Genomic DNA, 230,686 nt, shown 5'->3' on the forward strand with positions numbered 1-230,686 from the left:
TTGATCGCGTCTATTCACGAAGTTGGCTTGGGTTGTGGAATACCATCCAACTCAAGCTCATCAGCTATCAGTTGCGTCACAGCGGCATCCTTGCTGCCTGATTCAACTCAATACTCAGGTTTACTTACAAGGTGTGATGAGTGACATAAGTGAGTTGCACGGGGACGCCGCCGTTGACTTTTACTTTTATTAAAACCTGATAGTAAGCCGGGAGTTTCGGATTATTCGAGTCGCCGCTGGTATTCAACCGCGCAATCAATTCTTTGATGTATTCGGGATTGGAAACATATTCGGCGGCTGCCTGCGTGCCATAAGTGGTGATGCCCGCCAATATCATTAAACGATTTTTTGAATCGAGACCTTTTAAATAACTGATGACGGCATAATCTTCGGAAATCTGGCTGCGCGACAGCCCTTCCTGTTTGGCGACGTAATATTTCTGCTCGCCTGCTTTGGGTTTGAGATTGGTGATGCCGTAACTGGCATTGCCCTGTTCATCGCGCAAGACACCGAAAACGAAATCCTGTTGTTGCGGCAGGTCGCGCAGCAGATTGTTTTCGGCAGGCGAACCGAGGATGACCAGATTCCCGGCTTTCAAATCATCCCAGGTCATCAGCAAACTGCGTTTGACGCGAAAGCTGTGTCGGGCTTTCGAGAAAAAATCTGCCAGCGCATAAACGCCCATCACTTCACCGATGCCTGTGTAATGTTCGGTGATGATTTGATTGTCCGGCGAGGTGGGCTTTTCGCCATCTTTGCTGTCAGTGGTAAACGGGTTCAACAATCTCATGCCGGTTTCGGCAGTCCCTGTAAAACGGGTGTTGCTGAATGACACCAGAATGGGTTGAGTGGAATATAGAAAGTCACTCCACAACGGCGCTGCCGCTTTCATTTCAACCATATCATCAGCTCGTGATAACGCCGGGTCGCTCAACTGAGTCACTTCCGAGCGATAATAAAAGGTTGTAAAGGCAAACCACAACGCCAGCAAGCTGATGCCGATCAATGCCAGGTAAACCCAGCGTGACGGTTTCCCGAATTTGCCCTGCGAAATGATTTCAGCGGGTTTGCTATTATCGATATGCGAAGCCGGTTCCGGTGGCAGGGTTCTCTCCTGGGCGTCTTCGACAATGGGTTCCAAGGTGATCGGTTTGGCAGTGGTAAAGACCGGAATATATCCGCCTTTGGGTAGTTCGATAATGACCGCGTCATCTTTGCCTTCGTTGGCGTAATATTCCTGCAACTTGGAACGTAAACGACTTGCCTGCACTCGTACGACCGAATCATTACGCGAATCATATTTGCTGTTGCGCCCAAAGACCTCTGTGGCAATGGTATATTCTTTAAGCTGAGTATCCTGATTTTCTACGGTTTTGGTGACTACAAAACGCAAAAACGACTTGAGGCTCTCAGACCCATGCAGGGTTTGGCTCTCCAGTAGTTTGCCAAGTTCAGCCAACTTGGCCTCTTTTGAGATTTCCATTTTGGGTAACACGTTACTTACCACCTGTAACAACCTGCGTAAATGGTTTGATTAACTGAGATTTTTTCAAGTAACGGGATTATACGCCCAGTAACTACCGAAACCAACCTCTACTTGAATAAAATGTAAAGGCGTTAAAATTTTGCCTATTTCATCGTCAATCCGGTATTCGGATTGTAATTCGGTAACGAACTTATAATTTTAATTATTAGAGTAGGCAAAAGCACCGTAACCTGGTTTTCTAAAAGGCAGGTTATCGATAATGAAATTATTAAGCTTTGTGATCTTCTGCAAAGCTCTCTAACAGTAAATCAATTTTTTTGTAGTCAATGTCAATATAGTCCGCAGTGCAGGGTTTGAGAAAGTCCTCAAGCGTTGACTTTGTGGAATGTGTTGATTGTATCGCTCACTTTAACGTTAAAGAGGCTAAACCAATATGATAAAAAATCGGCAAATAAGCTCACTCAACCTGTGGGTCGGCATCATCGCTTTATTACTTGCCGCTTTCGCTTTTCCGGTTGCTGCCCAAACCAACAAAGCCACGATTGTCGGGACGATTACCGATAAAAATGGCGCTGTGGTATCGGGCGCAACAGTTACCATCACCAACGTCAAAACCAATATTGAACGTCAGGTTAAGACCACTGACGAGGGCACCTACACGGTGCCTTTGCTCGACGTTGGCGAATACCGTGTAACCATCAGCGCACAGGGATTCAAAGAAGCCAAGCTCGAAGGCGTGACCTTGCAGGTCGGCGACCGCCTTCCGCTCGATGTGACTTTAGACCCCAGCGGCGCAGCCGAATCGGTGACGATTACGGCGGGCGCAACTATTGTGCAATCGGAATCCAGCGAACGCGGCAGCGTCATCACCGGACGCGAAGTCACAGAACTTCCGCTTACCGGCAGAAACTTCACGCAACTGGCAACGCTCACACCAGGCGTTTCCCGCGTCACCATCGGCACCCTCTCGGACGCCCGCGCCAACAATAACGGCGACCCCAATGCCGGCGGTCAAGGTCCGGGCGGCGGCGATTCGCGCGGCTCAACCGAATCGGCGCGTTTCTCGCGCTCAGGCGGCGCGGTCATCTCGGCAAACGGTCAACGTCCGACCAACAATAATTTCTCAGTCGATGGCGTGGACAATAACGAACCGCAATTTGGCACCATCGGCGTTTTCGTCAACCCCGATGCCATCGCCGAATTCAAAGTTTCAACCAGCGTTCCGCAAGCTGAAGTCGGGCGCGCATCGGGCGCAGTGATTAATACGGTCGTCAAATCGGGAACCAACGAATTTCACGGCTCGCTCTATTACTACGGTTCAAACTCGGAACTCAACGCCTATCACCCGATTCTCAAACGCAATCGCAACGAAGCGATGATTCGCGGCGACCGCGTGTTGCCGGTGAAAGCCGTGCAACAGACGCACGAATACGGCGGCACTTTTGGCGGACCGATTTTCAAAAACCGCACTTTCTTCTTTTTTGATTATCTCGGCGCGCGTAACAATTTTCCGACGCCGCTGGCATCGACTGTGCCGACCGAAAAAGTTCGCGTCGGCGATTTTTCGGAATACACCACGCCCGTCCTCAATCCGCTCACCGGGCAACCGTTCCCGAATAATCGAATTCCTGCAAATCTCCTCAGTCCGAATGCGCAGAAATTCTTTAACCTTTTCCCGTTGCCGACCGCCGCGAACATCATCAATCCGAGTCAGGGAACGAATAATTTCTTCTCGACTCGTAAAGTGCGCGAACTGGTGGATAATTACGGCATCAAAGTTGACCATCGCTTGGGTGACAACGATAGTTTGCAGGGACGTTACAATCATCAGGACTATCAAAACCTGCGCGATTCATTCTTCAGCACGGTTCCGGCGGGATTCGGCGCTGGTGAAGAGACCGGCGATACCCGTCAGGTGGTGGTCAGCGAAACCCATCAATTCAACCCGTCAATGCTCAATGAATTCCGCTTTGGCTTCACCAAAATCGACATCGGTATTTTAAATTGCGGTGTCGGCGGCGCGTGTGGTTTCAGCGAAAACTTCACGCAAGAGATTGGCGTTCCCAATGTCAACAACGGCACCTTCGAGCAATCGGGTTCGGTACTGGTTGGCGGATTCGGCAACGGCTTCGTTGAATTCGCCGGTGATGGCGGACCCTTCATCGTCAATAGTAAAAATCCTTACTTTGCCGATTCTCTGACCATCATCAAAGGCAGCCATAACTACAAACTCGGCGGCGAATTGCGCTTGCGTTATTTGACAACCATTGACGGCGGACGCACAGGCGGTCTCAAAGGCAATCTCGCTTATGCAGATAATGGCCCGGCAACTGGCGCCAATCCGAATTGCCCTGCGGGTTCCGGCACAGCAGCGGCTTGCTTTGTTGACGCCAACGGTATCGCTTTTGGCGGCTCCGGCAACGCCCTTGCCAATATGCTGCTCAGAAACGTCGCGGCGCTGCAAACCTTCAGAGGTTCAGTACCCGGCGGCGCTTTTGAATTGCGCTCGCAAGAGTGGGGGCTTTTCGTTCAGGACGATTGGAAAGTCAATGACCGCCTGACCGTCAATCTCGGTCTGCGTTATGACCTCTTCCCGTCGGCAACCGAAGCTCAGGGTCGTTTAGGTAATTTCGATCTGGCAACCGGTCAGATTCGTCAAGCGACAGGCAGCGATGATCGCATCATTAAAACCGATAAAAATAATTTCGGCCCGCGCATCGGTTTCGCTTATGCGCTCAACCCCGAAAAAACTATGGTGCTGCGCGGCGGTTACGGATTGCTCTACACCTTAGACGCCACCGACAGACCGCCGCTGGTGCAGAATCCGCCATTTACCAATAGCGTAACCTACAATAACGCTTTCGATAGCTCGACGCCGCGTAGCGTCTTCAATTTCGAGACCGGTCCGCCGAATGTGCAGACCACAGACCCCAACAACATTCCCAATAACGTTGTGGTCTTCCTGGTTGACCCGAAACAAAAGACGGCTTATGTGCATCAATTCAACGTCGGCTATCAATATCAATTTGCCAAAGACTGGGCATTTGATGTGGGCTATGTTCGCAACCGCTCCAAGAATCTGCTTGCCACCCGCGATATTGGCGGCGGCGGCTTGGCAATTGCGAAAAACTCCAAAGGACAATTTCTCCCGGCAACTGCTTATGAGAATCGTTCGGAAGCCGATTATGATGCTTTGCAATCGCAACTTCGCAAACGTTTCTCAAGCTACATTCAAGGGCAAGTCTCCTATACCTGGAGCCACAACATTGATGATTCAACGGGGGTGTTTCAAGGTATAGGTGAAGGTCGCGGTTCACGCGGCGGCCCGCAAAATCCTTTCTGCCTGGAATGCGAGCGCGGCAATTCATCGCTCGATGTGCGCCACCTGCTTTCCGCAGACGCCTTGATTGATGTGCCGTTTGGCAAAGGCAAGAAGTATTTCACCGAAGGGGTCGCTGAAAAAATCCTTGGCGGCTATCAACTCGGGGTGATTTTGCTGGCGCGCAGCGGCTATCCGTTCAGCGTCGTTGACGGTAATAATGGCAGCACGCGGGCATCGCTTATCGGCAATCCGTTCGCCAATACCGGAACCCGTTTTCTGAATGCGGCGGCATTTACCGGCGGCGACATTTCGGTAACCAATGCGGCGGGCAGCACCATTCGTTTCGGCAGTCTCGGACGCAATACCTTCACGGGTCCGCATATTGTCCGTTGGGATATGTCATTGGTGAAGAATACGACGATAACCGAAAGGGTAACTTTCCAATTCGGTATTGACGCGCAAAACGTCTTCAATTCGTCAATCTTCACTGTGCCGAATAATAACTTCCGCGATACGGGCGCTTTTGGTCGTTTCGATGCAGCCTTCCCCGGTCGCGTCATTCAATACAAAGCGAAAGTTATTTTTTAGTTTTTAGCCCGTAGTTCTTAGTCCCTGGGATTGCAAGCGAACGCAAGCGACTACGGACTACGGACTAAAAATGGTTATGAGCAAACAGCAGTTTTGATTATTGCTTTTTGAGCGACCGGGTGGAAAAACCGCCCGGTCTTTTTTATGATGAATCGACTCGGCAAAATATGAATCCCCGCAATCTGCAAATCATTTTATTCATCCTCGTTGGTGCGTTTTCAGCGACCGCACAAAGTTCTGCCGAGCGTTCCCACGTCGAACGCTTCAGTTCGATCAAAGACCGCGCCGAACGCGACGAAAGCGAAGCCGTAGAAAAACTCAAAGCCAATCCCCAAGATGCCGCCGCCTGGAATCTTAAAGCCAATGCCCGAATGCGACTCGGCAAATATACGGAGGCGCTCGACGACATACGCCGCGCTGTCGCCCTCGACGGCGCGAACGCCGATTACCAGGCGAGTCTCGGTTATGTGCTCTTCAAACTCGGTCGCCCGGCAGAAGCGCTTGCCGCCGAACGCGCGGCGCTGAAACTTGATGACAAAAATTTCACCGCCAACTATCAACTCGGAAGATTTTTGCTCACAAGCGGCGACGCCAAAGCTTTACCGGAAGCCGTCGCTTTACTGAAACGCGCCCTTGAAATCGACCCGCGCCGTTCAGAACTTAGGTTTGATTTAATCACTGCCTACCGATTGCTTGGCGATCAACCGAATGCCATTGCGCAACTCAATCTTTTGCAGGATGCCCGACCCGCCGACCCGCGCGTGATTTATGCCGATGGGTTACTCGCCTCAGATAGAAATGATTTGCGCGCGGCGATTGCCAGCTTTCAACAGGCTTTGGCAAAAGACCCGACATTGTTTGGCGCGTGGCAGGATTTAGGGCTGGCATTCATTCGTCAAAATAAATGGCAGGAAGCCTCGGAAACCTTCGGTGAACTCACGAAACGCCATTCCGATTCCGTCGAAGCCGCCTATCTTTACGCGCTCGCTTTGTACAACACCGGGCGTTTTGCAGAAGCCGAACGCGAAGCGCGTCGCGCTTTGAGAATTGATGCGGGCGCATCAGCGGCTCACACCCTGCTTGGCATCATCCTCGCTTCGCGCGGCGGCGCAGACCTTGAAGCCATCGAATCGCTCACGCAAGCGACGGCTTTGGACGTGAACAGTTTTGACGCCAATTTCTATTTAGGTCGCGTGCAATACGCAACGCGTGATTATGCGGGCGCGGTAAAATCCCTGCGCGTTGCCGTCAACCTCAATCCCAAACATTCTGAGAGCCGGTTCTTTTTAGGCACCGCGCTTGAAGCCAACGGCGAATCCGAAGCGGCGTTTAAAGAGTATGAAGAACTCGCAAAACTCGCGCCCGATTCCGCGCAAGGTCAGATGGGACTCGGCGCATTGCTCGTCAGGCAAGGGAAACTTGACGAAGCCATCGCCACTTTAAAAAAAGCCACAGAACTTGATGTGAAACTCTTTGAAGCGCACTGGGCGCTCGGTCGCGCATTGATTTTAAAAGAACGATATACGGATGCCATCAATGCTTTGCAAAATGCCGTCGCGCTGTTACCCGACAGACCTGACGCCCATTTTCAACTCGGTCAAGCCCTGCAACGCGCCGGTCGCAAAGAAGAAGCCGCCCGCGAATTTGAAACCGTCAAGCGATTGAACGAAGAGTTCCGCACACGGACGAAACAATGAGAAGGCAAAAGACAAAAGGCAAAAGGCAAAAGGCAAAAATCAGGTTTGGCAGCGCGCATCCGCACGGCTTGCTGTTGCTTTGCATAAAACTGCTTAAAGGCGATTACCTGAAATTGATTAAGGTACAGTTGCAATCCCAGGCGGCAGAGCGACAAACTGCCGAAACGCCGCGCCGAAATTTTATTAAAGCGCGATTGCCATTCATCACTTTTGCTTTTTGCCTTTTGCCTTTTGTCTTTTGCCTTTTTTCCATCAATGTCTTTGCGCAAAAAACAACTCGAAAACCGGTAGCGCCAAAAGCCTCGGCAAAACCGAATCAATTGCCGCAGGCGACGCAACAACTCATTGAACAAACCATCGCGCTGTTGCAAGCCAACCGTCTTGCCGAAGCCGAAGTCGCAGCGCGTCAGGTGGTCGCCGCTGCGCCGCGCTCTGCCGTCACTCATAATCTTTTGGGTGTGGTGCTCAATCAAGCGGGGCGACGCGATGAAGCGCAGGCGGAGTTCAATGCGGCGATTGCCATCGACCCGAATTTTGCAAGCGCCCGCAATAATCTTGGAAGACTTTTTGCCGAGCAGGGTAAAACTCAAGAAGCCATCGCCGAATTTGAACGGGTGCTCAGCATCGAACCGGCGCACGCGCAGGCTAATTACAACCTCGGCGCGCTCTATGCCGATGCCGGCGATTTCGTAAAAGCCGCCGCGCGTTTTTCGGAAGCTCGTAAAGCCGACCCGCAAGACGCGCAACTCGCGCTGGCTTTCGTCAATGTTGCTTATCGCGCAGGTCGCGCCGCAGAAGCCGACGCGGCGGCAGATGTCGTCGAGCGGGTTGCCGCTAAAGATGCACGTGGTTTATTTACGCTGGCGACTGTGCTGGCGCAAAATGAGCAGTACGAACGCGCCGCCAAACTTTTCGCCCGCGTCAATGAAATGCGCCCGCGCACCTTTGAAGTTCTCTACAATCTCGGCGTCGCGCTTTATCAATTAAACCAGTATGAAGAGGCTGCTAAATTTTTAGCAGAAGCCGCAGACCTCAACCCCGAACTGCCGGAAACTCATTTTCGCCTGGGACTGATTGCCAGTGAACGTAACGACCACGCCAACGCCGTTATGGAATTCAAACACGCGACCGAGCGCGACGCGAACAATGCGATTTATCACAATATGCTGGGGCGCGAATATTTTCGGGTTGGTTTTTGGGAAGGCGCGGTTGACGAATACAGCAAAGCGATGGCGATTGACCCGAAAAATCCCGCTTATGTGATGGCGCGGGCGAATGCCTTGTATCGCAAAGGCGAGTGGTTGCCATCGGTCGAAGATTTTGAATTCGCCTCAAGGCTCGACCCCGGTATCAAAGACATCGAATACATTCTCGGTTACGGGCATCGCGCCGCCGGAAGTTTTGAAAAGGCGCGCGGCTATCTCGAAAAGTTTGTCGCCAAAAATCCCAATCACGTTGATGCGCTTGCGAGCCTCGGTTATGTGGCGATTGAGCAGGGCAGGTTTGAAGAAGCCGAAGCGCCACTCAAGCGCGCCTTGCAACTTGCGCCCGACAATGTGCCGGTGCTCTATGATTTTGCGCGCCTTGCCATCAAAGAGCGCAATTATGAACAAGCGGTAATCAGGCTCGAAAAAGTTTTGCAGAAAAATCCGACGCACACGCAGGCGCATTATCAACTGTTTCTCGCCTATTCGCGTTTGAAACAAACCGATAAAGCGCAGGTCGAGTTAGGCGAATTTCGCCGCCTTGAAGCTCTGGAAAAACAGGTCAAACAGGAGCGTATACTGGATGAAAAAATTCGCACCCAGCAGATGCTCGGACAACCGCAACAACAGTAGCCGGTGGTCGGTAGTCAGTAGCCGGTGGCAAAAAGATTACGGCGGTTTTAATGGAGTGAAAGCAGTGTTTACAAAATCAAAAGTTTGGTTAGTTGGCTGGTTATTTTTATCATCAATTCTAACTGCTTGTACACAACCAGAATTAGTGGATGACGCAACTACCACTAACCACTGGCTACCGACTACCGGCTACCGACAGCATGCGCCGGAAGTTTTGAAAGTCGAGCCGCCGAACTGGTGGGCGCAGTCTTCGATTAATCCTGTGCGACTCTTAGTTCGCGGGAAAAATTTTGCGGGTGCGACGGTTGAATCACCAGACGAAGATTTGCGGACGAGTGATGTCAAAGTGAGCGCGTCGGGAACTTATCTTTTCGTCGATGTGCAGATTGATGCCAGTGCGCAAGCGGGTGCGCGAACGTTGAAAATCACCACGCCCAGTGGCACAACCGATTTCAAGTTTGAAATTTTGCAACCGCTGGCGCGTGAAGGGCGCTTTCAAGGTTTCACGCCTGCGGATGTCATCTACTTAATCATGCCCGACCGCTTCAGCGATGGTGACCGGTCGAACAACGACCCGCAGGAATCGCGCGGTCTGTACTTGCGCGAAAACGCGCGCGCCTATCACGGCGGCGATTTACAGGGCGTGATTGACCGCTTGCCCTATCTTAAAGATTTGGGCGTGACAGCTATCTGGATGACGCCGGTTTATGACAATAGCAATCGCGCCAAAGATTTTGATTGGGGCAAAAACGTCACGGACTATCACGGCTATGGCGCGGTGGATTTCTACCGCGTCGAAGAACATTTCGGCACGCTGGAAAAATTTAAAGAATTAGTAGACCGTGCCCACGCGCTTGGACTCAAAGTGATTCAAGACCAGGTCGCCAATCACACGGGACCTGACCACATCTGGACTACTGACACACCGACGCCGACGTGGTTGAACGGCACGCTTTTGAGTCACCCGAATAATGTCTGGGACATTAAATCAACGACGCAGGAAAACCCTGACCGCGAGCGTTTTGAAGCGACGATTCGCGGGTGGTTCGCTAACACGTTGCCCGATCTCAATCAGGATGATGGCGAGTGTTCGCGCTACTTGATTCAAAATGCCGCGTGGTGGGTTTCCAGTACGGGTGTTGACGGCATTCGTCAGGACACCTTCCCATATGTCGGGCGCAAATTCTGGAGCGAGTGGAATCAGGCGCTCCAAACCGAGTTTCCCGACCTCACAGTGGTTGGCGAAGTTTTTGATGGTCGCCCCGAAGTCACTTCGTTTTTTCAAGGCGGGGTGGCGCGCTTTGATGGCATAGACACGCGCCTGCATACGGTCTTCGATTTTCCGAGTTACTTTGCGATGCGCGATGTCTTCATTCGCCATCAACCGATGAGCCGCCTGAGCGACATTTTGAATCAGGATGCGCTCTATGTGAATGCCCGCGTACTTGTGCCGTTTATCGGCAATCACGATGTCAAACGTTTTATGGGTGAAGACGGAGCGAGTTTTGAAGCCTTGAAAAATGCTTTTACGTTTTTACTGACGATGCGCGGCACGCCACAAATTTATTATGGCGATGAGATTGGTTTGAAAGGCGGCGATGACCCGGATAATCGCCGCGATTTTCCCGGCGGCTTTGCCGGTGATGCAAGAAACGCTTTTGCGGATGAAGGGCGAACCAAAAAAGAGCGCAAGCTCCTGAAACACGTCCGCAATCTGTTGCGGGCGCGGGCTGAAAATGCTGCCTTGCGTGTGGGGGAAACGAAAATTTTATCGGCAAATGAACATTCTCTGGTGATGATGCGACAAGCAGGAAACGATTGCGCGATTGTGGCTTTTAATAATTCCAATAAAGCCACAGAAATTGAAGTGACGTTACCGAAAACCGCAAATTCAGCGACCCGCTGGATAGCGGCATTTTCTGATGCGCGCCGCTGGCAAGGACGCGCAATGCGAGATAAACTTAGAGTGCCATTACAGCCATCAAGCGCAATTGTTTTAATCGAGAGCAAAAGAAGGTAGCTGCGATTTATTTCTGTAGATAGCTTCTTTTGTTCGCCGGTTCGCTGCCCTTTCACCGCAGAGGCGCAGAGAACGCAGAGGAGGCGCAGAGAAGATGCGGATCAATGATGTGACTTGGGCAATCATCGGAGCGGCAATAGAAGTACATCGTTCGCTTGGCCCCGGATTATTGGAATCTGCATACGAAGAATGTCTGTGTCGGGAACTGGATTTACAGGGCATCAGCTTTAAACGGCAACTGCCGGTTCCGCTTGAATACAAAGGCGTCAGACTCGACAAAGGCTATCAACTCGATATGCTTGTTGAAAACGCAGTTGTCGTTGAAGTGAAGTCGGTTGATGCACTGCACTCGGTTTTTGAAGCGCAGACTTTGACTTATATGCGACTTGGTGGTTGGAAAGTGGGGTTGCTTTTAACTTCAATGTGGAAATTTTGAAGGAAGGCGGCATCCGTCGCCTGGTTCTCAATCTTGAGGAAGATGGCGAGCCAAAGAGAGAGGGATAGTCTCTGTGTTCTCTGCGTCTCTGCGGTTAATGAGCATTGTGCAGAAGACGCTTTGGCTTAACTTAGAAATTGGTTTTTAAGAAATCATCCTGGAGAAAATTATGAATGCCGTAGCAAAATTCAACTCTCGCACTCCAAATAAACGCCAAGTGCTTATGCTTTCCAGTATTGCCATTTTTGGCATTCTTTTGCCCCTTAACCTGGTCAGTAGCAATGCAGGCAATTTGAATCAGCCCGCTGCCAATGACCCCGGCTCAATTGCCAGCTTCAATGACGAAATCGCCAAAACTTACGATTTCAAATGGGGCAAAGATAAACCGTTTTTGCCGAGCCTGGCGAAATCCGCGACCGGTGGGTTTATCGACCCCGCAGCATTTTACACCGCCGATTATTGCGCCAAATGTCATAAAGCTGCACATCAGGAATGGCGCGAAACCGCGCATGCCAATGCATTCCGCGCACCCTTTTACAAGAAAAATGTTGAACTGTTAATCAACACCAAAGGCATCGAATATTCGCGCCATTGCGAAGGTTGTCACAATCCGATTGCCTTGTTTTCCGGGTCGCTGACGGCGAATTCCAAGATTGACCGGTCGTTTGATGAAGACGGCATTACCTGTTCAACCTGCCATTCGATTCAAAGCCTGCAACCGACCACCGGACTCGGCAGTTACGTGATGGGTATTCCGGCGGTGATGGTTGATGAAGCGGGGAACCCGGTGACCCGAGCCGTCAAAGACGAAGAAATCATGAAACGCCCCGACCTGCATAGAAAAGCGGTGATGAAAGATTTCTACAAGACGCCGGAATTTTGCGGCGCGTGTCACAAAGCGGCGTTGCCGAAAATTTTAAACGAGTACAAATGGTTGCGCGCTTTTTCGGTTTATGACGAGTGGCAACAGTCTTCGTGGTCAAAACAATCGCCGCTGCCGTTTTACAAAAAAGATAAAGTCTCGACCTGTCAGGATTGCCATATGCCGAAAGTTGACGCGCCCGGCGATTACGGCGCGAAAGACGGCAAACTCGCCTCGCATCGCTGGCTCGGCGCTAACACGGCGATTCCTGAGTTCTATGGCTACAAAGACCAGATGCAAAAAGTCACCGCCTATTTGCAGGATAATCTCTTCAACATCGACTTCTTCGGCATACGCAAAGGCGCGGATTCGCCCGCGACCGATGACGGGCTGGTTGCACCACTGGATAAGCAGAATTTCAATATCAAAGCCGGTGACACAGTGACCCTGAGTCTGGTCATTCAAAACAAAGGCATCGGACACAGCTTGGTTCCCGAACAACGCGATTTTTATGAATCGTGGGTTGAACTCGAAGTGCGCGATGGCGAAGGTAATAAAATTTGCCACAGTGGTTATTTGAAACCCGATGGTTATCTGGATGACAAAGCGCACAGCTACACCAATCGTTTAGTAGGCGAGCAAGGCGAATTTTTCAATTTGCATCAAGTCTGGGCGGGTCGCGCGCGGGCTTTCGATAACACGATTATGCCGGGGCAATCCGACCTGGTGCGTTATCAATTCACCATTCCGAAAACCGCTAAAGGTCATTTGCAAGTCGTCGTCAAAATCAACTATCGCCGCTTCAATCGCCGGTTCACCGACTGGGTGTTGGGCAAGAGCGTCGATTATCCGGTTGTTGAAATGGCGCAGAAAGTCGCGGTGATCAATTTCGGAGCTAACAGCGCGAAACCTGTGGATGATAAAGACTGGATGCGCTGGAACAATTATGGCGTCGCTTTGCTCAACCAACGGCAATATGCCAGAGCCATTCGCGCCTTTACGAAAGTCGCGGAACTGCGCCCCGATTATTCCGATGCCTACATCAATATCGCGATTGCCAACTTCATGTATCAGAAATTTGACATCGCCTTGAAATCGCTCGACAAAGCCTTGCAGTTGGAACCGACAAGCATGCGCGCATTGTTTTATCAATCGCAGATTTATCGCGAGCAAGGCAAACTCGATGTGGCAATCGAGGGCTTCAAAAAAGTGCTGGCGGTTTACCCGCGCGTGAGACAAGCGCGCACCGAACTCGGCTCGACCTATTATCAGTTGAAGAAATTCGATCTGGCGCGCGCTGAATTTGAAGCCTTGCAGGAACTCGACCCCGATGATTTGTCTGCGCATTACAACCTGATGCGCATTTATCAGCGACTCGGAATGCGTAAACAGGCGAGCGAACAGGCGTCCTATTTTACCGACCGCAAAGACGACCCGAACGCTTCGAGTTATGCGCATGACTTTTTGAAGAAACACCCGGAAGTGTCAAGCGAAAGCGTACCCTATCATTCGCATATTGATGCGGGACCGGAAGTCGCCGAACAACCGGTGAGAAAACCTGCGAAAAAAGCAGTCAGCAAATCGGCGCTCACCGGACAGCGCAATTAAGCGATTTGAAATATAGCAAAGGGCACAGGTTCTCATAGACAGCAATAGAATGTGTGTCATTTCATCGCTTCGATAAAACCTGTGCCCTTTGCTAAAAACGTTCACCTATTCACTGAAATTTTATGCGAACCATTAAAAGATTCCTGCTCTCCTTTGCCATCGTTGTCGCTATCAACTTATCTGCTCTCGCCGAGTCACCCACAGTCACCAAAGTTGAGCCGCCGGGTTGGTGGGCGCGACACACCATCAATCCTGTGCGCCTGCTCGTGCGCGGCACGAATTTAAAAGGCGCGAAGGTGACCTCAAGCGATGCCAGTGTTCGCGTCATCGGTATTCCCAAGGTCAACGAACGCGGAACCTATTTGTTCATTGATGTGAGACTCGCGCCAACCGCTAAACCCGGCGTGCGCAATTTGAAAGTCACTACTGCGAGTGGCGCAAGCGATTTTAAATTCGAGATACTCCCTCAACTTGGCTCCCAGAGCCGGTTTCAAGGCATCGACAAAGATGATGTCATCTATTTAATCATGCCTGACCGCTTCACTAACGGCGACCCGGCAAATGATGACCCTGCGGAATCGAAAGGACTGTTTAACCGTCAGGAGCCGCGTTATTATCACGGCGGCGATTTGCAGGGCATCATCAACCGCCTGCCTTATCTCAAAGATTTGGGGGTGACGGCATTGTGGCTGAACCCCTGGTACGACAACAACGACGGGCTGAATTTTGTTGAGACTTACGAGGGCAAGCCGATGGCTGATTATCACGGCTACGGGGCGATTGATTATTACGGCGTTGAAGAACATTTTGGCGACCTCGCGAAACTTCGCGAACTCGTTGATGAAGCGCACAAACTTGGAATCAAAATCATTCAAGACCAGGTTGCCAATCACACGGGACCTTATCACCCCTGGGTGAAAGACAGCCCGACGCCCACCTGGTACAACGGCACCAAAGAAAATCACATCAACGAAACCTGGCAGACCTGGGTGCTCAAAGATAAGTATGCAACTCAAGATGCCCTGCGCCCGATTCTCGACGGTTGGTTTTTGGATATTCTGCCGGATATGAATCAGAACGACCCTGAAGCGAAGCGTTACCTCATTCAAAATACCCTCTGGTGGATTGGCGTGACGGGAATGGATGCCATTCGTCAGGACACCTTGCCGTATGTGCATCGTTCGTTTTGGCGCGATTGGATGGCGGCAATCAAAAAGCAATATCCCAAGGTCAATGTCATCGGCGAAACCTTTGACGGCAATCCCGCGCAGGTAGCGTTTTTTCAAGGCGGCAAAAAATACTGGGACGGCATTGATTCAGGGATTGATACGGAATTCGATTTCCCTTTGCACCTGGCGATTCGCGCGGCGTTTGCGCGAGGCGAATCGATTAAGAATTTACCGCAGGTCATCGCTCACGATTTCCTCTATCCCAATCCGGACATCCTGGTGCCGTTTATCGGGCTTCACGATATGCAGCGCTTTATGGGCGAACCCGGCGCGACGACCCAGGGCTTGATGCTGGCGCAGACTTTTTTGATGACGACGCGCGGCATTCCCTTGATTTATTACGGTGATGAAATCGCCCTACCGGGCGCGAACGACCCGGATAATCGGCGCGATTTTCCCGGCGGTTTTGCGGGTGATGCGCGCAACGCATTTACAGAGCAGGGAAGAACCAAAGACGAGAATGAGGTTTTTAATCATCTACGCAAAGTGACGAAGTTGCGCCATGAGCTTGAACCATTAAGACAGGGGAAACTCGTGACTCTGAGTTTTACCGATGATTATTACGCCTTTGCGCGAGTGAGCGAAAAAGGCAACGTGGTGGTAGCGATTAATAACGCCAATCGTTCAAGCAAAGTTGAAGCCGATTTGACCGGTTTGAAGATTGCCAACGGCGTGATGTTCACCGACCGCCTGGGAGTTGTGACCGATGTGCGCGTCGAAAACGGCAAGTTGACATTCGTACTGCCTGCGCGTTCGGCGAGTATTTTCACAGTGAGCGGAGACAGAGCGAAATATTCTTCAGAAAAATAATTTACCGTTGAGAAGGCGGTCTCTGACCGCCGCTGTTGGGAAGCAATGAAATTTGAGAGTTCACAAAACGACAATATGTTTCAATATATCACTGTTGTGACAAACAACCGCGTCAAAGTTTTTCACAACCCTCGAGCTTGCCAATTTCTGATTGATGCCATCAATAATGCGCGGGAGAAATATCCGTTTAAACTTATTGGGTATGTGGTTATGCCCGACCACCTGCATATGATTGCTAACCCATTAGAGCAAAATATTGAAGCAGTCTTGAAACAAATCAAAGGCATAGCGGCTCACGACATAATTGCCTGGTTACGTGCAGAAGGACATGAGCGATCTCTCGAAAAGTTGAAATTGCATAATCCGAAGAAACGCGCCCATCAATACGCTTTGTGGTTAAAAAAGTTTTTCCCTGTTGAACTGTGGAGCGCCAAATTTGTCCAGCAAAAGCTGCAATATATGCATAACAATCCTGTACGTGCTGGATTTTGTAAGCATCCCGCCGAATGGATGTGGTCAAGTTATCGAGCATATTTTCCGCATGAGCTGGGGAGCGTACCTTTAGAAAATGATTGGCAAGCGTATTGGAAAGATGATCCGAAGGTTTGAATGGCGCGGTCGAAGACCGCTTGCTCAACGGTGAGCCATATTATTGTTGGATAGCGCGGTCAGAGACCGCTTGCTCAACGGAAGAAATTTTCGTTGAAGTTGAATAGGTAGTCTCCGACCACCGTTCTGGCATGGCTTCTAATCGTTGTTGTGAAATCTGATGGAACTGAAAACCAAAACTTTTGCGGAACAAATCGCCCTCGTCACCGGTGGCGGTACAGGCATTGGTCGCGCCTTTACCCAAGTGTTAGCCACATCAGGTGTGCGCGTCATCATTGCGTCGCGGCGCAAAGCGGTGCTTGAACAGACCGCCGATGAGATTAACGTGAAACTCGGAATTGAGCGCGTCTTTCCTCACGCCTTTGATGTACGCGATTTTGAACAGACAACCAATCTCGTGCATGTGGCGATGGAACGTTTCGGGGCGATTGATATTCTCATCAATAACTGCGGGCTGGCGGTTCCCGAAACCGTGGATGCCATCACTGATGAAGGTTGGGATACGGTGATGGAAACCAATCTGCGCGGCGCAATGCGGCTCATTCGCGCGGTCTTGCCGAATATGATTGCCGAAGATTTCGGCGACATCATCAATGTCGCTTCGCAAGCCGCCAAACATGGTTACGCCGATGTGCCGTCGTACTGCGCTTCAAAATTCGGGCTGTTGGGTTTTGCCGAATCGGTGCGTGACCACATTCGTAAAATCGAAGCCAACATTCGCATTTTTAATTTCTGCCCCGGGTTGGTTGATGTTGAAACGCCGGTTACGGAGCCGCCACGCGGCGGCTTCATTCACGTTGCAAACCTGGCAAAAGCCTTGATGTTCGTCTTGTCTTTAGACCGTAACGTTGTGATTGAAGATTTGAATTTATATGCGCGTTAGCAGTCTGGAGTCGCGAGTCTTGAGTCGAGAGTCCGAAAGCCTTTGACTCGCTTATCTTGAAGCGTTGTGATGTCTAACCATTATTCAGGCAGTTCAGCCTCTGCCCTTTTGACTCCAGACTCTGGACTCCCGACTCCAGACTTTTTTAAAGGAAAATATTTAATGGAAAAACCGCGTTTAAGTTTCTGGCAAATCTGGAACATGAGTTTCGGATTTCTCGGCATTCAATTCGGCTGGGGCTTGCAGCTTGCCAATATGAGCGCCATTTATACGAAGCTCGGAGCAAACCCCGATGAGATTCCTATCCTATGGCTGGCGGGACCGGTCACCGGCTTAATCGTCCAGCCGATTATCGGTTCAATGAGCGACCGCACCTGGAACCGTTTGGGTCGTCGCCGTCCATACTTTTTGGTTGGAGCAATTCTTGCCAGCATCGCGCTATTTTTCATGCCGGATTCGCCGGTGCTATGGTTTGCCGCAAGTTTGCTGTGGATTTTAGATGCCAGCATCAACGTCAGCATGGAACCCTTTCGCGCCTTCGTTGCCGACAAGTTGAATGAAGACCAACGAACGACGGGCTTTGTGATGCAAAGCTTTTTCATCGGCATCGGCGCGACTTTGGCAAATGCGCTGCCTTATATTTTCAGAAATCTGGGTGTCACCGGTACAACGGCGAGCGGCGTGCCTTTGACGGTGCAATACTCTTTCAAAATCGGCGCGGCGGCTTTTCTGCTTGCCGTATTGTGGACAGTCTTCACCTCGAAAGAGTATCCGCCGGAAAATATGGAAGCGTTCGAGCAAATGAAGCGCGAACGTAAAGGCATAGCGGCAGGATTTGCGGAAATCACCCATGCAGTGCGCGAGATGCCGCAAACCATGAAGCAACTCGCCGTTGTGCAAATCTTCACCTGGCTCGGATTGTTTTGTATGTGGATGTTCTTCGGACTGACGACCGCCTATCACATCTTCAATGCGCCGAGTGAAAAATCCGAATTGTTTGATAGAGGGACGGAATGGGGCGGCATCGCTTTTGCCGTTTATTCGCTGGTTTGTTTCGTAGTCGCTTTTGCTTTGCCCAAGCTGGCAGCCATAACCAGCCGCAAAACGGTACATGCGATTTCGCTCATCTGTGGTGGCGTTGGATTGCTTTCGACTTATCTGATTCACAATCAATACCTCTTATTGTTGACGATGGTTGGCGTGGGCATCGCGTGGGCTTCGATTCTCTCCATGCCGTATGCCATTTTGTCTGGCGCTTTGCCGGCGGCGCGCATGGGCGTTTATATGGGCATTTTTAACTTCTTCATCGTCATTCCCGAAATTATCGCATCGCTCACCTTTCAACCCTTGGTGAAAAATGTCTTCGGCAATAATCCGCTCTACGTGGTGATGCTCGGCGGCGCAAGCCTTCTGGTTGCGGCGCTATTGGTTTCCCGTGTGCGTGACGTGGTTGATCAGGATGTGCCGGAAGCCGCGGTCATTCGCGCCGATGCGCAGGAGGCACTGGGCGTGCAGGAATCCGCCCAACCGGTTCCCAGCACCGGGTTGATTGACCGGGATGAATAGAAAGGTGATGCGCATGAAAGTTCGGCTAATATCCACGCTTCTATTTTTATTATTTTTTACCACTATGATAATTGGCACCACTTGGACACACGCGCATTCGATTCGCGCCGGGTTTCAAGCGCGCGATGTCGCGAAAGAGCGGGCGCGCGCGTCAACCGGTTGGGTACGCGATGCAGTGATCTATGAAATTTTCACGCGCAATTTTTCTGCGGAAGGGAATTTCAATGGCATCACCGCAAAGCTCGACCATCTGCAAAACCTCGGCGTCACGGTGTTGTGGCTCATGCCGATTCATCCGACGGGCGGGCTTAATAAAAAGGGAAGTATCGGCAGTCCTTACGCGGTGCGCGATTATTATGCGATTCATCCCGATTACGGCTCGCAAGAAGATTTCAAGCGGTTAGTGAGCGAAACCCATAAACGCGGCATGAAAATCATCATCGACATTGTTGCCAACCATACGGCATGGGACAGCGTGCTCATGAAGCAGGCGGAATTTTATAAGCGCGACGCGCAGGGCAAAACCCTTTCGCCATACGATTGGTCGGATGTTGCCTGGCTCAATTATGACAACCCGAAAGTTCGCGAGTATATGATGGACATGCTCAAATACTGGATTCGCGAATTTGACCTTGATGGGTTTCGTTGTGATGTAGCGTGGCTGGTGCCGACGGATTTCTGGGAAAAGGCGCGCGTGGAACTCGAAAAAATCAAACCCGAACTGATTATGATTTCCGAGGCGACTTATCCTGAACACCTGGTCAAAGCCTTTGATATGGATTACGCCTGGCCGTTTTTTCATACGCTGGAAGATGTGCTGACGGGAAGAAGTACAGCGACCGAGGTTCGCAAAAACTGGGAAGCGGAGCGCGCGCGTTATCCGCAAGGCGCGTTGCGTATGCGGTTCATTGATGACCATGACGAACGCCGCGCGCTGGCAGAATTCGGCAGAGCGGCGACGCTTGCCGGTTCGGTACTATTTTTCACGATGGACGGCGTGCCGCTTCTCTATAACGGCATGGAGGTCGGCGACACCACAGAATCGCGAGCGCCTGCTCTGTTTGAACGACTGCCGATTTTCTGGAAAAACGCCGAACATCGCCCGGAAATTCCGCGCTTTTATAAACAAATCATTGCCTTGAGAAAAGCCCATCCGGCATTGCGAAGTGGCGAAACTCTCTGGCTTCGCAATGCCGCTGAAGCGCGGGTGGTGACTTATGTGAGGCATCTCGGCGATGAAGAAATTTTAGTTGCCATCAATTTGTCGAATCAATCATTCACCGGACAGGTTGAAGTTGGCAACGCTTCATCGTTTACTGAAATCACCCCGAACATCAGTGGCGAGGCGCAGGTGAAAACAAAGGTTGTGGGACTTCCGGCGCTGGCGCTTGAGCCGTGGGGTTGGCGGGTCTTTCTTCGTAAGACGAGGTGACGAGAGAAGAGGTGAAGAGGTGAAGGGGTGAGTTTCGGTTATTGAATTTCCAGGCAATTTATATTTTGCTCGAATTTTTCAAGCACGATGAAAGTATAGCCTATCACCTTTTCACCCCTTCACCCCTTCACCCCTTCATTCTTCTTCACCGCTTCATCCGATTATTTTTTAGCCTTTTTATCTTTAGGTTTCGCCGGGTTTTCATTGTGAACCTTCAAGGGTTCAGGGTTTTCGGCTTTCTTAGCTTCGGGTTTGGGTTCCGGCTCTTGACTGGTGGCTGATGGTGAAGCGGCAACCACCGGCGCAGTCATCGTGCCAACGCCGTCGCCCAGTTTTTTCACTGCGGCGCTCAACTCTTCAGCAGACATTTCGAGGGCGCGGTCAATATCTTCCTGGTCGCGCAAATCGACGGTCAGTCCGCTGCGCATCACGATGGTGACGCTGCGACGACCATCAGGCCACGAAGCGCGGGTGACCTGTGCGACATCACTGCTTGCGGGAAAAGTTTTCACTTCGCTTTTAATTCCGGTTTCGCTTTCGGCGACCATCATGGTCGAGCCGTCTTGGCGCACTTCGGGTTCGGCTGATTTATAAGTCGGCGCGGTTTCTTCTCCGGGTTTTTTCGCGCAGGCAGCAGCCGTTATCAAAGCCGCAATCATAAAAATAAATATCGCTCGTTTCATTAATCGAATTCCTCTGTTGTATAAAATAAAAATACGCGAGCCGTAAAACTCGCGCATCTATTGAACCATTTCAGGTGTGGGTTTTTCAAACCGAGATAAAACTCATTTCATGGTCAGCTTTTTCAAATTCTCCCGTGTAAAAATCTGCGGACTCAAATTCTGGTCATATCTCACCTCTTTGATTTCGAGGTCGAGTTTCTTTTTTCGCGCCAGATTATCAATGGCATAGTGCATCTGTGTCCAATGACCGTTGACCTGTTCATTTTTGGTGATGCTGACGCGGCGCTGGAGTTCGTTTTTGTTATTGTAAAATTCGGCGGCAAGCGTCGTATAGTTGCTCTTATCCACCCAGGTGACCAGTCGCGCAAATTTAGATTCAGCGCCGGGTTTCAGAGTCCCTTCAAGTTTGTAAACGGGTGTTGCATCAAGCGTTTCTTCGCCCAGCAGGCGGAAGCTGTATTTTTCGGTTTGCCCGTCAATCATCTCCTGCGCCGTCAGACCAAAGAGCGAATCTTCATTAGTTGCGCCTTTGGCGGTAACGAAACTGTTGCTGCTTTGCATATATCGTATGCCTTCGATTTCGCCTTGTGGGGAGACGATAATCAAGGCGCTGCGGTCGCGTTCTTCGGCGGGCGCGGTGAAATTGATGAGCATCATGCGCTGGTTATCGCTTTCGCGTTTACGGGAAATTTCCAGTTGCACGTTTTGAGTTTGCCCATCCGCTTCTTCAATTTTAACCGCCATCTTCACCCAGCGGTCGCGGCTGTTATCGAGGGCGCGGTTTTGTTGGATGATGCGCTCGCCTTCGGCTGCGGCGTTGGGAATCATGGGCGCGGATGAGGCGGCGCTGATGTCGGTTTTGCTGGCGGCATGTTCACCGCAGGCGGAAAGCAGAATTGCCGATACACAGCATAAAAAAAATAAAGCCACACGCCGGTTGAATGGCTTGGTATTGGCGAGTGGTCTGTTAAGAAACGAGTGATTGTTCATTGAACTTTTTCAACCTCTGATTGAGATGCTGCCCGCTTATGTAGTTGCTCATTGGCTGCCCTGGGGTTGCCAAGCGCCGCGCTGCGAAAAAGTTTAGTTTCTATGAGCGCCGGTAGAAATATCAAATCTGCCACCAGACATGCAAATACCGTAAGCGCCCAGAGCAAGCCGACGATGCGCACCGGGTAAAATTCCGATAATAAAAAAATCAAAAAAGCGACGATAAGCATGAGATTGGCAAGCGTCATGGGTTTGCCGGTTCTCAGCATGGTAAGCCACATCGCCCAGCCTTCGGCAGAATTTTCACGAATGATTTTTTCTTCATTTCCCGATGAATTCGAGGTGACAGATTTTCTTTCGGCAAGGCTTTGACGGAAGCGGCGAATCATATGTACGGCATTATCAACGGCAAGTCCAAGCACGGAACTGGCAATTAAACTGGTGGTGATGTCGAGGGTAATTCCTGTCCAGCCAAGAAAGCCGAAAAAACCGGCAATCGGCAACAGGTTGGGAATGAGCGCCAAAAGTCCCGTCGCAAAAGAACGAAACAACAGAACCATCATGAAATAAATGGTCACCAATGCAATGCTCAGGCTGGATGCCTGCGACGCAGCGATGGCATCCGAAGCATCATTGAGCAAAATGAATGCGCCGGTCACCCGCGCTTGCAGCGTCGGCGGCAAGTTGGTCGCGAGCCACCCATTCATCGCTTCGGTAAAGGTATGCAGTTCTTTGGAGCCGAAGAGATTGGTTCGCAACACCACAGCGGCTTTGGAAAAATCACGGGTGACCAGTTTGTTGATGGCTTCATCCTGGGAAAGATAGTTGTCGAAAATCGAGGCTAACCGTTTGGGTTCTCCGGGAATGGCAAAGCGTTTTTCCTGCGCGGTGCCCGGCAAGTTGGCATTGAATTTTTTAATGATGTCAGCAACCGAAACCGCCGCGTCGATGCCTTCCTGTTGCAAAGCGAAGGCTTCGATGGCTTCAAGTTTTTCGGCAAATTCAGGCGTCTTTACGGCGTTTGGTTCACCGCTGACGACAATTTGCAAGACCGATGCGCCGGCAAGTTCGGTGTGCAATTTAACCGCAGTTTGCGAGATGTCGCTTTCACGCGGGAAGACTTTGAGAAAATCGGTATTGACGCGCATGCGATAAATGCCCGCGCCAATCAGTAGCGTGGCAGCGAGCGCAATCACTACGATTGCCTGTTTGCGAAAGAGGATGAGCGCGGTGATGTGTTTAAGCATCCCGTTCATCCAGGTCGCGTAATCTTTTTGATGAACGTCGGCGCGACCCAATGCCTGTTGTGAAAGCAGAGAGAGCATTGCCGGAATGAAGGTAAGCGTCAGCAGCAACATAAAAGCGACGCCTGCGGCTTGAAAGAGTCCCATATCTTTAACCGCCGGCACCGGGCTTGCAGTGAGCGCCGCAAAGCCTGCAACCGTCGTGGTGCCGGAAACTAAAACTGCGGGAGTGATGAATTGACAACCGGTGTACCACGAGGCGTTTTGCGCGGCTTTATCGGCGTTGCTGTGAATCTCGGACATCGAGAGGCGATATTGATTCAATATATGAAAAATGTAAGAACTGCCGACCGCCATCAACACCGTCGGCAAGGCGATGGTTGCAAGATTGAATGGCTTGCCGGCAAGCGCCATCAGCCCAACCGTCCAGGTGAGTCCGATGCCAAGCGTCAGCATCGGCAACAGGGCTCCCCAGAAACTGCGAAATGCGCCGAAAAACACCATAAAACAGAGCACGGCGGCAATCGGCGAAAATAGCGAGATGTCGCGCACCATGCTCGATACGCCTTTGGCGTCCATCAGCGGCAAACCGGCAATCCATAAATCGCCACGCGACTCGTTCTTGACTAAACGTTCGATGGTTTCAGAAACCGCGTGACGCTCTTTAGCAGGCAAGCGTTTCAGAAAGACATTGATAGCGGCGGTGCGCCCGTCTTTGGAAATATAGTTTTTGGCATACAGCGGGTCAGAGGTGACCATTACTTTGAGTTGCTGGAGTTGTTCGGTGGTGGCATTCGCGGGAAGAATTTTATCAATGATGATGCCATCGCTGTCGCTTTGAATTGTCGAAGCGTTCGATAAACTGGCGGCTGAGGTGACATTGGGCTGCGCTGCAAAGAGGTTGGTCAAATAATCGAGCCGCGCTTTGGTTTCACTGGTAAAAATATCGTTGGATTCAAGCGCGACGATGAGGACATCTTCGCTGCCGAAAGTCGCCAGGGTCTCTTTAAAGAAATTCAACGCCTCATCATTGCGCGCCAGGGTTTCCGGCGAGCCGTTGAATTTGATGCCGCGCACGCCGAGCGCCACCGCGAAGATGGCAGTGAGGACAAGCGTCAACGCGATAATCAATTTCGGATGATGGACGACATAAGAGGTGAATTTATTCATTGATGAATGCGTTAAATATGGATTTGCGGTTTTGGACTATAAGCCAGTCAAACGAATGGCGTCAAACCTGTAGCTTGCTTGCGAGGCGTTGCTCGCATCTTTTATGCTTGGTGCACCTTTTCTATAACCTGACTGAATGGGATGAGTCGCTATGTTGAACGTAGGAGATGAAATCAGCGATTACCGGTTAATCAGACGACTTGGTGAAGGACAGTTCGGTGAAGTGTGGTTAGCTGAAAAAGATAATCAGCAGTTCGCGCTGAAATTTCCCAAAGCCAAAGTCAAACTTCACGAGATTGAAAAAGAGGTCGTGCTGTGGTTACTCGCCAGAGGGCATCGCAATGTATTGCCGGTCGAAGGCATTGATATGCACGATGAACGGGTTTTTATCATTAGCGAATTTGCGCCTGATGGCTCACTTGAAGATTGGCTTAGAAGACATGACGGCAAAGCCCCTTCGTTTGAAACAGCGATTGAAATGATGATGGGCATACTTGATGGCTTGGCATACCTGCACAAACGAAAAATCATTCATCGGGACATCAAACCGGCAAATGTTTTGTTAAGCGGCAACACCCCACGCATCACTGATTTTGGCATTTCCAAATTTCTGCTTTCTGAGACCGAGAGCAATATGATTAAAGGCTCACCCGCTTATATGTCGCCCGAAGCTTGGAAGGGAGAGCGCAACGAACAGACCGATTTATGGTCGGCATCTGTGATGTTTTATGAAATGTTGTGCGGCAAACGACCTTTTTCCGGCAGAGGTCACTATGAAGTGATGTACTCAATTTGTAATCATGACCCACATCCCCTTCCAAGTTGGCTACCTGCATCGCTGAGAGATTTTATTGAAACAGCATTGAAGAAAGAGCCAAATGCGCGATACCTAACGGCGAAGTTCTTGCGGACTGAGTTACAAAATATTCATGCAGGTATAATGAAAAAAAACGGAGAGACAACAGGAAGCGTTGATGAATGGGAAAAGCGTAGACTGCGTGATGGATTTGTTTTGATACCGGCGGGTGAATTTATGATGGGTGCTGACGCTAGTAAAGATAATGAGCGACCAGTACATCCTGTGAAAATCACCAAGCCGTTTGAGATGGGTAAGTATCAAGTGACGCAAGAGTTGTGGCAAGCGGTTATGGGTAATAATCCAAGTTATTTCAAAGGCGAAGCGAATCTGCCGGTTGAAAGTGTATCTTGGGAAGATGTACAGGTGTTTATTGAGAAGTTGAACGCGAAAAATGATGGCTACGTTTATCGCTTACCAACAGAAGCAGAGTGGGAATATGCGTGCCGGGCAGGACGTTCGGAGCATCTTACAGAGAAATTATCTGAAGTAGCTTGGTATGAGGATAACTCATATGAAAAGACCCATCCTGTTGGGCAGAAAAAACCGAACGACTGGGGGTTGTATGATATGCAAGGAAATGTGTGGGAATGGTGTCATGATTGGTACTCAGATGATTATTATAGACAGAGTCCAACCATAGATCCTATAGGAAAGGGAGAAGGATCATCCCGCGTTATACGTGGAGGCGCTTGGGGCTACGGAGTGTCAAGCTTGCGGCCAACAAGTCGTGGGTGTATTCCCCCTTCTATAGGTCCCTATGATATTGGCTTTCGCCTTGTGAGAAATTTTAGAAAAGAGCAAGGTTTTAAAATGTCTAAAACAAGTAAAGTAGATAGTAGAAACAAAGATAAAGGGCGACGTGGTGGTGTGCAGATCGTTCAGGATTTTGTTGCAACCCTTAATACTATATCTGGTATCACAGTACGGTCTAGAACCGAATCTCGCAATGTATTTGATGTGACCGGTCAAATGGATGCCTTGTTGTACATCAAAGGACGGTCAGAAGAGCCTTACAGGTGGGGTGTAACAGCAAATGTAATTAAGCGACTTGAGAAACAGAAACGGAAATGGTTTGTCATCCTCTTATATGAAACTGCGCATACCGGTTTTCTTCTGTCTGCAACTGACGTTCTTAGTTACTGTAGGAATACCTGGCCGTTGGGAGGGGACGGAGATTATAAACCTGCAACTGGATCATACCTCAGCAGGAATAAGCCATTTGGTACTTTTAGTGAGTTCCTGAATGATTTGAGAGAGCAAACTCGCTAACCCATGTTTAATTCTGTAGAGGAACAGCAGTATAGAAGGTAGTTAGAGATAAATGAAAATTGATAAATTACCATTTTGATGTGTGAACACCTCAGTAATCAATAACCACTTCTTTCGTTTTGAGTTTTATAAGAGGATAAGGCGATGACGAAAAATGTTGATGTAGCAGATGTCCAGAATGATTTGGCAGGCATCTTGTCGCTGCTTAACAAAGGCACGGAAATTATTTTGACGTCCAATGATAAACCGGTTGCCCGTTTAGTGCCGCTTAACTCAGCCGAAACCCAACGCATTGCCGGGCTTCACGAAGGCACTGCCTGGACAAGCGATGATTTTGCTGATCCCTTGCCTGATGAAATCTGGACAGAAGGCTAATGAAGATTCTTTTAGATACGCACACCTTTATCTGGTGGGATAGTAGCAAAGGACGCTTGTCTGCTGATGCCTTAGCCCTGTGTATGGATATTTCCAATACGCTTTTGCTCAGTATGGCGAGCGTTTGGGAGATGCAAATCAAAATTCAACTCGGCAAATTGAACCTGGCTTTGCCGCTGGAAAAAATAATCAAAGATCAGCAACAACTTAACAATTTACAACTCCTGCCGATTGAACTTTCCCATGTTTTGGCTCACGAAAAATTGCCCTTCCACCACAAAGACCCATTTGACCGGATGCTTATCGCGCAAGCGATAGCTGAAGACATTGTTATTCTCAGCGACGATTCGATTTTTACAACCTATTCTATAAAAGTGAGATGGTAAGGTCAGATTTGCAAAAGTGCTTATTCTTGAGTGGCATTTTTGCTTTTGTTATACTGGAAAGCGTAAAGTAAATGGCATTGCAATTGCGATGCAGGCTGAGTGAGCGTTGCTTCCCCACGCAGAAAGAAGTTAATACATGCTTGATTTAGAAATTTTCACCGATAAAATTGCTGACAGCGGTCGCCGCTTGATTCGTAAAGCCTACGATGAAGCCAAATCGCGCGACCATAATCAAATCGCTCCTGAACACTTGCTGATTTCGATAGCCGAGATTGAAAGACCGTTTTTCAATGAAGTCATGCAAAGCCTCAATCTCGACCCGCAGGTTGTCTTGCAGGCTCTCGATACCAAACTCAGCCAACGCGATTACATTGGACGTGGGATAAAGATGTCTGAATCCTTCAGGACACTATTATCAAACGCCCTTAAACATTCGCATGAACGCGGTCGCCGCCTCATCGAATCCACAGACCTCTTTGTCGCTATTTTCAAAGATACCCACGGTTATCCTGTTGAACTATTGAAGCGTTTAGGGGCTGACCGGGAGATGGTCATGCAAAAAATACAAACCCGCGTGCGTTCTCATGAAGAGAAAGAGGAAAAATATCGTCGCCGTTATGAATTGCCGCCCTATCTCAAACATTTCGGCGTCAGTCTCAATAAACTCGCCCGGCAAGACAAATTGCCGCCGGTCATCGGACGCAATGAAGAGATTCGTCAGATGATTGAAATCCTCTGTCACCGTGAACGCGCTAATTCACCGATGCTCGTCGGTGAAGCCGGAGTCGGCAAAACCGCTGTGGTTGAGGGGCTAGCGCGCAAGATTGAACTCGAACCGGAAACCGTTCCGGCGCGTCTTAGAAACGCACATGTCGTGCAGTTGCAGATGTCCGGTATTGTTGCAGGCACCATGTTGCGCGGGATGTTTGAAGAACGCATTCAAGGCATCATCAACGAAGTCAAAGAACGCGACAACCTGATTCTTTTCATTGACGAAGCCCATACCATCATTGGCGCAGGTTCGGCTCTGGGAGCCAGTTCCGACGCCGCCAACATGTTCAAAAGCGCCCTGGCGCGCGGCGAAATTCGCATCATCGGCGCAACTACGATGACCGAATACAAAGAATATATTTCCGAAGATGAAGCTCTGGCGCGACGGTTCCGTCTGGTCAAAGTTGATGAACCGTCGGTTGAAGATACGCGAAAAATTCTTGCGGGCATTCGTCCGCGCATCGAGCGCAATTACTCGGTGACGATTTCCGATGAAGCCATTGAAACCGCTCTGGAAATGGCACCGCGTTATATTCGCAATCTCCACTTGCCGGATAAAGTGATTGGCTGGTTGGATACCGCTGCGGTGAAGGTTGAAATCAATCAACCCTATCAACCGGAAGTGCGTTCCGAACACATCATTGACGTCATCAGTCAGGAATCGCGCATTCCCCGGGATATGATTTTTCGCGATACCAACGACCGCTTCACAGGCATGGAAGAAGCCTTGTCATCACGGGTCATCGGTCAACGCAATTCCATCAGAGCGGTCACCCAACGCTTACGATTGAACAAGGGTCCGCTTAAAGAAAACTTTTACAAGCCCGATGGCGTGCTGTTGTTTTTAGGACCGACCGGCGTCGGTAAAACCGAACTTGCGAAAGCCGTCGCTGAATTTATGTTTGGCGAAGACAACAAAATGGTGCGCATCGATATGTCCGAATATCAGGACGGCACCATCGCCATTGAAAAATTGATTGGTATGCCGCGCGGTATTGTGGGCAGCGAACGCGGCGGCATCTTGACTGAACGCTTGCGCGATAACCCGTACACCGTTCTGCTACTGGATGAAATTGAAAAGGCTTCGCCTTACCTGCTCAATCTTTTCCTACAGGCTTTCGATGAAGGCTGGCTGACCGACGGGCGCGGCAAAAAAGTTTATCTTTCGGATGCGATTATCATCATGACCTCAAATCTTGGGTCGGAGAATTTCAAAAAGTATATGAAGCCACTCGGCTTTGGCAGAAAATCGCTTGCTGATGTTGAACAGATCAGCCGCGAAGTGATTAAAGCCGCCGAAGACCGCTTCTCGCCGGAATTCCGCAACCGCATAGATGAAATCGTCGTCTTTGCGCCGCTAACCAAAGATGAAGTGAAACAAATCGCTGAACTTTATTTGAGCAAAATCAAACGCCAGATGCTCAGGCAAGGGAAGAAAGTTGAACTGAGTGGAACCGCGCTTGATTACCTCGTTGAAAAAGGCTTCAGCCCGGCATATGGGGCGCGCTTCCTCAAACGCACGATTGATGAATTGGTCAAACTGCCGATCACCACGCGCTGGAAAGACGCCAACGATTTTTACGTCGATTTCGTAGATGAAGAACTTAAAATCATCGTCAACGATGCCTTTGCTCTGGTTGAATAAGCGAGACACTTGCCATCGGAAATTTAAGAAAACCAAAGGCGCGAATTTAGCTCGCGCCTTTTTTTTGTTCGCCAGGCGAATGCTATAATTTGTCGAACCATAACGAGTTTTTGCCCAAAGGAGAATTCGTGAAAATTGCAACGTTTTTCATTGTTTTATTCACATCCATTTTTTCTCTCCCCATATTAATTCAGGCACAGGGAGAAAATGATAAAGCCAAAGCCGAAGCCTTGATACGCGATGCCATCAAGGTGCGCGGCGGCGCAGCCTATTTAAAAATTCGCACCCTCATCGGTCGCGGGCAATATACGGCATTTGAAAAAGGAGTGTCGGGTATACCGACGGAATTTGTTGATTACATCGTTTACCCAGACCGCGAGCGCACGGAATTCGGCAAAGGCGACAGCAAATATATTCAAACCAATTTCGGCGATGAGGGCTGGATTTATGACGGGGCGCAAAAGATGATTCGGGCGCAGACCGAAGAACAGGTTAAAGCGTTCAGAGTCAATCTGCGCCACGATTTGGATGCCATCTTAAAATACGCCTGGCAGGAAACCGGCGCCGAACTGGTTTATGTCGGCAGGCGCGAAATCTGGCGCAATCAATTTTCCGAAGCCGTGCGCATCAATTATAGTGACGGGCTTTCGGTGACTTTGTATTTCGATACGCGCACGAAGTTCCCGTTGATGAGCGAATATCGAACGCAACAAAAGGATGAAGACGGCAACACCCGCATCATTGATAATCAGGTGCGTTTCGCCCGCTGGATTAATTACAATGGCGTGCAATTTTCTACCACCCAGGATGTTTATCGCAACGGCGTACAAGCGGCGCGGGTGTTTTATGATTCGGTCAGTTTCGATGCGCAGGTTCCCGATAAACTTTTTGCCAAACCCAATAATATTAAAGAAGTGAAATAGAAAGTCAGTAGTCAGTAGTCCGTAGCCTTCTGATTTTGAGATGTGTTGTTATTATCACAAAACAAATCATAAATGATGAAAAATCAATTACCGACTACCGACTACTGACTACCGACCACGGACTAATGACCAAATTATCTGATATTGCCGCAATGCTTCATTCACCCGTCGAAAAACGTTTGTTTGCCGAATACGGCGCGATATTCATAACTCGGGCTACCCCACCGCCGACCATTATTTTTACCGATGCCGATGCCGTCGATAATTTTCAGATAACGCTCGATACCCGTAAAGCAACATTCGGTGAATACGAAATCGAGTTGCAGCGTGAAGCTTGCGACGCGCTGCTGGCTGCCGCCTACGAAGCTGCGCAAACGGGATTAACCATTTCGGCGCGCGCTGCAGACGCCGGGCGCAGGTCTTATGCCGACACCGTTGGTCTGTGGTTAAGAAATGTGGGTCGCGGACTTGAGCACTGGCTGAAATTGGAAAAGCTTGATGCGAATCACGTCGCAGCGATTCAATCGCTTTCGCCAGCAGAACAAGTCAGTGTGATTTTAGAATTGGAAGACCGTGAGCAAATTTATTTCGGCACCTTCTTTGATAAATCGATTCTTTATTCAGTCGCGGCACCCGGCGCTTCACAACATCTATCCATGCTGGCTTTCGATGTGATGGAATATCAGGACAGTGAAGTCGAGCGGAGGTTAAACGCCCAGGGTTGGTTTCGTACAGTGGTCAATGATTTGCCACATTTCACTTACCTGGGACATGCAGAAAAAGCGTTACCCGAACTTGGGTTGCATAAAGTTTCCCGCCTATATGGTGAATCGAATTTCAGTTTTTGGATTCCCGCATTGTGATGGTTGAGTAATGAAGCAAGGGTCGAGGATTTGAGGGATGAGAAAGAAAGCGCCACTCGGTTGCGGCGCTCTCTGGTGATTTCAATTCTTAATCGGTTGATTACCGTTTTCAACCTGCACGCCATTTACATACTTGTTGGTGGTTTGGGGAGTGGTATCGCCTGCGTTTACCCTTTGCAGGATTTGCAGAATTTCCGCAAACAGGGTTTGGTTTTCAGTTGCATTTCTTTTAATGGTTCCCGCATCCATCACCAATTTTCCCTGAAGGCTTTGCAAGGTGAGAATCAATTGCGATTGATTGCCTTTTTTGGATACATCAACCAGATAGCGCGGTACCTGGTCGTCCGAAAAACGGGTAATCAGGGGTTTGGTTTGACCGACGGATTCATCGCTTGCCGCAAACTTTAAAGCCGCTTGAAAAATCGCTTCCAACACGGGCATTTCGCGAAGCGCAACCTGGTCTGTGGTGTATTGCCCATATTCGTCTGAAATCAGAATCGTAAAGTTTCCCGGTCGCTCGGTGATGGGTGCCATATAGAAACTGGCTCCCGTAGGCGGTTTACCTTTTTTGGCGTGCATCTTTTGCAGTTGCTCTTCGGTTAAAGGTTTTTCGGGTTTTTTGGCGGGCAATGGTTGCCTGGGCGCGGGCGGAGATTTCGGTTGCAGTGGGGGAGTTTGTGATGGCCCATTTTCCTGTGCCCAGATATTGCAAGCCATAAGCGTTGTGAAAATAACTAAGCAAAATAATCTAATAAAATACTTAGGATGCATTTAAAACCTCATTCAATAAATTCGTTGATTAAAAACGTCCAAACTTTTTTCGGGTTGCATTTTATGTTTTTGAAATTTCAAGGACTTCTTCGTTTACAGCCAGGTCATTACTGCCATCTTTATCAATCTCCGGCGCGGCACTGCCCTTTAGGACATAAATGATGCCGCCGGGTAAACTCGTCGCCACCATCACGCCCAGCCAGAGTAATCCAAGAGTGGCGGCTTGCGGTTCGGTTGCGCCTACGGATTCAAAAAATATTTTATAAGAATATTCGCGCCACCCCGTACCGGCTACCGATAGCGGATTCATGCTGATTAAGCTGATTGCCGGAATAAACACCATGAAATCAAACCAGCCATTGGTGGTATGCAAATCAATCGATTGCGCGACCAGAATATTGGCATAGACACCGCCGATTTGAATGATTAACGAAAGCAGTAAAGCGAAGGTTAAAACTTTTCCCTGCCCGCGGTAAGCATTAACGGAATTGAACAGGCTTTCAACCTTTTCATCCACGCTTTTCATTTTTGTCAGGCTGAGCAACCGATGCAGCAAGTTATAGGTCGGGCGATAAAAGATCGCCAGATTGGCAAACGCAAAGGCAATCATAATGAGCAGGAAAATCGGCGCCAGCGCAATGCCGTTGATGCTGGTTCCGGCGTAGGCTGCAATGACGGTTGCCATGATTAACAAAGCGCCCATTCCCAAATCTCTATCCAGAAAAACCGAGGCTGTGGAATGGCTCAGTCGGCGCGCTTCTTTATGCAAATAGTAAATACGCACGGCATCGCCGCCAATCGCCGTCGGCAAGAAGAGATTGAAATACATGCCGAGAAAATAGAGGGATAGAATTTTCGGAAAGCCGATTTTGAGTCCAAGTGGTTTGAGTAATATAAACCAGCGGTAGGCGCTTAAACCTTGTACGACGAAATAGGATAAGACCGCAAAAATGAAGTAAAGTGGATGGGCATTTTGTAAGGTTTCCCAGAGCGTTTTCGCGCCAACTTTACGAGCGATAAAAAAGAGGATGCCGAAACTGACGACAAACTTTAACACCGTAATAACGGTTTTTTTCATTAAAAGAGTTACTCCGATTTATTCGTAATCAATACCACTTGGGGCAAGTCTCTTTGGTTAAACAGAGTCCTTAACTTTACTTGAAAAACCGGACGTGTCGCAAGAGTTCGTGTGGGAGTAGTAAAGCGCCCTTTTAAGGCTTCGTAGTGGTCTTGGCTGATGATGCAATAGACTTCCGGGTGATTTGCCAACGCCTGGATTAACTCATCCGGTTGATAGTATTCAAAAATCGGTTTCTGTAAATAAAACACCATGCTTGGCGAGGCGACGGCGTAATAACCGACCTGAGCATCCGGGCTGGCTTCGGTCTTAATCACCTCGCACAACGCGCGCACCGGCTTGTAACGTTCAAAATCGGGAAGCGTCCATAAAACAAAAATCCAATTCAACACCACGAAAGTCATCGCCAAGCTAGCAACCGAGGCAAACGGGTTTTTACGGATAGCCATCAAGCTAATCGTTAAGCCGCCGAGCAGCGCGATTAAAGCAATGGCGAATTCACCTGCCAGTTGGTATTCCGGTGCTGCATTGCCAATGACATAAAACAACAGCATGCCGAGCAGCGCAACGAAAATGCCAAGCGCCATGATGAGGCGTTGATAAACAATGGCATTGACCTTTTCTGTAGATAAAAAATTAGCGATGACAATGCCGACAAGGCTTGCCGCCGCCGTATAGATTGGCGAGATATAGAGGTCTTCTTTGTTGCTCGACAGCGAATAAAAGCCGACGATGACCGCAATCCAGATGATCAGTAAAGCGGTTTGCGGATGTTGATTGGCATAAATTTTCAATCGCTCAAAAAGCGCGGGCTGATTGGTGAGATGAATTGCGGTTGCCGCTTTTTTCCAATACCGTTCGCCAAATCTTTTTAATAAAAAAAATATTTTTGCAAGCACGGGAAAGAATAAAAAGAATGACCACGGGAACAGATCGCCGAGCATGACCGGCAGGTAAAAAAAATAACCGCGTCGCGGACCCCAGATAGGCTCTGTGTAACGCGAGAGATTATCTTTGAGCAGAAATGTTTTGATATAAACCAAGCCGTGTTCAAAATAGATTGCCGCGTACCACGGCAAGACAATCGCTGCGACAATCAACACTCCTGACGGCAAATATATTGCGCGGATTTTTTTGAGTTGTCCGGTGATGGTTAAATAAATCGTAAACGCAATGGCGGGAAGCAAAAGTGCGACGGGACCTTTCGTCAGGACGCCAAGCCCTGCTGAAACATACATCAACATCAGAAAAAGTTTTCGACGTTCGGGATATTTTTCCGCGAGCGCAAAAAACAGCAAGGTCAGCCCCATAAACATAGCAATATAGACATCGATGATGATGCGCCGCGAAAACATCACAAAGCGCGGCAGGGTGGCAAGGGCGATTGCTGCAAAGAGTCCCGCTTGGCTGGAATGCGCCGCGCGCCCCAGAAAAAATGCGGTCAAAATCATTGCCAGCGCGCCCAAAGCCAGAGGTAACCGCTCGGTTGCTTCCGAAACCCCGAACAGTTTATAAAATGCCGCGACCACCCAGTAACAGAGCGGTGGTTTATTAAATCGCGGTTTGAAATTGAAACTGGGATTGAGGTAATCACCCGCGGCAATCATCTCTCGCGGGGTCTCGGCATAAAAGGCTTCGTTGGCATCCCACAAAGATGACGCGCCGAGTTTGATGAAATAAGGCGCGATTGCCAGCACTAAAATGATGAGCAGGATGGATGGCTTCGTGGTTAAAAGAATTTTCATCAGGGCAATATTGAGCAATGATTTCAAAAGGCAGTCAGGAGTTTGCCTGACTGCCTTTTGAAAATCAATGACAGCTTATTGACCTTTGATGGTGATCGAGAGGGATTGTTGCTTGCGGAAAACTTTCAAAGTTTTATTGCCTTGAGGGCTGGCGAATTGTGATTTCAGTTCAGCGCAGGTCACGACCTTTTTAGAAGTGCCAAGCAATATATCAGGGGTTTTCAGTCCTGCAGTGTCAGCCGAGCTGCCTTTCACCACTTCAATCACGTAAAGGGTGCGCGCCATCGGTGAGGGAATCCCCCAACTGGCAGCCAACTGCGGCGTCAGTACACGTGCCGTAAATCCCGCATTGAAGCTACAGGTTTGTGCCGCCTGCATATTCTTTACATTACTCGGATCAGGAACATTTGAAATTTGATTGCCGGTATAGCCAAGGGCGCGCAGGCGATCAAACAACTGATTGAATTCCAATTGCAGTTCTCTCAGTGCTTCGGTTTTTTCCTGTGAATTGGGAGATGCAGAATAGCTCCTCAATTGTGCCCCCAATTCTTCGCGGCGTCTCAACAGTTCATCAATTTGCGCGGCTTCGGATTTTGCCTGCACGGTTGGTTCCCAAAGCATTAACTCAAAACTTTGTTCGCTCAGGGGTCGTGCGCCGAGTTCAACATTTAGCTCCAGCGGTTTCTGTTGACGAAACATTCGCAATTTGACTCTGCTGCCTGATGGCGAAGAAGCGAGCAACTGGCTTAGATCGCCGGTACTGATGACATTGAAATCATTAAACCCGACGATGACATCATCGGGCAAAATGCCGCCGCTTGCCGCAGGGCTGCCCGCGGTCACTTCTTTTACCACCACGCCGGCTTTGACTTCAGCGCCAAGTGCCGCTTTTTCCTGTGAAGAAAGTTGAAAAGGACTGACGCCTTTGACGCCCAGCCATCCCGAAGGGACGCTGTCTTTTTTATCAATCACGCGCTTGGCGATGGTCGAGCGAATCAATTCGATAGGAAAAAGGTAAGCGCGTCCGACGCCCGCATACTGCGCCAGACCGACGAGTTGATCGTCAACGCTGGTCACCACCGCGCTATCGTTACGCGAAAACAGCTTGGCTGAACGCACCGTCATGATGCCGCGAACTTTGGTGTACGGGCTGGTGGTATCGATTTCGCCATTCAACGATTTGATTAATGGCGAAAGGGCAATCGGCGCTTGTGGATTACTGGTTGGCAGAGGTTGAGTTACATCGGTGCTGAGAATTTTGACGAGTTTCCCTTGTTTGATTTCCGCAGGTGCAGTAGAGGGCGCGATTTTTAACGATGGCGCTTGCAAAACGGCAAAACCCGAAGGGCTATCCAGCCCGATAAAGGTCGCGGGAAGACTTGTGCCTTCGCCGGTAATGATCGTAATGTTTTGCTCTTTATCGAGTGGGTCAAGGTTGACGAGCCGCGTCACGATATGACCGGTTTCATCAATCACTGCGCCCGTAGTGATATTATAAGAATACTGCGGCATCGAATCCGGCACGGCTACTTTGTTATTGTTGCCTCTGTAGCGTTGCAATAATTTATTGACATCGATTTTATGAACCACATAAACCACCCAGGGTTTGATCGGTTGCGTGGTGTTTTGTTGAAATTGAATCACCACCTGCCCGTTTTCGGTCTGCGTCGTGGCGGGCGCGGACTTTTCTTGAGCGAAAGCCATCGCGGCTGTAGACAGAATGATATTAATAAGGAAAAACTTCTTGATCATTGCTTGATAAATCCAGACTGCTTTTTGGTACAAATATCCTGACTAAAAAGAGACCACACGAACCGGTGTCGCGGCTTCTGAACGCATATAAATGCGGTCTTGCGCGCCTACGCTGTAGGGACGAATCGGACGCTCGGAAACTCTGCCCGCAGGTCCCGTGACAATAATCGTCGGCATATCGAAATCATCAGCGATTTCTTCTCTGACATTCGGTGTATAGCGTCTAACGGCTCCCGGCTTGTTTAAAGAAATCAGCCCCGCCGGAATATTGTTTCGGGAAGAACCCATCGTTTCAACATCAGGAACGAATGACTGGTCGTCGTTACCTCTAGACAGCACAAGAGGGTTGACCTTGAGTCCTTCCGTGTTGGCTGCAACCGCCGTCAATGCATTCGGCGAAGTGACCGCAAAAGCCCCAGCATATTGAGCAACAAAAACCCCGATTGTCAGCACCGCCGCAGCCGTGCCAAAGCGTAAGTAATTTGCCGGGGTAAACCAGGCAAATGTCGGCTGAGTTTTTCTCTCTTCGAGTCGCGCTTTGAGTTGTGCCTGAAAATTCGCAGGCACAGTTATCCCCGGCATTGCACTAAGCAACTGTCTGAGACTCAGGCGCTCATCGGCAAACCCATGACACGTCGGACACGATTCGAGGTGCGTGGTTACCTCAAAGGGAAGCAAATCAGGGGTATCTGCTTCGTCAATCTGTTTTTGAATACGCTTGCAATTCATCATAACCATTCTCACTTCAATCCAAATCAAAAAGCGATGAGGTCTTCATCCACTTTTTTGAGCGGCTCACAAATAGGCGCTCAGTTTTTCTTTCAAAAGATTGCGGGCGCGATTGATGCGCGATTTTACAGTTCCTTCGGATAAATTCAAAGTTTCGGCGATGCGGTCATAACTGAACCCTTCGACATCGCGCAAAACAATTGCCGCGCGATATTTTTCCGGTAATGATTTGATGGCGCGGGCGACCGCTTTACGTCGTTCATCATCAATCATGCTTTCATCTTGTAAAGGCTTTTCATCTTGCGGGTCGAGTTCAATCGGGTCGCCATTGTCATCATTGAAGGGGGTGAAGAAAGAAACGAATCTGCGTCGGGTTCGTCGCCTCAGTTCGCTGATTGCCAGATTGGTCGCAATCCGATAAATGTACGTCGAAAAACTGTAATTGGCTTCGTACCGCGAAGCACTGGTATAAATTCTGATAAAGGTCTCTTGCGATAATTCTACTGCGCGTTCGTAATCATCTATCATGCGATAGATAAAATTGGTTATCGGATTTTTATAGCGGCGGACAATCTCCTGAAACGCAAATTCATCACCATCTCGCACAGCCGCAATTAACTCGTGGTCGCTGGCTGATTCGATTGATCGCGTCCCGCTTATTTCTATCGCCTGAACTTCTTGTGTGACTGTGGCCATCCAGCCCATCGTTGCCTCGTAAATGATGTTTACCCTCCTGCATTATACAATTTGTCTCACGCCCGATTAAACCCAAAGTTCCCGAAATGTTCGATTTGGCTTGGTGTGGAAACGTATTAAGAGTTGCGCTAATGATTTACTGGAAGTATCGAATCATCTTGCAGGCGCAAATTTTACGGGCTTGAACCCTCATCGAAGTCTCGCGCTTGTTTATCGCAGAGGTTTAAGAAGCACAGCATCGGCTCACCCTGAAAAAAGGCGATTCGAGCAATCGGACTATGCTCTCAAAGCGGCGCAGCGCCTTTGCTCAAGTTAGAGATGGCGAGTAGGTAAGGTTGTTCCGATTAAGAGGTATTAGTAACGAAAGTACCCAGAGGGTCAATCAACTTGACCGGATAGCTTTGTCGAGGATGACCTGTTCAGGTCAACTCATCGCAGTTTTTGACAGAATTTGTGCCAACTCATAAATGGCATACTGATTGCTAAAAACTAATTGCTAAAAGATAGACAGGTGGTTGGCTCATCGTCTTTGAATTTCCGCAATCTGGCATGAGGAAAAAGGGAATGTACCTATGAAAAGTTGGACTTCAAATCGGCAAACCGGATTTACGGTTCTCGAAACAGCAGTGGTCATCTTGATTATTGGTCTTGTAGCGGCTTTCGCGACTCCCCAAATAAACTACGCGATTAAGGAATACCGGCTCAATGCCGCATCGAGTCAATTTATGGATGCGATTAATAAAGCCAAGATGCAGGCTATATCGGAAAGTAACCAGGCAGGTATAGCCGTCGATATAAACGGGCGACGTATGGGGGTAGTGACTTACAAAGATGATGGCGTCACCGTCGAGAGCATCGTCTTTGTGCCCTTGCCGGAAGGAATTAATTTTCAGCGACCAACCGGAGTGACGGCTGCGCCGGATGGCGTTACCGGCTCCGGCGTCGTGTCTTTTCCACTGACGGACGGCTATTACATTCAGAATTTCAATACGCGCGGTTTTCCGGTGGTGGCATCAGGCACGGATGTGGTTTCGATGTTCTTTGGCAACGGGAAAAATTACAAGGCGATTACCATATCAAGCGTAGGGGGCGTTCGCTCATACCGACTTGAGAATGCTAAATGGGTAAACACGCGGAGCGGAACAACAACCAATTAGACGAAATATTAACTGGCATTTGCTTGAGGTGACGAACATGGAAACGAACAGCAATAATGAAAGCGGATTTACCTTGATTGAGGTGACGATTGCCTCGCTGATCACTTTGATGGGATTGATATTTTTGGCAGGGCTGTTTACGCTTGCCATCTCGCAAAACCGTCTGGTCAAACAATACACCTCCACAACATTATTGGCGCAAGAAAAAATTGAAGAGTTAAACGCGGTTGAAAACAACGATAATCGATTAAAGCCGGGCGGCAATCTGACGACCGCGGCAACCGCCAATGGCATCAATTACTATGATTCCGTCTATGTTGATGATTCAGGGCAGGTGACGACTATCATTCCACAAGGACAAGCTCCCAACTATAAAAGATACTGGTTAATCCAAAGCGATCCGCAATTGAAAAACTCGGTCATCATTTCGGTTCGCGTGGTTTCGATGCAACCCGGACGAAACCTCAAGAAATTTGAAGAGACCACCCTGGCAACGGTGCGATCATGGTAAAGGGGAAGCGTATGACAGACAAAGTGATAAACACGAAGATCAAAGATGAAGGCGGCTTCTCGCTATTGGAAGTAGTGGTGGCGATGTTGCTAACCATCGGGCTGATGGGACTGGTGTTTAGTTTGACTGGCAGAAATCAGCAGATTTTTGTTACCGAATCGAGTGTCGTGGATATGAATCAAAACATCAGGACGGCAACCGACCTGTTGACCCGCGATATTCAATCTTCGGGAGTTGGGTTGCCGGTCACTTACGGCAATTTCGCATCCATTTTTTATACGGATGGAGCCAATGGCGCACCCGATTCCATTTTGATGCTCAACGGCGATCCGTTTTCGCCGGTTGCGGATGTCGATGAACGGGCTGCCGGCAGCGCGGAATTCTTTTTATTTATGCCTAACGATGTCATTGTCACCGGCAGCGGCAGTAATCAGCAATTTTCTTACGTTGATCGCACCGGGAGTTCTAAACCCATCTACCTGGATTATGAAACCGACCCGTATAAAAGACGCTACATTGTCTATGATGAAACCCAGGCAATGATTCTTGACCTGACCAAAGATGGTCAAACTGTAGGCAATGGCGCGACCGAACGCATCAACATTCAACATAACCCGACCAGTTACTTGAATCCGCCAAGTGTGTTCGGAACCGTGGTGGGAACCGGCGAGCCGAACTATGAAAAAGCGAAACTCGCGGTTCTCGGAAGCACGCTTGGCTATCGGCTCAATACGGTAACCGGAGAGTTGGAAAGAACTGAAGATTTGGTGAAATGGTATCCGGTGGCGCGCGGCATCATCAACTTTCAAATCGAATATCGTGTGGTGTTGAAAAACGCCAGCGATACCGTGGAAGAAAAAGTCACCAATGTTCCCGGCGATGGAACGGATGCGACGGCAGGCGGAACACTCACCTCGCGCAGAGATATACGCTCGGTGATTATTACGATACAAGCGGAGACGCCTGATATACCGCGCGGCAACAAGAGCTACCGGCAAGTCACGCATAAATTTGAAGTCGCGCCGCGCAACTTGAATCTGGTAAACAACAACAATCTTAGCGTGGATCAATAGAGGGAATATGACGAGACAGAATCATTCAAATTACGGAAGCGAACGCGGAATGGCGTTGATTACTGCGCTGTTGATGTCGGCAATTCTGTTGGCTTTAGGAATGGCGGTCGTGATGTCGGCGACAACCGACACCATCATCACCAAAAGTCAGCGTTTAGGCGAACAATCATTTTTTGCTGCCGATGCCGGCGTTGCCATTGCGCGTCGGGCTTTGGCGGAAGCCCTTCAGGAAGAGGTCGAGAAAATTCAAGCGGGAACCGCCCCGTTCTTTGATAGCGTTGATGAAACGCCTCAGTCAGGCGAATTCCCGGATATTCAGGTGGTTCCCAACCCGGTGACCAATTCCAACCATCAATTTTACGCGAATGTAAAAGCCAGAGCCGAACAGCTTGCCCGAGTTACAGCGCGCGATCAGATGATGAAAGACCTCAATGGCTCGGAATTCACGTTTAACTTTTTGCCGTTTTCCGGCACCGTGACGCTCAGAAAAGAAGCCGGGATCGCCGACCGCGCGACGGAAACCATCAGGTTGCGTTATGGATTGGAGATTACCGGAAAGACCGATGCCGGCGGCAAAGCTGCGCTGGTGGAGACCGGATTCATCTCGCTGAACATCAATCTGGTCAATAACACTGTGCCTTCATCGACTCGCGATTTCGCGTTTTCGGGATTTGGAACCTTTTATGATGACGGCGATTCCATCGCTGCGGCGGCGCTTGCCACAGGTATCTATTCAGGTCCCGTGCATACCAACACCCATTACAGTTTCCGTTCTTCAAACAGCGTTACTTTTCGCAATGTGGTCTCTCAGGTTGACGATTACATTCGTATGAACAGCACCAGTTTTGCGAGCGGACATCGAAGCGTACCGACAACCGATATTACCGGCATAGACATCAGCGCCGAAGGTTATAAGCGGGTCGCCAGAGTGCCGCTGCCGGAAAATAATTTTTCGCAGGAATACGCCGTGATTAACTCGACCGGCGTGTTAGACCTCAATGCCGATGGGACGCCGGTTGACCCGCCGGGAGTCATACCGGTTGACAATCAGGGAGACCCGATTCCCGTATTTGACAATGACGGACGGGTGAATGTTCATGTGCTCAAAGCCAACCTGCGAACCGCATCCAATACGCAACCAACCATCACCGGCAATAACCTGGCTTCCGGTGTTTATGTTTCATCGGCTGATGGCAGCACGATTACCGGCGCAGGGATTTATGTGGAAGGCAATGCCGACGATGTTCAGCTTTATGCGCTCAATGGCGATCAATATTATGTCGTCAAACAAGGCAGCAATACGACCACCATCAAGGTCAGCGCCTCGTTAAACCAAACGACCATTACCAAAGGTTCAAATTCAACGACCTTCACGGGAATCCCTATGGATAAATCTGACCCGAATAATATAAAACCGGGGGTATCGTTTTTTGTAGACGGCAGCATCGTCAGTTTGCGTGGCGGCAAAGACGGTTCGACCAACCGACGGGCGCTCGCTTCAGGCTCAAGAGTGACCATCACAGCGCAACGTCACATCACCTTGACCGGAGATATAAAATTCACCGACCCGGTGGTTGATTCCTTTGGCAACCCGGTTTCCAATATCTCGAGCGCGCAAAATGTCCTTGGCATCTTCACCAATGATGGCAACGTCTATACCAAGCCGAACTCGCAATATGTCAGCGGTCCTGGTCTGAGCATGGAAGTCAATGCGGCGGTGGCGGCTTTCAACAGCAAAACCAGCAATGACGGCGGACAAATCGAAGGCTCATTCACTTATGCCAGTGGCAGCACCACGCCGGGGAATAACGATGTGTTCGTGTTGATCGGTTCGCGTGTGCAATCGAAAGCCAATCTGACGAACTACAAAAAAGTAAACCGCTTTTTTGATGTGCGGTTTTCGGGTGGCAAGTTTGCTCCGCCATTTTATCCGGGAACTTCATATGAATTGAACAATGAGGAGTTGCCCGGCGATGTCGCGATTTCTGTCATTGATGACCCACGGGCGACCGGGATGACCTGGTTTCGCGAAAATAAGTAAAAGTAGCTGGAAGCGCACCATTGGTGTTTAGCGATTGTGGGCTTCCGCAGTTTGCGTTTAGCCGTTTAATCACCTGATGAAGGGGGTATGCGTATCGGCTTGCCACGTTAAGGCAATACGAAAAGAAGCCTGCTCATTCCGACTCACTTGAAATCAGATAAAGCGCCGTCAGGGAACCTTGAAACCGGGTTTTCGGATGGCGTAGTTTTTTTCTGATGAGAGAGGGTTGCCGATAAGCGAAAATTTCCCGCCGGATATTTAATTGCCTAATTGCCGTGTTGATGCACCGAACTATTTGACAAAAGAGAAGTCGCTTATAATAATGAATGTCTTTTGCGTGAAGCGGTTTTTTGCTTGATGGGAAGCATGACACAAGGCACGCGGGCAGTTTTTGTTAGCCTATGGAACTCAACATCAGTCAGATTGATGAGCGAGATGGACTGAACCTCACCCATCGATATACGGAAGGGGAAATCGGTTTAGTTGGAAACGACGGCAAACTCGTTGGTCGAACCGCTGTCAATCTTCAAGCCACACGCGAAGGTGAAGAAGTTTTGTTGCGCGGCAGCGTGCAGGCAAATGTGCAGTTTGAATGCGACAGATGCCTCGTGGAGATGACGGTTCCGGTCACTCAGAGTTTCGATTTGCTTTATCTTCCGGCAAGCCACCGCAATGCGCGCGAAGAACATGAATTAAAAGCAGATGATCTTTCAATCGCCTATTATCAGGGGCACTTGATTAATTTAGATGACCTTGTGCGCGAACAGATTGAACTGACGCTGCCCATGACCCGGATTTGCCGCGAAAACTGTCAGGGGCTTTGCACCGAGTGCGGAGCCAATTTGAATGAAGGCAAATGTAATTGCGGCAATCAGCAGATAGACCCGCGATGGGCTGCGCTCAAGGGCTTGAAAACAAATTAAGGAGTTTTATTTACCATGCCAAATCCGAAACGCAAACATTCAAAATCGCGTACCGGCAATCGCCGCGCGCATGATTTTTTAGCTACACCTGCCATTAATGCCTGTACACAATGCGGGGCTGCCGTAATGCAACACCGCGTCTGCCAGAAATGCGGTTTCTATCGCGGTCGTAAAGTCATGGAAGTCAAAGAAGACAACCGCTAGTTTTAATTGCGGATTGCGAAATGCGGATTGCGGATTGATGAAGAAATCGTTCAATTCCTAATCGGCAAAACACAATCAAAAGGTAAATGCGAAATTTCAAATTGCACAATCAAAATCTGCAATCCGCAATCGAAAGGTTGGAATGCTGAAAATCGCTGTTGATGCTATGGGAGGCGATTATGCTCCCGCAAGCGAAGTCGAGGGTGCCATTCAGGCGGTGCGTGAACTCGACGCGAGCGTCATTCTGGTCGGACAAATCGAAAAAATCCAAAGCGAACTCGCAAAACATCGCGCCGCTCAGGACGCAGTTTGGGATGAATCGAAGATTGAAATCGTTGATGCGCGTGAAGTCATCACCATGAACGACCCGGTTGCACAGGCGTTTCGTCGCAAACGTGATAGCTCGATTCGCGTCGCCGCCACTCTGGTACAGGAAGGCAAAGCCCACGCACTGGTCAGCGCCGGCAATACCGGCGCAGTGATGATGACCGCGAAACTGATTATCGGGTCGCTTTCCAAAGTTGATCGCCCGGCGCTTGCAACCGTGTTACCCACTTATGATCGCGCCGGTGCGGTGTTACTCGATGTCGGTGCCAATGCCGAATGCAAACCGAAACACCTTTATGAATTCGCGGTGATGGGGTCGCTCTATTCGAGCGCCATCCTCGGCGTTGAAAATCCCCGCGTCGGCGTTCTCTCAATCGGTGAAGAAGAAGAGAAGGGCAACGACCTCACCAAAGAAGCCGCAAAACTGCTGAAAGATTCCCGGCTCAATTTTATTGGCAATGTCGAAGGTCGTGACCTTTACAACAATCAGGCTGATGTTATTGTCTGTGATGGATTCACCGGCAATGTGGCTTTGAAGGTCAGCGAAGGCGTCGTCGAATTCATCATGAGCTTTTTTAAGAAGGCGATGGCGGCGTCGGAAGCGAATGCTGCGATGGCTTCCAATCCGGTATTTGCCAGTTTGCGCAAGCGCCTTGATTATTCCGAATATGGCGGCGCGCCGCTTCTCGGCATCAAGAGCGCAACGGTGATTTGTCACGGGCGTTCCAATGCCAAAGCCATCCGCAATGCGATTGCCGTGGCGCGCGATTATTCGGTTGGTAAAGTTAGTGAAAGGATTGAAGAGCAGTTGACAACCTAGTCCGTAGCCCGTAGTCCATCGTCCGTAGCATCTGACAAATACGACGCTAAGGACAACAGACTACGAATAACTACGGACTACGGACTACGGACGAATGATCAAAGTTGCATTTATCTTTCCGGGACAAGGGTCGCAAACCGTCGGCATGGGTAAAGAATTAGCTGACGCTTTGCCGGTTGCGCGAAAAGTTTTTGATGAAGCCGATGCGGCGCTCGGCGAAGCGCTCTCAACCCTTTGTTTTGAAGGTCCCGAAGAAACCTTGAAATTAACTGCGAATACCCAACCGGCGATTTTGACAACTTCGATTGCGGCGCTTCGCGCCTTGGAAGCGCGCGGCATTCACCCGGATTTTGTCGCCGGTCATTCGCTGGGTGAATATAGCGCACTGGTTGCCGCAGGCGGTTTGAATTTTGCAGACGCCGTGCGCATTGTCAGGCAGCGCGGCGAGTTTATGCAGGAGGCTGTGCCCGCGGGTGAAGGGGCGATGGCGGCGCTGATTGGCGGCGATGTTGCAAGCGTCGAATCGCTTTGCGAAGCGGTGGCGAGTTTAGGTGTTTGCCAGCCGGCAAATATCAATTCGCCAAGTCAAATTGTCATTGCCGGGAATAAAGCCGCGGTTGAACGCGCGGTTGAACTCGCCAAAGATAAAGGCTTTCGTCGCGCTGTGCTGCTTGCCGTCAGCGCGCCGTTTCATTGTCAGTTGATGAAACCGGCGGCAGAAAAATTGCAGCCGGTGCTTGAGGCGACAACTTTTGCCGATTTGCAAACGCCGCTGGTGACCAACGTGGATGCGCGAATCATTGCCACGGGGACAGCGGCGCGGGATAGTTTATGCAGGCAGGTGGCATCGCCTGTGCGTTGGAGTGATTCCGTCAGATTATTACTTGAAGAGGGCGTCGGTGTTTTTGTTGAAGTCGGCGCCGGAAAAGTTTTGTCAGGACTGGTGCGCAACCTCAGCAAAGAGTGTAAGGTTTTCAATGTAGAGAACCTTGAATCACTCGAAGCGACGGTTGCTGCTTTACAATAGCCCAAAGCGATTTGCTGATTTTGCAGGATTAGCTTATCGTTCAAATTGAAATCATAATTTTAGGAGGAGCTAGGAAATGGAAGGTTCCGTTGAAGAGAGAGTAAAACAGATTATCGTTGATGAACTTGGTGTAGATGAAGGTGAAGTGACCCTGAACGCTCGCTTTATTGATGACCTGGGCGCGGATTCGCTCGACACGGTCGAGTTAGTGATGCGTTTTGAAGAAGAATTCGATATTGAAATACCCGACGAAGACGCTGAAAAAATCACCAGTGTTCGTGACGCGGTTGATTATATTGGCAAGCACTCCAAGTAGTGCCAATTGAGGCGTGCCACTAAACGTTGGCGCACGCTTCTCGATTTGGAGGTGATACCTTGAACCGTCGTGTAGTAGTCACAGGTATCGGTTTGGTTTGCGGAGCAGGCAACACGAAGGAAGATGTATGGGCGACTTTGCTGGCGGGTAAAAGTCAGGTCGGTCCCATTACGCGATTTGACACTTCGGCTTTTCCTGTGCGCATTGCCAGTGAAGTGAAAAATTTTGATCCTCTGAAATTCGTTGAGAAAAAAGAGGTCAAAAAGATGGACGTGTTTATTCACTATGCAATTGCCGCAGCGCAAGAGGCGATGGATGATTCGGGATTGAAAATTAACACCGATAACGCCGCGCGGGTCGGAACCTATATCGGTTCAGGCATCGGCGGATTCGGAGTCATTGAACGCGAACACGAAAAATATCTCAAAGGCGGGCCCGGTCGTATCTCGCCCTTTTTTATTGTCGCGTCAATCGTCAATCTCGCATCCGGTCAGGTTTCCATTCGTTTTGGCGCAAAGGGACCGAACTCGGCAACCTGTACGGCTTGTTCATCGGGAGCACACGCCATTGGCGATAGCTTCAGAATTATTCAACGAGGCGATGCCGATGCCATGATTTGCGGCGGCGCGGAAGGCGCGATCACGCCGATGGGCGTTGGCGGATTCGCTTCGATGCGGGCATTGTCGGAACGCAACGCCGAGCCGGAACGCGCCAGCCGTCCGTTTGACGGCAACCGTGATGGCTTTGTGATTGGCGAAGGCGCGGGGATGTTGATTTTGGAAGAACTCGAACATGCGCGCGCGCGTGGCGCAAAGATTTATGCTGAACTGGTTGGTTACGGCATGACGTCTGACGCTTATCACATCACCCAACCTTGCGAAGATGGTGATGGCGCGATTCGTGTGATGCAAACCACCATCAAAGACGCCGGCATCGAACCCCAGCAAATCGGTTACATCAACGCCCACGGCACATCGACCTATTACAACGATAAAATTGAAACGATGGCAATCAAAAAAGTTTTCGGCGACGCCGCTTATTCGATTCCCATCAGTTCAACCAAATCGGTTATGGGGCATTTGCTCGGTGCGGCGGGCGGTGTGGAGGCGGGCGTCCTGGCGCTTGCCGTTCACAATCAAACTGCGCCGCCGACAACCAATTACGAACAGCCTGACCCGGAATGCGATCTCGATTATGTGCCGAACACGCCACGCAAAACCGACATCGCTTATGCGCTTTCCAACTCATTCGGTTTCGGGGGCACCAATGCCGCGCTCCTGATGAAGCGTTACCCCGAATAAATTCGCAGGCACTTGCGGGTATAACGCTCTGCCGACAGGCAGAGATTTCATTTTCGTTTACCGGCGGACAAAGATGCTGATGACTTAACCAAATCATCGGCATCATTGACCGCCTTTCAACGAGTAGATAAAGGCTTATTAAAAATCAAAGGGAAGAGTCATGAACATCGTTGTTTGTTTGAAACAGGTTCCGAAAAAGGATTCGATTTTACGCATTGCAGCGGATGGCAAATGGATTGATGACCGCGACCTCAGTTATGAAATGAGCGAAGCCGATTCTTACGCGCTGGAAGAAGCCTTGCGTCAAAAAGAGAAAATCGGCAGCGGTGAAGTCATCGTTATCGCCTTGGGTCCCGAACGGGTACGCCAGTCCATCAAAGAGGCGCTCGCGAAAGGCGCAGACCGCGCCATTCATCTGTTCGATGATACCTTCAATGCGGCGACTGATGCCGAAGGCGTCGCCACGGCGCTTGCCGCGGCTTTAAAGAATGAAAAGGTTGACCTCGTGCTCACAGGCTTGCAATCCGACGATTACGGTTTCGCGCAGGTCGGCTTGATTCTTGCCGAAAAAATGGGTCTTTCGAGCGCCACCATCGTTATGGAAGTGCAGCCTCATGGCGATAAAGTTCGCGTCAAACGCGAACTCGAAAGCGGCTGGTTCCAGTGGGTCACGATCCCAACGCCGGCGCTACTCACCATTCAATCGGGCATCAATCAACTGCGCTACGCGACCCTCAAAGGCATTATGGCAGCGAAGAAAAAAGAGCTTCGCGAAGTCAAAGCCGCTGACCTCGGTTTATCTGCCGATGATTTAAAAGCCCGTCAGACCATCGAAAAAGCCTATTTACCGGTGAAATCCAAACAGACGGAAATCATCGAAGGCAAACCGTCTGAGGCGGCTGCCAAGTTGGTCGAGAAACTGAAATTCGAGGCGAGAGTTTTATAGATTAGGATACGGGATACAGGATTCAGGATTCAGCTAAGCTCAAAATAACTGAATCCTGAATCCTGTATCCTGAATCCTGGAGGAAGGTAATGAGCGAAGGCATTTTACTTTTTATTGAACAACGCGATGGCGCTTTGAATCGCACATCGCTTGAAGCGCTGGTTGCCGCGCAAAAAATTGCCGCTGAGACCGGCGATAAAATTTCTGCGGTGGTTTTAGGTCAAGGCGTTGCCAATGTGGCAAGCGAATTTGCTACGCGCAAACTTGAAACCGTTTATACAGTCGAAGACGACAAGCTTGCGACCTATACGCCTGATGCTTATGTCGGCGCGTTAAAACAGGTCGTCGAAAAACTCAACCCGAAATTTGTGATGTTCAGCCACACCTACCGGGTGCGCGATTTCGCGCCGCGCCTTTCTGCCGTGCTTGGTAAATCGTTCGTCACCGATTGCATTGATTTTCGCGTTGAAGGCGGTGAAGTGGTTTTCATCCGTCAGATTTTTCAAGGCAAAATCAACACGGACGTTCGCCTGAGTGCCGATGCGCCGATTTTCGCTTCGTTTCAAGCGGGTTCCTATCGCGCCGATTTAGCCGAAGCCGGAAGCGCAAAGGTCGAAGCCTTGACGGTTGATTTATCGGGCGTTGAAGTGCGCACCATAACCGAAGCGCCGTTTCAGGAAGCCAAGGCTGCCGTTGACCTCACGCAAGCGCCGCTCATCGTGGCTGTCGGGCGCGGCATTAAAGAGAAAGACAACCTTAAAATTATCGAAGACCTCGCCGCCGCGATGGGCGCGGAGGTTGCCGCTTCGCGTCCGATTTGCGATAACGAATGGTTGCCGATGGACAGACAAATCGGCAGTTCCGGTCAAACCGTTGCGCCGAAACTTTATTTAGCAGTTGGCATATCGGGCGCGATTCAACACGTCGTCGGCATGAAAAATTCGCAGACCATCGTGGCGATTAACAAAGACGCCGAAGCGCCGATTTTCGACATCGCCGATTATGGCATCGTTGGTGATTTGTTCGAGATTGTTCCGGCGCTCACCGAAGAAGTGAAAAAAGCCAAAGGTTGATGACCGGACGACGAGTTCGTTGAAAAGTTCGCGGCAGCTTTGATTGGCGCATCTTTGGTGTGCGTTGACTTGTCAATGCACACTAAAGATGCGCCGAATTTTCCTCACCTCACTTAGAATTTACCTGCATAAATCGGCGGACGTTTTTTCGTCCAGGGACGTGCTGCTTCAAGTTCATAAGCCAGTTGCAAAAGCGTCGCTTCGCCACCACGCCAGGCGGCAAACTGACTGCCGATGGGCAAGCCAGTTGCCGTCCAGTAAAGCGGCACGGACATCGCCGTCGTCCCGGCTGCATTATGCAAAGGGGTGTAGCCAACCGTATCGAGCACACGACTCATCAAGGTGTTAAATTCCACAGTCGGGCTATGATGACCGAGTTTATAAGGCGGCAGGCGCAAAACCGGGGACAAAATCACATCATAACTTTGAAACATTTTTTCAAGCACTGTGGTTGCCGCAGTGAATTCTTGAATCGCTTTTTGCCAGCAATTTTGCACGCCGCGACGTTTTGCGAGTTCCGCAAGTCCCAACGTCCACGGTTCGAGGTAATCTTCAGGCTTGGCGTCTTTGCCGAACCACTCGGCGACCATCTTCTCGTATTCGACAGTGCCCGATGCCCAAAGTCCGATAAACCCGTCGATGAACGCTTCGCCATTGAGATCGAGTTTCGCTTCTTCAATTTTATGTCCGAGTCGGTCGCAGAGTTTCGCTGTAGAGGTGATGGCATTCTGCACTTCCGGGTCAGGCGCTTTACCGTTTAAAGCTTGCGTGACCAGGGCGATTTTCAAGCGTTTCTTTGATGGCGCGGAAACAAACCCGACCGCCGGTAAGTTGGCAATATTTTTATTTTCAACGACGCTTAAAAAAGCCGCTGTGTCGCGCACCGAACGACTCAGGCAGAGGTTGGACGAGATGTTTAAAACTTCCAAACCGCCGCCTCTTGAGGGACTGTTGCCGAGTTCTCGATTGCGCGAAGGCTTCAACCCGAACACGCCGCATTGACTTGCGGGAATGCGAATCGAGCCGCCGCCATCGCTGGCGTGCGCAAACGGCACGAACCCAGCCGCAACCGCTGCCGCCGTTCCGCCGCTCGACCCGCCCGTGGTGTAGGCAGGATTCCAGGGGTTGCGACTTGCGCCGTACAGAACCGGTTCCGTGGTGTCGATGAGTCCCATCTCCGGCGAACTCGTCACCCCTGTGATAATCATTCCCGCCTGCTCCATCGCCTCAACCAGAGGCGAACTGACTTTCGCAGCCTTACCGTTTTTCTCAATTAATCTGGCGAACATTCGCGAACCGTTGGTGATACTTGCGTCTTTGTAGGCGATGAGGTTTTTCAGCATCGTCGGCACCCCGGCAAACCTTCCCTCACCAGCGCCGCGACGCGCCCGGTCGCGGGCTTTTTCAATATCAAAGAGTTTTGGCAAGACGGCATTGAGTTTCGGATTGAGGCGCTCGACATGGCGTAGCGCGTCTTCGACGAGTTCAAGCGGTGAGACCTGTTTTTTGCGCACCAGTTCAGCCAGTCCCAGCCCGTCGAAACTCGCGAATTCCGAAAGTTTCAATTTGGTTTGAGCGGCGCTTGCCTTGACCACCAACAGCGAAGTGTTTGCCGCAGCCATTGAAAAGAGGGCGGCTTGTTTGATGAAGTCTCTGCGCGTTTTGTCCATACAAAATCCTTTTTAATTATTCGATTGATGTTTGGTGATTAAAATTTTTGCTCTGCTCTTGGTGAAGGGAGAATAGTCGTTTGTAATGCCGGTTGACAAGGCTACGGATTTATTTCCACTCAATTTCTACACTTTCATATTTTTCCGTGCCGAGATTTTTTAGAACATGACGCTTGAGGGGTTCGTGCCAGTTGAAGTCGCCGACCGCGAAACTTTTGGTTTTGGCTTTGCGGTTGTTGTTTTCAATTGCAAGTTCTCCACTGGTAACCGAAACGCTGAGGCGCGGCAAAACGTGCGCGTGCGCAGCGATGGTTTGACCGGGTTCGATGATGAGGCGATAGACGCGCACTCGTTCGTTTTCCAAAATCAGGGTGTGACCGGCGGTTTTTTCGAGAGCGGCTTCCTGCATTGCCGCTTTGGAAACTTTACCGAAAGGCGCGAGAATTTCCGCATCAATAAATCTGAGCGGGGTGTCGCCGACATTGGTGATGCGATGTGTATAGCCGCCTTTGGCAAAACTCGTCCTGCCGGTTTCCATCGTCGTGAAAACTGCCTCCCGTTGACCGACGGTTTCGGTTTTGAGTTTCCCGCCGCCGACATTCACCGGCACATTATCGAGGTCGTGCGTATGAAAGAGCGTGGCGTCGCCAATTTTCACCATTGCATCAATCACCCGCACATAGGGATTTTCAAACATCACTTTATGACGCGGTTCTTTCCCGACCGGCACCGATTGCTGCACAGGAATGAGCAAGCCGACAACGAATAAAAATAGTTTGGCGATTAAGGGGTTTTTCATAGGCGAATGACTTGTTTTTAGTTGATGACTTTTGAAAACTTATGAATCGTTCGCAATCTCATTCAATAACTCAATTGCTGAGAGAATGCGAACTCCTTCATGTTGTTTCAAATCTAAAAGGTGACTATCGCCGGAAACAATCGCTTCGCAGTTTGCGACAAGCGCACAAGCTAAAACCGCATCATCATCCGGGTCAGCCAAAATAACAGGTTCTATCTCATGAGGTTTAACCACAATCGCTAGCGCCGCATATCCTAAAACCAATTCGTGCGCTGTAACATTCGCAATTGTGAGTCTCTCGGCAAATTTTTCACGATTCAACACTTCTTCCAGCTCTTCAAGTAAAACGGCGCTGGTGAATAATTCTATTTTTCCGTTACGGGCAGCATCCAAAACTTGTCGGGGAGCGCCGCGCTAGAACAAACCGGAAATGATGATATTGGTATCGGCTACGATTCGCATTGAATTAACGCTTTGATTGGCGAACGGCAGCAATTTCTGCTTCGACTTCGGCTGCTGTAAGCGGCGGCGTATCTAAATCCGCCAAACGCTCAGCCGCCGCAAAGAGGTTGTCAACGCGACGACGTTGGAGTTCGGCGCGAATCAAGGCTTCAATGGATTCGGCAGTCAGCAAGCCGTTAGCTTCCGCCTCACGAGCTAAATTATCAGGCAAAATAACCGTCAATTCAGATGACATAGTGATTACTCCATTTTGAAATTCAATCATAATCTCATCCAAATCGAATCACAACTTTGCTTAATAAGCATTTAGCGTAGGGAAGCAACCTCACAAAACCTGAGCAATGCTTATAAAAATTCCTGATTGAAAGCGTATCACAACCAATAACTAAAAAGTTGCAGAATAAAAATTAGGAGAACGGCTTGTTTAATCCACCCCCTCAAATAATTCTCCGTGAACGAATTAATTGTTCACGAAGGTAGTATGCTCCTGATGAAGCTGTTTCCACGATAGCATCAAGCAGCACAAAACAAGACTGATGCATAGCCCTTGATAGCGCCCCAGTTTCATCTACCTGTAAAAATCGCCGGATAGCTCCCTCTAGATAGTATGCAGTGTTCACCCCTGAAAACAATTGAGTCCCTGTAATTTCTGCCTGGTGTTTTGCTAGGATTTGAATGCCAGTCTCGAAGAAAATTTTAGGAAAGTGATACATAAGCGAAGCCATCGCCTCAAAGACATCAGCATTTTTTCCTGCATTATTTACAAATTCGAGAATTAATTCTTTTCCCAGAGCAATGTCTTGATTTTCATAATCTAATTTTTGCCATGGGGCATCAGCGCATAACATACCTCGAATTAATTTTCGACTGCCCTCTTGTCGTCCATAGTCAGAGCGATGCTGCACAGTTTCATTCGCAATAGTTTGAACTTTTTTAGAAAACTGGTTCCAAAACTCCCAGTACACTTCCTTCTTTTGAGACCTTTCTGTTATGAACGCGATATTCATCAGCAAATGGTCAATAAATTCAGGGGCAGTATCACAGCCTTCTCGCAATTGTTCGATAAATGACTGAATAACTGGTTCAGGTAGCTCAAGCAAATAACTGGCAAATCTATTTGTGAAAGGTATTCTCAATTCATAGTGAATGTGAATATCATCTTGGGCTCGGTCGGAATAGTGCTTTCTTAACGACGTTTCTGTAATAAAAAAGAGTGTGAGCATTCGAGACAACAGCACCACATGACTAGGTTCTATTGAACCATCTGGAATCATTAAAGAAGGATTCAATATGAACCACGGGCTATAAGAAAGGAAGTCTATTTTGTCTATACCATCTGTAGTAAGCGATAAGTCTCCGTTTGCAAGTTGCTCACGAAAACTATTTAGCCATACCCTCAAGTTGGCATCATAAGTTTCTCCATCGGTATCTGGCGAAAAGTACGCCTCTCTTCTTTGATGAGAATGTTCTACTTCTAATCGTGCATACTCAATTATTCCAAGAATGCATCTTTGGGCGAATTCAGGGTCTCTTTGCCAAAGATATTCTCTAATGCCATTTGCAATTGCTTGTCTGACCTTCTCATTCGCATGAGTAAGAGCAGTAGCTATGATTGTTTTGACCAAAAGTTTTTCTTCACCATCTTCAGTATGATCCAGCAAAATCGGTAATAGAGACGCGGCTACGGCTGCACCATCAAGATCAGTTTTGTCTGCTGCCACAAATTGATCTTGTGTATCTGCATTCGACACAACTGTCTGCAAAATAAATTTCACACACCAGTGTGCATCTTCCTCACTCATCTCATTTGAATGATCTCGCAGAAACACTGCTGCTGCCTTAACGATACCGCTATAGTGCATTCTTGCTAAATTATTCCCTGAACCATTCTCAAGTATTTCTAGAAGATTCTTCGCCTCTGTAAGCGCTTCATCCCAATTAACAAAATATTCTCTATCCAAAGCTTCGCGCCCAAAAATCTTTTCCGACCACAAATATAATTGGGAGAACCGGTTCATTAATGCTGTTTTTGCCTGTGTTTCTTGTTGTATCTCTTCTAAATCGGCTTCCAAGTTTTTTGGCTTAAAGGTAATCAGAGAATTCTCTTTATCTTCTTCTGCTTCCCATCCTCGACTATCAATTCGATGAAAACGAAATCGCCAAGCGTCTCCTTGTGGAGCTTTAGAGCGAAGCTCATCTATTACTGCAAACGCCTCCTGCCTCAAATCTAAAAATTGAAGACGGATAATTAAAGTTTCTAAATGTTCTCTTCGCCAAGGACGTAATGCTGCTTTGCGCCTTTCTTCCGCATAAAGATCGGCAAACGGGCGCTGAAATCCAGATGCAAACCAATTGATCTCATTGCCCCCACGCTCATGAACGATGCGTTCTATGTCCAAGTCATATAGCTCAGGCGTTCGTAAGAGCGGTAGTGCAGCTTTCCAAAGTTTATTTGGAAAACCTGTTGCTACAGAAACTAACACCGCTGTAGGCATTACCGAATTGCTGTTACGCAGGATGTAATCAAACAAATATTCCAAAATTTTTGGTGACTCGGAATACTCAGCGAGATTGATCAGATAGTTCTCCAATGCCATTAAAGCCGATTGGAGTAAATAAGGAAGCACAGAATGACCGCGATAACCTACCCACAAACGCCCTGAGCAATATTGTTTAACTGCTGTCTGGTCGTCTAGTTGAATTTCTATTTGCTTGGCGCTGACGTCCTCTTCTTTTATAAGCATCGGTGAGTAACGATTATGAGAATCCAAAGTAGAACGGGCGTATTTTTCTGCCGTAAGGTTAAGTAGTTGAATTATGAAATCTATTCCTTTCCGTGGGTGAAAACGTAAAAGGTGTTGAAACGGTCCTTTGGCTCCGCTCGCTGGAAAAAATTCATTTCTATAGAGATGGAGACCAAAATATTCTTCCACCCCTAAGTGCATCCCTCTCCAAGCTGTATCCTCGTTTTGAGATTCGGCAACTAACCATTCGTGAAAAGCAAATTTAATCAGGGTGTCAGGAATTTGTTTGCATAAAAAAACCGTTTCAATACTTTCTAACGCAACCTTACAAAATTCTTGAACATAGTGGGGGCGGCGTTGTTCATCGTTGGTTTTAAACACATCCGTATTTAGTAATTCGTTAAACTCGTTCTCTATAGCTGAAACAGTTCTGATAATAACTCTTATTACTTTCTTGCGATTGCCATCATCTCGATATGAATCTTTAAAATAATTAAGCAGGTAAAGTCCTAAAAGACCTGCTTCGCGGGCAATTGCTGGTAAATCCTCCTCAAGATGAATGGAAGAAGCCCATTCATCAAGTACCGCTATTATATGTGGCACTAATGATGTTGAAACGCTTTCTCTATTCTCAAATAGAAAGCGAATAACTGCATCCCACCCATGTCCAAATGGCTTGAGGAATAAGGTATCCAATACATTTTGTGCTTTATTGCTGCCTGACAACTGCTTGATTAAATCTTGATCGGGGGTTTTGCAGGATATACGAAGAATAAAACAGAATCGCTTTAAGAGTTCGCCTTCACTTTCTAAAAGCTGATCTCTTAGTTCTTCAAGAAAACTATCTGGAGTTTGACCCAATAGCACGGCAGAAATAGTTTCATCTTGCCAGTATCTTTGAATTTCATGACTTTTAAGGATGGCAAAAATGAGATCATTGACGTTGTCGCTATATTTCAATCTCTGATGTAGCCATAAACGGAATGCTCGATTTATAGCAGGTTCATCACCTATTGCATCAAGAAACTTAGCCATATTTCCAGAGGTTTGTTGGTAGGCGTGTTCAATATATCGTTCAAGCGCCCAGTCTTCCAGAACGTCATGCGCCGGACTAACTAATCCATTGGTCGCACGGCGTATTAAGTTATCTTCTTCAAGCTTTAGCAAGGTTTCGGAATCAAAATTTTCTTCGGGAACTCCATAAACCATTTGCTTTGCTCTTAATACGGCAACCTCAATAAAAACCTGTTTTCTTTTTAACGGCAGTCCTTCAGTTCGTATCTGTTCTCTTGCAATAATATTTCTCCAAACAGCTTCTCGGAATTCTTTTTCACCATCTCCACTTGAAAATTCTATTCCTGTCTCTGAGACTCTATATGCCAATTCTGCAATAAATGGATTCTTGAGTAATGGACTCAATGAGGAGTTCTCAGCAATTGTCTTTAGTGGCTCAATTTTTTCGCAAAGCTGCTGGACTTCATGATCATCGAAGTTATCAATTGTTATTGAAGAATGAGTGACGCCAGATGGTTGAAGAAAATTAAACATTACCTGTTGATACGCATAATCACGACCTGTCGCAATGATAGTCCAGCCTAGATGTTTATTGAGAAAATGAAGTAAATCAGTAAATGCCGTTGAATGCTCCAATTCAAGTAGTTTTTCAATAGACTCAATCAGTAAATATCTTTTGGGCATCAAAGCAAAACCAGCTTCAATATCTCCAATGGAGTTTTCCAAACCCATGGACGAAAACACATTATCAAGGTGAGCTTTATCAAGGTCTTCTGTACGAAGGCAAAATACTGGATTACGATCAGCCATATATTCGGAAAACTCTCGAACGACACTGGATTTCCCGCACCCACGCGCACCTGAAATAAATACAAATTTTGAGCTTTCGCTCGCCTCAAGCAACCGCGACAAAATCGCTGGTCTCTTAATGTGTACCCCGCCAATATCCATTCTGATGCCATCAATGATGTATTCCCCATGTTCTTTAATTCTTTTTAGATCAGATTCCCATTTCTGGTTTTTTCTTGTATCAAATAAATTACGGATGTCCTGTGGTAAGGTTTCTAAAGTAATGGTTCCTGCATTCTGATTGGCTGATTGGACAGCATCAAGAATTCTTGACCAAAGGGGTAGAGGATTTTCATGAGAATACTGAGCAATTAACGATTGGATAAGAGACAAAGTGTTTCCAGATTCTAAATCTAGGTCATATCCAAGTAAGTGAAAAGATTTCAAAAACTCCCAAAGCTGTTTATCCGAGATAGCAATGTTGCCATTTGCTTTATTCAAAAGTGACCTAAAAACTTTTAGCTTTGCTCTTTTGGGGTCACTACTGAAATAATCTGTATTTACTTTGTTCAGAAATTCTATTTCATCTTCAGAGTGTCTTGCCCATTCTAACAGCGGGCGCACATTGTTGATATCTGTAGAGCTTAAAGGTCCCGTGATAAGGGCTAAAACATCATTGGTTGCATTGAAAACATTTGAATCATTAAAGTCATTCCAAGCTGCTTGAATAACTGTACAAAAAGTTTCGTTTCCCTCATTGATACTAATGTCATGTTTTATTTGACCTAGCAACTTTGCTTCATTTTGTGTTTTAGAATCCTTCGTAAAGACAATAAAGTCGTCAGTATTAAAACCTGCATAACGACCTTGTAGTTTAAGCTTAGTAATTGACCAAGGTGGTAGGCCGGGTGACACTCGTCCTGTTAGCATTAAGACCGTAAACGCTGCTTGAATTCGCGTTTCAAAATTCGAGCCTCCGCCTCCGGTAGAAAACGGATTGCTTTGTTGTGTTGGTGAGTTGATCATTTCATTCCGACTTGTCATTTGCAGGTTGAGCGGATAATCTCAACGCTTTCCAAAGGCACGATTTTATTACTCGGTTCAGCGGTTGTTATAGGCAATTAGTCGGTTCGGCGTCAATCGGTTTTGTCTGAATTTGCGGTTGCATCATTATCACTTCAATGCGTTACGATACGGTCATTAAAAAGATATTTCAGGGATTGCCGCGAAAGCTTCTGCAAATTCTTACCGGAAGCGAAGCCGAAGCGTTACTCACGGTCGAGTATCCTTCCGTACAGATGCGGCGTCCCGATTTTGTCGCGCGACTGAGGGATGGGCGCATCCTCCATCTGGAATTTCAAAGTCATAATGATGCGGAAATGCGCTGGCGAATGCTGGAGTATTATTTGCTCATTCGCACACTGTTCGGGCAACCGCCATTTCAGGTAGTCATCTATTTGGGCAAAGAGTTGATGAATTTTTCGACAAGGGTCAGAGATAACCGGTTGTCATATCGCTATGATGCGATTGATGTACGCGAGATTGATAGCGAGGTGTTACTGGCAAGCGATTCGGTCGAGGATAACTTGCTCTCGATTCTTTGCCATAATGGCAGCAGCGTGCAAAGCATTCGCAAAATTCTCAGAAATGCAAAATCTCTGCCTGAGAAAAAGTTTTTGGATAATGTGGAGAAGTTGCTGATATTATCAGGACTGAGAAATGTCGAAGAAGTCGTCATCAGGGAGGTAAAACGAATGCCGGTGGCAATCGATTTAATGGAAAATAAAGTCATTCGCAAATATTTTGAACAAGGCGAACAATCAGGCATGCGTAAGGGGGTACAAAAAGGCGAAGCCGCGATGGTGCGTTATATGCTCGAAGCGCGTTTTGGTAAATTGCCGAATTGGGCAAAAGAAAAAATCGAAAGCGCAAATAAAACCACCCTGAAAAAATGGGGCGTGAGACTGTTGAAAGCCAAAACCCTCGAAGAAGTGTTGCTATAGAATTTGCCTGTGTATCAATGGATGGTCATAACTTTAAGTAGGTAATGTTCGGAGTGAAATTCTTGTCGAGTTGAAAGGTTATGGAGAGAGAAATATTGGAAATGGATGTTCTGCTCGTGGGAGCGGGACCGGCGAATTTATCCTGCGCTTTGCACCTCACCAATTTAATCGCAAAGCATAATGAAAATGCCAAACAAACGGGCGGCAAAAAACTCGATGAAATCAATATCGCGGTCATCGAAAAAGCCGCAGAAATCGGCGCGCATCAATTGTCGGGCGCGGTGCTTGACCCCATATCTTTGCGCGAACTGGTTCCCGATTTTGAAAAAGATGCGCCGCTTGAAGCGCCGGTAGGCAGTGAAAATGTCTACTTTCTCACCGAAAAAGGCAAAATTCCACTACCCATCCTGCCGCCGCCTCTACAAAATCATGGCAACTTCGTCATCTCGCTCAATAAATTCGCGCGCTGGCTCGGCGAAAAATGCGAAGCCGCCGGGGTCAACATCTTTCCGGAATTTCCCGGCTGGGAAATGCTCTACGAAGGTGACGCGGTCATCGGCGTGCGCACCGGCGATAAAGGCTTGGACAAGACCGGCAATCCCAAAGGCAATTTTGAACCCGGCGTTGACATCGTCGCCAAAGTCACCGTTTTAGGCGAAGGCGTGCGCGGTTCGCTCACCAAACAACTGGTGAGCCGTTTGAAACTCGATGCGGGCAATGACCCGCAGGTCTATTCTGTCGGCGTCAAAGAATTGTGGGAAGTGCCCGATGACCGCTTTCCCGCAGGCTCGGTGATTCACACAATGGGCTGGCCGCTCGATTCACACACCTTTGGCGGTTCTTGGGTGTACGGCATGAAAGACCGCATCATCAACATCGGTCTGGCAGTCGGACTCGATTACCGCGACCCGCGCATTGACCCGCATCACGAATTTCAAAAATTCAAAACTCATCCGTTGATTGCCGAACTTTTGAAAGATGGCAAGATGATTCGCTACGGCGCAAAAGCGATGCCGGTGGGCGGTTGGTACACCATACCGAAACTCACATCGGATGGGGTGATGATTGTTGGCGATTCGGGCGCGACCTTGAACGGCGAACGCTTGAAAGGCATTCACACGGCGATTAAGTCTGGCATGCTGGCGGCGGAAACGATTTTTGAGGCGCTCGTTGCCGATGATTATTCGGACAAGCTGTTAAGTAAATATGAAACGAATCTGAAATCGAGTTATATCGGCAAAGAGCTTTATAAATCGCGCAATTTCCATCAAGGATTCGATAAAGGTCGCAATATGGGGCTGTTCATTGCAGGGCTTTCGACGATTACCGGCGGGCGTTTTCCCGGTCGCATCGCGATTACTGCCGGTCATCAACACCTTGTGCAAATCAATGGCAAGCCGCAGGGCGACCGTTACAGCGATTTGAAATACGATGACAAACTGACGTTTGCCAAACTCACAGATGTTTATTATTCGAGCACCCAGCATCACGAAGACCAGCCCTGTCATTTGAAAGTTCTCGATACCAACATCTGCGTTGACCGCTGCACCAAAGAGTTCGGCAACCCCTGTCAAAATTTCTGTCCCGCGAGTGTCTATGAAATGACCGGCGATAATGATAGTCGCCGCTTGCAAATCAACTTTTCCAACTGTGTGCATTGCAAGACCTGCGACATTATGGATCCCTATCAAATCATCAACTGGGTGCCTCCCGAAGGCGGCGGCGGTCCCAATTATCGCAATATGTGAAGCGCCCATTTGCGGTTGATGAGAAATTTGAATTGCAAGCTCACCCGGCGCAGGCGGGATAAGCGAAACCCTGTCGTCGGGTAGCCTGCAATCTCTTTTGCCAATAGTCCACCATAGAGAAATCATCCCCGGTTGTCGTATTGATACGACAGCCTTGAGTGCATATTAATCCATCGTTTCGCCCGGTTTCATTTGCGCGCATTCAATGCCTGACAAATTTTCTCTCTGGTTTCCTGCCCGCATCGCTTTGAATGAGCCTCTGACTTTTTCATCACAATGCACCACCCGATAAATTCAACACTGGCAAACCGTCGCCAACGACTGCTGAAAAGCAGTCGTTGAAATGATTGATGAACAGTAGAAAATTTTTTGCATCGTTTTTTTTTGCTTTTGCGTCTTTGAGTGACAGGGTGAGGCAAAAGCGGATTTTGGAATTCATCTTTCTTGAATACGCTGAGCGCCTTCATTCCCGTCGCTTTTGTGTAGTGGGATATGAATAATTTCTTTGAACCGTTCTAACGCGCCGGTGAGAGCGTTGTGTGGGGATTACATTTCTTTCCCTTGACTTCAAGCGATTCTCTCATCTGAATGCCCTGTAAAAGCGGGCTGAAATAGAACGTTTATTCCTCATCACTGTTAGCGATAGCTTGATTGACAACATCTTCATTCCTCGAAGTGCACCCTTTCCACCATCCGGCTTCGCTAAATGAACGGCAAGCGACCGTCAAACCTGTTAACGACGCAAACCTCCCAGACTCGCGTCCTCACTTGGTATTTGTAGACTTTGTAAACGCTGCATGGAAGGGGCGATTACCGCTCAATGGGTCATACTGATAAACCCTCTATGCAAAATCGCAAAGTTATCAGGAGATAAAGGCGATAAGAATTCATGGCGCTGCTTTCATTTGAAAGCGGTTTAACGGTGACGTGTCTTTATTTTCAGAACATTCGGGTTCGCCTTCATAACGAGAATCATTATGAAGCTTGCTGATTGCAGCAACCGCACATTGGGCAGAATATGAGTAGACCCGCAGTAAGAAACTCATAACTCATAGCTTGCCTGTCACAAAAAACCTTAACCGATCCACTTTAATCAAGGAGGAAATTATGTCTGTTACCTTAGAGATAGAAGATGGAAATCCCTGGTATCTGAGTCCCAATGTTTGGGTCGTGCCTGGCGATGACCCCGAAGGCCCGCCCGGACTTCCCATCGTTGGTATCAATGCTTACCTATGGGCAAGGGTACGCAATACCGGCAATACCAAAGTAGAAAATGCCACCGTGAGGTATTACTGGGCTAACCCCTCTGTAGGTTTTGATCGCACCACGGCAAATGCCATCGGCACATCCTTTGTGACCCTGGACCCCGGACAAACCGGTGATGTTCTCTGCTTGACTCCCTGGACGCCGGTTTATGTGAATCAAGGACATGAATGCATTCTCGCCGAAGCCTTTCACCCGACAGCAGACCCTTTGCCTGCCGTTGCCGCCTTTAATGTGCCGACGGATCGTCATGTGGCGCAGCGCAATTTGTCTGTGGTGATGGCATCGGCGAAAGGCTTTCACTTCGCGTTTGAAATTCATAACCCTGGTCGCAAGGAAAAGGTGTTTGCCATCAATGCCACCCAAGGAAAAATCGAAAGCCTGAGAAAGCTGCTCCCCTTGCTCGGACGCAATTTCAAACTGCCAGCCAAACAGGGCAAAGTCACCCGGCTGGGATTTGTTTCAGCCATGTGTCCTGACCTTGAAGAAGGCGGTCAAAGATCGCCCAGAATCAAAAGCCTGAAGGTGAAGCCCAATGGCAGAGCAGGCTACAGCTTGGTCGGTACGCTGGACGGCGGCGCGGCGCTCATCCATGTCGAGCAACTCGAACAGGAGCGCGTGGTCGGCGGCCTCAGTCTGCTGATTATTCACACGAAGGAGGAAAGAAAATGAGCATGATTACCGTTCCCAATCGTCCATTTTCCACTGACCGAATCACCGGATTGATGCTGCCCGATGGCATTTTTGAATCGACTTTGGGCAAGCAGAGAATCAACGCCCAGTTCAAAAATGTCGGAGCCAGCACGGTCAATAATACACAAATCTATATTGAAAGCGTCTCCCATCCGGGTATTGTTTTTACCCCTACAACCTATCTTTTAAACACGCTCACCAGTGGTGCCGTGCGGGTATTTTCCTGGGAAGCTGATTTCAGCGCCGTGCCGCCCGGCGTGCATTACATCAGTTTCATTTCTGAAAATGCTGCCGGTCGCAATCGCACCATCAAGAAGATTTTCGTCACTCGTGTGACCTTCGACCCCGCTACCAAAACCTTCAGCGCGCAAACTCCTGAAGGTGTCATCGAAGTGCAGTTTGAGGATTTAGTTGGACCGAAAACGGCTCCCTGTTGTTGCAAACGTCACCGCAAGCCGCCCAATCGCGAACGTAATTTCCTCAGCGTGCTCAGCGCGTTCACCGATCATCGTGACGATTTTGAATTTTGCCTGCCGGGGTATCTGCCTCACCGGTTCCGGGTTGGCGTTTCGCCCAACCCACCTTTCGCTGGGCAATACGGCGACCTGCCGTTTGAAGACCCCTGGTGGAAAATTATCCTTTGCATCATTGCGGCATTGCTGCTGATTGCGGCGGCGATAGCTGAAGCCGTCGATGGCAGCGGTGAAATTACGGTGTCCGGTGGTAGCAGTGACGGAGACAGCGGCGGCGATTGTTGTGGGGTTCGAGGTGAAGGCAGTGGAACCAGTTATGTGGCTGCCGGATTGACTGCGGCGGCGGCGGCGGTTGCCACGGCGGCGGCGCTTAGCGATGCCCGCGACCCGTTCAGACGCGGACAGGATAACACCCTGCCTGCGGCTGGAGAGGTGACGACGGCTGAGTTACTCGAAGCGACGATTTCCTACCCCGAGCCGGTGGCGCTTGGCAGACCCTTTGCCGCTCATGCCAAGTGGGAATATACGCGGGTGACCACAGGCGCAAGCTACAATTATTCAGTCAGCGAAACCAACAACAATATTCACACCCTGTCGCGTTACCAGATCACGGCTCCCGATGTGGTTCGCCTCTACAAGCGCGAGCTGTTCATCGTGCGCGCGGAATTTTTTGATGAAGAGGACAGACCGTTGCGCGGCGGCGATCTCTTCGTTCAATGTTTTCTTGTAGGTCCACAGGGGCAATTCCGCAGCTTTGGTTTGCAAGATGATGGAATCAATCCGGATGATAAACCATCGGATGGCATCTACACCGGCGTCTACCTGTTTTCACGCGAAAAAGATCCGCGTGGACTCTGGAAATATTTTGTCATTGCGCAAGACATCAATACTGCTCAACCCAACATGACGCCGGAAGAAGCGGCGCAGATTATCGGTGGAATGGTGGTTACACACCAACTCACCATCTCCTTTACCGGAGGCGAATGTCCACTGGTTCCCGACGGAGATGTCAATGTCATCGGATAACTAACACTCCTGTAGGTATGCGTCGATTGTGAGCAGCAAAAATCAAGAGTATCAGTCAGCAAGGGTTTATTGGCTGATACTCTTGATTTACAAATTCATTGCGGTTAGAACTGCTTACAACTAACGTTACTTTGAAACTGTTGAATAATCGGTTTTTGGCAGCGCTTAATCAACTCGCGCGGTTACAGACCGCTTCCTTTTTGCAAGCTGTTCCAAGTGAAAAAAGTTACGGTTGACTGAGCGGCGCGGTCGTGAAATTTACGTGATACCGCGCAGTGACAATTTGGTCTGCGCGGTATTTTGATAACTCGATTTCAGCAGGCAAATCATAACTCTCAGTCGCCTGCGGCATTTTGCAAAGCGCCAAGCGAAATGAATCCGTACTCTTCGACCACCAGATTTTCAAATGCTTCTTCTCTGCATCATCACACTCTCAAACCATTAACGGCTGCAAAGCGTCGCGCAGTTTAGCCATTGCCAATCGTGTGCGCGTCTTGACGGTGCCTATTGCAATGCCTAATTGCAGAGCGATTTCGCTTTGCGTCATCCCCGCGTAATAAGCCATCTCAATCACTTCCCGCTGGTCGGGAGAGAGCGTCTCTAGCGCCGAACGCACGAACCCTTGCAACTCGGAAATGGCGGTTGCGGTTTCAGGATTTTCTGTCGTGAGGTATTCATTGGCGGCGGCTTCCGTCAACTCATCGTGAAGCACATAGTGCTTATCGGCGCGCAAACGGTCAATGGCGCGCGAACGCGCTATGGTGATGAGCCAACTGGTGGGTCCGCCGCGTTTGGCTTCGTAACGCGCCGCCTGCCGCCAAACCTGTGTGTAAACGTCAAACAACACTTCTTCGGCACTATCCCGATTTCCCAATATCCTGAGCACCAGACCAAAGATTAACCGATTGGTCATCTGGTAGAATTTTGCAATCGCTGACTGGTCGCCGTTTGCGATTCGTTGAATCAATTCTGCCAGTTTATAATCGCGTTCACGAAACTCGTTTTCCCATTTTTCGCTGGCGGTTTCACTGCCCGGTTCAATCATCGTGGCAGCAGGTGGCATAAATTTTTTACCTCCGGTGTTCAAAAACGCCTGTTGCATCAGGCGCAAGCCCTGTGTGAAATTGACGGGAGAGCGTAGCCTAACCTCTCCATAAAAGTCTTAAAGGATTGCCAAAAAAAAACCAAAAGTCTGCCAAAATTCGTAGCTACAAAGGTAATCGACGCATTTCAATGGACTAAAGCTCGATTTGCCCTGGGCGGGTTATTCATTACAATGTAAGCGTAGTGGTCAATCGAAAGCGGAGTTGGGGAAAACGTAGGACAAAAATGAGCCAAAGAGTCAGACGTCTTTATGAATTTGGCGATTTTCGCTTAGACCTTGCTGAACGCGCACTGCTGCGACAGGGCGAAGCCGTTGCCCTCACGCCAAAAGTTTTCGACCTGCTGACTCTGCTTGTAGAAAATCGCGGGCGATTGATGGAAAAAGACGAGCTGCTCAAGACGCTTTGGCCCAATAGTTTTATCGAAGAGGCGAATCTCAATGTTAATGTTTCCGCATTACGCAGAGCTTTGGGCGAAAGACCCAATGCGCCGCAATATATTGAAACCGTCGCCAAACGCGGCTATCGCTTCGTCGCCACCGTCAAAGAGGTTGTCGCCACTGAGCAACCCGTAGAAATTTCTTCCACGTCGGTTATTGAAAAATTCCCGCCTGCGGCAATCGTCGAAAATCCAGAAACTCTGCAACCTCCGGTGATTGACAGACCGCTTGAGGTTGGGGTTCGCGCCTCAAAAAAAACATTTCCCTTGCATCCCCAGAGTTGGTTACTCATCGGTGTCGCCACTTTGATTATGGGCAGCGCCATATATCTGATTTGGCGAACAACATCCGGTGATGAAGCTTCAGAGGTTGCGCGGATTCGCACGATTGCTGTATTGCCCTTTAAATCCTCAAACGCCAGTGACAGCGATAACGCTTTGGGGTTGGGGATGGCAGATGCCTTGATTAACCGTTTGAGTAACATCCAACAACTCAGCGTTCGCCCGACCAGCACTATACAAAAATACGTAGACCTGAACTTTGATTCGCTAACCGCCGGTCGTGAAATCGGGGTGGATGGACTTTTAGAAGGATTGATTCAACGTGAAGATAACAGAATCCGCATCACCGTCAAATTGATGCGTGTTCAGGATGGAAAAGTTCTATGGTGGGATAAGTATGATGACTATTTTACCAACCTTTTCGCCTTGCAAGATTCGATTTCTGAAAAGATGGCTGAACGCTTATCGCTCAAATTGACCGGCGAAGAGCAGAAGCTGTTGACCAAACGGCATACTGAAAACACCCAAGCCTATGAACTTTATGTTCAAGGTCAGTTCTATGCCACGAAACTCACAGAAGATGGCGCGCACAAGGCTGTACAGTATTTCAAAGAAGCGATTGCCAAAGACCCTGCCTATGTCTTGCCACACGCAGGTTTGGCAGGCGTTTATCTGACGCTTGCCAGTTTCAATTCAAGCGCCGAGTGGCGGAAAAAAGCCGAAGAAGAAGCCAAACACACAGTGAGCATGGATGATCAGGTAGCCGATGCCTACGGCGCGCTGGGACTCGTGAGTATGCATGCCAACTGGGATTGGGAGGATGCCGAAAAATCCTTTCGGCGGGCAATTGAAATTAATCCCAACCACGCCATGACGCGACTCTACCATTCAACTCTGCTCACAGCCTTGGGCAGGCACGAAGAGGCAATCAAAGAGATGGAAATCGCCCGGCAATTAGACCCCGTTTCGATTGTCATCAACCGTGACCTCGCCTGGACGTATTACTGCGCCCGCCGGTATGACCTGTCAATTGAGCAATGCCGGAAAGTGATTGAAATGGAGCCAAGGGATGTTTTCAGCCATCGCCAGTTGGGAAAAACCTATATGATGCAGGCGAAATATGACGATGCCATCAGAGAGTTGAAACGCAGTATTGAACTTTACTATGGGCGTGACGGCGTTTCGGCAGAACTTTGTCAGGTATATGCGCTTGCAGGCAATCGCGAGCAGGCAGAAAAGATGGTTGCAGAACTGACCAACTCAACTACGGCAGCGCCGCTCTCTTCATATCGCAAGGCGCTGCTTTATATCAGTCTGGGAGACCTGAACGTGGCTTTTGACTGGTTTGAAAAAGCTATTGCGGACAAGGAACCGGCGATGGTTTACTTCAAAGCCGAGCCGCAACTTGACGCTTTGCATAGCGACCACCGCTACCTGGCTTTACTGCGTCGCCTCAAATTTTCCTGAGCATTTTCCTTCACCATAATTGCCTTGCGGATTCAAGCCGAGCAGATTGATTTTGTTGAGGCGCGGTCTATGCCTCGTTGAGTTTGCTTAAAAAAACGTTCGCTCAATCAACCAGAACCCTCCGAGAATTGCCAGCAATAAAGAAGCTGCCGGGACATAGCGCAAAGTGAAGACCGGCTGTTTTCTGAGTTTCCAAATCAGGGGCAAGACCACGACCGCAATCGCTACCTGTCCGATTTCGACGCCGAGATTGAATGAAAGCAATGGCAAAAAAGCGGATGTTTTATTCGCGGCAATTCCCAACTCGCTGAGAACCGACGCGAAACCGAAACCGTGTATCAATCCGAAGCCGAAGGTTAAAAGCCAGCGCCCGTTCACCTCTTTACGAAAAAGATTTTCAATCCCGACATAAATAATCGAAGCCGCAATCAGCGGTTCAACCAGGTTTGCGGAGAAACGCACAACACCGAATGTCGCCAGTGCCAAGGTGAGGGAATGCGCAACGGTAAATGAGGTGATGATTTTCGCAGCCTGACGGAAACTTGTACCAACAACCAACAGCGCAAAAAGAAAAGCCAGATGATCGTAGCCCGTCAGAATATGGTCAATGCCGAGCCGGAAAAAATCTGAGAAGGATTGCAATTTGATTGCCGTGAGAACCAGTGCAAGGTTGACCGTCAAGACGTGATTCCCGGCAGTGAGCATTTTTTCAGCAATGACCTTGCCGTCGATATTGGTGATGGCGAGATATTGACGATGCCCGCGCGGCAACTGATTGAGAAGTGGCGATTGCACGGCAATTTGCGGAACCGATTTATACGAAAACTGCAAAACAAAATTCACCGCATTGCTTTCGTCGTAATTAATTTCGACCTCCTGCAACCTGGCGCGACCTTCATTTACTAAAATTTCAAAACCTTCTCGGATAATCGTTTCCAGTTTGGGGCGCGCCGCTTGAAATTCCGCATCGGTGATTTGCCCATCCTGATTGGTATCGAGTGTCGTGAAGGTTTCAATATCACTACGCGAAAATGCCAGATGCGTAACGATATGGTCGCTTCCCAGTTTTACATTTGCGGCGCTAAGCCCAGGGTCGTGCGCTTCGGCGACGTTGGCAAAAAACATGATTGCCGGGAACGCCACCAGAACGATGAAAAATTCTTTCAGCGTTTGATATTGCATTAACCAATCCTTCGAGTAATTAAGTCTGCGTTGATGATAGAGATGAAGGTGAGTTGAGAAAGGGAACGAGATGAAAAGGTGAACCGGAAAAAATCCGAGGTTCACCTTTTCATCTCTTCACCACTTCATCTGATTCGCGGTCAATCAGTGTTGGTGATTGCGTCCGTTTTGCGGCGTGGATTCATACGGGAAGACTTTGTTGAATGCCATATCATTTGCGTCCACGCCGTCGCCCGCTGTGCGAATCACTAAATTCGCAGGATTGCGCAGGTCGCTGATGACAGCCGATACGGCAATATCAACTACGTCATCGCCAAAGCGTCTGCCGTTAGGCCAACCGCCAGGCACCACGCCGTTGCCGAAACCTTGTTGCACACGGCTAACCAGCGTGTCGCCGCCGAAGATGCTGAGGCGTGAAAAGCCCGTATCATCGGGGTTGGTCGGATGGTTGGTGCCGCCGCCCGCCAACCGGCAGGGAGCCGTCGACAGATCAACTTTAATCAGGTCGGGAATGTAAATGCCGGCAATATCTGTGCGATTAGTTTCAACCGCGACCGTCGTGCCGTTGAAAATCAAGGCATTGATCAGTCTGGCGAGTTCGGGGCTTGATGCATATTTGGCAAAAATTTCTTTGTCTCGCACGGGGCTGGTGCGACTGTACAAATCTTTATCGCTGATGGCAATCAAGCCTTCGTTGAACAGCGGATTGCCCTGACGCGCCACCTGCACAAATTGCCCCTTGTTTTTATCTGTGCCGTCTTCGCGCAAAATGCGATTGGTGCGACGACTGGTCGTCGCATAAACCCCGGCAATCTGCATATCACCGCCGAGTTCGTTCATTGGAATTGCCAGAGAAAGCAAGTGCAAATTAAAGCCTCCCTGTGAATCGCGTCCGGGGTTGCGAAGTTTCAATAGATCAAAGATGGATTGGACGTCTGCATAGAATCCGTCATCGCGTTGTCCGGCAAATGAAATGTAACCTTTGTTCAAAGTGATAATCGATTGTCTGGTGTAGCGGTCAAGTTGGGTTTCGGTTGCCACCCCGTCTTTGGCGGGATTTTCGCCATTGTCGCCTTGATTATAAAACGGCGTCGCGTTGCCTTGATTGTTGGGCGGAACAATGCCTGAGCCTAATACTTCACTTCTGCCTGTGCGACGATCAACTTTGGTGACGGTGTAGGTTTGTGTGAGGTTTTGCGCGCCATCATCCACATTTTGAATGACGCCGAGATAAGATTGCAAAATCGTGTTGGCGGCTTTGAAGCGGGTTTCAAATTGAAATTGATAGCTGATAGTGGCGCGTCCGGCTGCTACATCATTGCCGAGCGCGACGTGAATTTCATATAACACATTGTCATCAAAGTTATATTTATTGGGACCGATACCGGGTTCCTGATGTGGGTAAACGCCCAAGGCGGTGACCAGAACTTTGACGCCGTTTTCTTCCTGCACAAAGGCGTAAACATCCGTAGTGTTTGCCGCAGGGTCAAGAGTAATGAGCGGCGCATCCATATGCGAAGATGCAAATGCCGAACTGATAAATACCGAGTTGGCGGTTAAACACAGCAAAGCGATTGCCGTGATGCGTTGAATAAGTTTTAAGGTTTTTGGAATAGACATAATTTAGTGTTCTCCTGAAATTTATCCTTAGTGGTATATCTCCCGTTTTTTTGAGCTTCTTCGCGCCGGGTGATGTCGCAGTGAAGAAGGTTAATCCGACCACACCTCACCCGTTTCGCCGCAAAGCGATTGAGCGTTTGAGGAAAGTGACGGAATGGTTAGCTGATAAGCAATCAGGCTGGGAGTTGGCTGAGCGATGCCTCTAAACGTTTTTGCTCGGAAGGTAAAAGCATCTGCTTGATTTTTTGTGCCTGGTGAAACCAACGACGCGCCGCGCGATGTTCACCGAGCGTTGCCGAAATCACCCCCGCATGAAAAAACAGCCTCGCGTCTTTGGTGCCTTGGGCGATTGCCCGCCGCATCAATCGGTGGGCTTCTTCCCAGCGACCGGCGTTGGCAAACGACCAGGCGAGCGCGTCAAGCGTAAACACATCACGGCGCTCTTTCAGTTCAGCTTGTGCCAAAGCCAGGGCTTTGTCGGATTGCAGATTGCGGGTTGCCAGAAACAGGGCAAAGGTTCGCGGGTCGTTTGTCGCGCCCTGCTCACACAGTGCCGTTTCAATGACTTCGGCTTCTTGCGCGCGGTTGGCGCTGCGTAGCGCATCGGCAAGCGTCCACTGATATTCCGGCAACGGATTTAATCCGGTCGCGCGCTTGAGAGACTCAATGGCTTCAGAGAGCTTACCTGCATTGAGCAGCGCGCGACCTTTCGCAAGATACGCCGGGGCAAAATCCTCTTTGAACGCCAGCGCCCGCAAACCGGCTGCCAGAGCCAGTTTCGTGTCACCTGCCTGTAATTCGTATAATGCCAAGCGGGTGTGCGCCCAGGCCGCCGCTTCGGGATTTCCCTGAACGCTCGATTGGGCGGCAAGCGCCATCATGTCAATTGCCCCGTCGAGGTCGCCTCTCAGCCAGCGAACATGCGCGGCGCGACTGTAGGCTTCGGGGCTGGGTTTTAAATCCATCATCTTTTGATAGGCAGGGATCGCTTCATCGAGTTTGCCCTGTTCCATTAAGGCATCCCCAAGCAAGGCAAAATCGAAATGCAATTCGCGGCGGGCAGTTAAGTTTCGCGCCAGTGATTCGGCTTCACGAAAGCGATGCAGACTGTTCAAGGCATGACCGCGTAAGAGCAGCGCGTCAGGATTATCCGGTTGTTTTGCTTCAATATAAAGCGCGCAGGTTTCCGCCAGTTTGTAATAACCCATATCGAAACTCTGCCGGGCTTTTTCAATAAATGCCCAACCGAGCTTTTCGATGTTGCGAACCGGTTCACTTTCGTTGTGAGGGGTTGGCTGACGTAGGATTTGTTGCAGGCGAATAATTTTTTCATCAATCGCCGTTGTGCCCTCGTGCGGCGCTAAAATCGTCGCCAACTTCTCTGAGGTATTGGGCAGTAATTGTCGGTCTTGAGCCTGGTGACAGGCGATTAAACACAGACTGCCGAAAAAAATCATAATGCCAAAGGCTCGCTGCATGAATGTCACTCCCTCAGATTCAAATGTTGGAAAAGCCGCAATTTTACGGGCTTTTCACCTTCAGTGTTTTTATCTCTCGGTCGAATGTACGGGAGCCTTTGAAAATCGGTTTCACGGATAGCTGAACCACTCGCGACCTGGTTGAGCGGTCACTGCCATCAAGGCTTTGATGGATTTTGCCGCCAATCGCATCCGCTTATTCGCTGATTCCGGCAGGTTGATACCGAGCAGTTTGCACTTGTCAATTTGCTGCAATAATTGAGACACTAAAACATTCCAAGAAGGAAATGATTCGTTACTACCGGGAGATTTCAATGAAAAAGTTGTCCTTAATGTTACTGTCGTTGTTGATGTGTGGGAATTTGGCGATTGCCGCTATGCCATCATGGGCATCACAAACTCCATCTGCGGCTCAACGACCACCTGCGCCAGCTGTCGAATGCGCTTGCGAAGTCAAAGGCTTGCCGGAAGTCTATGGCACCGTCAACGGTGTGAAAATCACTGCCAAAGATGTTGATGATCCGATCAAAGACAAAATCCAGCAATTGCAGGCATCGGTTATCGAAGCGCGCAAACAGCAAATCAACAATATGGTTGATGCCAAATTGATCGAAGCCGAAGCCAAAAAACGCAATCTGCCTGCCGCTAAACTCATTGATCTGGAAATCACCTCGAAGGTAAAAGAGCCAACCGAAAGCGAAGCCTCGGCTTTTTACGAGCAGAATAAAGACCGTTTGCAGGGAAGCTACGCGCAATTGCACGATGAGATTCTGGCTTACCTGCGCGCCCAACGTCATGACATCGAAGGGAAACGTTATACCACCAGGCTGCGCGCCGCTTCGCAGGTTAAAGTTTTAAATTCCATCGCCACTCAACCGAAAGACGAGGCTGACCGCGCCCGCGTCGTGGCAACCATCGGCGCAGAAAATATCACCCTCGGCGATGCCGATAGAGCGCTGCGTCCGTTAATTTTTGAGTATCAGGAAAAGGTGCTTGAACTCAGAAAAGCGCAGTTCGATGTCATCATCAACGATTTGCTGCTCGGACAGGAAGCCCAGAAACGCAAAATCACCGACAAACAGTTGTTTGAAGCCGAAGTCGTTGCCAAATCGAAAAAGCCTACCGAAGAAGAAGCTAAAAAATTTTATGATGAAAATACCGCGCAGATTCCCGGCACCTTTGCCGAAACCAAAGACCAGATTCTCAAATACCTGCAACAACAGGAATACCAGAAAGCCGAAGACGAACTGGTAAAACTCATTCGCAAAGACGCGCAAATCCAGGTGTTTTTAACCGACCCCGACCCGCCGGTTTATGAAATCGCCATCGATGACCAACCCACCAAAGGCAGCGCGAGCGCCACTGTGACGATTGTCGAATTCACCGATTTTCAGTGTCCGAGTTGTGGCAAGACCGCGCCGGTTCTCGATGAAATCGTCAAAGAGTACGGCGATAAAGTGAAACTGGTGGTGCGCGATTTCCCGCTCACCCAGATTCACGCCTATGCTTTGAAAGCCGCCGAAGCCGCCGAAGCCGCGCGCGAACAGGGCAAATACTGGGAATACGCCGAACTGCTGTTTAAAAATCAGGAAAAACTCGACGCTCAAAGTCTGCTGGCTTATGCCAATCAGGTGGGACTCGATATTAAAAAATTTCAAGAGGCGATCACTTCCGGTAAATACCTCGAAAAAGTGCAACGCGATGTCGAAGACGGCTACAAATTCGGGGTCACCGGAACCCCGACGTTGTTCGTTAACGGTAAACGCGTGAAGGATAAATCGAAAGAGACTTTGAAAGCCGCAATCGATGCGGCGCTTAGAACCACTGCGGCAAAATAATCGAGTTGAAATGACGAATGAAATAGGGGAGTGGTCTTTAGCCACTCCCTTATTTTTTATCGGGAACGGCGATTGCGCCAACCGGTTTTGCCGATGGGTCAAGCCCGGCTGCCTGTTGCTCTTGCAGCAGCTTGTCGTACTTTTCCAAATCCTGCTTGATTAAAGGAATTTCCGGCGCAGTCGGGGCTTTTTGCATGTAGTAATTCAAAGTGTCTATGCCTTTTTGTAAATCGCCGCGCAGCGCATAGGTGTAGCCTAAGAATTTATATATATCGATAAAATCCGGTTGTAAATTGCGCGCGCGTTCCAGCAAGCGTAAGGCATCATCAAAAGCGCCTTCTTTGTAAAAGGTCGCGCCCATATGAAACAACGCGATGGGCAAATCCGGTTCAATCTGTAGCGCCTGATTAAAATACAAACGGGCGCGGGTGTAATTTTTCAAATCCGTGTCATAGCTGTAGGCGTGACCGAGCGTATCCCATAACGATGCCAACCGATCATCCAGTTTCAACCCCTGTTCACAAAGCGCAATGGCTCTGACAACATGGGCGCGGTCGCGGTTGGCTTCATACATTTGCAGATGCGCGGCAGCCAGATTGGAAAGCACCACCGGGTTTGAAGGCTTCAATTCCACATAGCGTTCAAGGTTATCAATGACCTTTTGCCATTGATTGTATTTGATGTATTGATGACCGAGAATAAAACTTGCCATCGGTTGGTCGGAAGCGACTGCGACGCTGTGTTCCCAGAGGGTTAAATCATTCTTCCAGGCGAGATTTTGCGCAAAGGTTTTTCCGGTAAAGAGCAAAGCGATTAATCCCACCATTGCCGCCTGTGCCTTGCGCCGGTTGCCCACGGCTAGCCATTGCTCAATGGGAATATTGACCAGCAGCATAGCGATAAGCAGTGAAAAGCCAAGCGACGGAATGTAAACATAGCGCTCCTGAATGAGAAAATTTTCGTCGAAGGCGCTGAGGTTTAACACCGGCAACAGGTGTATGAAAAACCACAGAATCGCAAAACGCGCCGCAATCGAATGGCGCAATTGCCATAATCCGAAAGCCAGCGCCAACAGCAATAACACCGGCACATAAAAACGATAACTGAGCACGCTTTTCACCATGATGGTCTGGTGAAAAATCGATAAATTCATCGGGAAAAACAGCAATCCCAGGTATTTGGTGATTGCCAGCGGAATCGTCAACAACACCCATTCAATCGGATAGATTCTGAAATTTTCATCGCTCAGGACAAAGCCCAACGCTTTGTAACGCATTTCAAAATAGCCCACCATCAGCAGCGCAAACAGGATGCTGTAAAGCGCAATCGGTTTCAGTTTTTCTTTAAAAGATTTTTCCTGATTGATGATGAACATTTCATAAGCGGCGATAAAAACCGGCATCGCCACTGCCGGTTCTTTGGCAAATGCCGCCAGCAAAAACAGTCCCAATGACCCATTCAGATATTTGATTTGCCGGTTTTCGCGGTAGCGGATGTACAGGTAAAACGAAGGCAGCAGAAACAGCGCCAGAAACAGGTCGGTCGAGCCGCTAATCCAGGCTACGGATTCGCTGCGCAACGGATGCACGGCAAACAGTAGTGTGGCAATCCCTGTCACCCGCAAATCGTTGGTGATTTTTTCCAGTATTAAAAAAGCGAAATAGACGCCAATCAAATGCATCAGGATATTGAGCAGGTGCCAGCCGAACGGTTGATCGCCAAACAGATGCCAGCCAATCATCAGGTAAACCGTGAAGACCGGACGATAATAGGGGGTTGTCGGCTCCACCTGTTTATTGGGGTCTTTTTGCGGGTCGGCACGCCAGAACCACACCTCTTTGGTCAACGCATCCGGCAAATTTGTGAAGCTGCGAATCAAAGGGTTTTGCAGAATCTGCGTGGTATCGTCGTAAGCAAATCCATTAAACAGCGTGTTGGAAAAAGCCAGAAAGGTGATTGCCAGAATGCCGTACAATACGACTTTACGCGACAGCGTAAAACTCAGGTCAGCCTTGCTCGGTTTGTTCACTTCAAGCGTGGCTACCGTGGCTTTCGGGGTGCGATTTTTTCTGCCCATTTTTAGTCCTGTATTGAATTAAAATTGATGAATAAATCCCGATGTTTTTTTGATTAACAAAAATGCTATCGTGGACGTTGAAAGCGTGTCAATCACGGTTCAAAGTTCAATCGCTGATTGGGTGTGAATCAATCAAAGAAGATCAATCCACCAATTCTCAATCATTAAAAATCGCGCTATTTGCCTGTAGCGCAATTAACTAATTTTCGCTGACCGCAAAGTTAGTCGCAGTCACTGGCGAATCGGTCGATGCTGAAAGGTTTTAAGGCATCGGCTGTGTGTCCGTTCAAGATAGACTGAGTCAGCAGTGAGGCGGTGATCGGCGCAAGTAAAATGCCATTGCGGAAATGGCCGGTCGCCAGCCATAGATTAGCAATTGCCGTTTGTCCGATGATTGGCAGATGGTCTGGCGTATCTGGACGAAAGCCCGACCAGGTTTCAATGATTTCCGCATCCGCCATTGCCGGGACGAGTTCAATCGCGCCATCAAGCAAGGCGTGAATGGATTTTGCGGTAATCGCTTTTTCAAAGCCCGCATATTCAACCGTCGCGCCAATCAAGATACGATTATCAGAGCGCGGCACCAGATAGATACGACTCGAATGCAGAACGTGGCGAAAGGCTGAACCGCGAACCGCCAGCATCTGCCCGCGCGCCGGAATGGTTTTGATATGAAATCCCAGCGGCTCAAGTAAAGCGCCAGACCAACTACCTGCCGCAACGATGACCGCGCCACTATAAATTTTTTGCCCTTCGAGTTGCACGCCTTGAACTTGCCCTGCTTCAATGAGCAGGGATTGAACCGCGCTTTGTTCGATGACCTCGACACCCAGGCGACGGATGGCAACCGCGAGCGCGTCCATCAATAAACGGTTTTCAACCTGATGGTCTTCGGTCAGGAAAATGGCTCCTGTAGCCGATTTGGTGACATTGGGTTCAAATCGATGCAGGTCATCAGCGGTCAGTTTTTCAATCGGCAATCCCGCAGCAATCTGCCACGCCGCCCACTCATCGAGACCTGGTTTGTCATCGGGCAAAGCGACAACCAGCGTGCCTTCGTCGCGATACTCGGCATCGATGCCCGAAAACGTTTTGAGTTCGGCGACAAAATCGCGATACCGCAATTTGCTCTCGCGGCATAAATCGAAAAACGCGCCGGGTTCCGAGGCTTCCGCCTGTGGCGAAAGCATCCCGGCGGCAGCGCGCGAGGCTTCTGCGCCAATTCGGTCGCGTTCAACGAGCGTAACTTTTAATCCTGCCTGTGCGAGTCTAAGCGCCACCGAGCACCCGATGACGCCGCCACCCACAATCAACACATCACTTTTCATAAGCGTGTATCCTAGCATCTCGATTCGTCAGGTGTCACGAATTGATAATGCGCCAATGCCGCGATGCGCTTGACCGCTTGATAGCGACACAGGCATTTTCGATATTGCTTTATAAAAAATTTTGCGCGAAGGAGAGTTATGGAAATTGCTATTTTGCTTTATGAACAGATGACCGCGCTTGATGCCATCGGTCCTTATGAAGTGTTGCGCTCGATGCCCGGCGCGCAAGTGAAATTCGTTGCCCGTGAAAAAGGCATTAAACAGACGGACGCCGGTTATGCGTTGCTGAATGCCGAATTCGGACTTGATGAGGTTACAAGTCCTGACATCGTTTTAGTGCCGGGAACGTCTTTTCCGCAAGCAATGATTAAAGACACAGCAGTTCACGAATGGTTGCGCGCGGTTCACGAAACCACAAAATGGACGACCTCGGTTTGCACGGGCGCGTTGATACTCGGCGCTGCCGGCTTGCTCAAAGGTTTAAAAGCGACGACCCACTGGCTGACGCTTGATGTGTTGCAGAGGTTCGGAGCAGAACCGATGAAAGAACGATTCGTGCGCGAAGGCAAAATCATTACCGCCGCGGGCGTATCGGCAGGCATTGACATGGCACTCACTTTGGCGGCGATTGAATTTGGCGACGCGGTCGCCGAGTCCATTCAACTGATGATTGAATACGACCCGCAACCGCCGTTTGCCGCAGGCTCGCCCGACAAAGCCCCCGCCGCGATTGTCGAAAACCTGCGCCGCACCCAAACAATTCCTTCATAAAGGTAAAAACACCATTGCTACTTGATTACTCATTTAATGCATTGGAACCTAAATTTCTTGAGGTTCAGAGTTACGCATTTATGCGTGAATCGCTTTTTCTCACGCCTGAAGGCGTTACTCTGAACGCTGAAAAATATCAACTTACTTTGGTTCCAATGTGTTTAATGCCACGCCCGAACGACGCTCAGCGAACAGGCGTTTGACCAGGCGAATGATTTCGTCAACCGCAACATCCGCAGGTTTGCCTTTTTGATTGATGCCGCAGATGGCTGTGGTTTGTGAATGGTCGATACCTTCTGCCCAACGCGACGCGCCGGCTTGGTTGCGTCCATAGGTGAGATATGCCGAAAGCGTATTTAAGCCTGTGCCGGGGCGTTCGCCAATCAGGTGGATGAGAATTTCGACATCGAGAATCGCGCCCGCGTGATAGCCCGCGCGCACCCGACCGTTTTCAATTACCAGTTCATATTCGCCGACGTGATAGCCTGCGCTTTCCAAACCGCGCCTGAGCGCCGGTAACACCTCGCGCAAATTTTCATTCACCGCGTTGGCATTCAAACCATCGGAAATCACCATCTGGATTTGCGGGCGGCGCGAAAGGTATAACTTGAAAAGTTGTTGTGCATCCGCTTCACGCAAACGCTCGCCCGATGCCGGATGCGAAAGATAATCTTCGCGAGCCAAAGCTTCTGTGCGAACTTGCATCGGTTGTTTACAGGCGTCTTTGATAACCGCAGGTTCAAGCGTTGCATATAGAGCGCGGCGAGCGTGCTCATAAATCGCCTGCATACGCTTATGAATCGTCGGCGGCGCAGCGAAATTTTTATCGTATCCAACGCCTAAATCGAAACCGCGTTCGGCGATACTTTGAAGCTTTTTTCTACCTTCTGCGCGCAACGTATCCATTGCCCGCCTGTCGCCACTGGCTTTCACATAGAGCGCATAAAGCCAATCGGTCGGCGGTTCGTGGTTTATCGGTTCGCCTGTATGGTTCATCACGCCTAATGCAGTCAAACGCTTTTGCATCGCTGTAGAAATTTGTTTGCCGGTTTGTTTGCGAAGCTTGGGATGTTCTCTGAAAGAGGTCGTGAGATAACCGAGCATCGGGTCGGCGTTTCCGGCGACCGCCATCAGGTAAGCGGGCTGCGCTTCGTGGGCAATGGTTTCCGTCAATTTCTGCAAGGTCGCAGGCTCAATGCCCATGTGAAATGTCGCACAGACATCCAGCCCCATCGTCAGTCCATGCAATTTCGCCATCACCGTATCTTCAAGACAAGCGCGCAATAATTGTTCGGGCGCGCGAAAAACTTCGGGTCCGATGAATCCCGCGACATCATTGACAATCATCCACGCGCCGGTCTGTTGCCCGAGCAAACGCGCCGCGCCGTAAGCCCGCGATTCGAGCGTCACCATATCAACACCCTCTGCGGCATTGTTGGTCACGGCTGAACCTTGCCCGGTTTCAAAATAGAGTCCATCAAAACCGCGCGCCAAATCGAGCAAGCCATCAATGTCTAAACCGACCATGCCATTTAAAGCTTTTGAAGTTCCCGCGAGGCTTTGAAAGCCAACGTCAACTCTGGTCTGCGATTTGGCGGTCGTCTGTTTAACGATGTCCGAAAGCACCGAGTAGCGAGTCGGCAATGCCAGGTGTTCGACAACGCTTTGCAATAATTTTTCCAAACGAACGATTGAATCAATCTCATCGCTTGCCGGATTGAGACCGATGATGACATCGCCGCACCCGTAAGCCAGCCCTTCGAGAATCGACAACAGAATCTCTTCCGCATCATCGCCGGGGCTGTTGGGTTGAATGCGCGAGCCGAAATGTAGTGACGAACCGATGCGAATGCCTTCGCCCGGCAAAGGATTGAAAAGCTTTTGCGATACCGCGGATAACTCTTCGTCGGTTAAGATTTTTACCACGGCGGCAATGCTTTCACTGGAAAGCGCGCTGGTGTAACGATGAACCCAACCGGCAGCATCGGTGCCGAGCAGAATTTGTTTAAGCTCAGAAATCGTGAGGCGTGAAATTTCATTGGCGAGCGGCGTATTTATCGAACGTTTGAGCGCCTCGCTCAACGCATCTTCAACGAAAGCGAGGCGATTGATTTCTGCAAGCGATAGTCCTGCGAGCGTTTGACGGGCAATGGCGCGGGTGTGGGCGTCGCCAGTCCCGCCAACCAACAGGTCTCCTTCTTTGAATGCATTGGCGAGGGTGAAAGTTTGCAGTAGTTCTTGTCGATTCATGGCATACATCTCACTTGCCGATGACTTGCTCTGCGGAAGCCGCTTTTTCTTGCAGCCACGCAGGACCTTTGAAGCGCCGGCGTTCGCGCAAGCCGTACCAGAGGGCAATGATCAGGGTAAACGCCGTTACTGTTTTTCCAGCCCGCATATTGTCCGGCAAACTCAAAATCACACTGATGAATGCGACCCAGACAATCGCAATCAAATTGATTGGCAAACTGAAACGACCGAGATTCCAGGGTCCTTTTTCGATCGCTTTGTGGTTGGTGAATTTTGCGTGAACCGCGAGAATGACTGGAATGATATAAGAAAAATAGAGCGCGATGACGCTGATGGACGTGATGACCGGATACGCCCCGCTATACACGGCTGCGGCAAATGCCACGATGATGCAAAGCCAGATAGCCGCCGCCGGGGTTTGATGTTTTTCATTTACCTGTTTGAACAGCTGCGATGCCGGGAAACCTTCATCACGCGAAAAGGCGTAAACCACACGCGAACACCAGGTCACCGCCGACAGTCCGCAAAACCACATCGCCATTGCCGCAAGCAGAGAAAATATCGCTCCGGCTTTTGCGCCGAGCGCCATCTGTAAAATCGTAATCACCGCCGGCACATCGTTGCCGCTGGCATCTTTGGTATTCAAGACCGTTGCGATGTCTGTGATGGAAATCGTCAATGCGAAAAGCAACAGATAGCCGACGATGCTCGATACAACGACGGCAAGCACAATGCCCCAGGGGGCGCGACGACGCGGGTCGATGGTCTCTTCGGAAACGCTCGCAGAGGCGTCGTAACCCGTGAATGTCCATTGCGCCTGCAAAAGCCCGATGATGAATGCCCACCAGTAAGGATAATTTTGGGTGTTGTTGGTCACCGCTTTGAAGAAGAAGGATGCGGGTTGTTTCGGCGCAAAAAAGAGAATCGCGCCGACAATCGCAATGACGCCGATGATGTGAACCGTGACGCTGAAATCATTGAGCCACGCAACCAGCCGTATGCCGTAATGGTTGATGAGCGCCTGTGAAATCAATATCGCGGCATAAACCAGTAAAAGATTTTTTGTGGTGGCATCGAGACCAAGCAAAGGCGTAACGAATTGCGCGCAACCATAATCAATCCCTGCAAGCACGGTGATGTTGCCGACGATGTTGAACCAGGCGGTGAACCACCCCCAGCCTTTGCCGCCGAGTTCCGATGACCAGTGATACATTGCGCCTGAGGTCGGCAGCGAACTCGCAAGTTCAGCCATGCTCAGGGCAACTGTGAGGGTAAAAAGCGTAACCAGGGGCCAGCCGAAAGCCATCTCCGCAGGTCCACCCATCGCGAGTCCATGTCCGTAAAGCGTGACTGCGCCGGTGAGGATTGAGATGATGGAAAACGAAATGGCAAAATTCGAGAAGCCGCCCATGGTTCTGAACAACTCTTGCGCGTAGCCGAGTTTGCCAAGCTCCCGCGCATCTTCGATTATTTCCAACTGCTCTTGTTCACTGGTATGCATGTAATTTTACTTTTCTTAAAAGGAATGCGTAACGCGCAGCTATTGAATAGCGTTTACCCAAAGGTTTGTCAAAAGATATGGAAGAAATCGTTGATTGAATGCACCCCCGCGAACTTGTTTGTCGGATTCTCGCGCGCCTTGACGAAGGATAGAGGTGGCAAGTACCCTCGACATTCTATTCCAGGAAGTATGATGATTCGCCCTCTACAAGAAAGCGATAAATCCGAATGGCTAAGGCTTCGTCATCGCCTTTGGCCTGATGCGTCGCTTGATGAACTCGCAGCAGAGGTCAATGATTATCAGGGTGAGGACGCAAAGACTATTGTGCTGGTTTGTGAACGTGAGTCGGGCGGATTGCAGGGGATGCTTGAAGTTTCGATTCGCGCTTATGCCGAAGGGTGCAACACCAACCATGTCGGTTATCTCGAAGGCTGGTACGTCGATGTCGATGTGAGACGGCAAGGCGTGGGGCGCGCGCTCGTCGAAGCCGCTGAAAACTGGGCAATCGCCCAGGGCTGCACGGAGATGGCATCCGATACCGAGATTGATAATCTGCTCAGTCAAAAAGCCCACGCGCAAATCGGCTACGCGGAAGTCGAACGCATTGTCTGTTTCAAAAAAGATTTAAAACGTGAGTAGGTTCATTGGATTTCATCAGGGATGGCAATTTCATATTTGGAGTTTGAAGAAATTATGGCAATTGAAAAAATCGCCGTCATTGGCGCAGGGACGATGGGACATGGGATTGCGCAGGTCGCCGCGCAAGCCGGTTACACGGTCACGCTCGAAGATGTGAATGAAGATTTTGTCGGGCGCGGACTTTCACGAATCAAAGACAATTTGGAAAAAGGATTGGAGCGCGGCAAAGTCACAGGCGATGAGATGCAGGCGACACTGGCGCGCATTCGCACCTCAACAGACTTGCAAGACGCGGTTGCCGATGCCGATTTGATAATCGAAGCGGTGATTGAAAAACTCGATGCCAAACAAAAGCTGTTTGGCGAACTCGACCGCATTTGCAAACCCGAAACCATTCTCGGAACCAACACCTCATCGCTCAGTGTGAGCGCGATTGCCAGTGCCGCGACCAAAGCCGAACGGGTCATCGGGTTGCACTTCTTCAACCCCGTTCACATTATGAAATTACTCGAAGTGGTTGTCGGTCACGAGACCTCGCGCGGAACGGTTGCCGCGGCGCTCGAATTTGCCAAGCGTATCGGCAAAGAAGCCATCACAGTTAAAGACACGCCGGGTTTTGCGACCTCGCGTCTGGGCGTGGCGCTGGGACTTGAAGCCATACGCATGCTTGAGCAAGGCGTAGCGAGTGCCGAAGACATCGATAAAGCGATGACGCTCGGTTACAACCACCCGATGGGTCCGCTCCGGCTGACAGACCTTGTCGGCTTGGACATACGCTTACACATCGCCGATTATCTTTTCGCGGAACTCGGTTCCGAAGTTTTTCGCGCGCCGGACCTGCTCAGACAAAAAGTTGCCGAAGGCAAACTCGGTAAAAAGACCGGAGTTGGCTTTTACGAGTGGGAATAGTTACCGGTCTTGAGTTAGTTGTTATTGGAGATTGAACCTGAGCCTTGAAATCGGCTACCGCAGCCGGTTTCAAGGTTCAGCGATTGAATACTTGAGTTTGATTTTGAGGAGGGTTATGGAACTGGAAAATGTGTTGGTTGAAAAACGCGGGCGAGTTGGCGTCATCATCGTCAATCGCCCGGATAAATTGAACGCGCTCAATTCGGCGACGCGGCGCGATATTTTGACCGCCCTTGATAAATTGGAAAATAACGAGGATGTGCGCGTTGTGGTGATTACCGGGGCAGGTGAAAAAGCTTTCATCGCCGGCGCGGATATCAACGAGTTCGCAGGGATGACAGCGGTCAAACAACGCGCCGTGATGAAAGGTCGCCGCGCTTTCGATGCCGTTGAAGATTTCACCAAGCCGGTGATTGCCCAGATTAACGGCTTTTGTTTAGGCGGCGGTTGCGAACTCGCTTTGGCTTGTGACCTTCGCATCGCTTCGACGAGAGCCAAACTCGGACAACCGGAAATCAAACTCGGCATCATTCCGGGCGGCGGCGGCACGCAGAGGCTTACGCGACTCATTGGCGAAGGCAAAGCGATGGAGTTGATTTTGACCGGCGATTTTATTTCGGCGGAAGAGGCGCATCGTTTAGGCTTGGTTAATCACGTTTACGAACCCGAAGAACTCGAAGCCAAGACGATGGAACTGGCGAACCGCATAGCCGAGTTGAGTCCGGTTGCTTTGGCGATGGCGAAAGCCTCGGTGAAAAATGCGGCGCGCATGAATTTGCGTGAAGGGTTGGATTCGGAGGTCGATTTATTCGCCATCTGTTTTTCGAGCGAAGACAAAGAAGAAGGCGTCCGGGCATTCCTTGAAAAACGCAAACCGGAATTCAAAGGCAAATAATTAAGCGGCGAAGTTTCACGCTTGTGCAGTTAGTAAAGCCACCAAGCCGTACTCTCGGATTGCGCCCTGCTGCTTTGCGGCTAATGGTTTGGTGGTTTAATCATTGGCGACGCTTTCGGCAAGCGTGCGTTTGAAGTCCTGATAAAATTGCAATTGATAGAGCCGCCAGTAAAGACCGCGCTGATTTAAGAGTTCCTGATGGTTGCCCATTTCACGAATCTCGCCTTTGTGCATGACGATGATTTTATCAACCGATTGAATCGTGGACAGGCGATGGGCGATGACCAAAGATGTCCGTCCCTGCATCAATCGCTCGACCGCTTCTTTGATTAAAATTTCGGTTTCCGTATCAATCGAACTCGTGGCTTCATCCAAAATCAACACGCGCGGGTCATGCGCCAGAGCGCGGGCAAAACTGATTAACTGTTTCTGCCCAACTGATAAGCCAGCGCCGCGTTCACGCACTTCGGTTTGATAACCTCCGGGCAGATTCATGATGAATTCATCGGCGCGCACCTCTTTTGATGCGGCTTGCAACTGCTCTTCGCTGATTTGCGCCGAGCCTAAGCGAATGTTGCTTGCCAGATCGCCCGAAAACAGAAAGACATCCTGCAAGACGATGCTGAAATTGGCGCGCAACTCAGCTAAATCCAATTCGCGAATATCGACACCGTCAAGCAGTATCTGCCCACGCTGAATATCATAAAACCTGAGCAGCAGATTGGTGATGGTGGTTTTGCCTGCGCCGGTGTGACCGACGAAAGCGATTTTTTCGCCCGATTCGGCAATGAACGACACATCTTTTAAAATCCAGTCTGCTTTTTTGTAAGCGAACCAGACGTTGCGAAATTCGATGCGCCCTTGAACCTTGCTTAACTGGTTTGGCTTGGCGGGTGACTCGATTTTCACCGGTTCATCGAGCAATTTGACGATGCGCTCGGATGCCGCCATTGCGGCTTGCAGAATGTTGTATTTTTCACTGATGTCGGAAATCGGCTCATAAAAATTGCGCGCCAGTTGAATGAATGCCACGAGTGTGCCGATGGTCGCCACGCCTTGAATAACCTGCCCGCCACCATACCAGATGATTAAGGCGATGCCGATAGCGCCGATGATTTCGACCGCCGGATAGAAGACCGCATAATAAAAAATCGTATCGATGTTGGCTTTGCGATGCGCTTCATTGATGGCTTTGAATTGATTGATCTCTTTTTCTTCGCGATTGAAAAGTTGGACGACCGGCATGCCTGTGATGTGCTCCTGCAAAAAGGCATTGATGCGGGCGATACGTGTGCGAACTTCGCGAAAGGAATTGCGCGCGCCGCGACGAAACCAGGTGGTGAGCGCAAACAGTAACGGCACAATGGCAAACGAAACCAGGGCAAGTCGCCAGTTCGATTGGAACATCCAGATGATGATGTAACCGATCATCGCCAGATCGCCAAAGATGACAATGACGCCTGCGGTAAACATTTCATTGAGCGCATCGACATCCGAGGTGAGGCGCGTCATGAGACGCCCGACCGGGTTGCGGTCATAATATTGCACATCGAGTTGTTGCAGTTTGGCGAAGACCTCTTTGCGCAGGTCGTACATGATGTACTGTCCCATCTTCTGCATAACGACCGCTTGAGAATAGCTGACCATGAAGGACAGAATGTTGGCGCACAGAAACACCATCGCGATAAACAACACGCCGGTCATAGGACTGCCACCGAATCCGAAAAATTCGGCGGCGTGTTTTAGGAGCAGGGCAAAACCCGTAGGGGGATTATCGGGGTCAGGCTTTAAGAAAACATCGATGGCGGCTTTCATCAGCGGCGGACCGGCAAGCGATAACGGCGCGCTTAAAATAATCAATACCAGCGATGTGATGGCGAACCATTTGTAAGGCAACAGATATTTCATCATACGGCGCATCAATCGCGCATCGTATGCTTTGCCTAAAACTTCTTCTTCGTGATGTGACTGTCCTTCTGCCATTTTTAATCCAGCGAGTCTGGCGAATCTGGCGAGTCTCGGAAGTTAGAAGTATGACTTGCTAGACTTTCAAGACTCGCCAGACTCGTCAGACTTAACTTGTTGCAGCCAATTCCTCTTCGAGCAATTGCTTCTCGTATAACTCTGCGTACAAACCGCCGTGAGCGATGAGCGATTCATGGTCGCCGCGTTCGACGATGCGACCGTTTTCCAAAACCACGATTAAATCGGCGTCTTTCACGGTCGATACGCGATGCGACACAATTAAACTGGTGCGCCCGACCATGATTTCGCGCAGATGATGCAGAATTTTTTCTTCCGTGTAGGTATCGACCGCCGAAAGCGAATCATCGAGAATTAAAATTTTCGGGCGACGAATCAAAGCGCGGGCAATCGCCGTGCGTTGTTTTTGTCCGCCGGAAAGCGTAATGCCGCGCTCGCCGACAAGGGTCTCAAAGCCTTTGGGAAATTCTTTGATGTCTGTAGCGATACCGGCTTCTTCGGCTGACTGTTCAATCTCTTCACGCCCTGCCTGTTCGACACCAAAGGCAATATTTTCTGCAAGGTTTTCACTGAACAGAAAAGTTTCCTGCGGCACGTAACCAATCGACGAGCGCAACACCCGCAAAGGAATTTCCTGAATCGGATGCCCATCGATTAACACCTGTCCGCGCTCTGCGTCCAACAGGCGCGGCACCAGATTGGTAATCGTGGATTTGCCGGAACCGACTGCGCCGACAAACGCCACAGTTTGACCCGCGGCGATGTGCAAATTGATGTCGCGCAGGGCTGGCTCTTTCGCGCCTTCGTAATAAAACGTCAAATTACGAAATTCGATTTCGCCGCGAATTTCGGGAATATTTTGGGTTTCCTCGGTATCGCGAATCGCTGGCTCGACGCTCATGATTTTGTGCATGCGCTCCATCGAAGCCATGCCGCGTTGAAAAATATTAATGACCCAGCCGAGCGCAATCATCGGCCAAATCAGATAGCCAAGGTAGAGATTGAATTGAAAAAACTGCCCGACGGTAATCTGGTCTTGAATGACCAGGCGACCGCCAAACCATAAAACCGCAATGAATCCCAACCCGATACAGATTTGCAGTAACGGATGAAAGATTGCCGATAGTTTAATAAGGTTCAGGTTGCGATTGACATATTCGCGATTGACCTGGCGAAACTGGTTGATTTCAGCTTGCTCCTGGGCGTAGGCGCGAATGACGCGCACGCCGGACAGCGATTCCTGGGCGCGATTCGATACGGTGCCGAAATATTCCTGCACTTCCTGAAAGCGGTCATGTATGCGTTTGGAAAAATAGTGCGTGGCGAAGGCGACAAGCGGCACCGAACAAAACGCCATCAGGGTGAGTTGCCAACTGATGCGAAACATAATCGGCAGCATCAACACGAAAGAAAAGACGGTGTTTGCCGTGTACATCAACGCGGGACCGACAATCATTCGCACCTGTCCGAGGTCGTTGGTGGCGCGCGCCATCAAATCGCCCGTGCGATTTTTCTGATAAAACTCGAACGGCAGCTTTTGCAGGTGCTCGTAAAAATCGTTGCGCAGGTCGTATTCGATGTCACGCGACATATTGATGAGCACGCGGCGTTGGGTAAATAAAAAGATACCTTGCGCCACCGCGATTAAAATGACCAGCCCTGCGTACTCGTATAATTTTCCCTGCGTGGTATTTTGAGTTAAGGTGTCAACCGCATTACGCAACACAATCGGCGAGTTGAGTTTCAGCAAGTTGGTCAGAAAGACGCAAACAATGCCAAACGCCACTTTGCCTTTGTAAGGGGCGAAATAACTGACGAGTTTTTTAAACGGAGTCATTTTTGTTAGTTTAACGATAACTTCCCGCGCACTCAAATTGAGGAGGCGTGTTCAACCAAATCAATTTGAGTTTACGGACTAAAGTCTGATGTAAGTGAGCAAGCCTTTGGCGGCGAGTTTGCCTTGCGGGTCAAAGACATCGCAATCGGCAACCACGATGCGGCGACCGTCGCGTATCAACCTCGCTTCGGCAACGATATGCCCTTCGACAATTGGCGACAGGTAGTTGACTTTCATCTCAACCGTGGTGAATTTATCGCCGGGTTCAGATACCCCGACAATTGCCATCGCAACGGCTGTGTCAATCAGTGTAGCAATCGCGCCGCCGTGCATGACGCCCGCAAGCTGGCGATGTGTTTCGTTGACATCGAGACTGAGGCGCGCCCGACCCTTTTCGATTTCGTCTATCTTGATGCCCATCAGGCGGGGAAAGTGGTTGAGTTCAAATCGTTCTTGAATGGCTTTAAATTTTTCAGGTGAAATTTCCATCGGTTACTTTCTGGGTTTCTTTTTCGCTGAACTTTTTTTTGTAGAACTTTTTTGGGTAAGGATAGATGATTTTCGGTTAATTGGCGACCATTGGTAAACGCTTAAATCGCAGACGCCTTTTTCATTAAACACCACGCCTTCGGCTTCAAGCAGCAGTTGTTGTAAATCGGGTTCGTGCAAAATAATCCGCCCGGTTGAAATGCTGCCGCGCGAATTGATGACCCGGTGCCAGGGAATTTCACGCCCGTCTTGCGGGGTGGCATGCATCGCCCAGCCGACCAGGCGCGGGCTGTAGCGGTCTTCGAGCAGGCGGGCAATCTGCCCGTAGGTCATCACTCGCCCGCGAGGGATTTTCAAAACCATCCGGTAAATTTTTTCAAATACTTGCTCAAATCCCCTGGCAGTCTTTTTCTTACTTGCCGCTGACGATTTTTTTGCGGCAGCCGTGGTGCGCACCTGCTGTTGGGTTTTTTTGATTAATGATTTTGCCATCGCTAAAGGTCTTAATCGCTCAATGAAGCGGCGGCGGTTGCACACCCACCAGATGCAGGTAGGTATAGAGTTGCCCGCGATGATGAATTTCGTGTTCGTACATGGCATGCAATAAATCGATGCGACGCACGATGTGACCTGCGAAATCGACTTTGTCATCGAGTTTGTCGGCGGTCAGTTCGGCAACCTCTGCGACCAGTTTATCGTGCGACTGGTCGAAAGTGTCGGCAATTTCATCGGCGGTGCTTGCGCTGAATTCCCAATCGGGACGTTCCATTACCCCGGTCACAGCGGTTTTGGTTAAAACATATTCGGCTTCGGGGAAGTGGCGAACCATTTTGCCGAGGGTGAATAAATCATCCTGCGGTTGCCAATCAAACTTTTCTTTTGGGGCGCTGCGAATGGCGCGCGCAGTTTTTTTGTGATTGTAGTTCCAGCGGGCGATGAAGGCTTCGATTTCCGGGCAACTCATGATTTTTTCTCCTAATGGTTTGGTGCAATGAAAGAGTTGCATATTAGCAGGTATCGGTTATGGGGTGCTAGCCATCTGAGGGCGATTTATTTGCCCCGGAAGATTTAGTCGCGGTGAAAATCAAATTGTCGCAAATCAATCCCTGAAGTTAGTAGACAGATTTTGGCATAAGTCAAAAAATGCCCGACAGAAAGTGACACAAAGAGCTGGCAAAAACGGCAAATGTCATTCACAGGTAGCAAAATGCGGCGAAATCATAAGCGCTTATTGCTTAAATTTCGAGTTTTTGTTGATTTTGTGGAAAAACTTACTGACTCAGGTAGTCGCATAAAAATGTAAGTGACGCGAAATGGCATTTAGTAGTGCCGCAAAATGTCATTATTGAGATGATGGAATGACATAAATAGTTAAAGTGAATTTTTAAGTGTTTTGGTTTAACTTACCACAAAAAAGCTGATGGCATAATTCAAGTAAACTGCCAACCGGTAATGGCACAAGCGTTGCCAAGGGAAGACGTGGTTCTAGCAGTCAACAGTTGAAAATAAAAGAAACCTCTTCTGCTCAGAGTAACTGCGGGATGCAGAACTAAGGGTTGAGAATGGAAAGGAGGATGGGGGCCCTGCTTTCCATTCAACGCCATCTTTAATTGAGTGAGAGCAGAGCACTCAAACGACGAAGCAACACTGAGAAGCGACAGACAGAGAAAGTACAGGACCAAGAGGCATAAGGGGGCATGGCTCTTCGTTCTGACTACAGAAGCCGCTGATGCTAAAACATCAGCGGCTTTAATTTTTTGTAGGTTTGAATTCACATAATTTTCAGTCTTCAAATCCTGCCAAACCATTATCTTATATCAATCAACGTTTTGTTTGACTTGAATCAAATGACTAACCTAGTATTGAAGTGTCGGTTTACGATAAATCTCCTGCGACAATAAAGAGGGAAACGTTAGATGGGAAGCTTAGGATGGCCTGAGATTTTAATGATTCTGGTTGTGGCGCTCATTATTTTTGGGCCACGCAAATTGCCCGAACTCGGTAAAACGCTGGGCAATGCGCTCGCGCAATTTCGTCGCGCCAGCGAAGATTTCAAACGCACCTGGGAAGAAGAGGTCGAAACCGAAAAGCGTAAACTCGAAGCTTCGGTGCGTTCATTGGATGAGCCGGTAAAATCGTCGTATGACGATTCAACCGCAGGCAGTTCATATTATGATTCGATTGCCGATTCCACAACCGCATCAGAGCCTGCGAGTTCGGCGACTGAAACGAATGAAAGCGCCGAGACTACAACCAGCAATACGGATTCGCCCTATTGGTCTCAGGAAAATCCTTCCGAACTTTCGCAAACTGCCGCAAGCGTTGAAGAGAATTTAGAGAACGCTACGCAAACCGTGCCAACCATCACGCCTGAAACGCAGGCAGTGCCGCGACAAACCAAACGCGACTGGATGTGAAAATAGGATATGGGATTCAGGAATTTTGACTGAATCCTGAATCCTGAATCCTGATTATGGCTACAATCTTTACAGAAGAAGAAAAGGACGTGATGGAAGAAGAGTCGAGTATGTCCTTTCTGGAACATCTTGACGAACTTCGCAGTCGGTTGATTCGCATCGCGGCGTTTGTCTTGATTGCCTTTGTGGTGAGCTGGTTTTTTTCTGACCGCATTTATAAATTCCTGCAAGTTCCGGTGCTCAAGGCAATGGTTGAAGCCAAGCGCGAATATGCGAAAAAGCTGATTGGCGCGCCGATTCAGGCGCTTGCCGATATGCCCGATGGGGCAGAGATTTTTTTTGCATTTCCCAAAGAGTTCCGTTTAGGCGAGGTGTTAATCCCGCCAGGCACCAGCATTCTGGTTAAAGTGCAACGCGATGACAATGGTTTGATTCAATTGCTCACCACTAAACCCTGGATAGTGAATGAAAATACGATTTTGAAAGAAGGCTACGTCCTGCCGCGCGAATTTTATGATTCCTCGAATGTCTATCTGGGGCTGGATAATCAACTGGTCGTCGGCAATGTGCAAGGCGCATTTAATCTCTACATAAAAGTTGCTTTTTTTGCGGCGATATTTTTTGCCGTGCCGTTTATTCTGGTGCAAGCCTGGGGATTTATTGCGCCCGGACTTTATCCGCATGAAAAAAAATATGCCATGCCGTTGATTATCATGGCATCGGTCTTTTTCATTTTAGGTTGCGCCTTTGCCTATTACATCGCCTTTCCGCGCGCCGCGAATTTCCTGCTAGGTGTAGCTGCGCAAGGCGATTTGCGCCCGCTGGTCACGGCGGATGAATATTTCGATTTGATTATGACGATTACGCTGGGACTCGGCGTAGTTTTTGAAATTCCTGCGGTGACTTTTTTTCTGGCGCGGTTAGGGTTGGTGAGCCACAAATTGCTGCTCAAGGTTTGGCGAGTGGCGATAATCGTCATTTTTATTGTTGCAGCGATTTTATCGCCGACCACAGATGTGCCGAACCTGTTGGTTTTTGCCGCGCCCATGATGCTGCTCTATTTTTTCAGCGTCGGCATTGCCTGGGTTTTTCATAAAGACCGCCAAAAGGAATAATGAACCGGCGAAATTAAGGCGCAAGTCGCTTGTCGCTGAGGCGTTCTAAGATTGACCGCGTGAAAGTAATCAACGTAAACTAAACCTTTAATTGTACCGCTCACACAATCCGTGGATGACCGCATGGATTGCTGATTTTGAAAGGAGTTTGAATCTATGAGGAGTGATGTCAATCTCTTCAAAAAAATCTGCTGCCTGACGCTGGTTCTGTTTATCGCCGTTGGCAGTGCCCCAACCATTCTGGCTCAAGATGATAAGCCCAAAAAAGACTCGAAAGAGGGGAAACGAAAAGAAGAGTTGAAAAGCGTTTATAAACGCTGGCTCGATGAAGACGTGACCTACATTATCACGGACGATGAGCGCAAAGCTTTCAAAGCGCTCAAGACCGACGAAGAGCGCGACCAGTTCATCGAACAATTCTGGTTGCGCCGCGACCCAGACCCCGATACGCCCGAAAACGAATACAAAGACCAGTATTTCGAGCGCATTCAATATGCCAACGAACATTATGCTTCGGGAATCCCCGGCTGGCGAACCGATAGAGGGCGCATTTATGTGATGTTTGGCAAACCTGACCAGATAGAATCGCATCCGTCGGGCGGCTCTTATGACAGACCTTCATACGAAGGCGGCGGCTCGACTTCAACTTATCCTTTTGAAATCTGGTGGTATCGCTACATCGAAGGCATCGGCTCGGATATTGAAATCGAATTCGTTGACCCGTCGGGTTCAGGCGAATACCGCATTGCCCGCAGTCCCGATGAAAAGGACGCGCTGCTTTATGTGCCGAATGCCGGGTTGACGCTTTCTGAACAGTTAGGGATGTCAACCAAAGCCGACCGCATCACTGGCGGTTTCGGTGGAGGAGACGGGCGCAGTCGCCTGTTTGGCACACGCGCCAAAGACCAACCGTTTGAGCGGTTGCAATTGTGGGCGGATTTGCAAAAACCGCCGCAAATCAAATACCCTGACCTGCAAGTCAAAGCTGAACTCCCGGAAATCGCTACGGACATTTTGCCGTTCAGCGTGCGCACGGATTTCTTCCGCATCAGCAACGAAAGCATTGTGACTTCGTTTACCGTGCAATTCGACCATTCCGATTTATCGTTCAAAAACCAGGGCGGACTGTACACCTCGTCGGTCAATATGTATGCGAAAATCAGAGCCTTGGCGGGTAAGAATGCCGGGACTTTTGAAGATAATGTGACCACAGGCCGTTATACAGAAGAACAGTTGCCGGTTGGTCAAAGCCTGCGTTCGATTTATCAAAAGCATGTGGTGTTGCCGCCGGGGCGTTACAAAATCGACATTGTGGCGCGCGACATCGTGAGCGGTAAAACCGGCGTCCTGCATCATTCCTTTGAAGTGCCGCGTTATCAGGAATCGCAACTGGCAACCAGCACGGTGGTCTTAGCGACCTCGATTGAACCGGTCGATAGCAAGAAACTGCTCGATAATAACGCGCAGTTTGTCATCGGACGTTATAAAGTGAAACCGTTTGTCAGCGGCATCTACAAACCCGGTCAAAACCTTGCGGTGTTTATGCAGGTTTATGATGCGGAGATGGATCAGGCGACTTTGCAACCGGCAATTAAAGTCGAATATGTGATTTTAAAAGACGGCAAAGAGATTGCCACGATTGCTGAAGACGGCAAGAGCCAACTCGGTAAAATCGATATGAAGGGACAACAACTGACCGTGATGCGCGCCATTCCGCTCAAAGACCAACTGGCGGAACCCGGCTCGTACACCGTGAAAGTCAAGGTAACGGATTTGGTTCGACAAACGACCATCACCCCGCAAACCAACTACACGGTAGTCAATCGCTAGTTTCTTTACTTCTTTAAGCCATAAAAAAGTGGGACTACAGTAACGCAGTCCCACTTTTTTTATGGCTTAAAATGTAAAAGGTAGAAATGCCCTGACCCGCATTTCTACCTTAAATCAATATGCGAATAATAGTAGTTCGTACGGGATTTGAACCCGTGTTTCGGCCTTGAGAGGGCCGCGTCCTAGACCAGACTAGACGAACGAACCTAAAGTCAAATAAACGACCCCTATTTTACACATCGCATAATGCCGCTGCAATCTTTTTATAATCCGCCTTTTCTTGACACTCATTGCAACGGGGTTTTATGCTGACTCACTAAAAGAAACAGCGATTTTCTTGCCGTTATTATTTAATCACTAGGAGATTTTCGGATGGATTCCAAAACCGTTCTGCGATTCGTGGTTGACGAACAGGTGAAATTTGTCGATTTGCGGTTTACCGATTTAATTGGCGCGTGGCATCACTTGACGATTCCCATCAGCCAATTCAAAGAAGAGACCTTCGACTCGGGCATCGGCTTTGACGCATCAAGCCTGCGCGGCTGGGCAACGATTAACGAATCGGATATGTTGCTCATTCCCAGTGCCGACCGTTTCTGGCTTGACCCGTTTTTTGAAGAACCAACGGTCTGTATGTTCGCCAATGTCGTCGACCCGCTCACCAAACAAGGTTACGAAATGGACCCGCGCGCTCTTGCCATTCGCGCCGAAAATTATCTCAAACAAACCGGCATCGCTGAATACAGTTATTTCGGACCCGAAGCCGAATTTTTTATCTTCGACCATGTCAATTTTCATAACGAAACCCACAGCGCCGGTTATCATTTTGAATCTGCGGAAGGCATCTGGAATTCCGGTCGTCGCGAAGACAACCTCGGCTATCGCATACGCCATAAAGAAGGCTATGTGCCGGTGCCGCCGCTTGATTCGCTGCATGATTTGCGCTCGGACATTGTGCAAAATCTGCAATCCGTGGGCATCGAACCCGAAATGCATCACCACGAAGTCGCCAGCGGCGGGCAATGCGAAATCGATTTTCGCTTTTCAACCCTGCTGGGCACCGCAGACAACGTGATGCTGTTTAAATACATTGTCAAAAACACGGCGTTTTATTACGGCAAAGCCGCGACCTTCATGCCCAAACCGATGTTTGGCGACAACGGCAGCGGCATGCATTGCCATCAGAGTTTGTGGAAAGGCGATAAACCGTTGTTTGCCGGCGAGGAGTATGCGGGAATATCACAGATGGCGTTGTATTATGCGGGCGGCATTTTAAAACACGCGGCGGCAATTGCGGCATTCGCTGCGCCGACCACCAACAGTTACAAACGACTGGTGCCGGGTTACGAAGCGCCGGTCAATCTGGCGTATTCGCGGCGCAACCGTTCGGCGGCGATTCGCATTCCGATGTACTCGCAATCGGGCGCGGCTAAACGATTGGAAGTCCGGTTTCCAGACCCGTCGTGCAATCCTTATCTGGCATTTTCGGCAATGTTGCTTGCGGGACTTGATGGCATTCAAAACCAAATCGACCCGGGCGAACCGCTCGATAAAGACATCTATGATTTATCGCCCGAAGAGTTGAAGAATGTGCCGACTTTGCCCGGTTCACTTGACCGCGCCCTTGAGGCGCTCGAAACCGACCGCGACTTTTTACTGAAAGGCGATGTGTTTACGGAAACGGTCATTGACCGCTGGATTGCTTATAAACGTCAAAAAGAGGTGGATACGGTGAGAATGCGCCCGACGCCTATGGAATTTCAATTGTACTTTGATGCTTAATGAAAAAGTTGCAAGGTAAAAGTTCAGATGCAAGGTGGCGATTAGTTGATGCGACGCTACAGTAAAACAATAATCAGGCTTTTCAGTTTGCTGTTATTGAGCAACTTGATGACGTTTGCTCAAACCCATCAATCGACTGAAGCGAAACCGCCGCAAGTTGAATTGCAAACCATCCGCTACGATAAATTCGATTTCTGGAAAAAGACCATTGATGTGATTGCGGTCGTCAGTGTGAAAAATCAAACCGCGGCGCTCAAACTGCAAGACGTTACCTATAAACTCAAACTCAATGATAACGCGGTTGCCGAAGGCAAACACGACAAGGATATTGAAATTCCCGCAACCGGCGAAGTGGAAATCGAATTGCCGTTTACCGTCGATTTAACCAGCATTCCAGGCGTCGCATGGGATGCGATGACCGAATCATTCACTCTGCGTTACGAAATCGAAACCGAGTTTACCGTGCCGCTTTTCGCATCGCTCAAACACACGCAAAAAAGTTCCTTTAAAGGCGATTTGCCTATTGGCGAAGCGGTTTATTCGCTATCGAAAAAATTCAAAGAAAGACTGTTTGGCAAACCTTAAAGGCGAAATCGTCAAAGGCGAAATCGTCGGGTTGCCGCTTATGCTCCGAGACGCGATTTGGCTTTATTTAAAAATTGTATGGAGAGGCGCTCCAGTCCATCTTTTTCCAGGAAGCGAGCGCGCACAACCGCCAGACAGTGAAAATCTCTATCCAAACAATTCACCTTAACGAATTCAAATTCGTCGGGGACGAAGCGCGCAAGAATGCGCATGCCGGTGGTGCTGACGTCTTCCGTTGAGGTGTCTTCTTTCATGACCAACTCGAACCCTTCATTGTAATACTCAAGCCGGACGCGCTCCTGACGGTTAAGGCGCGGTGTACGGCGACGTTCAAGTCCAGCCCAACTCCTGGGTTTGAAGACCGCCCAGGGGCGTTCGTTAAATCCCGGCGGCGGTTGATTGCCAATGAATTCCAGCGCCACCGTGCGGATGCCTTTTTTCGCAGGTTCAATGCGACGCACTAAAACATAGAGGCTGAGTTCTGCGCCGGTGTAACCTTGCGGACGAAATTTCTCCAGCACCGGCATAGTAATGTGCAGGATGGTTCCCGTGCGAATAGGTTTATGCAAAGCGACGCTCAGCCCTGTGCGGCTGACATCGAGGCTTTGCGTCTGTTCGACCCATTTGACTTTGTTTCTTCCATAACCGGTCACTTGAACGGTAACCGAAATGGGCGAACGTTGATTGCGACGGCGATTGCTGCCAGCGGTTGAGGGAGCCGCGTCGGAATGCTTGCCTGGCGATAAAGCCTCTGAACTGCCTGTCCGTTGCGAGTGATTTTTTTGCAGCTTTCCCGAATCGGCGGTGCGAAGCGCAACGTTATGTTCTTCGGTTAAAAGTGAATGGTCGGTCGATGCCAGGGATGCGCTTGCCGGTTCGGTCAGAGCTTCAGATGGTGATTGAAGAGTAGAGAGTACCGTATCGTATTCAGCGCGTTTTCCGGGTTCAACCAGAAATGAAAAGGCGAGCGAGACTTTGCGAAAAGCCTTTTCCACTTCAAATATCGAATGATGCGACAGGGCATCGCGCAGGTGGCTTGCGGGATAAAGGATATGCAGGATGTTTGTATATGCCCGCACAATGTCTTCATATGAAGCTGCGGGTTCAAGCATCAGCGTTTGATAATGGGTTGACGCCTGTTGAATCTGTTCCAAACGGTTGTGTAAGGTGTTCAGATAATTTTCTTCAGGGATGAATTCTGCAACAGGATTTACGTTTTGCGTGCGAGTGGAAAACTCCGACATGCCATACCTCCAACTCTCTCAATCTTTTTTATCGTCACGGGGAAGCGAGTAATCAATGTTATTCCGTTTCAGCAACTGACGCTCGCCTCAAGCAAATCGGTTATCAGCAGGCGAAACGCGGAAAAATCCAGACAAAAACTAAATTACCGGGTTGAGAAACTGAACGCACAGGCGTTCCAATCCTTCCTTGCCCACAAACCGGTTGCGCACCAGCGCCAGGCTCTCAAAGTTGCGGGTCAATGATGTGACCCTGATCAAATCGAATTCAAAGGGCGCATATTTAACGAATATCCGCATTCCCTGACCGCTGACGTTTTCGGTTACGGTCTCTTCTTTGGCGAGCGAACGAAAATTATCATCGAAATATTCAATGGAGACCTTCTCCATGCGACTCAACCGTTTTTCTCTACGCCTTTCAGTGCCGTTCCATTGCTGGGTCTTGAAGGTTGTCCAGGGTTTTTCCATATACCCTTTGGGCGGATGTTCACCGATAAATTCCAAAGCGATAATCCGTTGCCCGTTTTGTATCGGGTCAACCCGACGGACAATCGCATAACTGTTAAAACTGGTTTCGGCAAAGCCATGCATTCGCAGTTTGGTGGGCAGCGGCAGGGTTAAATAAACCACATTGCCGCAACGCACGCGGCGGCGAACTTTCACACTCACGCCGGTGCGGCTGACATCAACGGTCTGCGTCATTTCATCCCATTTTTTATTGTGCTGGTCGTACCCGGAAACGCGCGTCGGCAGTGCCATTTTAATGCGCTGATTGCGCCGCCGATTGCCATCTTTCCACTCAGAGGAATATTCGCTGTATGCCTGTTTGCCCGATGTAGCCGGATTGACCTGAAGGGGGTCGTCGGCAGGGGTTGAATTTATTCTGGGTTTAACCGTGAAAACTTTTTTCGACGCCTCTCCCGGTGGCGCTGGCAGCGCCGCAGCCGGTGTTGCAGACGCAATCGGTGGTGTCGGCAAAAGGTTTTGCACAGGCGCGTGTGAGGGTGGCGATAATTTGGGCGCCTTCAACGCCGGCGCAGAATGAACCGGCGAGAGGGGGGGATATTGCACGGCTGTCTGTGCTGCGGGCAAGCTTGAATTGAGCGGGCTTTTGGCATTCATAATCAAAGCGCGTTGATATTTCTTTCTTTGGTGAGCATTCGCCAGAGTGGAAAATGCTTGCGAAGCTTTCACGAAGGCTTTATCCATCTGCTCAAGCGTCGCCTGCGGGATGGAGGTGCGCACGGTTTGCACCGGATAGAAGGTGCTGAGCATTTTATAATAGGCGTGCAGGACATCATCATAAGAAGCCGATGGGTCTAAACCTAAAGTTTCAAAATGCGTCGAGGCGCTTTCGACGCGCTCCAACAGGCGGCTCAATTTCAAATGGTATTCGCTCAGTTGTTCAACGGTATACTCTTTCAAGAGTTCGTTACCAGGCTCTCTGGTCGAAACAGAATTTAACATTTTGTTAGACACGTTATCTTCTCCGAAAAATGTTCACTGCCGATTTTGCCGACGGAGGTTGCGGCGAGAAGCTAGAAAGACACCCCAATTATCGGGTGAGATGAGAAATTGTCAACAGTTGTCTTTTGCGGTTTAACTGGTTGTGTAGCGCAAATAATAGCGATAAAATTTGCACCCATCGCGGCAGTCGAGCGTTCAAACCCACAAGCCTTTTCCGAAAAAAGGCGACTGAGTTAAGGTTCACCGAGGTCAGCTAAGAGACCTTGTTCCGAGGTTTCTTAAACGGAGGCAAAAATGAAACCAGCCATATGGATTGCAACCCTGATCGTTGTTTTATTGTGTATTGCCCAAAACACCCCTGCCCAATCGAAAGACGCCAAACCGACCGGCTCCATCAGCGGTCAGGTGACAATTGATGGCAAGTCCTTGTCACATTTCACTGTCGGGTTATTTGCAGGTGTTTTTAGCTCCCGCCAAAATCCATTAATAACAGTGACAACCGATGAAGAAGGACGCTTTCAATTTTCCGGTATCGCGCGCGGTAATTATCGAATCATTCCACTTACTTCTACCTTCATTGCCGAAAACAACCCCAGACATCCTTGGGAAGCCGGAAAAGATGTCGCCATTAACGACGGCGAAAGGATTGAAGAGATCAATTTTTCATTAAAGCGTGGCGGCGTAATCACCGGTCGTGTTACGGATGCAAACCAACAACCGATTATTAAAACCTTTGTCAGCGTTTGGCGATTCGAGGAAAAAAGCAAACAATATCAATCGCCTTTTGTTATCTTCGATTCATCAATCTATGAAACTGATGATCGAGGTATCTATCGGATTTACGGATTACCGGCAGGGCAGTATAAAGTTAGCGCGGGTTCTTTGCCCCAGGGCACCGCTGGCATATCCTCGGCTGCCGGTTACATTCGCACGTATCATCCCGACGCTACAGATGTCTCAAACGCTAAGGTGATTGAATTGGCTGAGGGGGAAGAGGTATCAGCCGTTGATATAATTGTCGCACTACCCGTGAAAACTTATGCACTAACCGGACGCATCATCAACGCCGAAACGGGAAGCCCGGTTGCCGGACAAACCTACGGCATTTTGCCTTTAACCGGGAATGATGCGTCCAACAGTTCTCCATACGTGGGTTTGCTCAGCAATGCAAAAGGTGAATTTCGTATAGATAGATTATTGCCCGGTCGTTATGCAATTTTCCTGGTGAATAGCGATAACTCCGAATTTTACGCGGAGCGCACCCTGTTTGAAGTGAAAGATGCAGACGTGAAAAACCTTGAAATCAAAGCCTTGCGAGGCGCAAGCATCAGTGGCACAGCAGTGGTTGAAGGAACATCTGACCCGAATATTTTAGCGCAACTCCAGAAGCTGCAAGTTGGTTTATCGTTGACGCCGAGACCTTTGGATATACGTTTGGGAGTGAATCCGATTGCTGTAGACGGCAGTTTTCGCATCAATGGCTTACCTGCCGGTAAAGCCGAAGTTCAGGTGCGCGGCGCTCTGAACGAGAAGGGTTTCACCCTGATGCGTATCGAACACAATGGGGTTGAGAAGAAAACCATTGAAATTAATAAAGGTGAACAGATAAGCAATGTGCGGTTGGTTTTGGCCTATGGTACGGGAAACCTTCGTGGACAAATCAAAGTCGAAAATGGCCCATTACCGAAAGAAACCACTTTCCTGGTGCTGGCGGGTCTTAAAGGTGAGGAATCTTTTAACCCGCGTTGGCAAGCGTGGGCTGATGCGCGCGGCTTCTTCGTCCTTAACGGAATGCCGACGGGTGAATATGAGATAAGAATTGTGCCCCGACAATCTGATGTACGAATGCGAACCTTAGAGGAAGTTGTGAGAATCGTGGGCGGCGAGGAAACTCAATATACCTTCACTTTTGACGTATCTAAGCAATTGGTGAAATGAAATCCTCTAAAAAATTGCTCCTGCAATTTTGCGATAGGAGATACCAGATGACCATTTTCAAACGAATTTTGCTTATCGAACTATTCTTCATTGTTAGTGTGGCATTGGCATATTCACAAGTGTCACAACGTGAAACGAAACCTGTCGCAACCGGTTCCATCAGCGGTCAGGTGACAATTGATGGTAAACCGCAGGCAAACGTGATGGTGGTTTTGCAACCCGCCAATTCTTCATCCTCACAGGCATTCATCAGAACCCAAACAGATAGTGAAGGGCGTTATCGTTTCTTGAATGTTGCGGCAGGCTCCTACGCCTTAGGCAACATTACGCCGGGATTCATTTCCAGCGACTCTGTGAACGTGAATCAAGGTAAGCGCCTCATCCTTGATGAAGGCGAAGCCATTGAAGGGATGGATATTTCATTAAAGCGCGGCGCTACGATTACGGGACGCATCGTGGATGCCAATCAACAGCCGATTATTGAAACAGTGGTCTCCTTACTACGAATCAATGAGCGTAGTCGCGCTACTCAATATTACTGGACATATAACAATAACAATCCCTTTGCTCATCACACGGACGACCGGGGCATCTACCGCATTTATGGGTTGCCCTCTGGTCGTTACAAAGTAAGCGTCGGACGCGCGGTGAATGATGGTTCTCTCAGATTCGAGCAGGGAGGTAATTATCAAAAGACTTTTTATCCCAGTGTGACCGACGAATCGCGCGCTCAAATCGTTGAAGTCAAAGCGGGCGAAGAGGTCGCAGGAATTGACATCACCGTGGGCGCAGTTTTGAAAACCTATTCAGCAACCGGTCGCATCATTGATGTCGCAACCGGCAAACCACTGGCAAATATCGCTTATGGTGTGGGCGGGATGACAGATAGACAGACACTCAGCGGGGCTGCGTATGGCGGAATTCGCTCGAATGCTCAGGGTGAATTTCAACTGGACGGATTATCGCCCGGTCATTATGCGGTGATGGTCTGGAATGACGGTACACTCGAAGGGTTTGCCGAACCGGTGCTTATTGAAATCGCCGACCGCAATGTAAGCGGGTTAGAACTGCGCGTGCATCGCGGTGCCAGCATCAGCGGCGTCGTTGTGGTTGAAGGCACCAACGATCCGGCAATTCTTGGGCTTTTGCAAAGCATCTGGCTGCGAGTATCGGTAACGCCCCCGGCGTTGGATTCATTCGGTTCCAAAATTCCGACAATTAATGCTGATGGCAGTTTTCGCATCAGCGGACTTCGCGCCGGTAAAGCGCAAATCATTGCTACTTCGATTCAACGGGATTCAAAGCTCTTTCTTTCGCGCATTGAACAAAACGGCATACCGCAAAAAGAGTTTGACCTCAAAGCTGGCGAACAGATCACCGGTGTGCGGTTGATTTTTGTTTATGGAAACGGGGTGATTCGCGGACAACTGCAATTTGAAAACGGCGCAATGCCCGAAGGCGCGCGTTATGTGGTTTATGTGAAGCCGCTCAATCCATTGGTAAAAACCAACTTCATATCGGCTGAGGTGAGTGGGAGTGGAAAATTCATCTTTGAAGCGTTGCCACCGGGCGAGTATGAACTGGAACTGCAAAACGTTTCACCAAATCAACCCAGACCCTCGCAGTCGATTAAGAAAAATGTGACGGTCACTAACGACGCGGAAACTTCAGTCATCTTCACGCCCGACGCCAAAGTGAATGAGGACAGAGAAGAATAACCCCAACCATCATGCGATAGGCGCATCGCGAAACTTATCAACGGAGGTTTCAATGCATTACCTGAATCGAATACTTTCTTCATTGCTCATCGCCTTTTCATTAGCAGTATCGACGCACGCTTTACAAAGCGGCACAAAACCCGCAGGCACAGGTTCGCTTGCCGGGCGCGTGCTTATTGATGGCAAACCGCAGGCTAATGTCACAGTCGTATTGCAACAGGGGCGCAGGCGCATGACCACGCTGATTCCCGAAATGAAGACGACGACAGACTCGGAAGGGAACTTCAAAATTGAAAAGGTTCCGGCAAACGATTATCTGTTGAATGCGCTGACGCCGGGTTTTGTCAATCCCGCTGAATTAGGCAGTATTTTGCCTGAAAAAGGCAGACCTGTGGTGATTAATGCGGGCGAAGAGTTGACCGGAATTGAAATCGCATTAAAGCGCGGCGCGGTCATTACAGGACGTGTAGTGGACGGGAACCATCAACCACTGATTGAGGCCTGGCTTCAATTGTATAAGCTGGATGAAAAAGGCGAAGCTCAATATTTTTACATTAATAATCCGCGAATGTTGCTAACCGATGATCGGGGAGAATATCGCCTTTATGGATTGCCTGCCGGTCGTTACAAAATCGGACTTGGCGCCAAACCGGGTATGACAGCCGCGACCAGGTATGGCGTAAATCTTTATCAGTTGACCTATCACCCTGATACAACCGATGTGATGAAAGCTGAGATTATCGAACTTGGCGATGGCGAAGAAGCGACCAACATTGACATTAAACTGAGCCACAAGCTGAAAACTTATACTGCAAGCGGACGCATCATTGATGCGGCGACCGGTAAGCCTGTAGCCAATGTGCAATATTTTTGTGGCTTGGTACGTCCAACCGGTGAGTATGGCGGCATGGTAAGCCCGGCGATGAACCCCACCGGCAGAGGTGAAATGTTTTTTGAAGGCTTAACTCCCGGCAGATATGCCGCAATGATACTCAATACAAACGATAGTGAAACATATGCTGAGGCTGCGCCATTTGATATTAAGGATGAAGATGTTCAGGGACTTGAATTAAAAATTTATCGCGGCGCTAGCATCAGCGGTGCGGTAGTAGTCGAAGGAACGGATGACCCGCAAATTCTCGCGCTCGCGCAACAGGCGCGAATTTGGCAACGAACAAAGAATACTGATCCCACGCCGTCAATCTGGCATCCTCGCCCAATTGCCGCTGACGGCAGTTTCAAACTTATCGGTTTACGTCCGGGAAAGATTGAGATTGGCGCTGACAGCCCGTTTAACAATAAGCGAATCGCTTATGTGCGAACCGAGCATAATGGCGTTGAGGTGAAAGAGTTTGATGTCAAAGCCGGCGAACAAATCACCGGCATTCGCATCGTGATGGTTTATGCGACGGGCGTGATTCGCGGCACCGTGAAAGTTGAAAACGGCAGCCTGGCTGAAAACGCGCGACTCTGGGCAATGATTCGTCGCGCCGGAGAAACGAAAACTCGTTCAATGACAGAAGTGGATGCGCGCGGGCGGTTTGTCATCGAAGGTTTGGTTGCGGGTGAATACGAAATCCTGCTGTATGGCGATAACGGCAATAAACCGCTTCCACGGGGAATCAAACAAACCGTCACCGTGACCAACGACGCGGAAACGCCGGTCACGTTGGTCATCAACCTTGAAGCCAAAAATCAGGATAAATAGATTTGTGAATGGAAATTTATTCGCACACATTAACAAGAAAAAACGTCTGGTGAATTTATCAACCTTGAAGGAGAGACGATGAAAAAAATTATTGCACCCGGGCTTTTGAGTATTTTGTTGGTTATTGCGGCTTTCGCTCAACAACCTTCTGCAAATCCATCGACGACTACCCAGGTCAAAAAAGCTGCCGCAGAGCAACGCCAGTCGCAAGCCCGGCGCGGTTCAATCTCCGGGCGCGTAGTCAGTGACAGCGGACAACCGCTCGCGCACATTGCGGTGACAGTTTCGGCAATGGGAAACCGCGCGCAAATGAATCAACGCAATCTCGGCACCGACGAAGAGGGCAGATTTCAAGCCGATGATTTATCGGCAGCAACCTATCAGGTTTCGCCTTTCGCGCCGGGTTATATCCTTGCCAATCAGAGAAACGAAGTGACAGTTTATCGCCTCGGCGACAGCGTGACCTTTACGATGACCAAGGGCGGCGTGATAACCGGCATGGTCAAGAGTGCAACGGGCGAACCGGTCATCAATGTTTCAGTGCGCGCCATCCGCGTCAAAGATGCCGAAGGCAAAGCGATTCGTTCTGCCAATATCAGAGTTGAACGCCTGACCGATGACCGGGGCATCTATCGTTTGTACGGACTGGAATCGGGAACTTATATCGTTATGGCGGGCGGCAACGGTTTTTATAGCGGCGGTTATGACAAATATTCCGAAGACATTCCCACTTATCATCCGTCATCGACCCGCGACACCGCGAATGAAATTCTGGTGACCAGGGGGCAGGAAGTATCGAGCATCGACATTGCCTATCGCGGCGAAAAAGGCAAGGTCATCAGCGGCAGCGTTGCCAATCATCCCAATCTCGCTCCCAATTATGCCATCGGAGTGATGCTGATAAACGCCATCACCGGCGTTCAGGAAGCCACCGCCTCTGCCAGTACGCGCTCGGACAGTAGTCGCAGTTTCAGCTTTTTCGGTATAAGCGACGGCGAATATCTCGTCAAAGCCATGTATGTTCCATTCAATGATGAAAAGAATACGATGGCATCAGCGGCAAAACGCATCGTAGTTAAAGGCGGCGATGTGACCGGTGTTGAACTGGCGCTTGCGCCGCTCGCTTCGATTTCAGGTCGCATCATTTTTGAACCGCTTACAGATGAAGCGGCAAAGAAAAAATGTGAGCCTGCCAAAGACACATCTCTGGAAGAGGCGCTGATTTTTATTCGTCGCGATGACCAAGCCGAAACGCCGCAACTGCCATTTAATCCACCTTCGCAATTTTCCGGCGATGAAAAGGGGGAATTCACGCTCTATCGGTTTGAAGCCGGACGCTATCGTTTGTCGGCGAATTTACCGAGCGATACCTGGTATGTAAAATCCATCGGTTTCCCTAAGACTGCGAAACCCAACCAACCCGCTTCGCGAAATGCTCAACTAAGCGATGTTGCAACCAGAGGCTTGAATCTGAAAGCCGGTGAGCGCATCAGCGATTTGACCATCACCATCAACGAAGGCGCGGCAAGCCTGAGCGGTAAAGTGAGTGCTCCCTCAGAGCGCGACGCGCTGCCAGCGAACCTGCGGGTCTATCTGGTGCCTGCGGAACGCGAACGCGCAAACGACGCACTGCGTTTCGTTCAAGCTCAGGTGCAAAGCGACGGAAAATTTTCTTTGACAAACCTTGCGCCCGGCAAATACTGGATAGTCACGCGCATTGCGAGCGATGATGAGTTGACGGATAACGCGCCGCGTCCGCTGTATTGGGACATAGACGGGCGCAATCAGTTGCGCAAAGAAGCCGAAGCCGCAAATATCGTAGTTGAATTGCAAACGTGCCAGCGCCTTGCGGATTATGGGTTGCGCTATACGCCGCCCAAACCGGCAACGAAAAAGCTGTAAAAAATCAAAAATTGATTTCAATGAATGAAACATTAGCGGTTTAATTTAATGAGCGAGAGAATGGTGGTTGAATTCATGTTGGAGGATTTATGCCGATGGTAAAACGTATTTTTCTGGTCATCTCTTTGAGCCTCGTGACGATGCTTGCTCAGCCTCGACAAACGCTTTCGCAAGACAGCGGCACAGGCGTGATTGCCGGACGTGTAACCGTCAACGGGGTTCCGGCGCGTGGCGTTCAGGTGATGGCGTTTTATGAAGGCGATGGTAAACAAGACGAACAACTGTTCGGCAAGATGATGTCGCAAATTTTATTTGGCAATGGCGGCGATTTCGTTTTCAAATCGGTAACCGATACCAACGGGCAATTTCGCTTTTCGGGAATGAAGTCCGGCAAGTATGAAGTTCGCGTCTTTGCCCCTGCGATGATTGGCACTAAAACCACGAATCCGCCGCCTCCGGCAAAAGGTGATGATGAGAAAAAAATTGCCAATGCTAAAAAAAATGACGAAGACGAAGACGAAGATGATGACGAGGAAAGCCCCGAAGCCATCGCCGCTAAATTTAAAACCGAAACCAACGACAGCGCGCGAAAGGAATTGAAACTCGGCGAAGGTGAAACCGTTGATAATCTCGAATTTTCCATCACGCGCGGCGGCGTCATTACCGGCAGAGTGACATTTATGGATGGTCGTCCGGTGATTGGTGAAGTCGTGCGTCTGGTGTCGCAAAAAGAATTTGATGGCAAAAATGAGTACGCGCTTTCATTCGGCGCAGAGATGTTTGGCGAACAATTCATGACCGATGACCGGGGCGTCTATCGCATTTTCGGGGTGCCGGATGGTCGCTACAAAATCGCTGTGGCGTTTAATGGTGGCGGTTCGATTTTTACCGAACGCTTTGCCGAAAGACGCAACCGCCACCAGACGACCTACTATCCGGGCACCACAGATGAAGCGACCAGCGGCATCGTTGAAGTTCGTGGCAGCGGCGAAGTTCCCAACATCGATATTAAAATCGGCGCACCGGCAAAAGCTTATATGGTTGCCGGACGGGTGATTGATGCGGAAACCGGCAAAGCGATTCCGGGCATAGTCATTCGCTGCACTGCAATCAATGCCGAAGCCCGTTCGCAAGGCAAAAGCGCGCCGACAAATGCGCGCGGGCAATTCACCATTGAAGGGCTGACGAGCGGCGACTATTCGGCGATGATTGCAGCGGAATTAATGGAAGACCGCGAATTTTATGGCGATGCGACAAGGTTTGCAGTTAAAGACGCAAACTTCACCAATCTGGAAATCAAACTCTATAGAGGATTGACGGTGAGCGGCACAGTGGTCGTTGAGGGCGCAGGCAGCGCCAACGTCACTGTCGGGCTTGCCGGACAATACGTTTCCGCGACCAGTTGGGAAGACCGGCAGGGCGAACGCCAGGAAGGGATGCTCTATACCCATGCCAGTTCCGACATTAAGGCGGACGGCAGTTTCATCTTAAAAGGATTAAGACCCGGCAAAGCGCGCATCGGTGTGATCAAGTTGTCGGAAGGTTCAGGCGGATATGCGCTGAAACGGGTCGAGCGTAGCGGCGTAGACATTACCGCCGGATTTGATTTGAGGCGCGGCGATGTGATTAACGATGTGCGCATCGTTGTCGCTATGGCAAACTGCACCATCAACGGTAAAGTCCATTTTCAAGGCGGCACGCCACCCGCAGGAACTTATATCTATGCCGTTGTTCGCAAGCCCGGCGCAAAGGATGGTGAAGACGATGATGACGGATTTGATGCCCGCAGCAGCAATACGATGGTCAACAAAGATGGCACTTTTAAGCTGGAAGGCTTAACGCCAGGGCAATACGAATTGGTGGTCATCGCGACAATGGGTGGCGATGAAAAAGAGGGCGATTTAAAACGGCGCGAGAGCAAACAGCTCATCAACCTCGTCGAAGGCCAAACCCTCGATGTTGAATTGTCTCTGGATGTGAGCAATTGAGTCGAAAACAAAGCGAAGCTATCTGTTAATCACCAACAACCATTCGGACATAGATAAATATGAATCATCTGAAACATTTTCCTCTTCTGGTTGCTGTGATGTTTTGTGCAGCGTCCTATGTATTTTCGCAAACTTTGTCAGAACATCCTCCCACCCACAAAGGTGTGATATCCGGTCGTGTAACAATCGATGGCAAACCCGCTCAAGGCATTATTGTCGTTGCGCTACCTGACGATTCCGATATTCGGGCATTTCGCCAGTTCGTCGCTAAAGGAGTTCCTTTTCCTAAAGTGAGTACGAATGATGACGGAACCTTTCGGTTTAACGGAATTGAAGCGGGGCGTTACAAACTGTCTGTGCATGCGCCGACCATGCTTTACGTTGTAGGGCAGGACAATGAATCGATTGACAAGACTTTTACGGTTGGCAAAGACGACGTGATTGAAAATATTAATTTTGCTTTGATTCGCGGAGGGGTGATTACCGGGCGGGTGATTGATGCAGATGGGAAACCGGTTATCGGAGAAGTTGTTAATGCCATTCGTCAAAGAGGTTCAGATAAAGAGCCATATCAAAGAAGAGTCACTGGGGGAATTGAAAGTTTCCTGACTGATGACCGAGGTATCTATCGTATTTATGGTCTGGCAAATGGACGCTATAAAATTGCTGTTGGTGGCGACAGCACATTTCCTGGACAATCCGTTCAAAGAGGCAAGCGCGCAAGGCAAACCTACTATCCCGGAGTGGCTGACGCTTCAGCAGCCAAAGAGGTAGAAATTACCGATGCCAATGAGGTTCAGGGAGTGGATATTAAAGTTGAAGCTGTTCCATCCACTTACGCGATTAGCGGGCGAGTGATTGATGCCGAAACCGGCAAACCCGTCCCGCATGCGGTCGTGAAGTATTCATCGTTTGGTACTTCATTTAACCCGTTAAGTATTTCAGCGAATGCTCAAGGTGAATTTAAAATTCAGGGCGTAAGAAACAACAACTATATGCTTGAAGCTGTAAACCCAAGCGATGAAGCCAAAGATTATTATTCCGAAAAAGCGGAATTTAATCTCAAAGACGCAAACGTCGAAAATATCGAGATTCGTTTGCATCAAGCCGTAACCATTAGTGGGCAGGCATTCATTGATGGCTCAAGTGATCCGATGTATATGGAAAAGCTTTCGCAGGCAACCATATCCGCAGTTTCGCGTGATGAAGGAAGTGGTAGCTTACTAAAAAATTCCACCGATTCGGTAGCGAGAATCGGTGCGGATGGCAACTTTATTTTTCGTGGGTTAATGCCGGGTAGTGCCTATATTCGCCCAATGGTTTATTCAGGGTTACCCGGATTCTGGATTACTAAAGTAGAACGCACAGGCGCGAATAAAGAACTAAAGCTAAGCAGGGGAGAAGCAATCAACGATGTGCGCTTGTATGTAGCCCCAAGAACCTGCAAGATACGCGGACAGGTGAAAATCATTGGCGGAACATTGCCTGCGGGTACATCTCTGGACGTTTCATTTTACCGGCTGATCAATGGAGAATCGGATTACCCCTATAACGCGAAAAACAATACCAGTGTTGAAGTTGACGCAAACGGTCGCTTCATCATCGAGTATTTGATTGCGGGGGATTACGAATTGGGGGTGAGTACACAAACCGCCAATCCCTCAGAGAAAGCCAAATACAGCGCACCACAAAATGTGAGTTTAAGCATCGGGCAAGAATTGGAAATGGAAATCGTTTGGGATTTAAAAGCTAAAAATCAAGACAACTAATTTAAAGTTTTAAATTTGAATCATAAAGGAGCGACCATGAAACGCTGGATGATTGTCATCATTATTTTTTCTACAATCCTGATTGCCAACGCGCAACGACCGCGCAAAACGCCAACTAAACCGGCTGCTGAAAAAGCCGCGCCGAAAAATGTTGTCGGGCGCGCGCTCACCGGACGGGTGATTGATGAGAGCGGCAGACCCGTCGATGATGCGATGGTGCTGGCGGCTCCGGCAGGGGTGATGAGCCAGCAAAAACGACCTGTTAATGCCGGCATGCGCACCGCAACCACCGGCGAAGACGGACGTTTCGCGTTTGACGAACTCAATACCGGTTCTTACGCCCTTAAAGTTTATGCGCCGGGCTATGTCGTCGCGCCGGGAGTTACGCAAGAAAATGGTAAACCGAAATATTTTCACATCGGCGATGAGGCGACGCTCCGGTTAATCAAAGGCGGGGTGATTACCGGAATGGTGACGACGCTTTACGGAGAACCGCTGATTGGCGTTCAGGTTCGCGCCATGAAAATTAAAGAGGTGGATGGTCGCGCCAGCCGTAGCGCACCCGTAGATGAAATGACGATTGGCAGAAGCTGGAAGACTGATGACCGTGGCGTCTATCGTATCTACGGGTTGGAACCGGGCATTTATGTTGTGGCGGCGGGCGGTAAAGGCGTATTGAGTTTTTCACTTGGCGCTTATGATGCGGATTCGCCGACTTACTATCCGACGGGCACACGCGACACCGCGACGCCGATTACGTTGCAAAGTGGGCAGGAAATCGGCGGCATCAACATTCAATATCGCGACAATCGCGGGCACCTCGTCAGCGGCACGCTTTCGGGATTTGATAATCAGGGCGTGGCTTTTGTGACGCTGACCAATGCCGCGACCGGCACCATCGAAGCGATGTCACTTGGCGGGGCGATTTTCGGAATCGGCGATGGGGAAAAGCCTTCGTTTGCTTTGGGCAGCGTGTCGGATGGCGACTATTATGTGAGCGCCATGGGCGGCGATGAACGCAAACTGAATCTCGCAACCGATGAAACGCTGGTTGCGCCGCCGCGTAAAGTCACGGTGCGCGGCGCGGATGTGACCGGCGTTGAACTGACGCTGATGCGGCTCGGTTCGATTTCCGGCAAATTCGTTTTAGAGAATTTGAAATCGGTTGATGGTAAAAGCATCTGTCCGGCGAAACGCGCATCTTCGGTTGAAGAAGTGGTCTTGCTCAGTCAACTGGACGTAAAAGGCAAAGACCGCCCGGAACCGACGATGCCGATTGCGGCGCTGTTTGCGATGTTTACGACCGATGGCGTGCCCAATGAAAAAGGCGATTTTCGATTATTGATTATTGATGGCGGACGTTATCATCTCGACATCAAATTGCCCACGGAAGATTGGTTCATTCGCTCAATTACAATGCCTGCAAATTCAGCCAGCCGCGAATCTAAAGAACCAATGGCTCAACCAACGTCAGGGGGGATTTCAACGAAGGAGCCGACAAACGCCCAAGCAAAACAGCCGTCGAATAATCCATCGAAAGAGTCCACAGGCAATCAACCAAAGACCGAATTAACCCAGTTCAAAGATGCGGCGCGCGAGGGCATGATGATGAAATTAGGCGAAAGGCTCGAAGGCGTCACCATCACTGCATCCGAAGGCGCAGCCGGACTCAAAGGGCGAGTCACGGTTGCAAAAGAAGGCGAGCAATTGCCTAATCGCCTGCGCGTGGTGTTGGTTCCGGCAGAACCGGAAAGCGCCGATGATGCGCTGCGTTATTACGAAACCGAGATGCAACGCGACGCGACATTTTCTTTAAATAATCTCGCGCCGGGAAAATATTTCGTCATCGCTCAAGCGGTTTCCGAAGAAGAGATGAACGACGACACCTTGCGCCCCTTGCGGTGGGATGCTGAGTCTCGTAAAACTTTGCGCAAAGTTGCCGAAGCGTTAAACGTCACCCTTGATTTTCAACCCTGCCAGCGCGTCGGAGATTATCTGCTAAAAGCTTATCAGGGGCGAAATTCTGAAAATAAAAGGTAGCTTAAAATAAGGGCATTTATTGCAGCTTGCAAAACGATTTACTGGGGTTGAGGAAGCGGTCTTTGACCGCGTCGTTGGTTGAAGCGCAGTCAAAGACCGCTTCCTCAACCGATTCAAAATAAGCTCAATCGCAAACCGCGCTAAAAGCGAGCCGCACCTGACGGCGCGAATACAGAGCTAGAGAATCGCTCAGCACCGCGCGAAGGGGCGCTTTTAATCGCCTCCGGTCAAAGCCACGGTCAGCTTAACAATCAGTGACGGTTTAAAAAGGGAATAAGGGGGTTGACAAATGATATTTGCAGCATCTGAAAAACGCTATCGATGTTGCAGGCAAGCGCGTGTTCCGCCGGATTGTGTGCGGCTTCCCCTGCAAAATGCAACCCCACCGCTACATTTTTCTCATCCGTGTCGGTGTCAATCAACCAGAGACTGCCGGAATCCCCACTACCGCTGATTTCTCCCGTTAAAGGTTTTTTGTCAGGGTTGGGGCGAATTTCAAACCCGGCTACCTGGCGTTCACCCAAACTCCCCTGATAATTATTTTTAAATATCCCCAGACAATTCACGATTCCATAGGTCACTGCGGTTGTTCTGCCTGATTTCACTACCTTGTCGTTCAGATTTGGAATCGCGATACGCCGGGGAGTGATGTTTAATCCCAAAATATTTTCGTTGATGCCGCGTTCGGAAATGCTGGCTATCGCACAGTCTCCCTCTATTCCTAAATGGCTTCTAATTAACTTGCCGGTAAGGTTTGAAAACACCTGGTTAGAGTCGTTTTTACTTGGCTGAACGATTTTATTCCCGGCTTTTCCCTGTTCACCACAAAGTATATGCCAGTTGCTCAAAAGGTAAGGCGTGCCGTTTAACGCATCATAAACAATGGCACCGATGGTTCCTGAAAGCGACAAACTGATGTTGCCGACGCTGATACCAGGGCGTAAGGTGCTGAAACGCGACCGGCGCGAGGGTTCAGCGGCTGCGAGGGTAGGTAAAGGTTCCGGCAAAGTTGCTTCATTGAGGATTTTATGGGAGAGGCGATATGAACGCGCAACGACATCCGTAGGAATCGCAACATCATCCTGGTCAATGAATGCGGAAGGCAAAGGTTGCATGCCCTCAGCTTCCAGCCTTTCAATAGATAATTTATTTTTTACGGTAAACCGTATCGCCAGTTCATCTGTAAGCTGGAGGTCTTTGATTTTGTATGCGACTCCGACCGACGTCACATTAGGCAAATCGAGGTATTTAACCGCGTTTCGCTCGATAAATTCTAATAATTCTTCTTCGGTTTTCTTTGACATATAACAGTCCTCACTTTTCCAAAATTACTGATACGCTGTCGCTGTATGCAAATTGGTTGGGGAGGCGCGGGGGCTACCAACCGGGCTATTGCCCCCATTTTTTTAATGGTCTACTTAAAACGGGTGTTGACACAGAAAATTTCTGGTTCCGGGTCAAGGCGCTCGGTTGCCTCCCATACAGGGAATCAACGGATCGCCTTCGGAGACGCTTGCCGTATCGGTCTCGGGGTCAGGTTGTAAATCAACTTTGTGGTCTTCATCCAGACCTAACGATAAGGCATGGTAAAGTAACTTGAAATCGCTGTGGCAGATGTCATCGGGGATGCAATCCCGATCAATTTCAATCAAATAGTTCAGCGGGTCTGATGCCTGAAATTCATAAAGAACATTCGAGCCATTCTTAAAAATCGCTTTAACGCCATGTTCAAGTTCGATGTCAATGGCAAGGGTATGCGCCATATGTCCGAATAAGTCGATTTGTCCGCCTTGAACGCTGAAGGCTCTGCCAAGGCTGACACTCCCCGTATAAAAAATTCCTTTATTGAAGTAGATCGTCGGCGCTAATTCAGTCGGATCGAGGTGCGCCGAACATTTGCGCCCCAGTAGATCATCCAAATCAACGACCCAACCGAAATCCATATCCGGACGATCAGATGACGTGACATTGTTTAAATCAGGCAGCGTTCTTCGGTTAAAGGGCTGTTGAGAGAGGGAGTCGGAGCGGTATACCTGTATCCCCGGTTGAGTAACCCGGTTTACCAGAATTGAAAAGTCCTGATGGTAATCGGGGCTGATTTCGATAAGCTGATTTTTTTCCGGGTCTTTATCATTCCTGATTTTCAAGGTAATGTTCATGCGGTGATTGGGAGCGTTACGCAGCAAACCGATGTCCGCTTGTGAACTGCCGTCCACGATATTACTGATGAACATACCGCTGGCAATGACTCGGATTTTCGGGCAATGTGGCAAGATATTTGTGGGCATGAGGGTCTCCTTTGCAAATTCGCATTTAAAGTAATGATGGGTATGCAGCTTGCGCCCGTGGTAATCAAAAACCGGCGCATCCGCCGATGGTTACAAATGCTGCCCAGTAATAAGGTGAATGAATTCTCTCATCCGGCGCTTGCAGAATATCCAATTGCGCTTGCCTTAATGCGGCTACTGTGGACATGCCGTTTTTCTTACGATATTGATGAAAAGCGATCATTAAATCTTTGGTCGTAGGCGAATCCACCGCCCAGAGGCTGGCTACGACCAGCGGAATGCTTTTGGCTATAAAAGGGCGCGCAATACCAAGCATTCCTGCTCCGTAGTATCCTTCTACGGCGGTACTACAGGCAGATAAGATAACCAGTCTTGGGCGCTTGAGATTCAAGTTGTAGATTTCACCGCAAGTCAATTCGCTGGTTGCGTCCTCTGATAGAGGGGAAGAAGATGATGGACTTGTCAGTAATAGCTTAGATAATAGCGGGGACTTTTCATGGATAATGGAATGCAGGGCTAAATGAATGATGTCAACTCTCGCCATCTCACGTTCAATCGGTTTTTTTATCGCCCGTTTGCCAACCAAACAGGACGAATCGGGAGCGTAGAAACGTTTTATGTTTTCTGCTTCTGTACCGGCTGATGGTAAATCCTCCAGGTCAGGAAAACGCTGGTGATCAAAAGCCGGGTTGCCAACGCTCAGTAAGCGTTCGTTTTTGACCCCTTGCTTTTCCAGTGCCGCTATCGAACTGAGAATGAAAAGCGTCGAGCTTGGCGCTACACAGAGTTTGAATTCTTCGAGTAAATATTTTTGTGATGGTTCAGAGAAGAGAGCGGCAAAAGGAATACGATTAAGAATTTTATCGGGGACAATACACAACTGCTTGTTTTTATCCAACCACCCCTCAATGGGTTCGATGAGAATTTTATAGAGTTCCTCAGAGCTTTGTTTGAGTTCAAGGCGATTTCCTTGAGGCGATTTTTTTATTAAATCAAGATAACCGGCGATGTCGTGGTTTAAAGCGTTAATATCGATTGGCGATTTTTGGCTTGAAAAATTATCTCTGGAGAGAACCCAAACAATCAAACCGCTGTCCATGACCTGGTACTGAACGATTTGTGCTTCTTGAGGCAATTGCGCCTGGATTTCTCCCAACCCCATCGGTTGCACAGGAAAATCCATCTCTGACTCGGAACTGGTTAAGGGAGCGGTTTTGAGAGAACTGGTACTGGCTAAATCCAGTAACGACCTTGCCCGGCATTTTTCTGAATATTCAAAGGCTCTTTGAGGATTCCCCTTTATTGAAAATTCATGATCGATGGCGGCATCAAATACTGCCTGCTCGCTCTCGAAAAAAGAATCGCGATTATTCTGCTCCCGGATGGTTGAACGGTGGCGATCAAAAATGTTTAGTGTGGTTTCTAAAGTTTTATCAAAAGATGAACATTCCCCTTGCGCGATGCACGATAACAGTTTCCCGGAGAAAGCGGAGTAATCAAAAGCTTTGAAACCCAGTGACTCATAAAGCTCAATGGCTTGATCATAATCCTGGATAGCCGCGTTGTACTCTTTTTTTAGTTTATATAAGTTAGCGCGTTGTAGAAATGATTGGGCAAGAGCGTTTTGGGAAGCTCGTTCATCAGGAAGCGATTTGCCCAGTTCAATGGCTTTCTCCACATTATTCAGGGCTTCCTGGAAATCACCTTGATCAGCATAAGTCGCCCCCAGCAGGGCATAGGAACGCCAGATGAATAACGGCGCGTTCAAGTCCCGGGCAATCTGTAGCGCCTGTTTCTGATATTCGATAGCCGAGGTGTGTAATCCCAGTTTACCAAGCGGTTGCGCAATGGAAATATAAGCTCGCCATTTTTGTCTGGGTGCGGCTGGAAAGGCATTCAGCAGTTGAAGGTTACGAAGATAAAAATTTAATGACCTGGAATAATCTTTCAGGTAAAAAAATTCAGACCCTAATTGGTGTAAAGCTTTTGCCTGAGCATCGGGATTTTCTAACTCTTCTGCCAGGGTTAAAGCCGCATTACTTTTGTAAATGGCTTTAGAGTAATCCCAAAAGGACATATGGGCAATGGCGATGCCCTGAAGAATTTGCGAGGTGAACCACTTGTACTTTTTTGCCACGCAGGTTTTTAATGCCTGTTCAAATGTGGAAAACGCCCAAGCCGGATCAGACTTTAATAAATAAGCATGCCCTAACAGATAATCAACCAAAACTTCGTCGGGGCGGTCTCCGCCATTTTGCATGATTGCTCTACCGCTTCGGTAATCTTCTATGGCTTCTTCTATTCTCTCGTTCAGGATATGCTGTTGCCCGCGCTTTAAAATCTCATAGGCTTGGGCGATTTCCCTTTTTTTTATATGGCTAGAAGATTGATAGAAATTTGCTAAGTCATAGATGAAACAATCCCCGGTTTTTTGTTTGAGCAATTGACCGAGGTATGACAACGCTTCAAGTCGTTCCTCAGCCCGGTCTTCCTGATTTTCCAGGCAAAGGTTGAAGTATCCGGTAATTAACTGATGCTCAATCTTGCCGCCGGTAACCTCATAATTTTGACGAATCAAATCCCAAATGGCGGGGTTATCTTGAATTTGGTAAGCGATGAGAAAATTTTGAAATAATTCTTCCTCGCTCCTGGAATTTTGTTTACGTTTATTTTGGATTTCTTCAATTCTCTCTTGCGCTTCGCTTGCCCATTTCGATGCCCGGTCTTTTTCGAGATACTTTTGCCAAGCCTCTTCTTGAGAGGCTTCAGACATATCCATCTCTTGCCTGAGAATCGCCAGGTTGAAAAGGGCAGTCAGCAGAGAGCCATCCAGTTCGAGAGCTTTTTGAAGATGCTCGAAACTTTTTCCAAATGCCAGACCGCTTTGCGCCGTTTCAATCTTTTTCTCGCGTTCTTGCCTTTTGCTCAGTTTACCCGTTTCCAAATATGCCGCGCCGAGATCGCTGTGGATTTTGGCGTCGTTGGGGCTTTTCGTTAAGGCTTTCTCGAAATTCTCAATCGCTTTCTCGAAATCTCCGGTCGCTAAGTAATACTCGCCGAGCGCGTGATAGGCGGGGGCGCTCTGCTCGTTGATTGCCGCTTGCCGCAAGGTGATCTCTGCCGCTTCGAGTTTCTGTTTGTCGGTGACGGCGTCTTGCGCGCCTCGGGTGGTGATTTTCGGAGCGTATTCATCCAATGCCGAAATGCGCGCTTCGAGCGGTCGCTGTCCGCGATATGCCTCTTTTAATGCCACCAGTCCTTTATCGACATCCGATTGATAAAAATAGCTGCGCCATACCAGAAACGTGATGCCAAACGCGAAAATCAATAACGCCGCAGCGCGCAGATAATTACTGGTCGCCGCCCTTCTCCACCAATTGACCCGTAGGGTTGACGGGATGATGACCGGCTCTTTTTTTTGTGAGTCGGGCAGCGGTTCATCATCTGTGACCGGCGCAAGTTCATCTGCCGCGAACTTCCGCAAATTCATCACCAGAGTGACTTGCGCGCGACCTTCGGGCGTGTTCAAAAAAGCGCGCGCGAATTTTTCACGTTCGTCTGCGGTCAACGTTTCACGGACGTATTCCTCAATCAAATCGTCTTCGGTGAGTTCCACTTCGTCAAAAAATTCTTTATCGGTGAGCAGGCGTTGCTCGACCCGTTCGCGCTCGTCTTCCGGTAACTCGCCAAGCAAGTATTGTCTGATTAAAGCTTGCTCCTTACGCTCTTCCATTTACACTTCCTCAAACTCAAAGTGATAGCTCAAGCCTTTTCATCCGGTTATGGTTTCGGTTAATAAAATATTACAAATGCTATGCTGTCAGGTTCTTTAGACAGCCGAATATGCAGGTTTGCAATTCCGTTTTCAGGCGATGAATTTTTACCCGTAAATGATTGAGTGAAATATTTAAGGAATCGGCAATCTCGCGCCGATGATCAATTTTGGCGCGATGATTATCTTGAAAATAATGAATGATCAAGCGGCGGTCTTCATTGCTCAATTCATTCAGGCAATGCTCCAGACATTCCCAATGCTTTTCCTGATATGAACGATATTCCTCATCGTTATCATCCGGCAGTTGAGGTGGTAAGGGTTCGGGGTCAACCTTTTTCTTGTGATATTCGTGCAAGACATTTTTCGCCACCCCGTAAAAATAGAGCGCCGGGTCGCCCACATAATTGTCAGCGATGTCGTGGACTTTGCGGCAGACGCGGTCTATGGTTTCATCGGCTAACTCTTCGGAAATCAGACAACCGCGTCGCGTGAAAATTTTGATTAAGCCAAAGCGAATCTCTTCATACTTGATGCCCGCGCGTTCACGTTCCGGGTGGAGCCACACCAGCAGTTTCTCGAAATTTTGATTATCCGAAAAAGATGAGGATAATTTACGCAAGTCTGCCCGCCCCGCTCAGTTTATAGTCCCCCCCGCTGAGTTCCGTTAAGTAAGAAACAGAATTTAAACGCCGCGAATGTTATCTACAACCGTAATCTGAGTCAAGCGGATAATCTGAAAGGTAATTTCTGAAATGGATTGCTCGAAAGAAAGATAAACGATTAGAGAGAAATTGCTGATTCATCGCGGTTTTAGTGACCGAGAGTTGGTTCAACATTCATCTCTAACCGTTTAGTAGCCTTTTACAAATCGTTTATACTTTAGCTCCCAGTGGTTCCTGAACGATGTTTTCTTCTATCAGCGCCGGTTCACTGGCTAACCTTGGGCGCTTGATGAACACCAGCGCCAGCAGATAAATCAATGCGCCAACAATCAACGCTTGATTGAAGCCCGTCAAAATCGCAATCACCAGCGCCGCTACCGAACCCATCACCGAGGTTGCGCCATTGACGCCCCATGCCCAGGGAATGATTTCCGGCGAATGTTTCGCAAGCAAACGTATGCCAATCGGCATCGGCATTCCCATCACCAGTGCGAGCGGCGCCATCAACGCAATTGCAATAATGATACGCGCCGGATGCGGCAACCATACCAAGCCGTAAAAAATCGGCGGCAACACCAGAATATAAATGACTACCAGCGCCACCAACGCCAGAATCACTTTCATCAAAATCGCTTGCAAATTCGCCTGCGCGAATCGTCCGGTTATAAAACTCCCCAGGGCGCTGAAGGTCAAAAGCGAAAACAGAATCACCGCCAGCGAATAGACCGGATGCCCTAAAAACAGAATGAATTTTTGAATCATCGCCACTTCAACAATGATGAACCCCGCGCCCAGACCGGCGAAATAAAAGAGAAATGCCAGTCGCCCGTTCGCCTGACCGCCGGTTGCGCGTTTTCTCACCAGGATCAGCGGCACCAGTATAAATAACACCACCAACACCGTAGTGATGCCAAACAAGACGAATAATACGAAGGTGCCGAGGTTGGTTTTCTGCCATTCACCGACGCCAGTCAAGGCGCGACCGAGATTTGACGGGCGCAGCGAATTGAAGAAAAACGGGTTGTTGTCATGAGTCGGATGCACATTGGTTTCAAAAGCGTTCCAAACCGTCGCCGGGTCTGCGGCTTTCATCATCTGCGTAAACACATTGTCAGGCTGGGTGAGCGGCGTATAAAGCAGTTGAAACTGCCGCTCTGCCGCAAGCTTTTCGATGACGCGCACTTCATCATCAGTGAATTCGCTCTTTTTAAAAAGAAAGGTTGCCGGGGTGCGATCATAATTGGTGCTGACATCGCGCACCAGCATCACATGGCGTTCGGGATTTTGAATGTTTAAATCCTGCATCATCACGCGCGTCAGCGACAGCAATCTGAGCAACTGGTCGGGCGGTTCAAAATACCAGCGTGTCATGGTGAACACTCCGTCTTCGGTCAAGTGATTGGCGTAATCTTTGAAGGCTTCGACGGTGTAAAGATTGTTTTCCGTGAGCGAAAATGCGCCTGCTGCGGTAGCCGCCCAGGTATCGACCATCGTCGCCTGCAACACATCATAACGGTCTGACGAACGGCGAATGAACGAACGCCCTTCGTCAACTTCAAGCTGCACTTTCGGTTGTTGATAGATGCCACCGTTATAAGTTTTAAAGGGTTCCGAAGACATCACATCGCGCGCAATAATCGGATTGATTTCCACGGCAGTAATGTGACGGGCATCAAATACCAAAGCCGTCGCCACATCGAATCCGCCACCTGGCCCGATGATTGCCACATTGGCATTGGCATTTTTCAAATGATAAGCCAGTGAATGAATGCCGTTTCGTTCATTCTGATGACGGTCAGTATTGCCGCCGTCGTAAACAATGCCGGTTGCCGCGTCGGCATCGATTTTGATTTCGATATGCTCATTCATATCGCCTTCAACCGTAATGCGCGAAAACGAATTCCATTTGGAGAATAAGACCTTGGTTTCTTCAAATCCTTTGGATTTGCGTATGTCAATCGCTTTGGTCGAGGTGTTGTAAATGACAAGTCCGGCAAGCGTCACTGCCAGCAAAATCGACAGCCCGAAGGCGAGGCGATGCCCTGCGGTTGACCGGCTGAAAAGCGTGGCGCTCACTGCGCCAAGCGCCGCAACGCCGAGCACTGTGTTGATTGCGCCGATGGCATTGAGCACCGGGATGAGCAACAAACAACCAAGCGCCGCGCCCGCCAGATCGAACAAATACAAACGCGAAATGTCTTCCGCAAGTCGCATGATTGCCAGCGTCACCGCACAACCGGCAAAGAAAAACGGCAGCGAGGTAGCTCCATAAATGCGCGCCAGGCGATAATAATTTTCCGAGCCGGTTTCAAAGGTCAGCGCATTTTCAAAAATGATATAGAGCGCAAACAGCACACTTAATGCAAAAAGCATCGACGAAACGCTCAACCAGAAGCCGGTCTTTTCTTTACTCAGTTTATTTTGAATGATGTAGATGAACACGCCGCTTGCGCCCGACCCGAAAAGCGCAAGAGAGATCGCCATAAATGCGAAATGATAAAACATGGTCGCCGAAAACAAGCGGGTCAGCGACAATTCCAAAACCAGGACGGAAAGCGTGAGCAAAAAAATACCAATGAAAATTTTCGTGCGATTCATCAAGAGGCTCCATTAAATAAAAATAAAAACGGATTGAAAAAAAAGGCAAAACAGGCGAATTCGTAACTACTTTTCACCAACGATACGCAAGGCTTCTTCACGTAAAGCGCGGCTGATGTAAAACCCTTGGCTGTCCAAATCATCAAGAAGCGGTTTAAGCTGCGCGATGGTTCCGTTTAATCTCGTTTGAACCAAAATACCAATGGTTCCAATTATCGAAAGCCCTAATCGGTTTGCGACAGCCCTTGCCTGCTTATCATCCAAAATAACTTTGCATCCCTGTTCTTTTGCCAAAGCGATGGCTTCGGCTTCGCCATCATCAACCAGAATTTTTAAAGCATCAACCAGGAGTTGATCCGCAGGTGCTTCGATAGTTAACCAATTTAATGAAATGCCAAATTCGCTATTTACTGCGGGTGGAATAAAGATAGGAGTAAACAGCGTCGGCAATAGGTCAAGCTGCCCAATGCGCTCCAGACCGATTAAACAAGCGCTATCACTCACAACCGGTTCTTTCACAAACCAAGCTCCTGTCGCAATTCATCAGGCGAGTAATTGAACACCGGCACTTGATAGCGACCGAGCATTTCCATAAATGTGCGCTTGGATAAACCCGCCAGCTTTGCTGCTTGTCCCATAGTGGCTTTGCCTAACTCGAATAGCTTGATGGCAAGTAACAATTTCGCCTCTTCGACAGATATGTTAGAAGGTAAATCCACTTTTATCTCAAGGGTACTCATCATGATGGTGTCTATTATGGACGATAATTTCTGTCCGATTCAATCTTTATCCTGATTGATGCTACAAAAGAATCTTTTCAATATCGCGGCTGACCATTTCCGTGCGGGCGTCCCAGGTTGATTCCTTCACCGCTGCCTGCCGCGCCCGGCTTTTCTCTTCATCGTCATTCATTAACGCATCTTCGACCTTGGCGATGAAATCCTCCGTGCTGCGAGAAATGCGCAGTATAGCATCCCAGGACTCATATTCGTAAAGCGGCGTCATCACCACCGGTTTTCCGGTTGCCAGATATTCGCGCACCTTGATGGCGCTGCCGTAACTCACGAATTGATTATCGGTCACCCACGGCAAAACACAGACATCGAAACTTGCGGCATAGCGCGGCATCTGGGCGTAAGGTTTTGCCCCCAGATAATGCACATTGGGTAAATCTTCAATATCGAGTCTTGCGGCTTTCAGTCCCAGCAACACCCAGTGCCAGTCGGGGCGCAGTTCGCAAATCCGGCGAATCATTTTCTGGTCAAGTAACCACGATTCAATCGCGCCGAAATAACCGAGTCGCGGATGCGGAATATCTTTTACATCATCAGGGATAATTTGTGACTCGGCGGTTGCCGATGCGAAATGCTCGAAATCGACTGCCTGTTCGAGGAGTTTGGCTTTCGCTTGAATTTCGGGACGCGCGGTCAACTCTTCTTCAAACAGTTTGCGCCCCGAATAGTAAATCAAATCGGCGCGTTCCAGCAGTTCGCTGTGCATGTGAGAAATAATCGTTGCCGCCGTCGCGTGATCCATTTGATTGGCGTCGTATTTATCCGAGACCTGATAAATCAAGGCGCTCTCATGCAACCGCCCGATGATTTCGCGGGCTGTCGGAATGGCAATCCAGAGAATCGGATTTCTTAAATTGAAAGCCACGCTCAGCAATTTAAATTGGGCAATGAGTAAAAACCGATTCACTGCCCGTCCGATGCGACTCGAATAAAACGGCGTGACAATCGGTGTGACCACAATGATGCCGTCCTCGGCGCGGCGCGCGAATTTCGCAAAGCTTTTCAATTTGCGTTTGATTTTGCCAATGAAATCGGGGCTTTTGACATCCGGCAACCCCATCGAAATCGAATTGACGAAGACCACGCGATTGCCGGCGCGAGCCAGCCTTCGCATGATGTGATTTTTTGAGTGCGGGTGGTGATACCACCAATCTTCGCCCGCAAAACAGATGATGGATTGATCGCTTAACACAATGAAGCAGTAAATGTACTCGAAGCGCAGCCCCTCAGCCAACTCTCACATAAATATTTTCGCCACCTTAGGAATAAAAATTTGAAGCCTCCGATTTGATTGATTTGAAGCATTAGCAATTAAATCAAAATTCAAAAGGAGATTTTAAATGAATCGAGTTAGCAAACGTCTGGTTAAAATTTTTACGATGTTGGCAGTGTTGAGCGCACTCGCGGTTTCCGCTTTTGCCCAGGAAATGCAGAATAAAATGGACGACAAGATGATGATGAAAGATAGCAAACCGACTGTCGTCATTGTCAGAGCCAACTGGTGTCCGGCTTGTCAAAAAATCGAACCCTTTATGAAAGAGTTAATGAATGAATACGCCGACAGGTTGAATTTCGTGGTTCTGGATGTGACCGATGAAAACACCTCGAAAACCGCGCAAACCACCGCTGAAAAACATGGCTTGGGGAAATTTTTTGCTGCCAATAAAAGCAAAACCTCAACCATCGCGATTTTTGACGCCAAGCATAAAGTGGTCTTCAAAACCGATCACAACTATGAACGCGAAGCTTATGTAAAAGCTTTTGACAACGCCATCGAGATGGGCAAAATGATGAAAGGTTAATGAGATTCAGCGCAGGGGTCGGAATTACTTTTCGACCCCTGATTTCTCATTTTTAATTTTAAGTTCTCAGGCAGGAATAAATTTTCGTAAACTTGGATTTCTATCGTTGAGCGATAAAAGCAGAGGATGGCAAACAGGCTTTGGCTACATCGGCGACGGATTTGCAATTACAAAAATTTGAACGTGATGCGATGACGCACCTTGACGCCTTGATGCGAATGGCAAGTAAACTTTCGCGTAATCGCACGGATGCCGAAGACATCGTTCAGGAAACCTACCTGCGTGCCTGGAAATATTTTGATTCCTTTGAGGCCGGGTCAAACTGTCGCGCCTGGTTATTTCGGATTATGTTTAACGTGATTAATCTTCGTGAAGGCAAAAAGACCAAACTCGCGGAAACTTCTCTTGAAGATGAAGAGCGCAGCGTCGAATATGAACGCAGCAACGTCATCGCCTTCGACCCGTTAAAGCAAATCGAAGGTCGCGAGTTGCTCGACGCCACTCGCCAGCTTTCCGAAGAGTATCGCGCCGTGTTGTGGTTGATTGTCGTTGAAGAGTTTTCCTATAAGGAAGCCGCAGAGATTTTAAATGTGCCGATTGGGACGGTGATGTCCAGGTTGCATCGCGCCCGTAGAGATTTGCGCAAGCTGATGCTCACGGATAAAGCGCGAAGCGCAGGGAATTGATTGCGATGGGGAGCGGTGAAACCGTAAGGCTTATGAATTGTGCTGAAGCCAGAGAATTAATTCAGTTGTATTTGGATGATGAACTCAGTTCGCGTGACGCGCTGGTGGTTCAACAACACCTCGACGCCTGTTCCGCCTGCGCCAGCCTGCTGGATTATTTCAGCAAACAGGATGCAGCCCTGAGAGCCTCCGCCAAACTGGAACCCGCCAACAATGAATTGCTTGCTGCACGAATCCGTTTAAGCATTCGCAAAGAAACTGCTGCGCCGCGAAAACGGCTATGGTGGTCGGTTTCAGGGCGACACGCGACTTTGCGCAGAGTTGCCGCGCTGGTGATTGTCGCGGTGGTGATTGCCTTTTTCCTGCTTCGCGGCACGCCGATAAACGATAAGGTTTATGCTGATGCGGTTTTGGATCACGCAGATCATTGCGCGATTGCAAGATTAAGCAAAGCCGTCAGTGACCCGAATGAATTAAACCGCCTGGTTGAAGTCAACAGCGCCTTGACGGCAATTCCCGATTTATCAACCTTCGGATATGCAAATCCACGCGCAGTGATTTGCCGCATCGGTAATAAAAAGGTGCTGCATCTGGTTTATCAAAGTGACCACCAACAACCGCTCTCGCTGTTTATGCGTATGCGGGATGAGCGATTGGTTGGTGATGACCTGGTGACGATGAATAAAGAAGGTTATCGCGTAGCGTCCGTGTCAAAAGCCGGAACCGATTTGTTGGTTGTCGCTTCGCTTGATGAAAAACAGACCGCTGCCATTGCCAATGCCGTCGCCTCGCACTTTTCAAACTGAGTGCTGATGGTTGTTCCTCCTGAACCCCCGGTTGTTTGTTCAACTCTGAGTTTTGCTGGAAGCCTTTACGGGGTTATACCTGAATGCCGGTTTCCCGATTCAAAGTCTAACCTGATAGGCAGTCTGTCTTTTAACTGCCGTTGTTTATTGATCGCCCAATTGCAATCCGTAAACCGCATTGAAAACCCGCGCCGCATTCTGTTTCCAGGTGAATTTTTGAATGACGGTTTGTCGCGCCGCTTCACCTAATCGCTTTCGTAAACCTTCGTCACCGGCTAAGCGTTCAATCGCCTGTGTGAGTTCGTTGACGTTACCGGGTTCAACCAGCAAACCGTTCGTTTGATTTTGAATGACCTCGGCGATTTGCCCGAGACGGCTTGCCACTACAGGTTTTTCCATCGCCAGATACTCAAATAATTTTGTCGGGGAACCGAAAAACTCGCTGCCATCGCTTGCCGGTACGTGCGGCGAAACCAATATGTCGCAAGCATCCAGATAGCTTGCGACTTGATGGTGAGCAACCCGCCCGATGAAAGTCGCGCGCGCTTTATCATGGGCAAACCTCGCTTCACAAGCGGCGCGCCCATCGCCATCGCCGATGAACAGAAAATGACAATTCGCTTTAATTTGGGTTGCCGCTTCGGCTAATACTTCAGCGCCGTGCCAGGGTCCAAAAGTTCCCACAAAGCCAATGACGATTTTGTCATCAATGCCAAACCTTTGCCGGATGGCTGCGCCGCCTGCATCCGGGTGAAAGCTATCCGTATCTACGCCGTTGGGATTAGCGAAAATTTTTCCTGCATCAACTTTTTGCTTGGTGAGATTGCGACGTTCGACTGCTGAAACGGTGAAGATGAAATCCGCCGCTTCAAGATTCAATGACTCGAAGCGTTGCAATAAATTCAACTGCCCGACAGGGTCCCAGCTTTGACTCGCCCAGACTTCCGAACCGTTGAATTCCAGTACAAGCGGCAAACCGGTGATTGCCGCAAGCGCCGCGCCCGTCCAGTTGAATCGATTGTAGCGTTGATAAATGAAATCGATTTGCGCCAGGTGATTGTTGGTTGTCATCAACCAAACCACACTTTGCCAGGTGAACACCAGATTATTCCACAATTCAAAAATCGCCCGCGTGGCGTTAACGGTTGCGGTTGGTTTGATGGCAATAGTCGGTTGTGAAAGATTGGGTTGCGGCGCATCATCGCCGGAAATCAAAAAAATCAATTTGTGACCTAATGCCTGAACGCCACCGCTAAAACCTGCAACATGGGTTACCATGCCACCCTCTTTAGCTCCCGCAAGCGTCGCGCGAAGGTAAAGCGCGGTTGACGGGTTTTCGCGTTCAGTCAGTTTGTCGGAGCGTTTCTTGATACGGATTTTTCGAGCTTTTTTTGATTTGAATAGGAAACTCAAAACCGCGGTTATGAGCCAGGAAAGTGGAATGATGAAAAGATAGGCGAATGCGAATTCTAAAACCAGTCGTGGCGTTTCAATGAGAAACGCGCCGAGTTGTGAGCGTTCAACCAGGCGACCTCGCGCATCGCCAAAAACGATTCGCTTTGCGCCTGCGAGCGCGCCAAACAGCATCATCGCGCCTTGTTGGCTTTGTAAATCGAGGTCGTTTGTAAAAATTGCAAAGGTGTGCGCTTTGATGGCGCGAATTTGTTTAAGCGCCGCGCCTTTGGATTGCCATTTCAAATCGGCTTTGTTCAGAGCTTGAATATCGCCGTGTGGAAAGCGGTGGATTGCCCAATGAGATGCCAAACCTTCATTACCCGATAAATCCAACAGCAAAATTTTTTTCTGAGGCGGATTGATATTCATCTGGTGCAATAGGGTAAAACGCCTCTCGCCATTCATTGAATTAAAAATGCCAGTTGAGCAATCTCCTCTAAACGAGCGACCAACTCGTTTGCCAGAGTTTCATCATCGGGCTTTGCCTTATACAACTGCCTGATTAAAGCCGCGTGGTCGTGTGTGCCATCCAAAAGCAACATTAGTTGCTGGCTCTTTTCATCTGCCACTTTAATGGATTGGTGGCGCAGGTTGGTAATCCTCGTGTGCCCATCGGTGATTTGCCAGCGCGCCAGCGAACTGGCAAGAGGTCGGTCGCTGATTTCGACAGTAAAGCGCGGCTGAAAGGTATGTAAATCAACCAACCCCGCTTCGTAACTCTGCAAAAGGATATGAGTCAGGGCATCCACATACGCCATTCGCTGATTGGTCTCGACGTCAAGTAACTCAAGCGATTTTTCCAAGAGGTCATGAAAGCCCAGGGCAACCGGATGACTCCGGCTCAAGGCAAAGATAGCGGCTTTGGCTAAAGGATGACCGGTCTTCATTGTCGCGCCTTTATTACCAAGAAATTCTTCAACCGTTTGATTCTTCAGATTGGGATGGGTTGAAACCGGACGCGCCGACGAAGTCACAAAAAAGGTTTGCAACAACTCCGGCTTCGGTTCCCGATTGATGGGTACGTTTTGACGGCACAAGAGCGTTTGGCGAAACTGCTTGCCTTTTAAAAAATCGAGATACTGCTCTTTGGCAATGAGGCTTTGTTTCCCTAAAACTGCAAGTGTAGCGACGATAGATGGCGGAAAGATTTGCGTTTGCATATCCTGAATGCTGGCTTCACACAGATATTGCAACCCGAAACGCGCAGCATCAGCAACGAATTGATAAAAATAAAATGGCTGATTCATCTCAGATAAATCATCGTGGTAAAAAGCCCCATCGCTGCGATTGTTTATATCTTCCAACTGTTTGGCGAGTACGCCCGCATAAGCGGTTGGCTCCGGGTTGGCTTCAACCAGAAATCGCGCCAAAGCGCGCCCCTGCCGAATCTTTTCGCCAGGTTCATCAATATCACGTAAATGAAACGCCAGCATCTCCCGCATCATATTGCGTATATGGCAACCGGGATAGGCATTGTAACTGATATAAGCGATTCCATTGTCAGCGAGGTTGGCTTGACAGATAGCGAGAATTTTTTCGCGCACCGTTTCAGGCACCCAGGAATAAATTCCGTGTGTGATGATGTAATCAAACACTCCGAAATCCGGCGAAACTTCCAGAATATCCATTTTTTCCAGAGTAATATTGAGTAAGCCGAGCGCCTTGACCATTGCCTGACCTTTAGCAATGGGTTGGGGAGCGAGGTCAATTCCTGTGAATTGACTGTCAGGCAATCCATAAGCCATGGGAATCAAATTGCCGCCGTCACCGCAACCAAGTTCAAGCACCCGACAATGTTCAACCGGCGCAGGACTTAACCCGAACCAATTTGCCAGCGTCGCCAGGCGGTCGGGATGGGTTTGCGACAAAGCGGCATTCGGATACCAAACTTCATCGTATGCAGTTAGCGATTCATCCGTCATGGAGCATTCCAGCGAATCATCAGGTTTCATTTGATGGCAGTGATGATGAGATTCCACCCGTATCGTTGTGCCAGCCATTGAAACAACTTTTCAGAAATCAGCGGACTTACAACGCCAAGTTCTTCGCGGGTGAGTTGATTGACTTCGATGTGCACATCGCGAAACCGCGAAAACATTTGTCGCGCTTCGCCTCGCGTATAAGCTTTGACGAGCGGTCGCCCGCCGGTTTCAGTGTGTTCAACATAGCGGCTCATGATTTCAGCGGGCGAGTATTTAAACAGTTCGCCGCGCAACATGCCGCGCTTGACGATGAGACCGAGCCAGTAATAGAGCGATGAACGATGATAAATCATCACGATTGCCTGACCGCCCGGTTTCAAAACCCTGTGAATTTCGCGCGCCGCTTTTTCTGTATCGGGCGTGTGATGAATAACCCCGAATGAATAGACGACATCGAAACTGGCGTCGGAAAACTCCAGGTTTTCAGCATCGCTTAAAAGGAATTCGCCCTGCGCGCCGTAAACTGCAAAACGCTTTTGGGCGATTTCGATGCTGCGCGGAGTTAAATCAACGCCGGTGGTGATTGCGCCGCCCCGCGCAAATTGCAAAAGGTCAGTGCCGGTTCCGCATCCGACTTCGAGTAATTTTTTACCGGCAAATTTTTCAAAGCCCACGCAATCACGCATCCACGGCGCATAAACCTGATACCGGAAATTTTCAATGGCATCGAAATAGTCGCGGGTTCCAAATGCCAATTGACCGGCAACGTGCGCGCCACACGGATTGGCGCTCCATTGCTCCTGCGCTTTGCGTTTATCGGTATGCAGTTGCGAGTCGGGAGTCAGGAGTCGGGAGTCGGGTGTCGGGTGTCCGGCGTCCGGCGCGGGCATATCTAATAAATCCGTATTAGGGTTAGTAAAATCATTCATAGCTTTTCAAGATGACTCGGGTTACCGGGTAAACCGGTTGACGCTTTTGGCTTGGCGATAGACTCCAGACTCTAGACTCCCGACTCCCGACTCTTTTTATAGTAGTAAACGTGCAGCAGATAATCCAAGAGCATGGTCATTGCGCCCGCCCATGCCGCGCCAATAATTCCGAAAAGCGGCACGGCAATCAGTAAACCTGTGATGCTCGCGATAGTGACCAGTATAGCGATGTTGCGAATATAATTGCTGTGTCCGCGCGCCGATAAAAAAGTATTGTAAGGTTGAAAAAGTCCTGCGAACAAATTGTATAAAGCGAAAGGAATCAAGAGCGGCGCAGAGTCCGCATACTTATGAAAAAACAGTTTCAAAGCCAGTGAACCGAAAACCACCAGCGCCAGCGAAGATGCGATTAACACAATCGCGTTCCACTTTAAAATTTTTCTGGGGATTTCTTCAACATTGGTAAACGCGCGAAAACGGGTAATGGCGACGGCTCGCGACATCGATGAAACGGGATTCGATAACTTTTGCGCGCGGTCATAAAACCCCAACTGATTAAACCCCGGCACAAAATATTTAATGATGAAATTATCCAGGCGCACCGATGCCGTCGCCGTGATGCGAGCCAGATACAAATTCATCCCGTAGCTGCGCGCCTCTTGAAGCGTGAGTTTGATGTAATGTGAAGACTGTTGAAATTTGGGTCGCAAAAAAATCAACGTGACCAGTGAAGCGATGCCCACACCCGTCAAATAGGCTAGCAGAGCCGATTTCGCGTTCAAATGGTTTGTGAGCGCAAGCGCGAGCAGTCCAATTAAGTACAGCCCGGTCATTAACAATTGAAACATGGCAAGCTGGCGAATGCGATTCAACCCCTGGCAACTCAGTTCGATTAACAGTTGAAACGGTTGAACGAATGCCAGCGCCGAAGCGGTAATCAGCAAACCGTGAACGTCGGTTTTAAAAATCGCATCAATGAGCGGCGCAGTGCCCGCAACAAAGAGCGCCAATGCAGCGCCAATCATGATCGTAAGCAAAACGAGCGCGCCAAGCGCCCGTCCTTCGGCTCCGCTGTTTCGCGCCAACGCCAAGACCCGCGCCCCGGCTGCAAAAATTCCGAGTTCAAAAAAAAGTCCTGCGAGAACGATGACGCTTAAACAAAAAGCCAGACGCCCCATCTCTTCGGAATCCATCCATTTCAACAACACCAGGGTGACCAGCAAATTTACAAACATCGCGCCGGTTTGCGCAGAGAATAAAAGCCCTGCCTGTCGAATGGTTTCGCCGATGCGCAGGTTGCTTAACCCGAAAGGCAGGAAGCGCAGCGCAGGGGTTGTCGGTGTCTCTCGATGAGTTTCCATTTTTCTAGAATCAGATTTGTACAGCTAATGCCTCTTCACTTTTACCTTTCGTCTTTTGCCCTTTGCTTTCACCGCTGCCTTCAATCCACTGGTCGTACCATAAACTGAGGTTTAAAAGACTCCACAGGAAAAATGAGTAATTGGCTTTGCCGGCTCGATGTTCGGAGAGTAGATGTTTGATAAATTCGTAGTCGAAAAATTCGCGACGACGAAGCGACGAGTTGAATAGATTGTCTTCAACAAAAGCGCCGAGGCGATTCAACATCCATTCATTAATCGGCACCCCGAAACCTTTTTTCGGGCGGTCGAGAACGCGGTCGGGAATAACCCCGCGCAAGGCTTTTTTCAAAATCCACTTGGTTTCGCCGTTGCGATATTTCATCTCGCGCGGAATCGTCATGGCAAATTCGACCAGCTTATGATCCAGGAAAGGCACGCGCGCTTCGATGGAATTTGCCATCGTGATTTTATCGACGCGCATCAACAACAGTTCGGCAAGCCGCAACTTTAATTCCTGATAAATCATGCGCTCCAGTTCGTCTGCATTCGGTTTTGCCGCAAGCAGCCGCGCTAAATCTTCGCTGATGATTTGCCGCGATGAAATCGCTTTGCCGTTGTTCAGATGAGCGAGCGCCGACGGCGTAAACAGCTTTTGTTTGTGCCACTCGTCGAAAACGAACGCGCCACTCCAGAATAACTCTTCGCCTGCGCCGAATCGCCTGAGCATATCCGGCAACATTTTCTTGCGCATAAATGACGGCAGCAGCGGCTTGCTCGCATTGTAAAGACCGCCGCCGACCTTGGCGATAACCCCGCGCAAAGCGGCAGGCAATTTCATCAGCGGTTGCCACAGCCGGTCGTGTAATTTCAAATACCGCGCATAATCGACGTACCCGCAGAACAGTTCATCCGAACCTTCGCCAACCTGAATCACCGTGGTTCCCGATTGGCGCGTGAGTTTCGAGACATAATAAAGCGGCACACACACCGGGTCGGCAATCGGTTCGTCCTGATGAAAAATCATCTGCGGCAGAAATTCGATGAGTTCATCCTGATTGATAATGATTTCGTGATGGTCGGTTTTAAATTCACGCGCCACGAATCGCGCCTCTTCGATTTCGTTGAACTCAGGCGCATCGGCAAAGCCTACAGTAAAGGTGCGAACCGGTTGAGTCATCAGTTGCGCCATCAACGCGACGTTGGCAGTTGAATCGACGCCGCCGGATAAAAAGACGCCAAACGGCACATCGCTCATCATGCGTTTTTCGATGGACTGGCGCAGCAAACGAATGACTTCGCTTTCGGTCTCGGCTTCGCTGAGTGGCTGTTGGGGTTTTTCGACGATGGCATCCCAATAGCGTGTGATGGTGATTGCACCGTTGCTATTGCAGGTGAGCAAACACCCGGCGGGCAATTTTTTGATTCCGGCAAACAGGGTGCGCGGCGCAGGGGTCGTCAAAAAAGTCAAATAATGATAGAGCGATTCTTCATCAATATCGCGGCTGATTGCCGGATGTTCGAGAATGGCTTTGATTTCCGAAGCGAAAATCAAGCGCCCGTTCTGCGCGGTGTAATAGAGCGGTTTGACGCCGATGCGGTCACGCGCCAGCACCAGACGTTTTTGATTTTCATCCCATAAAGCGATGGCGAAATCGCCTTCGAGGTCATTAACGAAATCAAGCCCGCGCGCTTCGTACAGGTGAATGATGGTTTCGGTGTCGGTTTGTGAGCGATAAAGATGCCCTGATTTTATTAGCGGTTTACGTAATTTTTGATGGTTGTAAATTTCACCGTTATAAGTAATCCAAACCGTTCCATCTTCGTTGGGCATGGGATTATGACCTGCGGGCGACAGGTCAACGATGGACAAACGCCGATGCCCGAATGCCAGGCGTCTGTCGGGGGTGATGTAAACCCCTGCGTCATCGGGCCCGCGATGCGGCATGACATCGCGCATCGCTGTGATGAGCGATTCACTCACCGTTGGCGCATTCACCGCATATTCGTATATTCCAACAATCCCGCACATATTCGGTAAGCAGCAGGCAGCAAATTTATTTTGAATCATTACCCGCCATAAACTGGCTACAAATAACCTTCACGCGATTTTCATCACCCGCCGGAAAGGGAATCAGGAGCATCCGATTCGACCAATCAACATCTGCGCGTAAGCGATAAATGATACCAGAAGATGGGAGGCGCGTCCTGTAACTTGGCGACACCCATCGACAAGTTCGTTTGAGTTCTGCTAAAGGAGTGGCATCTGAAGCAGATTGACGGTCAAGCGGGATAAGCGCCAGAGCAACAGATTTACTTTCTGCAATGACCCGGTCAGGCTCTTGAATGTGAATTTTTAACCCCGCGTCGAAATTGAAAAAGAATTCAAAAAGATGATTGCCTCTGCCTGTGAATATATCGTCGAGCAACCAGTACCTTTCAATTTTATTGAAAGTGATAATCCGGCGATGGGTGACCGGTTCGGCAAGTCTCAGATAAGCATGATGTTCGGCTTCGAGGAGATCAAATTCAGCATTGCTTTGCCATTCGTTGATTTTCGGCAAAACGTTCGCGCCGAGCGCGAAAGGCTGGTCTACGTTGATTTCGCTAATCTCTCTGCCGTCAATGCGCGCGGTGTTGTGATAAGCGGTTGAGCGAAACTGTTGTCGCCAGCGTTTGCTTGCCGTATAAACATACGTCCCGGCATCGCGCAAAAAGGTTTGTCCGTAGGCGAAAAGTTCAAACGACAAAGCGTCGGAATGAGCGTGCGAGCCGCGACCGTTGATACCGTGGTCGCCGCAATCGCTGATTAAATAGAGCGCGTCCTGGCGTTGAATATAGAGTTGCCCGACGGCGAAGGCTGCCGAAGTTTGTGGTTGTGCAGAAATTGGTAATTCGCTGAATTGTTGAATGCCCGCTTCACCAAACCACCAGATGAGTTCTTCATCAAAGTGATTCGCGGGTTTGAATTTTTCTTCTTCAAATAACACAGCGGCAATCGGCAACAAGTAAGCATGGTCAGTGGCTTCGCGCGCTGAGAATTTAAGCAGGCGTCCGTCATCGCTGTCGCCAATAATTGGCGCGTGACCGTCGGGCTTTAAATAAGCGCGAACGAACTCGTACATCTTTTCCAGGCGCTCGATGAACGCTTCGGTGAGTTCAAGGTCTGCCGCCTGACTTAAAGTAAAAAACAGGGTGAAGATTTCCGTTGCCAGCCGGTGATAGGCGATTGAGGCTTCAAAACTCACGCCATCCGCGAGCACCTGATGTTGCATCTCCTTGAGCAATTCTTTTGAACTGAATTTGACCCACGCGCGCGATTCTTTAAATTCGGGAATGGCGATGCCAATCACCAGAAGTCCGATTAAATCGGATAAATAATGATTGCTTGAAATGCGATGCGAGAATTCCAGGTTGGCGCGAATGAATCTGCCGTGCGCCAGTAGGGTTTTCAAAATCAGTTCAACGAATTCATCGGTCATCGCCTTTGAAGCGCGACACATCTGCATTGCCGCGATGATATTGACGGCGCGAATCGCCACTTCCATTGCCACCGTCCAGTTGACTCCAAAACGCGGCGGATTGGCTTCGCACCACGAGGTCAGTTGTTGCAAAAAAGTTTCGCTGTAACGCTCATCGCCACTTAAAACATAGGCGCGTGCAAGCGTCGTAAAATGCTGCAACCGATTTAATTCCCACACCGCGCGCACGTCTGAAAGTTTGCCGAGCGCCAGCGGCATTTCGCTGTAGTGCGCCAGCGGCCAGCGCACCCCGGTTTCAATATCGGCGTGCCAGTCAATGGTTTCGCCAAAAGGAAAGCGGCGGGCGAAAATTTTTATTTCATGTTTGAGAATCGCTTCAGCATCGTTCACCGTGGTTTCAACTGCGGAAGGGAAGTGGTGTTTCAGGCACGCGGCAGTTGACGCGAGGTTGACAAATCCCTGGGTGAGCAGGATGCCTCCGCCCTGACGAATTCTTTGCGCAACGGTTTTGACCGAAGCGTTTTTAAGCGCGCGCGCCAGTTCACCATCCGTAACATAAGTTTTTTGTGGATGGTCGAGGCTTCGGCGATACGCGGTTGCCGCTTTACGACGGGCACGTAAAACGGTTTCAGCGGTCAACTCACCAAGCGTCATGCCTTGCGTTTTCTGGATGATGGTCGTTAATCGTTTCAATCTGGTGTTTCTGAAAACCCGCTCGGCAATTCATTCGCCGAGTCGAACGGGTCAATTCATTCGCCCGGTTGAGAGGCGGATACAGATGGCGCGACGGGTTCGCCAAAATCCTGTGAGGTTAAACCGAGCAAGAAGAAAAAGTATAAATTCAAATCGGCGTACACGCCGCTCGACAGAGTCATTCCCGGCAACGTGTAAGCAACCAGTAAAAGCAGAAAACAGCCGCCCGCTAAAATCTGCACGCGGCTTTGCGCCCGTTTAAAGGCGCGAATGCCCATTGAAATCAGATAAAAATAAGCTAACAGGTAAAGCGCAAACGCGAAAAATCCGAGTTCCGCCATGATGAGTATAAAATTTGAATGCGGCGCGTTGATGGCTTTCACGTTTTCGACCCAATCTTCCTGCTGTTTTAAATCGGAAAACTTGGTATCGAAATAATCGGCGTAATTGGCAAGCCCTACGCCGAAAAGCGGTTTCTCTAAAGCAATGCGCGCAGCGGTCTGCCAGGTCGCCATCCGACCATACAGATTGCGCGGACTCGTGAGCCTTCGCACAATTGACGATTCGCTCTGCATTTCAATAAACGCCGCGCCCAACGCCAGTACGACAACGGCAATCAGAGCATAAGCCATCGTTCGGTGAGAACGTAAATAAGTTAAAGGTGAAAAAGCCACAGAACGATTTTGTTGATAGCCTGATGCCCGTTTCAAATGCAACAATATTTCAATCGCCAACAGGCAGATAATTAACGCCACCATTGTGGCGCGAAAAAAAGGCAACAAGGTTGCAAGAATGATTGCGGCAAGCGCCGTCCAGTAAAGCAAACGGGCAGTTTTATCAAATTTGATTTCGAGTAGCGCCGGAGCGATGCGCAAAAAAAGCGCCAGCAGCAAACAGATAATCGCGAAAGATGAATCGGAAGCAAAGAGTCCGTTAATTCTCAGTTCCCGTTCGCGCAATATTTCCGAACCCGGATAAACGAAAAGATTTTGCCCGGTTGCAAATTCAAATAACCCTGTGAAAAACAATAGAAACGCCAGAAGGATTGCTGCCGCGAGGATTGCCCGTTCGCGTCCGCCGACATCGAAATGGTAACGCGCCAAGTGAAAAGCGATGAGTGGCAGAAAGAAGGCATCGAAGGCGATTTTAAACGCATAACCGACATTGTTGGCATCAAGCAAGGCGCTCGCCAGCGCGATGACCGACAATAACAACCAGACGAGTTCAAATTTAGTAATAAAAAAAGTCTGGAGTCGAGTGTCCGAAGTGCCCAATGTCCGGTGTCCGGCGTCCGGTGTCCGCTCGACAGCCTTCTTGGTTAAAGCCGGATTATCGTGTGGATTGAAATCAGAGAAGGTTTTGTGACGATAAAATTTGAGCGCCAGGGTCAGCAACGCGAGGAAAAAAATCAACCGGTCAAAGGTGATGAGCGATTGCTCGAAAGGGAAACGCACATAAAACGCCGCAAGCGGCGTAACCGCAAACCAGAAAATCAAAATCGCTTCGAGGGATATTTTTTCAGCGACTGTAAATAAATGGCGGCGAATCGTTGAAGCGTAAAACTCAAATTGATTTTTCGATGCAACGTTCATGATTTGATTAACTAAGGTGCTTTACGCTTTCGGTTCGACGCCCTTCCTCACAATCAGGTTACTGATTATTGCTTGCAGCTTCAATCGCATCAACAATGCGCCGCGCTGCCTGTCCATCCCACAATGCCGGAATCCGTTGAGCCGTTGGCGGATGTTCAAGCGCGTTGAGGGCTTCGCGCCTGATGGTTTCAGGATGGTTGCCGACCACGCGGTTCGTGCCTTCGGTAACGGTGATCGGGCGTTCCGTGTTATGCCTGAGCGTCAGACAGGGAATGCCAAGCGCCGTGGTCTCTTCCTGCACGCCGCCGCTATCGGTCAATACCAATCGGCTGTTGCTGTAGAGTTGCAGAAAATCCAAATAGCCGAGCGGTTTTGTGAGCCTTAAATTTTTTTGCGCCGCGACCTTTTCCATCAACCCGAATTCTGCGAGCCGCGCGCGGGTGCGCGGGTGAATGGGAAAAACAATCGGCATTCGCTCAAGTACAACTTCGAGTGCATCAAGGATGCCTGCGAGCGTCGCTTTGTCATCGACGTTTGAGGGGCGATGCAGAGTCATCGCGCAAAATTGTTTTGGTGTCAGTTGCAAACGATTTAAGACATCGGATGATTGCGCGCGTTCGAGATTGCGCCTCAGCGAATCGATCATCACGTTGCCGACGAAGCGAATCTTTTCATCGGCTACGCCTTCGCTACGCAGGTTTTCATCGGCATCGGGCGAAGGCGTAAGCAATAAATCGGCAAGCGCGTCCGTCACGATACGATTAATCTCTTCGGGCATGGAACGGTCACGACTGCGCAGACCGGCTTCGATGTGCGCGACTTTAATTTGCAATTTAACGGCGACGAGGGTTGCCGCCAGGGTTGAATTGACATCGCCGACCACGACCACCCAATCGGGTTGGAGTTCAAGCAACACTTTTTCAAACGCGAGCATGATGCGCGCCGTCTGTTCGGCGTGCGAAGCGGAACCGATTTCCAGATTGATGTCGGGACGGGGAAGGCGCAGGTCTTCAAAAAATGCATCGCTCATCGTTTCATCGTAATGCTGACCAGTGTGTACGAGAACGGGCTGAATGCGCTCAGCGCGTTGGCGCATCTCGTCCATCACCGGGGCTATTTTCATGAAGTTGGGTCGCGCGCCGACGACATTGATGATTTTGAGCATATGATTAATTGCCTGCGGTCGATGGCTTGAAATAGGCTATCAGAGCCACTATCGCGACACAGGCGACAAACGCTAGCAGCGCGGCAGCGGCGGTATTTTTAAGCGTCGGCGGCGGCACCGATGCGGTATTGACGATGGGTTGCACGAGGGTGGTTTTGCGCGTCGCGGTTGATGAGCTGTTGTTAAATTTAGTGGTGTTCAACTCGTCTTCGATTTTAAATGCCAGCTCTTTTGAGTCATTCGCGTTTTGCGCTTCTTTCAATTGCTCAGCAAGCCGTTGTTCGCGCATCTTGCGTGGCGCGAGCGCCTCATCGAAAAGTTTTTCGTGACGGTTGATGAGGTCGTCGCTCACGGCGCGCGCCAGATTGATGGCTTCATCGGCGGTTTCGCCGGTCGTCGTGACTTTCAACAGAATCGGGTAACGGGTATTGCGCGGGCCGACGACGATGGCTTCGGCTTGAATATTGCCGCGCAGAGCTTTGGGTTTGATGCCGAGTTTCGTGGCGAGTTCATGGGCGAAACCTGCGCTGCTGACGATTTGTTCAGTGGTGTAGGTATCTTCGATAGGTTTATCCCACGCGCGCCCGACTTCGATTAAAGCTTCGGCTTTGAAAAGCGTTGGTTGGCGGCGGGCTAAAAAATAAGCAGCCGCCGCAGCCACCAGAACGATGAACAAGATGACCCATTTGGCTCGCCAGATTGCCAGCAGATAGTTATCCAGATTGATGTCGTTAGGGTTTGAATGGTTACTCATTGCCAAGCCACGAAGTCTAAAGTACCCGGTAGGCTTCGCACAAGTTTCTGACGTAGTGAAATCGGGCTGTAACAAAGTCGGAAGCCGTGATATTGGGAACGCGGACGTCCACGTCCGCGTTCCCAGTTAAAAAGTTTTTTGATTTCTCATAGAGAAGCACTTTTGGATTTGCCCCAGACTTTGTTACAGCCCTGCGTAGTGAAAAATTCAGTCTGTATAAACACGAAAGACATCACGAATGATGTCTATGCCTCTACGTGATGTCTTCGTGGTTTTTAGTCTCAGTATCTATTACGTCTTTTTAGCAGATAATAGGCGGCTCCGCCACCTCCGCCGAGCAATGCGCCGACGGCTGCACCTTTTTTACCGCCCATCAGTGCCCCGACTCCTGCGCCGATTGCCGCAGGGGCGACGACCGTCATCACCGCGCGGGTTTTGGAATTGCGATTATACCCGCGATAGTAATTCGGGTTGTCGTAACGCGCGCCGGCAACTCTGGAATAGGGATACCGGTTATCGTTATAACCACGCCTGGAGTAGTTGTAATTATTGCCGTAACTATAACCGCGCCCATAGTAATTTGAATTATTGTAATAGCGGTTATAGGCGGCGCGACGATTGTTGCGGCACTGCGCCAGGCTATCGGGGGCGAGCGCAATAAAACTGAAAATCAAAAGCAAGCTTGCTACGAAGAGTTTTTTAGTCATAAAAACCTGTCTCCCGGAAATTTGATTTGAATTTTAGGTACTGGTTTTGCGGCAATCGCTATGCCAGGGTTTTTAAGTTTGGCGAGAACCGCAATGCCCCGGTTTTACAGGATGAAACCGCCATATACGAATTCTATAAACGCTTCGCGCTATCCCATATCGTGTGGTTTTCCCGCTTACCCTAACCAAATCGTATGTGATGAATGCTCCTTGATAGATGTGAACCGGAGAGCTACAATCACCGCATCAGTGGAGCAAACCACAGGCACAGCAGTTTATAACTTAAAGCTCTAAAAATTATCTAATCTCAAATTACAGGAGTCGGCAAATGAATCGAGTGCGTTTATGGCTTATTGCTCTGACCATCGCCTTAGCGTTGGTCTTTACCGGCGCTAATCAAGTGAGCGCCGATAAAAATGCGACGCTCACCTTTACCCAGGATGTTGCGCCACTGTTTTATAAAAACTGCGTGCAATGTCATCGCACAGGCGAAATCGCGCCGATGTCGTTGATAACTTACAAAGAGATTCGTCCGTGGGCGAAATCCATTCGCGAAAAACTCATCGCGAAAGAGATGCCGCCCTGGCACGCAGACCCTCAACATGGCAGTTGGGCAAATGACCGCCGCATGGCGCAAAAAGATATTGATACGATAGTTCGGTGGATTGACAGCGGCGCGAAAGAAGGCAATCCCAAAAATTTGCCGCCCCCGCCGCAATTTGCCAAAGGCTGGCAAATCGGCGAACCCGATGTGATTTTCCAGATGCCGGTTGAGTTCACGGTTCCTGCGGAAGGCGCTGTGCCGTACCAACATTTCACCGTGCCGACCAACTTCAAAGAAGATATGTATGTCGAAGCGATGGAAGCGCGCGCCGGTAATCTTTCCGTCGTTCATCACATCGTTATCTATGTGCGCGACCCCAATAAAAAACGCGACCCCAAAAAGAAACTCGATTTAGGCGAAGATTTGCTCGGCGCACTGTCGCCCGGACAAACCCCGTTTATGGCAAAGCAAGGCATGGCAAAACTCATCAAAGCCGGTTCGCAACTGGTTTTCCAGATGCACTACACACCGAGCGGCACGGAAACCAAAGACCGTTCAATCGTTGGGCTTCGCTTTACCAAAAAACCTGTGCTTGCGGATAAAATCATCACCACGACTGCCGCTTTCGATATAAATTTCGTGATTCCGCCCAATGCCGCGAATCACGAAGTCAAGGCATCGTATGATTTCGCGCAGGATTCGCATATCATCAGTTTCAGCCCGCATATGCATTTGCGCGGCAAGGATATTCTCTATAAAGCCACCTACCCCGACGGGCGTTCGGAAATTCTGCTGTCGATTCCCAAATACGATTTCAATTGGCAGGTCTATTACTATCCGATGAAACCTTTGATGATGCCTAAGGGGACAAAACTCGAAGTCATCGCCCATTTCAATAATTCAACCTCGAATAAATTGAATCCCGACCCGAACATCGCTGTGCGTTTCGGGCAGCAGACCTGGGACGAAATGATGAACGGCTTTTTCGATTACACAGTGGTTGGCGCGACAAATGAAACACCGGAAACCGGCAAGAGCGCCAGGGCAACCGATAAATAAAAGCGTTCACCAATCGACAAGCTGACCTTGTAAAACCAACTTAAAATTAAACGAGCCTGAATTCATTTTACTTTGAATGAATTCAGGCTCTTGATTTTCGGATTATTGGTTTTGTTGACAACGACAACTGTTATTGCGGGTGTCGCGGTCAGTGATTGAACAGGCGGTTATGCCGACCGGCATTTGCAGCGATGCGCTGCCGCGAAACATGGTCGCATCAAGTTGCGCCGCGAGGCGGCGATCTGCCGGTTGATGTGTGAGTTTGAAAAGGTTTCCCTGACGGGTGGCAGCGCCTTTGCCGCCGACGCGAGTTGTGCCGCAACAGAAGAGATAATCGCCGGTCTTTGAATTCCAAAACAACACGGCACTCACATTTGAATCATCCTGCAAACAGACATCAAATGTCGTTACGGTGAAACTGCAACTCGACTGATTGCCCGCCACGTCGGTCGCCGTGCAAGTAACCGTTGTCGTGCCCAGCGGGAAACTGGCTCCCGACGGTGGCACACAGACAATGCTTTGAATGGCGCAATTGTCACTGGCATTCGGCGCAGGATAAGTAACGGTCACCGTCGCATCACCGGGATTCACCGTGGTGCTGGTGATATTTGCCGGACAGTCAATGACCGGCAGTTGAATATCATTGACGGTTACGGTGAACGAGCAACTTTGCGAATTGCCAGACGTATCGGTTGCCGTACAGGTGACCATCGTGGCTCCAACCGCAAAGACGGATGCTGACGGTGGCACACAAACCAGACTTTGAACCGCGCAATTATCGCTTGCCGTGGGCGCAAAACTGACCGGCGCACCACAAGTGTTCAACGCATTAGGAACCGTGATATTCGCCGGGCAAGCGATTACAGGTTTTTGACTATCAACGACCGTAACATTGAATGAACAATTTGCCGTATTGCCCGCCGCATCGCTCACCGAACAAGTCACCACAGTTGTGCCTTTCGCGAAGACCGAACCTGAAGGTGGTGTGCAAGACGGTGTAACTTTCGCATCGCAGTTGTCGGTAGCCGATGCGGAGAAGGTAACAGTGGTCGAGCATTTGTTCAAATCGGCTGCCTGTGTAATGTTTGCCGGACAACTGATGGCAGGCTTTTGCGTGTCATTGACAGTCACGGTAAACGAGCAGGTTGAGTTATTGCCTGCGGCATCGCTTACCGAACAAGTAACTGTTGTCGTGCCTTTGGCAAACGTTGAGCCGGATGCCGGTGAACAACTCGGTGAAAGATTGGTGTCGCAGTTATCGGTTGCCGTAGACGTGAAGGTGACGGTTGCGCTACAGCTATTGAGTGCTGTTGGAGCCGTGATATTCGCAGGACAATTCAATGTCGGTTTCTGCGCATCGCTGACGGTGACAGTGAATGAACAATTCCCGGTGTTGCCCGCTGCATCCGTGACTGTGCAACTAACCGTAGTCGTTCCCTTGGCGAATGTGCTGCCTGAGGGCGGCGTACAGGTGGTTGCGCCGACACCCGAACAATTGTCTGTGGCAGTTGGCGCTGTGTAAGTTACGACTGCCGAACATTGATTCAAATCAGTGTTGCGTTGAATATTTGCAGGACAATTCAACACCGGCGGTTGCGTATCGTTGACCGTCACGGTGAACGAACATGGCGATGAATTGCCTGCGGTATCGGTCGCCGTACAGGTGACTGTCGTAACGCCTATGGAGAAGGTTGAGCCTGATGCCGGAGTACAACTTGGCGCGCGCGCGCCGTCACAGCTATCACTGGCGGTTGGCGTGAAGGTGACGACAGCCGTGCAACTGCCGGCGCTTGCCGGAGCTGTAATATTCGCCGGGCAGTTGATTGTCGGACCTTGATTGTCATTGACGGTTACTGTGAATTGGCACTGACTGCTATTACTGGCAGCATCGGTCGCTGTGCAAGTAACTGTGGTGATGCCTTTGGCAAACGTTGACCCTGACAGAGGCATGCAGCTTGGTGTGAGCGACCCACTGCAATTATCCGTAGCGGTTGCGGCAAACGTCGCGACTGCCGAACATTGTCCGGTTGCCGTGTTGACCACAACGGGAGAAGGACAATTAATCGCAGGCGCATCATCATCAACCACTGTCACCGTGAAAGCGCATTGACCGACATTGCCGCTCGAATCGGTTGCTGTACAGGTGACTGTGGTGATGCCTTTGGCAAACGTTGAACCCGACGACGGAACGCAGGTTGGCGTAAGCGCGCCATCACAACTATCGACAACCGATGGCGTGAAGTTGACGACGGCTGAACAGGCGTTGCTCGTGGTGCCTGCGCTGATGTTAGCGCAGGTGAAAACCGGCGCTGCATCGGTTGTCACCTGCACAGTCAGATTTGCCATGCTGCTTTGACCACCCGCGTCTGTGACGGTCATCTGCACTGTGCTAGTGCCAAGTGCGGCTGTGCAACTTGCTGCCACCGTAGCCGTCACCTGACCGTTGCCATCAATCATGACGTTGGTGAAGGTGACGCCGGTTGGTAAAGAAGAAAAGCTAACCGTCAACGAATTGGGCGCGGTAATTTCATCATCCAGGTTAGCCAGAACCGCTGAGGTTGATGTGCCGCGTTGTCGCGTGATGGTCGTAGGCATGACAATAATCGAAGGCGGGCAATTGACTCTGTACAGATAAACCGCGCCTTCCTTAAATCCTCCAAACAAATCTTTCGGTCCTGCGAAATGCGCGCCGACGGCAATGAATTGATTGCCCAGACCAACCGAAAATCCGAATTCATCTTCGGTTTGCCCATCCGAAGCGATGAGCCTTTGCACCTGTCCCCAGTTGTCCGCTCCACCTTGATTGCGCTCAAATACGTAAGCCGCGCCGCGTTTGTTATTTTCCCAACTCGAACCCACGACAACCTTATCGCCGTGTATAGCAAGCGATTGTCCAAAGAGTTGCCCGGAAGGTGTGGTGAGTTTTTGCACCTGCCCCCAATTATTCGCGCCGCCTTGGTTGCGTTCAAAAATATATGCCGCGCCATGCAGTCCGGCATCGCCGGGATCGGCAACCACAAGTGTCGAATTGTCTAATGCTACACGCTGACCGAAAGCTAACGCGCCGCTGATGGTAAGTTTTTTGATTTCGCCCCAGTTGTTGACGCCGCCTTGATTGCGCTCATACAAGTAAACGCCTCGACTGCCACCCGTCGCGGCAACTGCACAAGTATCGCCATACAGCGACACCGAAACGCCAAAAGCCGATGAAGCGGCGCTATCACTGCGCGAAAGCGTTTTTTCCAATCCCCAGTTATTCGCGCCGCCCTGATTGCGCTTATAAACAAAGGCATTGCCAAACTGCGAGTTTTCTCCCGGCGCACCAACTACTAAATTATCGCCATAAACCGAAACCGAATAGCCGAATGCGCCTGTGAGTTCGGGAGCATTCGGAGAGTTAATCTGTTTGACGCGACCCCAATTATCTCTGCCGCCCTGGTTGCGCTCGTAAATGTAAATCGTTCCATCTTGTAAAACATTAGGCGGAACATCGTATATGGGTGCGCCGACGACGATGGTGTCGCAGTAAATTGAAACCGAGAATCCGTATTCATCCTGATCCCCGATTCGCCCCAAACCTTCTCCGAGAACTTTGGTGATGCCCCAGTTTTCTGCGCCACCGGCATTGCGTTCAAAAATAAACGCGCCGCCGAAGCGAGCACGCCCATCGGCATCCACAGGCACAGCCGCAGTGATACCGCCGACGACAGCCGTATTGCCGCTGATGCTGATGGATGACCCGAGTTCGGCAGGACTTTCCAAACTGCCGGTCTTTCCGATTTTGACCTGTTGATATTGTGAACAGGGGTTGGCAAAGACATACGCCGAGCCGGTGCCATTGTCGCCTTTCGCGCCGATGATAAAACTCATTTTGTCAATCGCCACCGCGCGGCCGAAAAGATCACCGCCCGCGCCATCGGAAGCCGTGTATTTTTTTATCTCTCCCCAATTGTCTGCGCCGCCTTGATTGCGCTCGAATAGATAAGCCGCGCCCTGTTGTGAATTTTGATTCAATGCGCCAACAAGCACCATATCTTCACTGATGGATACCGAACAGCCGAAGTTATCGCCTGAGTTGCCATCGCTGGCTGTGAGTTTCTGCACCTGTTGATACCCACCAGCAATGCCGCCGTGATTGCGTTCAAAGATATAAACCGCACCCGCATTGACTTCTTTTCTGCTCGCGCCCACCACCACTCGGTCACAGTCAATGGCAATGGCGTTGCCGAATTGAGTGCCGGACAGACCATCGGAAGCCATCAGGCGAGTAACTAAACCAAAATTGTTTGCCCCACCGGTGTTCGCAGCAAAAATTACTGCTGCGCCGACATTCAACAATAAAGGGGTATCTTTGGTAGGCACGCCGATGGCGACCGTATCGCCGCTGATTGCCACCGCCGCGCCAAAACGGTCGTCATTTACGCGGGTTGTGTCGGTGAGTTTTTTCAGTTGACCCCAGTTATTCGCGCCGCCCTGATTGCGCTCAAATAGATAAGCCGCACCTTGACCGGAATCATCGCCATCTGCGCCGACGACGATTAGATGGTCGGAAATACCGACAGATTTTCCGAACTCATCGCTGGCTGCGCCATCCGAGGCGGTGAGTTTTTTCAGCTGTCCCCAGTTGTTCGCGCCGCCTTGATTGCGCTCAAATAGATAAGCCGCGCCGCGCTCCATACTGGTACTGAGGTCATGTCCGGGGGAACCAATTACAATCAAATCGCCATCAATGGCAACCGAAGTGCCGAAGTAATCGAATGAGTTTCCATCCGAAGCCAACAACAGTTGTACCTGCCCCCAGTTATCCGCGCCGCCCTGATTGCGTGTGAATACGAACGCCAGACCGGCATCCGTAAACAGCAAACCATTCGATAGCGGCGCGCCGATGACTACCGTATCTTTGCTGATAGCAACGGCAGCCCCGAATTCGGAACTGGTTTCAATGCCTGAGATTTTTTTGACCTGACTAAACAATGGGTCGATGGTGAGCGGATAGACGGCGTCCGTATCATTCACCAGCAAAGCGATGCCATCCGCCTCGCGCATCATGCGCGCTGCCAATTTTTTGCCTGTTGCATCCCACGCCAACAATTTGTCGTAGCGCAACTCGCCGCCGCAGTCGAGTTTGAGTTCAATCGCCGGTTTGTCCGTCGCCATTTGAATACTCGCGCCTTCCACCTTGAGCAGCAATTTCAATTCATCGCTTTTCTGGCGACGAATCGGCGCGCGATCAAGCGTGAAGCCCTGTTCCAAACCGGATTCGCTATTGATGTACCATTCGCTAATCGTTTGCGTGTGTTCAGACGCCATGCCGGAAACTGTTCGCTTGATTTCCAGGCGATTATCCGTAGCCGTCATCTCTCCTGCGCCAAGTTGCATCTGTCGCTCACCATAGCCGTAACTTTGCAACCGCAGGCTGAGCGGCGCGGACTCAGGCGAGTTTCGGTCTGCTGTGACAATCTCAATTCGTTCAGGCGCAAAGCGCGCGCTGAAACGCTGTGCGGGATTGTTGGCAATCAATGATTGTTTCTTTGATTGTTGCTGAGGCATTTCAAAGATGTGATATTGCGCGGCATTTACGGCTTCCATCAGAGAATCATATTCACCATTCTGTTTGAGATATTCGACAGCGGCTTTATCTGTCAAATCCGGCATCCGGTTATTTACAATTGATTTTTCTATGAAGTTGTCGGACTGACCTTTCCAGGCGATAACCGCACAAAGCGCTGCCGCAATCAACATCAGGGCAAAGATAATATTTCTGATTTTCATAAGCTGCTCTCCTTAAAATTCATCCGGGTGATTGATATGGTCATTCGCAGGGTGGAGGTTTTTTGTGAGAATTCCCTGAAGCGAAAACAGATTTTCTTTGAGCACATAATCGAATGCTCCGGCATTGTGAGCCGATAATCGCAACTTCGCATCGTCATAATTGGTGACGATCACCACTTGCGCTAGTGGGTGGGCATTGATTATCCGGCGAGTGGCTTCGATACCATTGATGCCCGGTATGCGAATATCCATTAATACCCAATCAGGGTTCAGGGTTTCGTAGTAATGAAGCGCATCCGTACCGTTTTGGCATTCAAAGATTTCGGCAAGGTCACGGAGAATGCTGCACAGCAGATGCCGCACCGCTTTATTATCTTCTACGATTAAAACTTTCATGACATTTGATTGACCCGACGAAGCCACTTGAAGCCTGTGTGAATCGTTGATGTCGGGCAGCTTTAGTATCGGAAATCCGAGGCGGGAATTGAATAGAGTGGAACACACGAATATCTGTGTGTTTACACACAAGTCGGGAGCTAGGAATCAGGATTCAGAATACAGGATACAGGATTCAGGATTCAGGGGAGAAGAAACGATGAAGGCGGAAGTAGGAACGATGAACAAGGTGAAATTCTTTTTGTTCATCGTTCATCGTTCCTACTTCATACTTTCCTTTCCCTGAATCCTAGCTCCTGTTCAAGCCAGTTCTTCCTGATGTTCGACGGCAAATTTCAACAGCGCGTGGCTGCCTTGGAGTCCCAGTTTATTGGATATGTTGGTGCGGTGGTTATCGACGGTGCGGTAGTGTATGTGTAACTCTGCGGCAATCTCTTTACTGGTTTTATAATTGGCAATCAGTTTGAGGATGCGTTTTTCGGTAGGCGTTAAATTATTGAGTCCGGGCGTTTGTTTGGCGAGCAATCCGATGCGATCCAGGCGTTGCAACAGATAACCCGAAAGTTGCGAACTGATAAACGGCACGCCGCGCACCACGGTTTGCAAGGCGCTCACGATTTCATCCAGCACACCATCTTTTAATACATAGCCTTTGGCACCCAAATCCATCGCTTTGTTGAAATAGTTTTTATCTTTATGCATGGTCAAAAAAATAATCGCCACCTTCAGATTGCGTTTTTGAACTTCCTGCGCAACATCAAAGCCTGTGAGTTCGGGCATATTGACATCCAGAATTGCCACTTGCGGTTGATGCTGAATAATCAGGGCGAGCGCCTCTTTGCCGCTGGCGGCTTCGCCGATGATTTGATAGGGGGTGTCCGCTTCAATCACCTGTCGCAGACCTTTGCGAATCAATGCGTGGTCATCAGCTATTAAGATGGTTGGGGTGTTGTTCATGATTTATATTCGGTATTTCCAGAATAATCGTAATCGTCGTGCCTGCGCCGGGAACCGCTTGAATCGCCTCTTTGCCGCCGAGCAACCGCACACGTTCAGCGATACCGTGCAATCCGAATCCCCGATTTTTATCATTTAAAATTTGATTGAGGTCGAACCCTTTCCCGTTATCGCGTATCTCGACGAGCAACTGCTGTGAATCTCTGCGAATGAAAAATTCTGCGGCGGTTGCCTGCGAATGTTTGACGATGTTATTGGCGCACTCTTGAATCACCCGATAAAGGTTGATTTCCGATTCGCTCGAAAATAGCCCGTCAATCGGGTCAATTTCAATCAGCAAACGAATGCCGGAGGCTTCGGCTATGCGTTCGAGCATTGAACTCAAGGCTTCCGTCAAACCCATTTCATCCAGATGATAAGGGCGCAGGTTGTAAGCGATTTCGCGTACCTCTTCAATCGAATGCGAAACCGTCGTGGCAACTTCTTCGAGCGGCTCACGGGCGCGACTGTCGGGTTCGAGAAATCGTTTTGCCATAGTCACCCAGTTTTTGATCACCAGCAGATTTTGCCCCAGACTATCGTGCAATTCTGCGGCAATGCGTTTGCGCTCCTGCTCCTGCGAAGCAATCAACTGTCGCGAAAACTCTTCCTGCGCGACTTTAGCGCGGGTTAATTGCCGGACGCGAATTTGGTAAGCCAGAGTGCCAAGCCCCAGAAACGCCAAAGCGATTAATCCGATAAACCACCAGGTGCGATAAAACGGCGGCAGCACCACGATGCGCAGACTTTTGCCCTGCGTATTCCAAACGCCTTCGCCGTTATCTGCGATGACTTTGAAGGTATATTCGCCGGGCGGCAGGTGCGGATAGTAAGCCGTGCGGCGATTCCCGACTTCTACCCATTCACTGTTCAAGCCCATCAACATATATTTGAAGCGAATCTGTTGCGGACGGCTCCAACTGAGTCCGCTATATTGAATTTCGAGGTTCTCCTGACCGGGACGAATTTCAATGGTTTGACGGTTATTTAAAATTGCGCCATCCAGACTGACCTGTTCGATTGCCAGAAGCGGTGGCGCGGTGTTGCGGCTTTGCGGGTCGATTTTTACAAGCCCTCTGGTAGTGGGAAACCACAAATTGCCATCGCGGGTTTTCCAGCCCGCGGGGCTTGCGCTGTTGCATTCGCGACTGAGCATCCCGTCGGTGATGCCGTACACGAACGAAGTGACCGAACCAATACGACCATCGGCAAACTCATTCAATTCTTTCAAACTGACGCGATAGATTCCTTTGTTGCAACTCACCCAGAGATTTGCCGAATCGTCATCGGTATCGGGCAATATTTGAAAGGCGACATTGTCATATAAACCGTCTTTGGCGGTAACGTTGGAAAATTTCCCATCTCGAAAGCGACTCAATCCGCCATCGACCATGCCAATCCATAAATTGTTTTGCGGGTCTTCAAAAAATGAAACGACGAAATTATTTGCCAGTCCATCACGAGTGGTGAAGGAATCAAATTTTCCATCCTTCAATCTGCACAAGCCGCCGTGTTGCGTGCCAATCCATAAATTACCGGCGCGGTCTTCATACAACGTTCTGACAAAATTATCGGGCAAGCCGTTTGCCGTTGAATAATGGGTGAAGCGCCCATCGCGAAATAGATTCAGCCCATAGCCGTGCGTGCCTGCCCATAGATTGCCTGCGTGGTCTTCGAGAACTGCGGAAACATGGTCACTTGACAGCCCATCTTTGGTTGTCCAGTTGGTGAAGCGACTGTTGTCAAATCTGGTTAATCCACCGCCGTTTGTGCCAATCCACAAATTGCCGAAATGGTCTTCGCAAATTGACCGGACGTGTTTGGCGGGGAATCCGTCGCGGGTGGTGAAGGTGGTAAATTTCCCATCGTTGAAGCGGCTCAAACTCGAAGTGGTTCCAACCCAGAGGTCACCGGCTTTGCTTTGATAAATCGCCGAGATGAAATCGGGATTCAAGCCGTCCTGCGCGGTAAAGACCTGAAAGCGTCCGGTTTTCAATTGACAGAGTCCGCCATCGGTTCCAACCCAGAAATCGCCTTCGACATCTTCAAAAATTGCGACCACGCGGTCGCCCGGCAAACCTTCGCGGGTTGTATAACGCGAAAGCGTTTCATCTTTGAAGCGAAACAACCCGCTGCCAATGGTGCCAATCCACAATGCGCCTTCGCGGTCTGCATACAGCGTATAAATGTTTGTGTGTCTGAGCGCGTCAGCTTTGGCAGGTTGAATGAAACGGGTTTCCTGCCAGCGGCAAAGCCCCGTGTTGGTGCCGACCCACAGTTGATTTTTTTTATCGAAGCAAAGCGTATTGACGCCATTATCCGGCAATCCTTCACGCTTGGTGTACACCGTGAATTTACCCGCATTGAATCGCGCCAATCCATTTGCTGTACCAATCCAGAGATTGCCGTCTTTATCCTGCGCCATTATCGAAACCGCATCATCCGGCAGCCCATCGCGTTTTGCATAAGTTGTAAAGCGGTTATCTTTGAACCGGCACACGCCGCCAAGGGTCGCTACCCAGATGCCGCCTTCCGGGTCTTCCAATAATGTTTTGGTCGTATTATTCGGCAGCCCGTCCTCTAGGGTGTACTGCGTGAATTGCCCGTTGCTGTAACGCACAAGACCGCCGCCATCGCACCCAAGCCAGAGATTGCCGTCGCGGTCTTCGAGCAACGCGGTGATGTAGCTTCCTTTGATGGCGCTGGTGTTGCCGTTATCAAAAATCGTGAAATGCGCGCCATCAAAACGCGCAGCCCCTGCCAGGGTTCCCAACCATAAATAACCATCGCGGGTTCGGGTGATTGCCTGTACGGTGTTTTGCGGCAAGCCGTGTTGTTCGAGCCAGACAAACTGCTGATATTTACCGAAGACTTTATGGTGATTGAGCGTCTGCGCAGGCGCGGCACATGCCAATAGCCCAAGCCATACGCAGGCAATTAACCCTCTCTTAAAATCCATTCAACACCTCTTCATTAAAAAAGGGTGAAGGACGAAGGGCAGGTTGAAGGTCACAAGTTAAGCAGGTGTGCGATGCGCAACATCGGCATTGTCGGAGCGCAAAGATTTGCAATATGAAAGCGCCATAAAAAGCGGAAAGCGCACGACGAGTGATTAGCCAACCCGAAAACGCTTGCCGGTCTTGTCGATTCATAAGGAAAATGATGAAGGAATGCCCTTATTTTATCGCTCATTTCATTCAGCTTGTGCAAGGTGGAAAATTGATTCTCTGAGGCGGTTATCTTTTCAGGCTTTCGCGACTGATGAAAAATATCGACTGATGATTAGCGGTTGGTTTTTCGCCTGGCAATAGTTTCCAGCCATTTTGCAACTTTGATGAATGCTTCCGGTCGCGGCTTGGCTTCGGGAAAACTTTGATAAGTGACTTCGTGTTGCACTTCGCCGAGTTTGACTCGGATGGTTTCCGGGTAAAACCGCTGTCCCTGCGGTGCGCCGCCGTAAGTTTTTTCAAGCAGCAGAAATTCCGATTGATTGATGAGATTTGTGAGTGCGGTGAGGTCTTTTTTGGTCAGTTTGGTTTCTTTGGTGACCAAATCTTTTTCCGTCCAGCAGGGACGTTGCTCAATCCAGTTTTGGCATTTTTTATCGGCGTCTTTGAAAGTCGTTACTTTGAGTTTTAACCCGTCAATTTCGATCAACCGGTAAACGGTTTCTGCCGAATAGAAATAACGCGCCTGAACATCGGTGTGTTGCTTTTGGATGGGCTTGGTTGCAGCAAGGATGAATGAGGAAAACAGAGCAAAAGTTATTATCGTGAAGAAAACCAAACGCGCTTTATTCATCATGGCTCCTTTCAAACTCACCAATGAAGATGTTCGAGCAATTGCCATTGGTTGCCGTGAATCATTGGTTATGAAAAAAGGCTACCACGAGGGATAGCCTTCACAGCGTTCAAGAACAGCTTTATTAAAAAATTATTTCACTCCGATGTCGCCGCTTAACACCATCGTTCCCCATTGAATACTGACGTTCGCTTTACCTTTGTTATCCGCAAGCGCGATGGTAAAGAGTTCAACCGAACTTCCACCGGCTGATTGTTTCAACGGCAATTCAGCAACATAGCCCTCTTTTTGCACCGGTAGTCCCCAGATGCCGGTCTTGGGATGAAAGCAGAGATGCCACTCGCTGTCGCTTACTTTTTTAGCCCACAATGAATATTTGCCGGGCGCAACTTTGGTTCCCGCAACCTCGAGTTCGGCGGTGGTTTCAATTTGTGTCGCCTGATTTTTGCCGAGTCGCCAGACGGTTCCGACCGGTGCCAGCGATAACAGGTCGCGTCCTTTGAGTTCCGGGCGACCGTAATCGATGGAAATGGTTTTGCCTTTGATAGCGACTTCGGCTTTGCCACGGTCATTGCCGCCTTGCGCGCAAGCGGCAATCGCCAAACACAATATCGCAATCAATGAAAAGATTTTGTTCAATCGCATGCTTTTTGATTCCTCCGAAAATTTGAGTTGTAGTCCGTTAGGTAAAATACTATCCGCGTGAGTTTATTCCCACAAGCAATTGACAAATTTTTACAAAAGGTTCGGCTTTTAATCTATATCGCGAGGCTCTGTCAGAAGTTTGATGCCGTTCAAAATCTGTTCTATACGTTTTGGCGAAAGGTTGCCGATATATTCATCCAAAAGCGATTTATCCAGCGTCAGAATTTGAGAAACGATGGCTTCGCATTTGGCGAAGTTGTAATGGTTCCGATTCATCGGCATCGCCTTCATACGCGGCATTGATTTTTTCGAGCAGTTTTCGGTTTTGATAGCGTTGGATGAATTCTTCCAGAGCCATCAGCAACAAACGGCTGCGCGATACTTTCATCTCCCGCGCCGTCGCTTCCACTTGTTCCAATAGCGATTTTTTTAGCGACAAATCCGCTTTGATGGTTGCCATAATTTAAATCCTCTCAGCGTAACTATACACCACCGGTTGAGATGAATTAAATCATCTATTTCGGCACGTCGAGCGCCGGATTCTTTACGAAAAAACCGCTCGGCATCAATTTGAATGTGGCTTTGTGAACCGTCATCACCGGCCACTCTTCCGGTCGCGGAATGTGGGTGACGCCAAGCGTGTACCACACCACCAAATCCCGGTTTTCAAGCGGGCGATTGGCTTTTGTCCATTTCGGTAACCCTTCGCCGCCTTTGCTCTGATTGATGTAATACCCGGCGGCATAGAGTTCATCCTTGGCATAAGCCGTTGCCCATAGATGGGCATTCATAAAGCCCGCGCGTTTTCTCACCGACGAAGTCGACGCCGCATAGGGAAGGGAGTTTTCCCCAGGAAAAAGCAGGTAACCGGTCGGCTCGCCAAGCGTGTTTTTATTCGAGGGATTGATGATTTTCCATTTGCGACTATTGGCTAAACTCATCTGTCGTTGCGCCTGCAACTCGGTGCGCAGCAGCGTTTCCTGCATGGTAAAGGCATTATTGTAAGGATTATTTTTCCCGGCGGGGCTTGCCTGGGTGTTCATTTCAACGATGCTGTTTTCGGTGCCATCGACATCGAAATCCAGACGGAAATTGAAAAAGTGTTGATGATGAACCGCTTCAACCTGCGGCGCAACTTTGTGCCCGTTGGTGAAATGATGTCCGTTGTTTTCGTCTTCGGCAATGCCACGCGCCGCCATAATTCCTGTGAGTTGCACTTCCATTTCCAGCACGCCATCCTGATGAAAAACCCAGTTGAATCCATATTCGTAATTGCCGACATTGGCAAACCACGAAATCACCAACTGCCGCGCCCGACGCGATTCGTTATGCACAAACGGCAAGGTCGTATAATCGACATGTTTCCAGAGCACGCCGCCATCGCGTTCATAAAGCGCCACGGCGCGAGGCAGCGGAACCGCCGCGCCGTTATCTTGCGCAAAGACCGCGTTGAATAACGTGGCATTGTCCGGGTAATCGGTTTTCGCTTCAAGCGATAATGCCAGACGTCCGATGCCATATTCGCCTTCATCCACAGCGTTGCGGAAAAACCAACCGGCGCGCGCATCGCCATAAGGCACGACCATTTCCGAAAGCCCGGCGCGATAAAGAATCGGACGCGCTTTGCCCTGGTCTTCGTAACCGACTGTGTAAAGCACCAACCCTTCGCGCGGGTGCATCCCGTAACGAAAGCGCCATTTCTGCCAGCGCACTTCGTTGCCGTTTACCTGAAAACTTGCGCCTTCGGGTTGCACGATGGTTAAAGGCTTGGGGGCTTCGCGAAGTTTGCCGACGGCTTTCATATCCATCTCGCCGGTCTCTTTCGGCACCGGAACGACGCCCGCATCAACTAAACGATAAACTTTTTTAGTATTCAAATTGACATAAGCGATGACGCCTTCGATGGGGCGCGCATAGGCATTTTTGGTTCCGGCGTTGTAATAAGAGATGGCGCGGGCGACGCGCGCATCTTGCGCTTCATCGGTTCCAAAAAAACCTGCCGACCAGGCATCAATCTGCACGTTTTTAAAATCCGAAATGCCGCGCTTGCGCATTGCCGCCTGCCACTCAGGGTCGTTGCGAACGATTTCCTGAGTCAATAGAAAATCTTCGACCAGAAACATCGGTTGCACGCCCGGAACTTCCTTCCACGACGCCAGCGATTTTTTATTGAGGTCAACGATGGCTTCAAAAGTTTTATTCGGCGCGCGTTCATAAATGACCACGAAGGCTTCGCGTCTGAACTGATCGCCTGCTTTAAAATTGAGGACTTCGGATTTTGGCGGTTCGTTCAACACAATGGTTGAATAGCGACTGTCATTTGTCACTTTTCCCGCGGCTTTCAAGACTTCAACGGTCGCAGCAATCTCTTCACGGCTGAGCGGGTCAAGCGGATGAGTTGGATAATCTATAGCAAGCGCAGAGATTCCCAGTAACCCAAGCCAGAGAAGATACAACACAGGTTTCAAGCGTTGGGGAAGGGAAGGAATGTTTTTATTGTTCATATTCAATCCATTCAGGTTTTTCAGGTAATTTGATTGTTAACCTCACGACCATACAGGTTCAGTTTTTTGTGCGTCAGGCTCATTACCGAACCTTGAGAAATCAGCAGCCATTTCATCTTGGTCGCCAGGTTTCACTGCCTGGCGCTCTCTTGAAATCGAGAACGCTTGCGATTCTTACAAATTAATCCAAAGGCAAAAGGGTTATACAATTGACAGTAGATTTTGGAGAATATACTATGTGGCGGTATGATTTCCACCTGTTAATCAAATTAACGTTTAATATAGGTTATTTTTAAAATTTTGCCCGATTCGCTAGCTTCCGAAGAGGAGTTGTGTCTAAGAAAAGTTGTCCGTTGCAGTCTGTAGCCCTCACTAAAATCGTGTGGCAATCAGCGTTTCACCGACAAATCTGGTCGCCCACAATCAAAATGTTCTCAAGTCGGATCAATCCAACAATTTTCTATGAAGAGGAGAAGAGCAATGAGCAAAGTGATAAAAAAAGTAAAACAAGGCGGTATGATGAGTTTGGAAATCGTGCTTGGATGTTTTCTGGTATGGATAGTGATAGCTGCCTGGCAAGCTTCACCCACACAGAGCGCTTCGGTTAAAGCTGCCAATGCCGCCGGTAATTTGTTGGCAATTTCAGGCACGAGTCCTTCCCCATCCTTTCAGATGGTTTGCCTTCAGGATGATTCTAATGGCAATACCATCTCCATAGATACAACGACAGGGTTCTATTGTTTCAGCGGGGATAACTTTTCCCTGCAAGGAACCGGGAGCGTCACGATAAAAGGTTCAACGCTGACCCTTCAACATTTTACTTCTAATCGCCGGGTATTGGCTTATTACGACGACACTCAGAAAAGAGGCAGTGCTTCGGCGCAATCCGGCCCCGCCACAATCGTACGTACCATCGCTTCCAGAAATACCACGAATGATGTTTGTAGCGGTTGTGCAAGTGTCGAGAAGTAGTCAGTGAGATGATGTCAACGGCAAGTTAAGGCGCGGGCGACAAAGGGTTAGCAAATTATCGCCAGCCGTTCCCGCGCCGTTGTCAGAGCCAACAGTTTAATCGGTTGCCAGACCTGCTTATCCAGAATCTGGCAGCCGGTTTTCATTTTTCCGTGGCAAGTTTTAGTTTTAAAAATTCAATATGCGCGGTTATTTCTGAAGTCGAGACCTCTTGTTGAGGTTCGTGTGCCAATACTTCCCATTCTTTTATTGCTGCCCGATACTGCTGCTCTTTTTCATAAATTGCAGCCAGAAGTTGGTGACAAGCCGGGCAACTGCCTGCGCTGAGCGCCTGCGCTAACCACTCTTTGGCATCAGTAAATCTGCCTTTTCTTTCTGCCCTGTGCGCCCGCTTTAACCAATCCTGCATCGCGATATTTAGCTGACCGTTGCGCGCTCGTATCAATGCCGATCTGGCTTCGGCGGATGATGGATTTAACCTGATGGCGATTTCGGCTTCTTCGGCGGCTCTCTCCCGATCATCATTAGCAAGCCAAGCCTCAGCCATCATCAAGTGGCTACTATAAAAATTCGCGTCCCAGTTGATTGCCTGTTCGGCAAAACTGAGCAATCGCTCTTTATCTCCAGCCTGCATCGCCAGATTAGCGAGCAACACATAATTCGATTCCGGCGTGAGCGTACAAGCAAGCGATTTTTCAGCATGGCGGATGCCGGTTTCTACGGTTTCAGAAGCCTCGCCTGAAAGTGTGGCGCGCTGTTTGCCGGTTCCGTCATCGGGAATCGCTTGGCGCGACACGCTACTGATATATTGTGACAATGACTGCGCAAAGAGATAGTCATAAGCATTGACAGGATTGACGCCCTGGGTCGCCTGTTCGCCGTTTCTCATTAAACCGGATAAATCTTTGGCGATGACTGCCTGAAACGCCTGTTTGATCGCCTGGTCGGAACGAGCAGCGCCGATTGCGTACCAGACAGCGAGCGCCAGAAAAATAATCCCTGCTGCGAGCAGCAAGCGACTCACATAAATCCAAAGCCTTTTTGTGGGTGTTGAGGGAGAAAAACTGAACCTGTTCGCCGTTTCAGGTTGCGCAATAATGGTTGCTGGTCCAGCGCCAAGTCCGGCGTCTGGCGCGTCATCTTTATCATCTTGCACGCCGGCAAGTTGCGCGGTTGCCAGCGCCAGCGCCATGAAGACGAAAAAATATAACCCCGTGGGAATTTGTTCATAAATAAAAAAATTATGCGTTGACACGCCAACCAGTGCGGCAAGCATTCCGGCGCTGAGAAATTTCACTTGCCGGTTGGGAGCACCCCGATAGGCGCGGTACAAAAGCTGAAATGCCGAGACAATAAATGCCAGATAAAATATCGCTCCTGCCAGACCGTATGAGATTACCGCGTCCAGATAAGCATTATGCGAACTTTCATTGTTTATTTGCGGAGCATTTAATGCCAGCGCTGTGGATTTGTAAACTAGAAAAGCTTTACGGAAACCTTCCGGGCCACACCCGGTGATGGCATAGTGGGGAACAGCTTTGAAGGCATCGTGCCACAAAATTGTGCGTCCTGAACCGGTCAAGCCGTCCATTGCGAATGAACGCAACCGCGCGGTTACACTTTGCCCTTTCGGACTCAAGGCAATGGCTAAAACGCCCAGCAGAATAGTAATGGAAGCGATGGCAAGGCTCACCAATTGCCGTTTCCCGACAACCGGCAATCGTGCTTGCCGGTTCTTTTTTCCTATCCAGATTAAAGTCAGGCTTGCGCCCAACAACCCCAACCACGCGCCCCTTGTTCCGCTACAAATGATTGCCGCAATCGAAAGCCCGGTTGCGATCATGGCAATTCGCCGAAGGCTTCCATTAGACAGGAATGCCAGACTTACGCCTAATGGGGTTGTGTAGAGCAAAAAGTTGCCCAGATAGTTTGCATGACCGAGCGTGCCGGGTACACGCACAATATCTCCTTGAGGTGAAGCAAAGGTATAAGTGGTCGCAGATAGAAAAGGGTCATTGCCCACAAACTGGACAATGGCATAAATGGCGATGAGCGCTCCGGTTAAAAACATCGCCCATGCCATCATCTCCAAACGCGCCTGACAACGGTTAAGAGCGACAATAATCCCTATAAAACAGATGAAAAAACAGACATAGGTCAGCAGCCCCATCTGTTTTTCATAGCTGCCGAAAAATGCCGTGCGCGGCGACACCCCGAAATAAGTGGAAACCGCAATCGCCGCAAGATAGAGCAGGGCGAAAAGAAGATGTTTTGATTTGAGTGCTGCGAAGTGGTTGAGCGGATGATGACTCAAAGCCATAAAAAGCGTCAGCGCCAAAAATAGAATCGCGGCTCCCAGCAGTAAGGCAATAAATTTAGGCAATACCATGATGCTATAGAGAGAGGTGCTGAAGATGAGCGGTACGCTGACCAGTACCGCCAAACACCCCCGGAAAACCACGCTGCGCAAATGCTCACCGGATGGTTGATGCGGTGGATTTTCCAACTGACGAAAGGTTTTACTCGCATCTTTTTGCGACAAGATAAAATGTCCTTAAACTGAATTAGCAGAGGCGGCATATCCGCCTGTTTGTTCTGAATTGGAGGAAGAAGATTGCCAGACAAAATCTACAACTTCAAATTGCTATCGTAAGCCACACTTTTCATTGCGCCCGATGCGCAAGCTCTTTATGCATACATCATTATCAAACCGGATAATTACCCCAGCACATATGTTCTCGCGCATATTCATTACGTAGCGCAGAGCGAAGGCTACAAAGAAAAATATTTGCAATGGTTTTTGAGAACGATGCTTTCGTTGATGCAGGGATACGCGAACGCGCCAAACAGGAAGACAGCGTTTTTTCTATCCGCCCGCTTGAAAAAGACTCACAAGGCGTTTGCCATTGCACGCAGGATATTAAACTTCGCCGATTGTGATACCGGATTGATAACCCTAAACAGAGCAAAACAATTGTTGTTTTTCTTTCAAATTGATGTCGGGCGCAAAGCGAGAGCCGACACCTAACTTTGCGCCCGGTAATCTCTACACACGAGATGTGAAAAAGTTACGTTCTGCCGGTGCGCTCGGCAAATTTACTCTGGCGATGGGTTTGTTGACTGAATAACGAAATCATTTCTCGATTGAATGCCGGAATATCATCGGGTTTGCGACTGGTCACCAGTCCGTTTTCATTGACGACATCCCGATCAACCCATTTAGCTCCCGCATTCAGCAAATCGGTTTTAATCGAATGCCAGGAGGTAAGGGTGCGCCCTTTGGCTGCGCCTGCATCAATCAACAGGCAGGGACCATGACAAATCGCCGCAACCGGTTTGCCTGCGTCAAAAAATTCTTTAATGAAAGCAATAGCGCGTGGCGTGATGCGCAGTTTATCGGGATTGATGACGCCGCCAGGCAATAATAAGGCGTCAAACTCATCTGAACGCGCATTATCCAAAGCGACATCAACAGGGAATTCATCGCCCCACTGGGTATGCTGCCAGCCTTTTACTTTCTTTCCGGCAGGTGAAACAATTTGCGTAACCGCTCCTGCTGCTTCCAATGCCTTTTTCGGTTCGGTGAGTTCCACCTGCTCAAACCCATTCTCAACCAGAATCGCAACTTTCAAATTGCTTAATTGTTTATCCATCTTAAAATCTCCTTTATTGATGATACTAAACCTGAGCGGCAAACCGGACTGATGGTCATGAGACGGACTGGCGATGTTTATCTGCGCGATAAACAGTCGCAGTTTGTCCTTTAACCATACTCATTTGGATTTGCAACTCAGTATGAAATTTAAACGAGCAATTGCAATGCCATCTCAATGAAGAAACCTGAAGATATGAGACCGGTGAAAAGGAGATGAGATTAAACCATTATCTCTGAATGACGGATTATAAAATTCTCTTCAATTGAATTTGAAGAAGCCTGACAAATCTGCTTGAGATTTTAGCTCTCAAGCAAATTTTTGTAATCCTTTTGCCATACGCTGAATAGCTTCTTCGATAAACGTTGGTTCGATGGAATACGATAATCGCAAGTAACCGCGCCCTTCTTTGCCGAACGCATCGCCGGGAACCGTGATGACACCCTCTTCAAGCAAACGCATCGCCACCGCTTCGGCTTCACCGTAACGCGAAATATCAAGCATGACATAAAACCCGCCTTCGCCGGCAACATACGGTAAACCGAGTTCTCGCTCTATCGCTGCGCTTATTACATCGCGGCGATGTTTCAGTTCATCGCGCATGGCTTTTGTCGCCTTACGACCTTCATCTGTAAAAGCGGCGAGCGCAGCTTTTTGTGAAACCGATGAAGCGCAGGAAGAGATGTATTGGTGCATCACCGTAACATAGCGTATGACTTCCGCATCGCCAACCGCCCAACCCAATCGCCAGCCGGTCATGCTCATCATTTTCGACATGCCCGAAACGATAATCGTTTTGTCATAAAACTCCGCTAGCGACGACGGGCGCTCGTCTGTGAAATAGAGTTCGCGGTAGATTTCATCAGCAATGATGTATACCTCTGACCCGCGCAAGGTATCGGCAATGAACTGCAAATCCGCGCGACTGATGACGCGGCTCGTCGGATTTGATGGCGAGACAATCAACGCCAAACGGGTTTTATCGGTAAGCGATTTTTCAAATTCTCGGCGGTCAAATTGAAAACCTTTGGCGGCAGGCATCACGTAGTGTACGACCTGCGCTCCGGCGATTTCGGCAATCGTTGTATAGGCGCTAAAACCAGGGTCGGGCAAAACGGCTTCGTCACCGGGATTGAGAATCGAGAGCATCACGGCAAACAAAGCTTCTTCCGCGCCGTTGGTGACACAGACAGAATCGGCTCCTATAGCCGATTTCAAGCCATCGCTATGAAAACGGGCAACCTGTTCGCGCAACGCCAGCAGTCCGGCATTTGGCGTGTAACCGAGTCGTTCTTCTTTAACGACCCGCGCCGCTTCCCGGCGAATCACCTCGGGGGTTAAGAAATCCGGTTCGCCAAGTCCCAGGTTGATTGACCCCGCAGGCGCAGCGTCATACAAACGCCGCGTCGCGCTCTTTTGCACATGCTTAATTCTGTCAGCCGGTTTGAACATAATTAAATTTTCGGCGGTTGCCACGCCTCATTGCGTCGCAAAGCGTTGACGAACAGGTGCGCCAGCCGCGTCGGTTCCGGTATGCGATACTTGCTGCCTTTCGCTTTACCGGTCGTTTCCTCACCCGCTGCGTAACCTTTTACGCAACGCAAAGTCAAAGCCATTGAGGTTTGAATGTCAGCCATATGCCCGGGTGAAATATAGACCGGGCTGGTGCGGTTTTTAGTTCGTACGACTGCGCCAATGGTTTCGCCTTTGTCCATAAGCAACGACCAACTGCCCGTGGTTTCCGGTGGCTCTTCATACTTGCCGGTGAGCAGAGATTTGCCGCAACCGATGGTCGGCAGTCCCAAAACCAGTCCCATATGCGAAGCAATGCCGACCCTGCGCGGATGGGCGATGCCTTGCCCGTCAAACATCACGACATCGGGTCGCATAGCTAAACGTTCCCAGGCTTCCAGAAGCGGCGGCGCTTCACGAAACGAAAGCAATCCGGGAATGTAGGGAAATGTCACTTTGGTTTCAACGCCTGCGGTCGCAATGACTTTGAGTTCTGGCAACTGCAATACCACGAATGCCGCATAAACCACCGGCGAATATTTGTTGAATGAAACGTCGGCTCCCGCGACCAACTCGATATCATCCGGCAGCGGTTGAATGATGACCTGTTCGCGCAAGCGGTTTTGTAAAGCGATGGCTTCTTTCGGACTCACATCCCATGAATGAAATTGCTTGATTGATTTTTTCATCGCTCAATTCGCTACCGCCGGTTAGCGCAGGAAATCTTCGAGCTTTACCGATGCGTCGGTTTTTTCATCGCGATACTTGACGATAATCGGCATATAGACCGAAAGCCCTAACGCTTCACCTTTACCTTTTGTGACCGCACGCGATCCCGCGACCACCACCGCGCCCGCAGGAATTTCCAGCGGCGCGTCTTCGGTTTTGCGATAAAAACGGTCGTTGACCAGATCGTAAACCGGGGTGCCGCCGGTGATAATCGTGCCCGCCGCCAGCACCGCGCGTTCGCGAATGATTGCGCCTTCATAGACGCCGCAATTGCCGCCGATTAACACATCGTCTTCAATAATCACTGGCATTGAACCGATGGGTTCGAGCACGCCGCCGATTTGCGCGGCTGCGGAAATATGAACACGCTTGCCGACCTGCGCGCACGAGCCAACCAGGGCGTGCGAATCAATCATCGTGCCTTCGTCAACATAAGCGCCGGCATTGACATACATCGGCGGCATACAGGTGACGCCGCGCGCGATGAAACAACCGTCGCGAATCGAAGACCCGCCCGGCACAATGCGCACACCGTCATCTGCGCCGATGCGTTTTAACGGGTAGGTGTGTTTGTCGAAGAAGCGAAAGTTTTCGTTGACGGAAAAGTCTTCGATGCGCCCCAGTCGAAAGCCGAGCAGGATGCCTTGCTTGACCCAGAAATTGACGCGCCACTGTCCAGCGACTTTTTCAGCGGCACGCGCTTCGCCGCGATTGAGCGCAGCTTTGAATTCATCGAATAAGGCGAAGTGTTCGTCGCCAAACTGCGCGGGCGGGTTTTCAAATAAGCTTTGAATGTTTTCAGCTAATGCCATTGCGATTTCAACCTCATTAAATCAATTGCAAATCAAGCGGTTTGGCGTTGGTTTTCTGTTGATGTTACAATCGGCTTCATATGAATCCAAATGTGGCAATCATATCATCTGTGATAGCGGTTGTTACCATCGTTTTAGCGATCTTTGGCGCGTCATGGCTAAATCAGCGAGTCACCGAAAAACTGCTTGAGCAAATGGAAAGACGATTTGATGCTCGGTTCGATACTCTGTTGACAGAGTTTCGTTCGGAGATCAAACGCCTTGACCAACGGTTGGATTCTGTTGAACATCGCCTTGATAGAATAGAACGACAACTTGAGGCTATATTTAAACCGGTGCTGCCTCCACGTTCTTGATGGTTTTGCTATCTATTAAATCAATTGCAAATCAACCAGCACCTTGCGGAGTTTCTCACGTGTCGCTTCACTAACCGGAACAATCGGCAAACGCGCGGTCTCTTCGATTTTGCCCATCATCGCCAGTGCCGCCTTAACCGGCGCGGGACTGGTTTCAATAAAATTGGCTTTCATTAACGGCATCAGTTGAGCGTTCAAACGACGCGCTTCTGCGTAGTCGCCATCATTGCAGGCTTTGGTAAGCTGAGTCATCTGTCGCGGAATTTCATTCGAGGCGACGGAAATCAACCCGCAACCGCCGACGGCAACCAGCGGCAAAGTCATCGAATCATCGCCCGACAGCAACAGGAAATCTTCCGGCATCCGAATGGCGATGTCGGTGATTTGCGAAATATCGCCCGAGGCTTCTTTGACGCCGACGATGTTGGGAAACTCTGCGATGCGCAACAAGGTGTCCGGCAATAAATTGACATTGGTGCGCGGCGGCACGTTGTAAACGATAATCGGCAAATTCGTTGACTCGGCGATGGCGCGATAATGTTGGAATAAACCTTCCTGCGTCGGTTTATTGTAATAAGGCGTCACCGACAACAACCCATCAACGCCCAGGCGTTCGTATTCGCGGGCTTTTTCGATAATCGCTGCGGTATTGTTGCCGCCTGCCCCGGCAATCACCGGCACACGTTTACCGGCAGTTTCCAGAACGATTTCAACGACGCGATGTTGTTCGCTGTTCGTCAGCGTCGGGGTTTCGCCGGTGGTTCCGCAGGGCACCAGAAAATTGATGCCTTCGGCAATCTGCCACTCAACGAACGCCCGGAGTGCCGCTTCGTTAATTGATAAATCTTTATTGAACGGCGTCACCAGCGCCGTCCCGCATCCTCTGAGGTCTTGTATGTTCATTTTCGTTTCTCGATTCAATTAAGCATGTTCGCCAAAAATTTGCGGAAATTCATAGAAGCCTTTTCGCGCTTCAATCCACTTTGCCGCAACAATCGCGCCTTCGGCGAAACCTGCGCGACTGCGCGCCGTGTGGGTAATCGTCAAGGTATCGACTTCCGAATCGAAGCCGACCGTATGCGTGCCGGGAATGTATCCGGCGCGGGTGCTTGCCGTCGGCGTTGACCTGCCATATACCTCGTCGATTCGCTGTTTCAATGAAAGCGCCGTGCCCGATGGCGCATCCAGTTTGAATTTGTGATGCGCCTCTTCCAAAAACGGGTCGTAGCTGTCGAAATCTTTAAAAAGCTTTGCCGCGTATTCGACGATTTTGAACATCAGGTTGACGCCGATGCTGAAGTTCGAGCCGTACACCAATCCGATGTTTGCGGTTTCGACAATCATTCGCGCTTCACTGAGTTTGTCATACCAGCCGGTGGTGCCAATGACTATTGATTTACCGGCGTTGGCGGCTAATTGCAAATTCTCAATTACGACATCGGGTCGGGTGAAATCGATGCACACGTCTGCGTCTCGAAGTTCGCCGCGACCGCCAACAATCGGGTCAATCACGCAAGCAATGTCGAGTTGATGACGCGCCGCTGCCTGCTCAAGCATATGTCCCATTTTGCCATAACCGAAGAGTGCGATTTTCATAGCTCTTTCAATTCCTTGACCAGTTCTTTAATCGAAAACTTCAACATCACCTCTTTACCCTGCAACGAAAACATGGCGCTGGCTTCATCGTTTAAATCGCCGATGACGGGTTTGCCGCTGGCATTTTTTCGCGGCACCAGCGCCGCATATTGGTTGCCTTTGTCGACTTCAAACGCCGTCGCCAATGCTTCTTTGAGCCGGGGTTTGAACGTCGCATCGTAAACTTCGGCGTCGGTGATGCGATTGGCGGCGTCGTGTTCTTTGTAAAGCGTGAAGGCTTTTTTATCCAATGGGTCCCAGGGTTTTTTGCTGCCTACTTTGATAAACAGGTAAAACATATAATGTTTTTCCGGGCGCAAATCGAAATATTCCCAATCGGCTTCTTTGACATTCAATTGTCCTTTGTCAAGCATATCGGAAACCAATACGCGCACCACTTCATCAGTTACCCACAAGACTTTGGCGCTGATGCCGCCGCGAAATTTGGCGATGATACCTGTGCCGCGTGAAGCTTTTTCCAGAATCGCTTTGCGCTCAGTGGGCGCAATGTAACGTTTCCAGGTTGCGCTCTGGGTTGAAAAAACGTTTGCATTAATGCCGGTTGAAAAAAACATCACACACAGTGAAAAAATCATCAGTGATTTGCGTAACATGCTGCCTCCGCGAAAATCAAAATACGCATTCGGTATTGACGGCTAACCTGCGCACTTCGAGGCGCGAAGGTTGAAAGATAATGGTTTCAATCTGCTCGGTGCTTGCTTTGATGTGATAAGCAACGCCCGCATCATTCACCAGATAATAATAGCCGCCGGAATCCTGCTCGGCGCATTTTTTGAAACTGCGGTCAATTTTTAAATCGCCGCGAAAAATTGTAGTCGCCGGTTTCAGATAAATGGTGAACACTTTATTCGCCATCGCAGCCGGAGCGCGATAAAGCTTTGCCAGACTTGCCGTCAAATAAGAAAAGGTCACCACCCCGGTTTCGGTTTTATATGGACCGACCAGCGAACTATCCGGCGCATCCGCCGGTTCGCCGAACATTCGCGCCACGTCGGCAGTCGTTGAACGTAGCGGCGTCAGCCCCTGCCAGGTATTTTTTTTCACCATATCAATCAAGCCGCGCGCATCGCCGGTTGTCGGGCGTGTAACGGGTGGAGGAGTTGGGGGGGGCAGAGGTTTCTCGGTATTCACAGGCGGTTCAGGGTCGCGTGAACGATTGGGAGCAATGCGGGTTCGCGAATTGTTACGACCCGATTGCGCCAAAACCAACCCGCAAAACAGCGCGAGTGATAAAACAACACCTGTATAAGATTTTAATAGCTTCTTCATTTTTACCTGCTCATTTGAGATTCAAGTTTTACAGCAATGGAACTAGGATTCAAAAACTGTTGTGTCGAGTTCACTGAAAAAAACCTCGTGCAATTTAGAAATGACCATTTCGACATCGCTTGCAGCCATCACGATGTTCATCATAATCGGCGATGAACCGTGCAATATCGCATTGACTGTGACGGCTTCCAATGCTTTAAAGACGCGACCGGCAAGCGTTGCATCTTCGTTAAGCTCGGTGCCAACCAGAGAAATAATCGCTTTGTCATGTTCAATGGTCGCGTTGGTGAATTTAGAAATTTCCGCGAGCAAGTCACGTTCGGTCGTTTCATCCATCGCCACGCTATCGACCGCAAAAGCCATATTCAATCCCGACACCGCTGTGATGAGCGGCGCGACGCGGTGTTTAATCATTTCGTTGATGATGGTTTTTAGTGAATCTTCCGGCAAAAAGCTTTGTTCCTCTTCGCCGATGGTTTCAATGGTCGCGTTAATCACCGTAATCGGGCGTTTATAGGCGATTGATTTAATCGCATTGGCGCAGCGTTGAACGCGCTCGGTGATTGCGGTGCCCGTCGCTTCAGGCGCTTTGGAATTGTAAATATGCACCGGAATATTTTTTCGCGCCGCCGGGTGAATGGCTTTCGGATGCAAGACCTTGGCGCCGAAATAGGTGAGCGCCGCGGCTTCGGTAAACGAACAGGTCTTGACGGTTTTTGCGCCTTTATAAATGCGCGGGTCGCAAGTCATCAGCCCCGAAACATCTTTCCAGATTTGAATATCATCGGCATTCATTGCCGCGCCGATGATCGCTGCGGTGTAATCCGAGCCTTCAAATCCGAGGGTTGTGGTCGCGCCCTCGCGGGTTGAGCCGATGAAACCTTGGATCACGGCTACCGTGTTGTCTTCCGCGAGCGGCACAATCACTTGCTGCAAATTGGCGTTAGTGATTTCAAAAATCGGTGATGCGCCGCCAAATCGTTCATCGGTTTTGATGAGTTCGCGGGCATCGAGAAGTCTGGTCTTTAACCCGCGTTCGGCAAAGGCATCGGCGACGATTGCCGACGACAGCAATTCACCATAGGCGAGAATTTTATCCAGACCGCGCGGCGGCACTTCGCCTAAAATCGCTAACCCTTCAAGCAGTTTTTTCAACTCGGCGAAATATTTTTCGATTAAATCAAACGCGCTCCATTGAGTTTTAATCAACTGGCGCGCTTCGCTGGCGTGTCGCGCTTTCAAATCGGCAACGATGGCGAGAGTGGTTTTGGCATCACCCGCCGCCGAGGCTTTTGCCGCTTGCAGAAGTTTGCGCGTCGTCTTGCCCATTGCCGAAACCACGACCGTCGGGCGAAGCGCCACCCGCGCTTTAACAATCTCTGCGACTCGTTCGATGCAGGCGGCATCTTCCACAGAAGTGCCGCCAAATTTCATTACTATCATAGATTCAGTAGGCAGCCGGCAGTAGGCAGCAGGCAGTAGACAATTTCATTTTTGAGTTTATTGTTTCTTACCATTTCTACCTTTGAAGAGAATTAGAAAGCCCGTTAATTGAACGACCAATTTCTGATGTAAGCACGATTATGTTTTGTGAAGCCTGTGGCGGCAAATAACCGAGCCTTTCAGCTATCAGTATTTGCGTTTCGACTTCGCGCAGAGAACCATAAGCGATGGAGAGAAAGTGTGCAAACTCTCCAGCAGACTTGCGTCCTTGCCCCTCCGCAATATTAGACGGAATAGATATGGCTGCTCTGCGAAGTTGGCTAGTTAATCCATAAATCTCTTCTTTGGGAAAATTCTTCGTCTCAGAATAAACTGCTTCAACTAAATCCATAGCTTTTTGCCAGACTATTAAATCTCTGTAATTCTGACTTGCCATATTGATTGAAAGTTTTAATAAACCAAAAATAAAACTGCCTACTGCTTACTGCCTACTGCCTACTAATCCAGCATTCCCTGAGCTTTCATAATTTCCGCATTGAGGATTGCCGCGCCGGCCGCGCCGCGAACCGTATTATGCGACAAAACGACGAAACGAATATCGAACACCGGGCAAGTGCGAATGCGTCCGACAACGGCGCTCATGCCGTTGCCTGCGTCGCGGTCAAAGCGTGGTTGCGGGCGGTCGCGCTCGCTGGTGACGATAACCGGTTGGGCGGGCGCAAACGGCAATTTCAACTCCTGTGGCAACGAACGGAAATTGGCAAGAACCTCTGCGACCTCGTCGGGGGTGGCTTTCTTTTCGAGTTCAACGGAAACGCATTCCATATGCCCGTCTTCAACGAAGACGCGATTGGTATGGGCGCTGATTTTGCAATCGGCAAAACGAATTTTATCGCCATCAAACGTGCCCATGATTTTCAACGGTTCGGTTTCGACTTTGTCTTCTTCGCCGCCGATAAACGGAATCACATTGCCGAGCATATCGATTGCCGAAAGTCCCGGATAGCCCGCGCCCGAAACCGCCTGCATCGTCGAAACGATCAAGCGGTTGACGCCGAACGCCTGATGTAGCGGCGCAATCGCCATCACCAAGCCGATGGTCGAGCAGTTCGGATTGGTGACGATTGCGCCGTTCCAGCCGCGCCGTTCTCGTTGGGTTTTAATTAAGCTGAGATGTTGGTGATTGACTTCGGGTACAAGCAAAGGCACGTCTTCATCCATGCGATGATTTTTTGAATTGCTCAAGACGATGTAACCGGCGCGCGCGAACGCCTCTTCGACTTCGCCTGCAACCGAAGCGTCGAGTCCCGAAAAGACGACTTTGCAATTGAGGTTGGGTTCACAAGATTTTACTTCTTTGTCTTTCAGCGCATCGGGGATGGGCGAATATTGTCGCCACAGGGTCGCGTCTTTGTAAGCTTTGCCCGCCGAACGGTCAGAGGCGGCGAGTTCCGCAGTTTCAAACCACGGATGATTTTCCAGTAATTTGACGAATTTCTGTCCGACCGCTCCGGTCGCGCCCAATATGCCTACAGGAATTTTGTTACTCATAGATTCTCTCTTTATAAAGTGGTTGATGATTAAAGCTGCATTTAGATGCCGCCATCGAACCGGATGAAATGAAAATTAAGTGAATAAGCTTAGCGGTGATGTGTTGGCTCTGACAACTGACAATAGCGGTCAGAGCTATCGTTTGCAGGTTTTGGAAAAGCGTTTGGCAGACAGCGAGGAGGTTTTTGCTGTTTGACTGAAATTTAATTTTCTTAATTCACCAGTTAAATTCATAACCTTTCCAAAACGCATTTCACTGAAGTCGCCGGATTATAGCCGATAATAAGCGGATTTTGAAAGCAAACTTCTGAATTTTTGCTTGTCACGCAATAAAAAATCGCAGCAGGTTTAATCGCCCGGCGTTATTGTTTGCGAATTTTGGCAAGGTGTTTCAAAAACGTTTCAGCGTCTTTGGCTTTAAGCGCCAGCGCAAAAAGTTTTTCGAGCAAGGCGGCATCGTTGATAGTTGCGATTTTTGTTTCGATGTCGAGACCGGGAAATTTCTGCTCTACGAGCATCAGTAACGCTTTGGCAATGCCTTCGCGCTCGCCGATTTGTTCGCCTTCTTCAAGCACCATCTGATAGAAACTCGATTCTTTTAATTCTTGTAAGGGAATCATACCTTTCTCCAAAATCATTTCCAGCAAGCGGACTCGATTATAACGCAACCCGCCCGGCATAAGAAAGTGTACGCCTAAATCGCGTTGCTTCTGTTTGTCTTTCACAGCGCGGAGGAGTTTAGCGCCGACTCTTAAATCCTCCGCGTCGCCTTTCATCAGCGGAATGAACGGCAAAATCCCTTCACGTTTGAGCGCCAGGAAATCTCTCGCTGAACACTCCCAGATTTTAGTCAGGCGAAATGATGATTCGATTTTAAGCGAACCGGCGCGAATAATGCCTGAATGTGGAACCGTTTTTGGTAAACCGCGTTTCGTTGGTAACAGAATATTGCTGTAAACCGGTAAGCGATATTTCATCCATAAACGCGCGTCATAATCTGGCATTCGCTCAAGCAACTCGGCTTTCCATTCAATCTAGGCTTCAGGGTGTACAATGATCTCTTTACCTCCGCGTCGCACCAAATAAACCTGATCAGTGAGTAAAGTCGAAACACTCAATTCAAGCGGCAACGGTTCAATCTCTGCCCGTTCACCGGGTTTCAAGTAACCAAGAAGAATTAAAAGCGATTCGGCATCCTGTTCAGCAAAATATTTGAATGCCTGATCATAAGGTTTCGTGCTCAAGAGGATGCCAGCACAGTTTTTAATTTTTTGACCATCTCAACATAAATATCAACCGCCTCAATCACATCTTTTTTGGCAATCTTTTCGCCTGCGGTGTGAGCATCGAGAATCGAACCGGGTCCATATAACAATGGCTTGCCCCAGTTGGTCAGCGCCGGAATGTCTGTGGTAAATGACACGACGGTTGTGTCATAGCCTTCGAGTTTTTCCATAAACACCGGCTCACATTGAAAACCGTATTCAATGGTGGCGCGGTGGTCGTTGATTCGTTCAATCAGTTTTCTCAATTCGCCGGTTTCCGTAACCACGCGAAACATGAGTTCAGCTTGCGCCGTTGGCGGAATCACGTTTGCCGCCACCCCGCCCGACATTAGTCCGATGTTCATGGTGGTTTCTCCGAGCGTTTCATTTTTCGGAAGTTCGGCACGGCGAAAATCGTTGAGAATATCCAATAATTTTTCAATCGCCGATTCGCCCAGGTGCGGATAAGCCGAATGCGCCGCGCGACCCGAAGCCTTCAAAATGGCTCTCAGCGCCCCTTTCGAGCCGAGCGCCAGTTTCGATTCCGTCGGTTCGCCGTTAATCAGATAGTGGCAATGGTTCGGCAAATGGTTTGCCACTTTTGCGCCGATGCTGCCGTTTTCTTCGCCAACCAGTAACAACATACCGAAATCGCTGACGCCTTCTGCAATCAGGCGCTCGCTGGCTTTAATCATCGAAGTCATCAAGCCTTTGGTATCGCAAGCGCCGCGCCCGTAAATGAACCGGTCATCTTCGCTGAGTTCAACATAAGGCGGCACGGTATCCGTGTGTGTCGAAAGCACCACGTCCGGTTCGCCGCGTTTGGCGTAAAGGTTCGGGCGATTGGTTTCGGCTTCCTGTAATTCGATGGAAAAGCCTATGCCTTCGAGATAGTTTGCCAGAAAATCAACCAACGTTTTTTCATTGCCGCTGATGGATTCGATGTTAATAAGTTGTCGGGTTAAATCGAGTGTGTCCATAAGTGAGGTTGTATGATTGCCTGCCCGGTGAACCGTGGTCAAGGATAAGCGCGATGATTTTCTGACAGCAGGTTTTGATTTAGAGAAGTGGATGAAATGGGCTAATGGAAAACGATTGGTATAGATTTCAATGTGGGCTTCCGCTGGGAAATCAACCTTCACGATCAGCCCGGTCTTTTTCCATCAAACCGATTGATAATCAAACCGATTGTAAAGATTTTGCCGATAAATCATTTTTCGTCACTTTGATTTTGTTCTTCTTCGGCTGAAATCAAACGTAGAACCGTCGTTTTATCGTCTTTATAAACCACTTTAAAAATCCGGCTGCGTTCGGTGATGTCGAGAAACTCTCGATGTTGATTATCGGTGAACACATATTCGGCTCCGAACCGTTCGCGAATCAAAATCGCCGCGTCGCTTCGACGACCAAGCGTGATGTCGGCGTAAAGATGCCATAACTCGCGGTCTTGGTCATAAAGATAAGTCGGGTCGAGTCCGGCAGTGTAGGCGTTATTCGGGCTGAAGTAAAAGAGCATCGGGAAATCATCCCAATCAGTGTTAAAGACCAGCGTTCCGGGGGACGTGTTTTCCGCGAGCCATTTGCCTGCGCCTTCGTAAGCAAACGGGTCGGCTTCGCTGCTCACATCTTTGCAGGCTTGTGCGACGTTGATCATCATCGTCGCAAGCAAGGCAATAGCGAGAATGATTGAAACACTGATGGCGATAATCGAATCGCGGGTTCGCGTAAGCCATGGGTGATTCAATTGCGGTTTGATGGTGAATGCGCCGAAGAGAATTGCAAACGGCGGAAAGTATTCGATGAACCGCCGCGATTTGAAAACCATGAGCATCAGCACAATGGCGATGAATAAAAAAAACAGCGGTTTCATATCTTCTGCGCGTTTGCGAAAGTCGAAGGCAATGAGCGCAGCGATGAAAATGATAAACGCGAGCGCGCTGCTGCCAATGAGCACCCACGAATCATAGGGATACCATTCGACGCCGACGTCGACCGTGTAATTTGCGGTCACTTTCATCAACAGGTGTTCGTAAAACAGTTTGAGATTGGTGGGGAAATAAGGGTTGATGATTAACCCGGCGATGATGCCGACGGTTGATGCCAGCACCGGACGAAAATCGAATTCACGCCTTGTTAAGTAAACGCAGGTTGAATAGCCAAGCGCCATCACCAGGGTGAGCGGGAATAGACTGTAAGCCCACACGAAAATGAAGGCGAGACACGCAAGCCACAAATTCTTGCGTTCCAAAATCAAGTGCGCGCCGATGCCCATCAAAATAATCGAGAGCGCGGGGGCGCGCGTCATGCTCAGGCGATAGAGAAAGGGTTCGGAACTGGCGATGAGCGGCAACAGCCAGAGCCAGCGATAGGGGATGCGATACGCGACCAGCAAACCAAAAAGTGAAGTGAGCGCCAGGCTGGAAAAGGCTACAGCAGCCAGTTTCGCGCCAACGCGCAAATCTCCTAAGGTGAATGGCGAAAGCAACAGGTGATAAAGATAGTGATGGTCAACGTACTCATTTTCGTTGAGCGTCGTAAGCGGCAAGGCTTTGAATGATGGAAGGGCAGGGAAGGACTCTCTGAGCATCCGGCTCCAGCGAATGTGATAATAGCCGTCGTTATCGAGAATGGCTTTGCCGGAAAATTGAATCAACGCCATCACCGCCGAAATGACCAGAAAAGCGATGGCAATTTCTAACGCTGCAATTTTTCGCGAAGGCGCGAGCGTCTGAACGGAAAGATTTTCTGTGAGCAATTCTTCCAAAGCATTTTATTTGAACAACTACTTCGCTTTTGCGACGGCTTGGGCGAGATGGGCTTTGACGGTTTCAAGTTGCGCAATGAATTGATTCGCCTGTTCGGTGCCGACGTCGCGGAGTTCTTTTTCAATGGCGTTGATGCGGTCGGTTAAAGTTTTGGCTTCGCGGGCGACGGCGTTTTTGGAAAGGGATTTGTAAAATCCATCTTCGATACGACCGGCAAAAGTATCGACTTCGGCTCTGAGGTCGGCAACCAACGCGGCAAAAGTTGCGCGTTGCAAACGCATCAAGCGCTCTTCGCGTTCCTGCAAGGCTGCGGTTCGTTCGCCGAGTTCTTCGGTGCGGGCTTCGACCTGACGGGCGCGACGGTCTAACTCTTTTTCCAAAGCTTCGGTGCGGGTCTCTGAACGCGATGCCTGTTCGGAGGCTTGCCCGGCTTGCTCTGCCGCGCGCGCCGCGCGGGTTTCCACATCGCCGAGTTTTGCGCCCAATTGTTTTTGCAATTCATCGGCTTTTTGATTGGTCGCTTCGACTGCGCCGAGTGCCTGACCTGCGCGAGCATCGGCAGATGACGCGCGACCCTCAGCGGCAGCGGCGCGTGAATCCACCTGTGCGACTTGATTGGGCAACTGTGTCGTCGTCTGTTCGAGTTGCGACGACAGCCCCTTGAGCGCAGTGATTTCGCGGTTTTGCGTCATCAGGGTTTGATAGTGCTCTTTGAATCGTTTGTTGGTGGTGTATTCGTTTTCATCGAAGGCTTCATCAAGTTCGGCGATTTCATTAATGGCAGATGCTTCACTTTGCGGCAGGCGATTAACGGTTACGGCAGCGGTGCGACGATCAATAGTGGCTGCATTCTGAGGCGCGTCCGGACGATTATCTGCCGAGCCGTTAAACAACAAATGGCTGCGCATCAAAGCCACCTGCGAAGGGGCGTTGAGTTTTCCGTTATGCCAAGCCAGCGCATAAACCAGCGCCCAGAATACGAAGACCACAATACCGGTTAGAATCACCAGCGCCATAAATGAGCGATGGGCTTTTTCCATCAAGGTGAACGGCTCATCGAAATAAGGCGTCGAGACAATTTCGCGGCGTTCGGGAAAATCGAAATAGCGTTCTTTCAATTTTTCAAAAACGCTTTTGTCCGGCGGTGCGGGCGTATACACCGGCTGCCCGTACTCTTGATTGGGATATTCCGAAGAAAATTCCGCAGGCGGAATGATTTCAACTTCCTGAACCGGTTTAGCGCGACGTGTGCGCCCGGTGGCGCTTTCAAAAACCGACAGCACGGGACCAATCAGGTAGTAGATTAAAAACAGCAGGGCATAAATTCCCAAATTGACCAATCCCCATTTGCGCATCGACCGATTCACATCGCCCAGGTAAGCGCGATAAATGTGTTCATCACGTTCACGCAAGAAAGGTTCGACTTGCCAGATGCCAAGCTCCGGTGTGGGCGTAGCAATAACGCGGGCTTCCTGTTCAATGCGGTCTTCGGAATAGATGCGATTGCGGTCAAGGTAATAAGTCAGCCAGTCGCGAAAGCCATCAGGGTCTTGCCCGCCGTTGACATATTCATCAACGACCTGCAAGCCGTTGCGCCAGGCGGCGTCGCTCGCGCTCAGTTTGGAAGTAATCCAGCGACCGGGACCGTTGCGCAGATAGGTTTCATAATCGCCTTGAAATTTGGCATCGGAAAACAGCCAGTTGTTTTTGACAGCTTCACGATAAGCTTGCTCGGTTGTCCCTTGATTTTTAGCAAACAGGAAAAGCGATGATTTAACGGATACGGGATTTTTTTCTTTAACGTCGTATTTGAAAATAAAGATTGTCCAGCCAATTGAAAGCGCAAGAATGAAAATCGAGATCGGCACGGTTTTGCGCCACGACCGAAAAAAACGACCGCTGAAAATGGCAGCAATGCTGAGCATCGGGGCGGCAAAGAAAAATAGAAAAACGAAAAGGTATAGAGAGACCGGCTCTTCGTGCGGCAAGGTTTTCGGCCACCAGCCGGGCGTTGGCGCGTACCTGGCAAAAAGCCAGGTTGCCAGCAAACAGATCAACAGAATGAGTTGTTGAAAGCCAACCAGCATCAAAAAGAGCGCCAGGCGTGCCCCCCACTTTGACGATGCCATGCGCCGCCAGAAGGTGCGCGTCAAGCGTTCATCAATTTCCTGTTTCAGTGCGGTGAGGTCTTCATCGGTGGCTTCGAGTTTGGTGTCGCCAAGTTCTTCTCTGAGGCGTGTCAGTTTATTGAGCGCCGCAAATTTTGCAAATGGTGAAAGGCTGCGCTCTTTATTGTCGAGCGCGACTAAATATTCGCGAATAATATCCGTATCCCTTGTGATAATGGTTTCCATATGGTGATTAATAGTTCTTAGTTTATAGCCCGTAGTCCGTAAGATGAAAAACGCTACGGGCTACGAACTACTGACTATGGACGTTTAGTTCTTTAAATTTTGCTCCGCTTTCAATTCTGCGCCATCAATTGCATCCAGATAGACCGTCCAGGATGGCGCATCGCCCAAAAGGATTTCCCAGGCGAGATGAATTTCCAGAGAATCCTTTTTAGCAACCGGCAATATAACCAATCCTTTGACGTGAACGTCTTTTAGATCATTAATGCGAAGTTGCTGGTCGTTGCCTGCCGCGTCCTTGTATGTGAACGTGCGATTGACCAGTCGTTGTGCGGCTTCCTGGCGGTTAATCGTCGGGCTAAAGGGCAATTCGACAACCGGAATGAAACGGTCATCAAGTTGCAGCAAACGTCCGTCGTTATTGATAACCAGAGTGATTTCTCCGTATCCACCGGCGACCGGAAACGGAAAATCCGCCTGCTTGTAAGTCAAGCGATGGATGCCACCGGTATTATCGTTTTTGGTCAATGAGACCGTACCAGGTTGTGCACTTAACAACTCGCGCCATCGGTCAATAAAGCGCTTTGCCGCTTCACGAACCGGAACCGTTGTATCGCCCGTAAGCGGCGCATCGATGATTTTGATACCGCTTTCGATACCCGCAAGCGAGCGCGGCGTGTGGGTGATGGCATAAAATTGCGCCTCAGTCTCTTTCAAGTTGTACAATTCCAGCAACCGCCGCCACTCGCGTTCGGCTTGGACGAGACGTTGCGGAGAATCTTTAACGATTGCCGGATAATTTTTGGGCTTCGCACTCTTTGTTGTTTGAGCTGAAATGCTGCACCCTAACGCGCAAACAATTAAAATGGCGAGCAACGAACGAGATAAAATCATAATGAAATTACGCCCACACCGGGTGGGGATGTATAGCCGGGTGTACAACAGAAAAATCAAAAAAACAATTATTCATAATCATGGTGGGAAGTGGCAAGTGATGAAGCTAAATGTTGGTGAGCAAAATGCGCTGAAACGATTTATTTCAACGGGCGCTGAACCGGTTATTGGTAAAAAGCCGTTCTAATTCTCAATTCGGACAGCATCCCTTGAACTTTCGGGTGAACGCTATTTGCTCTCTCTCCGCCCAATCCGAGGATAAATTTTAACCTGTCGTTTACGGGCGCTTTAGATTTCGAGAGAAGACCAGAGGCTTTAAGCAGAGCGCAAGTTCTGCGTTGACCTGAGCGAATGGCAAAGCAACTTCTCAGTAACGGTTTGCGATTTGACATCGTTTCTTTTCAGTTTGACAATAAATTATGCGCAAAATAATATGAGTGCGCTTTTAGTCACAATTCCAAATCAAAATTAAGGTTGAGCAAATGACAAACGTAATCGGTTTATTGCTCCAGACACAAACACCAACCTCTTCAACCAAAGCGCCGATTTATGGCTATATTCCCATTATTATCTTTTTCCTGATTGCCGCCTTGTTGCCGGTGGTGTTGCTTTTCGTCTCCAGACTTCTGCATCGACGGGTCTTCGAGCGCCAGAAACTGATGCCCTATGAATGCGGCATTGACCCGATTGGCGATGCCCGTGACCGGTTTTCAGTGCGCTTTTATATCGTCGCTATGCTGTTTCTGGTCTTCGACGTCGAAGTGGTTTTTCTGTTTCCCTGGGCGGTCATTTACGACAAGCTGGCGCTTTTCGGGTTGATTGAAATGCTCATCTTTATCGGCATTCTGGTTATCGGTTATTATTATGCCTGGCGCAAGGGCGCACTCGAATGGGCGTAAATAAATTGCGGATTGCGGATTGCCTGGATTTATAACTGGTTTTCACTTTCATGCCTAGATCACGGTTGCGCAGTAATAATGAAAGCCAGGAAAAAGAAATTGATTGATCTGCACACATCAAGCAAAGCAGAGATTTGAAAAAAGACAATCCGCATTTCGCAATCCGCAATTGAAAGGGTTTTATGGCAAAAGAAGAAATTGTTGAATCTTCGAGCGGGATTATTACTTCAACCGTTGATGCGGTGTTTAATTGGGCGCGCGCCTCGGCGCTCTGGCCGATGACCTTTGGGCTTGCCTGTTGCGCCATTGAGATGATGGCGACCGGCGCTTCACGTTTCGATTTAGACCGATTCGGAGCAGGGGTATTTCGTCCGAGTCCGCGTCAATCCGATTTGATGATTGTCGCAGGAACGCCGACACTCAAAATGGCACCGGTCATCAAGCGCGTCTGGGATCAGATGCCGGAACCGAAATGGTGCATTGCGATGGGCGCTTGTGCATCGACGGGCGGGCCGTTTCCGACCTATTCGACCTTGCAAGGCGTTGACCGCATCGTTCCCGTCGATGTCTACATTCCGGGTTGTCCGCCGCGCCCCGAAGCTTTGATTTACGGCTTGATGCGTTTGCAGGACAAAATCATGCAGGAGCATCCGACGCGTTACGTTTTCTTTCAGGGCGATGTCAGCGAGGAAGAGGTCGAGGGCGCGGAAGCGGTGACCGCTTAACCAATTCGCAAATGAAAAGCTGGCGCAGGGGCTTGGTTCTCTGCGCTTTTTTATTGGGTAGAAGATGAGCGACACAACCGCACTCGAAAAAAAAATAATCGAACGCATCAACCGCGACGGCGCAATGAGCTTTCGCGATTTTATGCAACTGGCGCTTTATGATGCGGAACTTGGCTATTACAACACCGAGCGGTTGAAGATTGGCGCAACCGGTGATTATTACACCTCAAGCAATGTCCACCCGGCATTCGGCGCAATCCTCGCGCAAGTCTTCGTTCGGTTGTGGAAAGACCTCAGTAGTGACAACCCTGAAAATGCGAACAGCGAATATCTTGAGAGCGATACTGCCTCACCCTTGAACCTCGTTGAAATGGGCGCGGGAACCGGGCAACTGGCATTCGATGTTTTAAGCGCCTTGCGTGATGAACACGCCGAAGGGTTTGCGCGCGCGAATTACACGATTATTGAACAAAGTCCGGTGATGCGCGCCAGACAACAGGAAAAGTTGAATGATTTCAGCGAGCGGGTTTGCTGGCAAACCTTTGCCGCGTTAAAGCCGACCGCCGGAATTTTCTTTTCCAATGAACTGGTTGATGCGATGCCTGTGCATCGCTTGCGCTTTACCGGCGAAACCGTCGAAGAACTTTATGTAATCGTAGTTGACGAATCGCATCACCAACGTCTCGCCGTTGTCTGGGGCGCGCTTTCAAAACCGCAACTGGTTGAATATCTCAAACGTTCGCAGGCGAAATTTTTTCAAGGGCAAATGATCGAAGTCAATCTCGATGCCATTCACTGGTTGTGGGAAGTTTCCCGCGTGATGGAAAAAGGTTTTTTAGTGACCCTTGATTACGGCGACCTCGCGCCGCATCTCTATTCGGTTGAACGCCTGGAAGGCACGCTCAGATGTTTTTACCGGCACACCTTGCGCGATAATCCGCTGGAACGTATTGGTGAACAAGACCTCACTGCCAGCGTCAATTTTTCGGCGCTGATTGATTACGGGAAAGATTTCGGATTTGAACAGGTGAGTTACGAACGACAGACCAATTTTCTCTTTCGCAATGGGTTGATTGAACGCATCGCGGCAATGGAAACGGGCGACACGATTGATGATTTACAGAAACGCCTGGCGATAAAAAATCTCTTTGTGCCCGGCGGCGTGAGCGATAATTTCCGCGTACTGGTTCAACGGAAACCTTAGGCGCTGGCAATTTGCCAGTTGCTGAAGGGTTTATTGACTTCGGGTTTTCTTTTTTCGTTCGGCAGCCGACGTTCGTTTATTTTTGCTGAGAATTTCAGAAAGTCGCTTTTTCAGCACGTCGGCGCTTGGCATATCCAGTAACTCTACGCACAGTTGTTGAAGCAGGGCGGCATTTTGAATGCGTTTGATTTCGGCTGAAACATTGAGATTGGGAAAACGTTTGGCGACCATCATCGTGAGCGATTCAGCCGCACCTTTAATTTCGCCTCGTCGTTCGCCTTTCTTTTCACCTCGTTTTTCGCCTTTCCTTTCACCTTCCTGCAACACCAGTTGATAGAAACTCGATTCTTTTAATTGTTCAATGGGAATCATACCTTTCTCCACAATCAACGCTAACAGGTCTTCACGATTCTAGCGCAACCCGCCAAGCATCAAAAAGTGTACGCCTAAATCACCTTTTAGCCGTTCATCTTTCACGCCGCGCAAAGCTTTTGCAGCAGCCTGTAATTCTTTCTCTCCGCCTTTCATTAGAGGAATAAAGGGCAATAAATTTTGGCGTGGCATTGCCAGTACGCGATGCGCAGGAATTTCCCACAATTTCACCAATTTGAAGGCAGATTTGATTTCCAACACACCTGCCTGAATCCTTCCTGAGTCGGGCAAATAACCGGGCAGACCTTTTGGCGTCAGCATTAACACATAACTGAAAATTGGCAGACGATATTTCATCCACAATCGCGCATCATATTCGGGCATTCGCGTCAATACATCATCATTCCATTGCGTCTGGGCTTCCGGGTGAACAATAAATTTGCCTTTCGCATTCGTCACGCGATAGGTCTGGTCGGTTAAAATCGTTGAAGCGCTTAACTCCAGCGGCAATTTTTCAATCACCGCCCTTTCATTTGCCTTGAGATGTCCGAGCAAAATTAACAGCGATTTTGCATCTTGTTCCGCCAAATATTTAAATGCCTGGTCGTAAGGTTTGCTGCTCATCGAAATCCTTTATGCGCGGTTGCGAACATATAACTCCGTCAAATGGTTTAACCGGTTGCTCAAGTGTTCATTCAAGGCATTGGCTTTATAACGCCATTGCCAGTTGCCCTGCTGACTGGCGGGCAGATTCATTCGCGCTTCGGAACCCAGTCCCAGAATATCCTGCATCGGAATAATTGCCGTATCGGCAACCGACGCAAGTACGGCGCGAATGAAATCCCAGTGAATCGCTTTGCCGCGAGTGTTCAAATAATCCATACAGAATCGCTTTTCGGCGGCGATCTGTTCGGCGCTGCGGGTTGAACCTTCACCCGCCTTGCTGTTAAACCAACCGACCGCCGTGTCATTGTCATGGGTTCCCGTATAAGCGACCGAATGCGGAATATAATTGTGCGGCAAATCGATGTTGGCGCGGTCGCGAAAGGCGAATTGAAAAATCCGCATACCAGGAAAACCGAAACCGTCGCGCAAGGCTTCAACATCGGGCGTTATCACGCCTAAATCTTCGGCGATGATCGGGAGTTCACCCAGCATTTCATTTAATCTCGTGAACAACGCTTTGCCGGGAACTTCGACCCAGCGCCCGTTCTTGGCGGTCTTATCGCGCGCCGGAACTTCCCAGGTCGCGCAGAAGCCGCGAAAATGGTCTATGCGAACGATGTCAACCGTGTTGAATGTCGCCTGCAATCGCTCAATCCACCACTGGAATTTTGTCGCCTGCATCTTCTCCCAGTTGTAAATCGGATTGCCCCAGAGTTGCCCGGTCTTGCTGAAATAATCGGGCGGCACGCCGGCGACCACCAAAGGTCTGCCCTTGGCGTCGAGTTTGAACAACTCAGGATTAGTCCACACATCTGCGGAATCATAAGCGATAAAAATCGGCACATCGCCGATGATTTTGATGCCTTTGTCATGACAATAATTTTTGAGCGCCCGCCACTCCTTGAAAAACAGAAATTGAAAAAAGCGATGGGCTTCGATTTTATCGTGTAATTTCTCGCGCGCCTCATTGATGGCTTTGGCGTCGCGCAAAGCGTATTGCGGTTTCCACTTATTCCAGGCGACGCCTTTATGCTGGTCTTTCAGGGCGCGAAACAATGCATAATCATCAAGCCAGGGGGCGGCTTCCTGTCTGAACGCCAGAAAGGCTGCGCGCAGGTCGGTGTCGGTTGATTTTTTGAAATTGCTGTAGGCTCGCTCAAGTAATCCCATTTTGTAAGGAATCACCCAGCCGAAATCGATTTTTTCAACGGGGAATTTCGGCACGCCGCGCAAATCCTGCTTATCGAGCAAGCCTTCGGCGACGAGTTGTTCAGGGCTAACCAGCAAGGGATTTCCGGCAAAAGCGGAAAAACATTGATAAGGCGAGTCGCCATAACCTGTGGGTCCCAGCGGTAAAACTTGCCAGAGGCTTTGTTCGCTTGCCGCAAGAAAATCGATAAAACGATAGGCTTCGTCGCCTAAATCGCCAATGCCGAAACGGTTCGGTAAAGATGTCGGATGAAGTAAAATGCCACTGAGTCTAGGAAAACGCATGAGTCCCTCTTATTGAATGAATTTGAAATGCGGCGCGATTATACAATCGGCAAATTTGGTTTGACAAAAGCGCCGTTGGGAAAGATGAAAATAAAAAGTTGGGAAGCAATTTTGCGCGCGATTAAACCGATAAATGCCAGGTGAACATTACCTTCGCGTCAGCAGGTGGATTCGCTTATCGTCAACGCGGCGCAAATATGATAAGTTGAGGCTGTTTGATGGCTTTCGTTTTTGAGAATTGAAATGATAAATCCGGTAATCAAAAAAGCGCTGTTGTTATTTGCCCTGGTTCTGTCGGTTGCCGCTGCGAATTTCGCGCAAATCTCGAAGTTGCAATTTCCCCAGTCGAGTGGATATGTCAATGATTTTGCCAATAAACTCAATCCGCAAACCCGGCAATCGCTTGAAAACCTGCTCACCAATTTTCGCAATCGAGCAAATATCGAAATCACTGTAGTGACCATTCCCTTCGAGCAGATGAACGATTATCCGATTGAAGATTACACGCTCGAACTCGGCAGACGTTGGGGCGTCGGCAAGGCGTCCAACGAACCGGCGGCAGTGTTGTTGGTTGCCATCAAAGAAAAAGGCAGCGATGGCATGTATCATGGCGGCACGCGGCTTGAAATCAGCCGCCATCTTGAAGGCGATGTGCCCGACGGGCTTGCCGGTGAATTGATTCGGCGAATGCGTGTCGATTTTCAAAAAGGCAATTTTGACGGCGCATTAAATACCGGCGTGCAAACCATCCTTGCAACCATTGCCGAAAAACGCGGCATTTCGATGGAAGGCATCGACACCAACGCGGTCTATCGCCCACGAACGCGGCGACCATCAACCGGCATTTCACCCTCGACCATCATCTTTATGATAATCGTCTTTTTTGTGGTGATGGCGATTTTGAGCCGCTTCGGGCGCGGGGGTGGCGGCGGTGGCGGTTACCGGCGTCGCGGTTCGGATTGGTGGGTCGGTCCGGTCATCTGGAGCGGCGGCGGGTCAGGCTGGGGTGGTTCCGGCAGTTCCAGCGATTCAGGCGGCGGTTGGGGCGGATTTGGCGGCGGCGGCGATTTCGGCGGCGGCGGCGCAAGCGATAGTTGGTAAATGATGAAGGTTGCATGGGAAAGGGCGCGCAGCAATTGTCATTTTGAAAATAAATCGTATTGAATGATTTGAGAGGAGGGCATAAACCTTGGCTGATGAACTTTCGGAATTTGTCGATAAATTGGTAACCGCTCACGGCGGCAATTTGAAATCCATTGTGCTTTACGGCAAAGCCGTCGAGGGCGGGCAATTGGATGACGACGAGCGTAAAAAAGTTTTAGTCGTGCTTGAGGAAATTACTACTGAAGAGTTGAAAGCCGCGCACGAGGTTGCCGAATGGTGGCGCGAAGTCGGCAACCCTTTGCCCATCTATTTCACCGGGCAGGAAATTCGCGAATCATCCGATGTTTTTCCGATTGAATTCATCGGGATGAGCCGCGTGCGCCACGTCGTATACGGGCAAGACCCGTTTGATGATTTGCAGATTCACACACACAATTTGCGTCATCAACTCGAATATGAATTGCGCGGTAAATTGATTCGCCTGCGTTCGCTCTATTTTCCCGCATCAAAAAATCCCAATCGCCTGACGGCGTTGATGGTCGATTCTCTGGAAAGCTTTGTCGAGCTATTCAAACACGTTTTGGAGATTTGCGGAATAGATGCGCCTATAGAGAAAAACGAAGTCTTACTAAAAATTGCCGATGCCTTGCATCTCGATAAGCGCATCTTTGCGCGCATTGCCCAGTATAAAAAAGATGATGAGGTGTGGTTGGAATCGGAAACCAACGAAACCTTTTCGGCTTACCTGCGACTCATCGAACAGGTGATTCACGCCGTAGATAAACAGGCAAAATAGAACGGCAAGGCAATGAATTTGTCTGTGATTGACCGGAGGCTTTAAGTCAATTTCACTTCTTCGAGTCCTTTGTCCGAGAGATAAAGTTTTTCGAGTTTTCCGGTCACGTATTCAAAGGCTTCATCAACCGAATCGGTTTTGAAGAAAATGTCGAGGTCTTGCGGGCTGACGACCCCCCATTTCACCAGCGCGTCAAAATTAATCACTTCATCCCAGAAGGTTTTGCCGAATAATAACACCGGCATGGTTTTGCCGGGCTTTTTGGTTTGTATCAAGGTGAGCACTTCAAAGAGTTCATCCATCGTGCCGAAACCGCCAGGAAAGGCAATCAAGGCTTTCGCCGGGTAAACGAACCAGAATTTGCGCATGAAAAAATAGTGAAAGTTGAAAACCAACTCACGCGAAACGTATTTATTCACATCCTGTTCGTGCGGCAATTCGATATTCAAGCCGATGGTTTTGCCGCGCGCCAGTGAAGCGCCGCGATTGGCGGCTTCCATCATGCCGCCCGACCCACCCGAACAGATAATGAAGTGATGTTGTCCGGTTAAACTTTTAGACCATTCGGTGATGCGTCGCGCCAGGTCAACCGCATCCTGATAGTAACGCGACAGGTGAACGAGTTGCTCGGCTTTGGCAATCCGGTCTTGATATTCAGGCGAATCGTCGTTTTGTTTTTGCAGTTCTGCAAGACGCGCCTCGGCGATGTCAGGCGCGACCGAACGCGCTGAGCCGAAAAAGACGATGGTGTCGCGCAGGTTGAAGCGGCGCAAACGGGCGCGCGGTTCCAGATACTCCGAAAGAATTCGCAAGGCTCGGGCTTCCGAGCTTTTCAAAAAATCGTCATTCAAATATGCCAGCGGCGGCATTTTGTCATTCAGCAAATCCGTCATAGCCTACCTTTATTGGTTAAGATGAAAGCGTAAAAATTTCGTGCAGTAAATTCCAGGCTAAATATAAACCGAAACCGATGCTAAAGAGTCCCGCCACGATGCGAATCGCGCGATTAAACGACGCGAATTTTTCTGCGGTGGCAACAAACGGCAAACCAATCATGGCGCTCATCAGCAGCATGCCGCCAACCGAACCGATGCCAAATATCGCGATGTAAGCCAAACCGAGCGCCACAGTTGGGACTGTGGTCAAGGCAATCAACATTAACGCCGCGCTGCCTGCAAAACCGTGAACCATCCCGACCAGAAAGGGTTTGCGACCGATGCGTATGAGATGATGCTGATGATTGTGCTGGTTCTGCAAATGGATGTGAACGTGTGAATGTTCGCCTTCGCTGTTGTGCTCGTGGATGTGGGAGTGAATGCTCACTGCCTGATTGCGAAAAGCCTGCCAGACGGCAAGCCCGCCAAGCGCAATTAACATCAACGCCACGGGCATTTCCATCCACGGTTCGATATGTTTCGGAATCGAAATTTTCAGCAACAAAACCACGATGCCAACGCCAAGCAGAGATGCCGTGTGACCAAGCCCCCAGAAGGTGCCAATCAGCGACGAGCGCCAGAGGCTTTTATGTTCGCTGACGATGGTTGAAACGGCGACCAGATGGTCTGCATCCAGGGCGTGCCGCAGCCCGTAAATAAATCCCAGGGATAATATGGCAATAACACTTTCATTCATTGATTCTGCTCCAGACAGAGAGTGTAACAGGATGAAGTTTTTTGTAAATCTCTTCTACGGTAAATCGCTCAGGAAAGATTTGTGAATAAAGGAATGGCTGAATTTTAAAGCAACTTTTTTAGCGCCAGATGTCGTTGGATGAGCGGCGTGCCATATCAAAATGTCGCTCACCCAACGGAGATTGATTCACCGGATTTAAGTGAAAGTGATGGGGAAAGGCATAAAGCACAGGAAAAAAACGATCAAAGCGATTGCCGCTAATATCTTTCTGCCTCTTCCCAACGGCTCTTCAACGGCAAGCGGCGGATGCCCGACTTTTAACAGGAACAGTAATACGAACGTCCACAAAAACCAGATGGGCGATTGATAGAGCGCATACGAAAGCACGGCGAGTGTCGCTACCGCCAGGACTACGCCTGTCGAGACCCATTTGTGAATGCGCCGACCGAATACCGCGTACAAGACATGCCCGCCATCAAGTTGACCGACCGGGAAGAGATTTAATGCCGTAACCAGCAACGCGCCCCAGGTTGCCCAGTAGACAGGGTTCCAGTGAATCCATTCCGGGAGTCCGAAAATTTTATTGATCAGGATAAACAATACCGGGTCGTGAAATTGCATTCCGCCTGAGCCGATGGGGGTTGCCGCCTTTGCAAAAAACAATCCGATAAACGATGCCGGTAAAGCGAAAGCAAATCCGGCGAGCGGTCCGGCGATGCCAATATCAAAAAGCGCGCGGCGTGTGCGAATCGGTTCTTTGATTTTAATCACTGCGCCGAAGGTGCCAAACAGCGTAATCACCGGTGGCGCGGGAAGAAAAAACGGCAAAGTGGCGCGAATGCCATAATAACGACAGGCGAAATAGTGCCCGAGTTCGTGCGCCCCTAAAATCGTCAGCAAGGTGAAGGTGAAAACCAATCCGCTGATTAAGGGTTCGTAATTTCCGGCTTGGGTTGCGTGAATGACGGCAGTGACGGGCGCAAACAAAGCTCTGATGATGGAATCAGTTTGCTCGTCGATGCTGACCACCATCGCCGCGCCGGTAATCATCGTCGTAATGATCGTGAAGAAGAGTAAAACGATATGAAGGAAAATGCGGCTTGGCGCTAGTTCTTCGGAGCGCTCCAGCGCGTAACGTTCATCACGTTGGGCGCGTTCAAGCTCAGGAAACAGATAAGGCTGATTGGTGCTTTCCACAAAAACAGGATACAACTTTGGGATAGTTTGCTGTCAACAGCAGCGAGAAGGATGTTAGATGGTTGCATCACCTAACATCCTTTAGGAAATTCAGGATTGAAGTTCTTTGCCCGGTTTAAAGCGAATGGTTTTTCCCGGCGGAATATCTGTAACTTCGCCGGTGCGAGGATTACGACCGACGCCGCGTTTGCGTGGTTTGACAACGAACACCCCGAACCCGCGCAGTTCAATTCGCTCCCCTCTTTGCAAAGCATTTTTCATCGCTTCAAAAAGCGCTTCGACGGCAACTTCAGCTTTAATTTTTGGAACTCCGGTTTTGTCAGAAACTTCATTTACGATATCGAGCTTAATCACGGTTAGCCTCCGTTTGACTTCGATTTAATAATTACTGAAAGCCATGATTGATGAAGGCTTGCATTATAGGAACCGCTTTTAACGACTGTCAAGAAAGTAAAAAAAAACTGCTGCAATCAGATTTGTTGAATCTGTAAGATGACTTTTTCGCTGAGTGAAAGCCGGATTCCTGAATGACAAATAAGCCTTTTCAGATGAGGCAAACTGGACGGAGCGGGTTTCGCAAATTTATCCGTCTTATCTGTTCCACCCGCTCAATCAATAAGTTTTACCTCTCGGTATTGAGTGATTGAATTTTTTGGTAGTGATTAATGGTAAACCTGCGCTCGACTGTAGAGAGAATTTTTAAACATCGGGGTCGGCGTTGCTCGCCTGTGCGCCGCCTTTATCTGCCCCGTGAATTTGCCGCGATTCATCGACATAGAATGAACGCTTGCCGGTCACGCCGTAACGTTCGGGAATCGCTGTCGCTTCAAAACCGCCCGGACGCACGCGCACTTCAAAGCGATACCCGGTGAGTTTGCCGCGCGCGGGGTCGCTCATTGCCCCGCTTGCAATCAAGGTTTCAAGCGTCGCAAACTGTCCGTCACCATTCAGCGCATAAGCCATTTCAGCCGTGACAATCGAACGCAAACGGGCAAGGGCAGCCGTTTCGTTAGCCGCAATCACCTGCGGCACTTGTTCGGGTCGATTGGTGTTTTTTGCATCGCTGCCAAAATTTTTTATCAGGCTGTCACATCCGGTTAAACTTAAAGCGAGCATCGCTATCAACAAGAATTTTTTCATCGGGGAGTCCTCAATCAGTTCGGATTTAAAACCGCAGGGGCAGCCGTCAATTTGCCAACATACTATTTTGAAAACCGGAATGCCGCAATACTTATTCAATGGCATCCCTGACCGGATAAGCTAAATTTTTCTGTCAATCGCTTGACTAAAGCTGTAGACATAATTAGACCTGAATCTTGAATTGTCCCGGAATGAAATCGCAAAACCGCCACGCGACAAAGGAGACTACGGATGAAAGTTTTGATGACCGGGGTGACCGGGCTAATCGGCAAAGCGTTATGCGAGCGGCTCAAAAGTGAAGGGCATATCATCGTTGGACTTTCGCGTTCGCCGCAAAAGGTCAAAGGTTTAGCGGTTGATGAAATGCACGCCTGGGACACGCTTTCCTGCCCGCCGCCTGATGCTGCACTCGATGGCATTGATGCCGTGATTCACCTCGCGGGTGAACCGATTGCCGAAGGACGATGGACGGATGCAAAGAAAAAACGCATACGCGATTCGCGTCTGGTCAGCACCAGAAATTTAGTTGAAGGGATGCGCGCGGCGTCCTCAAAACCGAGCGTTTTTTTGTGCAGTTCAGCAGTCGGCATTTACGGTGACCGGGGCGATGAAGAGCTTGACGAACGCGCCCAAGCCGGTTCGGGATTTCTCGAAGACCTTTGCAAAGCCTGGGAAGCCGAAGCCGGACGCGCCAGAGAACTCGGCATTCGCGTCGTTGAAGTTCGCACGGGCGTGGTCTTAGCGACCGAAAGCGGCGCGCTTGCCAAGATGCTTCCGGCATTCAAGATGGGAGTTGCCGGCAGGCTCGGCAACGGGCGTCAATGGTTCCCGTGGATTCATCTTGATGACATCGTCGGATTGTATATTTTTGCGCTCAATACGCCGACGCTCAATGAACCGATAAACGGCGTCGCGCCCGAATCAGTGACTAACGCGGAATTTACCAAACAACTTGGCAAAGCTTTACATCGTCCCGCCTTCATCCCGGTTCCGGCATTGGGGTTGAAGTTACTGTTTGGCGAAATGGCAGCCGTGTTAGTCGCCAGTCAACGGGCGATTCCGAAAACCGCGCTTGCCGCAGGCTACAAATTCAAATACGCCAGCCTTGCGCCTGCGCTTCAAAATTTAGTCGGGAAATGAGACCGAAGGTTTATTGAATCTGTATTCGTTGTGTATGGATTTTGCCGCCATTTGGAATTTCCCCGCCTGGCGGCTCAATGGTTGACGGTGGAATGTCAAGGCGTACCCGAAGGCTTGTCGAATTTACTTTTCATCAATTCCCCTGCGCGGTCATTGGAAATCGTAATGTTGGCTTCGACACGATTGCCGCTGCTTGAAGCTTTCAATTTTCCTAAAACCTCTTTGATGTCAGGGCTGACGTTTTTCCCGAAATTGCGAATGCCCCAGACCAGTGTGTTTAATAATGCAACCTGATTTTTCGCTTCATCAGCAGACGGCGCGAAGGCAAAGATGGAAAGTTTGGCAATCTCTTTGGTCAAGGTGAGTTCAATCGAACAGGACGAAAGAATATGCAGCGGCCCAAGCGCGTGGGATTCGCCCAGTAAAAACAGCACTTTTTTTGCCTGCACATCGACGTAATTATTGCCCGACGATTTGCTGACCGCGATGTTTGAAATGGAACCGTCTTTTTCAATCTTGAAGGTTAGCCGCAAATATAAATTGGTCGAATCCACGTTGATGAACCCGACTTTATTCATTGCATAGATTTGCCCCAAGACCTCTTTGATTGGCGCTTCGTTGATTTCGCCGAATTTGGGCTTTTCATCGGTTTTCTGGTCATCAGTTTTAGCCTGTTCACCTGCTGCGGCTTTGTCTTTGGCTTCCTGTTCGGCTTTGGCAAGCTCAGCCTGCTTTTCTTCTTGGGCTTTCTTGCGCGCCTCTTCACGACGCCGGCGCTCTTCTTCCTCGCGACGACGGCGTTCTTCCTCTTCACGACGCTTGCGGTCACGCTCGCGTATTTCATCAAGCGACATGGTGTTTTCAAGCGATTGTCTGGGAAGTTTCAACCGCGGCGGCAGCACCGCGACCAGTTTTTCATCATACTGGCGATAGGCTTTGTTTACCACGCGCATATTTTTGTACGGCGCAATAATCGACATCACTAGAACGTAGCCGAGATAAATGATGGCTACGGAATGCACGACGGTTGAAAGCACCAGCAGTTTTTTCAACGGGCGACGTTTGACGGGTTTATCTATGAGCGCCACATCTGTAGTAAATGCTGCGACTTTATCTGCGGGTTTATAAATGTAGCCGAGATTGATGACATCCAAACTGAAGGCGCTTTTGAGGAATTGAATCGGGTGTTTGAAAACGTCGAGAACACGTTGAACGAAACTGCGCGGCAACCAGAGTTCAGGTCTATCCGGGAGAAAAACCGCTTTCAAATAAGCCGGGAGATTTTGCGCCTCTTTGGACAGGTTGCCAAATTCACGCGCCAGTCGCTTGAGGAGCATTTCGCGTTCAAGCATTGAAAAGATTTTTTCTTCTTGAATATGTTGCATATACTGCCCGCTCGCTTTCGACCAGCAGTTTCTAATTTAGAAGTCTAACAACTGTGGCCGGTTTTTGTCACTCTCCACCTGTTACTCCGCTTATTGAACGCCTTCCAGGTAACAACAGTTCATCTTTAGTTGCTCAGCGCAAGAGACGCAAACGGGCTGTCAGTTTATCTCTAATGGGTTGGTGCAGTTTAGCGCATTTAAACGGCGAGAGCCATACCTAATGAATCGGTTATTTCCCAGGCGGAATCATCATGCAGGACGCGCGAGACGAGCGCCGTGTGGACGCCATGCCCGGTGCGTTCGGCTTCAACGTGTCCGAGCACAGGCATACCGAATAGAGCGAGGTCGCCCATGATGTCTAAAATTTTATGACGCACAAATTCGTCGGCAAAGCGCAAACCTTCCGAATTCATCACGCCGCCTTCGGGTGTGAGCACTACGGCGTTTTCCAATCCGCCGCCGCGAATCAACCCGGCATCGCGCAGGGCTTCGACTTCGGCGAGAAATCCGAAAGTGCGGGCGGCGGCAATCTCTCTGGCGAAATGACCGTTGACCACTTCCAGAGTGCGGCGTTGGGTGCCGACCATCGCATGGGGGAATTCAATTAGACAGGAGATGGAAAATTGATTGGCAGGGCTGATGCTCATGCAACGATTGGCGTCGTGAACTTCGACGCGCTTGAGGATACGAAGAAACTGGCGCGGCGCTTCAAGTGTCGCCGTGCCTGCCTGTTCAATCAGTTCAATGAACGGTTCGGCGCTGCCATCAAGAATCGGCACTTCCAGGGAATCGAGTTCAATAATGCAGTTATCGATATGCGAACCGGAAAGCGCCGACAGCAGATGTTCGACAGTGGCAATCATGACGCCCTGTTTCATTAAGGTCGTGGCATAACTCACACGCGCCACATATTGCGGCGCGGCTTGAATTTCAAAGTTGTTCAAATCGGTGCGGCGAAAAACAAAACCCGTGTAGGCGGGAGCGGGTTTTAATGTGAGATTAACTTTTTCACCGGTGTGCAATCCGTGTCCGCTAATTGAAACTGCACTCGCAAGCGTCGTTTGATGAATCAAATCAGTGCCTCTTGAAATTAAATTTACCTGCAAATATAGAGCAACGATAAGGCAACCATTGTACCAGTTAAAAAAGCAGTGATGCCTGCGGAAAAATAAGGACTTAATCACAGATGAGAGAGTTCGACTGTTGCAATAAAGCAACAACCGTGTGGTGAGCAGACACAAAAGGATTCGGAGGTATTTTAACTTTTAACTTTTGTCTTTTTAATTTTGCCTTTTAACTTTTCATTCATTTCGCGCCTGCGACATCAACGACTGCGCGCCAGATAAATTCGACGAATTTGCCTAAGCCGTCGATAGATAAACGTTCATCGTTGCCATGAACATTTGTCGGGAAGCGGTCATTAACGACGCTGCCGAGTCCGTAAGCCTGCACCCCTTTGGCGCGCAGTTGCGCCGAATCGGTCGCGCCTGTAAGCATACTCGGAAGCGTCACTGCGGTTGGAAACATTTTCTGTTGTGCGCGTTCGAGGGCTTGAAACATTTCTGTCGTAACCCCTGATGGCGCGGGCGCGGGTCTTCCGCGTCCTGACGGCGCAACCACTTCAACTGTCGAGTCGTCAATCAGCTTTTTCAAACTTTCCACCAGTGCGGGAATGTTTTCGTCGGGAACCGCGCGCACATCGAGGGTCGCTTCGGCATCGCCCGGTATCACGTTTGAACGAAAGCCGCCTTTAATAATCGTCGGCACAATCGAGGTGCGAATCATCGAATAATATTGCGGATATTTAGCCCAGAGCTTTTCCTGTACTTTCGGGTCTTCAAGGTGCGTAAACAGATAAGCATCTTCGGGCGAACTGATTTTTGCGAGACGTTTAAAAAATTCGCGAGTGGTTTCATTGAGTCGCATAGGCACGAGCCAGTTGCCGACTTTAGCGACTGCCGCCGCGAGATGGGTAATCGCATTATCCATTCGCGGCACCGACCCATGTCCGCTCGTTCCTCGCCCAATGAGCCGCATCCCACGCGGGACTTTTTCAGTGGTTGCAACATTGACGCTGATGACTTTGTCACCGACCTCACGAATGCCGCCGCCTTCGTTCAAGGCAAACTCGCATTCGATTTTGTCCCAATGTTCATTAACCATATAATCAATGCCGACGCGGGTCGTGCCTTCTTCACCGGCTTCAGCAAGAAAAATCACATCGCGGTCAAGCGGCATCTTCATTCGATGAAGCATCAGAAAAACTTCAAGACAAGCGATGGTCATGCCTTTGTCGTCGGATGCGCCGCGCCCGTAAATAAAACCGTCTTTGATAACCCCGCCAAACGGATCAACCGTCCATTTATCGCGTTCAACGCCGACCACATCAATATGCCCCATCAATAGAAGCGGGCGCTTTTTGCCGTTGCCTTTGAGTCGCGCCACAATATTGCCGCGCCCTTTTTCAAGTTCAAAAATTTCCGAAGCGATGCCTTCACGGTCGAATATGGCTTTCAGGTACTCAGCGCCTTTGGTTTCATTGCCCGGCGGATTGCTGGTATCAACTTTGACGAAACCCGCGAGCATCTGCACCGCTTCATCCCGCGCCTTGTTGAAGTCGGGCGCGGTGGTTTTTTGCAATGCAGAGGCGAGTGCGGATGAAGCGATGAGCAGAAAAACGGTTGCCGTGGCAACGACCAACTGAAAGCGTGAACGCATAATTTCTCCTTAAATAAATGGGATGAACACAAGCCAATTCCGAATCGGTCAAAAGAAGATAATTCGCCGATACAAAAAGGTCAAAGTGATGTGAGGTTTTCGCGGCATAAAATAAAAATGATTTAAAATGCCTGTAATAATTGAGGTTTTGCTGCCGAGTAAAAATGGCACACTCGTTGCTCTGGTTGAGTACGGAAGCTTGAGGCACTTGTTAAGGTGCTTTCTTACGGAGCCATCATGCGGAACCGGTGTTTGCACGAATGATTCGCACATTGCTCATCGCAATCGCGGCAGGAACCTCACCTCTTTGCGCGGATGAACAATAGTGCAACGTCTGTTGCAAAACCTAACGAAGAAGAACCCTCTCTACTCTTTTAAGTTCCGGTACGACGCATGATGGCGCCGCTTTCTCAATTGCGGATTGCGGATTGCGGATTGCCGCTGCCAACTCATTCACCTTCACTTAAATATTTAACCCCGACAACCAAACATAGACTTGCCATCGCTAACGCTAAATTTAGTGACTAAAGGTGCAAGATATTCTACGCTTCAAAAAGTTCAGGTAACCCATATAAAAGAACTGTAGAGGTACTATTAACTAAAAACGGTTTCTCTTCGATCCAACGAGGAGCAAGAGCCATACCTTTATCTGGAATGGTACTAATAGGTTCTTCTGCTGAATAAAGTAAATTCATAATGGCTGCTTCTATTCTTGCAAGACTTCTACGTTCAGTGTTCAAAGGAGCAAGAAATATCCGAAAAGCAGAAAGCAAAGATTCTATTGGAAGTTCCAGTTCTTGATAACGAGAGTGAAACAATTGCTTCATTTCAGGAGTATTCGTAGACTTGCCCATCCACATACCATGCCAAAGTTCAACCCTCTTACCATTTTGCAAACTCTCAGGATCAAAAATTGTATAGGTTCCTTTTCTATAAGTGGCTATGTGTTCTTTAAGTCGCTTTTTAAAGGGTCTTGTAGTCCAGCCAGCCATATAGATTAAATACCCATTATTGTGTTCAACAGTAAAAAGATAAATTCCTGATTGCTCAACTACTGGAGATTTTAAAAACAACTCTCCTTCACAACCTTGTAAAACTAGCGGACCTTTCCATGAAAGTAAGTAACTATCATGATCAGTATCATTGAGCATAATTTTATTTGCCACCTATCGACACAAAGCCGCCGAACTTCTATTTGAGAGCGGCTTACAAAATAATTCGCTGAGGTTGAGCAAGCGGTCTTTGACTACGTCGTTATGACTTACTTGGTTGAGCAATCGGTCTTTGACCGCGTAAGGAATCGCAATCAAAGACCACTTGTGCGGCGCTCAATCCGCAATCCGCATTTCGCAATCCGCAATTGGAAAATCCGCAATTATTTGATGATTTCCAATCCATCCAGATAAGGGCGCAGGGCTTCGGGTACAGCAACAGAGCCATCCGCCTGTTGATAGTTTTCTAAAATTGCTAACCACGTTCGACCGATTGCCAAGCCCGAACCGTTCAAGGTATGCGCGAATTCCGGTTTGGCATTCGGTTCACGACGAAAGCGAATCTGCGCGCGGCGGGCTTGAAAGGCTTCGCAATTCGAGCACGAAGAGATTTCGCGGAAGGTTCCCTGACTCGGCAACCAGACTTCGATGTCATAAGTTTTTGCTGCCGAAAATCCCATATCGCCGGTCGATAGCACAATCGTGCGATATGGCAAACCTAATGCTTCAAGAATCGCTTCGGCGTTGCGCGTCAACTGTTCGAGTTCTTCGTAAGACTCTTCGGGTTTGGTGATTTTGACGAGTTCGACTTTATCGAATTGGTGCTGGCGAATTAAGCCTTTGGTGTCTTTGCCGTAGCTTCCGGCTTCCGAACGAAAGCATGGCGTATAGGCGGTCATTTTAATTGGCAAATTCGCGCCGTCCAAAATTTCATCGGCATAAATATTGGTCACCGGGACTTCGGCAGTGGGAATCAAATAAAAATTCCGGTCGTCGGTGAGTTTGAATAAATCGCCTTCAAATTTGGGTAATTGCCCGGTGCCAAACAAGCTGTTGGCATTGACAATGAACGGTGGCAAGACTTCCGTGTAGCCATGTTTTTTAGTGTGAAAATCCAGGCAGAAATTAATCAAGGCGCGTTCGAGTCGCGCGCCAAGTCCGGTGAGGATGGCAAAACGCGCGCCGGTGATTTTCGCGGCGCGTTCAAAATCGACGATACCAAGCCGCACGCCAAGGTCTGCGTGATCTAATGGTGTGAAGCCGAATTGGCGCGGTTCGCCCCAACGTTTGATTTCTTGATTTGCCGATTCATCTACGCCTACCGGAACGCTGTCGTGCGGCAGGTTGGGCACGTTGACCAGTAAAGTTCTTAGCCCTTCTTCAACGTGTGTGACTTCGCTTTCGGTTGCGGTGATCTGTTCGACCAGTTCGCGAACCGCAGCGCGACGGGCTTCGGCTTCTTCCTTTTGCCCGGCTTTCATCATCTTGCCGATTTCCTGGCTTTCGCGATTGCGCGTCGCGTTTAAATCATCGCGTTTAGTAACTAACTGGCGGCGACGCAAGTCGAGTTCATTAAATTCACTCAGCGCATCAAGCGGAAAATTGCGCGCTTCGAGTTTCTGTTTGACCAGTTCAAAATTATTGCGAACGTAAATGACATCAAGCATCAGTAGCCTCTTTCAGGGAAAAGATAAAACGATAAAGTAAGACAGGGCGTAAAGGGGTGTCAAATTGCGGTACGTCACAATTGCTTATGATGTTGCGCGAGTTTGCCGCCAGTCGTTAGGATAGTCGGGATGATTGAACAGGCACAACTGTCGAACGAAGAAAGTTTTTCTCTTTCAAACGAAGAAGCATTTTCGCTGCGTCAACGCGACATCGAAACAGCGGATGGCATCGCGCGCATTGCCTATATCGTTTGTGAACCAATGGAAGAAGCCGGTTTTTTGAACGCTTTCAGCACCCGGCTTGGCGGCGTGAGTTCGCTTCCTGCAAATGCCCTCAACCTGACGAACTTTAAAGGCGACACGCCGGAAAACGTCAAAGAGAATCGCCATCGATTTCTTGAAGCCATCGGCGCAGAGGGGATGCCCGTCATCACCATGCGACAGACCCACTCGACTGAAAGAGGCTTCATTGATTCGGCAGATGAAGCCTTAAAAGAGCCGCCGGGTTGTGATGCGCTGGTGTCGAAACTGAAAAACGTTTTGCTTGCCGTGCAAACCGCCGACTGTGCGCCGGTGTTGATTGCCGATACGAAATCGAAGGCGATGGCGGCGATTCACGCCGGTTGGCGTGGCACCGCGGGGCGCATCGTCGAACGCGCGGTTGCCGATTTGATGCGCCTCGGCGTAAACCCGCGTGATTGCATCGCGGCGATTGGTCCGTGCGCCTCGGCAGAGTTTTATGAAGTCGGCGCAGAGGTCATCGACCGTTATAAAAAAGAGTTCGGCTACTGGAAAGAATTGCTGGTGAATTTCAAAGCGGATGGCAAATGCCATTTGGATGTTCGCGCCGCCAATGTTCAACAATTGAAATTCTGCGGCTTTGATGAAGAACAAATTTTCGTTGCCCCCTTTTGCACGATGGCGAGAAACGACCTGTTCTTCTCTTATCGTTTGGAAGCGGGTGGTGAACCGATGAAGGTCGGCAGATTACTTTCGGTGATTGGCAGAGCGAAATAAAAGCAAATTATTCGTCATCGGTATTAAATTCTTGCGGCGGATGTAGATTTGCTGCAATCAGCAACCTGCGTAGATTTATTACTTCTTCTCGATTCAACCGCAATTCATTTATTGTTGCTCTTCCCGTAGCCGTCAATCCGATAAGTAATGTCGAATCCATTCCATGCAAAATGTTTCTTCCATTTTTGTTTTCTGGGATTATATAGTGGCACTACTTTCCCTGTTTGGAAGTCATAGCCGCCAATTTTGGCATGTTTATAGCCGTTACATCCTTGGCAAGCAAAGGCAAGATTAGCCAAAACGGTTTTGCCGCCCTGTTGTCGAGGTTTGATATGCTCAACGGCAAAAGAAGATAGTGAGTAATTGGCAGGGCTGTAACAATACTCACAATACTTTTTGCTCGTTTTTCTACGAACCGTTTTTGCTGAACTGTGACGCGCTTTTCAGACATAAGCCGGAGGTCTAATGCCCAGACTATCCATCAACTCATCCACTGAAACCTGACGAATTTGAGCAAGTTTTATTAAGGCTTCGAGACGGCGCACGTTTAATTGCTCTTGCTCTTTAACTAATGGTAACAACTCCTGATACTCTTTTTCAGTGATGGTCTCTTCTTGTAGTTTACTGTACAGTTTGTTGTACCGCCGCTGTTTATCTTTTGGGAATGCCTCTTTTATTTTGAGCAATAGTGCAGATTCGCGTTTTGACGGGCGCGGAGCTTTGCGGCGTGCCTGAACTTTCAAAACCTCTCCGGCAAATTTATCCAACTCTTGAGTGCTCAATTGCTCCACGGCTTGCAAAAGCTCGTCTGCGGAAAGTTTCGCTTGCACTTGAATGACTGGCATTGGTTCTCCTAAGCTAAGCGCCTTCTTTTTTGGCAAAGTAACCGCGACGATGACGCACGGTTAAATCTTTGCGATTTTTGACGCGCACAACAATCGTGCGAAATGACCCGTCCTGGGCTTCGTTCGATGATTGATAGGTCAGGATATTATGCGAACGCAGGTCTTCATCAATCTGTGCGTAGGCTTCATCCAAATCCTTTTCACTGCGCGGCACGAATGAACGCCCGCCGGTCTCGCTGGCAATCTTCTTCAAATCACCCGAAGCAATGCCCGTCGAGCCGCTGATGCCGATGGTGTAGATGATCACTTCATGTCGCCAGGCTTTTTCGATGGCTTCGCGCATTTTGATGTGGCTGTCGGTATCCTGCCCGTCGGTGAGCAAAATAATTACGCGGCGTCCGGCTTCACCGCTGAGCAATTCGCCTGAGGTTGAATAAATCGCATCGTACATCGCCGTCGCGCCGATGTGTGAACCGCCGTTGATCGGTGGCGTGCCTCTGCCGCTTGGGATTGCCGATGGCGCAACCGGTATGCGAACGTCATCAAGCGCGCGTTCCAGTTTCTGCATATTTGAAGTCAGGTCTTGCACCAGTTCGGATTCATGTTGAAAAGTCACCACGGCGGCTAAATCTTTTTTCGGGCGCAAAATTCTCTCAAAGAATTTTTTCCCCGCAGAAATTTGAATCGGCAAAGTAAATTCCTGGCTGCCTGAAATATCAATCAACATGGCGATGGTGAGCGCTGCATCGGTTTGCCGGTCAAACGATTCAACCTGTTGCGGCTTGCCGTCTTCGAGGATTTCGAGGTCTTCTTTTTTCAAATCGTTGACATAGCGATTCGATTTTTCCGTAACCGTAAACGGCACGGTAACCAGTTGGGTGCCGAGTTTGATTATCTGACCGTCGTCCTCATCATCCGATTTTTTATTTTTATCGTCAGCTTTTTGGTTTTTATTTTCCTGATTTTTTTTCTCGGATTGTGGATTGAAATTGGCGCTGGTAATGGACAGCGATGAAAACAGCACTGCCACAAATAACACTCCTGCAATGACTAAAAACTTCTGATACTTCATTTCTTTTCATCTCTCGGCGCGTAATAGCCGCGACGATGCACCAAACGAACATCGTCACGATTATTCACACGAACTTCTATGCGACGAAAACTGCCGTCGCGGTTGGGGTTGGATGGCGTGTAAGCCACCAGGTATTGGCTGCGCATTTCGTTTTCGATTTGCCGAAAATCTTCCATTAAATCATCCGCGCCCTGCGGAAAATAGGCGCGTCCGCCAGTCTCTTCCGATAACCGTTTCAAGACATCTTCGCGCACCCCTTCAAAGCGGAAACGGTCGCCGATGCCGATGGAATAGATCACCACCCCGGCTTTCCAGGCGCGGTCAATGGCATCGTCGAGTTTGCGATTGCTGGCATTATCAACGCCGTCTGTAAGCAAGATAATCGCGCGGCGCACGATGGAATCATCTGTGGTGCGCGCGCGATATTCATCACGCGCCAGAATTTCATCGGCGGTCACATAAATCGCATCATAGAGCGCAGTCGCCTGTCTGCGAGTTGAGGCATTATTGAACCGGCGCGAGTATTGAATTTCATCCAAAGCGCGTTGCAAAGATTCCACACGCGAAGAAAGCCCCTGCACCAGATCGACGTCATCCTGAAAGGTGAGAATCGCCGCAGAGTCTTTGCCCTGGCGAATAATCGAGCGCAAAAACTCGCTCGCCGCCGTCTTTTCTTTCGGGAAAGTGTATTCCTGACTGCCCGACAAATCCATCAGGATGGCGATGTTGATTGGCAGCGTCGATTCGCGTTTGAATGCGAAAAGGGTTTGCGGTTTGCCGTCTTCAAAAATCGTGACCTCTTCTTGTTTAAGGTCGCTCACGATGCGATTGTTTTTATCGACGGCGCTGAAAAAAAGATTGACCAGGTCGGCTCCGAGTTTCACCACTTCATCACTCGTAGGGATTTCTTCGGGCTTCGCGTCGGTTTTTTGCGGCGGTTGAGTGGCAGGTTTATTTTTCTGCGCATCCGCCGCAGAAGATTTCGGCGCAGGCTTGGTTGGTGATTTTTGCCCCTGAGCCAATAAAGCAGGTGCGATGACGGCAACTAATACGATGACAGCGATTGATTTTTTCATCCTTTAAAAACCTCAACTCCGGTTATTGGTCACTGGTCATTGGTCATTTGTAGAAGGCTTGACAAATCACTAATGACAAAGGACAACTGACGAATGACTAATAAACATACCCCTGCTTGTGATAAAGGTCGCCCTCAGCATTGAGGAGCTTGACTTTGATTTTGCGTTCTTTGCCGGTTTTATCCTGATTGCTCGGCGTGTAATAGACCACATATTCGCGGCGCAAATCTTCTGCGACTTCGGTAAACGAACGGAATAATTCAGCCTTTTGCGAGGGCAGGAAGACCTGTCCGCCGGTGGCTTCGCAAAGCATTTCCAATTCTTTATCGGGGTCTGCTGCCACTGTGCCCGCGCCGGTGCCGGTGAAATTTTTGGTGCTGATTCCGAAAATCGTCACATCAAAACGTTGAGCGATTTCAATGGCATCTTTCAAGCTTTTATCGCTTGCGGTATCTTCGCCATCCGAAAGAATCACCAGAATTCGCCGCGCTTCGCTATCGGGAACCGTCGCCATTTTCTCTTCAATGACCCGATAGACGCCGTCAAACAGTTTAGTGTAGCCGCTGGCTTTCAACTGTTTAATGGCTTTGGAAATCTGCTCCAGCGAAGCCGTGAAATCCTGATGCAATTCGACATCGGAATCGAAACTGGCGACCAGAACTCTATCCTTTCGACGATAAGAAGTAACCGTAGCTGCGAAATCATCGGCGGCTTCTTTTTCAACCGGCAGTTTGAGTTTTACGCTGTTGCTGGTGTCGATCAAAATTCCGACATTGAGCGGCAATTCGCTGGGCGATACGAATTTGTTAATCGCCTGCTTTTTACCATCTTCGTAAATTTCAAAATTCGATTGCGCCAATCCGCCCAGGAATTTGGCTTTGCGTTTTACAGTAATCGGCAGACGCACTTCGGTAATGCCGATACCGATTTGTTTGTCATCATTTTTCTTGTCCTGGGTTGGTGGCTTTTGTGAAAAAGCCAAAGCATTGGTTAAAGCAACGAAAAAGGTGACGAGAAGTGAGATTACAATGGCGCGTTTCATAAGTTTTTGGTTTAAGAGAAGCCTCCGGGTTACTCGTATCTGATGCACGGAAATTTAATGCAAGATGCTCAAGTAAGAAAAAATTATAGTTTGCCGGTTTGGAAAGTGACAAGCGGGAGAATCGTTCAGCAGATTTGGGGTATATCAGTCATCGACGAAAAATCAATGTGCTTCTTATTAATGGACATTCCCAGCGGATGCGGCGGATTGCGCGGATGAAGACGGATTTTTAAAGCGGATGATGATTATCGGTCAAATTTCAGTGATTCAAGCAATCTGCGCCTAGCCGCCGCATCCGCTCAATCCGCTGGGGAATTCAAATTGAAATAAGAAATCTCAAGGGCTTCCAGCAGAAAACTTCAAACCCAGCTATTGGATCTTCGCATACACCTTTAACCTTACAATTTTCTTGCGGCGGTTGTGGGTTCGGACAGTTGTTTGCGTGTGACGAAAAGCGTGTGCTAGCATCCACGTCTTAGGAGTTATATGACAGTACAATCCAGTCCTATTGAAAAGACCAATCTTGCAAACGGTCTTACCATCATCACCGAAAAAATGGCTCACGTTCGTTCCGCTTCCGTAGGCATATGGGTGCGCTCAGGGTCGCGCCACGAACAAGCGGAACTCAATGGCATTTCACATTTCATCGAACATGCCTTATTTAAAGGCACCCAGAAAAGAAATTCGCGGCAGATTGCCGTTGAAGGCGATGCCATCGGCGGCAATGTCGATGCCTTCACCAGCCGCGAAGTCGCCTGTTATCACTTTCGCGCTTTGGACGCGCATGTTCCGCGCGCCTTCGATTTGCTCGCCGATTTAGTGACCGCGCCGTTATTTGCAAATGAAGAACTCGACCGCGAACGCAAAGTCGTGCTCGAAGAAATCAACATGGTCGAAGACACGCCCGATGACCTGGTGCACGAAGTCTTCAATGCCAACTTCTGGCCTAACCATCCGTTGGGTCGCTCTATCTTAGGAACCTCGGATACGCTGGCGACCTTTGATCACACTCGCGTGATGGAACATTTCAAACGCGTCTACATCCCGCGCAATCTGGTTGTCGCGGGCGCAGGCAATATCGAACATCAAGAGTTTGTCGAAATGGTTGCCGGTTATTTCAACGATTTGCCGGATACGACGGTTGAATTGAATAAAACCTCGCCAACCGTTGCCTGGCCGCGCATCACCATTAATAAAGAGCTGGAACAAGCGCATCTCGTGCTAGGCACCAGTTGCCCGTCGCTACTTCACCAAGACCGTTATGGCGTCAACATCCTTGCAGTGATTTTGGGCGGCGGCATGAGTTCGCGGCTTTTTCAAAGTATTCGCGAAGAGCATGGGCTTGCCTATTCGGTTTTCGCGGGTGTCAGTTCTTACACGGATGCCGGTTGCCTGTCGATGTACGCGGCGACTTCGCCTGAGCGGATGAGTAAAGCGATTCGTTTGAGTATCGAAGAGTTCAGAAAATGCAAAGTCGAAGCGGTTTCCGAAGATGAGTTGCAACGCGCCAAAGACCAGTTGAAAGTTTCCATTATGCTCAGCCTGGAATCCTGTTCGGCGCGCATGAGCAACCTGGCGCGACAGGAGATTTTTTACGGCAAACAATTTTCGCTTGATGAAATTTTGCAACGCATTGAAAAAGTTACTGCCGATGATGTGCAACGCATCGCCAATCAGGTTTTCAACGGAAATGGTCTGGCGATGACCGCCATCGGGCAACTCGAAGATTTTGAAATCGCAGAAGACATGCTTACGGTTTAGTTCTCAGGTAATGAGTGATGAGTGATGAGTGATGAGTTTAATACTCCCCGCTCATTACTCATTACTCATTACTCATCACCTTAAAAGATGAGAGTCATCATTCTTGGCAGCGGCAGTTCCGGTAACGCGCTTTACATTGAAGCGGGCGAAACCCGCGCGCTCGTTGACGTCGGACTCTCTGCCAAGGAGACGGCGCGACGCCTCACCGAAACGGGCATTGACCCGACACGCATCAACGCCATCGTCGTTACCCACGAACACGCCGACCACATCAAAGGCGTGCGGGTGTTTTCCAAAACCGCCAGCGCGCCGGTCTTCATTTCCGAAGAGACGCGAATGATGAGCAATTTTGGTGGCAAATCCGAAGATATACGTTGGGGACAGGTCATTACTTCAAGCGAGCCTTTTCAAATCGGTAGCCTCGATTTTCACCCGTTCACGATTCCCCACGACGGCATTGATACCTTTGCTTACACGGTTGAATCGGCGGGCGTGAAAATTGGCATCGTCACAGACCTTGGGTATATCACGCAACTGGTAGCGCAAAAACTGCTCGGTTGCAAAATGATTGTCATTGAATCCAATCACGACCGCGATATGCTGAAAGTCGGTCCTTACCCCTGGCATTTGAAACAACGCATAGCCAGTAAAACCGGGCACCTGTCGAACGATGAAACCTCAAGATGGTTGAAAGAAGATTTCGACGGCGAGGCGGAATATATTGTGCTTGCACATCTATCGAAGCAGTGCAATCACCCGGAGCTTGCGAGACTAGCGGCATTGCAATCGCTTGGCGAACGCGGCTCACTATTTTTTCAAGACGCCGAACGCCGCGTCAAAGTCGCTGCCCAAGACCACGCGAGCGAGTGGTTTGAATTTTGAAATTACTTCGGCACATTTCTGCGGTTGTGATATGCGCGCTGATTGCAGCAGGATTTGTGGTTATTGGTGATTGGCTATACCCCGTTCAAACACTGGCGCAGCAATTGATTTCCGAAAGTTTTGAAACCGTAGGTGTTCTGGAACGATTTCGATATTTGTGGGGCGCAGTCTTCGCGGCTCTTTGCTTTATTTATTTTTTCTGGAATCAAAGGTGTAATGTTTGAATAGAAAAACGATTTAAAACTGGCACATGCAAAGAAGAAATTGGGAGAGCGGTTTTATGGAGTATTCGGTCATCGTTGAAAATCATAATGGCGTTTGGCGGGCGGTGATTCCGGCGCTTTCTGACCTCTCGGCAGAAGGCGCGTCGGAAGCAGAAGCGGTTGACCGAGCCAAACAAGCGGCAGAGAAGTTTCTCGCCTCAGTGAAGATCAAAACGATTGCAGTTAATGTATCCAAGGACGCAGAACCAAGACCGGATAGCCCCCAAGCGTGGCTACGGGATGCCGGAGCATTTGTTGGCGATGAAGCAGCCATGCTGCAACACATAGAAGAAATTTACGCGGAAAGACAAAGACAGCAAAAAGAGGCGGAGTTAGAAGAGACACTAACGGGAACGGATAAACCGGCAGCATGAAAATCTATGTTTTAGACACAGATATTTGCGGTTTTGTGCAAAGTTCTCACTCGAATACGCTTCAACAACTGATGTCACTTCCCGCAGAGGCTGTAGTGGTTACCACAATTATTACTTTCGGAGAAGACTTGAGCGGTTGGCTTCCCGCTTGTCGCCATGCCAAAGATGGCATAACCCGCAGCAAAGCTTTTGCGCGATTACAGAACGGTTTGAAATTTTACTTGAAGCGTCGCTGCTTACCTTTCGATGATGCGGCGGTGGTTATTTTTGACAAACTGAAATCGCTTAAACTACATATTGGAAATAATGATTTGAGCATTGCAGCCATTACCCTGGCGGTCGGTGGCATTCTCGTAACTCGCAATGCCAAAGATTTCCAACGCATCCCTGATTTACCATTGGAAGATTGGACAGTATGATTTCACGATATACACGCCCGCAAATGGGCGCGATTTGGACAGAACAGAATCGCTTTCAAAAATGGCTCGATGTGGAAATCGCCGTCTGCGAAGTTCACGCAGAGATGGGCACGATTCCCGAAGCTGCCGTCGCCGAAATCAAACAGAAAGCGGCTTTTTCGGTTGAGCGTATCAAGGAAATTGAAACCCTCACACGCCACGATGTCATCGCGTTTACCACTGCGCTTGCTGAAAACATCGGCGAAACTTCACGCTTTGTGCATTACGGACTCACTTCATCGGATGTTGTGGATACGGCAAATGCGCTGCTGCTGCGTGATGCCGCAAAACTCATCCTTGATGATTTAGCTCAACTCGGTGAAGCGTTGCGCCGTCGCGCCTTTGAACACAAAGACACCGTGATGATTGGTCGCACGCATGGCATGCACGCGGAACCGACGACGTTTGGTTTAGTGCTGGCGCTCTACTTTGCCGACAATCAACGCAACCTCGAACGCCTGCGGCGGGCATTGGAAACCATCAGCTACGGGAAAATATCGGGCGCGGTCGGCACCTTCGCCAATCTCGACCCCGAAGTTGAAGAGCGCGTCTGCCAGAAACTCGGACTAAATTTCGCGCCGATTTCCACGCAGGTGATTCAACGCGACCGCTACGCCGAATTTCTTTCAACGCTTGCCATCATTGCCGCATCAATCGAAAAAATCGCACTGGAAATCCGCCACCTGCAACGCACCGAAGTTCGCGAAGCGCAGGAGCCATTTTCAAAAGGGCAAAAAGGTTCATCGGCAATGCCGCATAAACGCAACCCGGTGACCTGCGAACAACTCTGCGGCTTATCAAGAGTGGTTCGCGCCAATGCCGGTGCGGGATTCGAGAATGTCGCGCTGTGGCACGAACGCGATATTTCGCATTCATCGGTCGAGCGCGTGATTCTCGCCGATTCATCCATTCTGGTCGATTATATGCTCGCGAAAGCTCATTGGTTGATTGATGGGCTGGTGGTTTTCGATAAGCGTATGCGTTATAACTTTGAATCGCTCGGCGGCGTGACTGCAAGCGGGCAAATTTTATTGGAACTCACCCGCAAAGGCGTTTCGCGCGAAGATGCTTATGCGATTGTGCAACCGCTGGCGATGCGCGTCTGGGATGAAGGCGCGAAATTCAATGAACTGGTTTTACAAGATGAGCGTGTGACCGCGAAACTCACACGCGAAGAAATCGAAGCCGTTTTTGATGTCCAACATCAATTGCGGAATGTGGAAAAAATTTTTACAAGAGTTTTTTGTCAGTAGCCCGTAGTCCGTAGTTGTTTTCAACTAAGGACTCCAGACTCCAGACTCCAGACTCCAGACTTCTTGAGATATGAAAGCAAAAATCTACGTCACCTTGAAACCATCCGTGCTTGACCCGCAGGGCAAAGCGATTCATCACGCCGTTGAAACCATCGGCTATTCGGGTATTGCCGATGTTCGACAGGGCAAATATTTTGAAATCACGCTCGATGGCGGGTTGTCTTCCGACGAAGCGCGCGCCCAGATTGAGCGGATAGCGAAAGATGTGTTGTCGAATCCGGTTATCGAAGATTATCGAGTTGAGTTGGAAACTTAAACATAAGTTTGAGACAATAGCCCTTACCGAATCTCGTAAACCGAACGGTAAATCTGAACCGTTTAGAATTTGAGGTCTGAAAGACCTTTAGCCTTCGCGGTCAACCATACTGCGTCTAAACGAATAAAATTTTTCGGAAGAGGAAGAACGAATGAAATTCGGCGTTGTCGTGTTTCCGGGTTCCAATTGCGACCACGATACCTACCACGTAATCAGCAAAGTCATCGGTCAACCGGTCAATTTCATCTGGCATAAAGAAAATTCCATCGGCGAATATGATGCGATCATTCTGCCCGGCGGATTTTCCTATGGCGATTATTTGCGCACCGGCGCGATTGCCCGTTTCAGTCCGGTGATGGGCGCGGTGAAAGCGTTCGCTGCACAGGGCGGCATCGTGATGGGCATTTGCAATGGCTTTCAGATTCTCTGCGAAGCCGGGTTACTCCCCGGCGCGTTGATGCGCAATGCCAATCTGAAATTTATTTGCGAACACATCAATATGCGGGTTGAAACGACTGATACACCGTACACGGCGCTTTGTCAGAAAGGGCAGGTGCTGTCGGTTCCCATCGCGCACGGCGACGGCAATTATTTTTGCGACGCGGCGACTTTGGAAGAACTGAGGCGCGAAAACCGCATCATCTTTCGTTATTCGGACGCTAACGGCAATCTCACCGCCGAATCAAATGTGAACGGCTCGCTTGAAAGCATCGCCGGCATCTGCAACCGCGAACGTAACGTGCTTGGGTTGATGCCGCACCCCGAACGCGCCAGCGAAGAGATATTAGGCAGCAACGACGGTCGCATCATTTTCCGTTCGCTGGCATACACGCTTGCCGAACTGGCGAAAGCATCGTAAAAATAAAGCGATTATGGCAAAAGTTACAGTTAAGGTTAAAAAAGGGAGTGGAACGCAGCCAAGAAAAAAGATAAGGGAACTTGGCGAACAATTGGATTTGAATGAGAGCCTTAATTCATTGGTTGCTGCCATGCACGACTTTGAAGCCAAATACGGTATGAGTACCCTTGAATTTTATGTCCGTTTTGTCGCTGGTAAAATGGGTGACAGCCGTGATTTCATCAAATGGGCAGGTAGTTTTGACCTTTACCAAAATTTATTAAACACACATTTTCATCAAAATAGTAAAGCAGTTTAACCAGATAAAACTCGTTGCTGATGCTTCTCTTGACACTGACCATACACTACTTGCGCAACACACTTGATTAGGAAGTGAAGAGAGATGAGAAGCATTCTCCAATATTTTGACCGCATTTCAGACATCATAGAATACAGCGAAGCAGAACTTGCTGAAATTGAATTTGAGCAAATCGACTCAATTAGCGGAATGATCGATGGGGTCTTGTACTTTCACGACCATTCCCGGTTGGAGTTTACAGAAATCGTTACCATCCAAAAATCGTATGCACATAACCGGTTATATCGCTATCAATACATTCAAGCCGAAGAAGCGATTTTTCGATACGACAATGCGCCACATCATCCGGATTTAGTAAACTTTCCGCATCATAAGCATATAGGTCGAAAAAAGGTTTCATCAACTGAGCCAACTTTGGCGCAAGTTTTAGATGAAATTTCCAAATGGATTAAAGATTCAGCCTTCCCTTTAAAGAAAGCACGCAAACAGCCACGAACTGGAAAATAAATGAGACTACGAGCGCCTCTAATCCCTCTCGCCTTGATAAAGCCGCGCCTCGTCGGGTAGCATAACGCTTACCAATTCCACCCTGGAAAGATTTTACGACACACCATTATGAACGAACCGAATATAACCCCTGAACTTATTCATTCCCACGGTATCACTGACGAAGAATACGAGCGCATCAAAACGCTTTTGGGGCGCGAACCGAATTTTACCGAACTCGGCATCTTCTCGGTGATGTGGTCGGAACATTGTTCTTATAAATCTTCGCGGGTTCATCTGAAACGTCTGCCCACCGAAGGCGAATGCGTATTACAAGGACCGGGCGAAAATGCCGGTATCGTTGACATCGGCGGCAATCTGGCTGCCGCCTTCAAAATCGAATCGCACAACCATCCGTCATTCATTGAACCCTATCAAGGCGCAGCCACAGGCGTCGGCGGCATTCTGCGCGATGTCTTCACGATGGGCGCGCGACCCGTCGCCGCAATGAACTCTCTGCATTTCGGGCAACTCAACGCTACAGCAGGGGCAAGCGAAGAAGAGCGAAAAACCATTGCGCGCAATCGTTCGATTCTTTCAGGCGTGGTCAAAGGCATAGGCGATTACGGCAACGCCTTCGGAGTGCCGACCATCGGCGGCGAAGTGCGCTTTGCCGATTGTTATTCGCGAAATCCGCTTGTCAATGCCTTCACGCTCGGCATCGTCGCGCACGATAAAATTTTTTACGGCACCGCCTCAGGCGTCGGCAATCCCGTCATCTATGTTGGCGCAAAGACCGGACGCGACGGCATACACGGCGCGACCATGGCTTCGGAAGAATTCGATGAAGCATCGGAAGCCAAACGCCCGACCGTGCAGGTCGGCGACCCCTTCTTAGAAAAACTGCTGCTGGAAGCCTGCCTTGAAGCCATGCGCGCAGGCGCTATCGTCGGCATACAGGATATGGGCGCGGCGGGACTCACGAGTTCATCCTGCGAAATGGGCGCGCGTTCGGGAACCGGCGTCGAAATCGATGTTGACCTGGTGCCGCAACGCGAAACCGGAATGACGGCTTACGAGATGATGCTTTCGGAATCGCAGGAACGCATGCTGATTGTCGCTAAGTCAGGTCACGAACGCGCCGTCATCGAAATTTTCAAGAAGTGGGAACTCGATGCGGTGGTCATCGGTCGCGTCACCGACGATCAGATGCTCAGGGTCAAACAGGGCGGCAAAGTGGTTGCCGAAATTCCCAACACCGCGCTCACGGACGAAGCGCCGAAATATAACCGACCGATTAAAAAGCCCGATTTTACAGGCGAAATCCCTAGTGTCGAACAAGTCGAAAAGACAGCGGCGGAACTCGATGCCACATTTATGAAAATCATCGCCTCGCCAAACATCGCTTCAAAAGAGTGGGTCTATCATCAGTACGACCACATGGTTCGCACCAACACTGTGGTGATGCCGGGTTCGGATGCGGCGGTCATTCGCGTGAAAGAAAAACGCTGCGGTCTGGCGATGACGTTGGATTCCAATGCGCGTTATTGCGAAGCCGACCCGCGCGAAGGCGCAAAACTCGTGATTGCCGAAGCCTGTCGCAATCTGGTGGCAAGCGGCGCAAGACCTCTGGCGCTGACCAATTGTTTGAACTTCGCGTCGCCTGAACGCCCGGAAGTGATGTGGCAATTTTCCGAAACCATAGACGGAATGCGCGAAGCCTGCGAAGCATTCAATACACCTGTGACCGGCGGCAATGTCAGTTTTTATAATGAAACCGAAGGGCGCGGCATACATCCAACGCCGGTTATCGGCATGGTTGGCAAAGTTTATGATTTGAAGCAGGTCACGCAGCAATGGTTCAAAGCCGAAGACCGCGCGATTATTCTATTTGGCAAAACCGAAAACGATTTGGGCGTCAGTGAATATGCGCTTGCTACACGCGGCAAAGCCGATGGCGCGGTGCCAAAAATCGATTTGCAGTTGGAAAAACGTTTGCAGGATGCCTGTTTTAAAGCCATCACCGAAGGTTTGGTCGAATCGGCGCATGACCCTTCGGATGGCGGACTTGCGGTGGCGCTTGCCGAGAGTTGTTTTTCAAGTTACCGGCGCGATGCTATTGGGTGCGAAGTCAACCTTGAAGGCGAACTCTCGCAGGCGGCGTTATTATTTGCCGAAACGCCGTCGCGCATGGTGCTGGCTGTTGCCGCCGAAAATGTCGAGAAAGTATTGGAAATCGCCCGCGAATACGCTATCGAAGCCACGATCATCGGACGCGCCACCGGCAAAGCGTTAAAAATTTCCGTCAAGGGTGAACCCATCATCAACCGCAAAGTCTCCGAAGTTGAAGCCATCTGGCGCAATGTCTTGCCGCAAGTGTTAGAGACCGCTTCGATGATTGCCGCCGAACAACGATGATTGATATGAAGCGTAGGTAAAACCTCGACTCAAAGTAATAATTTTTCAGCAAGAGACGTTGCCTGAAAGCCTGAGCAATATGCCGGATTTTAACCATGCAGAATGTTAAGCCGAAATTTTCTGTGAAGTATTGGCGATACGCAATCATCGTTTTATCGGGTTTGAGTTCGCTGGTGTATGTCTATCCGTTTCGGCAAAACGCCCAGTCAAGCATTGAATACAATCCGGCGGTTCAACTCACTACGCTGGAAAATCGAACCATCAATGAAAGCAGCGGTATTGCGGCATCACATCGCAACCCGGGAATTCTGTGGACGCATAACGATAGCGGCGATGATGCGTTCGTTTATGCCTTCGATAAAAGCGGAAAAAATCGCGGGGTTTTCAAAATCACCGATGCCAAAGCGATTGATTGGGAAGACCTCGCCAGTTGGAAAGACCCGAAATCCGGCAAGGCATACCTGTACCTTGGCGACATCGGCAATAATGCAAAAAAACGCCCGTTTTTAACCATCTATCGCGTCGAAGAACCGAAAATCAGCGAAAGGGATTCAGCTAGCAGCAGACAAAATCCCATTCCCACAGCCAAAGCCCAAGCCATCAACCTCAAATACCCGGATGGGAATTTCGACGCCGAAACCTTGATGGTGCATCCGGCGACCGGCGATTTGTACATCATCACTAAAATAATGGGCGCAGCGGCAAAGGTCTTTAAACTTAAAGCGCCGTTTATGCAGAAAGAAGCGACCCTTGTGCAGGTCGGTGAAGTGCAGGTTCAAAATCCGATGAAAGGATTTTTTACCGGCGGCGATATTGCGCCTGATGGTCGCCGCGTCGCATTGTGCGATTATCTGAGCGGGTTTGAACTCTCTTTGCCCGATACAAAAGGCATTGAGTTTGACGAAATCTGGAAACAACCGGTGAAGCTTATTAACCTCGGCGCGCGCAAACAGGGCGAAGCGATTTGTTATAGCGCGGATGGCAAATCACTCTTGGCAACCAGTGAAGGCGCGCCTTGCCCGTTGATTGAGATTACGCGCAAATAATTATCAAGATATTAAACCATTCATTTTTATGACCCTCATACGCAAAGAGCAACCCCAAGACCTTGCCGCTATTTATCAAGTCGTCGAACAGGCGTTCGGGCAAGCCGATGAAGCGAAACTGGTTGACCGCTTGCGCGCAAACGGCAAAGCGGTGGTTTCATTGGTTGCCATCAAAGACCGGCGCGTCGTCGGGCATATTCTGTTTAGCGAGGTGACATTCGCTTCGGCTCTGTGTGATGTGAAAGCCATCGGGCTTGCGCCAATGGCGGTGTTGCCTCAGTTGCAGAATCAAGGCATTGGCTCGCAGTTGGTTAAAGCCGGACTTGATGAATGCCGCGAGCTTGGTTACGAAGTCGTAGTGGTGCTCGGTCATGCGAAATACTATCCGCGATTCGGGTTTGTGCCTTCGGTGCAATACCACATCAAAAGCCAATACGCCGTGCCGGATGACCATTTTCTGGTGATGGAACTTCGCCAAGGCGCGCTCAACAAGTGTTCGGGCATTGTGGGCTATCAGCCGGAATTTAATGAGTGATAGGGAAGCCCATCGCTAATAATTTCCGTTCAAGCAAAACTCCTATTGCGGCAGCAAACCGGTTGATTTCGTTTGACTAACCTCGACCTTTGTATGTTCGCCTTTTTCGTTGGTAATGACGCGGCAAAACGATTGCGCGTTGAAATCGGATGAAGCAGAATGGTTGTGTCATCTCTTGAGCAATAGAAGGAAAACCATGACGCACAAAGTTTCTATAGAGCTACCGGATTCGGCGTTCGCGGCGTTGCGGAAATCGCCCGATGAATTTGTCCGTGAAATGCGACTTGCGGCAGTCGTCAAATGGTATGAACTCGGCGAACTATCGCAAAGCAAAGCCGCCGAAATTGTCGGGTTGAGTCGCGCCGAATTTATCAATGTGTTGTCACGTTTTCGCGTCTCGCCGTTGCAATACACAGCGGAAGAATTACAAGAGGAATTAGCCGGTGAAGATTGAGAGCGTCGTCATAAATGCCTCGCTCTTGATCGTGCTGTTCAAAAGCGGAATGGGAGATTTGCTGCCGCAACTTTTCAGGGAAATTTATATTCCCGAAGCCGTATGGCAGGAAATCATCGCAGGCGGCGCACAGGATACTGCCGCGCAAAATTTATCTTCCGCGACCTGGGCGCAGCGCGTTACGGTTTCCGTGACCAACCCAATTATCACAGCTTGGAATTTAGGAGCAGGCGAATCAGAAGTCTTGAGTTATGCTCTTGAAAACCCCGGTTATCGCGCAATGGTTGATGACGCGGCAGCGCGCGCTTGCGCGAAAACTTTAAACATACCGACGCTTGGCACAGGCGGCGCAATCGTGTTGGCGAAAAACCGCAACTTGATTGATTCCGTTACTCAAGCATTAGAGGCTTTGCAAAACTCAGGATTATGGCTATCTGAAAACATTATTCGATTGCTCAAGCAACAAGCCGACGAATAACACTTCTATGCTGCGAAAAAACGACAAGGGTTATTGAACAACCGAACCTTTGAAGTTGAGGCTATACAGTTGATTGCTTGCCAAACTATGTACTAAGAGGCGCAAGTTCAATGAACCGGAAAAAGTTTTTCATACTGGTTGCCGTGTTTTTCACATTAGGGCTAGCGACCTTTACCGCAGCTTCCTATTTTTTCGCCATGCAGTTCATCTCTCCGGCAAATTGCGCCATCGGCGATGCGCCGCAGGAATTTGCGTTTCCGATTAAAAACGTATCCTTTACCACCGAGGACGGACTCGCGATTCGCGGCTGGTATGCGCCCGATGAAAAAACGCGCACGGCAATCATTCTGTTGCACGGGCACAGAGGCAATCGCTGGCAGATGTATGACACCGCGAAGATGCTCAGGCGCGCTGGCTACGGCGTGTTGCTCTATGATGCGCGCGCTACCGGTGAAAGCGAAGGCAAGGCGATTTCCATCGGTTACTTTGAAACCAAAGATTTAATCGCTGCGGTTCGCTTCTTGCGCGAACAGGGAGTTGAGCGCATCGCCTGTCTTGGTCAATCACAAGGCGGCGCAACCATTCTGATGGCTGCGGCAAAACTTGACGGTGTAAAATGCGTCATCGCGCAAAGCTCTTATGACACTATCTGCCGGGCGATTGACCGCCGCTATCGTGAGTATCTGCACATTCCGGGCTGGCTTGGCGGCTCACTCATGAAATTTTTTGCCGAACAAAAACTCGGTATCAGCGCCGAGCAAATCAGTCCGCTTCGCGAAATCAAGAATCTGCCTTGCCCGGTGTTGATTATCGCGGGAGAAAACGATACCAAAACCTGGGCGAAGGATACGCGGGAACTATTCGAGGCGGCAAATGCGCCGAAAGATTTGTGGATGATGGAGGGTGCGGGGCACGAAGACCTCTATGCGTTAAGACCACAGGAATATGAAAAACGGGTTCTGGAATTTTTGAAAAAGTATTTGTAAACGCGCGGTAAATACCCGTCGCTTTCATTCAACACATTCCCTTGCCTCTGATACAATCCTTCGGACAACACCAGCAAGGAGATTCGCATGAGTAGAGCAAACGGGGCGACTGCTGCGGGTACGCAAAAGTATGTCGAGCGAATGAATGGAACGGCTGCCACCAACCATTTTCGCAGGCAACAGAATTTGTGCCTGTCTTCCATAGGGCTTGGCACCTATCTCGGTCACTGGGATGACGCAACCGACAAAATGTATGTTGAATCGATCAAACGCGCCATCGAACTCGGTTGCAATGTGATTGATTCGGCAATCAACTATCGCTTTCAACGCAGCGAACGGGCGATTGGCGCGGCGCTCAAACAGTTATTCGATGCGGGCAAAGCCTCGCGGGATGAAATCATTATTGCCACCAAAGGCGGCTATTTTCCTTTCGACGGAGAGCCGCCAACGGATGCTCGCGGCTGGATTATGGAAAACCTCATCAATACCGGGGCGGCGCAGGTTTCCGACATTGTCGCGGGCAGCCATTGTATGTCGCCAAGCTATCTGGAAAATCAACTCTCGCAGAGTTTGAAAAACCTCGGTCTTGAAACCATTGATGTTTATTACATTCATAATCCCGAAACCCAGCTTGACGGCGTAAGCCGCAATGAATTTTTAAATCGCCTTCGCGCCGCTTTTGAATTTCTCGAACAGGCTGTAAGCGATGGTCGGATTCAATTTTATGGCGTGGCGACGTGGAACGGGTTTCGCCAACCGCAACAGGCGCGCGGCTATCTTTCGCTTGCTGAACTTGTGGAAATCGCCGAAGACCTTGCCGGTGAGGCGCACCATTTTCGGGTCATTCAATTGCCGCACAACTTAGCGATGCCCGAAGCCTTGACCGCAGATAATCAACCACTTGATGGTGAAACCGTGCCCCCATTGATTGCCGCAGAAAAACTTGGACTAACGGTGATGTGCAGCGCCTCGATGATGCAATCGCGGCTTGCGCAAGGTTTGCCGCCGTTTGTTGCCGAGGCGTTTGACAATTTACACACGGACGCGCAACGCGCCATTCAATTCGTGCGTTCGACGCCCGGGGTGACGACGGCTTTGATTGGTATGAGCCAACGGTCGCACGTTGAAGAAAATTTGATGGTAGCAAAAATGCCACCTGCGCCGATTGAAGATTTTATGAAACTCTTTTCGGGGAATTAATCTCCGGTTGAGTTTGATAGAACCGGCATATGCATTTTTAAAGGTCTAAGGGAACGCTATCGGGCATTGGTTTGAATGCTGATTTTTCAGCGGACATGGCAGATGCAGCGGATTTGCTGGATTGCCTGAATCCTTGAAATTTAAATTTGACGGATGAAAATAACCATACGCTTAAAAATCTGTCATCATCCGCAGTATCCGCCGCATCCGCTGGGAAGCTGACCTTGATAGCCGGCAGATTGATTTTTCGTATGCACATTACCGGGAAAAGATTTTTGTAGCGAGCATTGACGATGAAATAACTTCACGAGGACTGATTAGCGCAGCACTTACTTTCTATTTTTAACTTTTAATTTTTCATTTATGCCGGAATATTCCTTTCGTCTGACAATTATTTTTCAGACTTTTGAAAATGACACTGAGCTTGCCGAAGCTCTTTTTTTTCCCGAAATCTCCCGATTTGGCGATAAAGCGAAAAAATTAGAGAACGCGGTTAAGGAAAATGTCGTGCGCCTTGTCGAAGAAGACGATGCGCTCGCGCTCTATCGTCGTCACTTTACGAGCGAGCCTGAACTTGGTGAAGCGCGCGTCACCGTCAATCCGCCACCGAAATCCATCGCCTGGCAAAAGCCGATTGATCTTACTTTTCAAATCCTGCTCTTTACGCATGGCGAAGACCTGTACATCGCTCACCTTCCACAACTTGGTATCGAAATCATTGGCAGAAACCGGGAAGAACTTGAAGAGAAAATTCCCGCAGAAATTCACGCGCATCTCTTACGCATCAAAAAAAATCGCTCACTTGGCGAATTGTTCTGGTTGCAACGCGCCAAAGCGATTCGCCTGGCGCGAACCACTTTTGACGCGACCATTCGCACGCCGAAACAGATAGCCAAAAGTCAGTATGCCGCTGACGAAGAGAAAAAATCCGAGCTTGAAAAAGTGGCGACCGATTTAGTCAAAGAGCATTTACCGGAGGCTTTTGAGATAGACGAAACCGTCACCCGCATTGCAGACGCGCTTGGCGGTCGCCATCCGCGCAGTGTTTTACTGGTCGGCAAATCGGGCGTCGGCAAAACCGCTGCGGTGTATGAACTGGTGCGCCGTCGCGCGGCGTTTCGTCTGAGTCGCACACCGTTTTACGCAACCAGCGGCTCGCGACTGGTTGCCGGCATGTCAGGTTTTGGCATGTGGCAGGAACGTTGCGGCAAAGTCTGGCGCGAGGCTGCAAAACAAAAAGCGATTCTGCATTTCGGCAATCTGCTCGAACTGATGGAAGTTGGCAAAAGCACGGCGAACAATCAGGGTATCGCGTCATTCTTTCGCCCCTACATCAGTCGTGGCGATTTGCTCTGCATTGCCGAATGCGCGCCTGAACAATTGCCCATCATTGAACGCGAAGCGCCAAATCTGCTTGACGCTTTTTTGCAAATTAAAGTTGATGAACCGACAGTTGAACGCGGTTCGGCAATTCTGCTGCATTATGCGATTGCGCAAAGCGGGCGCGAGTCGCCGGTTGACCTCGAAGCGATTGAAACGATTGATCGGTTGCATCGCCGCTATGCGACTTATTCAGCCTATCCCGGTCGCCCTTTGCGGTTTTTGAAAAATTTATTGCAGGATCGCAAAGGCGGTTCCATCAATGCCGCGATGGTCACTGCGCGTTTTTCCGAAGAGACCGGTTTGCCGCTATTTTTACTGAACGATGACCTGCCGCTCGATTTAGCGGCGACGCAGAAATTTTTCAGTGAACGGGTCATCGGACAAGCGAGCGCCGTTGAGTTGGTGGTTAATTTACTGGCGACCGTCAAAGCGCGGCTCACGCGAGCCGGAAAACCGATTGCGTCGTTGATGTTCATCGGGCCCACCGGCGTTGGCAAAACCGAAATGGCAAAGGCGCTTGCCGAATTCTTATTTCAAAATCGCAATCGCCTGATTCGTTTCGATATGAGCGAATATGCCGATGTGAATTCCATCGGGCGACTGATTGGCGGCGCGTGGGGAAAAGAAGGCTTGCTTACCGCGAAGGTGCGCGAACAACCGTTTGCGGTGATTCTGCTTGATGAATTTGAGAAAGCCCATCCGTCATTTTTCGATTTGTTGTTGCAGGTTCTGGGCGAAGGTCGTTTGACCGATGCGATGGGGCGGGTTGCCGATTTTACCAACGCGGTGGTGATTATGACTTCCAATCTCGGCGCGGAAACTTATAAACGCAATGCGCTGGGGTTTCGTGACGCGACGGATGCCACTGCGCAGGCTCGCGAACATTTTATGAAAGCGGTGCAGGCATTTGTGCGTCCCGAATTTTTCAACCGCATCGACCGTATCGTGCCGTTTACACCGCTTGATGAAGCGACCGTATTGAAAATTGCCCATCGTGAACTGCAACAGATTACGCGACGCGATGGCATTTTCTATCGCGGGGTTGAATTAAATATTACCGAGCAGGTGGCTGAGCGATTGGCGCGAATCGGCTACGATGCGCGGTATGGGGCGCGACCTCTGAAACGCGCCATCGAACGAGAATTGCTGGTGCCGATTTCCGAAGCGTTGAATTTGCAAACCCTCGATGTCGGTTTACAGGCGGAGGTGACTGTCGAAGGCGATGAATTGAGTGTAGCGGTGCGCCTTAAAACCGATGAAGCCGGGCGCGTGATTTCCAAATCGTCGAAGAGCGCGCCGTTTGCCGAACTGGTAAAACAGGCGGCGAAACTCCGCCGCGATGCGCAGAACCTGCGTGGCAGTATCTTTGTTCAGGAGATTCAAAACGAAATATTCAACCTTGAACGACTGGCGATGCGGCTTGCGAAAAATAAAACAAAAAATAAATGGCAAGACCCGGCGCAAGCTACAAGCCTTGCGCGGTTGCCCGATTTGAAAAATAAATTACAGGCGCTTGAGGTATTCGTCACCCAAACGGCGCAATTTGAAGACGCCGTGTTGTTCTGTTTTTACGGCAAGGAGACCGGCGATAAAAACGGTTTGCAGGCGCAACTTGCCGGGATGCAAAAACAGTGGACGGCGCGGTTGTTGGAAATTTACGGATTGCAATTTAAAAAGCCGGATGCGGTGACGGTGGCGCTCTATTCGGAAAATGCCAACTGGTTATTTGAACTGGCGCGTGCCTATTTTGAAATCGCGAAACAAATCATGGCGAACGTCGAGGTTGTGGAATTTGCGGTGCCGTCGCATCAGGAAAGCGAAGCGATAAAGCTTCGCGTCAAAGCCGGTGAAAAAGTTGAGGTTTTTAATTTGCTGGGGCGCGTGACCATTAAACGCCAGGTGAAAAAGCCGGAGGAATTTTTATCCGCGCCGAACGCGCAAACCGTTGGTATCGTGTTGGGCATAGCGGGTGAAATGGTGTTTCCGAGATTTGAACCCGAACATGATTTGCACGCCATGACGGTTGCCAAACAAACCCATAACTGTTTGGTACATACCAGTGAAGCGCGCCTCGAAGATTACCTGCCGGTGAAAGAATTGGATAAACGCGGCAGCATCAAGCATCAGGACGCGCGACGCCTTTATAACCGCGACGACAGCTCGGTTGAAGATTTGTCGCTTGAAGAGAAATTTTACTTAGACCGTGATAATTTAGTTGCGGTTGTGCATCAGGCGATTGAACGCCGCTTGCTCAAAAGCGCGCAAGGATTGCTGGATGAATGATTGTTTGAATTAAAAAAATAAACCGCAGAGGATGCCAGGGGGTAACAGAGGAGGACAGAGAACTCGAAGTAAATTACGGTTTTTACTCTGCGTCGTTTGCGATGTCGAGAATGGGCAATTATCAATAACTCATAGTAAAAGCAATTTAAAACCGCTGTGAACATAACGCTTCCGATTTACATTCAAAAACCTGCGCCGCAAGACACCTTGCCGCCGACGCATATTCTGCGCCCGCTGTTTTTCCCCTATATCGAAGTGCAGGGCGAAGACCTCAATCGCGCCGTCACCAAGCTGGCGCAAAAGATTCGCCACGAGTGTGACCGACTCGGTAAGGCGATGCGTCACGACCAACTTTCAAAATTTGGTTTCGCGCCTGACCTCGAAGACCGCTTTTTGAAACTCACGCTCGACCTCGGCAGTCGAAAAGCCGAGTGCAATTTTCTATTTGTCGTCATGCAAACGGTGGGGCGCAAAATTGCTTTTACTCCGGCGCTTGCCGATTTATGGTTTGAGATTCATCGCGGCGAAACCTTAGTCAACCGCGCCACCGAAGTTCTGTCGCATTACTTTCGCCAGAAACAGAAACGCGAAGGCAACGATGCCCTGAGACCCGAAGCCTTTTCGGTCAGCGGTAAAGCCTGGGTAACGACGCTCGACATCAGCATCAATCCACCGGCGCGCGCGCCCAAGCTTGTGCAAAATCTCTTTGCCCTGCTTGGCGAAGCGCCGCAGATGGATGGCGCGGAAGAACTCAATCGCGTCGGGCGATGCCTCGATTATCTTTACCCGGACGATTTGCAGCGGGTGATTTTTCGGGAGACGGAAACTGAAGCCTTGACCGCGATTTTGAAATCGCAGGACAAACGCCCGGTGCTGTTAATCGGCGAACGCCTGGTCGGAAAGACGGCGATCATTCACGAATATGTGCATCGCGCTGTGAGCCAACGTCACTCGAAATTCGACGCGAAAAATCAAGTGTGGTTGATTGCGCCGCAACGGTTGATTTCGGGAATGTCTTACGTCGGGCAGTGGGAAAACCGTCTGCTGGCGATTTTGAAAGTTGCGAAAAAAAAGCAACACATTCTCTACTTCGATGATTTGCTCGGACTCTATCAAGCCGGGCAGAGCGCCAGTTCTTCTCTAAGCGTTGCCGATGTTTTAAAACCTTATGTAGAAAAACGCGAAGTGCGCATCCTTGGCGAAATCACTCCCGAAGCCTTTCGGGTATTTCAGGAACGCGACCGCGGCTTTGCCGATTCCTTTCATCTGTTGCCGGTCAAAGAACCCGATGAAGATAAAACCTTTCGCATTCTTCTGCATTTGATGCGCGAGCTTGAGCGCAAACATCGCGCCACTTTTTCTACGGATGTTTTTCCGACAGTGATGGATGTGCAGCGACGCTACACACGCGATGCGGTGTTCCCCGGCAAGGCGGCGATTTTCCTGCAACAACTCGCCGTCAAATATCGCCACGAGCGCGTCACCCGCGATGAAGTATTACAGGAGTTTCACGCGAAAAGCGGTTTCAGCTTGAATTTTTTGAATGATGAAAACAAACTCACACGGCAAGAGGTAATCGAAGCGGTCGGCAATACGGTCATCGGGCAGGAGGCGGCGCTTGCTGCCTGTGCGGATGTGGTGTCGATGGCAAAGGCGCGGCTCAATGACCCAGACCGCCCGCTCGCGTCGTTTCTGTTTTTAGGACCCACAGGGGTTGGCAAAACCCAATGCGCGAAATCGCTTGCGGCATATCTGTACGGCGATGGCGATAAACTTATTCGTTTCGATATGAATGAATATTCGTCGCCCTATGCGGTGGCAAGACTGGTCGGCACATTCCATCAACCCGAAGGATTGCTCACCAGCGCCGCGCGGCGGCAACCGTTTTCGGTAGTGTTGTTTGATGAAATCGAAAAGGCGCACCCGGATGTTTTCAATCTTTTATTGCAGGTAATGGGTGACGGGCGGCTTACGGATGCGCTCGGACGAACGGTCGATTTTACCAACGCGATGGTCATTTTAACCTCGAACCTCGGCGTCAAAGAGGCTGCGAAAAATCTGGGCTTTCATCGTGACAGAGAACGCGATGGGCAGGTTTATACGCAAGCCGCCGAGAAATTTTTCAAGCCGGAATTTTTCAATCGCCTCGACCGCATCGTGCCGTTTGCAAGGCTCGGACGCGAAGAGGTGATGCAGATTGCCGAAGGGTTGATTCAACAGGTTTTTGCGCGTGAAGGATTGGTGCGCCGCAAATGTATTTTACAGGTGGATGAACGGGCAATGGCGCGCATTGTTGAGGAAGGTTATCACCCACAACTCGGAGCGCGCGCCCTGAAACGCCTGCTTGAACGCGAGTTGACCCAACCGGTGGCAAGACAACTTGCGACTCTTAAACCCGATGCGCCCACGCTCATTAAAGTTTATCCGGCGGCAAGTGAGCTAAAAGTTACGGTCGATTCATTGAAAGGCGCAACGTTGAATGATGAGAGCGCAAGGTTGATTGAAGGGGTTGCGCCAAAACAGATTGTTGAGCTTGCGGAAGCCGCAGTTGACCGCATTGAATCGCAGGCGGCAAAGATGAGTCCGCAAGGGCTGATCAATCCCGATGCCGTGGATGCTACACAACTCGCCTATTTTCAAATTCGCGAACAGGCGCGCCGGGCGCGTGAACTTTGTGAAAAGGTCGCGGCAAAAATCAAACCAACCGGAAAGCCACTGGTGTCGCGTTCACGCGGTCGCAGCATTGCGGCTTCGCAATTCACTTTGCGTCAGGTAAGCGTCGGAGATTTATGGCAACGATTGATTGAAGCGGGTGATGTGCGTCAGTTGATGCGCGAACTGCTAACCACTGCCCAACCCTATGGTGAACGCCTCGAAGATTACCTTTCAGAGTTAACGCGCGAGACCGCCTTGCTTGAGGTGATTGCGCAAAGCAACGATGAGGTTTCAACCCATCAGGCATTGATGTTGATTCAATCGCTGGACGAAGCCTTTAAAGTCGAGCGTGAACGGCTGGCAAAAATTTATCACGAACTCTTTACCTATAAACTGGGAAGCCGCGCAGAGTTATTGACCGGCAATCAGGAGGCGGCGGCTTTGCACAGCGATGCCGTGTTGATTCAAGGCGTAAATGTGTTGGCGCTGGCTAAACCCGAAACCGGCGCTCACCTGTTTTACACGGCTAAAGAACAACTCGTGCCGTTGCAAATTCACGTCTTGCCGGTAATTGACCATTCCGCAGCCGCGACGATTCGCCGGTTTGCTGAAAGTCAGAAGAGGCGATTAAGCGAGCCGGTCGATACCAACGAAACCGATTTAAACGAGGCATCGGTTATTCGGGTTTATGAAGAGAACGGCGCGACGCTTGATTTACGCTCAGGACTGATGACGCTCAAGATGCCGACGACGAAAGAACTGCGCGCCTTGTTACTTGCGGCTTTGCCATTGCCAATGGAGATGCAATCGGTAGTCGGTAGCCGGTAGCCGGTTATGTGTTTAGTGGTTGAATAGAGCGAGGAAGGCTTATGATAAAAAACCGGAGGTAATTATGAGGAACTTCATGTACTGCTTTTTATTTTTATCAAGCCTTTTGACCTTATTGTTGATGGTCACGCCGACCGCGAAAGCCTGTACACGCGCCGGCCCGTTTACGTTTAATGAGTTATTCGATAATGCAGAGGTGATTGTGCGGGCTACCGCCGTTAAGTATGCAAAGGTTCCTGATAATCCGAATATGCGGACAACGGGAGAGCCGGATTCAATTATTCAATTCAAGGTTGAAGAAATACTGAGAGGCAAAAACCTCGCGAGTACCATCCTGCTCAATGGTTATTTGAGTGATAGTGATGATTACAACGAACAGCCTGTACCTTATACCTTCGTCCGTCCGAATGGTCGCGATGGAAGTTGCTTTGCGAATACCTATAAACAAGGCGGGCAATTTCTCTTGTTTTTAAAAAAAGTCGACAGTGAATATACGCCCAATATCAGCGCACTTGGCCCAACCAATGAACAATTGCGAGATGAAAACGACCCCTGGTTGAAATGGGTTAAAGAGCATTTGAAAACCGAAACGAAGCGCAAGCCGCGACTTGCGCTGAACTGGAAATCACAATTCATAATCGAACACCTCTTCGATAGGGATTGGATATTGGTTTAGCCATTCAGGGACATCAAAAAACGGGCAAGGATATTTGAGGTGTTGAGATTGAACCTCCTTCGCCCGCTCTTATAAACGTTAAAGGAAAGAATGCCGAGTTTTCGTTTTCCAATTTTAATCTGGGAAGACCACGAAGGATATTTTACCGCGTGTCCGGTCGAGGGTTTTTATAACACTTTTGCGGGAATAGGTCGCAGTGCCAGTGAAGCGGTTTTTCAATTGAAAGAATTTCTCGCTTATCACTACGAGAAAAACCCCTGGGCAGCGCCGCCCGATTTTCACGACGCCAAACTCATCGAATTTCGCGCTGATGTGCGCCCGGAATATCGCATTGAAGAAATTGTCGGCGACCGCAAACAAAAAAATATTTACCCGACCGAAGAAACCCTCGCCTTGCGTTTTGCCTGTGTACACGGCAAACAGCAAGCCGGATTGCTCATCTGTGTGCTGCCGCTTTTCGGCATACAATTTTATTACTACGATGAAAAGAAACTGAAAGAACTGGCGGTCACCTATGTGCAGGAGAGTTTCAAAGGTCTTGCCCCACAACAACTCACAAGATTCTTACCGCCTAAAAATTATCGACTTGATGAAATCGTCATCAATGTTTCACGCAAAGAAACCAGATACGAATACCAACCCTCGCTTGACACCTTGAACGAAATTGCCGAACCCCTCGGCGACAAACGATTGCGCAGACAATTTTCCGCCGCCTGGGAGCGTGACACGGAAGTTAGAGACCTCGCCCAGCGCATCGGCAAAGAGAAAGCCAACGTCATCATCGTCGGCGACAGCGGCATCGGTAAAACCACTTTGCTGGTGAACGCGGTGCGTGAAGTTGAACAGCATATGATTGCGGGCGATGACGAAGAAAACGCCGGGCGCAAAGCCAGACACCGATTTTATTTGACCAGCGGCGCGCGCATCATCGCAGGGATGCGCTATCTCGGTCAGTGGGAAGAGCGGGTTGAATCGCTCATTGATGAGCTTGCGGAAATCAATGGCGTGTTATGCGTCGGCAGCATTTTGGACTTAATCCTTGCAGGCGGTGAAGTGAGCGCCAGCATCGCGGCATTTTTACAGCCCTTTCTGCAACGCGGCGAATTGCAACTCGTAGGCGAAGCGACGCCCACCGAACTCGATGCCTGCCGAAGATTATTGCCGGGATTTGCCAGCCTGTTTCAAATTCTCAATCTGCAACCGTTCAATCGCGCCCAGGCGATTGCGATTTTGCAACGCGCTTCGGAAACTTATCAGCGCAATTATCGCATTGAGGCGGCAAGCATCCTGCCGGAACTCGTCTATCGTTTGTTCAATCGCTTCTCGCCTTATCAGGCATTCCCCGGAAAAGCCATTGCCTTTCTGCATTCGGCATTTGAACGCGCCGAACTTGAACATAAAACGGCAATCACCGGCGAAGACCTGATTCAAAAGTTTGTGCGGCAGACCGGACTCCCCGAACTTTTTTTACGCGATGAATTGCCGCTCAACCAGTATGACATCGTTGAATTTTTTGAACAGCAGGTCATCGGGCAACGCGCCGCCTGTGAAGTTGCGGCAAATCTGGTGACTACATTCAAAGCCGGGTTGAACGACCCGCAACGCCCGATTGGGGTGTTGCTGTTTTGCGGGCCGACCGGGGTTGGCAAAACCCAACTCGCAAAAGCGATTTCGGAATACCTGTTCGGACAAGGCGAAGAACGCAACCGCTTAATCCGGCTCGATATGAGCGAATATGGCGATTTCGGCGCGGCAGAACGTTTGATTACCAAGCCCAATGGCGAGCCGAGCGATTTGATTCAGCGGGTACGCCAGCAACCATTCGTTGTGGTGTTGTTCGATGAAATCGAAAAAGCCGACGTAGCGGTTTTCGATGCGTTGCTCAGTGTTTTCGATGAAGGGCGCATCACCGACCGTTACGGGCGAACCACTTCATTTCGCAGCGCCATCATTATCGCGACGTCGAACATCGGCGCAGATAAAACCGCGAGCATCGGATTCGATGGTCACAATGTGCGCGGTTTTGCCGCGGAGGTGATGACTTTCTTTCGCCCGGAATTTTTTAATCGCCTGGATGCGGTTGTCGGTTTTCGCGCGCTCGACGAAGAAGCGATTCTCAACGTAACGCGCAAAGAATTAGCTGAGATTGCCAAACGCGAAGGGATAAACGCCTCGAATACCAGATTAATTTGGACAGAACGATTAATTGAATATATGGCGAAAGCCGGTTATGACGCGCGATATGGCGCGCGCCCTTTGCAACGCACCATTGAACAGATGATCGTTGCGCCGCTTTCGCGATTCCTGCTTGAACACCTGATGAGCAAAGGCAAAACCATTCAAGCCGATTTCCTCAATGGCGAAATCCGTTTTTCAACTACGGAACATACGGAATAGAGAGCACGGAACAACCGGAAGGATATTTATCAAATCAAGTTCCGGCACATCTTCTTTTTAACGATTACCAGCGATGAGTAAAACAATTTCCAATCTTCATTTGATTTTTTTTCGTTTGTTCCGTTATTTCCGTTTGTTCCGTACTCCTGGTTTTAATATTTCTGTTGCAGTTTGCGTTGTGCTCATCATTGGTTTGAAGGGAAAATAGTTGCTATGGATAAATTCAGAATTATCGGTGGGCGTCCGCTTGAAGGTCGCGTGGCAATCAGCGGGGCGAAAAATTCGGCGTTGCCGTGTATGGCTGCGGCTCTGCTCACGGCTGAAAATGTCACGCTTCATAATCTGCCGTATGTGCGCGACATCATCACCATGCGGCGATTGCTCGAAGATTTAGGGTGCACGGCATTGATGCCCGAACTGCGCACCCTGAAAATCAATGCCTCAAAGGTCGAACTCTTTGAAGCGCCTTATGAACTGGTGAAAACCATGCGCGCATCGGTGCTGGCGTTGGGTCCACTGCTGGCGCGATTTGGCGAAGCGCGGGTGAGTTTGCCCGGTGGTTGCGCGATTGGACAACGCCCGATTGATTTGCATCTCGCGGGCTTTGAAAAACTCGGCGCAGTCGTATCGCTCGAAGGCGGCGACGTGGTGGCGCGCGCTGAAAGGCTTCGCGGCGCAGAAATTGATTTTGATACGGTGACCGTCACCGGCACGGAAAATTTAATGATGGCGGCGGCGCTCGCCGAAGGCGAAACCATTTTAAACAATGCAGCGCGTGAGCCTGAGATCGTTGACCTCGCGGAACTCCTGAACAAAATGGGCGCGCGTATCGAAGGCGCGGGTCGCAGTTCGATGCGCATTCAAGGCGTGAAAACTTTGGGCGGCGCGGAACACACGATTATTCCCGATAGAATCGAAGCCGGTACATTTATCGCAGCGGCGGCGATAACCGGCGGCGAACTCGAAATCACCAACTGCAATCCGCAACACATTCACGCCGTCATCTATAAATTGCGCGATACCGGCGTCGTCATCGAAGAAACCAATGCCTTTTCGCTGAGAGTCAAAGCAGCTCAGCTTTTGCGACATTCGGATGTGACGACGCTGGCGCACCCCGGTTTTCCAACCGACATGCAGGCGCAGTACATGGCATTGATGACGCTTGCAGAAGGGACGAGTGTGATTACCGAAACCATTTTTGAAAATCGCTTTATGCATGCGTCGGAGTTACTCAGAATGGGCGCGAAGATTAAAATCAGCGGGCGGCAGGCGATTGTCGAAGGCAACGAAAAATTGACGGGCGCGAAAATGCAGGCGTCGGATTTGCGGGCGTCGGCGTCATTGGTGATTGCCGCGCTTGCGGCAGAAGGCGAATCCATCATTGACCGCGTCTATCACATCGACCGGGGCTATGAAAAAATCGAAGAGAAATTACGCGCTGTCGGCGGACGAATCGAACGCTTCAGGAGTTAGAAAAATAGTCGGCAACCGGCAACAGGCGATAGGCAGTTAAAACGCCAAATAAATCCTTTTCCTTTGAAAAATCTTTATAAACTGAATTTTTACTGTCTGCTGTCTACTGCCTACTGCCTACTTTTGTTTGACTGTACAAAGGTTCGTGTTTGATAATCGTCGCGAGGGATAATTACGAATGGCAGAACAAGACACTATATTTCACAAAATCATCACAGGCGATGCGCCAGCGCAAATTGTTTACGAAGACGAAGAAGTTGTCGCTTTTAAAGACGTCAATCCGCAAGCCCCCGTGCATATTATTTTGATTCCACGCAATACTGACCCGGAATCGCTCAATGATGTTTCGCGAGCTGACGAGCGAGTTTTGGGGCACTTGTTATTTGCCGCCGCCAAAGTCGCCAATAAAGAAGGTATTGCCGAAAGCGGTTATCGTGTGGTCATCAACACAGGCGCGGCTGCCGGTCAAAGCGTTGATTATTTGCACGTTCATTTACTGGGTGGGCGCGATATGACCTGGCCTCCGGGCTAAAATTTCTGCACTACAAATGCAAATAAAAAAGCGGGGAATCATCACCAGTCCCCGCTTTTTTTATTTGTGGCGGTCGCCAAATGATTTGTTGGGTTAAACGGTCGGTTGATGCGCAACCTGTCACGCGGTCAAAGACCGCTTTCTCAACAATCAGTTAAAGACCGCTTTCTCAATAATGAGTTTTCCGGTGGTTTTACAATTTGCCTGAACTACCTTTGCCGACGCGCGGCCCTTTGTTGTCACGCATCGGAGCTTTATCGTTGTTGGCAACCATCCTGCCGATTTCATAGGCGTACTGCGCAATGTTTGCCATCTTTTCATACTCGATTTTTTCAGGCGCATCGGTATTGGCATGATAATCGGGATGCAACCCCGTAGTTAAAAAGATAATCGGCACGCCTTTTGCCGCGTAGCTGTAATGGTCGCTGCGATAATAAATCTGTTCAGGGTCAGCCGGGTCATTGAATTCATAATTCAAATTGAGCGGTTTGCTTAACGCTTTGTTGGCATCAACCGTGAGGTTGTGAAACTGCGTGCTGATGCGGTCGGAACCGACACAGTAGACCGTACTCGTTTCTTCGGATTTGTTATCGCGGTTGCGACCAATCATATCGATGTTGACCTGGGCGACGATTTTTTCAACCGGCACAGTCGGAAAATCAACATAGTAACGCGAACCCCATAAGCCTTTCTCTTCGCCACTGTGCCAAACGAAAATCACCGAGCGTTTCGGTTTCGCGGTCGTTGCAAACGCTTTGGCAACGCCGAGAATGCCGACGGTTCCCGAACCATCATCATCCGCGCCATTCCAGATGCGGTCTGCGCCAGCGCCTTCCGTAATGCGCCCCTGACCTCTGGCTAAGCGCGCGCCTTTTTCAGTCTGTTTGATTTCGGCTTCCGAATAACCGACGTGGTCATAATGCGCGCCGAAAGCCACATAGGTATCTTTCAATTTCGCATCTGTGCCTTCGATAATGCCGACCACGTTGCGCGTGTACTGGGTGCGCACGATGCGATAATCGGCATCGAGGTTGAAGGTGAATTTGACATTTTTCAAAGTGAAACTCGGCAGCGGTTCGCCTTTTGCGGCTTTGTCTTTGAGGTCGGCATATTTCACATCTGCGGCGCTCAGTAAAAATTCATAGAACTCATCGTTTACCGAAACCGCTGGCGGGACGGGTTTATCGAGTTTTTCGGCAATCGTGAAATCCGGCGCGTCAGGATTCGCCTGGGCATTTTGCGGCGCTTGACCGCCGCCCGGAAAATTACCCTGCACGCCGATACTGGCAATCGCGCCCTGAGTGATGGCTTCGCGCGAACGCCCGAATAACACGCGCCTTGCCGAACCGGTCATGGCTTTCGGTCCGGTTTGACTCATCCACACGGCAACTTTGCCGCGCAAATCTTTACCGGCGAAATCATTGTACGAAGTGTTCGGCGCGTTGATGCCGTAACCGATGAATTCAATCTGGTCTGCGGTGAAGGTGCGTTTGCCACCGACATTCGCGGGAAAGTTAATGCCTTCTTTATTTTTGAAAGTGCGCGACTCGCCGTTCACTTCAACGGTGAGGGTGGATTGGTTATCGCTTTTGACGCCGAGCACCGCGACCCGTTGATAATAAGAGCCGTTGGTGCCGCCGGGTTTGACGCCCCAGGATTTGAGTTGCCCGGCGATGTAGGCGGCAGCAATGCCGAGTCCTTCGCTGAAGGTGTTACGACCTTCGAGTTCGTCTGATGCGAGATAGCCGAGCCATTCTTTCAAATCGTCAGCTTTTACGGTGCCGCGACCATTGGCGCTATTTTTATCCGCTGCGGTTGAAAAAGCGAGCGACGAAATTAAAGCCAGTAACACGAATGTCGCCGCAAATTTATTGATGCGATTCATAGATTCTCCTTAGCAAAAAGATGCGCGATGCCAGATGATTGTCTTAGAAGATGCAAATCAGAAGACTTCAAATGATTGCCGTTACCTTCCTGATTCCTGACATCTATGCGATTACAGCCAGCTTTTAATGATTGCAGTAAACAGCTTGTACGCTGACAGAAGGCATAAGGATACAAAAAATCTTGAATGCGGCACAATCATTCGCTCGTTGAATAAACCCTGCAAGTTGGTTATGCTGCACGCCACCAAATGGCACAGCACGACGAGGAAAAATTATCCGCTGAGTTTCGCAACGCCGAAGAGCGCATCGCAGCCCGCAGCGATGTCTTCAAAAAAGAGCTTGGGCTATGGGATTTGGTGTTAACTCAGATTCTTTTCATTGTCGGACTCGGTTGGGTTGGCGCGGCGGCAAAACTCGGTCACGCCCATGTGCTGTTGTGGCTCACCGCCATTGCCCTTTTTTATATTCCTTCGGCAATCGTGGTGATTCATCTCAATAAACTGATGCCGCTGGAAGGCGGTTTATATCAGTGGGCGAAATTCGGCTTCAATGAATTCGTCGGCTTTCTGGTCGCCTGGAATCTCTGGCTCTATGTGATTTTATTGACTTCGGAAATCGGTCTGCAATTTGCCACCAATCTCTCATATGCAACCGGCGCGAAATGGATGGCGGGCAGCAAATGGTTTATTACCGCTGCCAGTATTTTCGTCATTGCGACGCTGACTTTGGTTTCAATCCTCGGACTTGGCGTCGGTAAATGGGTGCATAATGCGGGCGGTGTGATGATGATTATTATATTTGCGGCGCTCATCGCTTTGCCGTTTTTGAATGTCGCGAAAGGGACGATTCCTGCTTATAACCCGCTGGAAATCAGCATCCCGGCAGTGACGCTACTCAATTTAAATATTTTGGGCAAGATGGGATTTGGCGCGCTCGGCGGCTTCGAGTATATGGCGACCTTTGCGGGCGAATGTCGCGACCCGGTGCGCAGCATCAATCGTTCGGTCATCATTGCTGCGCCGATCATCGCCGTGATGTTTATTCTGGGAACGAGTTCGATGTTGGCTTTGATTCCGATTGATGAGATTGATTTGATTGGTCCGATTCCGCAGGCATTAAGCATCGGTTTTCAACCCTTCGGCATTGCAGTGCGTGTAGTGTCGCTGGCGATTTTAATGGTGCTTGCCATGCGTATTGCGCAGGCGAGCGTCAATTTTTCGGCAAACTCACGGTTGCCGATGGTTGCCGGTTGGGACAAATTATTACCCGAATGGTTTACGCGCCTGCACGCGACCCGCAAAACCCCCGTGAATTCGATTCTGCTGGTTGCCGCGATTACCTTGAGCATGGGGCTTGCGGGACTGGTTGGTGTAGGCGAACAGGAGGCATTTCAACTATTGCAAAATGCCGCAGGAATTTTTTATGCGCTGACATACTTGGTGATGTTTGCCATCCCGCTTATTGGACTCAGACACGCCAATGTGAAATTTCCGGGATGGTTAAAAATGGTTTCGCTATCGGGGTTTTTGATGACCCTGCTTTACGTTGTGCTTTCGGTTTTCCCGATTATCAATGTGGCAAGTC

The 230,686-nt window shown here is 49.5% G+C and carries 182 protein-coding genes, 1 tRNA gene and 1 pseudogene (1 of these 184 cut by a window edge); 89 read left to right on the forward strand and 95 right to left on the reverse strand.

Features of this window, described 5'->3' with window-relative positions:
* Positions 1 to 124: 124 nt before the first annotated feature.
* Positions 125 to 1,459 (reverse strand): hypothetical protein, encoded by a 1,335-nt coding sequence (locus AB1757_00005; GenBank protein MEW6125415.1) that lies wholly within the window; start codon positions 1,457 to 1,459, stop codon positions 125 to 127.
* Positions 1,460 to 1,919: 460 nt separating this feature from the next.
* Between AB1757_00005 and AB1757_00010 the strand changes: the two genes are divergently transcribed.
* From AB1757_00010 to AB1757_00060, 11 genes are all read left to right on the forward strand, one after another.
* Positions 1,920 to 5,396 (forward strand): TonB-dependent receptor, encoded by a 3,477-nt coding sequence (locus AB1757_00010; GenBank protein ID MEW6125416.1) that lies wholly within the window; start codon positions 1,920 to 1,922, stop codon positions 5,394 to 5,396.
* Positions 5,397 to 5,515: 119 nt separating this feature from the next.
* Positions 5,516 to 7,093 (forward strand): tetratricopeptide repeat protein, encoded by a 1,578-nt coding sequence (locus tag AB1757_00015; GenBank protein MEW6125417.1) that lies wholly within the window; start codon positions 5,516 to 5,518, stop codon positions 7,091 to 7,093.
* On the forward strand, positions 7,090 to 8,931 hold the full coding sequence (locus tag AB1757_00020) for a tetratricopeptide repeat protein (protein MEW6125418.1): 1,842 nt from the start codon (positions 7,090 to 7,092) through the stop codon (positions 8,929 to 8,931). Before AB1757_00015 ends, AB1757_00020 begins: the two co-directional genes overlap by 4 nt.
* Positions 8,932 to 9,076: 145 nt before the next feature.
* A complete protein-coding gene (locus tag AB1757_00025; protein MEW6125419.1) occupies positions 9,077 to 10,951 on the forward strand; it encodes an alpha-amylase family glycosyl hydrolase in 1,875 nt (624 codons plus the stop codon).
* A 94-nt stretch (positions 10,952 to 11,045) separates the two neighbouring features.
* Positions 11,046 to 11,387 carry a GxxExxY protein gene (locus tag AB1757_00030; GenBank protein ID MEW6125420.1) on the forward strand — a complete coding sequence of 114 codons (342 nt, stop codon included), beginning with the start codon at positions 11,046 to 11,048 and terminating at the stop codon, positions 11,385 to 11,387.
* A 169-nt stretch (positions 11,388 to 11,556) separates the two neighbouring features.
* Positions 11,557 to 13,857 carry a tetratricopeptide repeat protein gene (locus tag AB1757_00035; GenBank protein ID MEW6125421.1) on the forward strand — a complete coding sequence of 767 codons (2,301 nt, stop codon included), beginning with the start codon at positions 11,557 to 11,559 and terminating at the stop codon, positions 13,855 to 13,857.
* A gap of 122 nt (positions 13,858 to 13,979) precedes the next feature.
* Positions 13,980 to 15,896 carry an alpha-amylase family glycosyl hydrolase gene (locus AB1757_00040; GenBank protein MEW6125422.1) on the forward strand — a complete coding sequence of 639 codons (1,917 nt, stop codon included), beginning with the start codon at positions 13,980 to 13,982 and terminating at the stop codon, positions 15,894 to 15,896.
* 45 nt (positions 15,897 to 15,941) lie between these two features.
* Positions 15,942 to 16,505, forward strand: a complete 564-nt coding sequence (locus AB1757_00045) for a transposase (protein MEW6125423.1) — start codon at positions 15,942 to 15,944, stop codon at positions 16,503 to 16,505.
* A 160-nt stretch (positions 16,506 to 16,665) separates the two neighbouring features.
* The gene (locus AB1757_00050) at positions 16,666 to 17,388 is read left to right on the forward strand and encodes an SDR family NAD(P)-dependent oxidoreductase (protein ID MEW6125424.1); all 723 of its coding nucleotides are present in this window, start codon (positions 16,666 to 16,668) and stop codon (positions 17,386 to 17,388) included.
* A 162-nt stretch (positions 17,389 to 17,550) separates the two neighbouring features.
* A complete protein-coding gene (locus tag AB1757_00055; GenBank protein MEW6125425.1) occupies positions 17,551 to 18,954 on the forward strand; it encodes an MFS transporter in 1,404 nt (467 codons plus the stop codon).
* 13 nt (positions 18,955 to 18,967) lie between these two features.
* Positions 18,968 to 20,386, forward strand: a complete 1,419-nt coding sequence (locus AB1757_00060; GenBank protein MEW6125426.1) for an alpha-amylase family glycosyl hydrolase — start codon at positions 18,968 to 18,970, stop codon at positions 20,384 to 20,386.
* 161 nt (positions 20,387 to 20,547) lie between these two features.
* On the opposite strand, the gene AB1757_00065 is transcribed toward AB1757_00060, so the two are convergent.
* The 3 genes from AB1757_00065 to AB1757_00075 form a co-directional block, all read right to left on the reverse strand.
* The gene (locus AB1757_00065) at positions 20,548 to 21,069 is read right to left on the reverse strand and encodes a hypothetical protein (GenBank protein MEW6125427.1); all 522 of its coding nucleotides are present in this window, start codon (positions 21,067 to 21,069) and stop codon (positions 20,548 to 20,550) included.
* 102 nt (positions 21,070 to 21,171) lie between these two features.
* Positions 21,172 to 22,059: an outer membrane lipoprotein-sorting protein gene (locus AB1757_00070; protein MEW6125428.1), complete on the reverse strand. Its 888-nt coding sequence runs from the start codon at positions 22,057 to 22,059 to the stop codon at positions 21,172 to 21,174.
* Complete coding sequence (locus AB1757_00075) at positions 22,056 to 24,473, reverse strand: MMPL family transporter (protein MEW6125429.1); 2,418 nt, start codon at positions 24,471 to 24,473, stop codon at positions 22,056 to 22,058. The genes AB1757_00070 and AB1757_00075 overlap by 4 nt, the downstream gene beginning before the upstream one ends.
* Before the next feature lie 151 nt (positions 24,474 to 24,624).
* Here AB1757_00075 and AB1757_00080 point away from each other — a divergent pair, with 151 nt between their 5' ends.
* The 6 genes from AB1757_00080 to AB1757_00105 all read left to right on the forward strand — a co-directional run bounded on the left by AB1757_00080 (position 24,625) and on the right by AB1757_00105 (position 31,564).
* Positions 24,625 to 26,601, forward strand: coding sequence for a bifunctional serine/threonine-protein kinase/formylglycine-generating enzyme family protein (locus tag AB1757_00080; protein MEW6125430.1), 1,977 nt, complete (start codon positions 24,625 to 24,627; stop codon positions 26,599 to 26,601).
* Between the two features lie 144 nt (positions 26,602 to 26,745).
* On the forward strand, positions 26,746 to 26,976 hold the full coding sequence (locus tag AB1757_00085) for a toxin-antitoxin (TA) system antitoxin (GenBank protein ID MEW6125431.1): 231 nt from the start codon (positions 26,746 to 26,748) through the stop codon (positions 26,974 to 26,976).
* Positions 26,976 to 27,362, forward strand: coding sequence for a type II toxin-antitoxin system VapC family toxin (locus AB1757_00090; protein MEW6125432.1), 387 nt, complete (start codon positions 26,976 to 26,978; stop codon positions 27,360 to 27,362). Before AB1757_00085 ends, AB1757_00090 begins: the two co-directional genes overlap by 1 nt.
* A 136-nt stretch (positions 27,363 to 27,498) precedes the next feature.
* Positions 27,499 to 29,778 carry an ATP-dependent Clp protease ATP-binding subunit gene (locus tag AB1757_00095; GenBank protein MEW6125433.1) on the forward strand — a complete coding sequence of 760 codons (2,280 nt, stop codon included), beginning with the start codon at positions 27,499 to 27,501 and terminating at the stop codon, positions 29,776 to 29,778.
* Between the two features lie 128 nt (positions 29,779 to 29,906).
* Positions 29,907 to 30,701 carry a hypothetical protein gene (locus AB1757_00100; protein MEW6125434.1) on the forward strand — a complete coding sequence of 265 codons (795 nt, stop codon included), beginning with the start codon at positions 29,907 to 29,909 and terminating at the stop codon, positions 30,699 to 30,701.
* A gap of 125 nt (positions 30,702 to 30,826) precedes the next feature.
* Entirely contained in the window at positions 30,827 to 31,564 is a 738-nt protein-coding gene (locus AB1757_00105) for a hypothetical protein (GenBank protein MEW6125435.1), read from the forward strand.
* Between the two features lie 81 nt (positions 31,565 to 31,645).
* On the opposite strand, the gene AB1757_00110 is transcribed toward AB1757_00105, so the two are convergent.
* From AB1757_00110 to AB1757_00135, 6 genes are all read right to left on the reverse strand, one after another.
* Positions 31,646 to 32,281: a hypothetical protein gene (locus AB1757_00110; GenBank protein MEW6125436.1), complete on the reverse strand. Its 636-nt coding sequence runs from the start codon at positions 32,279 to 32,281 to the stop codon at positions 31,646 to 31,648.
* Between the two features lie 115 nt (positions 32,282 to 32,396).
* Positions 32,397 to 33,413 (reverse strand): lysylphosphatidylglycerol synthase transmembrane domain-containing protein, encoded by a 1,017-nt coding sequence (locus AB1757_00115; protein MEW6125437.1) that lies wholly within the window; start codon positions 33,411 to 33,413, stop codon positions 32,397 to 32,399.
* Positions 33,414 to 33,421: 8 nt separating this feature from the next.
* Positions 33,422 to 35,158, reverse strand: a complete 1,737-nt coding sequence (locus AB1757_00120) for a glycosyltransferase family 39 protein (GenBank protein ID MEW6125438.1) — start codon at positions 35,156 to 35,158, stop codon at positions 33,422 to 33,424.
* 75 nt (positions 35,159 to 35,233) lie between these two features.
* Positions 35,234 to 36,910 carry a PDZ domain-containing protein gene (locus AB1757_00125; protein MEW6125439.1) on the reverse strand — a complete coding sequence of 559 codons (1,677 nt, stop codon included), beginning with the start codon at positions 36,908 to 36,910 and terminating at the stop codon, positions 35,234 to 35,236.
* Between the two features lie 42 nt (positions 36,911 to 36,952).
* Positions 36,953 to 37,642: a hypothetical protein gene (locus AB1757_00130; GenBank protein ID MEW6125440.1), complete on the reverse strand. Its 690-nt coding sequence runs from the start codon at positions 37,640 to 37,642 to the stop codon at positions 36,953 to 36,955.
* Positions 37,643 to 37,705: 63 nt separating this feature from the next.
* On the reverse strand, positions 37,706 to 38,344 hold the full coding sequence (locus AB1757_00135) for a sigma-70 family RNA polymerase sigma factor (GenBank protein MEW6125441.1): 639 nt from the start codon (positions 38,342 to 38,344) through the stop codon (positions 37,706 to 37,708).
* Between the two features lie 563 nt (positions 38,345 to 38,907).
* Between AB1757_00135 and AB1757_00140 the strand changes: the two genes are divergently transcribed.
* The 12 genes from AB1757_00140 (at position 38,908) to AB1757_00195 (ending at position 50,054) form a co-directional block, all read left to right on the forward strand.
* Complete coding sequence (locus AB1757_00140; GenBank protein MEW6125442.1) at positions 38,908 to 39,492, forward strand: hypothetical protein; 585 nt, start codon at positions 38,908 to 38,910, stop codon at positions 39,490 to 39,492.
* 37 nt (positions 39,493 to 39,529) lie between these two features.
* Positions 39,530 to 40,003: a prepilin-type N-terminal cleavage/methylation domain-containing protein gene (locus AB1757_00145; GenBank protein MEW6125443.1), complete on the forward strand. Its 474-nt coding sequence runs from the start codon at positions 39,530 to 39,532 to the stop codon at positions 40,001 to 40,003.
* Positions 40,004 to 40,014: 11 nt separating this feature from the next.
* Positions 40,015 to 41,076, forward strand: coding sequence for a hypothetical protein (locus AB1757_00150; protein MEW6125444.1), 1,062 nt, complete (start codon positions 40,015 to 40,017; stop codon positions 41,074 to 41,076).
* A 7-nt stretch (positions 41,077 to 41,083) separates the two neighbouring features.
* The gene (locus AB1757_00155; protein MEW6125445.1) at positions 41,084 to 43,117 is read left to right on the forward strand and encodes a hypothetical protein; all 2,034 of its coding nucleotides are present in this window, start codon (positions 41,084 to 41,086) and stop codon (positions 43,115 to 43,117) included.
* A 401-nt stretch (positions 43,118 to 43,518) separates the two neighbouring features.
* Entirely contained in the window at positions 43,519 to 44,040 is a 522-nt protein-coding gene (locus AB1757_00160; GenBank protein MEW6125446.1) for a DUF177 domain-containing protein, read from the forward strand.
* Between the two features lie 15 nt (positions 44,041 to 44,055).
* A complete protein-coding gene (rpmF, locus tag AB1757_00165; GenBank protein MEW6125447.1) occupies positions 44,056 to 44,244 on the forward strand; it encodes a 50S ribosomal protein L32 in 189 nt (62 codons plus the stop codon).
* A 142-nt stretch (positions 44,245 to 44,386) separates the two neighbouring features.
* Complete coding sequence (plsX, locus tag AB1757_00170; GenBank protein ID MEW6125448.1) at positions 44,387 to 45,391, forward strand: phosphate acyltransferase PlsX; 1,005 nt, start codon at positions 44,387 to 44,389, stop codon at positions 45,389 to 45,391.
* Positions 45,392 to 45,485: 94 nt separating this feature from the next.
* Positions 45,486 to 46,418, forward strand: a complete 933-nt coding sequence (gene fabD, locus AB1757_00175; protein MEW6125449.1) for an ACP S-malonyltransferase — start codon at positions 45,486 to 45,488, stop codon at positions 46,416 to 46,418.
* A 76-nt stretch (positions 46,419 to 46,494) separates the two neighbouring features.
* Positions 46,495 to 46,734 (forward strand): acyl carrier protein, encoded by a 240-nt coding sequence (gene acpP / locus AB1757_00180; GenBank protein MEW6125450.1) that lies wholly within the window; start codon positions 46,495 to 46,497, stop codon positions 46,732 to 46,734.
* 59 nt (positions 46,735 to 46,793) lie between these two features.
* Positions 46,794 to 48,035: a beta-ketoacyl-ACP synthase II gene (fabF, locus tag AB1757_00185; protein ID MEW6125451.1), complete on the forward strand. Its 1,242-nt coding sequence runs from the start codon at positions 46,794 to 46,796 to the stop codon at positions 48,033 to 48,035.
* A gap of 160 nt (positions 48,036 to 48,195) precedes the next feature.
* Positions 48,196 to 48,981: an electron transfer flavoprotein subunit beta/FixA family protein gene (locus AB1757_00190; GenBank protein ID MEW6125452.1), complete on the forward strand. Its 786-nt coding sequence runs from the start codon at positions 48,196 to 48,198 to the stop codon at positions 48,979 to 48,981.
* An 89-nt stretch (positions 48,982 to 49,070) separates the two neighbouring features.
* A complete protein-coding gene (locus AB1757_00195) occupies positions 49,071 to 50,054 on the forward strand; it encodes an electron transfer flavoprotein subunit alpha/FixB family protein (GenBank protein MEW6125453.1) in 984 nt (327 codons plus the stop codon).
* Between the two features lie 113 nt (positions 50,055 to 50,167).
* Here AB1757_00195 and AB1757_00200 read toward each other — a convergent pair whose 3' ends face one another.
* The 5 genes and pseudogenes from AB1757_00200 to AB1757_00220 form a co-directional block, all read right to left on the reverse strand.
* Positions 50,168 to 51,724, reverse strand: coding sequence for an amidase family protein (locus AB1757_00200; GenBank protein ID MEW6125454.1), 1,557 nt, complete (start codon positions 51,722 to 51,724; stop codon positions 50,168 to 50,170).
* A 109-nt stretch (positions 51,725 to 51,833) separates the two neighbouring features.
* The gene (locus AB1757_00205) at positions 51,834 to 52,523 is read right to left on the reverse strand and encodes a hypothetical protein (protein MEW6125455.1); all 690 of its coding nucleotides are present in this window, start codon (positions 52,521 to 52,523) and stop codon (positions 51,834 to 51,836) included.
* Between the two features lie 39 nt (positions 52,524 to 52,562).
* Positions 52,563 to 52,919: pseudogene (locus AB1757_00210) on the reverse strand (putative toxin-antitoxin system toxin component, PIN family).
* Positions 52,920 to 52,989: 70 nt separating this feature from the next.
* Positions 52,990 to 53,220 (reverse strand): hypothetical protein, encoded by a 231-nt coding sequence (locus tag AB1757_00215; protein MEW6125456.1) that lies wholly within the window; start codon positions 53,218 to 53,220, stop codon positions 52,990 to 52,992.
* A gap of 202 nt (positions 53,221 to 53,422) precedes the next feature.
* Positions 53,423 to 58,558, reverse strand: a complete 5,136-nt coding sequence (locus tag AB1757_00220) for an ATP-binding protein (protein MEW6125457.1) — start codon at positions 58,556 to 58,558, stop codon at positions 53,423 to 53,425.
* A 155-nt stretch (positions 58,559 to 58,713) separates the two neighbouring features.
* Here AB1757_00220 and AB1757_00225 point away from each other — a divergent pair, with 155 nt between their 5' ends.
* The 4 genes from AB1757_00225 to AB1757_00240 all read left to right on the forward strand — a co-directional run bounded on the left by AB1757_00225 (position 58,714) and on the right by AB1757_00240 (position 64,738).
* Positions 58,714 to 59,535, forward strand: a complete 822-nt coding sequence (locus tag AB1757_00225; protein ID MEW6125458.1) for a hypothetical protein — start codon at positions 58,714 to 58,716, stop codon at positions 59,533 to 59,535.
* An 80-nt stretch (positions 59,536 to 59,615) separates the two neighbouring features.
* Complete coding sequence (locus AB1757_00230; protein MEW6125459.1) at positions 59,616 to 61,283, forward strand: electron transfer flavoprotein-ubiquinone oxidoreductase; 1,668 nt, start codon at positions 59,616 to 59,618, stop codon at positions 61,281 to 61,283.
* Positions 61,284 to 62,390: 1,107 nt separating this feature from the next.
* Positions 62,391 to 63,218, forward strand: coding sequence for a hypothetical protein (locus tag AB1757_00235; protein MEW6125460.1), 828 nt, complete (start codon positions 62,391 to 62,393; stop codon positions 63,216 to 63,218).
* Positions 63,215 to 64,738 (forward strand): hypothetical protein, encoded by a 1,524-nt coding sequence (locus AB1757_00240; GenBank protein ID MEW6125461.1) that lies wholly within the window; start codon positions 63,215 to 63,217, stop codon positions 64,736 to 64,738. The genes AB1757_00235 and AB1757_00240 overlap by 4 nt, the downstream gene beginning before the upstream one ends.
* 433 nt (positions 64,739 to 65,171) lie before the next feature.
* On the opposite strand, the gene AB1757_00245 is transcribed toward AB1757_00240, so the two are convergent.
* The gene (locus AB1757_00245) at positions 65,172 to 65,801 is read right to left on the reverse strand and encodes a sigma-70 family RNA polymerase sigma factor (GenBank protein ID MEW6125462.1); all 630 of its coding nucleotides are present in this window, start codon (positions 65,799 to 65,801) and stop codon (positions 65,172 to 65,174) included.
* 266 nt (positions 65,802 to 66,067) lie between these two features.
* On the opposite strand from AB1757_00245, the gene AB1757_00250 reads away from it, so the two are divergent.
* Positions 66,068 to 68,029, forward strand: a complete 1,962-nt coding sequence (locus tag AB1757_00250) for a winged helix-turn-helix domain-containing protein (protein MEW6125463.1) — start codon at positions 66,068 to 66,070, stop codon at positions 68,027 to 68,029.
* Positions 68,030 to 68,116: 87 nt separating this feature from the next.
* On the opposite strand, the gene AB1757_00255 is transcribed toward AB1757_00250, so the two are convergent.
* The 4 genes from AB1757_00255 to AB1757_00270 form a co-directional block, all read right to left on the reverse strand.
* The gene (locus AB1757_00255; protein MEW6125464.1) at positions 68,117 to 69,211 is read right to left on the reverse strand and encodes a HupE/UreJ family protein; all 1,095 of its coding nucleotides are present in this window, start codon (positions 69,209 to 69,211) and stop codon (positions 68,117 to 68,119) included.
* Between the two features lie 144 nt (positions 69,212 to 69,355).
* Positions 69,356 to 70,831 carry a DUF4331 domain-containing protein gene (locus tag AB1757_00260; protein ID MEW6125465.1) on the reverse strand — a complete coding sequence of 492 codons (1,476 nt, stop codon included), beginning with the start codon at positions 70,829 to 70,831 and terminating at the stop codon, positions 69,356 to 69,358.
* Positions 70,832 to 71,004: 173 nt separating this feature from the next.
* Positions 71,005 to 72,309, reverse strand: coding sequence for a tetratricopeptide repeat protein (locus AB1757_00265; GenBank protein ID MEW6125466.1), 1,305 nt, complete (start codon positions 72,307 to 72,309; stop codon positions 71,005 to 71,007).
* 111 nt (positions 72,310 to 72,420) lie between these two features.
* Positions 72,421 to 72,576, reverse strand: a complete 156-nt coding sequence (locus tag AB1757_00270; GenBank protein ID MEW6125467.1) for a hypothetical protein — start codon at positions 72,574 to 72,576, stop codon at positions 72,421 to 72,423.
* 47 nt (positions 72,577 to 72,623) lie between these two features.
* On the opposite strand from AB1757_00270, the gene AB1757_00275 reads away from it, so the two are divergent.
* Positions 72,624 to 74,147: a thioredoxin domain-containing protein gene (locus AB1757_00275; GenBank protein ID MEW6125468.1), complete on the forward strand. Its 1,524-nt coding sequence runs from the start codon at positions 72,624 to 72,626 to the stop codon at positions 74,145 to 74,147.
* Between the two features lie 49 nt (positions 74,148 to 74,196).
* Here the strand turns inward: AB1757_00275 and AB1757_00280 are convergent, their stop codons facing one another.
* Positions 74,197 to 76,224 (reverse strand): tetratricopeptide repeat protein, encoded by a 2,028-nt coding sequence (locus AB1757_00280; protein ID MEW6125469.1) that lies wholly within the window; start codon positions 76,222 to 76,224, stop codon positions 74,197 to 74,199.
* Positions 76,225 to 76,445: 221 nt separating this feature from the next.
* Positions 76,446 to 77,552 carry a glycine oxidase ThiO gene (gene thiO, locus AB1757_00285; GenBank protein MEW6125470.1) on the reverse strand — a complete coding sequence of 369 codons (1,107 nt, stop codon included), beginning with the start codon at positions 77,550 to 77,552 and terminating at the stop codon, positions 76,446 to 76,448.
* A 138-nt stretch (positions 77,553 to 77,690) separates the two neighbouring features.
* Between thiO and AB1757_00290 the strand changes: the two genes are divergently transcribed.
* On the forward strand, positions 77,691 to 78,323 hold the full coding sequence (locus tag AB1757_00290; protein ID MEW6125471.1) for a DJ-1/PfpI family protein: 633 nt from the start codon (positions 77,691 to 77,693) through the stop codon (positions 78,321 to 78,323).
* Positions 78,324 to 78,464: 141 nt separating this feature from the next.
* On the opposite strand, the gene eutB is transcribed toward AB1757_00290, so the two are convergent.
* Both eutB and AB1757_00300 read right to left on the reverse strand, forming a co-directional pair.
* Positions 78,465 to 80,573, reverse strand: a complete 2,109-nt coding sequence (eutB, locus tag AB1757_00295; protein MEW6125472.1) for an ethanolamine ammonia-lyase subunit EutB — start codon at positions 80,571 to 80,573, stop codon at positions 78,465 to 78,467.
* A 10-nt stretch (positions 80,574 to 80,583) separates the two neighbouring features.
* Positions 80,584 to 82,074, reverse strand: coding sequence for an amino acid permease (locus AB1757_00300; protein ID MEW6125473.1), 1,491 nt, complete (start codon positions 82,072 to 82,074; stop codon positions 80,584 to 80,586).
* 189 nt (positions 82,075 to 82,263) lie between these two features.
* Between AB1757_00300 and aac(6') the strand changes: the two genes are divergently transcribed.
* From aac(6') to AB1757_00315, 3 genes are all read left to right on the forward strand, one after another.
* Positions 82,264 to 82,713, forward strand: a complete 450-nt coding sequence (aac(6'), locus tag AB1757_00305; GenBank protein ID MEW6125474.1) for an aminoglycoside 6'-N-acetyltransferase — start codon at positions 82,264 to 82,266, stop codon at positions 82,711 to 82,713.
* A gap of 54 nt (positions 82,714 to 82,767) precedes the next feature.
* Positions 82,768 to 83,622 carry a 3-hydroxyacyl-CoA dehydrogenase family protein gene (locus tag AB1757_00310; protein ID MEW6125475.1) on the forward strand — a complete coding sequence of 285 codons (855 nt, stop codon included), beginning with the start codon at positions 82,768 to 82,770 and terminating at the stop codon, positions 83,620 to 83,622.
* A gap of 115 nt (positions 83,623 to 83,737) precedes the next feature.
* Positions 83,738 to 84,517, forward strand: coding sequence for an enoyl-CoA hydratase-related protein (locus tag AB1757_00315; protein ID MEW6125476.1), 780 nt, complete (start codon positions 83,738 to 83,740; stop codon positions 84,515 to 84,517).
* A 96-nt stretch (positions 84,518 to 84,613) separates the two neighbouring features.
* Here the strand turns inward: AB1757_00315 and AB1757_00320 are convergent, their stop codons facing one another.
* From AB1757_00320 to AB1757_00340, 5 genes are all read right to left on the reverse strand, one after another.
* Positions 84,614 to 86,500, reverse strand: coding sequence for an ABC transporter ATP-binding protein (locus tag AB1757_00320; GenBank protein MEW6125477.1), 1,887 nt, complete (start codon positions 86,498 to 86,500; stop codon positions 84,614 to 84,616).
* Positions 86,501 to 86,591: 91 nt separating this feature from the next.
* Positions 86,592 to 88,337: an ABC transporter ATP-binding protein gene (locus AB1757_00325; GenBank protein MEW6125478.1), complete on the reverse strand. Its 1,746-nt coding sequence runs from the start codon at positions 88,335 to 88,337 to the stop codon at positions 86,592 to 86,594.
* Between the two features lie 78 nt (positions 88,338 to 88,415).
* Positions 88,416 to 88,826, reverse strand: coding sequence for a PaaI family thioesterase (locus AB1757_00330; GenBank protein MEW6125479.1), 411 nt, complete (start codon positions 88,824 to 88,826; stop codon positions 88,416 to 88,418).
* A gap of 3 nt (positions 88,827 to 88,829) precedes the next feature.
* Positions 88,830 to 89,318 (reverse strand): MGMT family protein, encoded by a 489-nt coding sequence (locus tag AB1757_00335; GenBank protein MEW6125480.1) that lies wholly within the window; start codon positions 89,316 to 89,318, stop codon positions 88,830 to 88,832.
* 19 nt (positions 89,319 to 89,337) lie between these two features.
* Positions 89,338 to 89,790 (reverse strand): DinB family protein, encoded by a 453-nt coding sequence (locus AB1757_00340; protein ID MEW6125481.1) that lies wholly within the window; start codon positions 89,788 to 89,790, stop codon positions 89,338 to 89,340.
* Between the two features lie 952 nt (positions 89,791 to 90,742).
* On the opposite strand from AB1757_00340, the gene AB1757_00345 reads away from it, so the two are divergent.
* From AB1757_00345 to AB1757_00355, 3 genes are all read left to right on the forward strand, one after another.
* On the forward strand, positions 90,743 to 91,243 hold the full coding sequence (locus tag AB1757_00345) for a twin-arginine translocase TatA/TatE family subunit (protein ID MEW6125482.1): 501 nt from the start codon (positions 90,743 to 90,745) through the stop codon (positions 91,241 to 91,243).
* Between the two features lie 56 nt (positions 91,244 to 91,299).
* Positions 91,300 to 92,358, forward strand: coding sequence for a twin-arginine translocase subunit TatC (gene tatC / locus AB1757_00350; GenBank protein ID MEW6125483.1), 1,059 nt, complete (start codon positions 91,300 to 91,302; stop codon positions 92,356 to 92,358).
* A gap of 156 nt (positions 92,359 to 92,514) precedes the next feature.
* On the forward strand, positions 92,515 to 94,188 hold the full coding sequence (locus tag AB1757_00355) for a GWxTD domain-containing protein (protein MEW6125484.1): 1,674 nt from the start codon (positions 92,515 to 92,517) through the stop codon (positions 94,186 to 94,188).
* Positions 94,189 to 94,320: 132 nt separating this feature from the next.
* On the opposite strand, the gene AB1757_00360 is transcribed toward AB1757_00355, so the two are convergent.
* Positions 94,321 to 94,395 (reverse strand) — tRNA-Glu (locus AB1757_00360).
* Positions 94,396 to 94,560: 165 nt separating this feature from the next.
* Between AB1757_00360 and glnA the strand changes: the two genes are divergently transcribed.
* Positions 94,561 to 95,970, forward strand: a complete 1,410-nt coding sequence (gene glnA, locus AB1757_00365) for a type I glutamate--ammonia ligase (protein ID MEW6125485.1) — start codon at positions 94,561 to 94,563, stop codon at positions 95,968 to 95,970.
* A 108-nt stretch (positions 95,971 to 96,078) separates the two neighbouring features.
* Positions 96,079 to 96,555 carry an LEA type 2 family protein gene (locus AB1757_00370; protein MEW6125486.1) on the forward strand — a complete coding sequence of 159 codons (477 nt, stop codon included), beginning with the start codon at positions 96,079 to 96,081 and terminating at the stop codon, positions 96,553 to 96,555.
* Positions 96,556 to 96,593: 38 nt separating this feature from the next.
* On the opposite strand, the gene AB1757_00375 is transcribed toward AB1757_00370, so the two are convergent.
* Positions 96,594 to 97,799: a PilZ domain-containing protein gene (locus AB1757_00375; protein MEW6125487.1), complete on the reverse strand. Its 1,206-nt coding sequence runs from the start codon at positions 97,797 to 97,799 to the stop codon at positions 96,594 to 96,596.
* Between the two features lie 138 nt (positions 97,800 to 97,937).
* A complete protein-coding gene (locus AB1757_00380) occupies positions 97,938 to 99,275 on the reverse strand; it encodes a PilZ domain-containing protein (protein ID MEW6125488.1) in 1,338 nt (445 codons plus the stop codon).
* A 282-nt stretch (positions 99,276 to 99,557) separates the two neighbouring features.
* On the opposite strand from AB1757_00380, the gene AB1757_00385 reads away from it, so the two are divergent.
* From AB1757_00385 to AB1757_00415, 7 genes are all read left to right on the forward strand, one after another.
* On the forward strand, positions 99,558 to 101,201 hold the full coding sequence (locus AB1757_00385) for a hypothetical protein (GenBank protein ID MEW6125489.1): 1,644 nt from the start codon (positions 99,558 to 99,560) through the stop codon (positions 101,199 to 101,201).
* Between the two features lie 47 nt (positions 101,202 to 101,248).
* Positions 101,249 to 102,919 carry a carboxypeptidase-like regulatory domain-containing protein gene (locus AB1757_00390; protein MEW6125490.1) on the forward strand — a complete coding sequence of 557 codons (1,671 nt, stop codon included), beginning with the start codon at positions 101,249 to 101,251 and terminating at the stop codon, positions 102,917 to 102,919.
* 52 nt (positions 102,920 to 102,971) lie between these two features.
* Positions 102,972 to 104,627 carry a carboxypeptidase regulatory-like domain-containing protein gene (locus AB1757_00395; protein MEW6125491.1) on the forward strand — a complete coding sequence of 552 codons (1,656 nt, stop codon included), beginning with the start codon at positions 102,972 to 102,974 and terminating at the stop codon, positions 104,625 to 104,627.
* 78 nt (positions 104,628 to 104,705) lie between these two features.
* Positions 104,706 to 106,529 carry a carboxypeptidase-like regulatory domain-containing protein gene (locus AB1757_00400; GenBank protein MEW6125492.1) on the forward strand — a complete coding sequence of 608 codons (1,824 nt, stop codon included), beginning with the start codon at positions 104,706 to 104,708 and terminating at the stop codon, positions 106,527 to 106,529.
* An 89-nt stretch (positions 106,530 to 106,618) separates the two neighbouring features.
* Positions 106,619 to 108,517 carry a carboxypeptidase regulatory-like domain-containing protein gene (locus AB1757_00405; protein ID MEW6125493.1) on the forward strand — a complete coding sequence of 633 codons (1,899 nt, stop codon included), beginning with the start codon at positions 106,619 to 106,621 and terminating at the stop codon, positions 108,515 to 108,517.
* A gap of 59 nt (positions 108,518 to 108,576) precedes the next feature.
* A complete protein-coding gene (locus AB1757_00410) occupies positions 108,577 to 110,286 on the forward strand; it encodes a carboxypeptidase regulatory-like domain-containing protein (protein MEW6125494.1) in 1,710 nt (569 codons plus the stop codon).
* Positions 110,287 to 110,322: 36 nt separating this feature from the next.
* Complete coding sequence (locus AB1757_00415; protein ID MEW6125495.1) at positions 110,323 to 112,326, forward strand: carboxypeptidase regulatory-like domain-containing protein; 2,004 nt, start codon at positions 110,323 to 110,325, stop codon at positions 112,324 to 112,326.
* Between the two features lie 251 nt (positions 112,327 to 112,577).
* Here AB1757_00415 and AB1757_00420 read toward each other — a convergent pair whose 3' ends face one another.
* The 3 genes from AB1757_00420 to AB1757_00430 all read right to left on the reverse strand — a co-directional run bounded on the left by AB1757_00420 (position 112,578) and on the right by AB1757_00430 (position 117,723).
* Positions 112,578 to 113,630 carry a hypothetical protein gene (locus AB1757_00420; GenBank protein MEW6125496.1) on the reverse strand — a complete coding sequence of 351 codons (1,053 nt, stop codon included), beginning with the start codon at positions 113,628 to 113,630 and terminating at the stop codon, positions 112,578 to 112,580.
* Between the two features lie 153 nt (positions 113,631 to 113,783).
* A complete protein-coding gene (locus tag AB1757_00425; GenBank protein ID MEW6125497.1) occupies positions 113,784 to 114,614 on the reverse strand; it encodes a hypothetical protein in 831 nt (276 codons plus the stop codon).
* Between the two features lie 64 nt (positions 114,615 to 114,678).
* Complete coding sequence (locus AB1757_00430; GenBank protein ID MEW6125498.1) at positions 114,679 to 117,723, reverse strand: CHAT domain-containing protein; 3,045 nt, start codon at positions 117,721 to 117,723, stop codon at positions 114,679 to 114,681.
* 393 nt (positions 117,724 to 118,116) lie between these two features.
* On the opposite strand from AB1757_00430, the gene AB1757_00435 reads away from it, so the two are divergent.
* Positions 118,117 to 118,296 (forward strand): hypothetical protein, encoded by a 180-nt coding sequence (locus tag AB1757_00435; GenBank protein ID MEW6125499.1) that lies wholly within the window; start codon positions 118,117 to 118,119, stop codon positions 118,294 to 118,296.
* A gap of 130 nt (positions 118,297 to 118,426) precedes the next feature.
* Here AB1757_00435 and AB1757_00440 read toward each other — a convergent pair whose 3' ends face one another.
* The 5 genes from AB1757_00440 to AB1757_00460 form a co-directional block, all read right to left on the reverse strand.
* Entirely contained in the window at positions 118,427 to 119,008 is a 582-nt protein-coding gene (locus AB1757_00440) for a sigma-70 family RNA polymerase sigma factor (protein ID MEW6125500.1), read from the reverse strand.
* Positions 119,009 to 119,261: 253 nt separating this feature from the next.
* Complete coding sequence (locus tag AB1757_00445) at positions 119,262 to 121,649, reverse strand: hypothetical protein (GenBank protein MEW6125501.1); 2,388 nt, start codon at positions 121,647 to 121,649, stop codon at positions 119,262 to 119,264.
* 66 nt (positions 121,650 to 121,715) lie between these two features.
* The gene (locus AB1757_00450; protein ID MEW6125502.1) at positions 121,716 to 122,168 is read right to left on the reverse strand and encodes a DUF3368 domain-containing protein; all 453 of its coding nucleotides are present in this window, start codon (positions 122,166 to 122,168) and stop codon (positions 121,716 to 121,718) included.
* A complete protein-coding gene (locus AB1757_00455) occupies positions 122,165 to 122,389 on the reverse strand; it encodes a UPF0175 family protein (protein MEW6125503.1) in 225 nt (74 codons plus the stop codon). The genes AB1757_00450 and AB1757_00455 overlap by 4 nt, the downstream gene beginning before the upstream one ends.
* A 61-nt stretch (positions 122,390 to 122,450) precedes the next feature.
* Entirely contained in the window at positions 122,451 to 123,677 is a 1,227-nt protein-coding gene (locus AB1757_00460) for a glycosyltransferase (GenBank protein MEW6125504.1), read from the reverse strand.
* Between the two features lie 106 nt (positions 123,678 to 123,783).
* Between AB1757_00460 and AB1757_00465 the strand changes: the two genes are divergently transcribed.
* The 3 genes from AB1757_00465 (at position 123,784) to AB1757_00475 (ending at position 125,737) form a co-directional block, all read left to right on the forward strand.
* Entirely contained in the window at positions 123,784 to 124,245 is a 462-nt protein-coding gene (locus tag AB1757_00465) for a thioredoxin domain-containing protein (protein MEW6125505.1), read from the forward strand.
* A 140-nt stretch (positions 124,246 to 124,385) separates the two neighbouring features.
* The gene (locus AB1757_00470; GenBank protein MEW6125506.1) at positions 124,386 to 124,931 is read left to right on the forward strand and encodes a sigma-70 family RNA polymerase sigma factor; all 546 of its coding nucleotides are present in this window, start codon (positions 124,386 to 124,388) and stop codon (positions 124,929 to 124,931) included.
* Between the two features lie 32 nt (positions 124,932 to 124,963).
* Positions 124,964 to 125,737, forward strand: a complete 774-nt coding sequence (locus tag AB1757_00475; GenBank protein MEW6125507.1) for a DUF3379 family protein — start codon at positions 124,964 to 124,966, stop codon at positions 125,735 to 125,737.
* 144 nt (positions 125,738 to 125,881) lie between these two features.
* Here the strand turns inward: AB1757_00475 and AB1757_00480 are convergent, their stop codons facing one another.
* The 10 genes from AB1757_00480 to AB1757_00525 form a co-directional block, all read right to left on the reverse strand.
* Positions 125,882 to 127,597 (reverse strand): glycosyltransferase, encoded by a 1,716-nt coding sequence (locus AB1757_00480; protein MEW6125508.1) that lies wholly within the window; start codon positions 127,595 to 127,597, stop codon positions 125,882 to 125,884.
* On the reverse strand, positions 127,594 to 129,114 hold the full coding sequence (locus tag AB1757_00485; protein MEW6125509.1) for a class I SAM-dependent methyltransferase: 1,521 nt from the start codon (positions 129,112 to 129,114) through the stop codon (positions 127,594 to 127,596). The genes AB1757_00480 and AB1757_00485 overlap by 4 nt, the downstream gene beginning before the upstream one ends.
* Before the next feature lie 26 nt (positions 129,115 to 129,140).
* Positions 129,141 to 130,043 carry a class I SAM-dependent methyltransferase gene (locus AB1757_00490; protein MEW6125510.1) on the reverse strand — a complete coding sequence of 301 codons (903 nt, stop codon included), beginning with the start codon at positions 130,041 to 130,043 and terminating at the stop codon, positions 129,141 to 129,143.
* Positions 130,044 to 130,114: 71 nt separating this feature from the next.
* On the reverse strand, positions 130,115 to 131,404 hold the full coding sequence (locus tag AB1757_00495; GenBank protein ID MEW6125511.1) for an oligosaccharide flippase family protein: 1,290 nt from the start codon (positions 131,402 to 131,404) through the stop codon (positions 130,115 to 130,117).
* A 10-nt stretch (positions 131,405 to 131,414) separates the two neighbouring features.
* Positions 131,415 to 133,472, reverse strand: coding sequence for an asparagine synthase (glutamine-hydrolyzing) (asnB, locus tag AB1757_00500; GenBank protein ID MEW6125512.1), 2,058 nt, complete (start codon positions 133,470 to 133,472; stop codon positions 131,415 to 131,417).
* Positions 133,459 to 135,576: an alginate lyase family protein gene (locus AB1757_00505; GenBank protein ID MEW6125513.1), complete on the reverse strand. Its 2,118-nt coding sequence runs from the start codon at positions 135,574 to 135,576 to the stop codon at positions 133,459 to 133,461. Before AB1757_00505 ends, asnB begins: the two co-directional genes overlap by 14 nt.
* Positions 135,577 to 135,632: 56 nt before the next feature.
* Positions 135,633 to 137,168, reverse strand: a complete 1,536-nt coding sequence (locus tag AB1757_00510) for an O-antigen ligase family protein (GenBank protein MEW6125514.1) — start codon at positions 137,166 to 137,168, stop codon at positions 135,633 to 135,635.
* A 58-nt stretch (positions 137,169 to 137,226) separates the two neighbouring features.
* Entirely contained in the window at positions 137,227 to 138,333 is a 1,107-nt protein-coding gene (gene wecB / locus AB1757_00515; GenBank protein MEW6125515.1) for a UDP-N-acetylglucosamine 2-epimerase (non-hydrolyzing), read from the reverse strand.
* A 4-nt stretch (positions 138,334 to 138,337) separates the two neighbouring features.
* Complete coding sequence (locus AB1757_00520; protein ID MEW6125516.1) at positions 138,338 to 139,087, reverse strand: Wzz/FepE/Etk N-terminal domain-containing protein; 750 nt, start codon at positions 139,085 to 139,087, stop codon at positions 138,338 to 138,340.
* A 281-nt stretch (positions 139,088 to 139,368) separates the two neighbouring features.
* Positions 139,369 to 139,794, reverse strand: a complete 426-nt coding sequence (locus AB1757_00525) for a hypothetical protein (GenBank protein ID MEW6125517.1) — start codon at positions 139,792 to 139,794, stop codon at positions 139,369 to 139,371.
* Positions 139,795 to 140,122: 328 nt separating this feature from the next.
* Here AB1757_00525 and AB1757_00530 point away from each other — a divergent pair, with 328 nt between their 5' ends.
* Positions 140,123 to 141,397, forward strand: coding sequence for a cytochrome c (locus AB1757_00530; protein MEW6125518.1), 1,275 nt, complete (start codon positions 140,123 to 140,125; stop codon positions 141,395 to 141,397).
* Between the two features lie 102 nt (positions 141,398 to 141,499).
* Here AB1757_00530 and AB1757_00535 read toward each other — a convergent pair whose 3' ends face one another.
* From AB1757_00535 to AB1757_00570, 8 genes are all read right to left on the reverse strand, one after another.
* Positions 141,500 to 147,169, reverse strand: coding sequence for an HYR domain-containing protein (locus AB1757_00535; protein MEW6125519.1), 5,670 nt, complete (start codon positions 147,167 to 147,169; stop codon positions 141,500 to 141,502).
* Positions 147,170 to 147,181: 12 nt separating this feature from the next.
* Entirely contained in the window at positions 147,182 to 147,565 is a 384-nt protein-coding gene (locus AB1757_00540; protein ID MEW6125520.1) for a response regulator transcription factor, read from the reverse strand.
* A 300-nt stretch (positions 147,566 to 147,865) separates the two neighbouring features.
* Entirely contained in the window at positions 147,866 to 148,522 is a 657-nt protein-coding gene (locus AB1757_00545; protein MEW6125521.1) for a response regulator transcription factor, read from the reverse strand.
* Positions 148,491 to 151,520 (reverse strand): two-component regulator propeller domain-containing protein, encoded by a 3,030-nt coding sequence (locus AB1757_00550; GenBank protein MEW6125522.1) that lies wholly within the window; start codon positions 151,518 to 151,520, stop codon positions 148,491 to 148,493. Before AB1757_00550 ends, AB1757_00545 begins: the two co-directional genes overlap by 32 nt.
* 323 nt (positions 151,521 to 151,843) lie before the next feature.
* Entirely contained in the window at positions 151,844 to 152,365 is a 522-nt protein-coding gene (locus tag AB1757_00555) for a hypothetical protein (GenBank protein MEW6125523.1), read from the reverse strand.
* A 129-nt stretch (positions 152,366 to 152,494) separates the two neighbouring features.
* On the reverse strand, positions 152,495 to 153,007 hold the full coding sequence (locus AB1757_00560; GenBank protein MEW6125524.1) for a DUF2911 domain-containing protein: 513 nt from the start codon (positions 153,005 to 153,007) through the stop codon (positions 152,495 to 152,497).
* Positions 153,008 to 153,215: 208 nt separating this feature from the next.
* A complete protein-coding gene (locus AB1757_00565) occupies positions 153,216 to 153,467 on the reverse strand; it encodes a hypothetical protein (GenBank protein MEW6125525.1) in 252 nt (83 codons plus the stop codon).
* Between the two features lie 55 nt (positions 153,468 to 153,522).
* The gene (locus AB1757_00570) at positions 153,523 to 155,511 is read right to left on the reverse strand and encodes a primary-amine oxidase (GenBank protein MEW6125526.1); all 1,989 of its coding nucleotides are present in this window, start codon (positions 155,509 to 155,511) and stop codon (positions 153,523 to 153,525) included.
* Positions 155,512 to 155,991: 480 nt separating this feature from the next.
* Here AB1757_00570 and AB1757_00575 point away from each other — a divergent pair, with 480 nt between their 5' ends.
* On the forward strand, positions 155,992 to 156,483 hold the full coding sequence (locus AB1757_00575) for a hypothetical protein (protein MEW6125527.1): 492 nt from the start codon (positions 155,992 to 155,994) through the stop codon (positions 156,481 to 156,483).
* Positions 156,484 to 156,625: 142 nt separating this feature from the next.
* On the opposite strand, the gene AB1757_00580 is transcribed toward AB1757_00575, so the two are convergent.
* Positions 156,626 to 159,025: an O-antigen ligase family protein gene (locus AB1757_00580; protein ID MEW6125528.1), complete on the reverse strand. Its 2,400-nt coding sequence runs from the start codon at positions 159,023 to 159,025 to the stop codon at positions 156,626 to 156,628.
* 251 nt (positions 159,026 to 159,276) lie between these two features.
* Here AB1757_00580 and AB1757_00585 point away from each other — a divergent pair, with 251 nt between their 5' ends.
* Complete coding sequence (locus tag AB1757_00585) at positions 159,277 to 159,423, forward strand: hypothetical protein (GenBank protein ID MEW6125529.1); 147 nt, start codon at positions 159,277 to 159,279, stop codon at positions 159,421 to 159,423.
* A gap of 128 nt (positions 159,424 to 159,551) precedes the next feature.
* Here the strand turns inward: AB1757_00585 and AB1757_00590 are convergent, their stop codons facing one another.
* The 17 genes from AB1757_00590 to AB1757_00670 all read right to left on the reverse strand — a co-directional run bounded on the left by AB1757_00590 (position 159,552) and on the right by AB1757_00670 (position 176,739).
* A complete protein-coding gene (locus tag AB1757_00590; protein ID MEW6125530.1) occupies positions 159,552 to 160,136 on the reverse strand; it encodes a type 1 glutamine amidotransferase domain-containing protein in 585 nt (194 codons plus the stop codon).
* A 309-nt stretch (positions 160,137 to 160,445) separates the two neighbouring features.
* Entirely contained in the window at positions 160,446 to 161,588 is a 1,143-nt protein-coding gene (locus AB1757_00595) for a pyridoxal phosphate-dependent aminotransferase (GenBank protein ID MEW6125531.1), read from the reverse strand.
* Positions 161,589 to 161,590: 2 nt separating this feature from the next.
* Positions 161,591 to 162,337 carry a deoxyribonuclease V gene (gene nfi, locus AB1757_00600; GenBank protein ID MEW6125532.1) on the reverse strand — a complete coding sequence of 249 codons (747 nt, stop codon included), beginning with the start codon at positions 162,335 to 162,337 and terminating at the stop codon, positions 161,591 to 161,593.
* A gap of 21 nt (positions 162,338 to 162,358) precedes the next feature.
* Positions 162,359 to 163,189, reverse strand: coding sequence for a 2,3,4,5-tetrahydropyridine-2,6-dicarboxylate N-succinyltransferase (locus tag AB1757_00605; protein MEW6125533.1), 831 nt, complete (start codon positions 163,187 to 163,189; stop codon positions 162,359 to 162,361).
* Between the two features lie 371 nt (positions 163,190 to 163,560).
* A complete protein-coding gene (gene dapA, locus AB1757_00610; GenBank protein MEW6125534.1) occupies positions 163,561 to 164,448 on the reverse strand; it encodes a 4-hydroxy-tetrahydrodipicolinate synthase in 888 nt (295 codons plus the stop codon).
* Positions 164,449 to 164,466: 18 nt separating this feature from the next.
* A complete protein-coding gene (locus AB1757_00615) occupies positions 164,467 to 165,141 on the reverse strand; it encodes a dihydrodipicolinate reductase C-terminal domain-containing protein (protein MEW6125535.1) in 675 nt (224 codons plus the stop codon).
* Positions 165,138 to 165,794 carry a hypothetical protein gene (locus AB1757_00620; GenBank protein MEW6125536.1) on the reverse strand — a complete coding sequence of 219 codons (657 nt, stop codon included), beginning with the start codon at positions 165,792 to 165,794 and terminating at the stop codon, positions 165,138 to 165,140. The genes AB1757_00615 and AB1757_00620 overlap by 4 nt, the downstream gene beginning before the upstream one ends.
* A 16-nt stretch (positions 165,795 to 165,810) precedes the next feature.
* Positions 165,811 to 166,470, reverse strand: a complete 660-nt coding sequence (locus AB1757_00625) for a hypothetical protein (GenBank protein ID MEW6125537.1) — start codon at positions 166,468 to 166,470, stop codon at positions 165,811 to 165,813.
* A 42-nt stretch (positions 166,471 to 166,512) separates the two neighbouring features.
* Positions 166,513 to 167,913 carry an aspartate kinase gene (locus AB1757_00630; protein ID MEW6125538.1) on the reverse strand — a complete coding sequence of 467 codons (1,401 nt, stop codon included), beginning with the start codon at positions 167,911 to 167,913 and terminating at the stop codon, positions 166,513 to 166,515.
* Positions 167,914 to 167,989: 76 nt separating this feature from the next.
* Positions 167,990 to 168,349, reverse strand: a complete 360-nt coding sequence (locus AB1757_00635; GenBank protein ID MEW6125539.1) for a four helix bundle protein — start codon at positions 168,347 to 168,349, stop codon at positions 167,990 to 167,992.
* 62 nt (positions 168,350 to 168,411) lie between these two features.
* Positions 168,412 to 169,464 (reverse strand): aspartate-semialdehyde dehydrogenase, encoded by a 1,053-nt coding sequence (gene asd / locus AB1757_00640; GenBank protein ID MEW6125540.1) that lies wholly within the window; start codon positions 169,462 to 169,464, stop codon positions 168,412 to 168,414.
* A gap of 362 nt (positions 169,465 to 169,826) precedes the next feature.
* On the reverse strand, positions 169,827 to 170,468 hold the full coding sequence (locus tag AB1757_00645) for a hypothetical protein (GenBank protein MEW6125541.1): 642 nt from the start codon (positions 170,466 to 170,468) through the stop codon (positions 169,827 to 169,829).
* Positions 170,469 to 170,498: 30 nt separating this feature from the next.
* Positions 170,499 to 170,708, reverse strand: coding sequence for a hypothetical protein (locus AB1757_00650; protein MEW6125542.1), 210 nt, complete (start codon positions 170,706 to 170,708; stop codon positions 170,499 to 170,501).
* Complete coding sequence (locus AB1757_00655) at positions 170,705 to 171,709, reverse strand: M20/M25/M40 family metallo-hydrolase (GenBank protein MEW6125543.1); 1,005 nt, start codon at positions 171,707 to 171,709, stop codon at positions 170,705 to 170,707. Before AB1757_00655 ends, AB1757_00650 begins: the two co-directional genes overlap by 4 nt.
* Positions 171,710 to 171,939: 230 nt before the next feature.
* Complete coding sequence (locus AB1757_00660) at positions 171,940 to 173,484, reverse strand: hypothetical protein (GenBank protein ID MEW6125544.1); 1,545 nt, start codon at positions 173,482 to 173,484, stop codon at positions 171,940 to 171,942.
* A 27-nt stretch (positions 173,485 to 173,511) separates the two neighbouring features.
* Positions 173,512 to 175,848, reverse strand: a complete 2,337-nt coding sequence (locus AB1757_00665) for a hypothetical protein (GenBank protein ID MEW6125545.1) — start codon at positions 175,846 to 175,848, stop codon at positions 173,512 to 173,514.
* Positions 175,849 to 175,932: 84 nt separating this feature from the next.
* Entirely contained in the window at positions 175,933 to 176,739 is an 807-nt protein-coding gene (locus AB1757_00670) for a hypothetical protein (GenBank protein MEW6125546.1), read from the reverse strand.
* A gap of 1 nt (position 176,740) precedes the next feature.
* Here AB1757_00670 and AB1757_00675 point away from each other — a divergent pair, with 1 nt between their 5' ends.
* From AB1757_00675 to AB1757_00690, 4 genes are all read left to right on the forward strand, one after another.
* A complete protein-coding gene (locus AB1757_00675; GenBank protein ID MEW6125547.1) occupies positions 176,741 to 176,926 on the forward strand; it encodes a hypothetical protein in 186 nt (61 codons plus the stop codon).
* Positions 176,927 to 177,221: 295 nt separating this feature from the next.
* Positions 177,222 to 177,638, forward strand: coding sequence for an NADH-quinone oxidoreductase subunit A (locus AB1757_00680; GenBank protein ID MEW6125548.1), 417 nt, complete (start codon positions 177,222 to 177,224; stop codon positions 177,636 to 177,638).
* 182 nt (positions 177,639 to 177,820) lie between these two features.
* A complete protein-coding gene (gene nuoB / locus AB1757_00685; GenBank protein MEW6125549.1) occupies positions 177,821 to 178,363 on the forward strand; it encodes an NADH-quinone oxidoreductase subunit NuoB in 543 nt (180 codons plus the stop codon).
* Between the two features lie 64 nt (positions 178,364 to 178,427).
* Entirely contained in the window at positions 178,428 to 179,567 is a 1,140-nt protein-coding gene (locus AB1757_00690; GenBank protein ID MEW6125550.1) for an SAM-dependent methyltransferase, read from the forward strand.
* 30 nt (positions 179,568 to 179,597) lie between these two features.
* Here AB1757_00690 and AB1757_00695 read toward each other — a convergent pair whose 3' ends face one another.
* The 3 genes from AB1757_00695 to malQ are packed head-to-tail and all read right to left on the reverse strand — an operon-like array spanning position 179,598 to position 182,099.
* Entirely contained in the window at positions 179,598 to 179,939 is a 342-nt protein-coding gene (locus AB1757_00695; protein MEW6125551.1) for a hypothetical protein, read from the reverse strand.
* Between the two features lie 39 nt (positions 179,940 to 179,978).
* Complete coding sequence (locus AB1757_00700; GenBank protein ID MEW6125552.1) at positions 179,979 to 180,563, reverse strand: hypothetical protein; 585 nt, start codon at positions 180,561 to 180,563, stop codon at positions 179,979 to 179,981.
* A gap of 9 nt (positions 180,564 to 180,572) precedes the next feature.
* Positions 180,573 to 182,099: a 4-alpha-glucanotransferase gene (gene malQ / locus AB1757_00705; protein MEW6125553.1), complete on the reverse strand. Its 1,527-nt coding sequence runs from the start codon at positions 182,097 to 182,099 to the stop codon at positions 180,573 to 180,575.
* A gap of 243 nt (positions 182,100 to 182,342) precedes the next feature.
* On the opposite strand from malQ, the gene AB1757_00710 reads away from it, so the two are divergent.
* Together AB1757_00710 and AB1757_00715 are read left to right on the forward strand one after the other, a co-directional pair.
* Positions 182,343 to 183,200, forward strand: coding sequence for a TPM domain-containing protein (locus AB1757_00710; protein MEW6125554.1), 858 nt, complete (start codon positions 182,343 to 182,345; stop codon positions 183,198 to 183,200).
* Between the two features lie 88 nt (positions 183,201 to 183,288).
* Entirely contained in the window at positions 183,289 to 183,999 is a 711-nt protein-coding gene (locus AB1757_00715; protein ID MEW6125555.1) for a hypothetical protein, read from the forward strand.
* Between the two features lie 41 nt (positions 184,000 to 184,040).
* Here AB1757_00715 and AB1757_00720 read toward each other — a convergent pair whose 3' ends face one another.
* From AB1757_00720 to AB1757_00740, 5 genes are all read right to left on the reverse strand, one after another.
* The gene (locus AB1757_00720; protein MEW6125556.1) at positions 184,041 to 184,892 is read right to left on the reverse strand and encodes an LOG family protein; all 852 of its coding nucleotides are present in this window, start codon (positions 184,890 to 184,892) and stop codon (positions 184,041 to 184,043) included.
* 16 nt (positions 184,893 to 184,908) lie between these two features.
* Entirely contained in the window at positions 184,909 to 185,631 is a 723-nt protein-coding gene (locus AB1757_00725) for an urease accessory protein UreH (GenBank protein ID MEW6125557.1), read from the reverse strand.
* 195 nt (positions 185,632 to 185,826) lie between these two features.
* A complete protein-coding gene (locus AB1757_00730; protein ID MEW6125558.1) occupies positions 185,827 to 186,828 on the reverse strand; it encodes a site-2 protease family protein in 1,002 nt (333 codons plus the stop codon).
* Positions 186,829 to 186,918: 90 nt separating this feature from the next.
* Positions 186,919 to 187,182, reverse strand: coding sequence for an HU family DNA-binding protein (locus AB1757_00735; GenBank protein MEW6125559.1), 264 nt, complete (start codon positions 187,180 to 187,182; stop codon positions 186,919 to 186,921).
* Positions 187,183 to 187,527: 345 nt separating this feature from the next.
* Complete coding sequence (locus AB1757_00740) at positions 187,528 to 187,968, reverse strand: hypothetical protein (GenBank protein MEW6125560.1); 441 nt, start codon at positions 187,966 to 187,968, stop codon at positions 187,528 to 187,530.
* A 231-nt stretch (positions 187,969 to 188,199) separates the two neighbouring features.
* Between AB1757_00740 and AB1757_00745 the strand changes: the two genes are divergently transcribed.
* Positions 188,200 to 189,108 carry a TIGR01777 family oxidoreductase gene (locus AB1757_00745; GenBank protein ID MEW6125561.1) on the forward strand — a complete coding sequence of 303 codons (909 nt, stop codon included), beginning with the start codon at positions 188,200 to 188,202 and terminating at the stop codon, positions 189,106 to 189,108.
* 95 nt (positions 189,109 to 189,203) lie between these two features.
* Here the strand turns inward: AB1757_00745 and AB1757_00750 are convergent, their stop codons facing one another.
* The 5 genes from AB1757_00750 to serS form a co-directional block, all read right to left on the reverse strand.
* Positions 189,204 to 190,493 (reverse strand): hypothetical protein, encoded by a 1,290-nt coding sequence (locus tag AB1757_00750; protein ID MEW6125562.1) that lies wholly within the window; start codon positions 190,491 to 190,493, stop codon positions 189,204 to 189,206.
* 197 nt (positions 190,494 to 190,690) lie between these two features.
* Positions 190,691 to 191,566, reverse strand: coding sequence for a UDP-3-O-acyl-N-acetylglucosamine deacetylase (gene lpxC / locus AB1757_00755; protein MEW6125563.1), 876 nt, complete (start codon positions 191,564 to 191,566; stop codon positions 190,691 to 190,693).
* A gap of 232 nt (positions 191,567 to 191,798) precedes the next feature.
* On the reverse strand, positions 191,799 to 193,211 hold the full coding sequence (locus AB1757_00760) for a M20/M25/M40 family metallo-hydrolase (protein ID MEW6125564.1): 1,413 nt from the start codon (positions 193,209 to 193,211) through the stop codon (positions 191,799 to 191,801).
* 542 nt (positions 193,212 to 193,753) lie between these two features.
* Positions 193,754 to 194,377, reverse strand: a complete 624-nt coding sequence (locus AB1757_00765; GenBank protein ID MEW6125565.1) for a hypothetical protein — start codon at positions 194,375 to 194,377, stop codon at positions 193,754 to 193,756.
* Between the two features lie 209 nt (positions 194,378 to 194,586).
* Positions 194,587 to 195,870 (reverse strand): serine--tRNA ligase, encoded by a 1,284-nt coding sequence (gene serS, locus AB1757_00770; GenBank protein ID MEW6125566.1) that lies wholly within the window; start codon positions 195,868 to 195,870, stop codon positions 194,587 to 194,589.
* 129 nt (positions 195,871 to 195,999) lie between these two features.
* Between serS and pgeF the strand changes: the two genes are divergently transcribed.
* Positions 196,000 to 196,887 (forward strand): peptidoglycan editing factor PgeF, encoded by an 888-nt coding sequence (pgeF, locus tag AB1757_00775; GenBank protein ID MEW6125567.1) that lies wholly within the window; start codon positions 196,000 to 196,002, stop codon positions 196,885 to 196,887.
* 104 nt (positions 196,888 to 196,991) lie between these two features.
* Here the strand turns inward: pgeF and AB1757_00780 are convergent, their stop codons facing one another.
* The 5 genes from AB1757_00780 to AB1757_00800 all read right to left on the reverse strand — a co-directional run bounded on the left by AB1757_00780 (position 196,992) and on the right by AB1757_00800 (position 200,922).
* A complete protein-coding gene (locus tag AB1757_00780; GenBank protein MEW6125568.1) occupies positions 196,992 to 197,219 on the reverse strand; it encodes an HNH endonuclease in 228 nt (75 codons plus the stop codon).
* Positions 197,220 to 197,330: 111 nt separating this feature from the next.
* On the reverse strand, positions 197,331 to 197,768 hold the full coding sequence (locus AB1757_00785) for an STAS/SEC14 domain-containing protein (protein ID MEW6125569.1): 438 nt from the start codon (positions 197,766 to 197,768) through the stop codon (positions 197,331 to 197,333).
* Positions 197,746 to 198,804, reverse strand: a complete 1,059-nt coding sequence (locus AB1757_00790; GenBank protein ID MEW6125570.1) for a VWA domain-containing protein — start codon at positions 198,802 to 198,804, stop codon at positions 197,746 to 197,748. The genes AB1757_00785 and AB1757_00790 overlap by 23 nt, the downstream gene beginning before the upstream one ends.
* Positions 198,801 to 199,880 (reverse strand): VWA domain-containing protein, encoded by a 1,080-nt coding sequence (locus AB1757_00795; protein MEW6125571.1) that lies wholly within the window; start codon positions 199,878 to 199,880, stop codon positions 198,801 to 198,803. The genes AB1757_00790 and AB1757_00795 overlap by 4 nt, the downstream gene beginning before the upstream one ends.
* A gap of 97 nt (positions 199,881 to 199,977) precedes the next feature.
* Complete coding sequence (locus AB1757_00800) at positions 199,978 to 200,922, reverse strand: VWA domain-containing protein (GenBank protein ID MEW6125572.1); 945 nt, start codon at positions 200,920 to 200,922, stop codon at positions 199,978 to 199,980.
* 486 nt (positions 200,923 to 201,408) lie between these two features.
* Between AB1757_00800 and AB1757_00805 the strand changes: the two genes are divergently transcribed.
* The 22 genes from AB1757_00805 to AB1757_00910 all read left to right on the forward strand — a co-directional run bounded on the left by AB1757_00805 (position 201,409) and on the right by AB1757_00910 (position 227,216).
* Complete coding sequence (locus tag AB1757_00805; protein ID MEW6125573.1) at positions 201,409 to 202,683, forward strand: pitrilysin family protein; 1,275 nt, start codon at positions 201,409 to 201,411, stop codon at positions 202,681 to 202,683.
* An 87-nt stretch (positions 202,684 to 202,770) separates the two neighbouring features.
* Entirely contained in the window at positions 202,771 to 203,565 is a 795-nt protein-coding gene (locus AB1757_00810; GenBank protein MEW6125574.1) for an MBL fold metallo-hydrolase, read from the forward strand.
* Positions 203,566 to 203,845: 280 nt separating this feature from the next.
* Positions 203,846 to 204,202, forward strand: a complete 357-nt coding sequence (locus tag AB1757_00815; protein MEW6125575.1) for a hypothetical protein — start codon at positions 203,846 to 203,848, stop codon at positions 204,200 to 204,202.
* On the forward strand, positions 204,199 to 204,621 hold the full coding sequence (locus tag AB1757_00820) for a type II toxin-antitoxin system VapC family toxin (GenBank protein MEW6125576.1): 423 nt from the start codon (positions 204,199 to 204,201) through the stop codon (positions 204,619 to 204,621). Before AB1757_00815 ends, AB1757_00820 begins: the two co-directional genes overlap by 4 nt.
* The gene (gene purB, locus AB1757_00825) at positions 204,618 to 205,913 is read left to right on the forward strand and encodes an adenylosuccinate lyase (GenBank protein ID MEW6125577.1); all 1,296 of its coding nucleotides are present in this window, start codon (positions 204,618 to 204,620) and stop codon (positions 205,911 to 205,913) included. Before AB1757_00820 ends, purB begins: the two co-directional genes overlap by 4 nt.
* A 70-nt stretch (positions 205,914 to 205,983) precedes the next feature.
* Complete coding sequence (purS, locus tag AB1757_00830; GenBank protein ID MEW6125578.1) at positions 205,984 to 206,229, forward strand: phosphoribosylformylglycinamidine synthase subunit PurS; 246 nt, start codon at positions 205,984 to 205,986, stop codon at positions 206,227 to 206,229.
* A 151-nt stretch (positions 206,230 to 206,380) separates the two neighbouring features.
* Positions 206,381 to 207,088 carry a phosphoribosylformylglycinamidine synthase subunit PurQ gene (gene purQ / locus AB1757_00835; GenBank protein ID MEW6125579.1) on the forward strand — a complete coding sequence of 236 codons (708 nt, stop codon included), beginning with the start codon at positions 206,381 to 206,383 and terminating at the stop codon, positions 207,086 to 207,088.
* Between the two features lie 13 nt (positions 207,089 to 207,101).
* The gene (locus AB1757_00840; protein MEW6125580.1) at positions 207,102 to 207,386 is read left to right on the forward strand and encodes a hypothetical protein; all 285 of its coding nucleotides are present in this window, start codon (positions 207,102 to 207,104) and stop codon (positions 207,384 to 207,386) included.
* Between the two features lie 84 nt (positions 207,387 to 207,470).
* Positions 207,471 to 207,893 (forward strand): DUF6516 family protein, encoded by a 423-nt coding sequence (locus AB1757_00845; GenBank protein MEW6125581.1) that lies wholly within the window; start codon positions 207,471 to 207,473, stop codon positions 207,891 to 207,893.
* 108 nt (positions 207,894 to 208,001) lie between these two features.
* On the forward strand, positions 208,002 to 210,290 hold the full coding sequence (gene purL / locus AB1757_00850) for a phosphoribosylformylglycinamidine synthase subunit PurL (protein MEW6125582.1): 2,289 nt from the start codon (positions 208,002 to 208,004) through the stop codon (positions 210,288 to 210,290).
* Positions 210,291 to 210,385: 95 nt separating this feature from the next.
* The gene (locus AB1757_00855; GenBank protein MEW6125583.1) at positions 210,386 to 211,336 is read left to right on the forward strand and encodes a hypothetical protein; all 951 of its coding nucleotides are present in this window, start codon (positions 210,386 to 210,388) and stop codon (positions 211,334 to 211,336) included.
* A gap of 28 nt (positions 211,337 to 211,364) precedes the next feature.
* On the forward strand, positions 211,365 to 211,871 hold the full coding sequence (locus tag AB1757_00860) for an N-acetyltransferase (GenBank protein ID MEW6125584.1): 507 nt from the start codon (positions 211,365 to 211,367) through the stop codon (positions 211,869 to 211,871).
* 196 nt (positions 211,872 to 212,067) lie between these two features.
* Positions 212,068 to 212,325, forward strand: coding sequence for a UPF0175 family protein (locus AB1757_00865; GenBank protein ID MEW6125585.1), 258 nt, complete (start codon positions 212,068 to 212,070; stop codon positions 212,323 to 212,325).
* Positions 212,315 to 212,803, forward strand: coding sequence for a DUF3368 domain-containing protein (locus AB1757_00870; GenBank protein ID MEW6125586.1), 489 nt, complete (start codon positions 212,315 to 212,317; stop codon positions 212,801 to 212,803). Before AB1757_00865 ends, AB1757_00870 begins: the two co-directional genes overlap by 11 nt.
* 110 nt (positions 212,804 to 212,913) lie before the next feature.
* Positions 212,914 to 213,789 (forward strand): alpha/beta fold hydrolase, encoded by an 876-nt coding sequence (locus AB1757_00875; GenBank protein MEW6125587.1) that lies wholly within the window; start codon positions 212,914 to 212,916, stop codon positions 213,787 to 213,789.
* A gap of 87 nt (positions 213,790 to 213,876) precedes the next feature.
* Positions 213,877 to 214,989, forward strand: coding sequence for an aldo/keto reductase (locus AB1757_00880; GenBank protein MEW6125588.1), 1,113 nt, complete (start codon positions 213,877 to 213,879; stop codon positions 214,987 to 214,989).
* A 363-nt stretch (positions 214,990 to 215,352) separates the two neighbouring features.
* Entirely contained in the window at positions 215,353 to 218,655 is a 3,303-nt protein-coding gene (locus AB1757_00885; protein MEW6125589.1) for an AAA family ATPase, read from the forward strand.
* A gap of 156 nt (positions 218,656 to 218,811) precedes the next feature.
* On the forward strand, positions 218,812 to 222,138 hold the full coding sequence (locus AB1757_00890; GenBank protein ID MEW6125590.1) for an AAA family ATPase: 3,327 nt from the start codon (positions 218,812 to 218,814) through the stop codon (positions 222,136 to 222,138).
* Positions 222,139 to 222,214: 76 nt separating this feature from the next.
* A complete protein-coding gene (locus AB1757_00895; protein ID MEW6125591.1) occupies positions 222,215 to 222,814 on the forward strand; it encodes a hypothetical protein in 600 nt (199 codons plus the stop codon).
* A 90-nt stretch (positions 222,815 to 222,904) separates the two neighbouring features.
* Positions 222,905 to 225,211 (forward strand): AAA family ATPase, encoded by a 2,307-nt coding sequence (locus tag AB1757_00900; GenBank protein MEW6125592.1) that lies wholly within the window; start codon positions 222,905 to 222,907, stop codon positions 225,209 to 225,211.
* 213 nt (positions 225,212 to 225,424) lie between these two features.
* Positions 225,425 to 226,684 (forward strand): UDP-N-acetylglucosamine 1-carboxyvinyltransferase, encoded by a 1,260-nt coding sequence (murA, locus tag AB1757_00905; protein ID MEW6125593.1) that lies wholly within the window; start codon positions 225,425 to 225,427, stop codon positions 226,682 to 226,684.
* 178 nt (positions 226,685 to 226,862) lie between these two features.
* Positions 226,863 to 227,216: a histidine triad nucleotide-binding protein gene (locus tag AB1757_00910; protein ID MEW6125594.1), complete on the forward strand. Its 354-nt coding sequence runs from the start codon at positions 226,863 to 226,865 to the stop codon at positions 227,214 to 227,216.
* Positions 227,217 to 227,409: 193 nt separating this feature from the next.
* Here AB1757_00910 and AB1757_00915 read toward each other — a convergent pair whose 3' ends face one another.
* Positions 227,410 to 229,101 (reverse strand): M28 family peptidase, encoded by a 1,692-nt coding sequence (locus AB1757_00915; GenBank protein ID MEW6125595.1) that lies wholly within the window; start codon positions 229,099 to 229,101, stop codon positions 227,410 to 227,412.
* Positions 229,102 to 229,350: 249 nt separating this feature from the next.
* Here AB1757_00915 and AB1757_00920 point away from each other — a divergent pair, with 249 nt between their 5' ends.
* Positions 229,351 to 230,686: the 5' portion of an APC family permease gene (locus tag AB1757_00920; protein ID MEW6125596.1), read on the forward strand. The gene runs 128 nt beyond the window's last position; the window shows 1,336 of its 1,464 coding nt (coding positions 1-1,336); the start codon lies at positions 229,351 to 229,353; its stop codon lies off the right edge, out of view.

The organism is Acidobacteriota bacterium (assembly GCA_040754075.1).
Lineage (GTDB): Bacteria > Acidobacteriota > Blastocatellia > UBA7656 > UBA7656 > JBFMDH01.

What these genes read in the sequence shown, in the direction of transcription:
- AB1757_00135 (MEW6125441.1), bottom strand. Translation starts at nt 38,344, where the DNA reads ATGGGCTGGATGGCCACAGTCACACAAGAAGTTCAGGCGATAGAAATA.
- AB1757_00865 (MEW6125585.1), top strand. Translation starts at nt 212,068, where the DNA reads ATGACGCACAAAGTTTCTATAGAGCTACCGGATTCGGCGTTCGCGGCG.
- serS (MEW6125566.1), bottom strand. Translation starts at nt 195,870, where the DNA reads ATGCTTGATGTCATTTACGTTCGCAATAATTTTGAACTGGTCAAACAG.
- wecB (MEW6125515.1), bottom strand. Translation starts at nt 138,333, where the DNA reads ATGCTCAAAATCATCAATGTCGTCGGCGCGCGACCCAACTTCATGAAA.
- AB1757_00900 (MEW6125592.1), top strand. Translation starts at nt 222,905, where the DNA reads ATGCCGAGTTTTCGTTTTCCAATTTTAATCTGGGAAGACCACGAAGGA.
- fabD (MEW6125449.1), top strand. Translation starts at nt 45,486, where the DNA reads ATGATCAAAGTTGCATTTATCTTTCCGGGACAAGGGTCGCAAACCGTC.
- AB1757_00910 (MEW6125594.1), top strand. Translation starts at nt 226,863, where the DNA reads ATGGCAGAACAAGACACTATATTTCACAAAATCATCACAGGCGATGCG.
- acpP (MEW6125450.1), top strand. Translation starts at nt 46,495, where the DNA reads ATGGAAGGTTCCGTTGAAGAGAGAGTAAAACAGATTATCGTTGATGAA.
- purL (MEW6125582.1), top strand. Translation starts at nt 208,002, where the DNA reads ATGAACGAACCGAATATAACCCCTGAACTTATTCATTCCCACGGTATC.
- AB1757_00745 (MEW6125561.1), top strand. Translation starts at nt 188,200, where the DNA reads ATGAAAGTTTTGATGACCGGGGTGACCGGGCTAATCGGCAAAGCGTTA.
- AB1757_00050 (MEW6125424.1), top strand. Translation starts at nt 16,666, where the DNA reads ATGGAACTGAAAACCAAAACTTTTGCGGAACAAATCGCCCTCGTCACC.
- AB1757_00315 (MEW6125476.1), top strand. Translation starts at nt 83,738, where the DNA reads ATGGAACTGGAAAATGTGTTGGTTGAAAAACGCGGGCGAGTTGGCGTC.
- AB1757_00345 (MEW6125482.1), top strand. Translation starts at nt 90,743, where the DNA reads ATGGGAAGCTTAGGATGGCCTGAGATTTTAATGATTCTGGTTGTGGCG.
- AB1757_00080 (MEW6125430.1), top strand. Translation starts at nt 24,625, where the DNA reads ATGTTGAACGTAGGAGATGAAATCAGCGATTACCGGTTAATCAGACGA.
- AB1757_00330 (MEW6125479.1), bottom strand. Translation starts at nt 88,826, where the DNA reads ATGGAAATTTCACCTGAAAAATTTAAAGCCATTCAAGAACGATTTGAA.
- AB1757_00595 (MEW6125531.1), bottom strand. Translation starts at nt 161,588, where the DNA reads ATGTTCAAACCGGCTGACAGAATTAAGCATGTGCAAAAGAGCGCGACG.
- AB1757_00675 (MEW6125547.1), top strand. Translation starts at nt 176,741, where the DNA reads ATGAAATTACGCCCACACCGGGTGGGGATGTATAGCCGGGTGTACAAC.
- AB1757_00840 (MEW6125580.1), top strand. Translation starts at nt 207,102, where the DNA reads ATGGCAAAAGTTACAGTTAAGGTTAAAAAAGGGAGTGGAACGCAGCCA.
- AB1757_00800 (MEW6125572.1), bottom strand. Translation starts at nt 200,922, where the DNA reads ATGAAACGCGCCATTGTAATCTCACTTCTCGTCACCTTTTTCGTTGCT.
- AB1757_00370 (MEW6125486.1), top strand. Translation starts at nt 96,079, where the DNA reads ATGACGTTTGCTCAAACCCATCAATCGACTGAAGCGAAACCGCCGCAA.
- AB1757_00070 (MEW6125428.1), bottom strand. Translation starts at nt 22,059, where the DNA reads ATGAACAATCACTCGTTTCTTAACAGACCACTCGCCAATACCAAGCCA.
- AB1757_00445 (MEW6125501.1), bottom strand. Translation starts at nt 121,649, where the DNA reads ATGAATCGCACGAAAATTTTCATTGGTATTTTTTTGCTCACGCTTTCC.
- dapA (MEW6125534.1), bottom strand. Translation starts at nt 164,448, where the DNA reads ATGAACATACAAGACCTCAGAGGATGCGGGACGGCGCTGGTGACGCCG.
- AB1757_00485 (MEW6125509.1), bottom strand. Translation starts at nt 129,114, where the DNA reads ATGACGGATGAATCGCTAACTGCATACGATGAAGTTTGGTATCCGAAT.
- AB1757_00720 (MEW6125556.1), bottom strand. Translation starts at nt 184,892, where the DNA reads ATGACGGATTTGCTGAATGACAAAATGCCGCCGCTGGCATATTTGAAT.
- thiO (MEW6125470.1), bottom strand. Translation starts at nt 77,552, where the DNA reads ATGAAAAGTGATGTGTTGATTGTGGGTGGCGGCGTCATCGGGTGCTCG.
- AB1757_00540 (MEW6125520.1), bottom strand. Translation starts at nt 147,565, where the DNA reads ATGAAAGTTTTAATCGTAGAAGATAATAAAGCGGTGCGGCATCTGCTG.
- AB1757_00200 (MEW6125454.1), bottom strand. Translation starts at nt 51,724, where the DNA reads ATGGACAAAACGCGCAGAGACTTCATCAAACAAGCCGCCCTCTTTTCA.
- AB1757_00700 (MEW6125552.1), bottom strand. Translation starts at nt 180,563, where the DNA reads ATGAGCAGCAAACCTTACGACCAGGCATTTAAATATTTGGCGGAACAA.
- AB1757_00085 (MEW6125431.1), top strand. Translation starts at nt 26,746, where the DNA reads ATGACGAAAAATGTTGATGTAGCAGATGTCCAGAATGATTTGGCAGGC.
- AB1757_00410 (MEW6125494.1), top strand. Translation starts at nt 108,577, where the DNA reads ATGAATCATCTGAAACATTTTCCTCTTCTGGTTGCTGTGATGTTTTGT.
- AB1757_00740 (MEW6125560.1), bottom strand. Translation starts at nt 187,968, where the DNA reads ATGAAAAAATTCTTGTTGATAGCGATGCTCGCTTTAAGTTTAACCGGA.
- AB1757_00245 (MEW6125462.1), bottom strand. Translation starts at nt 65,801, where the DNA reads ATGCCACCTGCTGCCACGATGATTGAACCGGGCAGTGAAACCGCCAGC.
- AB1757_00455 (MEW6125503.1), bottom strand. Translation starts at nt 122,389, where the DNA reads ATGAGTACCCTTGAGATAAAAGTGGATTTACCTTCTAACATATCTGTC.
- AB1757_00915 (MEW6125595.1), bottom strand. Translation starts at nt 229,101, where the DNA reads ATGAATCGCATCAATAAATTTGCGGCGACATTCGTGTTACTGGCTTTA.
- AB1757_00255 (MEW6125464.1), bottom strand. Translation starts at nt 69,211, where the DNA reads ATGCAATATCAAACGCTGAAAGAATTTTTCATCGTTCTGGTGGCGTTC.
- AB1757_00095 (MEW6125433.1), top strand. Translation starts at nt 27,499, where the DNA reads ATGCTTGATTTAGAAATTTTCACCGATAAAATTGCTGACAGCGGTCGC.
- AB1757_00655 (MEW6125543.1), bottom strand. Translation starts at nt 171,709, where the DNA reads ATGGACACACTCGATTTAACCCGACAACTTATTAACATCGAATCCATC.
- AB1757_00620 (MEW6125536.1), bottom strand. Translation starts at nt 165,794, where the DNA reads ATGTTACGCAAATCACTGATGATTTTTTCACTGTGTGTGATGTTTTTT.
- AB1757_00110 (MEW6125436.1), bottom strand. Translation starts at nt 32,281, where the DNA reads ATGGCTTGCAATATCTGGGCACAGGAAAATGGGCCATCACAAACTCCC.
- AB1757_00810 (MEW6125574.1), top strand. Translation starts at nt 202,771, where the DNA reads ATGAGAGTCATCATTCTTGGCAGCGGCAGTTCCGGTAACGCGCTTTAC.
- AB1757_00665 (MEW6125545.1), bottom strand. Translation starts at nt 175,848, where the DNA reads ATGGAAACCATTATCACAAGGGATACGGATATTATTCGCGAATATTTA.
- AB1757_00140 (MEW6125442.1), top strand. Translation starts at nt 38,908, where the DNA reads ATGAAAAGTTGGACTTCAAATCGGCAAACCGGATTTACGGTTCTCGAA.
- nuoB (MEW6125549.1), top strand. Translation starts at nt 177,821, where the DNA reads ATGGCAAAAGAAGAAATTGTTGAATCTTCGAGCGGGATTATTACTTCA.
- AB1757_00710 (MEW6125554.1), top strand. Translation starts at nt 182,343, where the DNA reads ATGATAAATCCGGTAATCAAAAAAGCGCTGTTGTTATTTGCCCTGGTT.
- AB1757_00055 (MEW6125425.1), top strand. Translation starts at nt 17,551, where the DNA reads ATGGAAAAACCGCGTTTAAGTTTCTGGCAAATCTGGAACATGAGTTTC.
- AB1757_00105 (MEW6125435.1), top strand. Translation starts at nt 30,827, where the DNA reads ATGACCAAATTATCTGATATTGCCGCAATGCTTCATTCACCCGTCGAA.
- AB1757_00390 (MEW6125490.1), top strand. Translation starts at nt 101,249, where the DNA reads ATGACCATTTTCAAACGAATTTTGCTTATCGAACTATTCTTCATTGTT.
- AB1757_00395 (MEW6125491.1), top strand. Translation starts at nt 102,972, where the DNA reads ATGCATTACCTGAATCGAATACTTTCTTCATTGCTCATCGCCTTTTCA.
- AB1757_00570 (MEW6125526.1), bottom strand. Translation starts at nt 155,511, where the DNA reads ATGAACAATAAAAACATTCCTTCCCTTCCCCAACGCTTGAAACCTGTG.
- AB1757_00115 (MEW6125437.1), bottom strand. Translation starts at nt 33,413, where the DNA reads ATGAAAAAAACCGTTATTACGGTGTTAAAGTTTGTCGTCAGTTTCGGC.
- AB1757_00340 (MEW6125481.1), bottom strand. Translation starts at nt 89,790, where the DNA reads ATGAGTTGCCCGGAAATCGAAGCCTTCATCGCCCGCTGGAACTACAAT.
- AB1757_00040 (MEW6125422.1), top strand. Translation starts at nt 13,980, where the DNA reads ATGCGAACCATTAAAAGATTCCTGCTCTCCTTTGCCATCGTTGTCGCT.
- AB1757_00820 (MEW6125576.1), top strand. Translation starts at nt 204,199, where the DNA reads ATGAAAATCTATGTTTTAGACACAGATATTTGCGGTTTTGTGCAAAGT.
- AB1757_00860 (MEW6125584.1), top strand. Translation starts at nt 211,365, where the DNA reads ATGACCCTCATACGCAAAGAGCAACCCCAAGACCTTGCCGCTATTTAT.
- purB (MEW6125577.1), top strand. Translation starts at nt 204,618, where the DNA reads ATGATTTCACGATATACACGCCCGCAAATGGGCGCGATTTGGACAGAA.
- AB1757_00045 (MEW6125423.1), top strand. Translation starts at nt 15,942, where the DNA reads ATGAAATTTGAGAGTTCACAAAACGACAATATGTTTCAATATATCACT.
- murA (MEW6125593.1), top strand. Translation starts at nt 225,425, where the DNA reads ATGGATAAATTCAGAATTATCGGTGGGCGTCCGCTTGAAGGTCGCGTG.
- AB1757_00555 (MEW6125523.1), bottom strand. Translation starts at nt 152,365, where the DNA reads ATGATGAATAAAGCGCGTTTGGTTTTCTTCACGATAATAACTTTTGCT.
- AB1757_00690 (MEW6125550.1), top strand. Translation starts at nt 178,428, where the DNA reads ATGAGCGACACAACCGCACTCGAAAAAAAAATAATCGAACGCATCAAC.
- AB1757_00420 (MEW6125496.1), bottom strand. Translation starts at nt 113,630, where the DNA reads ATGTCAAAGAAAACCGAAGAAGAATTATTAGAATTTATCGAGCGAAAC.
- AB1757_00120 (MEW6125438.1), bottom strand. Translation starts at nt 35,158, where the DNA reads ATGAAAATTCTTTTAACCACGAAGCCATCCATCCTGCTCATCATTTTA.
- AB1757_00385 (MEW6125489.1), top strand. Translation starts at nt 99,558, where the DNA reads ATGAAACCAGCCATATGGATTGCAACCCTGATCGTTGTTTTATTGTGT.
- AB1757_00260 (MEW6125465.1), bottom strand. Translation starts at nt 70,831, where the DNA reads ATGTCTATTCCAAAAACCTTAAAACTTATTCAACGCATCACGGCAATC.
- AB1757_00335 (MEW6125480.1), bottom strand. Translation starts at nt 89,318, where the DNA reads ATGGCAAAATCATTAATCAAAAAAACCCAACAGCAGGTGCGCACCACG.
- AB1757_00480 (MEW6125508.1), bottom strand. Translation starts at nt 127,597, where the DNA reads ATGAATGGCGAGAGGCGTTTTACCCTATTGCACCAGATGAATATCAAT.
- AB1757_00020 (MEW6125418.1), top strand. Translation starts at nt 7,090, where the DNA reads ATGAGAAGGCAAAAGACAAAAGGCAAAAGGCAAAAGGCAAAAATCAGG.
- AB1757_00125 (MEW6125439.1), bottom strand. Translation starts at nt 36,910, where the DNA reads ATGATCAAGAAGTTTTTCCTTATTAATATCATTCTGTCTACAGCCGCG.
- AB1757_00240 (MEW6125461.1), top strand. Translation starts at nt 63,215, where the DNA reads ATGAGCATGATTACCGTTCCCAATCGTCCATTTTCCACTGACCGAATC.
- AB1757_00310 (MEW6125475.1), top strand. Translation starts at nt 82,768, where the DNA reads ATGGCAATTGAAAAAATCGCCGTCATTGGCGCAGGGACGATGGGACAT.
- AB1757_00195 (MEW6125453.1), top strand. Translation starts at nt 49,071, where the DNA reads ATGAGCGAAGGCATTTTACTTTTTATTGAACAACGCGATGGCGCTTTG.
- AB1757_00520 (MEW6125516.1), bottom strand. Translation starts at nt 139,087, where the DNA reads ATGAGTAACCATTCAAACCCTAACGACATCAATCTGGATAACTATCTG.
- eutB (MEW6125472.1), bottom strand. Translation starts at nt 80,573, where the DNA reads ATGAATCGACAAGAACTACTGCAAACTTTCACCCTCGCCAATGCATTC.
- AB1757_00790 (MEW6125570.1), bottom strand. Translation starts at nt 198,804, where the DNA reads ATGAAGTATCAGAAGTTTTTAGTCATTGCAGGAGTGTTATTTGTGGCA.
- AB1757_00880 (MEW6125588.1), top strand. Translation starts at nt 213,877, where the DNA reads ATGAGTAGAGCAAACGGGGCGACTGCTGCGGGTACGCAAAAGTATGTC.
- plsX (MEW6125448.1), top strand. Translation starts at nt 44,387, where the DNA reads ATGCTGAAAATCGCTGTTGATGCTATGGGAGGCGATTATGCTCCCGCA.
- AB1757_00265 (MEW6125466.1), bottom strand. Translation starts at nt 72,309, where the DNA reads ATGCAGCGAGCCTTTGGCATTATGATTTTTTTCGGCAGTCTGTGTTTA.
- rpmF (MEW6125447.1), top strand. Translation starts at nt 44,056, where the DNA reads ATGCCAAATCCGAAACGCAAACATTCAAAATCGCGTACCGGCAATCGC.
- AB1757_00560 (MEW6125524.1), bottom strand. Translation starts at nt 153,007, where the DNA reads ATGCGATTGAACAAAATCTTTTCATTGATTGCGATATTGTGTTTGGCG.
- AB1757_00010 (MEW6125416.1), top strand. Translation starts at nt 1,920, where the DNA reads ATGATAAAAAATCGGCAAATAAGCTCACTCAACCTGTGGGTCGGCATC.
- AB1757_00250 (MEW6125463.1), top strand. Translation starts at nt 66,068, where the DNA reads ATGAGCCAAAGAGTCAGACGTCTTTATGAATTTGGCGATTTTCGCTTA.
- AB1757_00760 (MEW6125564.1), bottom strand. Translation starts at nt 193,211, where the DNA reads ATGCGTTCACGCTTTCAGTTGGTCGTTGCCACGGCAACCGTTTTTCTG.
- AB1757_00575 (MEW6125527.1), top strand. Translation starts at nt 155,992, where the DNA reads ATGAGCAAAGTGATAAAAAAAGTAAAACAAGGCGGTATGATGAGTTTG.
- AB1757_00895 (MEW6125591.1), top strand. Translation starts at nt 222,215, where the DNA reads ATGTACTGCTTTTTATTTTTATCAAGCCTTTTGACCTTATTGTTGATG.
- asnB (MEW6125512.1), bottom strand. Translation starts at nt 133,472, where the DNA reads ATGATTCAAAATAAATTTGCTGCCTGCTGCTTACCGAATATGTGCGGG.
- AB1757_00590 (MEW6125530.1), bottom strand. Translation starts at nt 160,136, where the DNA reads ATGGATAAACAATTAAGCAATTTGAAAGTTGCGATTCTGGTTGAGAAT.
- AB1757_00795 (MEW6125571.1), bottom strand. Translation starts at nt 199,880, where the DNA reads ATGAAAAAATCAATCGCTGTCATCGTATTAGTTGCCGTCATCGCACCT.
- AB1757_00035 (MEW6125421.1), top strand. Translation starts at nt 11,557, where the DNA reads ATGAATGCCGTAGCAAAATTCAACTCTCGCACTCCAAATAAACGCCAA.
- AB1757_00495 (MEW6125511.1), bottom strand. Translation starts at nt 131,404, where the DNA reads ATGGAAACTCATCGAGAGACACCGACAACCCCTGCGCTGCGCTTCCTG.
- AB1757_00725 (MEW6125557.1), bottom strand. Translation starts at nt 185,631, where the DNA reads ATGAATGAAAGTGTTATTGCCATATTATCCCTGGGATTTATTTACGGG.
- pgeF (MEW6125567.1), top strand. Translation starts at nt 196,000, where the DNA reads ATGATTGAACAGGCACAACTGTCGAACGAAGAAAGTTTTTCTCTTTCA.
- AB1757_00845 (MEW6125581.1), top strand. Translation starts at nt 207,471, where the DNA reads ATGAGAAGCATTCTCCAATATTTTGACCGCATTTCAGACATCATAGAA.
- AB1757_00065 (MEW6125427.1), bottom strand. Translation starts at nt 21,069, where the DNA reads ATGAAACGAGCGATATTTATTTTTATGATTGCGGCTTTGATAACGGCT.
- AB1757_00475 (MEW6125507.1), top strand. Translation starts at nt 124,964, where the DNA reads ATGAATTGTGCTGAAGCCAGAGAATTAATTCAGTTGTATTTGGATGAT.
- tatC (MEW6125483.1), top strand. Translation starts at nt 91,300, where the DNA reads ATGGCTACAATCTTTACAGAAGAAGAAAAGGACGTGATGGAAGAAGAG.
- AB1757_00275 (MEW6125468.1), top strand. Translation starts at nt 72,624, where the DNA reads ATGAAAAAGTTGTCCTTAATGTTACTGTCGTTGTTGATGTGTGGGAAT.
- AB1757_00060 (MEW6125426.1), top strand. Translation starts at nt 18,968, where the DNA reads ATGAAAGTTCGGCTAATATCCACGCTTCTATTTTTATTATTTTTTACC.
- nfi (MEW6125532.1), bottom strand. Translation starts at nt 162,337, where the DNA reads ATGAAAAAATCAATCAAGCAATTTCATTCATGGGATGTGAGTCCGAAA.
- AB1757_00535 (MEW6125519.1), bottom strand. Translation starts at nt 147,169, where the DNA reads ATGAAAATCAGAAATATTATCTTTGCCCTGATGTTGATTGCGGCAGCG.
- purQ (MEW6125579.1), top strand. Translation starts at nt 206,381, where the DNA reads ATGAAATTCGGCGTTGTCGTGTTTCCGGGTTCCAATTGCGACCACGAT.
- AB1757_00695 (MEW6125551.1), bottom strand. Translation starts at nt 179,939, where the DNA reads ATGATTCCCATTGAACAATTAAAAGAATCGAGTTTCTATCAACTGGTG.
- AB1757_00280 (MEW6125469.1), bottom strand. Translation starts at nt 76,224, where the DNA reads ATGGGCAGAAAAAATCGCACCCCGAAAGCCACGGTAGCCACGCTTGAA.
- AB1757_00425 (MEW6125497.1), bottom strand. Translation starts at nt 114,614, where the DNA reads ATGCCCACAAATATCTTGCCACATTGCCCGAAAATCCGAGTCATTGCC.
- AB1757_00145 (MEW6125443.1), top strand. Translation starts at nt 39,530, where the DNA reads ATGGAAACGAACAGCAATAATGAAAGCGGATTTACCTTGATTGAGGTG.
- AB1757_00320 (MEW6125477.1), bottom strand. Translation starts at nt 86,500, where the DNA reads ATGGCAGAAGGACAGTCACATCACGAAGAAGAAGTTTTAGGCAAAGCA.
- AB1757_00375 (MEW6125487.1), bottom strand. Translation starts at nt 97,799, where the DNA reads ATGTCGGAGTTTTCCACTCGCACGCAAAACGTAAATCCTGTTGCAGAA.
- AB1757_00805 (MEW6125573.1), top strand. Translation starts at nt 201,409, where the DNA reads ATGACAGTACAATCCAGTCCTATTGAAAAGACCAATCTTGCAAACGGT.
- AB1757_00090 (MEW6125432.1), top strand. Translation starts at nt 26,976, where the DNA reads ATGAAGATTCTTTTAGATACGCACACCTTTATCTGGTGGGATAGTAGC.
- AB1757_00885 (MEW6125589.1), top strand. Translation starts at nt 215,353, where the DNA reads ATGCCGGAATATTCCTTTCGTCTGACAATTATTTTTCAGACTTTTGAA.
- glnA (MEW6125485.1), top strand. Translation starts at nt 94,561, where the DNA reads ATGGATTCCAAAACCGTTCTGCGATTCGTGGTTGACGAACAGGTGAAA.
- AB1757_00325 (MEW6125478.1), bottom strand. Translation starts at nt 88,337, where the DNA reads ATGACTCCGTTTAAAAAACTCGTCAGTTATTTCGCCCCTTACAAAGGC.
- AB1757_00190 (MEW6125452.1), top strand. Translation starts at nt 48,196, where the DNA reads ATGAACATCGTTGTTTGTTTGAAACAGGTTCCGAAAAAGGATTCGATT.
- AB1757_00625 (MEW6125537.1), bottom strand. Translation starts at nt 166,470, where the DNA reads ATGAAGAAGCTATTAAAATCTTATACAGGTGTTGTTTTATCACTCGCG.
- AB1757_00750 (MEW6125562.1), bottom strand. Translation starts at nt 190,493, where the DNA reads ATGCAACATATTCAAGAAGAAAAAATCTTTTCAATGCTTGAACGCGAA.
- AB1757_00585 (MEW6125529.1), top strand. Translation starts at nt 159,277, where the DNA reads ATGGTTTTTGAGAACGATGCTTTCGTTGATGCAGGGATACGCGAACGC.
- AB1757_00155 (MEW6125445.1), top strand. Translation starts at nt 41,084, where the DNA reads ATGACGAGACAGAATCATTCAAATTACGGAAGCGAACGCGGAATGGCG.
- AB1757_00415 (MEW6125495.1), top strand. Translation starts at nt 110,323, where the DNA reads ATGAAACGCTGGATGATTGTCATCATTATTTTTTCTACAATCCTGATT.
- AB1757_00550 (MEW6125522.1), bottom strand. Translation starts at nt 151,520, where the DNA reads ATGGATTTTAAGAGAGGGTTAATTGCCTGCGTATGGCTTGGGCTATTG.
- AB1757_00855 (MEW6125583.1), top strand. Translation starts at nt 210,386, where the DNA reads ATGCAGAATGTTAAGCCGAAATTTTCTGTGAAGTATTGGCGATACGCA.
- AB1757_00565 (MEW6125525.1), bottom strand. Translation starts at nt 153,467, where the DNA reads ATGGCAACCATCAAAGCGGATTTGTCGCTAAAAAAATCGCTATTGGAA.
- malQ (MEW6125553.1), bottom strand. Translation starts at nt 182,099, where the DNA reads ATGCGTTTTCCTAGACTCAGTGGCATTTTACTTCATCCGACATCTTTA.
- AB1757_00290 (MEW6125471.1), top strand. Translation starts at nt 77,691, where the DNA reads ATGGAAATTGCTATTTTGCTTTATGAACAGATGACCGCGCTTGATGCC.
- AB1757_00615 (MEW6125535.1), bottom strand. Translation starts at nt 165,141, where the DNA reads ATGAAAATCGCACTCTTCGGTTATGGCAAAATGGGACATATGCTTGAG.
- AB1757_00205 (MEW6125455.1), bottom strand. Translation starts at nt 52,523, where the DNA reads ATGAAAAACCCCTTAATCGCCAAACTATTTTTATTCGTTGTCGGCTTG.
- AB1757_00630 (MEW6125538.1), bottom strand. Translation starts at nt 167,913, where the DNA reads ATGATAGTAATGAAATTTGGCGGCACTTCTGTGGAAGATGCCGCCTGC.
- AB1757_00530 (MEW6125518.1), top strand. Translation starts at nt 140,123, where the DNA reads ATGAATCGAGTGCGTTTATGGCTTATTGCTCTGACCATCGCCTTAGCG.
- AB1757_00235 (MEW6125460.1), top strand. Translation starts at nt 62,391, where the DNA reads ATGTCTGTTACCTTAGAGATAGAAGATGGAAATCCCTGGTATCTGAGT.
- AB1757_00670 (MEW6125546.1), bottom strand. Translation starts at nt 176,739, where the DNA reads ATGATTTTATCTCGTTCGTTGCTCGCCATTTTAATTGTTTGCGCGTTA.
- AB1757_00150 (MEW6125444.1), top strand. Translation starts at nt 40,015, where the DNA reads ATGACAGACAAAGTGATAAACACGAAGATCAAAGATGAAGGCGGCTTC.
- AB1757_00680 (MEW6125548.1), top strand. Translation starts at nt 177,222, where the DNA reads ATGACAAACGTAATCGGTTTATTGCTCCAGACACAAACACCAACCTCT.
- AB1757_00215 (MEW6125456.1), bottom strand. Translation starts at nt 53,220, where the DNA reads ATGTCATCTGAATTGACGGTTATTTTGCCTGATAATTTAGCTCGTGAG.
- AB1757_00130 (MEW6125440.1), bottom strand. Translation starts at nt 37,642, where the DNA reads ATGATGAATTGCAAGCGTATTCAAAAACAGATTGACGAAGCAGATACC.
- AB1757_00465 (MEW6125505.1), top strand. Translation starts at nt 123,784, where the DNA reads ATGAATCGAGTTAGCAAACGTCTGGTTAAAATTTTTACGATGTTGGCA.
- AB1757_00645 (MEW6125541.1), bottom strand. Translation starts at nt 170,468, where the DNA reads ATGCCAGATTATGACGCGCGTTTATGGATGAAATATCGCTTACCGGTT.
- AB1757_00160 (MEW6125446.1), top strand. Translation starts at nt 43,519, where the DNA reads ATGGAACTCAACATCAGTCAGATTGATGAGCGAGATGGACTGAACCTC.
- AB1757_00405 (MEW6125493.1), top strand. Translation starts at nt 106,619, where the DNA reads ATGCCGATGGTAAAACGTATTTTTCTGGTCATCTCTTTGAGCCTCGTG.
- AB1757_00230 (MEW6125459.1), top strand. Translation starts at nt 59,616, where the DNA reads ATGGAGAGAGAAATATTGGAAATGGATGTTCTGCTCGTGGGAGCGGGA.
- AB1757_00300 (MEW6125473.1), bottom strand. Translation starts at nt 82,074, where the DNA reads ATGCATACCAGTGAACAAGAGCAGTTGGAAATAATCGAAGATGCGCGG.
- AB1757_00220 (MEW6125457.1), bottom strand. Translation starts at nt 58,558, where the DNA reads ATGATCAACTCACCAACACAACAAAGCAATCCGTTTTCTACCGGAGGC.
- AB1757_00605 (MEW6125533.1), bottom strand. Translation starts at nt 163,189, where the DNA reads ATGGCATTAGCTGAAAACATTCAAAGCTTATTTGAAAACCCGCCCGCG.
- AB1757_00815 (MEW6125575.1), top strand. Translation starts at nt 203,846, where the DNA reads ATGGAGTATTCGGTCATCGTTGAAAATCATAATGGCGTTTGGCGGGCG.
- AB1757_00075 (MEW6125429.1), bottom strand. Translation starts at nt 24,473, where the DNA reads ATGAATAAATTCACCTCTTATGTCGTCCATCATCCGAAATTGATTATC.
- AB1757_00510 (MEW6125514.1), bottom strand. Translation starts at nt 137,168, where the DNA reads ATGAACGTTGCATCGAAAAATCAATTTGAGTTTTACGCTTCAACGATT.
- AB1757_00490 (MEW6125510.1), bottom strand. Translation starts at nt 130,043, where the DNA reads ATGAATGATTTTACTAACCCTAATACGGATTTATTAGATATGCCCGCG.
- AB1757_00875 (MEW6125587.1), top strand. Translation starts at nt 212,914, where the DNA reads ATGAACCGGAAAAAGTTTTTCATACTGGTTGCCGTGTTTTTCACATTA.
- AB1757_00225 (MEW6125458.1), top strand. Translation starts at nt 58,714, where the DNA reads ATGCGTTACGATACGGTCATTAAAAAGATATTTCAGGGATTGCCGCGA.
- AB1757_00400 (MEW6125492.1), top strand. Translation starts at nt 104,706, where the DNA reads ATGAAAAAAATTATTGCACCCGGGCTTTTGAGTATTTTGTTGGTTATT.
- AB1757_00635 (MEW6125539.1), bottom strand. Translation starts at nt 168,349, where the DNA reads ATGGCAAGTCAGAATTACAGAGATTTAATAGTCTGGCAAAAAGCTATG.
- purS (MEW6125578.1), top strand. Translation starts at nt 205,984, where the DNA reads ATGAAAGCAAAAATCTACGTCACCTTGAAACCATCCGTGCTTGACCCG.
- AB1757_00525 (MEW6125517.1), bottom strand. Translation starts at nt 139,794, where the DNA reads ATGACTAAAAAACTCTTCGTAGCAAGCTTGCTTTTGATTTTCAGTTTT.
- AB1757_00030 (MEW6125420.1), top strand. Translation starts at nt 11,046, where the DNA reads ATGCGGATCAATGATGTGACTTGGGCAATCATCGGAGCGGCAATAGAA.
- asd (MEW6125540.1), bottom strand. Translation starts at nt 169,464, where the DNA reads ATGAGTAACAAAATTCCTGTAGGCATATTGGGCGCGACCGGAGCGGTC.
- AB1757_00545 (MEW6125521.1), bottom strand. Translation starts at nt 148,522, where the DNA reads ATGAACAACACCCCAACCATCTTAATAGCTGATGACCACGCATTGATT.
- AB1757_00355 (MEW6125484.1), top strand. Translation starts at nt 92,515, where the DNA reads ATGAGGAGTGATGTCAATCTCTTCAAAAAAATCTGCTGCCTGACGCTG.